At 33.4% G+C, this 230,686-nt stretch carries 185 protein-coding genes and 3 tRNA genes (2 of these 188 cut by a window edge); 70 read left to right on the top strand and 118 right to left on the bottom strand.

All coding sequences use genetic code 11. From position 1 onward, the window contains the following. From LL966_RS10225 to LL966_RS10195, 7 genes are all read left to right on the top strand, one after another. Positions 1 to 1,987 carry the 3' portion of a GH92 family glycosyl hydrolase gene (locus LL966_RS10225; RefSeq protein ID WP_229352894.1) on the top strand. It extends 371 nt beyond the left edge of the window, so only the last 1,987 of its 2,358 coding nucleotides appear in the window; its start codon lies beyond the left edge, outside the window; its stop codon occupies positions 1,985 to 1,987. 11 nt (positions 1,988 to 1,998) lie between these two features. Beyond that, positions 1,999 to 2,979, top strand: a complete 981-nt coding sequence (locus LL966_RS10220) for a glycoside hydrolase family 43 protein (RefSeq protein ID WP_229352892.1) — start codon at positions 1,999 to 2,001, stop codon at positions 2,977 to 2,979. 602 nt (positions 2,980 to 3,581) lie between these two features. Continuing rightward, entirely contained in the window at positions 3,582 to 6,722 is a 3,141-nt protein-coding gene (locus LL966_RS10215; protein ID WP_229352890.1) for a SusC/RagA family TonB-linked outer membrane protein, read from the top strand. Positions 6,723 to 6,739: 17 nt separating this feature from the next. Further along, positions 6,740 to 8,632 carry a RagB/SusD family nutrient uptake outer membrane protein gene (locus tag LL966_RS10210; RefSeq protein WP_229352888.1) on the top strand — a complete coding sequence of 631 codons (1,893 nt, stop codon included), beginning with the start codon at positions 6,740 to 6,742 and terminating at the stop codon, positions 8,630 to 8,632. A 17-nt stretch (positions 8,633 to 8,649) separates the two neighbouring features. Continuing rightward, complete coding sequence (locus LL966_RS10205; protein WP_229352886.1) at positions 8,650 to 9,813, top strand: SusF/SusE family outer membrane protein; 1,164 nt, start codon at positions 8,650 to 8,652, stop codon at positions 9,811 to 9,813. A gap of 123 nt (positions 9,814 to 9,936) precedes the next feature. After that, the gene (locus LL966_RS10200) at positions 9,937 to 12,063 is read left to right on the top strand and encodes an RICIN domain-containing protein (RefSeq protein WP_229352884.1); all 2,127 of its coding nucleotides are present in this window, start codon (positions 9,937 to 9,939) and stop codon (positions 12,061 to 12,063) included. A gap of 98 nt (positions 12,064 to 12,161) precedes the next feature. Next, the gene (locus LL966_RS10195; RefSeq protein ID WP_229352882.1) at positions 12,162 to 15,410 is read left to right on the top strand and encodes a TIM-barrel domain-containing protein; all 3,249 of its coding nucleotides are present in this window, start codon (positions 12,162 to 12,164) and stop codon (positions 15,408 to 15,410) included. A 251-nt stretch (positions 15,411 to 15,661) separates the two neighbouring features. On the opposite strand, the gene LL966_RS10190 is transcribed toward LL966_RS10195, so the two are convergent. The 13 genes from LL966_RS10190 to LL966_RS10130 all read right to left on the bottom strand — a co-directional run bounded on the left by LL966_RS10190 (position 15,662) and on the right by LL966_RS10130 (position 31,791). Then, positions 15,662 to 16,216, bottom strand: a complete 555-nt coding sequence (locus tag LL966_RS10190) for an REP-associated tyrosine transposase (RefSeq protein ID WP_229352881.1) — start codon at positions 16,214 to 16,216, stop codon at positions 15,662 to 15,664. 324 nt (positions 16,217 to 16,540) lie between these two features. Next, positions 16,541 to 16,625: transfer RNA gene (locus tag LL966_RS10185), tRNA-Ser, on the bottom strand. Positions 16,626 to 17,179: 554 nt separating this feature from the next. Beyond that, positions 17,180 to 17,485 (bottom strand): hypothetical protein, encoded by a 306-nt coding sequence (locus LL966_RS10180; RefSeq protein ID WP_229352879.1) that lies wholly within the window; start codon positions 17,483 to 17,485, stop codon positions 17,180 to 17,182. Positions 17,486 to 17,724: 239 nt separating this feature from the next. After that, positions 17,725 to 18,816 (bottom strand): hypothetical protein, encoded by a 1,092-nt coding sequence (locus LL966_RS10175; RefSeq protein ID WP_229352878.1) that lies wholly within the window; start codon positions 18,814 to 18,816, stop codon positions 17,725 to 17,727. A gap of 4 nt (positions 18,817 to 18,820) precedes the next feature. Beyond that, the gene (locus LL966_RS10170) at positions 18,821 to 21,745 is read right to left on the bottom strand and encodes an ATP-binding protein (protein ID WP_229352877.1); all 2,925 of its coding nucleotides are present in this window, start codon (positions 21,743 to 21,745) and stop codon (positions 18,821 to 18,823) included. A 155-nt stretch (positions 21,746 to 21,900) separates the two neighbouring features. Then, entirely contained in the window at positions 21,901 to 22,593 is a 693-nt protein-coding gene (locus LL966_RS10165) for a M48 family metallopeptidase (protein ID WP_229352876.1), read from the bottom strand. Between the two features lies 1 nt (position 22,594). Beyond that, positions 22,595 to 25,753 carry a type I restriction endonuclease subunit R gene (locus LL966_RS10160; RefSeq protein WP_229352875.1) on the bottom strand — a complete coding sequence of 1,053 codons (3,159 nt, stop codon included), beginning with the start codon at positions 25,751 to 25,753 and terminating at the stop codon, positions 22,595 to 22,597. A gap of 102 nt (positions 25,754 to 25,855) precedes the next feature. Beyond that, positions 25,856 to 27,160, bottom strand: coding sequence for a restriction endonuclease subunit S (locus tag LL966_RS10155; RefSeq protein WP_229352874.1), 1,305 nt, complete (start codon positions 27,158 to 27,160; stop codon positions 25,856 to 25,858). Between the two features lie 100 nt (positions 27,161 to 27,260). Beyond that, on the bottom strand, positions 27,261 to 28,781 hold the full coding sequence (locus tag LL966_RS10150) for a type I restriction-modification system subunit M (RefSeq protein WP_229352873.1): 1,521 nt from the start codon (positions 28,779 to 28,781) through the stop codon (positions 27,261 to 27,263). Continuing rightward, positions 28,771 to 29,367: a restriction endonuclease subunit S gene (locus LL966_RS10145; RefSeq protein WP_229352872.1), complete on the bottom strand. Its 597-nt coding sequence runs from the start codon at positions 29,365 to 29,367 to the stop codon at positions 28,771 to 28,773. Before LL966_RS10145 ends, LL966_RS10150 begins: the two co-directional genes overlap by 11 nt. 52 nt (positions 29,368 to 29,419) lie before the next feature. Further along, complete coding sequence (locus tag LL966_RS10140) at positions 29,420 to 29,860, bottom strand: hypothetical protein (protein WP_229352871.1); 441 nt, start codon at positions 29,858 to 29,860, stop codon at positions 29,420 to 29,422. Beyond that, a complete protein-coding gene (locus tag LL966_RS10135) occupies positions 29,829 to 31,031 on the bottom strand; it encodes a nucleotidyltransferase domain-containing protein (protein ID WP_229352870.1) in 1,203 nt (400 codons plus the stop codon). Before LL966_RS10135 ends, LL966_RS10140 begins: the two co-directional genes overlap by 32 nt. Then, positions 31,021 to 31,791 carry an SMODS-associated NUDIX domain-containing protein gene (locus LL966_RS10130; protein WP_229352868.1) on the bottom strand — a complete coding sequence of 257 codons (771 nt, stop codon included), beginning with the start codon at positions 31,789 to 31,791 and terminating at the stop codon, positions 31,021 to 31,023. Before LL966_RS10130 ends, LL966_RS10135 begins: the two co-directional genes overlap by 11 nt. A 616-nt stretch (positions 31,792 to 32,407) precedes the next feature. On the opposite strand from LL966_RS10130, the gene LL966_RS10125 reads away from it, so the two are divergent. Further along, positions 32,408 to 34,132 carry a DUF262 domain-containing protein gene (locus tag LL966_RS10125; RefSeq protein ID WP_229352867.1) on the top strand — a complete coding sequence of 575 codons (1,725 nt, stop codon included), beginning with the start codon at positions 32,408 to 32,410 and terminating at the stop codon, positions 34,130 to 34,132. Then, a complete protein-coding gene (locus tag LL966_RS10120) occupies positions 34,116 to 36,407 on the top strand; it encodes a DUF262 domain-containing protein (RefSeq protein WP_229352860.1) in 2,292 nt (763 codons plus the stop codon). The genes LL966_RS10125 and LL966_RS10120 overlap by 17 nt, the downstream gene beginning before the upstream one ends. A 36-nt stretch (positions 36,408 to 36,443) precedes the next feature. Here LL966_RS10120 and LL966_RS10115 read toward each other — a convergent pair whose 3' ends face one another. Then, on the bottom strand, positions 36,444 to 36,692 hold the full coding sequence (locus tag LL966_RS10115) for a helix-turn-helix transcriptional regulator (protein ID WP_229352859.1): 249 nt from the start codon (positions 36,690 to 36,692) through the stop codon (positions 36,444 to 36,446). A 573-nt stretch (positions 36,693 to 37,265) separates the two neighbouring features. On the opposite strand from LL966_RS10115, the gene LL966_RS10110 reads away from it, so the two are divergent. From LL966_RS10110 to LL966_RS10100, 3 genes are read left to right on the top strand one after another with little or no spacing between them, the layout of a single operon-like run. After that, positions 37,266 to 40,295: a SusC/RagA family TonB-linked outer membrane protein gene (locus LL966_RS10110; RefSeq protein ID WP_229352858.1), complete on the top strand. Its 3,030-nt coding sequence runs from the start codon at positions 37,266 to 37,268 to the stop codon at positions 40,293 to 40,295. A gap of 15 nt (positions 40,296 to 40,310) precedes the next feature. After that, complete coding sequence (locus LL966_RS10105) at positions 40,311 to 41,690, top strand: RagB/SusD family nutrient uptake outer membrane protein (protein WP_229352857.1); 1,380 nt, start codon at positions 40,311 to 40,313, stop codon at positions 41,688 to 41,690. A gap of 49 nt (positions 41,691 to 41,739) precedes the next feature. Further along, positions 41,740 to 44,289, top strand: coding sequence for a S9 family peptidase (locus LL966_RS10100; RefSeq protein WP_229352856.1), 2,550 nt, complete (start codon positions 41,740 to 41,742; stop codon positions 44,287 to 44,289). A gap of 55 nt (positions 44,290 to 44,344) precedes the next feature. Here LL966_RS10100 and LL966_RS10095 read toward each other — a convergent pair whose 3' ends face one another. Both LL966_RS10095 and LL966_RS10090 read right to left on the bottom strand, forming a co-directional pair. After that, positions 44,345 to 44,614, bottom strand: coding sequence for a hypothetical protein (locus LL966_RS10095; RefSeq protein ID WP_229352855.1), 270 nt, complete (start codon positions 44,612 to 44,614; stop codon positions 44,345 to 44,347). 94 nt (positions 44,615 to 44,708) lie between these two features. Beyond that, positions 44,709 to 46,229 (bottom strand): MauE/DoxX family redox-associated membrane protein, encoded by a 1,521-nt coding sequence (locus LL966_RS10090; protein WP_229352853.1) that lies wholly within the window; start codon positions 46,227 to 46,229, stop codon positions 44,709 to 44,711. Positions 46,230 to 47,036: 807 nt separating this feature from the next. On the opposite strand from LL966_RS10090, the gene LL966_RS10085 reads away from it, so the two are divergent. The 5 genes from LL966_RS10085 to LL966_RS10065 all read left to right on the top strand — a co-directional run bounded on the left by LL966_RS10085 (position 47,037) and on the right by LL966_RS10065 (position 50,327). Then, complete coding sequence (locus tag LL966_RS10085) at positions 47,037 to 47,219, top strand: hypothetical protein (RefSeq protein ID WP_229352851.1); 183 nt, start codon at positions 47,037 to 47,039, stop codon at positions 47,217 to 47,219. Positions 47,220 to 47,511: 292 nt separating this feature from the next. Then, positions 47,512 to 47,943, top strand: a complete 432-nt coding sequence (gene mobA, locus LL966_RS10080) for a conjugal transfer protein MobA (protein WP_229352850.1) — start codon at positions 47,512 to 47,514, stop codon at positions 47,941 to 47,943. Further along, positions 47,940 to 49,226 (top strand): conjugal transfer protein MobB, encoded by a 1,287-nt coding sequence (gene mobB / locus LL966_RS10075; protein WP_229352848.1) that lies wholly within the window; start codon positions 47,940 to 47,942, stop codon positions 49,224 to 49,226. The genes mobA and mobB overlap by 4 nt, the downstream gene beginning before the upstream one ends. Positions 49,227 to 49,576: 350 nt before the next feature. Next, positions 49,577 to 50,002 carry a hypothetical protein gene (locus LL966_RS10070; protein WP_229352847.1) on the top strand — a complete coding sequence of 142 codons (426 nt, stop codon included), beginning with the start codon at positions 49,577 to 49,579 and terminating at the stop codon, positions 50,000 to 50,002. Positions 50,003 to 50,048: 46 nt separating this feature from the next. After that, positions 50,049 to 50,327 carry a helix-turn-helix domain-containing protein gene (locus LL966_RS10065; protein ID WP_229352845.1) on the top strand — a complete coding sequence of 93 codons (279 nt, stop codon included), beginning with the start codon at positions 50,049 to 50,051 and terminating at the stop codon, positions 50,325 to 50,327. Between the two features lie 171 nt (positions 50,328 to 50,498). Here the strand turns inward: LL966_RS10065 and LL966_RS10060 are convergent. Further along, positions 50,499 to 50,586, bottom strand: a tRNA-Ser gene (locus tag LL966_RS10060). Between the two features lie 608 nt (positions 50,587 to 51,194). On the opposite strand from LL966_RS10060, the gene LL966_RS10055 reads away from it, so the two are divergent. From LL966_RS10055 to LL966_RS10045, 3 genes are read left to right on the top strand one after another with little or no spacing between them, the layout of a single operon-like run. After that, the gene (locus LL966_RS10055) at positions 51,195 to 51,749 is read left to right on the top strand and encodes a hypothetical protein (RefSeq protein WP_229352844.1); all 555 of its coding nucleotides are present in this window, start codon (positions 51,195 to 51,197) and stop codon (positions 51,747 to 51,749) included. A 5-nt stretch (positions 51,750 to 51,754) separates the two neighbouring features. Next, complete coding sequence (locus LL966_RS10050) at positions 51,755 to 52,225, top strand: helix-turn-helix transcriptional regulator (protein WP_229352842.1); 471 nt, start codon at positions 51,755 to 51,757, stop codon at positions 52,223 to 52,225. After that, the gene (locus tag LL966_RS10045) at positions 52,183 to 52,674 is read left to right on the top strand and encodes a hypothetical protein (protein ID WP_229352840.1); all 492 of its coding nucleotides are present in this window, start codon (positions 52,183 to 52,185) and stop codon (positions 52,672 to 52,674) included. Before LL966_RS10050 ends, LL966_RS10045 begins: the two co-directional genes overlap by 43 nt. Before the next feature lie 1,052 nt (positions 52,675 to 53,726). Here LL966_RS10045 and LL966_RS10040 read toward each other — a convergent pair. The 26 genes from LL966_RS10040 to LL966_RS09915 form a co-directional block, all read right to left on the bottom strand. Beyond that, positions 53,727 to 55,241, bottom strand: coding sequence for a Fic family protein (locus tag LL966_RS10040; protein ID WP_229352838.1), 1,515 nt, complete (start codon positions 55,239 to 55,241; stop codon positions 53,727 to 53,729). An 825-nt stretch (positions 55,242 to 56,066) separates the two neighbouring features. After that, the gene (locus tag LL966_RS10035; protein WP_229352836.1) at positions 56,067 to 57,290 is read right to left on the bottom strand and encodes a site-specific integrase; all 1,224 of its coding nucleotides are present in this window, start codon (positions 57,288 to 57,290) and stop codon (positions 56,067 to 56,069) included. A 262-nt stretch (positions 57,291 to 57,552) separates the two neighbouring features. Continuing rightward, a tRNA-Ser gene (locus LL966_RS10030) sits at positions 57,553 to 57,640 on the bottom strand. 151 nt (positions 57,641 to 57,791) lie between these two features. Further along, a complete protein-coding gene (locus tag LL966_RS10025) occupies positions 57,792 to 58,190 on the bottom strand; it encodes an acyl-CoA thioesterase (RefSeq protein ID WP_184167062.1) in 399 nt (132 codons plus the stop codon). Between the two features lies 1 nt (position 58,191). Continuing rightward, positions 58,192 to 59,325, bottom strand: a complete 1,134-nt coding sequence (gene ribB, locus LL966_RS10020; protein ID WP_229352835.1) for a 3,4-dihydroxy-2-butanone-4-phosphate synthase — start codon at positions 59,323 to 59,325, stop codon at positions 58,192 to 58,194. Positions 59,326 to 59,327: 2 nt separating this feature from the next. Further along, positions 59,328 to 60,782 (bottom strand): LptF/LptG family permease, encoded by a 1,455-nt coding sequence (locus tag LL966_RS10015; RefSeq protein WP_229352832.1) that lies wholly within the window; start codon positions 60,780 to 60,782, stop codon positions 59,328 to 59,330. An 8-nt stretch (positions 60,783 to 60,790) separates the two neighbouring features. Continuing rightward, positions 60,791 to 61,483, bottom strand: coding sequence for a LolA family protein (locus LL966_RS10010; protein ID WP_229352831.1), 693 nt, complete (start codon positions 61,481 to 61,483; stop codon positions 60,791 to 60,793). 7 nt (positions 61,484 to 61,490) lie between these two features. Beyond that, complete coding sequence (locus LL966_RS10005; protein ID WP_229352829.1) at positions 61,491 to 63,950, bottom strand: DNA translocase FtsK; 2,460 nt, start codon at positions 63,948 to 63,950, stop codon at positions 61,491 to 61,493. 18 nt (positions 63,951 to 63,968) lie between these two features. Continuing rightward, positions 63,969 to 64,343, bottom strand: a complete 375-nt coding sequence (locus tag LL966_RS10000; protein ID WP_109192327.1) for a diacylglycerol kinase — start codon at positions 64,341 to 64,343, stop codon at positions 63,969 to 63,971. Positions 64,344 to 64,352: 9 nt separating this feature from the next. Beyond that, entirely contained in the window at positions 64,353 to 64,850 is a 498-nt protein-coding gene (tpx, locus tag LL966_RS09995) for a thiol peroxidase (RefSeq protein WP_229352827.1), read from the bottom strand. A 764-nt stretch (positions 64,851 to 65,614) separates the two neighbouring features. Then, positions 65,615 to 65,872: a DUF6952 family protein gene (locus LL966_RS09990; protein WP_008462029.1), complete on the bottom strand. Its 258-nt coding sequence runs from the start codon at positions 65,870 to 65,872 to the stop codon at positions 65,615 to 65,617. 67 nt (positions 65,873 to 65,939) lie between these two features. After that, entirely contained in the window at positions 65,940 to 66,248 is a 309-nt protein-coding gene (locus LL966_RS09985; protein ID WP_229352826.1) for a thioredoxin family protein, read from the bottom strand. A gap of 163 nt (positions 66,249 to 66,411) precedes the next feature. Continuing rightward, entirely contained in the window at positions 66,412 to 67,050 is a 639-nt protein-coding gene (locus tag LL966_RS09980; RefSeq protein ID WP_229352825.1) for a peroxiredoxin, read from the bottom strand. Between the two features lie 125 nt (positions 67,051 to 67,175). Then, a complete protein-coding gene (locus LL966_RS09975) occupies positions 67,176 to 68,789 on the bottom strand; it encodes a glycoside hydrolase family 3 protein (RefSeq protein WP_229352824.1) in 1,614 nt (537 codons plus the stop codon). A gap of 2 nt (positions 68,790 to 68,791) precedes the next feature. Then, positions 68,792 to 69,241: a GNAT family N-acetyltransferase gene (locus tag LL966_RS09970; protein ID WP_229352823.1), complete on the bottom strand. Its 450-nt coding sequence runs from the start codon at positions 69,239 to 69,241 to the stop codon at positions 68,792 to 68,794. Between the two features lie 111 nt (positions 69,242 to 69,352). Then, entirely contained in the window at positions 69,353 to 69,694 is a 342-nt protein-coding gene (locus LL966_RS09965) for a tetratricopeptide repeat protein (RefSeq protein WP_229352819.1), read from the bottom strand. 22 nt (positions 69,695 to 69,716) lie between these two features. Then, positions 69,717 to 71,276 carry an MFS transporter gene (locus LL966_RS09960; RefSeq protein ID WP_229352818.1) on the bottom strand — a complete coding sequence of 520 codons (1,560 nt, stop codon included), beginning with the start codon at positions 71,274 to 71,276 and terminating at the stop codon, positions 69,717 to 69,719. After that, positions 71,263 to 72,831, bottom strand: coding sequence for a glycoside hydrolase family 10 protein (locus LL966_RS09955; RefSeq protein ID WP_229352817.1), 1,569 nt, complete (start codon positions 72,829 to 72,831; stop codon positions 71,263 to 71,265). Before LL966_RS09955 ends, LL966_RS09960 begins: the two co-directional genes overlap by 14 nt. 93 nt (positions 72,832 to 72,924) lie before the next feature. After that, positions 72,925 to 74,196 (bottom strand): acyltransferase family protein, encoded by a 1,272-nt coding sequence (locus LL966_RS09950; protein ID WP_229352816.1) that lies wholly within the window; start codon positions 74,194 to 74,196, stop codon positions 72,925 to 72,927. Between the two features lie 46 nt (positions 74,197 to 74,242). Further along, positions 74,243 to 75,448: an anhydro-N-acetylmuramic acid kinase gene (locus LL966_RS09945; RefSeq protein WP_229352815.1), complete on the bottom strand. Its 1,206-nt coding sequence runs from the start codon at positions 75,446 to 75,448 to the stop codon at positions 74,243 to 74,245. A 222-nt stretch (positions 75,449 to 75,670) separates the two neighbouring features. Continuing rightward, positions 75,671 to 78,670: a glycoside hydrolase family 3 N-terminal domain-containing protein gene (locus LL966_RS09940; protein WP_229352814.1), complete on the bottom strand. Its 3,000-nt coding sequence runs from the start codon at positions 78,668 to 78,670 to the stop codon at positions 75,671 to 75,673. Positions 78,671 to 78,722: 52 nt separating this feature from the next. Continuing rightward, entirely contained in the window at positions 78,723 to 80,228 is a 1,506-nt protein-coding gene (locus LL966_RS09935; protein ID WP_229352813.1) for a sodium:solute symporter, read from the bottom strand. A 23-nt stretch (positions 80,229 to 80,251) separates the two neighbouring features. Then, positions 80,252 to 81,073 (bottom strand): N-acetylmuramic acid 6-phosphate etherase, encoded by an 822-nt coding sequence (gene murQ / locus LL966_RS09930; RefSeq protein ID WP_229352812.1) that lies wholly within the window; start codon positions 81,071 to 81,073, stop codon positions 80,252 to 80,254. Between the two features lie 133 nt (positions 81,074 to 81,206). Beyond that, positions 81,207 to 82,406, bottom strand: coding sequence for an exo-beta-N-acetylmuramidase NamZ family protein (locus LL966_RS09925; protein WP_229352811.1), 1,200 nt, complete (start codon positions 82,404 to 82,406; stop codon positions 81,207 to 81,209). A gap of 242 nt (positions 82,407 to 82,648) precedes the next feature. Further along, entirely contained in the window at positions 82,649 to 84,385 is a 1,737-nt protein-coding gene (locus LL966_RS09920) for a RagB/SusD family nutrient uptake outer membrane protein (RefSeq protein WP_229352810.1), read from the bottom strand. A 30-nt stretch (positions 84,386 to 84,415) separates the two neighbouring features. Next, entirely contained in the window at positions 84,416 to 87,694 is a 3,279-nt protein-coding gene (locus LL966_RS09915) for a SusC/RagA family TonB-linked outer membrane protein (RefSeq protein ID WP_229352809.1), read from the bottom strand. A 246-nt stretch (positions 87,695 to 87,940) separates the two neighbouring features. Between LL966_RS09915 and LL966_RS09910 the strand changes: the two genes are divergently transcribed. From LL966_RS09910 to LL966_RS09885, 6 genes are all read left to right on the top strand, one after another. Further along, positions 87,941 to 88,690 carry a DeoR/GlpR family DNA-binding transcription regulator gene (locus LL966_RS09910; protein WP_229352808.1) on the top strand — a complete coding sequence of 250 codons (750 nt, stop codon included), beginning with the start codon at positions 87,941 to 87,943 and terminating at the stop codon, positions 88,688 to 88,690. A 301-nt stretch (positions 88,691 to 88,991) separates the two neighbouring features. Then, a complete protein-coding gene (locus tag LL966_RS09905; RefSeq protein WP_229352807.1) occupies positions 88,992 to 89,723 on the top strand; it encodes an alpha/beta hydrolase in 732 nt (243 codons plus the stop codon). 251 nt (positions 89,724 to 89,974) lie between these two features. Further along, positions 89,975 to 91,810, top strand: coding sequence for an outer membrane protein assembly factor BamB family protein (locus LL966_RS09900; RefSeq protein WP_229352805.1), 1,836 nt, complete (start codon positions 89,975 to 89,977; stop codon positions 91,808 to 91,810). Between the two features lie 281 nt (positions 91,811 to 92,091). Next, positions 92,092 to 93,573 carry a glycoside hydrolase family 10 protein gene (locus LL966_RS09895; protein WP_229352803.1) on the top strand — a complete coding sequence of 494 codons (1,482 nt, stop codon included), beginning with the start codon at positions 92,092 to 92,094 and terminating at the stop codon, positions 93,571 to 93,573. A 10-nt stretch (positions 93,574 to 93,583) separates the two neighbouring features. Next, entirely contained in the window at positions 93,584 to 94,888 is a 1,305-nt protein-coding gene (locus LL966_RS09890) for a serine hydrolase domain-containing protein (RefSeq protein ID WP_229352801.1), read from the top strand. Positions 94,889 to 95,136: 248 nt separating this feature from the next. After that, complete coding sequence (locus LL966_RS09885; RefSeq protein WP_262909462.1) at positions 95,137 to 98,043, top strand: FAD-binding and (Fe-S)-binding domain-containing protein; 2,907 nt, start codon at positions 95,137 to 95,139, stop codon at positions 98,041 to 98,043. Positions 98,044 to 98,395: 352 nt separating this feature from the next. Here LL966_RS09885 and LL966_RS09880 read toward each other — a convergent pair whose 3' ends face one another. After that, positions 98,396 to 99,556 (bottom strand): Gfo/Idh/MocA family protein, encoded by a 1,161-nt coding sequence (locus LL966_RS09880; protein WP_229352800.1) that lies wholly within the window; start codon positions 99,554 to 99,556, stop codon positions 98,396 to 98,398. A gap of 476 nt (positions 99,557 to 100,032) precedes the next feature. Here LL966_RS09880 and LL966_RS09875 point away from each other — a divergent pair, with 476 nt between their 5' ends. Further along, positions 100,033 to 101,964 (top strand): amino acid permease, encoded by a 1,932-nt coding sequence (locus LL966_RS09875; RefSeq protein WP_229352798.1) that lies wholly within the window; start codon positions 100,033 to 100,035, stop codon positions 101,962 to 101,964. A gap of 204 nt (positions 101,965 to 102,168) precedes the next feature. On the opposite strand, the gene LL966_RS09870 is transcribed toward LL966_RS09875, so the two are convergent. After that, complete coding sequence (locus LL966_RS09870) at positions 102,169 to 103,419, bottom strand: aminotransferase class I/II-fold pyridoxal phosphate-dependent enzyme (protein WP_229352797.1); 1,251 nt, start codon at positions 103,417 to 103,419, stop codon at positions 102,169 to 102,171. A gap of 450 nt (positions 103,420 to 103,869) precedes the next feature. On the opposite strand from LL966_RS09870, the gene LL966_RS09865 reads away from it, so the two are divergent. Together LL966_RS09865 and lpdA are read left to right on the top strand one after the other, a co-directional pair. Continuing rightward, positions 103,870 to 104,328 carry an Lrp/AsnC family transcriptional regulator gene (locus LL966_RS09865; RefSeq protein ID WP_229352796.1) on the top strand — a complete coding sequence of 153 codons (459 nt, stop codon included), beginning with the start codon at positions 103,870 to 103,872 and terminating at the stop codon, positions 104,326 to 104,328. Positions 104,329 to 104,736: 408 nt separating this feature from the next. Next, positions 104,737 to 106,140, top strand: coding sequence for a dihydrolipoyl dehydrogenase (gene lpdA / locus LL966_RS09860; RefSeq protein WP_115886283.1), 1,404 nt, complete (start codon positions 104,737 to 104,739; stop codon positions 106,138 to 106,140). A 57-nt stretch (positions 106,141 to 106,197) separates the two neighbouring features. Here the strand turns inward: lpdA and LL966_RS09855 are convergent, their stop codons facing one another. Further along, a complete protein-coding gene (locus LL966_RS09855; RefSeq protein ID WP_229352795.1) occupies positions 106,198 to 106,851 on the bottom strand; it encodes a hypothetical protein in 654 nt (217 codons plus the stop codon). A 157-nt stretch (positions 106,852 to 107,008) separates the two neighbouring features. Here LL966_RS09855 and LL966_RS09850 point away from each other — a divergent pair, with 157 nt between their 5' ends. Further along, entirely contained in the window at positions 107,009 to 107,551 is a 543-nt protein-coding gene (locus LL966_RS09850) for a lipocalin family protein (RefSeq protein ID WP_229352793.1), read from the top strand. A 56-nt stretch (positions 107,552 to 107,607) separates the two neighbouring features. Here LL966_RS09850 and LL966_RS09845 read toward each other — a convergent pair whose 3' ends face one another. Beyond that, the gene (locus LL966_RS09845) at positions 107,608 to 107,982 is read right to left on the bottom strand and encodes a DoxX family membrane protein (protein ID WP_223705057.1); all 375 of its coding nucleotides are present in this window, start codon (positions 107,980 to 107,982) and stop codon (positions 107,608 to 107,610) included. 279 nt (positions 107,983 to 108,261) lie between these two features. Between LL966_RS09845 and LL966_RS09840 the strand changes: the two genes are divergently transcribed. The 3 genes from LL966_RS09840 (at position 108,262) to LL966_RS09830 (ending at position 113,166) form a co-directional block, all read left to right on the top strand. Beyond that, positions 108,262 to 109,560 (top strand): anthranilate synthase component I family protein, encoded by a 1,299-nt coding sequence (locus tag LL966_RS09840; RefSeq protein ID WP_229352792.1) that lies wholly within the window; start codon positions 108,262 to 108,264, stop codon positions 109,558 to 109,560. 214 nt (positions 109,561 to 109,774) lie between these two features. Continuing rightward, complete coding sequence (gene tilS, locus LL966_RS09835; protein WP_229352791.1) at positions 109,775 to 111,085, top strand: tRNA lysidine(34) synthetase TilS; 1,311 nt, start codon at positions 109,775 to 109,777, stop codon at positions 111,083 to 111,085. Beyond that, a complete protein-coding gene (locus LL966_RS09830) occupies positions 111,085 to 113,166 on the top strand; it encodes a protein-disulfide reductase DsbD family protein (RefSeq protein WP_229352789.1) in 2,082 nt (693 codons plus the stop codon). The genes tilS and LL966_RS09830 overlap by 1 nt, the downstream gene beginning before the upstream one ends. A 301-nt stretch (positions 113,167 to 113,467) precedes the next feature. Here the strand turns inward: LL966_RS09830 and LL966_RS09825 are convergent, their stop codons facing one another. From LL966_RS09825 to LL966_RS09815, 3 genes are all read right to left on the bottom strand, one after another. Beyond that, a complete protein-coding gene (locus LL966_RS09825; protein ID WP_229352787.1) occupies positions 113,468 to 114,784 on the bottom strand; it encodes an ammonium transporter in 1,317 nt (438 codons plus the stop codon). 342 nt (positions 114,785 to 115,126) lie between these two features. After that, entirely contained in the window at positions 115,127 to 116,434 is a 1,308-nt protein-coding gene (locus LL966_RS09820; protein WP_229352786.1) for an amidohydrolase family protein, read from the bottom strand. A 35-nt stretch (positions 116,435 to 116,469) separates the two neighbouring features. Then, on the bottom strand, positions 116,470 to 119,469 hold the full coding sequence (locus LL966_RS09815; protein WP_229352783.1) for an amidohydrolase family protein: 3,000 nt from the start codon (positions 119,467 to 119,469) through the stop codon (positions 116,470 to 116,472). A 132-nt stretch (positions 119,470 to 119,601) separates the two neighbouring features. On the opposite strand from LL966_RS09815, the gene LL966_RS09810 reads away from it, so the two are divergent. The 3 genes from LL966_RS09810 to LL966_RS09800 all read left to right on the top strand — a co-directional run bounded on the left by LL966_RS09810 (position 119,602) and on the right by LL966_RS09800 (position 122,674). After that, on the top strand, positions 119,602 to 120,579 hold the full coding sequence (locus tag LL966_RS09810; protein WP_229352782.1) for a Gfo/Idh/MocA family protein: 978 nt from the start codon (positions 119,602 to 119,604) through the stop codon (positions 120,577 to 120,579). A gap of 60 nt (positions 120,580 to 120,639) precedes the next feature. Continuing rightward, on the top strand, positions 120,640 to 121,002 hold the full coding sequence (locus tag LL966_RS09805; protein WP_229352781.1) for a hypothetical protein: 363 nt from the start codon (positions 120,640 to 120,642) through the stop codon (positions 121,000 to 121,002). Positions 121,003 to 121,138: 136 nt separating this feature from the next. After that, entirely contained in the window at positions 121,139 to 122,674 is a 1,536-nt protein-coding gene (locus tag LL966_RS09800) for a YifB family Mg chelatase-like AAA ATPase (protein ID WP_229352780.1), read from the top strand. A 56-nt stretch (positions 122,675 to 122,730) separates the two neighbouring features. Here LL966_RS09800 and LL966_RS09795 read toward each other — a convergent pair whose 3' ends face one another. The 17 genes from LL966_RS09795 to gltB all read right to left on the bottom strand — a co-directional run bounded on the left by LL966_RS09795 (position 122,731) and on the right by gltB (position 140,141). After that, positions 122,731 to 122,958, bottom strand: a complete 228-nt coding sequence (locus tag LL966_RS09795; RefSeq protein WP_229352779.1) for a hypothetical protein — start codon at positions 122,956 to 122,958, stop codon at positions 122,731 to 122,733. Between the two features lie 59 nt (positions 122,959 to 123,017). After that, entirely contained in the window at positions 123,018 to 123,278 is a 261-nt protein-coding gene (locus LL966_RS09790; RefSeq protein ID WP_229352778.1) for a hypothetical protein, read from the bottom strand. 27 nt (positions 123,279 to 123,305) lie between these two features. Further along, entirely contained in the window at positions 123,306 to 124,175 is an 870-nt protein-coding gene (locus LL966_RS09785; RefSeq protein ID WP_229352777.1) for an alpha/beta hydrolase, read from the bottom strand. Positions 124,176 to 124,272: 97 nt separating this feature from the next. Continuing rightward, positions 124,273 to 124,776, bottom strand: a complete 504-nt coding sequence (locus LL966_RS09780) for an SRPBCC family protein (RefSeq protein WP_229352776.1) — start codon at positions 124,774 to 124,776, stop codon at positions 124,273 to 124,275. A 47-nt stretch (positions 124,777 to 124,823) separates the two neighbouring features. After that, complete coding sequence (locus tag LL966_RS09775; RefSeq protein ID WP_229352775.1) at positions 124,824 to 125,324, bottom strand: SRPBCC family protein; 501 nt, start codon at positions 125,322 to 125,324, stop codon at positions 124,824 to 124,826. Further along, entirely contained in the window at positions 125,314 to 125,640 is a 327-nt protein-coding gene (locus tag LL966_RS09770; protein WP_229352774.1) for an ArsR/SmtB family transcription factor, read from the bottom strand. Before LL966_RS09770 ends, LL966_RS09775 begins: the two co-directional genes overlap by 11 nt. Positions 125,641 to 125,795: 155 nt before the next feature. Beyond that, complete coding sequence (locus tag LL966_RS09765; protein ID WP_229352773.1) at positions 125,796 to 126,983, bottom strand: hypothetical protein; 1,188 nt, start codon at positions 126,981 to 126,983, stop codon at positions 125,796 to 125,798. 201 nt (positions 126,984 to 127,184) lie between these two features. Continuing rightward, positions 127,185 to 127,550 carry a hypothetical protein gene (locus LL966_RS09760; protein WP_229352772.1) on the bottom strand — a complete coding sequence of 122 codons (366 nt, stop codon included), beginning with the start codon at positions 127,548 to 127,550 and terminating at the stop codon, positions 127,185 to 127,187. A gap of 61 nt (positions 127,551 to 127,611) precedes the next feature. Beyond that, positions 127,612 to 128,079, bottom strand: a complete 468-nt coding sequence (locus LL966_RS09755; RefSeq protein ID WP_229352771.1) for a DUF1572 domain-containing protein — start codon at positions 128,077 to 128,079, stop codon at positions 127,612 to 127,614. Between the two features lie 35 nt (positions 128,080 to 128,114). Then, positions 128,115 to 128,678 (bottom strand): hypothetical protein, encoded by a 564-nt coding sequence (locus LL966_RS09750; RefSeq protein WP_229352770.1) that lies wholly within the window; start codon positions 128,676 to 128,678, stop codon positions 128,115 to 128,117. Positions 128,679 to 128,802: 124 nt separating this feature from the next. Further along, positions 128,803 to 129,963, bottom strand: a complete 1,161-nt coding sequence (locus LL966_RS09745; protein WP_229352769.1) for a DUF1624 domain-containing protein — start codon at positions 129,961 to 129,963, stop codon at positions 128,803 to 128,805. 217 nt (positions 129,964 to 130,180) lie between these two features. Further along, positions 130,181 to 130,546: a hypothetical protein gene (locus LL966_RS09740; protein WP_229352768.1), complete on the bottom strand. Its 366-nt coding sequence runs from the start codon at positions 130,544 to 130,546 to the stop codon at positions 130,181 to 130,183. 58 nt (positions 130,547 to 130,604) lie between these two features. Further along, on the bottom strand, positions 130,605 to 131,054 hold the full coding sequence (locus LL966_RS09735) for a hypothetical protein (protein WP_229352767.1): 450 nt from the start codon (positions 131,052 to 131,054) through the stop codon (positions 130,605 to 130,607). Between the two features lie 356 nt (positions 131,055 to 131,410). Further along, positions 131,411 to 131,686, bottom strand: a complete 276-nt coding sequence (locus tag LL966_RS09730) for a GIY-YIG nuclease family protein (protein ID WP_394799459.1) — start codon at positions 131,684 to 131,686, stop codon at positions 131,411 to 131,413. Positions 131,687 to 132,014: 328 nt separating this feature from the next. After that, positions 132,015 to 133,238 carry a diaminopimelate decarboxylase gene (gene lysA, locus LL966_RS09725; RefSeq protein ID WP_229352765.1) on the bottom strand — a complete coding sequence of 408 codons (1,224 nt, stop codon included), beginning with the start codon at positions 133,236 to 133,238 and terminating at the stop codon, positions 132,015 to 132,017. 795 nt (positions 133,239 to 134,033) lie between these two features. Then, positions 134,034 to 135,488: a glutamate synthase subunit beta gene (locus LL966_RS09720; RefSeq protein ID WP_229352764.1), complete on the bottom strand. Its 1,455-nt coding sequence runs from the start codon at positions 135,486 to 135,488 to the stop codon at positions 134,034 to 134,036. A gap of 135 nt (positions 135,489 to 135,623) precedes the next feature. Then, positions 135,624 to 140,141 carry a glutamate synthase large subunit gene (gltB, locus tag LL966_RS09715; RefSeq protein WP_229352763.1) on the bottom strand — a complete coding sequence of 1,506 codons (4,518 nt, stop codon included), beginning with the start codon at positions 140,139 to 140,141 and terminating at the stop codon, positions 135,624 to 135,626. Positions 140,142 to 140,556: 415 nt separating this feature from the next. Here gltB and sucC point away from each other — a divergent pair, with 415 nt between their 5' ends. Beyond that, complete coding sequence (sucC, locus tag LL966_RS09710) at positions 140,557 to 141,750, top strand: ADP-forming succinate--CoA ligase subunit beta (RefSeq protein ID WP_229352761.1); 1,194 nt, start codon at positions 140,557 to 140,559, stop codon at positions 141,748 to 141,750. Positions 141,751 to 142,044: 294 nt separating this feature from the next. On the opposite strand, the gene LL966_RS09705 is transcribed toward sucC, so the two are convergent. The 4 genes from LL966_RS09705 to LL966_RS09690 form a co-directional block, all read right to left on the bottom strand. Continuing rightward, entirely contained in the window at positions 142,045 to 142,509 is a 465-nt protein-coding gene (locus tag LL966_RS09705; protein WP_229352936.1) for a DUF1456 family protein, read from the bottom strand. 96 nt (positions 142,510 to 142,605) lie between these two features. Continuing rightward, positions 142,606 to 143,628, bottom strand: a complete 1,023-nt coding sequence (locus tag LL966_RS09700) for an aminotransferase class I/II-fold pyridoxal phosphate-dependent enzyme (protein ID WP_229352759.1) — start codon at positions 143,626 to 143,628, stop codon at positions 142,606 to 142,608. A gap of 1 nt (position 143,629) precedes the next feature. Then, positions 143,630 to 144,640: a dipeptide epimerase gene (locus LL966_RS09695; protein ID WP_229352757.1), complete on the bottom strand. Its 1,011-nt coding sequence runs from the start codon at positions 144,638 to 144,640 to the stop codon at positions 143,630 to 143,632. 27 nt (positions 144,641 to 144,667) lie between these two features. Further along, entirely contained in the window at positions 144,668 to 145,468 is an 801-nt protein-coding gene (locus tag LL966_RS09690) for an alpha/beta hydrolase (protein WP_229352756.1), read from the bottom strand. A gap of 57 nt (positions 145,469 to 145,525) precedes the next feature. Between LL966_RS09690 and LL966_RS09685 the strand changes: the two genes are divergently transcribed. Then, complete coding sequence (locus LL966_RS09685) at positions 145,526 to 145,927, top strand: TerB family tellurite resistance protein (RefSeq protein ID WP_229352754.1); 402 nt, start codon at positions 145,526 to 145,528, stop codon at positions 145,925 to 145,927. Here LL966_RS09685 and uvrB read toward each other — a convergent pair. The 12 genes from uvrB to trmD form a co-directional block, all read right to left on the bottom strand. Next, complete coding sequence (gene uvrB / locus LL966_RS09680) at positions 145,924 to 147,915, bottom strand: excinuclease ABC subunit UvrB (RefSeq protein ID WP_229352753.1); 1,992 nt, start codon at positions 147,913 to 147,915, stop codon at positions 145,924 to 145,926. The two genes, LL966_RS09685 and uvrB, sit on opposite strands and share 4 nt — an antisense overlap. Positions 147,916 to 147,961: 46 nt before the next feature. Further along, positions 147,962 to 148,900: an alpha/beta fold hydrolase gene (locus LL966_RS09675; protein WP_229352752.1), complete on the bottom strand. Its 939-nt coding sequence runs from the start codon at positions 148,898 to 148,900 to the stop codon at positions 147,962 to 147,964. An 83-nt stretch (positions 148,901 to 148,983) separates the two neighbouring features. Next, positions 148,984 to 149,220: a uroporphyrinogen decarboxylase gene (locus LL966_RS09670; RefSeq protein ID WP_229352751.1), complete on the bottom strand. Its 237-nt coding sequence runs from the start codon at positions 149,218 to 149,220 to the stop codon at positions 148,984 to 148,986. Positions 149,221 to 149,300: 80 nt separating this feature from the next. After that, positions 149,301 to 150,251 (bottom strand): 23S rRNA (adenine(1618)-N(6))-methyltransferase RlmF, encoded by a 951-nt coding sequence (rlmF, locus tag LL966_RS09665; protein ID WP_229352749.1) that lies wholly within the window; start codon positions 150,249 to 150,251, stop codon positions 149,301 to 149,303. A gap of 211 nt (positions 150,252 to 150,462) precedes the next feature. Beyond that, complete coding sequence (locus LL966_RS09660; RefSeq protein WP_229352748.1) at positions 150,463 to 151,125, bottom strand: thiamine diphosphokinase; 663 nt, start codon at positions 151,123 to 151,125, stop codon at positions 150,463 to 150,465. A 103-nt stretch (positions 151,126 to 151,228) separates the two neighbouring features. After that, entirely contained in the window at positions 151,229 to 151,678 is a 450-nt protein-coding gene (locus LL966_RS09655; protein WP_229352746.1) for a DinB family protein, read from the bottom strand. Next, positions 151,678 to 152,160: a GyrI-like domain-containing protein gene (locus LL966_RS09650; protein ID WP_229352744.1), complete on the bottom strand. Its 483-nt coding sequence runs from the start codon at positions 152,158 to 152,160 to the stop codon at positions 151,678 to 151,680. The genes LL966_RS09655 and LL966_RS09650 overlap by 1 nt, the downstream gene beginning before the upstream one ends. Before the next feature lie 3 nt (positions 152,161 to 152,163). After that, the gene (locus LL966_RS09645; protein ID WP_229352743.1) at positions 152,164 to 152,985 is read right to left on the bottom strand and encodes a DUF4249 domain-containing protein; all 822 of its coding nucleotides are present in this window, start codon (positions 152,983 to 152,985) and stop codon (positions 152,164 to 152,166) included. 31 nt (positions 152,986 to 153,016) lie between these two features. Beyond that, positions 153,017 to 155,401, bottom strand: a complete 2,385-nt coding sequence (locus LL966_RS09640) for a TonB-dependent receptor (protein ID WP_229352741.1) — start codon at positions 155,399 to 155,401, stop codon at positions 153,017 to 153,019. Between the two features lie 140 nt (positions 155,402 to 155,541). Beyond that, positions 155,542 to 157,761: an NADP-dependent isocitrate dehydrogenase gene (locus LL966_RS09635; protein ID WP_229352740.1), complete on the bottom strand. Its 2,220-nt coding sequence runs from the start codon at positions 157,759 to 157,761 to the stop codon at positions 155,542 to 155,544. A 280-nt stretch (positions 157,762 to 158,041) separates the two neighbouring features. After that, on the bottom strand, positions 158,042 to 158,392 hold the full coding sequence (rplS, locus tag LL966_RS09630; RefSeq protein ID WP_229352739.1) for a 50S ribosomal protein L19: 351 nt from the start codon (positions 158,390 to 158,392) through the stop codon (positions 158,042 to 158,044). Positions 158,393 to 158,595: 203 nt separating this feature from the next. Continuing rightward, positions 158,596 to 159,270, bottom strand: coding sequence for a tRNA (guanosine(37)-N1)-methyltransferase TrmD (trmD, locus tag LL966_RS09625; protein WP_229352738.1), 675 nt, complete (start codon positions 159,268 to 159,270; stop codon positions 158,596 to 158,598). A 245-nt stretch (positions 159,271 to 159,515) separates the two neighbouring features. Here trmD and LL966_RS09620 point away from each other — a divergent pair, with 245 nt between their 5' ends. The 7 genes from LL966_RS09620 (at position 159,516) to LL966_RS09590 (ending at position 165,037) form a co-directional block, all read left to right on the top strand. Beyond that, positions 159,516 to 159,881 (top strand): hypothetical protein, encoded by a 366-nt coding sequence (locus LL966_RS09620; protein ID WP_229352736.1) that lies wholly within the window; start codon positions 159,516 to 159,518, stop codon positions 159,879 to 159,881. 79 nt (positions 159,882 to 159,960) lie between these two features. After that, positions 159,961 to 160,494: an NADPH-dependent FMN reductase gene (locus LL966_RS09615; RefSeq protein WP_229352735.1), complete on the top strand. Its 534-nt coding sequence runs from the start codon at positions 159,961 to 159,963 to the stop codon at positions 160,492 to 160,494. Positions 160,495 to 160,522: 28 nt separating this feature from the next. Further along, positions 160,523 to 161,395, top strand: coding sequence for a sugar phosphate isomerase/epimerase family protein (locus tag LL966_RS09610; RefSeq protein ID WP_229352734.1), 873 nt, complete (start codon positions 160,523 to 160,525; stop codon positions 161,393 to 161,395). A gap of 16 nt (positions 161,396 to 161,411) precedes the next feature. After that, positions 161,412 to 162,329, top strand: coding sequence for a Zn-dependent protease (locus LL966_RS09605; protein WP_229352731.1), 918 nt, complete (start codon positions 161,412 to 161,414; stop codon positions 162,327 to 162,329). Between the two features lie 18 nt (positions 162,330 to 162,347). Further along, entirely contained in the window at positions 162,348 to 162,695 is a 348-nt protein-coding gene (locus tag LL966_RS09600; RefSeq protein ID WP_262909461.1) for a cupin domain-containing protein, read from the top strand. Positions 162,696 to 162,894: 199 nt separating this feature from the next. Next, on the top strand, positions 162,895 to 164,043 hold the full coding sequence (locus LL966_RS09595; protein ID WP_229352730.1) for an MFS transporter: 1,149 nt from the start codon (positions 162,895 to 162,897) through the stop codon (positions 164,041 to 164,043). A gap of 61 nt (positions 164,044 to 164,104) precedes the next feature. Then, complete coding sequence (locus LL966_RS09590; protein WP_229352729.1) at positions 164,105 to 165,037, top strand: peptidylprolyl isomerase; 933 nt, start codon at positions 164,105 to 164,107, stop codon at positions 165,035 to 165,037. Positions 165,038 to 165,157: 120 nt separating this feature from the next. Here LL966_RS09590 and LL966_RS09585 read toward each other — a convergent pair whose 3' ends face one another. From LL966_RS09585 to LL966_RS09575, 3 genes are all read right to left on the bottom strand, one after another. Further along, positions 165,158 to 165,580, bottom strand: coding sequence for a GreA/GreB family elongation factor (locus tag LL966_RS09585; RefSeq protein WP_229352728.1), 423 nt, complete (start codon positions 165,578 to 165,580; stop codon positions 165,158 to 165,160). Between the two features lie 348 nt (positions 165,581 to 165,928). Continuing rightward, positions 165,929 to 166,483, bottom strand: coding sequence for a thioredoxin family protein (locus tag LL966_RS09580; RefSeq protein WP_229352726.1), 555 nt, complete (start codon positions 166,481 to 166,483; stop codon positions 165,929 to 165,931). Positions 166,484 to 166,611: 128 nt separating this feature from the next. After that, on the bottom strand, positions 166,612 to 167,505 hold the full coding sequence (locus LL966_RS09575) for an alpha/beta fold hydrolase (RefSeq protein ID WP_229352725.1): 894 nt from the start codon (positions 167,503 to 167,505) through the stop codon (positions 166,612 to 166,614). Positions 167,506 to 167,634: 129 nt separating this feature from the next. On the opposite strand from LL966_RS09575, the gene LL966_RS09570 reads away from it, so the two are divergent. Continuing rightward, complete coding sequence (locus tag LL966_RS09570) at positions 167,635 to 167,970, top strand: tRNA-binding protein (protein ID WP_229352723.1); 336 nt, start codon at positions 167,635 to 167,637, stop codon at positions 167,968 to 167,970. 165 nt (positions 167,971 to 168,135) lie between these two features. Here the strand turns inward: LL966_RS09570 and LL966_RS09565 are convergent, their stop codons facing one another. From LL966_RS09565 to LL966_RS09550, 4 genes are all read right to left on the bottom strand, one after another. Then, positions 168,136 to 168,684, bottom strand: coding sequence for an RBBP9/YdeN family alpha/beta hydrolase (locus LL966_RS09565; protein WP_229352722.1), 549 nt, complete (start codon positions 168,682 to 168,684; stop codon positions 168,136 to 168,138). A gap of 25 nt (positions 168,685 to 168,709) precedes the next feature. Further along, positions 168,710 to 169,534, bottom strand: coding sequence for an alpha/beta hydrolase (locus tag LL966_RS09560; RefSeq protein WP_229352720.1), 825 nt, complete (start codon positions 169,532 to 169,534; stop codon positions 168,710 to 168,712). Between the two features lie 144 nt (positions 169,535 to 169,678). Then, entirely contained in the window at positions 169,679 to 170,047 is a 369-nt protein-coding gene (locus tag LL966_RS09555) for a PUR family DNA/RNA-binding protein (RefSeq protein WP_229352933.1), read from the bottom strand. Positions 170,048 to 170,115: 68 nt separating this feature from the next. Beyond that, the gene (locus tag LL966_RS09550; protein ID WP_229352718.1) at positions 170,116 to 171,894 is read right to left on the bottom strand and encodes an ABC transporter ATP-binding protein; all 1,779 of its coding nucleotides are present in this window, start codon (positions 171,892 to 171,894) and stop codon (positions 170,116 to 170,118) included. A gap of 203 nt (positions 171,895 to 172,097) precedes the next feature. Here LL966_RS09550 and LL966_RS09545 point away from each other — a divergent pair, with 203 nt between their 5' ends. From LL966_RS09545 to yajC, 3 genes are all read left to right on the top strand, one after another. Continuing rightward, positions 172,098 to 173,204 (top strand): Glu/Leu/Phe/Val family dehydrogenase, encoded by a 1,107-nt coding sequence (locus LL966_RS09545; protein WP_317207130.1) that lies wholly within the window; start codon positions 172,098 to 172,100, stop codon positions 173,202 to 173,204. A gap of 244 nt (positions 173,205 to 173,448) precedes the next feature. Continuing rightward, positions 173,449 to 174,360, top strand: a complete 912-nt coding sequence (gene nusB / locus LL966_RS09540; protein WP_229352717.1) for a transcription antitermination factor NusB — start codon at positions 173,449 to 173,451, stop codon at positions 174,358 to 174,360. 112 nt (positions 174,361 to 174,472) lie between these two features. Continuing rightward, positions 174,473 to 174,751, top strand: coding sequence for a preprotein translocase subunit YajC (gene yajC, locus LL966_RS09535; RefSeq protein WP_229352715.1), 279 nt, complete (start codon positions 174,473 to 174,475; stop codon positions 174,749 to 174,751). A 280-nt stretch (positions 174,752 to 175,031) separates the two neighbouring features. Here the strand turns inward: yajC and LL966_RS09530 are convergent, their stop codons facing one another. The 6 genes from LL966_RS09530 to LL966_RS09505 form a co-directional block, all read right to left on the bottom strand. Further along, positions 175,032 to 175,619 carry a YdeI/OmpD-associated family protein gene (locus tag LL966_RS09530; protein ID WP_229352713.1) on the bottom strand — a complete coding sequence of 196 codons (588 nt, stop codon included), beginning with the start codon at positions 175,617 to 175,619 and terminating at the stop codon, positions 175,032 to 175,034. Continuing rightward, the gene (gene pepT, locus LL966_RS09525) at positions 175,619 to 176,896 is read right to left on the bottom strand and encodes a peptidase T (RefSeq protein ID WP_229352712.1); all 1,278 of its coding nucleotides are present in this window, start codon (positions 176,894 to 176,896) and stop codon (positions 175,619 to 175,621) included. Before pepT ends, LL966_RS09530 begins: the two co-directional genes overlap by 1 nt. Before the next feature lie 119 nt (positions 176,897 to 177,015). After that, positions 177,016 to 178,146, bottom strand: a complete 1,131-nt coding sequence (locus tag LL966_RS09520; RefSeq protein WP_229352710.1) for a formylglycine-generating enzyme family protein — start codon at positions 178,144 to 178,146, stop codon at positions 177,016 to 177,018. A gap of 92 nt (positions 178,147 to 178,238) precedes the next feature. Next, positions 178,239 to 179,213, bottom strand: a complete 975-nt coding sequence (locus tag LL966_RS09515) for a DUF6515 family protein (RefSeq protein WP_229352709.1) — start codon at positions 179,211 to 179,213, stop codon at positions 178,239 to 178,241. 79 nt (positions 179,214 to 179,292) lie between these two features. After that, positions 179,293 to 180,513, bottom strand: coding sequence for an OprO/OprP family phosphate-selective porin (locus tag LL966_RS09510; protein WP_229352708.1), 1,221 nt, complete (start codon positions 180,511 to 180,513; stop codon positions 179,293 to 179,295). 23 nt (positions 180,514 to 180,536) lie between these two features. Beyond that, the gene (locus tag LL966_RS09505; RefSeq protein WP_229352707.1) at positions 180,537 to 181,133 is read right to left on the bottom strand and encodes a hypothetical protein; all 597 of its coding nucleotides are present in this window, start codon (positions 181,131 to 181,133) and stop codon (positions 180,537 to 180,539) included. A 260-nt stretch (positions 181,134 to 181,393) separates the two neighbouring features. Here LL966_RS09505 and LL966_RS09500 point away from each other — a divergent pair, with 260 nt between their 5' ends. After that, on the top strand, positions 181,394 to 182,449 hold the full coding sequence (locus tag LL966_RS09500) for a quinone-dependent dihydroorotate dehydrogenase (protein ID WP_229352705.1): 1,056 nt from the start codon (positions 181,394 to 181,396) through the stop codon (positions 182,447 to 182,449). On the opposite strand, the gene LL966_RS09495 is transcribed toward LL966_RS09500, so the two are convergent. Further along, on the bottom strand, positions 182,426 to 183,133 hold the full coding sequence (locus LL966_RS09495) for a DUF3307 domain-containing protein (protein WP_229352703.1): 708 nt from the start codon (positions 183,131 to 183,133) through the stop codon (positions 182,426 to 182,428). The two genes, LL966_RS09500 and LL966_RS09495, sit on opposite strands and share 24 nt — an antisense overlap. Next, positions 183,130 to 183,744, bottom strand: coding sequence for a SatD family protein (locus LL966_RS09490; protein WP_229352701.1), 615 nt, complete (start codon positions 183,742 to 183,744; stop codon positions 183,130 to 183,132). Before LL966_RS09490 ends, LL966_RS09495 begins: the two co-directional genes overlap by 4 nt. A 211-nt stretch (positions 183,745 to 183,955) precedes the next feature. Here LL966_RS09490 and LL966_RS09485 point away from each other — a divergent pair, with 211 nt between their 5' ends. The 4 genes from LL966_RS09485 (at position 183,956) to guaB (ending at position 188,621) form a co-directional block, all read left to right on the top strand. After that, positions 183,956 to 184,822 carry a hydroxymethylglutaryl-CoA lyase gene (locus LL966_RS09485; protein WP_229352699.1) on the top strand — a complete coding sequence of 289 codons (867 nt, stop codon included), beginning with the start codon at positions 183,956 to 183,958 and terminating at the stop codon, positions 184,820 to 184,822. Between the two features lie 73 nt (positions 184,823 to 184,895). Next, positions 184,896 to 185,447 carry a hypothetical protein gene (locus LL966_RS09480; RefSeq protein ID WP_229352697.1) on the top strand — a complete coding sequence of 184 codons (552 nt, stop codon included), beginning with the start codon at positions 184,896 to 184,898 and terminating at the stop codon, positions 185,445 to 185,447. Next, positions 185,444 to 186,847 (top strand): DUF5723 family protein, encoded by a 1,404-nt coding sequence (locus tag LL966_RS09475; RefSeq protein ID WP_229352695.1) that lies wholly within the window; start codon positions 185,444 to 185,446, stop codon positions 186,845 to 186,847. The genes LL966_RS09480 and LL966_RS09475 overlap by 4 nt, the downstream gene beginning before the upstream one ends. Positions 186,848 to 187,148: 301 nt before the next feature. Then, on the top strand, positions 187,149 to 188,621 hold the full coding sequence (guaB, locus tag LL966_RS09470) for an IMP dehydrogenase (protein WP_229352693.1): 1,473 nt from the start codon (positions 187,149 to 187,151) through the stop codon (positions 188,619 to 188,621). Between the two features lie 64 nt (positions 188,622 to 188,685). Here guaB and LL966_RS09465 read toward each other — a convergent pair whose 3' ends face one another. The 16 genes from LL966_RS09465 to LL966_RS09390 all read right to left on the bottom strand — a co-directional run bounded on the left by LL966_RS09465 (position 188,686) and on the right by LL966_RS09390 (position 206,284). Continuing rightward, complete coding sequence (locus tag LL966_RS09465) at positions 188,686 to 189,519, bottom strand: hypothetical protein (RefSeq protein WP_229352689.1); 834 nt, start codon at positions 189,517 to 189,519, stop codon at positions 188,686 to 188,688. Positions 189,520 to 189,635: 116 nt separating this feature from the next. Then, positions 189,636 to 190,775, bottom strand: a complete 1,140-nt coding sequence (locus LL966_RS09460; protein WP_229352687.1) for an FAD-dependent oxidoreductase — start codon at positions 190,773 to 190,775, stop codon at positions 189,636 to 189,638. An 89-nt stretch (positions 190,776 to 190,864) separates the two neighbouring features. Further along, positions 190,865 to 191,455, bottom strand: coding sequence for a TetR/AcrR family transcriptional regulator (locus LL966_RS09455; RefSeq protein ID WP_229352682.1), 591 nt, complete (start codon positions 191,453 to 191,455; stop codon positions 190,865 to 190,867). 154 nt (positions 191,456 to 191,609) lie between these two features. Beyond that, entirely contained in the window at positions 191,610 to 192,494 is an 885-nt protein-coding gene (locus LL966_RS09450) for a L,D-transpeptidase (protein WP_229352680.1), read from the bottom strand. Between the two features lie 136 nt (positions 192,495 to 192,630). Next, positions 192,631 to 193,212 carry a GDP-mannose pyrophosphatase NudK gene (gene nudK, locus LL966_RS09445; protein ID WP_229352679.1) on the bottom strand — a complete coding sequence of 194 codons (582 nt, stop codon included), beginning with the start codon at positions 193,210 to 193,212 and terminating at the stop codon, positions 192,631 to 192,633. 54 nt (positions 193,213 to 193,266) lie between these two features. After that, complete coding sequence (locus LL966_RS09440) at positions 193,267 to 194,538, bottom strand: adenylosuccinate synthase (protein ID WP_229352678.1); 1,272 nt, start codon at positions 194,536 to 194,538, stop codon at positions 193,267 to 193,269. A gap of 103 nt (positions 194,539 to 194,641) precedes the next feature. After that, entirely contained in the window at positions 194,642 to 195,097 is a 456-nt protein-coding gene (locus tag LL966_RS09435) for a Fur family transcriptional regulator (RefSeq protein WP_184166613.1), read from the bottom strand. Positions 195,098 to 195,185: 88 nt separating this feature from the next. Then, the gene (locus LL966_RS09430; RefSeq protein WP_229352676.1) at positions 195,186 to 197,405 is read right to left on the bottom strand and encodes a RelA/SpoT family protein; all 2,220 of its coding nucleotides are present in this window, start codon (positions 197,403 to 197,405) and stop codon (positions 195,186 to 195,188) included. 238 nt (positions 197,406 to 197,643) lie between these two features. Further along, the gene (locus tag LL966_RS09425; protein ID WP_229352675.1) at positions 197,644 to 198,432 is read right to left on the bottom strand and encodes a TrmH family RNA methyltransferase; all 789 of its coding nucleotides are present in this window, start codon (positions 198,430 to 198,432) and stop codon (positions 197,644 to 197,646) included. A gap of 179 nt (positions 198,433 to 198,611) precedes the next feature. Further along, the gene (locus LL966_RS09420) at positions 198,612 to 199,544 is read right to left on the bottom strand and encodes a DUF2167 domain-containing protein (RefSeq protein ID WP_229352673.1); all 933 of its coding nucleotides are present in this window, start codon (positions 199,542 to 199,544) and stop codon (positions 198,612 to 198,614) included. 30 nt (positions 199,545 to 199,574) lie between these two features. Beyond that, positions 199,575 to 200,672, bottom strand: coding sequence for a phosphoglyceromutase (locus LL966_RS09415; protein WP_229352671.1), 1,098 nt, complete (start codon positions 200,670 to 200,672; stop codon positions 199,575 to 199,577). Between the two features lie 156 nt (positions 200,673 to 200,828). Next, positions 200,829 to 202,160 (bottom strand): DUF58 domain-containing protein, encoded by a 1,332-nt coding sequence (locus LL966_RS09410; RefSeq protein WP_229352669.1) that lies wholly within the window; start codon positions 202,158 to 202,160, stop codon positions 200,829 to 200,831. A gap of 38 nt (positions 202,161 to 202,198) precedes the next feature. Continuing rightward, positions 202,199 to 203,212 (bottom strand): AAA family ATPase, encoded by a 1,014-nt coding sequence (locus LL966_RS09405; protein ID WP_229352667.1) that lies wholly within the window; start codon positions 203,210 to 203,212, stop codon positions 202,199 to 202,201. A 113-nt stretch (positions 203,213 to 203,325) separates the two neighbouring features. After that, positions 203,326 to 204,528 carry a DUF4350 domain-containing protein gene (locus LL966_RS09400; protein WP_229352665.1) on the bottom strand — a complete coding sequence of 401 codons (1,203 nt, stop codon included), beginning with the start codon at positions 204,526 to 204,528 and terminating at the stop codon, positions 203,326 to 203,328. After that, on the bottom strand, positions 204,521 to 205,294 hold the full coding sequence (locus tag LL966_RS09395; RefSeq protein ID WP_229352663.1) for a DUF4129 domain-containing protein: 774 nt from the start codon (positions 205,292 to 205,294) through the stop codon (positions 204,521 to 204,523). The genes LL966_RS09400 and LL966_RS09395 overlap by 8 nt, the downstream gene beginning before the upstream one ends. 9 nt (positions 205,295 to 205,303) lie before the next feature. Continuing rightward, positions 205,304 to 206,284, bottom strand: a complete 981-nt coding sequence (locus LL966_RS09390; RefSeq protein ID WP_229352661.1) for a stage II sporulation protein M — start codon at positions 206,282 to 206,284, stop codon at positions 205,304 to 205,306. Between the two features lie 20 nt (positions 206,285 to 206,304). On the opposite strand from LL966_RS09390, the gene LL966_RS09385 reads away from it, so the two are divergent. The 7 genes from LL966_RS09385 to LL966_RS09355 all read left to right on the top strand — a co-directional run bounded on the left by LL966_RS09385 (position 206,305) and on the right by LL966_RS09355 (position 212,419). After that, the gene (locus tag LL966_RS09385) at positions 206,305 to 207,048 is read left to right on the top strand and encodes an RDD family protein (protein ID WP_229352660.1); all 744 of its coding nucleotides are present in this window, start codon (positions 206,305 to 206,307) and stop codon (positions 207,046 to 207,048) included. 78 nt (positions 207,049 to 207,126) lie between these two features. Further along, a complete protein-coding gene (locus LL966_RS09380; RefSeq protein ID WP_229352659.1) occupies positions 207,127 to 207,972 on the top strand; it encodes a hypothetical protein in 846 nt (281 codons plus the stop codon). A gap of 14 nt (positions 207,973 to 207,986) precedes the next feature. After that, on the top strand, positions 207,987 to 208,397 hold the full coding sequence (locus LL966_RS09375) for a PH domain-containing protein (protein ID WP_229352658.1): 411 nt from the start codon (positions 207,987 to 207,989) through the stop codon (positions 208,395 to 208,397). Positions 208,398 to 208,453: 56 nt separating this feature from the next. Beyond that, a complete protein-coding gene (locus LL966_RS09370; RefSeq protein ID WP_229352657.1) occupies positions 208,454 to 209,056 on the top strand; it encodes a trimeric intracellular cation channel family protein in 603 nt (200 codons plus the stop codon). A gap of 7 nt (positions 209,057 to 209,063) precedes the next feature. Next, the gene (locus LL966_RS09365) at positions 209,064 to 210,005 is read left to right on the top strand and encodes a FemAB family protein (protein ID WP_229352656.1); all 942 of its coding nucleotides are present in this window, start codon (positions 209,064 to 209,066) and stop codon (positions 210,003 to 210,005) included. Further along, positions 210,002 to 211,144 (top strand): DegT/DnrJ/EryC1/StrS family aminotransferase, encoded by a 1,143-nt coding sequence (locus LL966_RS09360; RefSeq protein ID WP_229352655.1) that lies wholly within the window; start codon positions 210,002 to 210,004, stop codon positions 211,142 to 211,144. Before LL966_RS09365 ends, LL966_RS09360 begins: the two co-directional genes overlap by 4 nt. Before the next feature lie 33 nt (positions 211,145 to 211,177). Further along, positions 211,178 to 212,419, top strand: a complete 1,242-nt coding sequence (locus tag LL966_RS09355; protein WP_229352654.1) for an O-antigen translocase — start codon at positions 211,178 to 211,180, stop codon at positions 212,417 to 212,419. Here the strand turns inward: LL966_RS09355 and LL966_RS09350 are convergent. Then, positions 212,416 to 213,552 carry a glycosyltransferase family protein gene (locus LL966_RS09350; protein ID WP_229352652.1) on the bottom strand — a complete coding sequence of 379 codons (1,137 nt, stop codon included), beginning with the start codon at positions 213,550 to 213,552 and terminating at the stop codon, positions 212,416 to 212,418. The two genes, LL966_RS09355 and LL966_RS09350, sit on opposite strands and share 4 nt — an antisense overlap. Positions 213,553 to 213,597: 45 nt before the next feature. Between LL966_RS09350 and LL966_RS09345 the strand changes: the two genes are divergently transcribed. Beyond that, entirely contained in the window at positions 213,598 to 214,683 is a 1,086-nt protein-coding gene (locus tag LL966_RS09345; protein WP_229352650.1) for a glycosyltransferase, read from the top strand. Then, entirely contained in the window at positions 214,680 to 215,087 is a 408-nt protein-coding gene (locus LL966_RS09340; protein WP_229352648.1) for a sugar 3,4-ketoisomerase, read from the top strand. The genes LL966_RS09345 and LL966_RS09340 overlap by 4 nt, the downstream gene beginning before the upstream one ends. On the opposite strand, the gene LL966_RS09335 is transcribed toward LL966_RS09340, so the two are convergent. Genes LL966_RS09335 through LL966_RS09325 form a run of 3 tightly spaced genes read right to left on the bottom strand, consistent with a single transcriptional unit; the run spans position 215,070 to position 217,570 of the window. Next, positions 215,070 to 215,999, bottom strand: coding sequence for a glycosyltransferase family 2 protein (locus LL966_RS09335; RefSeq protein ID WP_229352647.1), 930 nt, complete (start codon positions 215,997 to 215,999; stop codon positions 215,070 to 215,072). The genes LL966_RS09340 and LL966_RS09335 overlap by 18 nt on opposite strands. After that, the gene (locus tag LL966_RS09330; protein WP_229352646.1) at positions 216,000 to 216,887 is read right to left on the bottom strand and encodes a glycosyltransferase family 2 protein; all 888 of its coding nucleotides are present in this window, start codon (positions 216,885 to 216,887) and stop codon (positions 216,000 to 216,002) included. It lies immediately after the preceding gene. Continuing rightward, positions 216,887 to 217,570, bottom strand: a complete 684-nt coding sequence (locus tag LL966_RS09325) for a cell division ATP-binding protein FtsE (protein WP_229352645.1) — start codon at positions 217,568 to 217,570, stop codon at positions 216,887 to 216,889. The genes LL966_RS09330 and LL966_RS09325 overlap by 1 nt, the downstream gene beginning before the upstream one ends. A 308-nt stretch (positions 217,571 to 217,878) precedes the next feature. Between LL966_RS09325 and LL966_RS09320 the strand changes: the two genes are divergently transcribed. The 7 genes from LL966_RS09320 to LL966_RS09290 form a co-directional block, all read left to right on the top strand. Beyond that, on the top strand, positions 217,879 to 220,893 hold the full coding sequence (locus LL966_RS09320; RefSeq protein WP_229352643.1) for a tetratricopeptide repeat protein: 3,015 nt from the start codon (positions 217,879 to 217,881) through the stop codon (positions 220,891 to 220,893). 89 nt (positions 220,894 to 220,982) lie between these two features. Then, a complete protein-coding gene (locus LL966_RS09315) occupies positions 220,983 to 221,846 on the top strand; it encodes a PhzF family phenazine biosynthesis protein (RefSeq protein ID WP_229352641.1) in 864 nt (287 codons plus the stop codon). Positions 221,847 to 221,999: 153 nt separating this feature from the next. Next, positions 222,000 to 223,751, top strand: coding sequence for a TonB-dependent receptor (locus LL966_RS09310; RefSeq protein WP_229352639.1), 1,752 nt, complete (start codon positions 222,000 to 222,002; stop codon positions 223,749 to 223,751). Between the two features lie 179 nt (positions 223,752 to 223,930). After that, on the top strand, positions 223,931 to 224,380 hold the full coding sequence (locus tag LL966_RS09305; RefSeq protein ID WP_229352637.1) for a hypothetical protein: 450 nt from the start codon (positions 223,931 to 223,933) through the stop codon (positions 224,378 to 224,380). Positions 224,381 to 224,887: 507 nt separating this feature from the next. Then, a complete protein-coding gene (gene asnB / locus LL966_RS09300) occupies positions 224,888 to 226,564 on the top strand; it encodes an asparagine synthase B (protein ID WP_229352635.1) in 1,677 nt (558 codons plus the stop codon). Positions 226,565 to 226,882: 318 nt separating this feature from the next. Beyond that, on the top strand, positions 226,883 to 228,499 hold the full coding sequence (gene asnB, locus LL966_RS09295) for an asparagine synthase B (RefSeq protein WP_229352633.1): 1,617 nt from the start codon (positions 226,883 to 226,885) through the stop codon (positions 228,497 to 228,499). 211 nt (positions 228,500 to 228,710) lie between these two features. Beyond that, positions 228,711 to 230,686: the 5' portion of a M16 family metallopeptidase gene (locus LL966_RS09290; RefSeq protein WP_229352631.1), read on the top strand. 760 nt of this gene lie beyond the right edge of the window; 1,976 of the gene's 2,736 nt are visible here — the first part of the coding sequence; its start codon is at positions 228,711 to 228,713; the stop codon falls past the right edge of the window.

The following is a 230,686-nucleotide window of genomic DNA, read 5'->3' as shown; positions in this document are numbered from 1 at the left end:
ATCTAGATTTGATCGAAAAGACGAATATGCTACGTCTGGATATTATTCGGTTTTATTAAAAGATTACAACATAAAAGCAGAACTTACAGCTACAAAAAGAGTCGGTTTTCAACGTTATACTTTTCCAAAATCTTCACAGTCTAATATCATTTTTGACATTGGAAACAGACAAGGCGAGAGCGGAGCCGTTAAAGAATCAAAAGTTACGATTACCAAAGACGGAAGAATTGAAGGTTATGTAATAACCATTCCAGAATATGTGAAGAAATACCAAACAGGCGCTGAGGTCGCGATGTATTTTTCGGCAGTTTTAGATAAAAAACCGACAAGTTCAGGAGTATTCAATAAAAAAGAAACTAAAGCGGGAGATAAAGAAATCAGTGGAGAAGGCGCGGGAGTTTATTTCACTTTTGATACTAAAGAAAATGAAAAGATCACCGTAAAAATCGGATTGTCGTATACTTCTATAGCTAATGCCAGATTAAATCTAGATACTGAAGCAAAAAATCTAAATTTTGATGAAGCCAAAAAACAAAACCAAACCGTTTGGAATGATTATTTGGGAAGAATAACCGTAGAAGGAAAAAATGAGAACGATAAAATTAAATTCTACACCGGTTTATACCACGCTTTATTAGGCCGCGGATTAGGAAGCGATGTAAACGGTGCCTATCCGATGAACAATGGTAAAGTCGGTCAAATTCCGTTAGATTCAAAAGGAAAACCGCAACACAATTATTACAATACAGATGCGATTTGGGGCGGTTTTTGGAATCTGACGCAACTTTGGGCTTTGGCTTATCCTGAATATTATGCAGATTGGGTTCAAGGACAATTGCTTGTTTATAAAGATGCTGGCTGGCTTGGTGACGGAATTGCAAATAGTAAATATGTTTCTGGAGTTGGAACCAATTTTACTGGACTTGCAATTGCATCGGCCTACAATTCTGGCATTCGAAATTTTGATGTTGAAAAAGGATATGAAGCAGCTTTAAAAAATGAATTAGAATGGGAAGACCGAATTGAAGGCGCAGGAAAAATGGATGTGAAGCAATTTGTAGATTTAGGTTATTCGCCATTTTTAGATAATATGGATTTCAAAACCAATACAGAAGGTTCTGGATTTTCCGCTTCTCACACTTTGGAATATTCGTACAGCGCCTATGCAGTTGCACAATTTGCAAAGGCATTAGGTAAAACTGCAGATTACGAAAAACTGATCAAACTGGCAGATGGCTGGAAATTGCTTTATGATAAAGAAACCACTTTTATAAGACCCAAATATGCTAACGGGAAATTTATACAAAACTTTAATCCGTCTGAACCTTGGCGCGGATTTCAGGAAGGAAATGCTTGGCAGTACACTTTTTATGTGCCTCACAATGTTCCAGAATTAGTTGCAACTTTAGGAAGAGATACTTTTAACGAACGTTTGAATGATATCTTTACAAAATCTCAAAAAAATGTATTTGGCGGCGGAACTAAAATCGATGCTTTCGCTGGATTATCAGGATTTTATAATCATGGAAATCAGCCGAACTTGCACATTTCCTGGCTTTTTAATTTTTCTGGAAAACCTTACTTAACTCAAAAATGGGTACATGCTATTTGTGACGAATTTTACGGAACAGAAGGAATTCACGGTTATGGTTACGGACAAGATGAAGATCAAGGTCAATTGGGAGCTTGGTACGTCATGTCTTCCATAGGTTTATTTGATGTGAAAGGTTTGACCGATATTAATCCGTCATTTCAAATTGGAAGTCCGTTGTTTGATAAAGTTACTATTAAACAATCGGATAAAACAAAAAATAAAATCTTTGTTATTGAGGTGAAAAACAACACCAAAAGCAATATTTATCTTCAAGAAGTTAAACTGAATGAAAAGAATGTAAATGTACTTTCAATTGATTTGGCAACTATTCGAAAAGGAGGAAATTTAAAAATGAAAGTAGACGCTCAACCTTCAAATAACTGGTCTAATTAATTGATTTAAGTATGAAAAATATATTTTATTTTCTTGTGGTTATTTCTTTTTCAAAAGCTATTGCTCAATCAGATTTGAATCAAACCAAAAACAATAATCCTATATTTAAAGGTTGGTACGCCGATCCAGAAGCCATTATTTTCGATAAAACATATTGGGTTTATCCCACTTTTTCGGCTCCTTATGAGAAACAGGTTTTTTTCGATGCTTTTTCTTCAAAAGATTTAGTGCATTGGACAAAACACGAAAAGATTTTAGATAGTTCAGCAGTAAAATGGGCGAAAAAAGCCATTTGGGCGCCTTCTATTATTAAACATAAAAATAAATATTTTCTCTTTTTTGGAGCAAATGATATTCAAAATGATAATGAAGTAGGTGGAATTGGCGTTGCTGTCGCTTCAAAACCCGAAGGTCCTTACAAAGATTATTTAGGAAAACCGTTAGTCGATAAATTCTATAATGGCGCGCAACCTATTGATCAATTTGTTTTTAAAGATAAAGACGGCCAATGTTATTTAATTTATGGCGGATGGAGACATTGTAATATTGCAAAATTAAAACCCGATTATACGGGTTTTATTCCTTTTGAAGATCAAACGGTTTTCAAAGAAATCACGCCAGAGAATTATGTCGAAGGTCCTTTTATGTTTATAAAAAACAACAAATACTACTTTATGTGGTCAGAAGGTGGTTGGATAGGTCCCGATTATTGTGTGGCTTACGCTATTGCAGATTCTCCGATGGGACCTTTTAAAAGAATTGGCAAAATATTAGAGCAAGATCCGAAAATTGCTGTAGGCGCGGGTCATCATTCTATTATAAAAATACCCAATTCTGAAAAATATTACATTGTGTACCACAGAAGACCGCTTACTGAAACTCATGCAAATTCGAGAGAAACTTGTATGGAAGAACTGCACTTTGATGAAAACGGTTTTATAAAACCTGTAACGATTACGAATGAAGGCGTAAAAGCACAATTCATTAAATAATGCAAAAGATATAGTTGTAAAACGTGAAGATGTAATTATTGCTTTTAATACTTATAATTTTTACCTGGAAATAATTTAAAGTAAAACATCTTTACTGTTTGCAGCTGCGTTTTCTCTTTTCTGATTCCATTTCAAATTCCATTTATAATTGAGGCGATAATCTATTGATTTACTGCTGTGATTTTTTATGAATTGATCTGAAGCATGAACTTTAGTCTAAAGGACATTTTTAAAATTAATCTTGAAAAGTCTTTTTAAAACAGAATTTTTTCATTTGCCTCTCATTTCGCTTTCAATTTGATTCATATTCCTTATTTCCAGTGTTTTCGGGTGCTCAATGAATCAATTGAACACAACTTTGAAACAAAATGGGATTAAAATAATGTTAGCATTACGCTAATTTGGTCAAAAAATAAAAAGATTTTTTTAAGAGATAAATTATGGTATCTGTAAAAAAAGGACATAATATTTTAGAATGTCTCAAAAAGTAATGCGATTCGTACCCAAACGATATTTGCATTATAAAGGAAACTAAAATGAAATAATAGAGAAATCTTTTTTATTTGAAACTAACTAATAACCAAACCAAAAAGTAAACCAAAATGAAAATTAAAACGACGTGGAAAATGTCATCCGATCATTTGAGCTTATTTGCCTGGAGTAAATTAAAGCTAAATGAAATCGGATTGATTTGCTTATTTTTTTTAATGCTCTGTGCAGGCACTACTCACGCTCAAACAGGCAATTCAAAAGATCTTATAAAGATAACGGGAACTGTTGTAGATTCAAAAGGACTTTCAATGCCAAGTGCAACCGTAATCGAAAAAGGAACTAAAAATGCGGTTTCAACAGACTTTGACGGAAGTTTTACCATTACCGTATCTTCTCAACAAGCCATTCTTGTATTTAAGTATATCGGAATGAAAGAGGTTGAGATACCTGTAAACAATTCAAAAAAGATAAATGTAACCCTCCAAGATGAAACCAGCGATCTTCAAGCTGTAGTTGTAGTAGGTTACGGAACTCAGAAAAAAGCATCGGTTGTAGGAGCGATTGCTACAATCAAGCCTTCGCTTTTACAAGTGGGAACGGCTCGTACTTTAGGAAACAATCTAGCGGGACAAGTTACGGGTATTATGGCGGTGCAAAGATCTGGAGAGCCAGGTTACGATCAATCGGATATCAAGATTCGTGGAATTTCTACTTTTAAAGGAGGAACAAATCCGTTGGTTTTGGTAGATGGAATTGAAAGAAATCTAAACGATCTTGATCCTTCAGAAATCGAATCTTTCTCTGTTTTAAAAGATGCGGCTGCAAGTGCGGTTTATGGAGTAAGAGGTGCAAACGGAGTAATTTTGATTAATACTAAAAGAGGTTTTGTGGGAACACCTACAATTCAGGTTCGAACAGAATATTCTATTCAAGAACCAACTAAGTTACCTGAGTTTATAAAAGCTGCTCCATATATGACGCTTTTAAATGAATTGGCAACAGAACAAGGAAGACCTCAATTGTTTTCAGATGATCGTATTGCGAGAACAGCCAGTAATTATGATCCAGATTTATATCCAGACGTAAATTGGATCGATGCTATAACTAAAAAATTTGCTTTTACTTCAAGAACTAATTTGAATGTTGCGGGTGGATCTGAGATTTTGAGATATGCTTTAACGGCTTCTTATTATAGTGAAAACGGTATTTTGGCAGCAGATCCCAATCAAACCTACGATTCTGAAACCAGATTAAATAGAGCAAATGTTCGTACCAATGTAGATGTAAACGTATCTAAAACGACTTTATTGAGAGTAAATATTGGGGGATTTTTACAAAACATTAATAAAGCAAATACAAGTACAGACTTTTTATTTGGTACTGCGTTCGAAACAACTCCTTTTGTACATCCAGCGATTTATTCTGACGGAAAAATTCCGAGAGTTTTTGCTAGAGAAAATCCTTGGGCTGTTGGTACACAACAAGGTTATTATAGACAGGGAGGTAGTAAAATTGAAAGTTTGGTATCATTAGAACAAGATTTAAAAGGAATTACTCCAGGACTTAAAGCAAAATTTACGTATTCATTTGACTCTTATTCAGAAAATAGAATCACTCGCGGAAAATCACCTGATTATTATAACGTTGCCACACAAAGAGATTTAGATGGAAGTTTAATTCACGGAACTGTTCAGGCATTTGGTCAAGAATATTTAGGATATAAAACAGATGCTGTATTTGGAAACAGGCGTATTTATCTGGAAGCCAATACGACATATAACCGTGCTTTTGGGAAACATGATTTAAGTGGACTTTTATTATACAATCAAGACAGTTATAATGATGGAACAGCGCCTCAAGCTTTTAAACATCAAGGTTTAGCGGGTAGAACTTCTTATACATTTGATAGAAAATACGTTGGAGAATTTAACTTTGGATACAACGGATCTGAAAATTTCGCAAAAGGAAACCGCTACGGATTTTTCCCTTCTGTAGCAATGGGATGGATTGCCTCTGAAGAAAAATTCATGGAACCTTATAAAGATGTTTTCAATAAACTAAAAATTCGTGGTTCTTACGGATTAGTTGGAAATGATAATATTGGAGGAAATAGAAGGTTTGCATACCTGACTACAATTAGTGACAATAACAATTCTGATTACTGGTTTGGAACAGGACAAGGAGTAAAATTTGAAGGAATTGAAGAAGGTCAAATCGGAGTAAATGATTTGACTTGGGAAAAAGTAGCTAAAGCAGATATTGGTATCGAATTAGGATTATTCAATATTATGGATTTGACGGTAGATGTATTTCAAGAAAAAAGAAAAGACATTTTTGTAGAAAGAAATACGGTTCCAACACAAGCAGGATTTATTAATGCACCTTGGGCCAACTTTGGAAAAATGGAAAACAAAGGTCTTGAAATTGGATTTAACTTTAATAAACAAATGACTGCCGATTTCTTTATGAGCTGGCGTTTCAACTTTACTTATGTTGAAAATAAAGTGACAGAAAGAGACGAAGCCGAAGCGGTAAAAGGAACCTACCGTTCTGGAACAGGTATTCAAAATAATACTTTATGGGGTTATATCGCAAAAGGACTTTACACAGATGAAGATTTTGCTTCACCGGGCGTACTTGCGCCAGGATTGCCAGTGCCAACTTTTGGAACATCACTTAGACCAGGAGATATTAAATATGAAGATAGAAATGGTGACGGAATCATCAGCGGTTTAGATGAAGGTTTCATTGGTGGAACAACAGATCCGCAAATTGTATATGGTTTTGGAAGTAATTTGAAATACAAACAATTCGATTTTAGCTTTTTCTTTCAAGGAATTGGAAAATCAGAAAGAATGATTGGAGGTTCTAATTTTATTCCAGGAAGTGGTACAGGTACTTTAGGAAATATTTATTCAAATTATGAAGACCGTTGGACAGAAGAAAATCCAAGTCAAGATGTGTTTTGGCCAAGATTGAGTTATGGACCAAATGCAAATAATGCCGTAGCTTCTACTTGGTGGAAAAAAGACATGAGTTTTGGACGTATGAAAACAATGGAAATTGGATATTCTCTAACAAAAGCAATGGCAGAAAAAATGTATTTACAAGGATTGAGAATTTATATCAGCGGAAACAATTTGTGGTATGTATCTAATTTTAAACTATGGGATCCAGAGTTGGATACAGGAAATGGTTTGAAGTATCCATCAACAAAATCAGTTCTTTTTGGATTATCAATTGGACTATAATTTAAAAATCAATTAAAATGAAAAATATATACATTAGAACAATATTCCTTTTTTTAGGATTATTATTATCCTCTTCGTGTTCTGATTATCTTGATAAAGAGAGTGATACCGAACTTACTTTAGACGGTGTTTTTGAAAGTAAAACTAAAACGGAGAACTGGCTGGCAGGTTGTTATTCTAGAATACCAGATCCGACTTGGGGTTATACGCGCAGTTTAGGATGGGAAATTTTTGGAGACGATATGACTCCTTCAGAAAGATGGCGTCAATACGACTGGCAAGTAATTCCATTTATTTTGGGAGATTGGTCAGTGGGTTCTCAATGGAGTCCAGGTTATTGGAATAGCCTTCCGCAAAGAATCAGAGAATGTAATTTATTGATCAAAAATATTAAACCTCTTCCAACTCAAAATTTAAACGAAGATGAGGTTCGATTAATGATTGCAGAATGTCGTTTTCTAAAAGCGTATTATTATTCTTTATTGCTTAATACCTATGGGCCAATTCCTTTTAGTCCAGATGAAATTACACCAGTAAATTACAATCTTTCAGACTTGCAAGTAGGTCAGACGCCCTACGACGAAATTGTAACATGGATTGATAAAGAACTTAGAGAAGTAGAACAGATTTTGCCGACATCATATTCTGATGGAAGAAAATTTGGACGTGCTACATCTATCATGTGTAAAGCGGTTAGAGCTAGAATGTTGCTTTTTGCTGCGAGTCCGTTGGTAAATGGAAATCCAGATTATGCAGGTCATGCAACCAAAGATGGAAAGGTGTTATTTAATCCTTCATACGATGCCAACAAATGGAGAATTGCTGCAGAAGCGAGCAAAGATTTGATTTTAAGCGCAGAAGCTGCTGGACATAAATTATATACAGAAATGAATTCGGCTGGAAAAATCGATCCATTTTTATCTTGTCAAAATTTGCATTTGGTAGAATCTAGTAAAGGAAATGCCGAAGTTTTATTTGCTCGCGTAAATGTAGAGTCAGGAGAATATGACAGACATACAGCGCCGGGTGGAGCTGGTGGAGCTGGAGGATACGGCGTAACACAATCTTTGGTAGATGCTTTTTTTACAGCAAATGGACTGCCAATAACTGATTCAAATTCTGGATATATAGAAGGTGGATATTCTGTTAATGACGGATATTGGACAAACGGTGTAACCAAATTTAATGAAGTGAAAAGTCCAGGGCTTGTAACGATGGCAGGAACTTACAATATGTATTGCAACCGTGAACCAAGATTTTATCTAGCAGTAAATTTTAATAACGCTTGGTATACAGATGGAGACAATGCAGGGAAAGATAAAGGAAGAAAACTAGAATTTTTTAACGGTGCAAAAGATAACAACAATACACATGATGCCCCTCAAAATGGATATTTAGCTAGAAAAAGAACAGATCCAACAAGAAATCCGACGATTGGTTATTTTGCTCCTCGTCACGGAATTTTATATCGATTAGGAGAAGCTTATTTAAATTATGCAGAAGCATTGAACGAAACAGATCCTGGAAATCCTGAAATATTAATCTACTTAAATAGAATTAGAGAAAGAGCGGGTATAAGACCGTATACATTGGGAGCAACCGATGCGCAAAATATTCATGTCGATAGTGATCAGGAAAGTCTGAGAAAAGTGATCAGAATGGAAAGACGAGTGGAACTTTGTACAGAAGGAATTCGTTATCACGATTTAAGAAGATGGAAACTAGCAGAAACGGTTCTGAATGGCCCTTTTTATGGAATGAATTTCAACGGAAAAACTGCTGCTGAATTTTATAAAAGAACAGCCTATCAAACCAGAGTGTATAGAAAATCATTTTATTGGTTTCCGATCTATCTGGCAGAAATTGAAAAAAATCCAAATTTAATTCAGGCTCCTTTCTGGGACAAATAACTAAAAATCAGAACAAAATGAAAAATATAAAAAATATTATCTCATTTCTAATAATGAGTTTGGTTTTGGTCTCTTGTACAGACAACGGACTCGAAAATGCGGATTGGCTTAAAGAACCTAATTTTCCCAATCCGATGACTTTAACGCTTTCAAGTAAAGAAGTGGTTTTGACTAAAGAAAAGGAAAGTGAAAATGCCATAACTTTTACTTGGACGAAAGGAAACGATAGAGGAGAAGGAACAACTTTAACCTACTTTTTCAGAATGGATATTGTAGGGAATAATTTTGGTGAAGGCGCCGCTCCAGGAACAAGTACAACCATTACAGAAGAAATTCCAGAAGGCGTTTTTACGAAATCGTATACCAATGCACAATTAAATTCTTTGTTATTGAAGAATTTTAAACGTCCTGGCGGAGTAATCACAAATCTTGAAGTTCAAATTATTGCGCAAGTTAATAATAGCAAACAGTATCAGCTTCCAGAAGTTTCTATTTCTAGTTTTGCCGTTACAAGTTACAGTCCAGGTCCATTACCGTTATTTATGGTTGGAGATGCAATAAGCGGAGGTTGGGATTACAATGCTGGAAAAAGCTTGCCTGAGAAAACCGAAAGAACAATTTACAATTTCATTGGAGATTTTTCAGTTGGTTCATTCAAAGTTATTGAAAAAGCAGGCAGCGAATTTCCATCATATGATCCGATCGCGGGGAACAAAATTGTGTACAACGAAACAAATCCTAAAACAGATGACAATGTATTCAAAGTTGCTGAATCAGGCCGTCATTCCTTCTATTTAGATATTGATCAAAAAATCTATGCCTTCGGATACGTTCCTTACGAAAATGTCTATATGGTCGGAAATGCGATAACAGGAATCGGATGGGATATTGGAAGAGCTAAACCTATGGTTTGGGATCCTAAAAACCCAGAGGTATTTACTTATAGAGGACAATTTGATGCAGGAGAATTCAAGCTTCCGTTAGAACTAGGAAACTGGAATGGTAAAAACTTAATGCCGCCATCAAATGGTACAGTCATTAAAGGACAGGCAAGTGATAACACGACAATGCAATTGATGCCAAATGGAAATCCAGATAATAAATGGATTATTGAAACTGCAGGACAATATGAATTAACTGTCAATCCAGCGAAAATGACCATCGTAATTAAAAAACTATAAAGATTTTAAAATAGAAGAAGACAAGACTTTTCAATCATTATCTATTGGAAAGTTTTGGATTCTTTTTTAGATTTTTTATAGAAAGAAAATAAGTTTTTAGAATGTTTTATAAAAAGAAAAGTTATGATACAATTTAAAATAAAAAGCTTCGGTCTTGCTGATAAAATAAGACTGCATTTTGCGTTATTGTTGGTATTCATAAGTTTTGCCAATTCAGCTCAAGCACAGACGAGTGGTAATCCTTTGTTTACAGGAGCAGATCCTGAAATTCATTACTTTAATAATAAATATTATATATATACTACTGCCATTTACGGCACGCAATTTCATGCCTATTCGTCAACTAATTTAACCAATTGGATAGACGAAGGACTTATTTTCGATCTTTTTCCAGACAGTCCTTGGTCGCAATATAACGGTTGGGCGCCTGCGGTAGTTTTTAGAAACAACAAATATTATTTCTATTACACTGCCGAAACCAAAATTGGAGTTGCTGTAGGAAATACACCAATTGGACCATTCACAGATATTGGCGCAGCGCTTATCGCAACAGATCCTTACACCGATGATATTATTGATGCCAATGTTTTTGTTGATGATGACGGACAAGCCTATATTTATTATGGAGGCTCAGGCAAAAGCAGAATGGTGGTTAGAAAACTAAATGCAGATATGGTTTCTTTAGCAACTGGACCAACCGATATTACACCTCAAAATTATACTGAAGGTCCCTATATGGTAAAGCGAAAAGGAATTTATTATATGATGTATTCTAACGGCGCTTGGTATAATGATACTTATAATGTGCAATATTCAACTTCTAATTCTCCTATGGGGCCTTGGACTTACAGGGGAAAAGTCTTAAGTTCTAATACCGAAGACAAAGGTCCAGGGCATCATGGGGTTTTAAAAATAGGCAATTGCGATGAGTATTATATCATTTATCATCGCTACGAAAATGGCACGTCGGGAGATAGAAAAATTGCCATTGACAGAATGTATTTCAACTCTAATGATTTGATTGAACCTGTTAATATGACCAATTATGGAGTTCCGCCAAGAGTTCCAGATCAATCGTGTCCAACGCAAAGTATTGTTTCGGGTGGGATTTATAAATTAACGCACAAAGGAACAAACCAATGTTTGGATGTTTATAATAATGGAAGTCAGTCGGGAACAAACGTACAGCAAAGTACAGACAACGGAAATGATGCACAACGCTGGATCGTTACACTCGAATCTGATGGTTTTTACAAACTAACACACAAAGGAACCAATCAATGTCTAGATGTTGTGAATAACAGTAATACGCAAGGTGCAAATGTACAACAGGCGACAGATAATAATAGCGATGCACAACGTTGGAAAATCGAATTAATGTCTGACGGTTATTGCAAACTGACACACAAAGGAACAACTCAGGTTTTGGATGTCGATAACAACAGCAGTCAGTCTGGCGCTAATGTACAGCAATGGTCAGATTTGGGTACCGATGCTCAAAGATGGAAAATGGATTTGATTGAAGTTCCAATTGTTTCAGGAGGTATTTACAGACTGACGCATAAAGGAACCAATCAAAGTTTAGATGTAAGCGGAGGAAGCACACAGCAAGGCGCAAATGTACAACAGCATACCAAAAACGAAACCGATGCACAGCGTTGGATCATTACAAAAGAATCTGATGGCTTCTATAAATTAACGCATCGAGGAACAACCCAAGTTTTAGATGTTGATAATAACAGCAGTCAGCCAGGAGCAAATGTGCAACAATGGTCAGATTTAGGTACAGATGCACAACGCTGGAAAATAGAATTGATGAGCGACGGTCATTTTAAACTGACTCATAAAAACACGAATCAATGTCTGGATGTGGTAAACAATCTTGCAGAACCTGGAACAAACGTGCATCAATATACCGATAATGGGAATGATGCGCAACGCTGGAAATTAGATTTAATAAAACTTTCAGGAACTTTAGGAACAAACAAAATCTCAAAATCTCAAATAGAAAACCAAAATGAGACATTAAATTCCATCAGTATTTATCCAAATCCAGTAAAAAACACACTTTTCTTTAGTTCAGATATGAAAGATGTTCAAGTTAGTATTTTCAATCAAACGGGAAGTGTAGTTATGCAACAGATAATTAAAGAAAATAGTTTGGATGTTTCAAATTTAACCACAGGAGTTTATTTGATTGTTTTTGAAAAAGATGGAACAAAAATTACCAAACAATTTATCAAAAAATAAAAGCAGAATAAATAGTAAATACTTCAAATAATCTCGTAAAAGTGATAGTTTTAGGAAATGATTTGAATATTTATTTAAGATTAATTTTAAAATAAAATATGAAAACAAAACAATTTTTAGTTGCAATTTTGAGTCTGGCGTCTTTGGTATTGGCAGCTCAGGAATACAAACCTGAAGCTAATCCGAAAGCAATTGTAGTAGCAGGAAATGCTCGATTTACAGTGCTTTCGCCACGCGTAATCCGTATGGAATGGAGTTCGGATGGTAAATTTACAGACAATGCTTCACTTACTTTTGTAAACAGAAATCTTCCCGTTCCGTCTTTTACCAAAAGAGAAAGTAAAGGTGAGCTTCAAATTGTAACTGATGTTGTAAAATTGAAATACAAAAAAGGTTCTGGCAGTTTTAACGACAAAAATTTAAGCGTAGATTTTATCGTAAATGGAAAAGCTACAACGTGGAAACCAGGTTTGGCAAATACTAAAAATCTTCTAGGAACTACACGTACTTTAGATGGAGTAGATGGTCCAGCCAAAGAATTAGAAAAAGGTATTATTTCTCGTGATGGATGGTATTTGGTAGACGACAGCGAGCGTCCGCTTTTTGATAATTCAGAATGGCCATGGGTTATGGCGCGTCCGGGAGAAAAACCGCAGGATTTATATCTTTTTGCCTATGATTCTGATTATAAAACAGCTTTAAAAGATTACACCGATATTGCTGGTAAAATTGCTATGCCACCACGTTTCGCGTTTGGTGCATGGTGGTCGAGATACAGAGAATATTCAGATACAGAATTTCGTGACCTTGTGGGCGAATTTAAAATGCATGATGTTCCGTTAGATGTTTTTGTAATCGATATGGACTGGCATATCAAATCGTTGCCTGAATTTTTCAAAAATGGACAAAGACAAAGAGATCAAGCTGGAGAAGATTCTGGTTGGACGGGTTTTACATGGAATAAAAATTTGTTTCCTTCGCCAGAAAAGTTTCTAAAATGGACAGACGAACAGCATCTTAAAACCTGTTTGAATCTGCATCCCGCTTCTGGAATTCAGCCTTTTGAAGAAGCTTACACTGAAATGGCAAAAGCAATGGGAATTGATCCATCAACTAAAAAATATGTTCCTTTTGATATTACCGATAAAAAGTTTGCAGAAAACTATATGAATCTGGTATTACGTCCAATAGAAAAAATGGGCGTAGATTTCTGGTGGCTGGATTGGCAGCAATGGGGAAATACCAAGATTCCGGGTGTTAATCCGACGATTTATTTGAATTATGTGCATTATAGCGATATGGAACGCCAGAATAAAGTGCGTCCACTAATTTTCCACCGTTGGGGCGGACTTGGAAATCACAGATATCAAATCGGATTTTCGGGCGATACACACGTTTCTTGGGAATCCTTAAATTATCAGCCTTATTTTACGTCAACTGCGGCAAACGTAGGTTTTGGTTATTGGAGTCACGACATTGGCGGACACCAGGGCGATGCAGGAACTCCAGAACTTTACACAAGATGGATTCAATGGGGCGTTTTTAGTCCGATATTTAGAACGCACGCAACCGCAGCGCCCCAACACGAAAGACGTATTTGGGCTTATCCGCTAGATAATTTCTTGATTATGAGAGAAGCGTATCAAATGCGATATGCTTTGGTTCCGTATTTATACAACGAAGCCCGAAATACTTACGAAACAGGAGTTTCTACCGTTCACCCTATCTATTACGATTATCCAAAAGATGAAAATTCATATTCAATTCCAAACCAATATATGTTTGGGCGCGATATGATTGTGCATCCAATCACAAAACCGATCGATAAAGGAAGTGTCTTTTTATCGCACGAAACTTGGCTTCCAGAAGGAAAATGGTACGAATGCAGCACAGGAAGTATTATAAACGGCGGAAAGAAAATTACAATGCCTTTTACTTTAGGAGATATTCCAGTTTTTGTAAAAGAAGGCGCAATTATTCCGATGCAGCCAAAAGTAGAAAGAACAGATGAGAAACCTTTGAACCCATTAATTTTGGCTTTTTATCCAGGTAAAAAAGGAAGCCTAAAATTATATGAAGACGAAGGAAATAACAACAATTTCAAGAAAGATGCTTTCAGTTTTACAACAGTAACTTCAGAACAAAAAGGAAACAAGACCAATATTGTGATCGGAGCTGCAGAAGGTTCATTTCCAGGAATGCTGACTGCAAGAGGTTACGAACTGCGTTTTCCATCTTCATTTCCTCCCACTTCGGTATCGGCAAACGGAAAAAATATTCCATACAGCGAAGAAGCCAAAGTTGGAAGCTGGTCTTATGCCGGAAATGATTTCGAAACCCGTATTTATTTACCAGAATCTCCAACCAATTCAAAAGTTAATGTTGAGGTACAATTTCCAGATTACGATCAGCAATTGCTTTCTGGTAAAAAAGGACAAATTAAATACATGAAAAATTTCGAAGCATTTCGTTTGTTAAATGATTGGAATGATGGATTATACAGTCCTTTCGAAATCATGTCACTTTCTCAATTTGGTCAAAATATTGAATATAATATTGGAGATATTAAAAAGCAAGTTGATGGATTTTCTAATCGTTGGAACAGCGCTTTGTTGACGATTCAATCTATTAGTGAAACCAATAAAGCATACAAACCGTATTACGAATTTCTGAAAATCTACGGAAAAATTGCTGAAAGACCTGAATTTGCAAATACTTCAGAAGAATTGCAATCTGATACAAAAGCAAGAGTAGAATTTGTTTCAAAAGGAACAGATAAAATATATTATACCACAGATGGTTCGGTTCCAACTTCAAAATCACAGCTTTACACCAAAGCGTTTGAGGTTACAGTTCCGGCGCGTGTCAATGCAATTGCCGTTCCATCGGGTGAAGGTTCTCAAAGCTCCGTAATTTCAAAGATATTTTACAATAAAAAGACGGGATTAAATTATAGTTTGTACAAAGGAAAATGGAGTAAAATTCCAGATTTCAGCGCATTAACTCCAGTTGAAAAAGGATTTGCTCCTGATTTTGATTTGAATAAAATTAAACACGATTCTAATAATTATGGTTTAGTTTACAACGGATTTATAAACATTCCAGAAGATGGAAAATATACATTTTATATCGCTTCAGACGATGGAAGTAAACTTTATATCGATAACAAATTACTTATTAACAATGATGGATTACACGGTTTTGATGAAAAGAAATCAGAAATAACTTTGAAAAAAGGATTGCTTCCAGTTCGTTTAGAATATTTTCAGGAAAGTTATGGAGAGGGACTTTCTGTTGAGTTTTCGTCGGAAAAAATGGCTAAAACCAGTTTGTTTCCGTCGATATAGTTTTTGAATTTTTTTAGATGTGGTTAAAAAGGATGGGTGTTTTGCTCATCCTTTTTTTTCTTATAAATAATGATTTTGAAATTTTTTATTAAATAGAAAAAGATATACTTTATTTAGTATACCCCCGATCGCGCAGATTTACTCTCAATCGTTAGCGCGGATTTGCAATCCGTACCCGCAAAGATTGGACACAATGCAAATCAAAAAAAATCAATTGTTGTTGATGTTTTCTAGAACGCAATAGATTTTTTTCAAAACAGATCTAACAAAACAACATCTAAATCATTCTCTAAGCCTGAATAATTCCTTGCCGAACTAAAATAATAATCTTCAGCAGAATTAACAGTTTTATCTTTTACGGGATTGCTATGGATGTAATCAATTTTTTGTTTAATAAATTTATTGCTGTAAATATGTTCCGCATGATAGCCATTTTGCCATACTTTATAAGTCTGGTTCTTTTTTAAATGTTCACATGACTTTTGAAAATATTCCAGCATCCATTCTCTTCTGCTTTCAGGTTCATCTATTATAGTCTGTATTATTTTTTTTGATGTAAATTTTTTAAAATCTCTAATAATATCAGATAATACAAAACCATTCGTTCCTTTGCAGAGCAAATGAATATGGCTGCTCATAATACAAAAGGCATAAATTTCTAAACCTTTATTTTCCTGACAATACTTTAAAGCATTTATTAAGATGTTTTTCTGATTTAGTCTTGTAAATATATCTATCCATCCTACAGCAGTTACAGTTATAAAATATGCTTCCTCATTGGTCCTTGCTTTATATTTTGTTGACACGTTCTTTTTTCCTATAAAAATAAAAAGTATAGCGGAAAATTTTACTTTTTATTTGTGGGGTTTTAAAGGAATTATTTTGCGGGCACGGATTGCAAATCCGTGCTATCGTTGCGGAGATAAATCCGCGCTATCGGGAGAAATTTTGTGGCACACTTTAAAAATCTTGACCTGCGCCACGAATGCGCCACGAAGATTTTGTCTGTTTTTGCAAATATTGAAAAGTGGTATAAAAGAAGAAACCCTGCAAATTGTTTAATTTGCAGGGTTTTCCGTGAATTTTAGCTTGTTTTATAAACTTTGAAAAGTTTCATTTTAAGCTCTCAGCGGAGGAAGAGGGATTCGAACCCCCGGACCTGTTACAGTCAACAGTTTTCAAGACTGCCGCATTCGACCGCTCTGCCATTCCTCCAGTATGTCTCAATCATTTTCTGATTGCGAGTGCATATATAAGGTGTTTTTTTAATTGTGAAAATTTTTTTGAAACTATTTTGCAAAGAAAATATGTTATAAAAAAAAGAAAACCCTTAACAAAGTTAAGGGTTTTAAATTCAGCGGAGAAAGAGGCTCTGCCACCTGTATCGTAAGCACCAGTAAACACTGGGTGTCATGTTATATCAAAAATAAATGGGCACTAATAGTGCACTCTTGAAATTCTTGGGTTTACTAACCTCTGTAAATGTAGGAAAAAAAATCGAGAAACAGCCGGGAAAAATTGAAAAACGTTGTGTTGTTTTTCAGCTATATGTTTAGTATTTCGATTATATTTGAAATTAATTTGATTCTTGAGGCAAGTCCTGATAAAGGTTCACATACAGATTGTATTCAGTTTTATAATTATCGTATGTCAATTGAAGCATTGTTTTTAATTCTTCCATGTTGCTGTTTTTATATTAAATATTTTCGGTTAACTTCATGATAATTGATTCTATTGTATCACCTTTTAATAGCTATAAAATCGCTTCATCATCTATATTTCAAATCACTTAACTCTCTATTTATGTCTTGTTTAAAATTAGAAACACAATCTTTAAATAATTCAATTCTAATTTTTGGTTTACTTGCATTTTTTTCTAAATCTTCAAGATTTTTTTCTATCGTTTGGCTTAAGTTATTTGAATATAATTTACTTATATTTTTAGAATTTATTTCTCTACGTTGCTCATCTCGTATTAAATTACTTAAATTCCGTATTGAAGATTCTGAAATGTATAAGTTGTCTATTTTGAAAAGTAGATTTTCTAAATGTATTTTTTTGTCTGCTTCTGTCATATTTCGATTTTGATAATGAAAACCTGCAATCTCGCTTAGTTTCTGTTATGCTATGTTTATATTTTTAAAATTCTTCTGCTTTTTTAAAAACATTATTTCTTTAGGTTTCTTGGAATGTTCAATCCTTTATCACATAAAAATATAAAACAGAAATCGATTTTGGATAAGGAGATGAAAACCAAAAAACTTCGGATTATGTTTGTTTTTCGGGATTTGTTTAATTCTCAAATAGATTAAAATTATATTATTTTTAATTCTTTTAAAATATCATATTTAAATTTGCTAAATGGTCTCCTATGAAAGTCGTTCGGATTAAGCTCTACCCCAAATATAAGTCTATATATTTCATTGTCTGTCAGATTTGCATCAGGAAAAGCACTTTTGAGATTTTTTAGATAATTTTCTGAATAAGTCTTTTTTATGGTTAACAAATCTTTAAGTTCAGGATGATGGGAATTATACATTTCTTCTATATAAAAATCTTTAAGAGTATTATTTATTCTGTTTTCCAATTCAGAATTATTGTTAATTCCTGTTAATTCAATTTTTAATGAATCAACAGATACTAAGTGCTTGTAGCTAAATATTACAGAATCGAGTATATTATCTTCATAAGGATGCGTATATCTTGCCAAATTTAACTCCTTTCTACCCTTTACAGAAGTATTACAAATTGAGCAACTAGGAATGAGATTGTAAAAAGATAAGGCTAATAAAGGATATTTCTCTTGTGGAAACCAATGATCAAATTGAGGGCGTATAAGTTTTCCTATTTTTCCAGAGCTTTCTGTCTTAAATTGAGAAACAATAAAGGTTCTATTGCAATAAACGCAAGAACGGATATCTAGATAAGTTGCAAGATGATAGGCGCTGTAATTGCTTGTTGGTTTATTAGCGACAAACCAACTTTCATAAGCAATAATGCCATTTAAAGTTTTGAAAACCTTTTTTATTAAAGATTTATAATTCTTTTCATCTTGATTTAATTTTTCTTCATCTTTATTAATAATTTCAACCCAATCTTGATACTTGAAATAAGGATGGATAATCTTCCAAAATTGTATATCAATGGATTGTAGTTCCAGAGGAGAGCCACAAATTAATTGTTTTAGAAAATTATCATCATTTAAGAATGAATAGATTTTTTGTGGAATATTTTTTATAGGCTCAATTTTTCCGTTACAAATACTACAAGTAGGAATTCCACAAGATCTCTTTTCTGCTAAATTATTTTTAGCATCTATTTTTTTCCATATCAAACATTTTACATTTTTGTAATGTTCTTCCATGGCAAATTTTATATCTGATTTTGTCTTGTCTATATATAGCATCTCCTTATTCTTTTATTACTTTATAGTTAAGCTTTTTAGCAAGCTCTAAGAATTCTTCTTCTTTACTTTTTTCATATGATTTCGGAAAAGTTTCGCTATACATTGCCATTAATTTATGTTTAAGTACAGGTTCTCCAATTATTTTAATAGTAGCGATACAATTACTTATATTAATTTGAAAATTTTGAGATATATATTGTTCTAATTTTTCGATTGTTTGAGACGTACTGTTTTTATTTTCAATATTGAATTCATCACTAGAGAATTTAGGAATAAAAACATTAATTTCAGATCGCAGCTTTTTACTTTGATCTTCTAGATAAGTAGCAGCTGGCTCTAACTCAATAGATTTATAGTCTAATTGTTTGAGTTTAGATATAATTTTATATATATTGAGAAATTGTATAATCTCATTAATTTTGTTTTTTGAAAATTCTCCCATAAAACCATTTTCAAGAAAGAAATCATTTGCAAGCAAATCGTGAATATTAGCGCCAAAAGTTTGTTCTGTATTGCTAATCGGAATTGATTTCTTAAACTCCATATCTAGGTTTAATCGTAGTATATTTGAAGAAGGAATATCGGATAATATAAAAGGAGAATGTGTGATAAACAAAATATTAATATTATGAATGTCATTTTCCAATTGAAGAGTTCTAATTCTGGACAATAAATTATTTATGTACGTTCTTTGCATCTCCGGATGAAAGTATAATTCAATTTCATCAAATACAATATTAATGTTGTTATATTTTAGAGTGTCCTTTTCGTACATTACAGATGAAATATTGTATAGGTGATAGGCAATTGTATTAATGGAAAATACTTGTTGTTTTTCACCAGAACTCAATTCATTGAAAGTGCCGCCATGATCAAACACGATATTTGTTTTGAAGAATGCTGGTGGTACAAGATCAATCGTAAGTAAACTAGCCTCCTCTTTAATTTCTCTAATTTTTCTAGATAATGGCAAAATCTCATTTTCTTTTTCCGGTGTGTAAATTCCATATTTTAGATAATTAATGGCTTGCCTTAGCTTGAAAGTGATGTGACTAGTTTCTTCAGATAATTTGATTAGGTACAATTCAAATTTTTTCTGATCAGAAGAAATCCAATGTGGTAAGTCTTTGAATTTTTTAAATTTAGGGTACTTATTAGCTATTTCTACTATTTTAAGAAAAAAGTATTCCTTGGCGTGATTTAAAAAAGCTAGGTCAGAATTTATCTCAAAACCAATATTATAAATTACTTTATCAATATGCTTTTGATGTAATCGCTTGTATAGTTGTTTGTATTTTTCTTTTTTTCGATTTATTTTGTCTATGTCAAATTCAAGTATAAGTTTTACAGGAATAGAATTTATTACTAATTCTGGGATGCTATTTGTTTCAAAATTAATTAAGTCTGGTTCCAAAATATTGGAGAGCATTCTTGATTTTGTCAATCCTTCCTCATTATTAACATCGATATTACCATTTTTTCTAAGAGGATTTAGAACAATAGGTGTTTGATAACTATCATTTTTGTGAAATAATGGATATATCCAATTGCCTATACTATTCGTATTTAGTGCATACAAGGAATAATTAACAACAATAGAATAACAAAAACTTTCGAGATCGAAAGTATCAAAAGTGCTCTTTGCTTCTTCCTTTTTAGTTTTTAAATGATAAGTATTATCATCTTTAAGTTCATATTCAAAAACCTCTATTGAGTCAGTGACAGAAATTTTATAAAGTTTATCCAATCTGATAAAAAGATCAGCAGAAATTTCTTCGTCAATAAGCTTTTCTGAAGTTTTTACCTTTTTTAAGAAGGCAATTTTATTAATTACTAGATATAAAAACTCCGCTATAGTGCTTTTGCCTGATCCGTTTTTTCCAACAATTGCTGATATTGAGATATTTAAATTTCCAAAACTATATAAATTAAGGTCTTCATCAGGATTATATGTAATTATATCATCACTTTTTTTATTGAATTTATAGGAATGGTAAAACTGATAAAGCTCACCTTCAGTCAGATTTTTTAAATGTTTTTGTTTAGAACTTTCTCCTTTGATCTTTTTATTTGGGCGTAAAGCAATGATTTGAAATCCTTTGATTCGCTCTTTCTGCTTTTGCTTTGCTATTATTTCTAAATTTTCAATTACGGAATCAGGTTCTATATGCGAAATAATTGAAATTGTACTCCCACTTAGTATCTCTCCTGTATATTCTTTGTTAGAGTATAAATAGGCATCCTTAACAATATTTCTAAAACTGTCGTCATTATAATATTTATCTGTGCTAAAAAATAATTTTTTGGTACATAGTTCAAAGTATTCTTTATATGTACGAGGTCTACTGTCTATTATATTGAAGGATTTTAGAAAATCGATTGTATTTCGATCCATTGGTAAAAACTCATTTGAATTGATCCAATACAAAAACATAGTAAAAGAGGCAATATCAATTCCTCTCCATTTTTTCATTAAAAGAAAATGCTTCTGCTTTAATCCCTTTATACCTTTTTCTGATATTTCTTCAAACGTTTTCCAAATTTGATTCTGTGAATCCCAACCTCTATACTGGATGATTTGAGTAATGATAGGAGAGGGACAACCTTCAAATGATGTATTATTGTCAACTCGTTTATCAGATTTAAATTCTTCCAAAAGGGAGTTAATTATATCAATGCGTTTATATCCTATTTTTGGATAATTGAAGGTTGCAAATATTTGTATAGGATCTAAGCCCCACTCAGATATTCTTGATAGCTGACTACGAAATAATCTTCCTTGATTTATCTCTGAAAATTTTGTTTTTTTAAGTCGGTTATAAAGCTCTTTTGCAGGGTTGTCAGGATACTGTTGATATGTATTTAGTAATAATTCGGCGATTAATTTATAAGCATCGTGCCAATTATTTACAAGAGAACTTTCAGTCATAATTTTTATTTTTCAAGCAGCTTAATTAAGCTTTTATGTCTATAAAATTAAGAATAAAATTCCTCTTAAAAAGTAATTTTTTATTTGATGCTCATTTATCGAATAAAAATTAAAATAAGTGAACATTGCTTTGAAAATGTAAGATATAATTATTTTTAAGCAAAAGTATCTAACTTTTCTTTTCTTTTTTCCCAGTCAGGCATCATGGCAGTCAATAAATTAAAAAAATCTGGATTATGATGTTTGTAAACTATATGACATAATTCATGCATAACTACGTATTCAACGCAACGTTTCGGCGTATGTATTAATTTGGGATTGAAAATAAGCTTGTTTTTAATAGTACAACTGCCCCAACGAGTAGGCATTTCCTGAAAGTATATATCAATTGGGGTTTCGTATTTTAAAGAGAACTTTTTAATTACAGGCTTTGCAATTTCGGTAATCTTCCAAATAGCTTTTTGTTGGAACCAATTTTCAAAGAGTTTTTGAGCATTTTCTTTTTTTTTGACTGAAATATGAAATAAATTTCCCTTATATCGTACTTCATCTTTTAGACCTTGTTCTACTACTAATTTATATTGCCTGCCTAAATAAATTACAGAGTACCCCGACTTAATAGTTAAATCAATATTAATGGTGTCAATACTAAGAAAAAAGGATTTCTTTTGTAAAATCCACATTGCTTTTTTAGATACTGATGCCTTAATTTTATCTATAGGTGTGTCTATAGGAGCTGTAATTATAACCGAGGTATCTGGTTGAACCTTAATCCCTAAAGATTTTCGATTAGCATACTTTAATTCGAAATCGATATGATGTCTCCCGAAAACAATTTGCTCTTTCATTTTACTCTTTATTTGCAATAGCGATTTCAATTGCTTTTTTTGTTAATTCATCCGCTTTTTCTAAAGATAAATCTATTACGTCCATTAAATAATCCCCAAATTCTAATTCAATTTTATTGATGATATCTACACGTTTATGCCAATCAACTATTTCATAATTAGATAGTATTTCATCAAACATCAACGTTATTTCTGTCTCTCTATCTTTCAATTCTATTTCTTCTCTTAGCAAGTGAAAAATAGCTACTTTTCTACGTTTGTCTTTAATTACTTCAGGCAGATCATTTGTTTCTCCTTGTAATGCTTGATCTTTCAAATTTTTTAGCTTTTTTAAGGCATCCAATTCAGAAAGACGATTAGCTCTCATATCAATAATAGTTTGTGTAATTAATTCTGATAGTTTTTTGAATAAAATGGGATCAGAATCAATATTTATGGAAAGATATTTGGAGGTAGCTGCTGCAATTTTTTCGGCTTTGGCTCTAGGGCCAATTAATTTTTCGACTTCTTCTTCAAAAGATTTTGAATCTAAAATATCAATTGGATCAACAAGTCTTATAACTTCTTCCGTAATTACGTGTTGATCTAGTAATTTTTGAAGTTGTTTTTCATATTGAGAAAAACTTACTGTATCTAAATAAGTACTATTAGCTGCAACTCTAATATCTGCAAATTTTTTAAGCTCATTTTTATATTGTTGTATTTCAGCAATAGAAGTATTATCGTGAAATTCAACTGTTGCTAACGCTATTTTTAGAATACGTGCAAAAACACTGAATTTATTATAGAACTCTTCTCGTAAAGCATCATCCGCTAAAAATGAAACATATTCATCAATATTATGTTTGTTTTTTATAGGTTTGAAGATTTCAATGACATCAGCATAAGCACGAGGCAGCTTATCAATTTCTTCTCCGATATTTTTCATTGAACCCTGTAAATCTTTAGGATCAAAACCATCGCTATCATTGGAATACGTTTCAATAGCTTCTTGCAATTCTTCCATTACTCCAGCATAATCTATGATATATCCAAACTCTTTTCCGGGATAAACTCTATTTACCCTTGCAACGGCCTGTAGTAAGGTGTGCTCGCGTAGTTTACGACATAAATACATTACAATAGTTTGTGGGACATCAAATCCGGTAAGTAACTTATCTATAACAATTAGTAATTCTATATTTTCCCCATATTCATATTGCTGAATAATCATTTTATCTATATCCTGACCATACTTTGTTTTAAGCAATTCGTAATATTGATTTACTTCAGGTGCTTCGGAACTGTGAACATCTTCATTGTTTTCTCTTGTATCGGGAGCAGACATGATGACTTCAGTGGTTACTTTAGCAATTAAATCAAACGCTTTTTTGTATTTCACAGCAGTTAATTTATCAGGACAAACCACCATGCCTCTAAAACCAGAATGCTCCCCAGTATTATCTTTTCCCCAATTGCTTTGAAAATGTATACTAATGTCCAATGCAGTTTGAAAAATATTTTGGTCTGTTTTAGAAATTAAACCAGCTTGACTCATTTTCTTTTTGAGGTCCACTTTATGATAGTCTTCTAAATTTTCAATGACCCTTTCAACACCTTTATCTAATGCTGTTTTATTTACATCTTGTATTGCTAACCTCCCTTCATACAAAATAGGTACAATGGCACCATCCTCAACAGCTTCTTTTATAGAATATTCGTCAATAATTCCTCCAAATTTATTAGCAGTATTTTTTTGTCTTTTCATTAAAGGTGTCCCAGTAAATACTATGAAACAAGCGTTAGGTAAAACTCTTTCCATGTTCACATTGAAAACCCCATGTTGTGTTCTATGTCCTTCATCAATAAGGACAAAAATATTTGGACTCTCTAATTGATTTTCGGACAGACTTTTAACAGCGGCATCAAACTTATTGATAATGGTTGTAATTACGAAATCGCCATTACCTCTTAAAAGACTTACTAATTGTTTTCCCGAGGTGGCATTAATGACGTCAATTTCTACTTTTCGTAAGGTCGCCGTAATTTGTCTATCTAAGTCAATTCTATCGGTTACTAAAATAATTTGTGGGTTTCTAATAGTATCTTTAATTTTCCGAGCAAGCATAGCCATGGTTAATGACTTACCACTTCCTTGTGTATGCCAAATTACACCGCCTTTTCTTTTTCCATTTCGAATAGGTTTTATACGATCGATAATTTTGTTTATAGAGAAGAATTGTTGAAAACGGGCTACTTTTTTAATTACACCAGCTTCAAATAATACAAAATCTTTAATAAACGGCAGTAAGCGTTGCTGGCTTAGAATACCATATATTAAAATGTCTTGTTCTGAGGGAGCTACGTACAGATCATATTTTTCTTTATAAGCAATATAATCAAATTTGGTTCTAATATCTGAGGTATCAAATAATTTGTATTCAGTCTCTTTATCCAATTTTTGGTTTACAAGATCCTCAATGCCTTCTCTGAATGAAATGTCCTTTTCCTTCCATACAGCCCAAAATTCTTCTTTTGTATTGGTAGTTGCATATTTTGCTTGTATTGATGAAGTTGCCATTAGCACTTGACTGTAGCAGTATAAATTTTGAATCCCAGTTTCTTGTTGGTTTCTAATATGTTGTGAGATAGCTTGTTTAATAGGTTCCTTAATTGTCGAACTTTTACATTCTATAATTACTATAGGGATACCATTTACAAATAATACTATGTCGGGGCGATAAGTATCTTTCCGTCCTATTCTCATTACTGAAAACTCTTCAGCAACATGAAAAACATTATTGTCCAGATTGTCCCAATCTATGTATTGGATAGTATGACTTTTTTTATCCCCATCAATTGATTGCTCTAAGGCTTGTCCATATATCAACAAGTTATAAGTATAATTGCTCGCATGAACTAGACCTTCAGCTAAAGGAACATCTTGAAGTTTTTGTACAGCCTTTTCAATATTATAAGCTTCAAACTTAATTTTTTTATTCCCTAGCTTAATCTCATTAATATACATTAAACGTTCACGAAGTATTTCTGTTAAAATGACATTACTTTCTCTACCACCACGAAATGATAATACTTCCTCTGAGGAAAGATATTTGTATCCTAAATTAATCAATAATTTAAGTGCTGGAATTTGTGATATATTATCCTCTGTAAATGCCATGATATGTTACTTTTTGTAAGTTTGGTTTTATTTGTTCATTTTTTAAATGAAAGATTTTATCAAAATAGATTATTTTCCAAAGTTTAAAACCTTTACTATATATTAAACCAACCTCACTTTACCTGTTAACAATTGCTGCATCAATCCTTTTTTCTGTTTTTGTAAATCGACTAATTTTAATTTTTCCATTTTGATTTCTTTTTCTGCTGTATTTAAAATTGCTACAATTGCATTTTGTTCTTCGAATGAAGGATATGGTATGTCTAATTCTAAAAAGTTAGAAAGATGTACTCTTTTTTTTTCATTTAATGATCCAATAGCAATTCTATCATAAAAATTAATAAAAAGAGGTGTTTTAAACAATGCTTCGTAGTAATTAATATCCACATTATTTATCTTTGTTTTTAAAGAATTGTAATAAGCCGAAACGGATACAATAATATTTAATGTAGATTTAGCTATGGAACCAAATCGCAAATTCATAGGGTTGAAAACTATGTCGTTGGGATAGACTAATTTATATAGATTAGATTCTTGATCACGAAGTAAAAAACTTCTTTCGTATCTGTCAGTTTTATTTGTTATTCCTTTTTCAATAGTTAAACTAAATAATGGAAATTTTAATTGATCATCTGAAGTTTCTTTTCTCTCTTCGAATAAATCTTTAACCTTAATTATTTTCCAATCGCATGGAATTTGTAAACCTAATTTGGTACTATGATTTCCTTTTTCCTTTTCAAATCCTTTAAGTCTTATTTTGCCAGTAAGCAACTGTTGCATTAGTGCTTTTCTACGCTCTTTTTTCGACTTAATTAACTTTGTTTGAATTTCTATTGATCTATCCCAAATAGAAAGACAATCGGCTATTACTTTTTGCTCAGAAAGAGGAGGGCAGATTACGTCTAATTTTTTTAGAATAGGCAAACCAATCCGCTGTCTTGTGCTTCCAGTACTAACTTTTTTTGCAGATTTTCTAAAAAATGATGAATTTATATAATCATGAACAAACTTACTGTCGAATGTCCTTTCATCAATTGATAATCTTATTCCATCTGAAGCCATAACATACCTATTATCAGTATTGGGTATAAAACAAGCTCTCGCTACTGGTTCTCCCATTTTAGATAAAATGATGTCACCAGGATATATATTACTACTTATTAGTTTATCTGCCTTTTGTATAGATGTAAAAATTTTATAATCATCTATAAAAGCACCATCTCCTATATTTTGTAATTGTATGATTCTAACGCCATTTTCTGCATAATCAGATGTTTTTAAATCTGATCCAAACGGCCCACCTGTTATAGACCATTTTTTGTGTCTGCTTGCGAAGTCGGTGAACTTTTTCACTACCCATTCTTCAGGTATCCATCCCAATTTCGTTTCCTTATATCCTTCTCTCATTTTTTTTATTTTAAATACTTTTCATTAATTTATAAGAATAAAAAAATTACTACTAAGCGATGTGTAAATTTTAATTACTTAATTTTATTAAATAAGATTTCTAATTGAAGAATTTCATGTATTTTTCCATTTCTGTTTTTACATTTGCTAGCTCTTTTTCTAGCTCTTCAATACGGATTTGGGTGACTATTAAATCAATTTCAGGTTCATCTTCATAGGTATCAACATAGCGAGGAATATTTAGGTTAAAATCATTTTCTGCTATTTCTGCTAGATCTGCAACATACGTAAACTTTTCTTCTGCTACCCCTTTGTTCATTACTTCATTGTGAAACTGTGAGTAAGCATCTACAATATGCTTGATATGATTTTCTCCTAAAACATTTTGATTTTTACCTGAATTAAAATTTTTACTAGCATCTATAAACAGAATTTTTTCTTTATTTATTTTCTGTTTATTAAAAATTATAATCGCTGCAGGGATACCTGTACCAAAGAATAAGTTAGACGGCAATCCAATTACTGCTTCAATTAAGTCCTCCTGTAAGGTTTTCGAACGAATTTTTCCTTCGGAAGCCCCTCTAAACAAAACTCCATGTGGAACCACTACACCCGCTTTACCCGAAGTATTGAGAGACTCTAACATGTGAGAAATAAAAGCCCAATCTCCTTTTGATTTTGGAGGTAATCCTCTCCAAAAACGGTTATATTTATCGGTTGCTAAATCGTCTGCCCCCCATTTGTCTAAAGAAAACGGCGGGTTGGCAACTACTGTATCAAATAGCATAAGTGCATCACCCTCTTTGTGTTTAGGATTCCTAAGAGTATCTCCCCAACGAATAATGGCGCTGTCGTAACCATGCAAATACATATTCATTACCGCTAATGCCCAAGTACTACCATTAGCTTCTTGGCCATAGAGCGAAAAATTGTTATTTTCTACTTCACGCCCTGCTTTAATTAAAAGAGATCCAGACCCACATGTAGGGTCGTATATACGAGATCCTGATTGAGATTTAGTTAATTTTGCCAGTAAAGTAGAAACTTCTGCTGGAGTAAAAAACTCTCCTGCTTTTTTTCCTGAATCTGAAGCAAAATTTGAAATTAGGAATTCATATGCTCCACCAATCACATCGTTGTTTTCTAAATGAGAAGACGAAAGATTTAAAGACTTGAAATCATTTAGTAAATTACGCAATCTAGCTACTTTTCCTTTTTCATCTCCCAAATTAGAACTGTTGAAATCTATATTTCTAAAAATATTAGAGCCATCTTGTCCACCCAATTTTTCCCTGTTGGCTTCTTCTAACTCTGCCAAAGCATGGTTTATTTTTTCGCCAATCTTAGGATTGCTGCGGTTGTCGTATAAATAATCAAAACTGGATTCATCTGGTACTACAAAGCGTTCACGCTCTAATGCTCTTTTTACACGCTCTTCATTCCCATCATATTTTATAGTATATTCTGCTTTTTTCTCGTTATATACGTCAGTTACATATTTAAGAAACAACATCGTTAAAATATAATCTTTGTATTGAGAAGGATCTATCGTACCACGAAAAGTGTCACAGGCTTTCCATACTGTATTATTGATATCCTTTTGAGTTACTTTAGTGCCCATTTTTTATTTTTTTATATGTTATTGCGTTTATATAATTTTCTTCAAGAGTAATTAATTCTTTTTGAAGTTTGATTTGTTTCTTTTTTAAAAGATCGAGTGCAACAATTTGTTTTTGTGTTTCAAATGTTGGAATTATTATTTCCAAGTCTCCTAATTCTTGTTTGGTTATAGAAGGCATTACTTGAGTTGACATTTTAGAATCGAATACCTTTAATGTTTCAGGATGATTCAGGTACCAAACTAAAAATTCTGGCAGAATTGAAATTTCTTCAATAGTTAAAACAAGAAAGGAAGCACTTGCAATTAAGGATTGGTATTCATTTGCAAATAAAAAAGCAAAGAAACGTCGTCCTTTTGCGTTAAAGACTACCTCACCTTGCTTTAAGTAGTTTTTCTCTATAGAAGGCTTGTATAAAACATTAGGTTCAAGATCATTTCTTAAGTTCCCGTCTTCATCAAAATCAGAAGTGCCGATCATTCTTACATAAGCATTTGTAAGTTGATTTTCGTCATTATTTGCTGTTTTAGACACTACCATACCTGAACGAATGGAAACGACATCTATTAATTTACAACTTTTTTTCATTGCTATATTTATTATAAAAAGCTCTTTGCTCTATGCAAAGAGCTTTTCAAATTTAATTAGAATTATGAGGATGTTCTGGTCCTATCCAAACTTTATGTTCAAGATATTTGTCATAATAATATACCCATTCTGAAATCCAGGGGATAACATCAATTAATTCTATGTACGGTCTACCTTTTAAATCCTTAATAGGATGGTATAAACAAAGTGTGCCATCAGCATTAAAATGCGTGTCGAAACTTTTTTTAAGATTTTTGGTTTCAACTGTTATTCGTTCAAACCGACCTTGTAAAAAAGGAGAACAAAAGATTGTAAAATCATATTTTCTATTATTCCATTCTAAAGTTCCTTTCCCTTCCAAACTTTTTCCATGCACTTCAAATTTTATCCATTTAAATTTTCTTTCGCATTCAATTAAAGTTTTATATAAAAAACCAGCCCAAAATTTTTGGGCTCGTTCTTTAGGACTGAGCATAAAATCCATGATTTCCATTTTTCACACCTGTTGAAGTATTAATGTTACCTCTTGGATCTGTATAAGCAGTTCCTGAAAGCAATGATGCTAATTTAGAATTTCCTTTTAATCTTTCTTCTAATTTAACTAGTCTTTGGATGTTTTCTTTATAATAGCCATTGCCAAATAACTCTTTATAATTTATTTCATTAGTATCTTCCCCGATAAATGCATTTAACTTTCTCTCAAAATCTTCTACAAAACCAATGAAACTTTGGTAATGTTTATCCTCCCAAGAATCGGTAAAATTTTCTCTTTTGTCTTTATCTTCATGATTGTCTACCGGATTATAAACTGCAAATTTTATTTTTCTAAATTTATAATCATTAGCTAATTTTTTCAACTTTACGACTGCATTTTTTAAAGCTTCCTGAATTGAAAAATTTCCTTCGTGAGATTGCGCCAATAAGGTGGTTAAAACAATACTAGATACTGCTGGTTCTTTTGAAGTGTCTTTATTTTGATAATATAAGTCGCGGTATCGCTTTACAATTTGAACAGTACGCTGTAGAGGAGTTTTCAAATAGACATCCAAAGGTAAATCCTCCGTTTCTATTTTTGCTTCCAACATTAAATTATATCGTTCCTGAAGTAAAAAACTAGATTTGTTTCTTTCCGCAATTTCTTTAAACCATTCGCCATATCCTTTAGGATGCGTACGTGACCAAGAAATTCTGCGGTTATCCTCAGGAATCATTAATCTATTGTTGTTTAAAGAAATCATGCACCCCGGTAAGATATCCATATGAAAATCGCTATTGTAATCAATACGTACACAACGATTTTTTTTCTTTAAAAGTGTTTTGTATGTATCATGATTACTTAAAACACGATATAATTCATCATAAATTTCTGCGGGTGTGTGGTTTAAATATGAGCTTTCAATGTGAAGTACAATATCTAAATCAAATTCCTTACCCGGAAGCGGTTTAATTGTAGTCCCTATTAATAAAGAACCTTGAGCATACACATTAATAGTGTAATCCTTAAAAAAATTCTCATCCTTAGACAGTACATCGTTTACAGCTCTGTAAGCCGATTCCATTTGTTGTTTTCGAGTCGCATCTAGCTCAAGGTTAGCTGCTATGATGGCTAAAAGCTCATCTTTTTTATATTCTTGTTCTGTATATTTTTTCATGTTATTTTTCATTGATTAGGTATTTGGCATGCGCCCCAATTTTAGCAATTTGTTCTTCGTTTTCCATTACTAACAGTCTTTCAATTTCGCTGATGTCTACTATCATAAAATCATCACTCAATTTACGAGGATTTTCTAATAGCTTTTTCAATTCAAATACTTGCTCTGCTGTTGGAAGAAATTCTACAATGTCATAAATAAGTACTTCATGACACTGATGAAAGGTACTATAACCAAATACCTTCATTACTTTTTGTACCTCTCTAAAAGATTTAGTGTAGAAGATGTTTGGATCGAATCCAAGGTCATCAATAAGTTCTTCATTAAACTCACGTTCATAAGTAGTTTCACGGTTTTTTCTTGACTCAAACCATTTAATAATATCTAAAGTATATTTCCCTTTGACCCTAAAGCGGAGGTCATTGTGGCTGACATCATCAGATTTGATTCCTTTCGTAGCACAGTCTTCTTTATATCCCCATTTCTCAAATTCTGAAAAGCTGTTCATTTTTTTGTAAACACCTCCAACAGGTTGAAGCTGGTCTTTGATACGATGACCACGAACTAGTAAAAACTTTGAAGTTCCAGGAATCTTAATCCTGATTAAATAACTTATTGAAAACCTAACATCTTCATGTTTGATTTTTGTAAAATTGGATTGTAAATAGGTATGTAAATGATTTTTATTATCTAGCAACGACTCTGTTGCTTTTTTTACGATAACTTTACCAGCAGCCATACCTAGGCCTTTTAAAATAGTTTCAACTACCATTCTTTAATTTTTTTTTAATTTATTATTATTTAAAATCGCATAAATGGGAGTGCTATAATCAATGAAAACTTGCATAAAAAAATTAGAATGCATAGTTTTGCAAAACATCAACGACTATAATACTCAAAATCATGGAGGTGACTAGCCTCTGTTTGTACTTTTAAGCGCAGTACAGTTTTTTTGTTAGTCAAAAATTAAATTTATATAAACCAGAAGCTATTGGAGTAGTTTTCTGGTTTTTTTTTATTCGCAGTAATACGATTACAAAGGTAAGATAGTTTTGCAAATAAACAAGTTTTATTTTAAATAAAAATTAAAGTACAAGAATTACAAAATTTAAAAAATGTATTTAAATTACTGTTTTTTAATCATTTGTATTTTATTTGTTAATGGGGTTTTATTTTAATTTATTTTGTAAAAAATCAATTTGTAAGAAAATAAATCTATTTTTTTTAATCAATATTTATTCTTAGCTTAAAAATGATATCTTTATTTAAAAATTCTTAATAGAGGATTTATTTTAATTTTTAATTATAACTGGAAGCGATCCTTCTCTTTTATTTAAATTTTATTCTGAATTGTTTTATCTTGCATTTACATAAGAATTTTGCAAAAAATGAATAAAACAACATTTAAAAGTATAAGAGAATATTTTTCCTCTGGAAATCAAAATTTTATAATTCCTAATTATCAACGAGGATTTAAATGGTCTGTAAAAAATAACGATGATTTATCTGCAGTTGAAAAACTCTGTGATGATTTAATTAATGCAGCGAAAGATCAAAATTATTTTTTACAAGGCGTTACAGTTTGTGAAGAGGGTGATCAAATTATTCTGATTGATGGACAACAGCGAACCACAACATTATACTTAATACTTTGGTTTTTGGAAGTTGATTTTTTTAATAAAATCACCCTAAAATATGATGTAAGAGAAAAGTCTAAAGAGTTTATATCAAAACTAAAAGAAACTGAATTTGATTATAAAAATTTTGATTCAAAAAATTCAAACCAAGATATTTTTTATTTCAAGAAAGCAATTGAACAAATAGAAAATAAGTTAGGTAATATTGAAAAAGATTTATTCACTCAATTTTTGCTTGAAAAAGTTAACGTTCTGTATATAACTATCAGTAAAGAAAAAGCAACAAAAACTTTTACAATGATGAATGGAGCAAAAGCAACTATGCTTCAGGAAGAACTCATTAAATCTGAAATTCTCAGGCAAATTTCTATTCCATTAATTAATCAAAAATCGATTTCTACATCTATTGATGAAAATTTAAGTGAGTTAAAAAATATTATTTCTATCGATTGGGAAACAAATGCAAAAAGAAGCAGATATGCGCGAGAATGGGATAAATGGTTGTATTGGTGGAATCAAAAAGAAGTTCAAATTTTCTTTAATACTGAAAAACCTCTAGGTTTTTTACTGCAATTTTATTTTTACAAAGACCAATTTATACATGCTGATACCACCTTCATTCAATTTAAAGAATTATTGAATAGTATGTCAGCTATTCAAATTTTTAAGAAATTACGCGATTTACAAAAATCCTTTGAAGATATCTTTAAAGAACCTAAAAGTCATAATTATCTTAAATTGTCTTTACTATGTTCTTCTGGATTATCTGATGTTTTTGATATTATTAATTTCTTCTTTTTGAATAAAGCAGAAAATGACAAGCTAAAAAGCTATGCTCAATGGCGACTTGTTGGTGCTACTCACAGAGAAATAACAAAAGAAAAAGAATTGGGAGAAGATGAGGAAAGAAAAGAGCAGAAAGCCCATATCGTGATGAATAATTTGTCTGATAGATTTCTCTACAATAATTTCTATGATATTGCCCTTAAGCAATTATTAAGATTAAATGTAGAAGAAGACAACAAACTGTTTAATGGAAAAGGAAGGAAATTTGATTTTAGTATCTATGGAAATAAATCATTAGAACATATACATCCTAAATCGAAAGTTTTTCATTCAAAGAAGGTTAATGAAAATGATTTAGAGAAAATCTTATATTATGATGGGAACAATAATCTTTTAAATGATAAACCTTATGAAAAGCAATGGTTAGATAGAGGTCTTTTGAAAGATTGTACTGAACATAGTATTGGAAATCTTGTTCTTTTAGATAAAAATGAAAATTCAAAATTCAATGATAAACCATTTGCCAAAAAAAAAGCTATATATTTTAATGTAAATGAGGGATTTAAAAGTCGAAATTTACTTCATTCAATAGCTGTTTTTGCTAAATCGAGTTGGATAAAAGAGGATATAGAAGATAATCAAAATAAATTTCTAACACGTTTTAAAAAAGATTATGGCATTTCAGAATAATACATTACAAAGTGGTAAAGAATATACATTGTCACAAATCTTTTCAAGCAATCACAAAATCATCATCCCAGATTTACAAAGAGATTACTGTTGGGGAGATAGGGCTTGGAATAAGGATGCCGATAAATACACCGAATTAGTTTCTGGATTTTTAGAAAGCCTTATAGAATCCTATAAAGAAAACAAAGCAAAAGATTTAACCTTAGGGCTGATTTATGGTTATGAAAGTCCAAAATATCACATCCAACTTTGTGACGGGCAGCAACGGATTACGACCTTGTTTCTGATTTTGGGAATTGTAAATCGTAAAACGGAGAATCACTTTCAAAATAATCTTATTTCAGTTGAGGAGCTAAATAGCGATAGAAGCCCTTATCTTCAATATGCGGTCAGAGAAAGCACTCTTTATTTTTTGAGTGATTTGGTTTGTGAATATTTTTTGAAATCAGAAAATCAGATCTCCTTCTCTATGATAGAAAATTCACCTTGGTTTTTCTCAGATTATAACCTGGATTCAAGTATTAAGAGTATGTTATCGGCTATAGTAACTATAGAAGATGCATTTGATAAATCCATGGAAATTAATTTTAAACAATTTGGATACTTCATTTTGAATAAACTCCAAATGTTATATTATGATATGGGGAACAGAATACAGGGAGAAGAAACTTTTGTTATTATAAATACAACAGGTGAGCCATTGTCTGCAAGTGAAAACTTGAAGCCAATTATTATAGGGAATATTATTGATGAACAAAAACGAAAAATAACTTCAGATGAATGGGAGGAACGAGAAGAATGGTTTTGGCAGAACAAAACGAAAGAAGAAACAACTTCTGACGATAGTATAAATCAGTTTTTTATTTGGTATTGGCAAGTTCGTCTTTTGCAAGAAAGAAGTTGGAAAAACAAAACTGGATATCCTTTAAATCCTCGCGAATTATTTACAAAAAAGCCAAAAACGGACGAAGAAAACGAAGAAAATCCGGAAACAGAAAGATGGGAAGAAAGCATTCAGACAATTACCATTCATAAGTATTTTAAAGCTTTTCAGAAACTAATTAATTTATGCAAAGATGAAAAATTTGTAAGTGTTTTGAAAACAATAAAAAATGAATCAATATCTGTTTCTTGGTTTCGAAATGCTGATTTGCATGTCGTTTTACCGTTGATTGCATATTTGGAGAAATTCCCAGAAGCTAATTTGTTTTACGAGTTTACCAGAAGAATCAGAAAAAACCATTTTGATGAAAAACGCAGAAGAGGAAACAATGTGGACTGGAGACATATCATACAAATTATAGAATTTTCTAAAGCTGAAGGAGAGGTTTTGGTTTTTAAAACAAAATCAAATAGAACAATTGAATTTAAGAGTATTTCAAATGTTGAACTAAAAGAATGGTTTACGCAGGATGAACAATTCAAAAATTCATTGAAAAAGCAATATAAGTCTGAAATTGAAAAATGGGAGGATCATGTTGATTTAATGGGAAATCTTTCACCTCTTTGGGAAGCGAATACAAGTAGAGAAAATAGTTATGCAAATTTGAAAGCTATTTATGATAATTTTGAATTGTTGTATAATAGTTATAATGAGAAGGAAGCAAAGGAGAATCCAATACTTTCTAATTATATTAGATTTTATCGAGTATTATTGCAAGAGGATGTTAGGATCGGACATATTGATAGGACTTCAGGTATGCTTGGAGCTTGGTTTTCTTGGAACAGCAACAATGATAATGCTTATCTAAAATATTTAAAAATTTCAGACTTTATTACTCTTTTTAGTATTGAAAAGGAAAATTTATTAAATGAAATTAAGCACAGGCTGAGAAAGAATTTTGTAAAAGATAATTTTGTCATATCATCAGCTAACTACTCAGCTAATCTACATTTAAAATGCTGGTTATTTTTAAAAACATTACAAGCGGAAAAGTATAATGTTTTACTCTCGCATTATGATGGTAATGGTATTGCTTCTTATTTTGATAATAAAAGGAATAAATTAAATAGTGAACTTGATTTTTCATTAGCAAATTCTATTTGTGGATATGGTATAAAAAATGGTTTTGGTGCAGGGAATGAAATAAGATATGCTAGTGATTATTGGGGAAGTCAACACTGTTTTGATACTCCGATAAGCAATTTTATTGCAAAAGAAGAATTTGTAAGTCGAGAAAATAAGCCAATTCAATATGAAAAAGTTGAAATGATAAATAATGAAATTCAGGAATTACTAAATAATTTTTATTCTGAAGATAATTTAATTATTTAAAACAATTTGATTAAGTACAAAAGACGAACATTTCATTTACCTAAAGATATCGCTGTCAAAAAAATCTTTTAGTGTTATTCCAAAAGCGGTACAGATTCTGCCAATAGAGTAAATAGATATTCCTCTTGTAATATCTAATTTTTCCCAAGCGTGAAAATTTTGTCTATCTACCTCAATATCATTTGCTAGGCCAGATTTATTTTGACTTGCTTTTTCTCTGAGCTCTTTAAGTCTTTTTTTTATCTGATCTCTTAAAATTATATCTTCTGCTCTAAGTTTACCCATACGGCAATTTTGATTATTTTTATGATTTTTATGTAATGCATTTGCATTACATATTTTTTTTATATACTTTTGATTTAGATTTATTATTTTTGCGATTCTTCATGTAAAAACATTTGAAGCATTCGCTTAGAATCTCGTTCCAAAAACTGGTAATTTTAGCACGCGAGATGATAAGTAAGATGCTCACGTCTCTTGGCGTGGGCTCACTTATTCGTGTGCGGGTATGCCAGTACCTTGGAGCGATATAAGCTGAGTTCTACGCCATTTTTTATCCTTATGGCACAATTCACCACTTAATATTCTTAGCGCTCCTTCTTCATTTTTCATAATCTCGCATTTAGATATTGTGTAACCAAAACTATCTGCTTATGAATTAACTATTAATGCAATTTTACTGCCTGCACTTTCATAATTTTCATTTTGAATTAGGCAATTATAAAGTTTGCAGGCTTTTAAACAAGGAAAATTGTTATGCTTATTTTAAGCAAAAAAAAGCCCTCTAACCGGTCGACAAACAAGTATAGAGGGCTGAATTAATACAAACTTTCGTTTTAAATTAACTAACCCAAAATTATGAAAACTATTTCATTGAACAAAGGGTTGGCTGCACTATGGTATCCGTTTATTTTCGGCTTCTACCTATTTTGCACTCCAGCCTTAGCGCGGAATACCTTGCGGTTCTCCATTTCACAACAGCAAACACAGGTGAGCGGTATTGTAACCGATGGCACAAACCCTCTTCCTGGTGTGAGTATTTCGGTTAAAAACCAGAGAAACACTGTCATCACGGATTTTGATGGTAAATTTACCATAACAGTATCACCTGATGCGAATCTAATTTTTACCTACATCGGTTTTAAAACAATTGAAATTCCAGTTGCCCGACGTTTAGTCATCAATGTTCAGATGAACCAAGACCAGACTACTCTTCAGGAAGTCAAAATTAATGCAGGATATTATTCTGTCAGGGATAGTGAACGCACTGGGAGCATTGCTAAAATTAAAGCGGCGGATATTGAAAAACAGCCTGTCAACAATCCACTAGCGGCAATGCAGGGACGTATGGCAGGAGTAAACATTACTCAAAACACTGGACTGCCGGGCGGAGGCTTTAATATTCAGATCCGAGGTCTTAACACTATTCGTGGAGACGGTAATGATCCCTTGTATATTGTAAACGGAGTTCCTTATTCTTCGCAGTCATTAGGAGATCCGACTGTTTCGGCAGCCGCTATCTCTGGCGTTACAAATCCACTGAACAATTTAAATGTATCCGACATAGAAAGCATCGAGGTATTGAAAGATGCAGATGCGACAGCAATTTACGGTTCTCGCGGGGCAAATGGTGTGGTACTGATCACGACAAAAAAAGGCAGGTCAGGAGAAACACGTTTTAATTTAAATGCATTTACTACTGTCGGGAAAGTGGCAAGAAAAATGGATTTAATGCAGACCAACCAGTATCTGTCGATGCGTGCAGAAGCTTTTGCTAATGATGGCATCACTGAATATCCTGAAGGCGCTTACGATATTAATGGCACTTGGGATCCAAATCGCAATACAGACTGGCAGAAGGAATTAATCGGAGGCACCTCGTACATTCAAAGTGTTCAGGCATCCATTTCAGGCGGTAATAAAAATACACAATTCCTATTAAGCGGTACTTATCACAAAGAAACAACGGTATTTCCAGGAGATTTTCATTATGGAAAGGGTTCTATAAACAGCAGTATTTCACACCAGTCCGATGATAAACGCTTCAGCCTTAATTTTTCAGCCGCTTATTCCGGCGATAAAAATACACTGCCGGGAAGGGATCTAACCTCGGGGGCTTATACTCTTGCTCCAAACGCACCGGAGCTTTATAACAGTGACGGCAGTCTTAACTGGGAAAACGGCACATTCATCAATCCTTTGTCATTTCTTAACGGCACATATCTAACCACAAGCCAAAACCTTATTGCAAATGCAGTAGTGTCTTATAATCTGTTTCCGGGCCTTGAGGCTAAAGCCAGCATCGGATATAACGATAATAGGTTGTCGCAAAACGTAACCAGCCCGCTGAGTATTTACAGCCCATATGATACAAGTGAACATGAATCAACTCTATTTGTGTCTACAGGTACTGGCAGATCCTATATTTTTGAACCGCAGTTAAGCTACCAAAAAGAATTGGGAGACATAGATATCAATTTCTTAGTGGGTACAACATTCCAGAACCAAAAAACGACAAAACTGGCACAATCTGCCTTTGGATTTGCAAGCGATGCCCTTATTAATAGTTTAGCTGCAGCCAATACGGTGACTGTATTGAATCATGAAGTAACCGAGTACAATTACAATGCATTATTTGGCAGACTTAACATCAACTGGCACAAAAAATACATCGTGAACTTGACAGGCCGCCGTGATGGTTCAAGCCGTTTTGGCCCCGATAATCGTTTCGCCAATTTTGGCGCTGTTGGCGCAGCCTGGCTGTTCTCTAATGAAGACATTATCAAAGAGCATAATTCTATAATCAGCTTTGGGAAGCTTCGCGGGAGTTATGGAATTACTGGTAATGACCAGATTGGAGATTACCAGTATCTGGATACCTATAAAGTTTCTCCTTATTTGTATGACGGGGTGGTAGGCCTTTTACCTTCGCGTCTTTACAATTCTAATTTTGGCTGGGAAACAAATAAAAAATTCGAACTAGCATTGGAACTCGGATTCTTAAAGGATAATATTTTCCTTTCTGCAGCTTGGTTCCGCAACCGCTCATCCAATCAATTGGTCGGGGTGCCGCTTCCCGGGACGACAGGGTTTTCTTCCATCCAGTCAAATTTTGATGCTACCGTAGAAAATACTGGTGTGGAACTGGAACTTCGCACCAACAATTTGAAAGGCAGGGATTTTTCATGGACAAGTACAGTAAACCTTACTGTACCAAAAAATAAACTCGTTTCTTTTCCAGGGCTTGAAAGTTCTACGTATGCTAACCAGCTTGTAGTAGGTGAATCACTTTTTATCAAGAAAGTTTTTAATTATACAGGAATTGATCCTCAAACTGGAGCCTACACTTTTCAGGATTTTAACGGCGATGGCCAGATAACCTATCAAGACGATCGCCAGACAATCGTCGATACTTCTCCAAAATACTATGGAGGGCTGAATAATCAGCTGGCATATAAAAATTGGTCTCTCGATTTTTTATTCCAGTTTGTAAAGCAGACTGGCAGGAATTATTTATACACGTCAGCCTTACCCGGTTCATTTGTAAATCAGCCTGCAGCTATGGCAAACCATTTCCCGCAGAACGGAACCACAGCTATATCACAGCAGTACACTACCGGCCAGAATAGTATATTACTCGAAGGACATTATAATCTGATTGACAGCAATGCAGCATACAGTGATGCATCTTTTGTGAGACTCAAGAGTCTGACTCTTGTTTATGCAATACCATCAGCTTGGTCAAAGACCTTTACAGGAAAAGTATATCTGCAGGGACAAAATTTATTAACCATCACTGATTTTCGCGGAGCTGATCCTGAAAACCAGTCTGCTTCGGCGCTTCCACCATTGCGACAGTTTACAATGGGCATTCAGCTTGGCTTTTAATTTAATCACTATCACATGAAAACAAGATTTTATACCATAAGAATAATCATTGGAGCTGTATTTATCAGTCTTACAGCCTGCGAAGGTTTTATCGAAGTAGATACGCCGCAATCACAGCTGACGACCCCCGCTGTATTTGAAAATGTTAAAACCGCTGATGCGGCTATGGCTGACATTTATGCCCGTCTTCGTGAGGAAGGAATGGTCGCGGGCACGCTGAACGGTTTGTCGAGTCTTTTGTCAAACTACTCTGACGAAATGCAGTATACAGGCTCAAGTGTCGAAATTATGCAGTTCAATAACCATACAATTACGCCTTCAAACAGTTTAATAACAGGATTATGGAACAGCACTTACAGTGAAATCTATGCCGTGAATCTGATGCTTGAAGGGCTGCAGAATTCAAAGTCATTAACAGAAAATGAGAAGGCGCGGTTATCAGGGGAAGCATTGTTTATCCGCGGGTATCTTCATTTTTATCTGGTCAACCTCTTTGGTGATGTTCCCTACATTAAAACTACGGATTACAGCGCGAATAAAGCAGTATCAAAAACAGGCCAAGAACAAGTGTGGGCTAATATTATAGCCGACGTAACTGAAGCTGAAAAATTATTATCTGCGGAATATTCTTCTCAAGAAAGAGTCAGGGTAAACAAAGCAGCTGCCTCCGCTTTTCTCGCAAGAATATTTCTTTATCGTGAAGACTGGATAAATGCTGCGGCTAAGGCGACAGCTGTAATTAATAATCCAAAGTATATATGGACTGATGATCTTTCAAAGGAATTTCTGCGCCAGTCCACTGCGGCAATATGGGCACTGCATCCGGGAACAGCCGGACTTAATACTAAAGATGCGCGTACTTTTATCTTTTCAAGCGGTCCGCCTTCCAAGCCGTCACTGTCTGCTTCATTTACAGCGGGTTTTGAATCTGGTGATCTGCGCCGCACTCAGTGGGTCCGCACCGTATCAAATGCAAATGGTTCCTGGTATTCATCATACAAATACAAACAGCCTTTAGGCACCGCCTCTTCACAGGAATACACTATTTTGTTTAGATTAGCCGAACAATACCTGATCCGTGCAGAAGCCAATGCTCATCTATCCAATATATCTGAGGCGAAGACAGATCTAAACAAAATTCGCCGCCGTGCGGGTCTTGCAGATACTGTCGCAGATACAGAAACACAATTATTGGAAGCAATCGCAGAGGAACGGCGCTTTGAACTTTTTACAGAACAGGGACACCGCTGGTTCGATCTGAAACGTACGGGAAAAGCAGCAGCTGTGCTGGGTACAATAAAACCGGGATGGGAAGACAGACAGATAATACTCCCTCTTCCGCAGTCAGAACTGCTGTTGAATAAAAATCTGCTCCCGCAAAATCCAGGGTACTAAAATGCGGGCGTTTTTCTTCAAAATCACATATTGGGTAGCGCTGTTATTTATGGCTGTACCATTGTATGCACAAAAGCGGGATATAAAGACTGCAGACTATGCAAAGTGGAGTTCATTGCAGTCAGAGAAAATATCTCCGGACGGCAGGTGGTTTTCTTATAATCTGCATTATGATTACGGCGTGGATACATTATTTGTTCAGAATATAAAATCTGCCAAGCGGCTGTCATTTCCTAAATGTTCTGATGCGCGTTTTAGCAGTGACGGGAGGTGGATCACATTTTTCGATCCGGAAAAAGGATTAGCTTTGAATGACCTTGCAACTGGTAATACACAGTATTTCAAGGACGCAATTCGCCACGAATTTAATGATGAAGAAAATTTCCTGGCTGTATTATGTAAAAATGGTTCGTCAGATTATTTAACGATAATTGCGTTGTCCAACAGCAAAAAATATATCTTTAATGATATTGCAGAGTTCAGTATAAGCAATAATGGTACTTTAGCTGTAAGTACCGGTTATGAAGTGCGTCTTTTAAATCCAAAACATAGATTTACCCAAAAGACAATTGCACAGGATGGGGATGCAGGATTTAAAAAACTATTCTGGAGCAAGAGCGGTGAATTTCTTTCTTTTCTTCAGGAGATTAAGAATCCAGAGGAAACTGCCAAAAATTACAGGATATTCTATCATGATGCAGCATCAGGTACAAATGCTGTTCTTGACAGCAGGGAAACAGAACTATTGGCGACGGAAAATGTAACCTTATACGGAGCAAGTTCTGCGCTGAGGTTTTCAGAAGATTGGAAAAGTGTATTTTTCAATTATATCAGCCCTGAGCAGGAGCAAAAAACTGCAGCGTATGAAATATGGGATTCTGCAACAGTACTGGAATTTGCCCAGAATAAAATGTTTGGAGATCCAAATCGACTGCCAAAAACGGCTGTCTGGACTCCTGCAAGCGGTGAAATTTTAAAAATCGGAACAATCGAGAATCCGAAAACAATCCTTACAGCTGATCGAAAACATGCATTGTGTTACAATCTGCTGAAATATGAACCGCAGTACGAGTATTACGCTCCGGCTGACATTTATGTGAAAGATACCCAAACAGGTACAGAGCATCTAATTTTAGTGAAGCAGTCAACAGCAGTGGGAATGCTTGGAAGTTCTCCCAAAGGAAATTTTATACATTATTTCCGCGATGGAAACTGGCATGCTTACAATATTGCTGAAAGACAGCACTTCAATCTAACTGAAGATATTCCAGTCTCTATGATTGACAGCATCCAAAACGATGCGGGCCCGCCTGCGCCATACGACAGTCCAGGCTGGTCCTCCGATGAGAAATATTTCATATTGTATGACCAATATGATATCTGGATGATTGATATCAGGTCAAGACAAGCCAGAAGAATTACCGATGGCAGAAAGCATAAGATTACCTACAGAATTTGTCTGGATCTTTATCCCGTTATCAAAAAGCCCAGCCAGGATGAATTTCTGATCAGAAAGTTTGATCTTTCTGCGGGTTTGGTTTTGCAGGCTCGTGGCAGAGATGGATCCAGCGGTTATTATAAATGGAATAACGACGGCAGTTTAGAAAAACTGGTGTTTGGACGTTGGGGAAACAGCAGGATGCAAAAAGCAAAAAATGCTGAACAGTACATCTACATCCGGCAGTCAGCTTCCAATGCCCCCAAATTAATGGCTGTTTCAGGAAAACTGAAAAGGAAACTGCTCTTCCAATCCAATACTCATGCTTCTAAATTCAAATGGGGAACAGCTGAACTGATCTCTTACAAAGATAAAAATGGCAATAATCTTAAGGGGATTCTATACAAACCTGCAGGATATATAGAGGGAAAGAAATATCCGATGGTTGTTCATGTATATGAAAGGCAGTCCCAGGAAATTAATAATTACTATATACCGACAGAATATGGACCGATGGGATTTACATCGTCCAACTATTTTCTGGATGGCTATCTGGTGCTGTTTCCGGATATACATTATAAATTGGGAGAGCCTGGAAGGTCTGCCCTTAACTGCGTGCTCAGCGCAGTGGACATTGTAAAACAGATGGGAATTGTCGAGGAAAATCATATCGGAATTATCGGCCATTCCTTTGGAGGTTATGAGACTTCATTTATCATTACCCAGACCGATGCTTTTGCCGCAGCCGTCTGCGGTTCGGGACTTATGAACACAATAAGCAGTTATTTTGTGCATTCAGCAGGCATACCGCGTTCCAATGCATGGCGGTTTGAATCGCAGCAGGGACGCATGCCGTTTTCACCTTTTGAGAATTGGAAAGCTTATGAACGAGACGCACCGTTTCCAAATGCGGCAAATTGCAGAACACCGCTGCTGAGCTGGGCCGGAAAAAAAGACCCGACTATTTTTTGGACACAGTCTGCCGAATTTCATATGGCACTTCGAAGACTTGGAAAAAGAAATATTTTTATTCTTTATGAAAATGAGGCGCATACAATTACCACACCTGAACTTCAAAAAGACCTGACTATAAAAACCAAGAACTGGTTTGACTATTATCTGAAAGAACAAAAGAAGGCACTTACAAACGGCATCCCTTAAATCATTAATTAGCAAAGCAGGAGATTAAGAACCTCCTGCTTTTTTTAAAATTAGATTAATTGATTTTTCTGTATAATTCGACGTTACATTCGGTCGGACTGCTCATATTGAACAACTGCTGTCCTCCAGAACTAACTCTACAAACATTAGGATTTTGTATGGTGCTACATTCTACTGTCGTAACATCACAATCCTCTAAAGGGTTATGCCCATAAACATCTATCAGCTTTCCTTCTTCAGGGACAGCTGAAAATGCAAAGGCCGCAAATACAGCAAATGCTATTGCTGATATTGAAAGCGCCGGTCTTAAAACTTTAGTATTCATAATATTAAAATTTAATGTTAACGGTCTACTCTTTTTCAGGTTTTCGACCTTCCCCTGGACTGTACAGTGTATTTTAAAAGCATAAATGCTGATCTTATCTTGATGGGTAAAAGGGCTTGTAATAGTTGGTTTTTAATTTTTCAATTGTGAGATGTCTTCCGTTCAGTGAAACAATTCTGTCGTTTAAAACTACAAATTCATCCATTGTCCGTCCTTCTATATTGTATACATAAAAACTAAAAGAGTAGGTGTTTTCCTTTACATTATATACATCTATTATAGAAGCCTGATTCCACATAATTTCGGGTTCGTATTTTCCAATAAGAGCTGCATTGACAAAAAGATAACTGCCGAAAGATGCAGTGAGTTTATTGACAAGTTTAGGCTGTCTGGCCAGAGTTTTAATGTTTTTTAACTTAATGCTGGCAACCGAAACCTGTGCATGAGAGATAGTGTCAATGGTATGTCCGGAAGTATGGCTGCCAAGTTTAGAATCAATTATCAGGAATTCATTTCGATAGGCGTACGTGTAAATTATCTTATCCAGCTGGGAATTGTAAAGCAGTGATCCGTCAGTGTCAAATACACCGTCAACCTGTTTCTGCAGCAGGCTTCCATTCAGCTTTAATGCTGTACTGCTGTTAAAAGTGAAGAGACCAAGCGTGTTGTTTTTTGTTTTGGAATCTATGGCTCGTATAACTGCTGTATTATTGTCAATCGGTTTTAGAATAGAAAAATATGCCTTACCCTTCATTTTAAGTTCTGCTTTCCAAGAGACAGTATCTCCAATAAAAATGCAGGGCACGTTCCCGTCGCTAAAATAAAAATAGGGAGGCTTTACAGCAAGACGCGGTACGGTATAAGAAAAATTATACTTTGGCAGATCGATACGAATTTTCTTTTTTTCAGCAAGACTCGTATCAAGAATAGTAACGGCCAGCGGTTCAGTCCGATTGCCTAAATAAATCTGTCCTTTATCATAACCGGCAATATAATATGCAGCATGTGGAAGCTGGATTGTTTTTTTGCCGGCAGTAGGGTGTTTGGGAAATCTGCGTACAAAATTATTGCGGTGGTGGATTATGTCTTCTGAAGCTGTAAACAGTAAAGTGACAATGCCGATGTTGAGTAACATCGTCACAGTAAAGGCACTGGCCATTGCAGCAGGTTTTGAAATAGGATGTACTTTTGGCACCATACCGGCCAGTATCAGTATACCTGCTGCGGCCAGGATCATGAAAACCAAATTAAAAATGAAATGTTCTTTCCATCCCATTTTTTCTAAAATTCCCCCGCAGGAACATGGAACAAATGGACTGTAATTTAAAATAATGAAAATGTATGCCGTAAAAACGGTCATTAAGCTGAATGCAGCCCACAGCGCCAAGAAACGTGTGGAAGAAAACAGCAGTAATCCAGCAATTAGCAGTTCTGTAATTGGCACAGCCCATGATACAATTCCTGCAAAGGAACCAACAAGCGGCGACTGTCCTAATTGCACCTGAAAATTTTCAAAGTCGAGCAGTTTACTTATTGCCGCATACACAAATAGCAGAACATATAGAAAACAAACTGCTTCTATAAAAATATACTTATGATGCGGGCTAAATTTCATGGCGATTTAATTAAAAATTTACAATGTAAAATTCTGTAAATTAATTGATTAAGCTGTTGTCGATTTTGGAATACAACTTGTCAATAATGGAGTAAATTCATATTACAGTCGACAATCTATAAAATCTTCTCTTTAATGATCCTCATTTTATCAGTTTTAATAGGTCTAGAATGATATAAATTGATTACGAAAAACGATCCAAAAATTATCATAAGCGATCAATTTTATACTCTTCTTAAATCTAAACGCAAATAAAAGGCTGACAGATTGCAGACTAACTGCCGGAAAAAATTGTCTGTTTATAATATTAGAAGTCCATAAATTGCTTTATTGAATATCAGATATTGAGAATCTGAAAGTATGTCCGTGTTTTATAACTATTTGAATATTAAACTTATAAAAGAAAGGGAATCCAAAAGAAGAAAAGTATACTGATAACTGATAAACGCCGACTTCGGAGGTGTTTTCCAGCCCCCGGCGGGGCAAGTTGTTTTGAGATGCGGAAAGTATTTCAAGCAGCTCAAAACACAACTTGCTATTTTCTCTCGAAAATATTATTGCAATAGTTTTAGTTGAAAGGGCTTCATGCCCTTTTTATTATTATGGCTGTAAGTAATTTATTTGAGTTGTAAAAGCAATACAGATCTGCAATACTTCACGAGTACAAGTAAGATTTTAAATAAAGCCGGCTGAGATATGGCTGTAATTAACTTACATGTGATTACCCGCCTATGAAGGCAGACAAGTCCTCAGGTATTCCTTCATTCAAGTATTCAAGTGTGCAGGTATCCATGTAATCATGCAATCATGTATTCCAGTGTGCATGTATGCATGTATGCGGGGGTTCATTCCTGCCTGCACGCAGTCACGCCTGCAAGCCTGCACACAGGTAAGCAGATGCTCAGGCAGTCCGGCATTACCAATAAGAAAAAAGATATTTTTCCAAAAGAAACAGAAAAAGGAAAAAAGAAAAAGAAAGCAATTAAATAGGACGGGATGCAGACAGACCAAAAGGAAACGGAATAAGTCCCGAAGGGTGTTTTGTAAGGGACGAGCAAAACATTATGCCGTAGTCTTTTGGCCGGGCTGATCCAGCACGTCCTACCTTGTTTTTCTTTTTTACCGTTCCTTTGGTTAAAATATAAAGTTAAATGTAAAAAACTATCAGTCTTTGTTTTGGGACATTTAATGCCAAATGCTTCCAGAGATTTCCAAATCTAAGCAGCGATGCTGATAATAATATATATTGTTTTTTTTAAAGTAATTATAAGTGCCAATACTTATGGAAAACAAAAATACAGCCAATCCACGCAAAGGAGGCAGGCATCCTAAAGCAGATCCTGCCGTCCACCGCTATTCGATCAGTCTTACAGCTGAGGAAAATGCAAGGTTTCTGACTCTTTTTGAAGAATCAGGCATGAATGTAATGGCGCATTTCATTACAGCGTGTATTTTTCAAAAAGGAATCAAGACAGTTAAGATCGATAAAGCAGCAATGGATTATTACATACTTCTGACTGCCTTATTCGGGCAGTTTCGCGCTGCTGGGGTTAATTACAACCAGGTTGTAAAGATTATGCACCGCAATTTTTCCGAAAAGAGAGCTCCCGCTTATCTCTACAAATTGATAAATCAAACAATGGAATTTGCCGTTTTAGCTCAAAAGATAATTCAGCTTACGACAGAATTTGAAGAAAAATATCTGAAAAAATGATAGCAAAAATAACAAGAGGCATTAGTCTGTACGGAGCAATAGCTTATAATTACAACAAACTTGAAAAAGGGAACGCACAGGTTTTATTTACCCAAAAGATAATCCAATCTCCTGACGGCAGTTATTCTGCAGGACAGCTTTCCCGTTCTTTTGAACTACACTTATTGGTTAATAGAAAAACAGAAAAACCGATACTTCATATCTCTTTAAATCCTGATCCGAAAGACAATGTAAGTGATACTGATTTTGAGAATATGGCACAAGTCTATATGAGGCAGATGGGCTATGGAAATCAGCCTTTTGTGGTATTCAAACATACTGATACTGGCCGTGCCCATATACATATAGTATCAGTCTGCGTTGACGAGCTTGGCAGGAAGATATCCGATAAATTTGAAAAAAGGCGTTCGATGGAAGTCTGCAGGACGCTGGAAAAAAAGTACAGCCTTGTATCAGCTGCAGATAAAAAACAAGAGTCAGGCAACCCAGGATTCAAGCCTGTGGATTTTAAGTCAGGAGATATAAAAAGCCAGATGGCTTCGGTGCTGCGACATCTGCCTAAATATTACCAGTTCCAAACTTTTGGGGCATATAATGCACTGCTTTCCCTTTTTAATATTACTGCCGAAGAAGTCAAAGGCGAGTATAATGGAATTCGAAAACAGGGAGTGGTATATTTTGCATTAAACAGGCAGGGAGAAAAAGCAGGCAGTCCCTTTAAGGCTTCGCTGTTTGGAAAAAATGCAGGATTAGCACAGCTGCAATCCCAATGTGACCAGAACAGAATAAAACTAAAAGATAGTACCGTTAAGGAATCACTTAAAGAGAGGATAGAATCAGTAATGCGGACAGCATCAAACGAATCCGAATTTAGTAAAAAACTAATACAGGAAGGGATCAATATTGTTGTAAGGCGAAATGCTGCAGGACGTATTTACGGTATCACTTTTATTGATCACAAATCCCGCAGCGTATGGAACGGATCAGAGCTGGCTAAAAACCTCTCGGCCAATTCATTTAACGACTGGTGGAATAATAATACGAAACCTGAAAATCCAGTACATAAAAGCAGTGTTTCCGAAAAAGATGTTATTATGAAACCAGAGACAGGCCAATCGCCTGACATGTTTGACTTATTAAGAAATGAAAATATGCACCATGCTTATGAACAAAACAGTTTTGACGTATTAGGCATTTTATTGCCGCATACGCAGGCAGAGGATTACCAGGAGCATGCATTTGACAAAAGGATGAAACGAAAGGTTAAACGCAGAAGATTGTAGCATGAATATGAGCTTCCTGCTCACCAAAGAACAAGCTGTATTAAAAAAGGCTGGTAAAATTTCCTATGATCAAGTATTTGATTAGTCTATGATCTCTGTTCATTTTTTATTTCAGCAGATAATCTGCCTTCAAGTATCACCTGAAAAACAAATTAGCAAAAACGTTATGTCATTGAAAGACAAAGAAAGCAAACAACGACTATTGTTTAAATGGCTTCAAAATGCATTTATATATTTGTCTTATAAATAGGAAAGCTGGATAGTTACAAATATCTTATGCACTTAAAAAGGAGTAAAAAAGTAGCAATATATATTTTCATTTATAGGATGGTGACTAAATTTTAGAAGCAATGAAAAGTAGTAATCTGATAAAGGACTTAAATGTTATATTAAAATTTGATGAAAGGCTACGGGTAGTAGAAAATCTAATTAGTGTAAGTGAACAGGAAAACAAAATGCAGTCCATTTTTTCAAATGAAAAATGTAAATCCTATTATAACAAAATTGACTTTGCCCAGCTGTTCTATATTTTGATGGATGAAGGTTTGTTATTCTTTGATGCAGCAGATGAAAAAAGCAATAGAAGCAAGTTCCAGTTTTTTCTCGAAAATAATTTCACCTATGCTGGCGATGAAGGCGGGCAGTCAAAAATTAAGTCAATCAACAGGCAGTTCTCAGAATGTAAAGGATATACTTATAAGGTGAAACAGATGAAATTTTTAGATGAGTTTATTGCATTAATGCAAGAACGTCGAAGAAGGCTGGAGATCTGGTAAAATGCAAAAGGAGGAAAAATTAATAATAAGAAAAAAATTATCAATCATGAAGAAAGAAAAGTGGGAATCTTATCTAATGAAAGTGAAGGAATTGATAGAGCCTGTAACAGCAAAACTAGAAACAATCGATTCAAAAGTCAGCCAGGGAAAAACCTTGAGACCTGAATATTACAGAAATGAAGATTTAAAAAAAATGTTTGGACTGTCCAACAACACCATTATAAAATACAGGCAGACTGGAATTCTTCCCTACACCAAACTAGGAGATATTTTTTTGTATGACAGCGGAAAGATCGATAAAATACTGAGAAGCAATGAATCATAATTCAGCATTTAATTAGTTACCCAGATTTGAAAAAAAGAGCTTAAAATAAAGGGGATCTAAAAAGGTAACTGTTTTTTCAAGCAGGGTTCGATACCATCTCAAATGAAAAAGCCTTTAAACACTGGTGTTTAAAGGCTTTTTGTTTTTAAAAGTCATTTTTCGGACTTTATCTGGCGGAGGAAGAGGGATTCGAACCCCCGGACCTGTTACAGTCAACAGTTTTCAAGACTGCCGCATTCGACCGCTCTGCCATTCCTCCAGTAAGACGCAATCATTTTCTCATTGCGGGTGCAAAGATAGAATGTTTTTTTGATTGCAGAAATTTTTTTTGAGATTATTATAAATAAAATAGACTCTATCAATCTCTATAATTTTAAATTAGGATCTCAATATTTTATCGCAGAAAAGAAAAAATTTCTTCTAAATCAAATTATTATTATTCTTTCAGTTGTAGAGTTTTTATTAAAGTAGTATAAAAAATACTGCAACTATAGTCCGATACCCGAACAGTTGTTAGGTAAGTTACCATTTAACTTTTAAATTTGAAAAATAAATTTAACAATTTTTAAATGGAAATTATTCAACATCGAAGATAGAATGATATAAGCAATGAAATAAAGGAATTGCTACTTTTATTTAAGTATTTAAAATTTTCAGTCGGCAAATATTTAAAAACTCATATAATATTAACTAGATTAAAGACTTAATAATTAGAAAAAAAAAATAATTAATTAGATTTTTTAAATACCAATATCGGGCTGATAATTAAAAATAATAAAAATTTTATTTTTTTTGACGATAAAAATTTGGTTAAACCATTAAAATAGATAATATTTGCTTAAAAAATAAACCTATAAGTTGATTTTTATGAGTAATAATCGTAAATTTAAACTTGAAGGTTTAATACCCGAAATATTATATTCCGTTAAATATGATGGGGAAAGCGAAAATGAATTTCAAAAACTGTTTAAACAATGGGGTGACCCACTATGGCTTTACAAATTTTTTTCAGCAAATGTTGCTGATCTAAAAAGTGAGGCTTGGGGTGGTATTACGATTCCAAAAGCTGTTTCCAACACGAATCAGCAGGCAAGAGAAATGCAAAGAACAATTTTGGCTATTGCTAATGGACAAAATGATAAATTCAAAATGCTCTCCGATTATTTTGTACCATTATCAAATGGTAAGATTGGAAAATTAGAATGGGACAAGGGCAAGGGCTTATTAAATCATAATTGGCTCAGAATTTATGCTATTCGATGTTCTAAAAACACCTATGTAATTACGGGTGGAGGTATTAAGCTAACAAGAGACATGTCTCCTCTGCATTTGCAGGAGGAGCTTTTAAAACTCAAACAGGCCGAGTTATATCTGCGGTCTGGTGAGGACGAAGAAATAGACCCCTGTAATATCGACTTATAATTAAAATGGAAGAAAAAAAATTAAAACAACTAATTGAAGAATCTACTTTGGACACTACGTGGAAAGAAAACTTTCAATATAACGTGGACAATGAAGAAGCAGAAAGCTATTATTTTGAGGTTTCTTTAAAAATTATTGAAAGACTTGAAGAGCTTGGTTGGAAAAAATCAGAATTGGCTGAAAAACTCGGTGTTTCAAAACAGTATATTTCGAAAATTCTAAGAACGATACAAAATCCTAGTATCACAACGATATTCAGAATTCAAAATGTCCTTGGAATAAAATTAATAGGAATTCCATATCAAGAGCCAGTTAATCAGTTAAAAACACTAGTAACAATAAAGTTATCTTCTCAAGAAAAAGTACTTGAGGATTATAACAACAGTTATTTTGGCGAAATTATTTATCCGAATCAAAAACACATAACATCAAAATGGCTAGAAAATCAAAAATCGAGCTTCCAGTGCGATTGTTAAAACTCAATACTGAACAGTTTTTCATCTCTGAAGATCTTGCTTCTTCATTTGCTAAAAATGAGTTATTAATGAGTAATTCAATTGAATTTGGTATTGACGTTACGAAATCCAATGCAGGATGCCGATTTAAGTTTGAAATATATGGAAAGAACGGAAGAGAAGGCAATGTTCTTTTAGTAATTGAGGCTGGTGCTCATTTTGGCCTTGATAAAGAAGCGCTTGACAAACTTTATAATAAAAAAAAGAATACCTTTACCCTCCCTATAGCTACAGCTACTTTAATGATTACGGTTGCGGTAGGTGCTGCCAGAGGAATTTTGCATGCAAAAACCGAGGGGACAGATATTAATGGAATTTTTATACCTCTTATTGATCCTATTGTGAATGATGATTTATTAATTGAACTCACAAATAGCAATGATAAAGAAAAGCAAATAAAGCAGAAATAATAATATACTTGACAATTCCCTTTTTATCAAAGGGAATTTGTTTTTATTAGCAGCCTATAGTCATTCTTAAGCATAGTACTTGCACCTCGAAAATAATGATAATTATTAGCATCATGGACAGAGTAATAATTGAATTTAGCTTTAGTGATATAACAATATCTAATAGCGTTTAAAATATCCGAATCTTAGACTTGTCCAATTGTTTAATACTTTTAGTAATTTAAAAGCCTCTTTTTTCTTGATTAGAAATAGATATTAAATATTTATATTTTGTCCAGCTAGATTGCGTCTAGACAGCGGGTACAATTGGAAAAGTACATGATTACTACTCAAAGAAATAAAAATTTGTACACGTATATTTATTTGACTATTCTATTTTATCATGATTCAATTAAATTTTGATGTCGAGGTAAAAGAAAACTTTAAATATACATTACCATCAAAATTATGATTACGGTCTTGAAAGCTGTTTTGGAAAATATTTTTGTTGCGGACCTTCAGACTCCGCAACATAAAGATAACTCGTTGAATTCCGTAAAAAAAAGGAAATATACAATCGGTAATGTTTGTGATAAACGCAGAGCGCAGGATTCGAACCTAAGACTTGAAACCTGCATATTCAAAAAGTAATATAAAAGTTGAATATGCAATGCGCGGATTAGATAAACCTTTAGGGGGTGTGACATATCAATTAGAACAACTTGTGAAAGAAAATGTAGACAAATTAATTGAATTCACTGAAAAATAATAGACAATTATGCAATTAGGCCCAAACTGCGGATACAATAGTGAAAACCAATTGTGCCGTCACTGTCGGCACAATTAGAAAGTTAATACCGAATCAACTTTGGGAAAATAAAGTTCAAGCATTATACAGCTAGTTAACAGGAAAATTGTCGTGACACTGTAACGACAATTGAGATCCATATTTTCAAACTCAGATAAAATCGTTAAAGATTACTGAAGCTAATACAGTTTAGAACCTAAGCTTCGAAGAATTTAATTTTACTGATTTTATCGTTCCCTAAGATTGTGGCAATTTCAAATGTTTTTTATAGCAGTGAAGCTATAAATGAAGCAAAAGGAATGATATCGCCTCCGGCACTTGCACTTTCTAGAGATGCCATATATTCGGCTCTTCTTTCGAGCGGGATAACGGTCCATGGATAGCCACCCGATGCCATCATGGAGTTCATTAGGAATCTGCCAATCCTTCCATTTCCGTCACTGTAAGGGTGTATAAAGACAAAAAAGAAATGTCCCAGCACAACTCGTACTCCTGCATTTTCTTCAGTTGCTAACAGATCAAAAAATGCTGGCATAAGATCTCTTACGGCTTCCATTGCAGGAGGAACATGTTTTGAGCCGCGTATGTAAATCGGCTGATTTCTGTAGCCGGCCAGATCAGATGGTTTTATAATACCAGCTGTTACGCTTGGTGCGAACATTTCTCTGTACCAAGTGGCATGATCATTATCTGCGGCAGTTCCCGGATTTGTACCACCCAGTATTGCTTCAATTGTTTTTTGAACCATTTGAAAAGCCTGCCAGTAGCCTCTGGCCGCCATTGCATCACGGGTCTGTCTGTCTTGTTCATTGATATCGGGCTGCCATGTGCCGCTGCGTACCCTTTCAATCAGTTCTGTATTAACTCGGTATCCTTCTATGGATAATGAGTTGTAGGCGTCATTGATGTAATTATCTTCAACTTGTTTTAGATACGCGGCTTGATTGGTTGGAAGACCTGGTGCGGGAGGGAAGACTTTTATGATTTCTTCTCGCATTTCGTTCCACATCAGTTCCATTCGGTTTACATGGGGTGAAATCTGGCGCTGTGAAAATATAATCGGGCTTTTGTGCGTAAAAGGGTCTAGTTCACGTACGTTATAATCTGCCGCTTTCATTCCATTTAGAATATCATTGGCAATTTTCGGACGATCAATGTTTCTGAATGCTCCGGCAATTCGTCCCGCAACTACACTCTTCCCGCCGTCGAGAAGCAATGCCAGTATTTCTGTGCCGTCTCGGAATGTCGAAAGAAGTGTTCTGGCATCAGTTGGATTCTGCTGGTAAAAGTTCTCGGGTAAATTTACTATACAGGCTGAAGTACTGTAAAGACGAAGTCCGTTTTTGTCTGTGATTGTCTGGTTTTCTTCGGGAAGATTTGACCTGACTTCAAGAATTGCAGTATTATGTAGCAGATTTGTTATCTGATTTCGTCCCTGCGGCGCTCGTACCAGTAGCTGAGCTGGAACTGTTAGGTTTGCTGCATGTATCTTGGCTGATTCTTCAGGAGAGAGACACCACTCCCTGCCAAATCGTTCCGTGAGGTAAGATCCGGCAAAATTCCAATACGAGGCATACCATGAGGTGCTTTCTCCGGGAGTTTCATCTGGTCGTGAAGGTATGTACCATCCCCTCATCACCTCACGCAGAAAACCTTTTTTTACAAGACGTTCTCTGTGCGTGCGTGTAATTAAACGCGAGGGAATTGCAATGATTCCAGTCTGCTGTAGTTCTTGGAGTACCTGTAAAGATGCTGCGAGATTTTCTGATGGTGTTGCCATTGTTTTTTTACAAAGATAATAATTAGCTTTTAATGTTGTTCCTATATTAGCTTTTAATGCTGTACTAATATTAGCTTTTAGCGATGTATCAATATTAGCTTTTAAAGTTGTGTTGATATTAGCTTTTAATGCTGATATAAATATAAGCTTATCTATATGCTGCTATTTTATTTAAATATGCTAATAAAGATAATGCAGGAACTGCTGTTTCTGATAGAAGTAGAACATCTGATAGATCTGCTGATTATTAAAAGAGCAGTTAAATTTCTTGTTCTAGGTTTAACACACCTTCATTCCACTTGTTTTCTGTCATAATAAACTGTTTACTTGTCGCTCTAGCTGGCGGTCTTATGTCTAATTGTTTTTTAAGGCTTTCAGCAATTTAGAGCTCTCTTTTTTCTTCATTATGAATAGATTGCAGGAGATTATATTGTGTGCAGCTAAATTGTGTCCGCATTGTGGACACAATTGGAAATGTTCTGTAAAATTTTCGATACCAATTTAATTGGCGGTATGAAAATCCAGTTCTATACTGACGCCGTTATTCTTCTGCAAGATATTTAATCAATTAAGTACCGTAAATCGGCTCTATCTTTTTCCTGTCGTTCAACTAGTACATGTAAACGTGTTTAAATTAGTAAACAGGATAAACTTTAAAAACTAAAAGACTATACTTTTTTGTGTCAATGTTAATTGCGTCCGCATTGCGGACGCAATTGGAAATGTACTGCAAAACATATAATGTGTTTCAGTTTACTTTTTTACTCTAAATGGATTAAAGCTCTTTAAGAGACTTAGATTCAGAAGTCTCTTGGTAAGCGTATGTCACCTAAACTTAGATTTCAGTTTCTCCATATCTTCCATAATGTTTACATCCAAAACTTTTGCATAATGCTGTGTCTGCTTGGTATTGGTATGTCCCATCATAGCTGATACGTTCTCCAGTCTTACTCCGTTTCCTAGAGTGACCGTGGTAGCAAATGTGTGTCTGGCAACATACCAGGTAAGATGTTTACTTATGCCGCAGACATCAGCGATTTCCTTAAGATAAGCATTCATTTTCTGATTGGAAATTTTCGGGATAAGACCTTTTTGTTGGTTTTTATATTTAGAAATAATTTTATCAACAGTAGGCAGTACTGGGACATTGGCTCTAATGGCAGTTTTGGCTCTGCTGGTCATAATCCATAAATTTCCTGTCGAATCTTCTGATAAGTTTCTTTCGGTCAGCTCCAAGGCATCGACAGGGGCATAACCTGTGTAGCAGCTGAAAAGGAATATATCCTTCACCTTTTCCAGACGGGGAGTTGGAAATATTTTGTTCTCGATTGTATTCAGTTCCTGCTGGGTTAGGAAAACAGCATCTTTTACGCTCAGCCTGCCGTCATAAATGTTGAATGGGTTTTTTATGATCAAGTCCATTTTAATGGCGTAATTGCAGGCAGTTTTATACATCTTCATATATTTTACCACCGAATTGTTTTTGATGCCTGTCTGATCTTTAAAACTGCTGTCATATTTAAGGAACTGCTCCAGTTTAAATACAAACGAGCTTGATAACTCAGATGCTAACATGTCTTCTTGTTTGTAGGTGCTGCTAATGAAGTTTAAAAGCAGATCTTTGGCTCTTTTGTATTTCTGCAGTGAGGCTGGAGCACGTTCTCCCGAGCTCACTCTTTTGGTGAAATATATATTGTATGTTTCCAAAATTTCAATTATGGTAGGCCCTTGTGGCTGTTCTATTTGGGCTTTGCCTGTAATTTCAGCCTTTAATAATTGAAGGTTAACCTCAGGATCAATTCTGAAGAGTTCAGTGAATTTTTTGGCTGCATTAAGCTGGAAAAGATCAAGTAGATTTTTGATTACTATTTCCTTTTCAATTTTAAGCTGGTTTCTAAGGTTATTAGTGCTGGCCCACCTTTCTTTTAAGATGGCTTGTCCGGTTGACATTGAAATTTGTCTGTCATTGTAACTCAAACGCGCATAGATGGGAGATTCGCCGTTCTTGTTTACTCTGTCGGATTTCTGGTAAAAAATTACTTTTAACATGTTATCTAGTTTTAAAATTAATAATCAAATTGAATTAAAAATTTTAAGAGAGCCCATTGATAGCAGGGAATTCCCGGGGAATTCTTTCTTTTTAGTTACCCATTTTTTAGAAAAAAGATTCAAAAAATGACTGGGTAACTAATAGGGTAACCGTTCTTTGATAAAACATGTGCTTTTTGAAAAGTGTGTAAAAACAAAAAAAGCCTTTAAACACTAGTGTTTAAAGGCTTTTGACTTTTAAAGTTTCTTCTGAAACTTCTACTGGCGGAGAAAGAGGGATTCGAACCCCCGGACCTGTTACAGTCAACAGTTTTCAAGACTGCCGCATTCGACCGCTCTGCCATTTCTCCAGTATGTCGCTATCAATGCCTGATTGCGGGTGCAAATATAAGACGGTTTTTCGGTTATAAAAACTTTTTTTAGACTTTTTTTTAAAGTTTTTTAAGATAATTTTCAACTGTCTAATTATCAGTATTTCCGAAAGTGAGTATTTTTAAAAAATTATTCTAAATCGTCCAAAATAGGGGTTGGTTTTTTGTTTTCATCAACTGCAACAAACGAAAAAGTTCCTGAAACTACTGTTTCGCGAAGCTCAGAATACATCTGTTCCATAAAAATATCGACATGAATTTTACAGCTTGTTCTTCCAACACTATCAACTTTTGCTACTAATTCGATTAAAGTTCCGGCTGGAATTGCTTTTTTAAAGTCAATCTGACCTGTAGATATTGTAACAACTTTTTTGCGGCTGAAACGTGTCGCACAAATAAATGCCACTTCATCCATTAAATGGAGGGCAGTTCCTCCAAATAAAGTATCATAATGATTTGTGGTACTAGGAAAAACGGCTTTAAAAATACGAGTTTCAGATTTCTGAATTCTTTCTTCTACTGTTCCCATATTAATAATTTACGTATTCTGTAATTTCAAGTCCATATCCAATCATACCAACGCGCTTTGTTTGCTCGGTATTTGAAACCAATCTTATTTTAGAAATATCTATATCATGGAGGATTTGAGCTCCAATTCCGTAATCTTTGCTGTCAATAATGACTTTTGGAGCTTTTAAAGTCCCGTTAGATTGCAATGCCTTAAGTTCAGAAATTCTATTTAAAAGATTTACTGCTGTCATATCTTGATTGATAAAGATAACAGCACCTTTTCCATTTTCATTAATTACCTTAAACATATCGTCCAATTGCTGTTCAGCATTATTGGTTAATGTTCCCAATAAATCATTATTTACTTGAGAAGAGTGTATTCTAGTTAAGATGGGTTCGCCAGAATTCCAAGTTCCTTTTGTTAAAGCAATATGAATTTGTTTGTTGGTTGTTTGCTCGTAAGCTCTTAATCTGAAAGTCCCAAAACGAGTTTCAATATCAAAATCTTCTTTTTTAACGATTAAACTATCATGTTGCATTCTGTAAGCAACTAAATCTTCAATTGAAACTAGTTTTAAATTGAATTTTTCAGCGACTTTAATCAATTCAGGAAGACGAGACATTGTTCCGTCTTCATTTAAGATTTCGCAGATTACTCCTGCGGGTTTAAATCCTGCTAAACGTGCAAAATCTATAGCTGCTTCGGTATGTCCAGTTCTTCTTAAAACACCGCCTTGTTTGGCTATTAAAGGAAAAATATGGCCAGGACGAGCTAAGTCGTGAGGTTTTGTATTTGGGTCAACTAAAGCTTCAACTGTTTTAGAACGATCGGCAGCTGAAATTCCAGTCGTAACACCATTTCCTTTTAAATCAACAGAAACAGTAAAAGCAGTTTCCATATGATCTGTATTGTTGGTAACCATAGCACGAAGATCCAATTCTTTGCATCTGCTTTCGGTTAATGGTGTGCAGATTAGACCGCGACCGTGAGTAGCCATAAAATTGATCATCTCTGGAGTTACTTTTTCAGCAGCAGCTAAAAAATCACCTTCGTTCTCACGATCTTCATCATCGACTACAATGATTACTTTACCTTGACGAATATCTTCAATAGCTTCTTCAATGGTATTCAGTTGTATTTTTGTTGTTGACATAATTATTCTTGCTTTTGAGCTGGAAAAAACCGCTCGGAAATTTTCTGAAATAGTTGTGAAATTGGGGTTGTAATTGCGTCAAAATTAATTAATCCATTGTCATTTGTCGCGCGATATGTTAAAAGAATCGCTAATGGTGATAGGATAAAAGATGACATCCATGAACCTACAAATGGAGACATACCGCCTTCTTGTGATAATCTTTTTCCGAAAGTATTAATGAAATGGAAAGTAATAAAGATTAAAACAGCAAATACAATTGGAAGTCCAAGACCTCCTTTTCTAATAATTGCACCAAGTGGAGCTCCAATAAAAAACATTAAAAAGCACGCAAAAGCAATTACAAATTTTTCATACAAAGCGCTTAAATGCTTATTGATTTCTCTTTGTTTATCTTTTAGGTCTTTTTGAGTGGTTTCTATCGAGTAAATATTGCTTGTAATATTACTTCCAGCCATTTTAAAAATATCAACTTGGTCTTTGTTAGAATACAAGGACATTAAGTTGTTTGGAAGTTGTTTTTTCTTTACTTGTTTATTCACGCTTGGCGGACCTCTTCTGATTCCAACTCGCTGATTGATGTTTTCCGAAAAAGATACAATTTCGTTATCTAAATTCTTGTTTAATGAATCTAAAGTATAGCGTAATTCATTAACATTTAACATTGCATTTGTTCCCGCAATGCTTTCTTTGCTGTCGTCAACTTTGTTTAATTCAGCCAAATCAATGTTGATAATCTGCTTCTTAAATTTTCCTTTTATAAAAGGTAATTTTGCACGATCTTCATATTTTTTGGGAGTAACATCTTGATAATAATATCCATCATTCAAAACTAATTGAAGAATACTAGATTTTTCACTGCTAATTAATTCGCCTGTTTTAGATTTAATAACAGTTTTGTTTTCGCCCATACTGCTGGGCTTTTCGTGAATTGTTACTCCAGTAAGATGGTTTCCGTTTTCTCCAGACTTTTTATTGACTTTAATGTTGTAAGTGCCAACATCGTTAAACTGTCCTTCGGCAATTGCCATTGCTGGTTTGGCTTGTGCGATGTTTTTTCTAAAGTTAACAAATTTATATTCGGCATATGGAATTACGTTATTTGCAAACCAAAAAGCGACAATACTCAAAACGAAAATAAAAATAATCAATACGCGCATAGCTCTTTGCAACGAAATACCAGAAGATTTCATGGCTGCGAATTCGTAATTTTCGGCCAGATTTCCAAAAGTCATAATCGAAGCCAGCAAAACTGATAAAGGTAAAACCAGCGGAATAATTCTAGGCATGGAGAAAAGCAAGAATTTAACCACTAGAATTAAATCCAAATCTTTACCTGCAAGTTCTGAAATAAACAGCCATACAGTCTGTAGTATGAATATAAAAAAAAGGATTACAAATACCGTAGCAAATGTAATCAGAAAAGTTTTTAGTAAGTATTTGTCTAAAATTTTCAACCTTGTAATTAATCTAATTTATTAATGTAGTATTTCGGGTATTTACTCGCTACAAATGTAAATTGATTTTTTGACAATGGCTGATTGGTTTTAAAAGAATTAACGGTTAAAGTTGTTTTTGTTCCGTTTTTTCCAGTTTCAATCAAATTATAGATGTGTTTTGTTTGGCTATCAATACCTAAAAGGATTTCTTTTCTTTGATCTTTTCCACTTGTTGGAATTAATTTTATGTACTGAATTTTTCTTCCTTTTACATTTTGAACAATGTCCATATTGTATTTGTATCCAGAATTGAAAAAAGTAAGCATTTTTGAAGGTGTAATAGCGTTATCGTCTTTCTCGTTAACTTTAGAAATTGTAACTTCTTCGTCTTCAGGAACAATTGTATATGTTTTTTGGCCGTCAAAAATTTTAGTAACACCCATGAAATTCAAAACATATTGATTTCCTTTCATTGTAACATTTCCTTTACTATCTTGATTAATATTCTCTTTTGCATTATTTAAAGAATATTTGAAATCAATTACAATATTATCGTAGCTTTTAATTTTAGAGGTTACTTCGTTCAATAGATCTTTTGCTTTCTTATCTTGAGCCTGAGCAGAAGTGAAGCTCAAAAGCAGAATAATTGCCATTTGAAAACACTTTTTGATCATGTTTGTGATAGAATTTTGGTTGATTTCTTGAATTTTTGCTTTCATGATTGGATTAATTTTGTTCATTATTAAAAAATTGATCAAGAGCACTTAAGTCTAAAATATTCACGCTTCTAGCTTTACTGCCTTCGAACGGACCAACAATACCTGCTGCCTCAAGTTGATCGATTAATCGACCTGCTCTGTTGTATCCTAATTTTAATTTTCGCTGCAATAAAGAAGCTGAACCTTGCTGTGCATTGACAATAATCTCTGCCGCTTCTCTAAATAAAGTATCTCTTTCAGAAATATCTATATCAAGATTAATGCCAGTTTCTTCTCCAACAAACTCTGGAAGCAAATATGCTGTGGCATATGCTTTTTGTGCACCGATAAAATCGGTAATTTTTTCAACTTCTGGTGTATCAATGAAAGCACACTGAACACGAATAACATCATTTCCGTTTGTGTATAACAAATCTCCACGACCAATTAACTGATCAGCTCCTTGCGTGTCCAAAATTGTTCTTGAGTCGATTTTTGAAGTAACTCTAAATGCAATTCTAGCAGGGAAATTGGCTTTAATTAAACCTGTAATTACATTTACAGAAGGTCTTTGTGTTGCAATAATCAGGTGAATACCGATTGCACGAGCTAACTGAGCCAAACGTGCAATTGGAACTTCGACTTCTTTTCCTGCAGTCATAATCAAGTCGGCGAACTCATCGACAACCAAAACAATGTAAGGTAAAAATCTGTGGCCAGCTTCAGGATTTAATTTTCTTGCTTTAAATTTATCGTTGTATTCTTTAATATTACGAACCATCGCATCTTTTAATAAAGAATAACGATTGTCCATTTCGGTACAAAGCGAATTTAATGTATTGACAACTTTTGCATTATCTGTAATAATAGCGTCTTCCGTATCTGGAAGTTTGGCTAAATAATGTCTTTCAATTTTGTTGAAAAGCGTAAGCTCTACTTTTTTCGGATCGACCAAAACAAATTTTACTTCTGCAGGATGTTTTTTGTATAATAATGAAGTTAAAACCGCATTTAATCCTACAGATTTTCCTTGTCCAGTTGCTCCTGCCATCAGCAAGTGAGGCATTTTAGCTAAATCGACTACGAAAGTTTCGTTAGAAATTGTTTTTCCTAACGCAATTGGAAGTTCCATTTCAGCTTCCTGAAATTTAGCGGCTCCAATGACACTTTTCATCGAAACCATCGTTGGGTTTTTGTTCGGAACCTCAATACCGATCGTACCTTTTCCTGGAATTGGCGCAATAATACGAATTCCTAATGCTGATAATGATAATGCGATATCATCTTCTAAGCTCTTGATTTTTGAAATTCTAATTCCTGCTTCAGGAACAATTTCATATAATGTAACCGATGGTCCAACGGTCGCTTTAATTTGTGCAATTTCAATTTTGTAGTTACGAAGTGTATCTACAATTTTGTTTTTATTTTCTTCTAACTCTTCCTGATTAATTGTAATTCCACCCGTAGAATATTCTTTTAATAAATCGATGGTTGGGAATTTGTAGTTTGATAAATCTAAAGTTGGATCAAATAATCCGAAATCGGCAACTAGGCGAGAAGCTAGATTTTCTTCAATAATATCTTCTTCTTCCGCTTTTTCGATTACAAAAGCTTCATCAGGAGAAACTAATGGTAATTCTTGTTTTGGAGTAATTGGCTTTAAAACTGGATTTAACTCAATCTCAGATGAATGAGAGATAGTTGGTTTTAATGCTTCTTTATTAATTTCAAATTGAGAATCAACAGTTTTTAGGTGAATATCATCCAGATCAGGATCGTTTTTAATTTCTTTTTCTTCTTTAATAGCAAATTCTTCCAGATTATAAGCACTTTCGGGCTGATTTGCTATTGGTTTTAAAGTGTTTAATTCTGATTTGAAATCTTTTTTAGTCGAATCAAAATACGTTTGGATTTTTTCTGGAGATAATTTTATTTTGAAAATAAGATAGACAATTAAACCGAAAAGCAATGTCAGTAAAGTTCCTGTTTTTCCGATATAATCTTGTAAAAATAAATTTAGTTCATAGCCAATTGTGCCTCCTAATTCAGGTGCAGAAGTGGCGAAGAAACCAAATAATACAGAAACAACGATAATAGCAAAAATATCCCAAAACCAAGTGTTTTTAAGCTTCTGTGTAGAAAGATCTAAAGCCAAAAACATTCCGGTTAAGAAAAATAAACGAACAAATAAAAAAGAGGCAAGTCCAAAACCTTTATAGATCACTAAATCGGATAGAAAAGCTCCGAATTTTCCAAGCCAGTTTTCAGCTACTTCAGTACGATCGCCAAGCTGGTTTACAACACTTTGATCGTTTTGCCATTGTCCGTTGACATAGAAAGAAATAAATGCTACTACTAAGGCAACAGAAAAAAGAACTAAAAGACATCCTAAAACAAATTTTTGTTGTTTAGATATCTTAAAAGATCTTTTGCTTCCTTCTTGTTTATCGTTTTTTTTATCTACAGTTTCTTTTTTATTTTTTGCCATTCTTGCGTTTTCCTTTGCCTAAATAAATTTTGGAATATAAATAATCAAACCTATTGCTATTGCAGTCATTGCGGCAAAAAATACCGCTCCGGCAGCAATATCTTTGATAAATCCGATTCGTTTGCTGTAATCAGGATGGATGAAATCGGCAATTTTTTCAACAGCCGTATTCAATCCTTCAATGCTTAAAACCAAACCGATGGCAAATGTTTGACATAGCCATTCGGTTTGTGAAATGTGAAAATAGAACCCAGCAATGGTCATGATAATTCCTAAAGAGAATTGAACCATAATACTGTGTTCCGTTTTAATCAATTTTACGGCTCCTTTAAAAGCATAAGTCATGCTTTTTAAACGGCCTGTAACAAAAGTATTGTCTTTTTGAAACTCCATCAGAGTATATTATAATGCTGCTAAAGCTGCTTCGTAGTTTGGTTCATTTGCAATTTCAGCAACTTGTTCTGTGTGAACGATTTTTCCATCAGCATCAACAACAATAATAGCTCTTGAATGTAAACCTTTCAATGGTCCGTCAAGAATTTCTAAACCGTTTGCTTTTCCGAAAGTACCTTCTTGAAAATCTGATAAGTTTACTACATTTTCTAAACCTTCAGAACCACAAAAACGTTTTTGTGCGAATGGTAAATCTCTAGAGATACATAAAACAGTTGTGTTTTCTAATCCGCTTGCACTTTGGTTGAATTTTCTAACAGATGCAGCACAAGTTCCTGTATCTACACTTGGGAAGATATTTAGAACTAATTTTTTGCCAGCAAAAGTACTTAATGAAGCAACTGATAAGTCATTTTGTACTAAATTGAAGTCGGCTAATTGCGTTCCAACTGCTGGTAATTCGCCTGATGTATGAACTGGATTTCCTCCTAATGTGATAGATGCCATGATTTTTGTTTAAAATTAATGAGGTTCAAAAGTAAGGATTAATATTTGAATCTAAAAGTATTTGTTGAGGGTTTAAGGAGAGATTAAGGTTGGTTTTTGGATGACCTTGAATTCAATAATTTGCAATTTATTCTGCGAAATTATTTCTATTGATAACTTTTATTTTGAGAGATTATTGTTGGATGCTTGTTTTAAGCAGATCTTATAGATTGGATAGAATTTAATCTCATTTTTTGTCAGGCTGAGCGTAGTCGAAGCCCACCTATGTAGCTCCGCAATCTTAGCTGCCAATCTTTGTAAAAAATGCTTTGTGGGGATTCGACTTCGCTCAGCCTGACAATTCGTTGTCAATCAATAGGAAACGTCAATTGAAACCGTTTACCAGCGAGAGGGATAGGAGCTAGCTACCGAAGTAGCGCGGATAGCCCGACAGGATTTGTGAAAGTGGGCGAATATAGATAAAGTATGTTTGCCCACTTTTACAAATCTTGTCTCGCCCTTATTATTTTAGATTTTAGAAGGTAGATTTTAGATTTTTTGCGCTTGTCAAGCTGGGCTAAGTCGAAGCCTGCAAAAGTAATTCCTCAATTTAAATTGATAATCTTTGTCGATTTGCTTTATGTGGGCTTCGACTTCGCTCAGCCTGACAAAGATTTCGAGAAACTACGACTGAACACTAAAAACTGTAAACAAAAAAAAGCGTCTCCAAATAGAAACGCTTCCTTCGTCATGTTTTTTTGTTTTCTTTGAAAGAGAGGCTCGATTTATTTATCGATTGAACCTAAAACACGTTTCATAAACGTATTTAAAGCTTCTTTTTTATCTGTTCCTTGCGCCACTAATTTTTGAACTTCTAGCGCACCGTACATATTTGAAATCAATTCTCCTATAACGTCTAATTCTTCATCTTTTAGGGAAGGAATTTCAGTCATCGCTTCTAGAACTTCGATTGTTTCAATGATATAATCCTGATCGTTTTCTTCGATGAATTGTGTTAAATGCTTTATTACTGGTAATTTCATGTTTTTTTGTTTAAGCGTTAAATCGTTTTTTTTGTTTAATCGATTAAACGAATAAACAAACAACCAATTAAACAATTGCGTTTACAAGATCGATTAAAACTTCTTGTTTGTTGGTTTGCGTTTCGCCAACTAATTGTCCGTTTACGAAAGTTGCAAATGTAGGCAAGTTGTTCACATTAGCTAATTTTCTTGATTCAGGAGCGTTTTCTGCATCAACCAAAACAAAAGTGATAGCTTCATTTTCTGCTGCTAATTTTTTGAATTTTGGTTTCATAATACGGCAGTTTCCACACCATGATGCTGAATATTGTACTACTACTTTTTCGTTTTTAGCAACTAAATCTGCTAACGTATCTTCGTTTAAGTCGATTAACATAGTTTTCTGTATTTAAATTCCAAGTTTATAAATTCCAAATTCCAAATCTTACGATTGAACTTAGAAAATCTAAATTTTGAAAATATTATTGATTTTTTGAGAGAGAAAAAATTCCAAATCCCAATTGGAATTTGGAATTTTAAAAATTTGGAATTTTTATTTCTTAATTAGCGCTTAAGTATTCAGCAGTACTGATTCTGTCTGCAGACATAGCTTCTTTACCAGCTTCCCAGTTTGCAGGACAAACTTCACCTTTAGTTTGGATGTGAGTGTAAGCATCAACCATTCTTAAGTATTCGTTTACGTTACGTCCTAATGGCATATCGTTTACACTTTCGTGGAAGATTTTTCCAGTTTCGTCAATAAGGTAAGTAGCTCTGTAAGTTACGTTTGAACCTTCAATGATAACTGAATCTGTATCTTCGCTGTAGCTTGTAGATTCGATATCAAGAATACCTAAAATGTTAGCTAAGTTACGATTTGTATCCGCTAAGATTGGGTAAGTAACACCTTCGATTCCACCATTGTTTTTTGGAGTATTCAACCAAGCGAAGTGAACTTCGTTTGTGTCACAAGAAGCACCAATTACGATAGTATTTCTTTGCTCAAATTCTGGTAATGCAGCTTGAAAGGCGTGTAATTCAGTTGGACATACAAAAGTAAAATCTTTTGGGTACCAAAATAAAAGTACTTTTTTATTGTTGTTTACTGCTTCTTCAAAAATGTTGATTTTTAAATTGTCACCCATTTCTGAGATAGCATCTACTGCAATACTTGGGAATTTTTTTCCTACTAAAGACATATTTTTCGTTTTATGTTAAAAATTTATTTCTGATGCAAAAGTAGGGTATAAGTACAGGTACTTACAATAAGATGTGATTATTAATATTTATAAGTTGATAAATTTTGATTATATTATGTTTTAACTTATTGAATTTCAATGTTTACTGGAAGAATGCCATCTGAACTAATTTTATCTAAAAATTGAATTCCTGCTGTTTTTTGAAATTCTTCAAAATCCTGATACGCTTGAACCAATCCTGAAGCCTTTTTAAGATTCGGAATTATAGGCAAAACATACGGATTTCCGAATACGTAAACGATACATCTTTTGGTTTGAAGTAAACTTGAAAGCAGTTCTAAAACTTCATTGTCAATTTCGAAATTGTTCATTGGCTTTGCTTTCGGAACAAATAATGAAATTAGAATCGTATCGAAATTTTCTAATTCTTTTTGAATAGTTGAAATATCCGAAACTTCTAAATTTTCAAAAGCAAATTCTGGAGAAGTCAGTTTTGAATTTAAAGTTTTGAAAAATGTATTTTCAGTATTTTTATACAAACTCAGCTTAGCTAATTTGTTGTTTTTATGAGCTTCAAAAGCTAATTCTGAATTTTCATTATCACTAATTGTCGTAAGGGCATTTTGAGCAATTTTCAGATTTAATTCTGATGTTTTTTCGAAATCCAAATTACCTGAAGCAAAAGTGTTTCCAGAAAGAATTCCTGCTTTTTCTTTGGCTTTCATGATTCTATTATAGCTTTCGAAAATACGATCTGGAGAAGCGTTTTTATAGATCTCTTCAATTCCTTCTGGAACATTTTCGGCAAAACATAAAACATCATTTCCTGCATTGAAAGCTTCCCATTCCAACTGACCTTTGGTTTCATACAATTTAGAAACACTGTGCATGTTTAAAGCATCAGAAATGACCAAACCGTCATAACCTAATTTGTCACGCAAAAGATCTTGAATTACGGCTTTTGATAAAGTTGCCGAGGTATCTTTTCCGTCATTTAAACTTGGAACAGCCAGATGCCCAATCATAATCGAATCGACATTATTTTCAATTCCTTTTATAAATGGGTACAATTCGTTTTCCATTAATTCTTCTAAAGTTTCCATTAAAACAGGCAATCCTAAGTGCGAATCGACATTGGTATTACCGTGTCCAGGGAAATGCTTCAGACAACCTAAAACTCCAACTTCCGACATTCCTTTTAAATATTCTACAGCAAAATCGGCTACTTTTTCTTTATTTTCACCAAAAGAGCGATAGCCAATTACGGGATTGTTTGGATTATTATTAATATCCGCCAAAGGCGATAAATTACATTGAATTCCGGCCGCTTTTAAATCTAAACCAATTTGTTTTCCAACTTCGTAAACTAAATTTGATTTGTCTTTTGGCAAAGCGCCAAGTGTGATCGCATACGGATATTGCGGTGTTTTTTCGATTCGCATTGCTAATCCCCATTCGGCATCAATACTGATTAAAAGTGGAGTAGAAGCTGCTTTTTGATAACGGGCAATTAAAACTTTGATTTTTTCGTAGCTGTCGTCATTAAAAACAACTTTTTTCTTGCTTTCATAATTGGTAGCGGCGCTCGCGCGACTATGAAAAAAAGTTAGTCCCCCAATATTATATTCTCTAATGAGGCGCTCTGTTTCTTGAATGTTTTCTTCGGTATCGTTGATAAATACGGCAGGAAAAAAGAATTGTCCTATTTTTTGTTTTAATGCTTCGGCAGTAATTTTCATTATTATAAAGTCTTTTTCATGCAGACACTATTATCCATTTTTTCATAAGGCGGATAATTTGGAATGATGGTATAATTTAATTTTTGATATAAGTTAATGGCTTCAGGCTGGTTTTTGCCTGTTTCTAGTATAGTATAGGTATAACCGACTTCTTTTGCCCAGATTTCTAATTCAGCTAAAATTTTTGAAGCAATTCCTTTTTTTCTATAATCAGGATGAACATACATTCGTTTAATTTCGGTTTTGTCGCTTTCTTTTTCTCGAAAAGCTCCACAGCCAACAGGAATGTCGTTTTCATAATAAACAATCGTATGTTTTATTTTGTCGGTTTTATTAAACTGATTGTAAAACGCATGATCCTCTCCATCTCTAATTGCCAAATCTTTATCTAATAAAGCCACTAGATTTATAAAATCAATATCATCTGAGTTTGTTCTTTTTAGTTTGGTCATGATCTGAAAAGTTTTTTTACCATTGAGATATTAAGTAAATTAAGCTAAACTAAACTTCATGAACTTAATCTCTTAATGGTAAAAAGAAAATTAAGCTTAATTTAATTTTAGTTATTTCAGTTTTGCCTTCTTTTGTTTGGCTAATTGTTTTTGAGTTTCAATAGCTTTTTCTAGTCGGTTTTTAAAACGGAAAAGTTTTGGAAGTCCTTCCAATCGGTCTACAATTGTGATTTCTTCGTAAACCAAAATAGCTTTTTCTAAAATCCTAATTTCATTGTCCAGATCATTTTGATTTTTGTAGATCGTAGCCAATCGATCATAAGGGTGATTTCCTTTAAAGCTTTCTGCGACATTTTCTTCATACAATTCAATAGCTTTTTCAAGATTTCCATTTTTCTCGAACTCAGCTCCTTTCAGATTTCGTTCGGCCTGCAAATTTTCATTGATTTCCATATGTAAGAGTTTGATTTGGGATTTAAACTTCTTCTGTTTTCTTCCCAAAATCTTTAGGGAAAATTAAAAATCGAGATAAAATAATTCCTGGAATTGTAGCTAGAAATACCCAAATAAAGAAATTTCCATAGCCTAAATAATTTTGGATATAACCACTGACCATTCCTGGAAGCATCATTCCCATTGCCATAAAACCAGTCGCAAGTGCATAATGTGCTGTTTTAGACTCGCCTTCTGCAACATAAATCAAGTACATCATAAAAGCAGCAAAGCCAAAACCATATCCAAACTGTTCTACAATAACAACAGCATAAATGTAATATATAGAAGCGGGATGAAAATGTGCCAGCAAAACAAAACCAATAATAGGTAAGTGCATGATTAAAATCATTGGGAGCATCCATTTTGTTAAGCCTTGTTTCGAAATTGCAATTCCGCCAAGAATTCCACCTAAAGTTAATGCAATCAAACCAAAGGTTCCGTAAATTAAACCAATGTCTTCTGTTGTAAGCCCCATACCACCTTTTTCAATCTCCTTCTGACTGCCTTTGCTTTCAATCAATTCTTTTACAAAAGTAATCCTCGCGATATTGGCGTTTTCGTATTCTTTTTCATCCGTTAGAAGCTTCTTATCTTTTGTTGTTACTTCGTCTAATAATTTTTTTCCTGTAAATGTTTCAACAAGAATAGGAAGTTTGGCATTTAGAAATTTTATTTCTGAGTCTGAAATTTTTTCTCCTTCTTTAACTTTTGAATTGTAAATGTTCAATGCTTTAACCTGATCTTCATTTGTAGCGGACTCTGTTAGTTCATATTTAACAGGATCGATTAAAAAGGGGGTAAGCATTTTAATTAACTGAGATTCACCTAATCGAAATAACAAAATAAAGGAAAGAACGATGAAAATTTGTTTTTTCTTGAAGAAACTGGCAAATACCGTAGCAAAGTTTTGTTTGTTACTTTCAGCAGATTTTACCCCTGCATTTATTTCTGTTTTCGGAGTTGCAAAAAAGTTATAAACTGTTATAAAAGTCATTAGTAGACCCACAAAAATCATAGTATACGACCAAGCTTTGGTATTGTCACTGTACTTTTGCTCTAGATAACCAGCAAAAAGTACAATTAGTCCGTTTCCTGCAAGCATTGAAAGTCTGTAAAAAGTGCTTCGGATTCCAATAAAAAAAGATTGTTTGTCTTCGGGTAAAACCAATAAATAAAAGCCATCGCTCGCAATATCATTTGAAGCAGAAGCAAAAGCTGCGACCCAAAATATTGCTAAAGTCATAAAGAAAAATCCATTGAGTGGAATGGTAAAACCGACTAATAAAAAGGCAATTGAAATTAATAATTGCATGGATAAGAACCACTTTCTTTTAGTTCCTGTCAACTCTATAAATGGACTCCATAAAGGTTTAATTACCCAAGGCAGATATAATAAACTGGTGTAGACTCCAATAGCTTCATTGGTAATTCCTAAATTTTTGTACATGATTACCGAAACTGAAATAATCACTGCATAGGGAAGTCCAGAAGCAAAATTAAGAAGCGGAATCCAAAACCAAGGTTTATTATCTATTTTCATTAGGTTGTGCAGGTATATAGTTTTTAAATGGTTTTTTTAGATCTATGGCAGTCGGTGTACTTTCGTTAGCATAATAATCAATAAAAGTCACGGCGCAGGCTTTGAAAAGATTCAGTTTTCCTGCAGCAATTGAAAAAGTAATTTTTCCATCAACTTCTTTTACCGCTATTTTTTCTACAATTTTGGTAGCATCGTTAATATCGATTTTTGAAATATGCTCTCCTCCGTAAACAACCATGTAGCGAACTTTGGTATTCAGCGGACTTTTGAATGTAAAATTATAACGAATGCTGTCTTTGTTGTATTCGATTACTTTTGGAGTATCGATAATTACATGTCGTAAATTTGGAACCGCCGCAGGAAGCGCAGGATATTTATATTGATTTTCTTCTAAATGACGAACGACATCGAAGTTTTTGCCCATGAACCATTTTGAGCTGAAATACGCACTTCCGGAAACATTTTTGAAACTTCTTGCAAAATCAATCTGTGTTGGAATTTCAGTCACAAAATTCCAGCTTTTATCTGAGTCGCCTCTAATTTTATAAGAAGCATGACCAATATAAACTGCTGTATTGTTAGAATTTTCAGACCACCATTTTACCAATTTCGAATAAGATGCTCTTGTATTGTTCATGCTCCAATACAATTGCGGCAGAATATAATCAATCCATTTTTGATCCATCCATAACATAGGATCAGCATATAAATCATCATAATTTGAAGTCGATTGCGTTTCAGAACCTCTCGGATCCTGAGATTTATTTCGCCAAACCCCAAATGGACTAATTCCGAATTGAACCCAAGGCTTGCTGTCTTTTATAGTTGTTGAAATAGTATGTACAAAATTGCTCACATTGGCACGACGCCAATCGGCACGGCTTAAACCAGCACCATATTTTTGGTAAGAAGCGTTGTCGTTAAATACTTTACCGGGAACGGCATACGGATAAAAATAATCATCAAAATGAATGGCATCGATATCATATTTGTCAACGACTTCTTTAACCACTTTTGTTAAATGTGCCTGAACTTCTGGTAAGGCTGGATCATAATAATATTTTCCACCATATTCAATCATCCATTCTGGGTGTTTAAAAAGATCGTGTCCAGGGCTTAAAAGATTTTTATTCAAATCGAAAGTCGCGCGATAAGGATTTAGCCAAGCGTGGAATTCAAATCCGCGATTATGTGCCTGTTCTATCATCCATTCTAACGCATCGTAATACGGATTTGGAGCCAAACCTTCTTTTCCAGTTAAAAAACGAGACCAAGGTGCAAATTCAGAAGGATAAATAGCATCACCTACACTTCGAACCTGTACAATTACGGCATTGTAATTCAGTTTTTTATAAGCTTCTAGGATTTCAAGATAATCAGCTTTTTCTTTTTCTACGTTATCGATACTTGTTTTTGGCCAGTCAATATTTACCACGGTGGCGATCCAAACACCTCGAAATTCATTTTTAGGATGCATTGTTTTTTCTTGAGCAGAAATCGTCGAAGCGAAAAATATAAATAGAAAAGAGAATATTAAATACTGATTTTTATGCATTTCAATGTTTTTTAACAAAAACCAAAAATAGTTTTTTTAGATGATTAAAGGAAATTTAAATTTCGCAATAATAGTACCATTCTTTTTGAAATACTAAACTTTGAATATCAGTTTCCTTTTATATAAAATCCATAAGATAATTGACCAGAAAAGAGCATAAGCCAGCGCATAAGCTAATGATGCATTCAAAGGATTTTCAAAAACAGGAACAATACCATATTGATACACATATGCTTGAAAACCAATTTCTTCACCAACAATTTCTGGATTTTGCATTTTTATTGAACTCATTACCCTTGGAATTATTCCAGAAAAGTAAAAAACAATCATTGGATTTACGCCCCAGATTAAAAACAATTTGGCCCACTTTTTATAATTTGCCACATCAATAACATAATACAGAAACGTCAAAGATAAAGTTGCAATACCACCAGTATACAAAACATAAGAGCTTGTCCAAAGTGATTTGTTAATCGGGAAAACAATATTCCAAAGTAATCCAGAGATAAGTAGAACAATTCCTGCTATTGCCAGTTTTTTTACAATTTCAATTTTGGTAACAGATAAATTTAAAATTTGTCCGATAAACATTCCCGTGATTCCAGTTGCGATAGCAGGTAAAGTACTCAAAATTCCTTCTGGATCCCAAGTTTTAGAAACACTCCAAAGATGCCCGTTTAAAAGTAAATTATCGAGCCATGCCGCTAGATTAGTTCCTTTTTCAAAATTAGCTTCTCCAATTCCAGGAACAGGAACAAAAGCCATCAAGAGATAATACCCAACTAGAATTGAAACTCCAGTTATTATTTGTGTTTTTAAATTGGTCTTTAAATATAATAGTGAGGTAAAGAAATAAACAATACCAATACGCTGTAAAACCCCTGGAATTCTAGTGTCTTCAAAGTGTTCTAAACCACTGTAAGCTAAAAATAATAACACAGCTAAGATTCCGAAAACAAGATAGGTTTTGACTTGTAAACTAAAATTTCCCAAAAGCGCATAGGCGATTCCAAAGAAAATAACGAGTCTTATTGCTAAAAGCGGAAATCCTTCCAGACCAAATAAATGTATTCTGCCGAAAAAAGCTAAAGAAAAGCCTAAACAGAAAATGCGAAGCGATCGAACTAAAATTTTATTAAAAACAGCACCATCAAGATGTTTAACTGGCATAGCAAAAGGAATAGCTGTTCCCATTATAAAAACGAAAAACGGGAAAACTAAATCGGTTGGGGTGCAGCCGTGCCATTCAGCATGTTCTAATGGCGGGTAAATAGAAGACCAGCTTCCGGGATTGTTAACTATCGTCATTAAAAAAATAGTAAATCCTCTAAATACGTCCAATGAGGTTAAACGTTCTTTTGTCATGGTTTCTGGTTATTAATAGTTTATTGGCTTTTGTTGGTTTTAAAAATTAATCAGGAAATGAAATTTTGCCCATAGTTACTGATGGAATTTTTACAGAATTGAATTTGAAATCGCCTCCAGCAACGGTTTCATTGGCAAGAACAGCAAAAAGAATCGCTTCTTTGGCATCGCTGTTTATTCCTAAATCATTGCTTTTGAAGAAAGAACAAGGCAATAATTCTTTTAGCCATTGTACAATTAATGGATTATTTGCGCCTCCGCCAGAAAGATAGATTTTAAAATCTTCAATTTTATAAGAAGAGTTTTCAATAGCAAATTGAATCGCTTCTGCAATAGTTTCAGCAGTAAAACGTGTTAAAGTAGCTAATAAATCGGGCGCTAAAATATCAGTAAGATTGCTTTTGGAAAGAGCCAATTCTACATATTCGGCATTAAATAATTCCTGTCCAATAGTTTTTGGGAATCCTTTTTTGAAGAAAGCATTGTCTTTCAGATTCTCCAATAAAACCTGATTTACAGTTCCTTGTTTGGCTATTTCAGCATCTTTGTCGTAACTTTTATCGAAGAAATATTTCTTTACAAAAAGATCAATCAAAGTATTTCCTGTTCCCGTATCGGTTACAAAAGTTTCTTCGGTTTTTAAAGCGGCCGGCAGATAAGTAAAATTGGCAATGCCCCCAATGTTAAGCATGATTCTGTTTTCGCCTTCTTTTCCAAATAAAAAATAATCGCCATAAACTGCTAAAGGAGCACCTTCACCGCCCGCAGCAACGTGTTTCTGTCTGAAATCAGATAAAGTGATAACTCTTGTTTTTACCGCAATATGATCGCCGTCTCCAATTTGTAAAGTAGCATTTGGAAATTTTTCCTGCTGATGTAAAAATTTTGGTGCATGTAAAACGGTTTGTCCATGAGAAGCAATTAAATCAATTGTTGATGCTGGAATATTCCATTTTTTTAAAGTATCATTTATCATTCCGGCATGAAGCAAGCCAATCCATTCGTTGAGCAAAGCCAAATGCTGAAAATCAATATTTTTTTGAGCAAAAACTTTACGAATTTCTGTTTTGATTTCTTCTGAATAACTAACCGTTTCAAATTGAGCCAGTTTTACATTCGTATTTACGCCAGATCCTGAAATTTCGCATAAGGCAATATCAAGTCCGTCGAGAGAAGTTCCCGACATTAGCCCAATTATGCGTTTCGTTTCTTTTTGAGCAATTTGATAAAGTGCTTCAATATTTTTGTTCATGAAAGTTATTTTAAAATGCGGCTAAAGTTAATCAGTTGGGAGCAATTAATTCTAACACATAGAAACATAGATTTAGATTTCTTAAAAAAGGCGTTTCACTTGTCTTAAACAAACATAGCGCTATGTGTTAGAAATTAGTTTTTTTAGTCAGCAGCTTCTCCGAAGCTACGATTTGTTTGCTTAATACTTTATTTATAGTTTCATTAAATGGATAATGGCGTTTTACTTCGTTATAGATTCATAAATTATTTTCTGAATATCTTCACGAATCTTTTCTTTCGCCAGTTTATTTCCCTCTTCGCCAACTTCAGGATACGTTCTATTCGATAAAAACACATAAACCGTTTCGTTTTCTGGATCAACCCAAGCCATGTTTCCAGTAAAACCGGTATGACCAAAGCTTGATTTTGAAGCACATTGACAAGTAGGGCCATCTTTTCCTAATCTTTTGTCGAAACCTAAACCTCTTTCAACTCCTTGATCACAGTAAAAACAGGTGTTAAAAGTATCAAATGTCGCTTCAGAAAAATAGCGTTGACCGCCATAACTTCCTTTTTGAAGAAACAATTGCATCATTTTGGCGACGTCCATAGCGTTCGAAAAAATTCCTGCATGTCCAGCAACTCCACCTTCCATTGCTGTAGCCATATCATGAACATATCCTTGTATCAATTGGTGTCTGAAATAATTATCAATTTCTGTTGGAGCAATGTCTTTTTTATCAAATTTCATTAAAGGATTATAAGTGGTATAATTCATTCCCAACGAATTGAAAAAGTTATTCTGACTTAAATCTTCCAGTTTTTGATGTGTGGCTCTTTCTAGATAATCTTTTAAAATGATAAAAGTAAAATCACTGTATTTGTATTCTTTTTTTAGTGAAATAGGAGAGTCGGCAATAAATTTCATGATCGTGTCATGATAATCATTTCGAATGTAAAGACTGTCGGCTACTTTAGTTGTGAAATTATTTTCTGCAACTTTTCGATAGTATTTATCAGAAGGAAAACCTTTCGCGTCTAGTGTCGATTTGTAGAACGGACTCCACGCAATTAATCCAGCATAATGATTTAATAGATCTTTAAACGAAATGTCTTTTTTGTTGGATTTAGCAAACAACGGAAGCATTGTTCCCAATTTGGTCTCTAATTCAACTTTATTTTTATCGTATAACTGCATTACGTTTGGAAGCGTAGAAATCATTTTTGAAATCGAAGCAACATCGTATAAATCGGTATTGGTAACTTTTAAAGTTTTATCGTAAGTCTGATATCCGTATGATTTCTGAAAAACGACATTTCCTTTTCTTGCGACTAAAACTTGCATTCCGGGAGCCATTTTTCCGTCAATTGCTTTTTGAGCAATCGCATCAATTTTAGAAAGAATTGCCGAACTCATTCCGACACTTTCTGGAGTTTCAAAACCCAGGCGATCGATTTTTTCGGTATCGATTCCGTCATTTACTTTGAAATGATCGTTTATGGAAACAGGTAATTTTCCTTTCGCACTTTTTGCTCCGAATAATATTTCGGCAGAAACAATCTGAGAAATCGTTGAATTTTGGTACGAAACCATTAATCCTTCAATGTTATCAAAATTTTGGATAGAAAGCAGCGAATAAGGTTTTGCAAAAACATCTAAAATCACTTTATTGTTTTCGGCAATTTTATTCAGGAAAAACAATTCATTTGAAGAGAAATCATGCTTTTCCCAAGCTTTATTCACTTTGTGATAACTTACAATAACCAAATCGTATTTCTTTAATTCTTTGTTTAAAGAATCAATATTAGTGTTTGAAACCTCGGTTATTTCAGTATATTTTTTTAAAGTAGAAACAAATGCGCTGTTTACATCTTCTCCCAGTTTTACGTAAGCAATTTTCTGATCCAAATTTTTGATCGGAAGAATGTCTTTTTTGTTTTTTAAAACCGTTGCAGCGTTTTCGAATAAAGAATATTGAAGTGCATCTTTATCAGGACTTGTTAGATTTTTTTGCAGATTTTTTAAATCAACTGGTTTGTATTTATTTAATCCCGCTTTGAATTTATAATGCAGGATTTTTTTAACCGAATGTGCCAAACGTTCTTCTGTAATTTGACCATTTGCATAAAATATTTTTAATTTTTCTAAAGCTGCAGGAACATCATCTGGACAAAGAAAAATATCATTTCCTGCTTGTAAAACAGCCAATTCTAAATCACCAACAGGTTTAAAATTGCTAGCGCCTTTCATGCCTAAACCATCTGTAAAAATCAAGCCTTCGAAGCCTAATTGTTTTTGCAGTAATTCAGTCACAACATTATAAGAAGCAGAAGAAGGAATGTTTTCGCCGGGTTCTAAACTCGGAATATTAAGATGGGCAACCATTACAGAAGCCAGACCTTCATCAAAAAGCTGTTTATAAGGGTATATTTCGACTTCATCTAAATGTTCTTTTGTAAAAGAAACGGTTGGAAGTGCTTTGTGTGAATCGACTGCCGTATCACCATGTCCGGGAAAATGTTTCCCTGTACATAAAACGCCTTGGCTCTGAATGCCTTTCATAATGGCCGAAGCGCGATTGGCTACATTTGTTTTGCTTTCGCCAAAAGAACGATTTCCAATAATTGGGTTTAACGGATTGGTATTAATATCTAAAACGGGAGCAAAGTTGAAATGAATGCCCATTCTTTTGCATTCGCTTCCCATTTGTCTTCCGACTTTTTCAATAAGATTTAAATCCTGAATCGCACCCAAAGTCATGTTCCAAGGATAAGCATAAGTAGAGTCTAAACGCATACTTAATCCCCATTCGGCATCAAGTCCAATGAATAAAGGAACTTTGGCTTTTGACTGATAGATGTTGGTTAATTTCGCTTGACGAACAGGTCCGCCCTGAAAGAAAATAATTCCGCCAATATTGTATTTTGAAACCAGTTCTTTTACTTTGTTAACATGTACAGAATCTTTATTAGAATAAGCATTTGCAAAAAATAATTGTCCTAGTTTTTCGTCCAGCGTCATTTTGCTGTAAATACTGTCTGTCCAACGATTTTCAGCATCACAATCTGGAACAAAAGGCTTTTTTTCGGACTTGCTTTTAGCAATGTAAACTTCTTTGTTTTCTGTCGAAATAGGCTGATTTGTTTCAACTCCTGTTTTAGTCTTTTTTGAAACGCCGCAATTGACAATTAAAAAAAGAACAGCTACAAAGAGACCTATTTTTATAATAGCATTTTTCATGAAATCATTTTTTTGTATTCAGATACAATTCTGAATTGCTTTATTTTGGCTTTTAAAAAGAGATTTTTTCTTCTGTGCGTTTACTGGTGAAATAAATACCGATATAGGTAAATAATCCGTTTATAATAATTAATTCGTTATCAAAAGTATAGCCGAATAATTGTGCTGAATTTTCGCTTAAGAAATAGGTGAATATTGGAGAAATGATACAGATAATCGGAATTAGTTTGTCGTTTACTAATCTTGATTTTTGCAATAATCCGAAAGCGTATAATCCTAATAAAGGTCCATATGTGTAAGATGCAGCTCTAAAAATTAAAGCTACAACAGAAGCATCGTTAAAGGAATTCAAAACAATAATTACCAGAAAAAGTAAGATTGAAAAGGCAAAATGCACCCAATGTCTAATTTTTACATTTTTACTATTGCCAAGATTTTCAGATTTATCCATTCCAAGAAAATCAACGCAGAAAGAAGTCGTTAAAGCCGTTAAAGCCGAATCGGTTGTGGCAAAAGTGGCGGCAATAATTCCTAAAAGGAAAACAAATGCTGGAACAATTGACAAATGATTTAAAGCAATTTCTGGAAAAAGTAAATCGGTTCTTGGTTTTCCTGTCGCTAAATCCAGCGGAATTTGAACATTATTTTTTGCAGCATAGATGTACAATAAAGCGCCTAAACTCAAGAAAATAATATTGATTAAAACAAAAATTCCTGTAAAAGTGAACATGTTTTTTTGTGCTTCGCCAATGTTTTTACAGCTGAGATTTTTTTGCATTAAATCTTGATCGAGCCCAACCATTGCTATAGTAACAAACATTCCTCCTAAAATTTGTTTTACAAAGTGGTACTTGCTTGTAAAGAAATCATCGAAGAAAAATATTTTAGAATAATTACTATTTTGAATGGTTGAAACCGACTCAAGAACAGTCAGGTTAAGACTGTCACAAACAAAATAAATGGTTATAAACACTGAACTAACTAAAAAAAACGTCTGTAAAGTATCGGTAATAATAATGGTTTTTAGACCGCTTCTAAAAGTGTATAAAAAGATAAGCGCCAAAGCCAAAAGTACCGTTACCGGAAATGGGATATGAAAATCATTGAAAACATATCGCTGTAAAACAATAACAACCAAATACAATCTAAAAGCAGAGCTAATTGTTCTGCTCACTAAAAATATAGAAGCTGCTGTTTTGTAACTTCTAATTCCCATTCTTTGTTCGATATAACTGTAAATCGAAGTCAGATTCATTCTGTAATAGAGTGGAAGCAGGACTTTTGCAATAATAATAAACCCAATTGCGTTTCCTAAAACGAATTGGAAATATTTGAATTGCTCTCCGTTTGGCGAACCAACTTCACCAGGAACAGAGATAAAAGTTACGCCAGAAAGCGCGGTTCCGATCATACCAAAAGCAACTAAATACCATTTAGAGTTTTTATTTGCTTTGAAAAAAGAATCATTGTCTTGTCCTTTTTTACTGATTACGTTTGAAATAAATAGTAAAAGACCAAAATAAACAAAGATAAAAATGAGAATTGTAGTAGAAGACATTTTGGTTTCGGTTTAGTTTTAGATTATTTTTTGCTGTTATGATCTAACAAAACAGCGCGTACACTTTTATGTTTTTGCAGTAATTCTTCGGCTAAATCATATTCAATTCCCAGTTCTTCCATAATCATTTTGATGCCTCGTTTTACCAGTTTTTCGTTAGACAACTGCATGTCGACCATTTTGTTGCCTTTTACTTTTCCAAGCTTAATCATCACTGAAGTCGAAATCATGTTCAAAGTCAGTTTTTGAGCTGTTCCCGCTTTCATCCTTGTGCTTCCTGTTAAGAATTCTGGACCAACAATTACTTCAATTGGAAAATCAGCTTCCTGTGCTATAAGTCCGTTGCTGATGCAGGAAATACTTCCTGTTTTGATATTATGTTCTTTCGCTTTTTTCAAAGCACCCAAAACATAAGGTGTATTTCCAGAAGCTGCAATTCCGATAATAAAATCTAAACTTGAAATCTCAAATTTAGCTAAATCTTTCCAAGCTTGTTCGGTATCGTCTTCTGCATTTTCAACAGCTTTACGAATCGCAGTATCTCCTCCAGCAATAATTCCGATAATCATATCATGCGGAACACCAAATGTTGGCGGACATTCAGAGGCGTCTAATATTCCGATACGTCCAGAAGTTCCAGCTCCGATATAAAATAATCGTCCTCCTAATTGCATTTTTTTTACGATTGCTTTTACGAGTTTTTCAATTTTAGGAATTTGTCCCTGTATAATTTGCGGAACTTTTTGATCTTCTGTATTAATGTTGGTTAAGAGTTCTTTTACGCTCATTTGGTCTAAATCTTTGTATAAAGATTCTTGTTCGGTTTCAGGGGTTTTATTCTTCATTTTTCTTTTCTTTTTTGGTTTTGAAACAGCGGATTATTTGATATTTATTATTTCGATTTTTTGTATAAGGATTCTCTATTTTTATAAAAAATAGTACGTTTTGGAAATTTTTGATTTTTGAAAAATGCCTTATTTAGTAGAGTAAATAAGGTTTTCTCATAATTTGAAAGGCTTGTAAATCTTTTTTCCAGCTTGCGCGAATTTCTTTTTCTGAAACTCCCGATTCTATTTGCTGCTGCAATTTTTTTGTTCCGGCAAGTTTGGTAAAAAAGGCATTGAAAAATTTAGATTTATCGGTGGTATTTTGATAGGCTTTTAAAAGCCATTTTAATTCTAATTGTTGGAGTTTTGGATATGATGTCAGATCTTCACCAAAACATTCTTTTCCATTATAAAGCGGATCTTTGGCTCCGAAATTAGGTTTTGGCGTAAAGCTGAAATTGGTTTTGGTCAAAAAAGGAGAGCCATAAATTTGAAATTGCTTCTCCGTTCCACGTCCCATGCTGACATTCGTTCCTTCAAAAAGGCATAAACTAGCGTACAGATTTATGGATTGATCGTTTGGTAAATTTGGCGAAGGCTTAACCAATAAACTGTATGCCATATTTCTGTTGTAATTTAAACACGGAATAACAGTTAGTTTGCATTGTACTCCGTTTTTAAGCCATTTTTGTCCGTTAACCATTTGCGCATATTCTCCAATTGTCATTCCGTGAAGGAGCGGAATAGGGTGCATGCCAACAAAACTGGCAAATTCTTTTTCTAAAAGCGGACCGTCAACAATACTTCCATTTGGGTTTGGTCTGTCTAAAATAATTAGTGGCAAATTATTTTCGGCGCAAGCTTCCATTACATAATGCAAAGAAGAAATATAGGTGTAAAAGCGAGCGCCAACATCTTGTAAATCGAAAATCATAATATCGATTCCGTTTAACTGTGCAGGTTTTGGTTTCTTATTATCTCCGTAAAGCGAGATGATGGATAAACCTGTTTTTGGATCTTTTCCGTCAACCACATGCTCGCCTGCATCGGCAGTTCCTCTAAAGCCGTGTTCTGGTGCAAAGATGGTTTGTACAGCAATTTTTTTCTCCAGTAAAAAATCAACTAAATGGGTTTTGTTAGATAAAATTCCCGTTTGATTAGTTACGATTCCTATTTTTTTGTCTTTTAAAAGTGGTAAATATTTCTCGTAATTATCTGCTCCTGTTTTAATTGCGGGAGGGTCAATTTCTGAAGCGCCGTAGTTTGCAACTGTTGAAAACGAATTGGAATATAAAGACGTAATAAACAGAGAAGCTACAAGAAAAACACTTTTTGAGATGAATTTTATCATTTTAATTACAATTAATAGTTAGGCAAAAATTGACTAATAAAATTAAGTTATTATTTGATTGGTTGTTGTTTATGAATGATGATGAGAAATGAATATCTGAAATTTCAGACAGAAGCTTTGTTGTTTTTTCTTCATTGATTTGGCAATGAAAAAGAGATTTTTAAATACTGCCTCTGGTTAGATTAGTTCCAGAGGCAGTTTTTTTTTATAAAGGGGCAAATAGTCTATTTATGAAAAGTGAATTACCAACCTGGATTTTGTTTCAATTCTACACCTTCCGCAGCGTATAAATTGATATCATTTGTTGGAATTGCACTCAAATAATTTTTTGGAGATACAAATAATCTTGAAACACCAGCTGCATAAGGAATTACATATCCTTGTGCGTTTACTTTTGTTTTAGTATTTCCTCCTATCAAAGCAGGAATTCTAGCTCCTAAAATAACATCAGGATTGGCATTAGTATCTAAATAATCTCCTTTTTTCCAACGCATAAGATCTTCTTTTCTCATTGTAGTCCAAGCCATAAACTCGATTCTGCGCTCACGGCGAATCTCCCAGATAATTGGATTAACAATTCCTGAAATCTGCTCTAATGCAGTTGTTCTTTGAGGATCGTTTATTTGTACTCCGTTAGCAGAAGCATTTGTACCATCTGTAGTCAAAGTAGCTATTCCTGCACGTGTACGAACTTTGTTAAGTGATAAATCAAGATCAATATTAGTAACTGCACCTAATTCTGCACATGCTTCGGCATAATTCAAATACACTTCACTTAATGTGAAAACTGGAGCATCAATTTGATTTTGTCCAATTGTTGAAACGTCTGTACCTGTTGTAGCAGGGTTATTATACAGTTGAAATACGTAACCAGTTATAGAGGTTAAACCATTGTAAGGTTTGTCAGAATAAGCATAATCTGCTGTGCTGAAAGCTTTAGCAAATCTTGGATCTCTGTTAGCAAAAGTATTAGCAATAGTGTTGTCTCCTAAAAATTGAGCATTACCAGTTTGTTTAATAGGTAATCCGTTAGTAGTTACATAACTTTCTGCCGCAAATTTTGTCAATCCGTTTTGAACTGTAGAGGTATTGGTATACGCTTGTACTGAATTTCCTAAAACACCTTTAATGTATCTTTTTGTCAAGATTATTTCAGTATTTCCTAGTAATTCAACAGAATTATAAAGTGCTTTCCAATCGGTGTTCAATTTGTAAGAGTTGTTATTCATTACAACTAAAGCCGCTTCTTTAGCTTTTTGAAGATAAGCACTTCCGTTCTGAGCCAAATTGTATTTTCTGTAAGTACCTTCGCCCAAACATACTCGGCTTAATAATGCGTAAGCTGTATATTTATTTACTGTAACATTGCTGTCATCAACGTTTAACAACAACGGAATCGCTTCTTCTAAATCTTTAATTACATTGTCTATAACTTCGGCTCTAGACAAAGCTGGTTTGTAAACATTTGCATCACTTTGAGCTAAATATTGGTCTGTATAAGGCACATTACCAAACTGTTGCGCTAAACGAAAATAAGTATGAGCTCTGAAAAATTTTGCAACACCGATATAGTGATTTTTCTTTGTTTGATCCATTGGCACATTAGGAACTCTTTCTAACATAAGATTGCAACGACGAATCAAAGTGTAATATTCGTTCCAGTTTGAACTAGTTGCATTTGGAGCTGTTAGAAAATTTGTAAAAACGTTCATCGCCAAGTTATCATCTATTAATCCTGTACCAGAAGCATGAAAATAAAAATCAGCTGTAATACCGGCATTATTTCCGTAACCATTAAACGTATTATAGTTTAGCCAAGAGTATGTTTTTACGTTATTTTCTGAAGTCCAAAAATTTTCGTCTGTGAATACATCTTCTGGAGGTGTATCCAAAAAATCTGAACAGCTAACAGTTAAACTTGCAAAAGTAAGCAAGGCAACTGATAGTTTTATCTTAGAGTTTATTATTAATTTTCTCATTTTGATTAATTTTTAATTTTTAAATACATTTTAAAACGCAAGTTGTATGCCAACTGACCATGTTTTAGAGTAAGGGAAAGTTCTTCCCCAAACTGCTTCACTTTCATTAATTTCAGGATCTACAGGTAATTTGCTGCTTTTCCAAGTAGCTAAGTTGAAGCCTGAAACATACGGTCTGATTTTATCAAATCCAGCTTTTTGAGCAATGCTTTTAGGGAAAGTATATCCAAGAGTCATAGATTTTAAACGTAAATAAGACATATCTAACAGATAACGTGATTGCGCGACAAAATTGTTTGATCCAGGTGCATAAGCTCCAAAAGCATTACCAGCATGTCCAGGATAAGGATTAGGGAAATACGCATCTGTATTTTGTGGTGTCCAGTAGTCATTTTGGTTTTCATACATAGCATCTGTTCTGTTGTAGAATGGTAATATTAGGTCAGAAGTTGCCCAGTAATCACGTTTTCCAACTCCTTGAAAGAAAGCGTCGATATCAAATCCGTATAAAGCGCCGCCTAAACGAACTCCATATTGATAACGAGGAGTATTATTACCTATAACTTTTAAATCTCCAGGTTTAAGAGCTGTTCCATCTCCTCTTGAAATAACTCCATCTCCATCTAAATCCTTGTACATTACATCTCCTGCGCCATATTTAAAAGCTCCAGTTCTAATGTTTTTATAATCAACACCATTTACTATTAATCCTGTAGCGTCAATTTGATCTGTTGATTGAATTAAACGATCTGTTTGTAATCCCCATATTTCACCCAATTTTTGACCTGCATAGAAAGATCCTAAAAGTTTAGAAGAGTTGTTCCATTCTGTTACTTTTGTTGTATTATCAGAAAGTGTAAGATCTGCATAAACGCTTACGTCTTTGTTTATTTGTTTATTAAAGTTAAGTGCAAGTTCCCAACCAGTTGTTCTTAAGTTTCCAGAGTTTGTATTGGCAGCAGTCTGACCAAATGAACCCGGAAGTGTTTTTCCTGGAGCTAACATTCCTTTAGTATCACGTTGATAATAATCAAACGTTAAACCTAACATGCTAAAGATACGGATATCAATACCAATATCTTGAGTGGTTACCTTTTCCCAAGTTAAATTTGGATCAACATTTGTTGGCTGATTAACAGTCGGAGGAATAGTTGTACCACTACCTATCCAATATGGGTTAGGATTAGTAGTAACGTTAGTCATAACTGGTAAAAAAGCATTGTTCGCAATATTTTGATTTCCAATTGAACCGACAGATCCACGAATTTTCAAATCATTTAACCAGCTTCTTGTTCCTTCCATGAAACTTTCTTCCGAAATTCTATATCCAACAGAAGCAGAAGGGAAGAATCCCCATTGTTCATTAGTAGGGAATTTTGACGAACCATCATAACGTCCGTTTATTTCCACTAAATATTTTCCTTTGTAATCGTAATTTACACGCGCAAAAAATCCTGCAATTGCATATCTTGATAAACCTGGATTTAAAATGTCATTACCAACAAGAGGCGAAGTAAATTGATCACCAATAGCTAAATTAAATTCTGGTTTGGTTTTGTCTAGAAGTGTGTTTCTACGAGCATATGTTCTTTCAAAATCATACCATTCCGTATTTAAACCCCCTAATACTTTAAAGTTATGGTTTTCTCCTAATGTTTTAGTGTAATTTCCAAAGATATTGGCTACATTTCTTGTGAAAGATGATTTAGCTTGTGCAACAAAATCATTAGCAGTTTCCATTGATGTAGGCTTTCCTGCAACTAAGTCAGCTGCACTTGTCCAAAAATCCCAAAGAGGCACTTGGCCACCGTTCATTTTTAGACTTGAAAAATTAGTATTAAAACTATATTCTCCAACGATGTTAAAGTCTTTTGTAATTTGAGCAGTAAGTCTTCCGCTTATCCTCATATCATTCGACTTGTTTTCATTTTGAGAAGCATTTGCCATATAACCTGGCGCATGTCTAAAGTAAGTTCCATTATAAGTTCCGTAAGGGAAATAAGAACCCCAACGCATATAGTATCCGAAATATCCGTTACCCGCTGTGTCAAGACCGCTATTGTAATAGTTAAACGGAGATTCATACTCTTGGAAAGTTCCCAATACCTTAAAATCACCAGTAAGCCAGCTTGCCAACTCTGTTGTCAAACCAAGATTAAGATTGAATCTTTGGTTGGTTTCGTTATTGATTTTCATTACACCTTCTTGATTTGCAAGTCCTAACGAAACAATAAATGAACTTTTTTCACTTAAAGAACCTTGGGCTGACAAATTGTGAAGTGTTTGTACTGCATTCTTTTTTAACATTTCATCATGCGGATTCCAAATTCTGTAGAAATATTCTTTTCCGCCAATAATGTCAAAATCTTGACCTAGAATCATATTTTTGTCATTTGGATTTCTTGTTGCAGCATATTTTTCTTTCCAGTTAATGATACCAGGCAATAATGTTTTGTAGTTCATACCAAAAGATTCTGGATTTGCATTTCCAGCTCTGGCTTGTGCCTCGATCATTGCAGGAAGTTCTACAGTAGGGTCGTTAAATTGTACTAGAGATATTGGGTTGCTCCAGCCTGTATTATTGCTATAAGCGAATCGTACTTTTCCTTTAGAATTTTTACCACTTTTTGTAGTAATTAATATAACTCCAAACGCAGCACGAGCACCATAAATAGAAGCAGAAGCCGCATCTTTAAGTACAGACATCGATTCTACGTCTTCTGCATTTAGCATTGACATATCACCAGGAACACCATCAACTAAAATAAGAGGAGAACCTGAAGCTTGGCCATTTACGATAGTTCCTGCTCCACGAATATTAACACTTGATCCTTTGCTTATATTCCCAGAATTAAAACTAATGTTAAGACCCGGTGTAGTTCCTTGTAAACCTCTTGTGATATCAGTAATAGGGACGCTTCCTAAAGCTTTTTTAACATCAACCTTTGCAACTGCTCCAGTTAGATTTGCTTTTTTCTGAGAAGCAAAACCTACAACAACTACTTCATCCAGTTTTGAAGTACTTGGAGAAAGGTCAATATTTACTTTTTGTTGCCCTTCAATTTTTACAGCTACAGTTTCAAAACCCATATAACTGAAGCTAAGGCTTTGTCCTGACGCTATACTGATACTGTAGTTACCGTCAAAATCAGTAGAAGTTCCATTGGATGTTCCCTGAATCATTACGCTGACACCAGGTATGGGGAATCCATCTGCTTTGTTTTTTACCGTTCCAGTGATTGTTTTTGTTTGCCCAAATGTTGCTTGAATGAACAAAACCAACAATGAAATAAGAAATAGTTTTTTCATGATTACTTGGTTTTTTTAATGGTTGTTAAAGCAAATATATTTATTTATTGCGTACAAATGCATTTTTATTGTTAATATTTTTAAAAAATCTTTCAAATAACGCAAAATAACGCATTTTTAAAAGATGTATTTTTGTGTTTTAGGTTTTTTAATCAAAACACGCAAAATAATGCAGATTTTGAATAGGCTTTTATATTTCAATAAAATTATTTGATATATTTGTCGTGAACTTAAATTTTTAATAAAATGCTAAAAGCCGAAAGACATAAATTTATTATGACCAAACTTGTTGAAGAACAGAAGGTTGTTACCACTGATTTGGCTTTGGCCCTAGATTTGTCTGAGGATACAATTAGAAGAGATTTAAACGAACTTGATAATAAAAAGCTGTTAGAAAAGGTTTATGGCGGAGCAATATTGGTAACGGAAAATACTTCAGATGTTTTTAATATCAATATATCTGGTGAAGAGGAAAAGAAACAGATTGTGGCAAAAGCTTTGTCTTTGCTTCATGATGATCAGGTTATTATAATGAGCGGAGGAAGTACAAATTTGGTTTTTGCAAAGTTGATTCCAGCAGATTTAAAAGCTACAATCTATACCTATAGTCTTCCGATTGCAATGCAGCTTTCACAACATCCAAATATTGATTTGATATTTATTGGGGGGAAAATGCAGAAAAATGCAATGGTAACAATTGGTATGGATGTGATTCAGGTTGTTTCTAAAATTAAAGCAGATATTTGTTTTATAGGAGCCAGTAGTATTAATGTAAAGCAAGGTTTGACGGAGATTGGATATGAGATTTCAATTGTTAAAAAAGCAATGATAGAGGCTTCAGATAGAGTAGTTTCAATGTTTTCTTCTGATAAATTAAATACAAAAATGCCTCACGTAGTTTGCGATTTAAAACAATTGGATACTATAGTTACTAATTTAGACCCTAGAGATCCAAGTCTTGAAGAATATAGAAAATCTGGCGTCTTTATTCTTTAATGAAGAGTTTTTTATAATTATTTATGCATGTTTTTGCGTGTTTTACGTTTTGTTTTGTTAAATAACGCAAAATAATGTATTTTGTTTGTTTTTTGTATATATTTGTTAAAACTATTTTCTAACAAAACCATTATATATGAAAAGCTATATTTTCTCTACTCAAAGCAGATTCCAAGAAAGTAGGAAAGCCTCATTTCAAAAAAAGCATAATATAAAGTTCCTGTATAGTTTATACTTACTTCTTTTATTTTTTTCTGCGAAAGCAGCGACAGTTGATACGATTCAAGTTTTCAGTCCTTCAATGAATAAGAATATAAAAAGCTGTGTGATATTTCCAGAAAGTTATAAAAAGAGCAGTAAAAATTTCCCAGTAGTTTATCTGCTTCACGGATATAGCGGGAATTATGGTTCTTGGGCAAAAGATTTTAAAGAACTAAAAAATCAGGTTGATCAATATAATTTTATTGTAGTCGGCGTAGACGGAAATTACTCAAGCTGGTATTTTGACAGTCCGATTGATCCAAGTTTTAAATATGAAACTTATGTTACAAAAGAATTAATTCCTTACATAGACCAAAAATATAAGACAATTGCGAATCGTGAAAATCGAGCAATTTCAGGTTTAAGTATGGGCGGACACGGAGCGTTGTATTTATCCTTTAAACATCAAGATATTTTCGGTGCGGCCGGAAGTATGAGTGGAGGTGTAGATTTTAGGCCGTTTCCTGATAATTGGGACATTAAAAAACGTCTGGGTTCCATAACAGAATTCCCTGAAAATTGGGAGAAAAACACCGTTGCCAATATGCTTGATTTGGTAAAAGACAATAATTTAAAGCTGATTATAGACTGCGGATTTGATGATTTTTTTATGGAAGTAAACAGACAGCTTCATGCTAAAATGCTAGCCCAGAAAATAAATCACGACTATATAGAACGTCCAGGAAAACACGATCTTAAATACTGGGAAAATTCTTTAAAGTTTCAGTTGTTGTTCTTTAACAACTTTTTCAACGACAAAATAAAAAATTAGATAAGTAATTGTGTGTTGCAATTTTACCCATAAAAAAAGTAATGCATAAATTTTGGTTGGTTACCTATCCTAACAGGTTTTCAAAACCTGTTAGGTATTTTTTAAACCATTTTTAATGGCCATAGATTAAAGGATTAAAATGATTTTTTTACGATTGTCGAGAATTGAATCTTCATGAAAAAAATGCATATTCCAATCCATCTTGATCACAATATAATTTAAATGAAGTTTCAATAAATAAAAAAACACCAATGAAAAATCTATTTTTAAGAATATTATTGCTTTTTATAATGGTTTCGGGTTTTTCTCAAAATCCAGAAAAATCAGAAAATATTAAGTTTGTGCAACTTACAGATCTGCATGTTTCAGTAGGAAACGACAATGATTTTTTATTGCAGAATATTATAAAAGAAATCAATAATTCTGATTTTGAATTTGCAATTGTAACGGGAGATTTAACCAATCGCGGTGCTGATGATGAATTAAAACAAGTTCATTCGATACTTTCTAAACTGAAAATTCCGTATTATGTAATTTCAGGAAATCATGAAACTAACTGGAGCGAAAGCGCTGGTCTGACTTATAAAAAAATATTTGGAGAAGATCGATTTGTTTTTTCAAAAGGAGATTATCTTTTTATCGGATTTCCGTGCGGACCTTATATGAAAATGGGAGACGGTTTTGTAAAACACGAAGATGTCCTTTGGCTGGATAAAACTCTTCAAGAAAAGCTTAAAAATGATAATAAAAAAGTACTGAATTTTGCTCATTATCCGTTAGATAACAGCGTGAGTAATTACAAAGAAGTACTTTCTGTTTTAAAAAAATATCCAACTGTTGCCACTTTTTGCGGTCACGGACATACTTTAAAAAAATATGATTTTTCTGGTTTGAGCGGTATAATGGGGACATCAATAACTTCGCTTGACAGAAAAACTAAAAGTTATAATCAAATAATTATAAGCAAAGATAGTATCAGTATCTATCAGAAAGAAATAGACAAACCGGGAGTTTTTAGATTTTCGGTTGCGACGGCACCTTCAAAAATTGAAATTCCGAAAGATAATTTGGTAATGCAATCTCCTTTTATTAAAGATGTTGCTTCGATTTACAGTCTTCCTGCATTCGATAAAAAGAATATTTATTTTACTAATTCGATTGGAGAAATAAAATCAATAAATCTGAAAAATAAAAATGTGAATTGGAAAACAGAAACAGGAAATTCCATTTATTTTTCACCAATAATTATTAAAAATACACTTGTAATTGGTACAATCGAAGGAAATTTACAAGGATTTGATACACAGTCTGGAAAACAAAAATGGACTATTCCTGTTGGTGGCGTTTTGGTAGGTTCGCCAATTGCGGAAAACAATAAAGTTTATACAGCAAGTTCTACAGCATTTATTTGTGCAGATGCTGCGACGGGTAAAGTGATTTGGCAGAATAATTTACCCGCGTCTTACTCACAAGGTGTTCCGTTGATACAAGGAGATAAAATAATTTTTGGAGTTTGGGATTCTTACGTTTATTGTTTGGACAAAAACACAGGAAATTTGATCTGGAAATGGAATAATGGAAATGATAAGCAAATCTTATATTCTGCTGGAAATGTCAATATGGTTTCGACAAAAAGCCGACTTTATTTTGTTACGCCTCAGCGTTTCTTAACCATTTTAGACATTGAAACCGGTAAAACGCTTTTAAGAACTCAAAAATGGAAAATTAGAGAATCAATGGGGAAAAGCCAAGACGGAAAATGGTTTTATGGAAAAACTATGGACGGAGAATTGGTAAGAGTACCATTGAATGATGCTATCGAATTGACAGAAGAAAGTTTTGTAAACCAAAGTAAGGTCCTCGATTTAAAATGGGGATATGAACACAATCCTGCAGGAATAATAGAAAAAAACAATAAAATTTATATCGGAAGCCGAAAAGGAGAAGTGGTAATTGTAGATGCTGTTAAATTTGAAATTATAAAACAAATTAATTTGGGAAGTTCAAGCATTAATGGTTTTACAGTTGATGATAAAGGACAAGTTTGGGCATCACTAATCGAAGGCGGAATTTTTTTGTTGGAATAACTTTATAATTTAGGTTCAAAGATTCAAAGATTCAAAGAGACAAAGGGACAAAGAGACAAAGAGACAAAGGGACAAAGGGACAAAGGTTTCTGTAGAGGGGAAGCAGTGCTTCTACGGTAAGATTATGATAATTTTAAAATAAAAAAAAAACTTTGCGACTCTGCTACTTTGCGAGAGAAAAATAAAACTTTGCGAACCTTGCGTAAATCTTAGCTCCCGATAGCTATCGGGATTGCGGTTAAATTATTCAAAAACAATTAGCTAACCAAAAATACAATCACATGAAAAGTCTAAAATTCATAATCCTAGTACTGCTCTTTCAAACGAAACTTTTCAGTCAGGAATCACCGAAAAGAGAAATGCGTGCAGCTTGGATTTCGACAGTAGACAATATCGACTGGCCATCAAAACCAGGATTATCAGACAAGCAGATGAAAGCTGAAATGATTAGCATTTTAGATAATTTGCGATCTAATAATTTAAACACCGTAATTTTTCAAATACGTCCAACTGCCGATGCGTATTACAAATCGACAAAAGAACCAGCTTCGCATTGGATTACCGGAACGCAAGGTGTCGCTCCAGGATTTGATCCGCTTCAAATGATGATTGATGAAGCCGGAAAAAGAGGAATGAATGTTCATGTTTGGCTAAATCCGTATCGCGTACAAAAAGATACTGTAAAAGATGTTTTGACTAAAACGCATTTGTTTTTTAAGAAACCAGAGCTGTTTTTGACATACGGAAAATCTAGATATTTTAATCCAGGTTATAAAGAAACCAGAGATTTTGTTTCTTCTGTAGTCGGCGAAATTGTTCGAAATTATGACATTCAAGCCGTTCATATGGACGATTATTTTTATCCATATAAAATTGAAGGGCAAGAGTTTCCTGATGAAAAAGCTTTCGCTAAAGAACCGCGTCAGTTTAAAGATAAAGATGATTGGAGAAGAGACAATGTCGATTTGATTATTAAACAAATTAGAGACACTATAATTGCAAATAAACCTGAAGTTGAATTCGGAATTTCACCTTTCGGCGTTTGGCGTAATATTGCTAAAGATTCTCAAGGTTCTAACACAAAGGCGGGAGCCACAAATTATGACGATTTGTATGCCAATATTTTAAAATGGCAAAAAGAAAATTGGATAGATTATGTAACACCACAATTGTATTGGCACATAGGTTTTGATAGAGCCAATTTTGAAGTTTTGGCAAAATGGTGGGCAGATCATAAATATGGTGCAAACGTTTATGTTGGTCACGGCGATTATAAAATTTCGACTAAAGCGAAAGAACCAGAATGGAGAAGTCCCGATCAGATTGTGAAACAAATTGAAATGATTCGCAAAATTCCTCAAATAGACGGCTCGATGCATTTTACTGCAAATTCATTCTTTAAAAAAGGAGATACACTTCGAAATGCTCTTATTGAAAAACCATATAAATATATTGCTTTAACTCCAGAAGCTAATAGAGTTACAAGAATAAAACCGCAAGCTCCAACAAATGCAATAATTGCTAAAAAAGGAGATAAAGCAATATTAAATTGGAAGGCTGAAATGTATGATAAGAAATATGTAATTTATAGATTTCCAAAAGGAAAAATTACTGATTTCTCTAATCCGGCAAATATTTATTACGTAACAACGCTAACAAAATTGGAAGTTCTAAATCCCGAATTAGAAAATTATGTCTATGCTGTTTCTGCTTTGAGTCAAACCCAGACAGAAAGTAGTCCAGTAGAATTTACAACAAAATAAAAATACAATAATGAAAAACAGAACGGCTAAAATTGTATTCGCATTTTTGATTCTTGTTGGAATCAGTGGTTATGCTCAGAAAAATTCTAAAAAATCTTTTGATGTAAAACAAAATGAAGTTTATATTGATTCGATGATGACGAATGCTTTAGAAAAAAGATTTTTTCCTGGAGCTCAAGTTATTGTTGGAAGTAATGATGCTGTTTTTATTTCGAAAAATTATGGTTTTCAAGATTACTCGAAAAAGGAACCCGTAACGAATGATGATGTTTACGATTTGGCTTCGATGTCTAAAGTTTTGGGTGCAACATTCGTAACCATGCGTTTGGTGGGAGAGGATAAAATAAAAGTTACCGATAAATTAGGCGATTCAGTTCCTTTTTTCAAAAGTACACCAATTGCCGATTTAACACTTTTTGAATTATTAACGCATACTTCAGGATTAAAAGCGAGTATTACTTTTTACCAAAGCCTGCTTTCAACTCCAGACGGTTCGCCTTTGTTGAGCAATCATAAATCAGCGGATTATCCAGAATTGTTTGATACAATGTATGTAAACAAGAATATTATTTACGATTCTAATTATCTTTCATTCTCACCTAAAGAAAATTGGATTCAGGTTTATAAAAAGATGTGGCTGAATCCTGAGTTTCAAAAAACGGTTTATGAGCAGATTGCCCATGCTAATGTAAACCAGCGAGGAAAATATGTGTACAGCGATTTGAATTTACTTTTAGTAAAAGAAATGATTGAAGCTAAAACGGGAAAGAAACTCGATCAATTGACAAAAGAAATTTATACCGAATTAGGAATTTCTAAAATTGGCTACAATCCATTAAAATGGACTTCTATTGAAAATGTAGCGCCAACAGAGTTAGATAATTTTTTTAGAAAAGATACTATTCGAGGATATGTTCATGATGAAGCGGCGGCTATTTTTGGAGGAGTTTCTGGAAATGCAGGTTTGTTTGCCAATTCACAATCGATTTCGATTATCTGCCAAATGTTGTTAAATGAGGGAAAATTTCAAGGGAAACAAATTCTAAAAGCAAAAGTGGTAAAAGAGTTTATACAATCGCCTTTAGCAAAAGAAGGAATCTACCGCGGACTTGGTTTTGATAAACGAAAACCAGACGAATTTTTTAGAGCAAATGATTTTGGACACACGGGATTTACAGGAACTTTTTTCTTTATGAATCCAGACAATAATATATTTATCGTTATTCTAACCAATCGCGTAAATCCAACGCGAACGAATAGATTAATGTATAAAGATGATTTCATGGCAAAAATCTGGAAGCAGATTAATAAGTAAAAAGTTTGCCGCAGATTTAAAGAATTAAGAAGATTTTTTCACGCAGATCCAGCAGATTTCAGCAGATTGAATTTTAGATAAAAAAGAATCTGCAATATCTGCTTAAATCTTTTTAAATCTGCGTGAAATAAAAAATAATCCTTTTAATCTGTGACAAAAAAAGAAACATAACTATTGAAATTACAGTAATTTTGTAATCCCATCAAAAAGAAATAAAAAATCAGTTTTAGACAACAAATCAGAATATAATGTCAAACCAAGAGTTACAGCAGTTATCAGAATCATTAGAAGGAACACTTTTGTATGATGATCTTCATAAAACACTTTATTCTACCGACGCTTCGGTTTACAGAATCAGGCCCAATGCTGTAGCGTTGCCAAAAACTACGGCAGATATCAGTAAATTAATTCGCTTTGCGGCGAAACATAATATTTCTGTAACGCCAAGAACAGCGGGAACTTCATTGGCTGGTCAAGCAGTTGGAGACGGATTGGTGATTGATGTTTCAAAACATTTTACAAAAATTTTAGGCTATGATGCTGAAAAAAGGACCGTTACTGTTCAACCAGGTGTAATTCGTGATGAATTGAATTTATTTCTAAAACCTTACAATGTGTTTTTTGCGCCAATTACTTCGACCTCAAACAGAGCAATGATTGGCGGAATGGTAGGAAATAATTCATCTGGAACCACTTCAATCCGTTATGGTGTAACTCGCGATAAAATTGTTGAGGTAAAAACGATTTTAAGTGATGGATCAGAAGTAGCTTTTGGCGAACTGACTTCAGCTGAATTTATTCAGAAAACGAAAGGAGATACTTTAGAAAATAAAATATATAAAAGTGTTTACGATGAACTTTCAGTAAAAGAAAATCAGGAAGAAATTATAAAAGAGTTTCCAAAACCAGAAATTCACAGACGAAATACGGGATATGCTGTTGATATTTTACTGAAATCTGAACTTTTTGGAGGAACAGAACCAACAATAAATATTGGGAAATTACTTTGCGGAAGTGAGGGAACTTTGGCTTTTACAACCGAAATCACTTTAAAAGTAGACGATTTACCGCCTGCGCATAATATTATGGTGGTTGCACATTATCATACAATTCAGGAATCGTTGGAATCTGTTGTAATAGCAATGAAACATCATTTGTACACTTGCGAAATGATCGACGATACGATTTTAGATTGTACTAAAACGAATCGTGAACACATTAAAAACCGCTTCTTTTTGGTTGGCGAACCAAAAGCAATTATGCTTTTTGAAGTGGCGTCACACAATTTAGAAGATGCAGAAAAACAAGCAGATGCGCTAATTGCAGATTTAGATAAACACAATTTTGGATACGCTAGTGTCAAAATTTACGGACCAGATATTGATAAAGCCAATGAACTGAGAAAAGCAGGTCTTGGACTTTTAGGAAGTATTGTAGGAGACGATAAAGCAGCCGATTCTATTGAAGATACTGCGGTAGAATTAAGTGATTTGCCAGCTTACATTGCAGAATTTTCAGCAATGATGTTACGTCATGGACAAGAAGCGATTTATTATGCGCATGCTGGTGCGGGAGAATTGCACCTTCGCCCTGTTTTGAATTTAAAGAAAACATCAGATTTAAAATTATTCAGAACCATTGCGACAGATGTAGCGCATTTGGTTAAAAAATACAGAGGTTCGTTAAGTGGTGAACATGGCGATGGAATTGTGCGCGGTGAGTTTATTCCGTTTATGATTGGTGATAAAAACTACGAGCTGCTAAAAAGATTAAAATTAGCTTTTGATCCTAATTCAGTTTTGAATATCGGAAAGATTGTCAATGCACTGAAAATGGATGAAAATCACCGTGTAATTTCTGGAAGAGTAGAACCGGATATTAAAACGTTTCAGGATTTTTCAGACAGTTTAGGGATTTTGCGCGCTGCCGAAAAATGTAATGGTTCTGGAGATTGCCGAAAAATGCCATCGGCAGGAGGAGCAATGTGTCCAAGTTATCGTGCAACCCGAAATGAGAAAGAAACGACTCGCGCCCGTGCAAATGCATTACGTGAATATCTGACGTATTCTGAAAAAGAAAACAAATTTGACCAAAAAGAATTATATGAAGTTTTTGAGTTGTGTGTAAGCTGTAAAGCCTGCGCGAGCGAATGTCCGAGTAATGTTGACGTTGCGACTCTTAAAGCTGAATTTTTATATCAATATCAAAAAGCAAACGGATTTTCGACCCGAAGTAAAATTTTTGCCAACAACGCCAAACTGAATAAAATGGGAAGCCTATTCCCGTCGATTACTAATTTTATTTCGAATCAGTCGTTGGTTAAAAAATCAATGGGAATTGCGCCTGAAAGACAAGTTCCGCTTTTGGCGAAAAAGACTTTCAGAAAATGGTATGCAAACAATAAACCGACTGGAACAGATTTTTCAAACGGAAGATTGTATTTGTTTGTGGATGAATTCACAAATTATTATGATGTCAATATCGGAATAGATGCTTTCGAATTATTAACCAAATTAGGGTATCAGGTTTTGGTTATAGAGCATGAAGAAAGTGGTAGAACGTATCTTTCGAAAGGATTTTTGGAAGAAGCCAAGAAAATTGCCAATCACAACGTAAATATCTTTAAAGATTTGGTTTTGGCGAATGCTCCTTTGATTGGAATCGAACCTTCGGCAATTTTGACTTTCAGGGACGAATATCTTCGTTTAGCTGATGATAAAGAAGCTGCCGAAAGATTATCAAGAAATGCTTTTACAATTGAAGAATTCTTTAAAAAAGAAATCATCGACGGAAAAATAACTCCAGATTCATTCTCTGAAGAAACCAAAGAAATTAAGATTCACGGACATTGTCATCAAAAGTCTTTAAGTTCTGTTGAGGCAACTTTTGCCATGCTAAATCTCCCTAAAAATAATACGGTTACGATTTATAACTCAGGTTGCTGCGGAATGGCAGGTTCTTTTGGTTATGAAAAAGAGCATTATAAAGTGAGTATGCAAATGGGAGAAGATACTTTATTTCCAAAAGTTCGTAATACTGCCGAAAATGTAAAAATTGCTGCTGCAGGAACGAGCTGTCGTCATCAAATTTATGATGGAACGAAACGTGAGGCACAACATCCGGTTAGTATTTTGAGAAGCTGTCTTAAATTTTAAATTTTAGATTTTAGAGTGTAGATATTAGATTTTTGTTTCACGCAGATTTTGCAGATAACAGCAGATTTTATTCTAGATTTAAATAAAAAATCTGCTGTTATCTGCTTAAATCATTTTAAATCTGCGTGAAAGATTATTTAGATAAAGATTGAAAAATCATTCTAATCCTTAAAGTTTGTCATTTCGACGAAGGAGAAATCTTCGCGAGAAGCTCGACAAAGATTGGACTCTCGCTGCGGAGTTACTTGTGGAGATTTCTCCTTCGTCGAAATGACATAAAATGCGAAAGAATTCTTGAAAATTCGTGAAATTACTCCGTCAGTTCGCTATCGCTCGTGTCGTGGAAAAAAAACTATTTCAAACTAACTTTCTTCCCAGTTTCAGCGGCTTTATAAATGGCGTTGATGATTCTAACATCTTTAATTCCTTCTTCGCCTGTAATATGATTTGGAAGTTTTTTGTTTGCTAAAATGACTTTACAAATCTCATCCATTTGGGTTTGCTGTTGGTTGATAACTGGGAAATTAAATGGTTTTCCATCAGATCTTTTTCCGATAAAAGGTCCATAGCTGACAGCTGGACTCATTTCGAAGAAACCTTCGTCTGCGGCAGCGTAAAAACGATCAATTCCAAAACCACACGAACTGCTGCAATTTGCAACGGCACCGCTCGGGAATTCCATTTGCCAAGTGATATTTTCTTCAACTTGAGAAAACATATTTTTGTTATTGACATGTCCAAATTGTGCAGTAACAGCAATTGGTTCTTCGCCTAAAACGTAACGTGAAACCTGAATGCAATAAATTCCTAAATTAATCAAACAACCGCCGCCGGCCCATTTTTTAGTCAGTCTCCATTCGTTGCGAGCGTTTAGATCAACAGGTTTATTTATGTCACGAACATCATAAGTACTGTAACCAAGACCAGTTTCGATATAACGAACCTGTCCTAAAACTTTTTCTTGTCCCAGTCGTTTTACTTCTAAATGATTAGGTTCGTAATGCAGACGATAACCCATTGCCAATTGTACATTGTTATCGTTGCAGACTTTTATCATTTCTTCGCAATCTTCTGCAGTAATCGCCATTGGTTTTTCGACAATAACGTGTTTTCCTGCCTTTGCAGCGCGAACAGTAAATTCTTTATGCAATGCGTTTGGAGTGACAACATATACTAAATCAATATCCTTGTTTTTTACGATTGAATCGAAATTTTCGTAGTTGTAAATATTCTTTTCAGGGATGTTATATTTCTTTTTCCAAGTTTCAGCTTTAGATGGCGTTCCAGTTACAATTCCTGTAAGCTGGCAATATTCAGAAACCTGAAGACCTTCGGCAAGTAATGAAGCATAGTTTCCTAAGCCGCATAACGCAATATTTAATTTTTTTCCAGTATAAGGTTTATGTACCTTTTCGGTTTCAGTTATAAAAGAAGGAAGTGAAGTCATAACAACGGAAGCGCCAACACCAATTCCAAATTTATTCACAAAAGAACGCCTTGTAATTTTTTCCATAAAAATGATTCTTTAAAATTAAATACTTCTTAATTAGTCAGTGCATTTTGAGAAATGTTACATTTGTAATAATCATTTAACCGCAATACCTATAGCTATCTGGAGCAAAGAGTTGTGCCAGGTTTACTATGAAATTTTTTAGCCACAGATTAAAAGGATTTAAAAGGTTTTTATTGTCTCGTAGATTGAGCAAATTTAATTTAAAGAAATCTGCGTAAATCTTTATGGCTTAATAAAAACCTGTATTATCTCCTAAATTTGCGTGAGAAAAAATATAGTTACAGATTAATATGTATTAAAAAAATCTGTGCTAATCTGCGAAATCGGTGACAAAAATAAATTAGAGAGAATTGGCGAATTCGTGGCAGAAAAAAAAATCACGTTTCATAAATTTGATTTAACGATAAAATTTGCATTATTTGCAAAATAAAACAAAAACGACTGAATTAAATTAATTTTATAACAGCAAAACATATATGGCATTTTCAAGTTTATTCCGAAAGAAAACAGTACAGGATATTCTGAAGCAGGTTGCTCAGAACGAATCAGATGGTCATAATGCACTGGGAAAACATTTGACTACTAGAGATTTAACTGCGTTCGGAATAGCTGCTATTGTTGGAGCGGGAATTTTCAGTACAATTGGAAAAGCCAGCGCAGACGGAGGACCAGCTGTTATTTTCTTGTTTTTATTTACCGCTTTGGCTTGTAGTTTTGCCGCTTTTGCTTACGCTGAATTTGCTTCGATGGTTCCGGTTTCTGGAAGTGCTTATACCTATTCGTACGTTGCTTTTGGAGAATTAATCGCCTGGATTATCGGTTGGGCATTAATTATGGAATATGCCGTTGGAAACATAACCGTCGCCATATCGTGGAGTGATTATTTTACAGGACTGCTCCAGAGTGGCGGTATTCATTTGCCACAATGGATTCAGATGGATTATCTAACTGCTTCAAACGGATTTAAAGATGCCGAAGCCTTAATGCGCGGCGGAAAATCATTCGAAAATTTAAGTGTCGCTTTACAACAGGCTCACACGGCTTGGATAACGGCACCAACAATAGGATCATTTCATTTTGTAACCGATTTACCAGCATTATTCATCATTATTTTGATTACAGCTTTGGTTTATAGAGGAATGAAAGAATCTCGTAATGCGAGTAACTTAATGGTTGTGGTGAAACTTTGTGTTGTGCTATTAGTAATTGCTGTTGGAGTTTTTTATGTAGATACAGCAAACTGGGATCCTTTTGCTCCAAATGGAGTTGGAGGAGTTTTAAAAGGAGTTTCAGCCGTTTTCTTTGCTTACATTGGTTTTGATGCTATTTCGACAACTGCGGAAGAATGTAAAAACCCACAGCGTGATTTACCACGCGGAATGATGTGGGCAATTATTATTTGTACTATTCTTTATATTGCTATTGCCTTGGTTTTAACCGGAATGGTAAAATATCACGAATTAAATGTTGGAGATCCTCTTGCATTTGTTTTCGATAAATTAGATTTAAAATGGATGTCGGGAATTATTGCCGTAAGTGCAGTAGTGGCAATGGCAAGCGTTTTATTAGTTTTTCAGATGGGACAACCTCGTATTTGGATGAGTATGAGTAGAGATGGTTTATTGCCAAAGAAGTTTTCTACGGTTCACCCAAAATTCAAAACACCATCTTTTGCTACAATTGTAACAGGTTTCGTGGTTGCAGTTCCAGCTTTGTTTTTGAACTTAACTATGGTAACCGATTTATGCAGTATCGGAACTTTGTTTGCCTTTGTATTGGTTTGTGCAGGAGTTTTAGTTTTACAGAATAAACCTGAAATTCCAAGAGGAAAATTCAAAACACCTTATGTAAATTCAAAATATATTCTGCCAGTTTTAATGATTGCTGGATTGTATTATGCTTTTGCATTCAACAATAAAGCGACAATGGCTTTTATTAATAATGAGCCGCAGATTTATGATGCCACTTCGATTGTAACTTCTTTAGATAAATCAGAATCAGAGCAGGTTTTTAAATATTTAGAAAGTATCGAAGTAAACAACAAAACTGCTGAAACATCTGATTTAGAGCATTTATTGGGACAGTATCAAGACAACGAAGCAAAATATGCTGAAGTTGTAAAAGGCTTGCCAATTGCAGATTCTGACAAATACGAATCAGGTTTTAGTTTATTCAAACACAAAATTCCAATGTGGATATTCTTATTTGTTTTGGTTGGATTAGCCGTTTGGGCTTTCAGAAAAAATCTGTCTTTAATTCCACTTTTAGGGTTAATTTGTTGTCTTTATATGATGGCCGAATTAAGCGTTTGGAACTGGATTTATTTTACAATTTGGTTGCTAATCGGATTATTGATTTACTTTACTTACAGTAGAAAAAATAGTAAACTTAATGTAGTTAAGTTATAAATTATAAATAGAAAAGCCGTTTTGAATTATCAAAACGGCTTTTTATTTGCCACAGATTAAGAGGATTAAAAAAAGTTTCACGCAGATTCCGCAGATTTAAGCAGATTTAAATGGATTTTTATAATCTTTATTAATAATTAATCTGCGATGATCTGCTTAAATCTTTTTAAATCTGCGTGAAAAAACTTTGCTTTCTACAGAAACTTAGCGAATCTCTGCAAAAACTCTTTGTGAATCTCCGTGAAATGAATCTTTCAAAATCCCAAGTTCCACCATACATTCCCTCATCATTTCGTAAGTACGCTGAATATCATTATCCAAACCAATAGAAAAACGAATTAAACCATCTGTCAGTCCCATTTCTTTTTGTTCTTCTAACGGAATTTCACTCGAAGTAGAAGTTCCCGGCGCGCTAAATAATGTTTTGTAAAAGCCTAAACTTACTGCTAAATAACCCAAGTTTCTTTCCTGCATCAACTCCATTAATTCATTGGCTTTTTCTAAAGTTCCAACATCAATTGTCAACATTCCGCCAAAACCATATTCTGGATTAATCATCGTTTTGTACAATTCATGACTCGGATGACTTTTTAATCCTGGATAAACCGTTTTTAAACCATCATTTTCAAATTGATCTGCCAGAAAATGCGCGTTATGACTGTGCTGTTTAATTCGGATATGAAGCGTACGAAGATTTTTCATCACACTTGCAGAACGCAAACTATCCATCGTTGGACCTAAAAGCATACTCGCACCAGAATTTACATTTTTCAAAGAGTTGATAAAATCTTTCGATGCACAAGTCACGCCGCCAACCGTATCACTACTTCCGTTAATGTATTTTGTCAAACTGTGAATCACGATATCAGCACCCAGTTTTGCAGGAGAAACCGATAATGGTGAAAACGTATTGTCTACAACCAATTTCAAATTATGTTTTTTCGCAATTTTAGCCAAACCACGAATGTCAGCAACTTCCAATAACGGATTACTAACCGTTTCACAATACAAAACTTTTGTATTTGGCGTAATTGCAGCTTCTACGACATCCAGTTTAGTAATGTCAACAAAGCTTGTTTCAATTCCGAATCTTGGTGTAAAGTTTTTTAAGAAAGCGTATGTTCCGCCATAAATAGTTCGGCTGGACACAATATGGTCGCCCGCACCGCAAAGCTGTAATAGAGTAGGCGTAATCGCTCCCATTCCCGAAGCCGAGACATTTGCTGTTTCTGTTCCTTCCATCGCTGCCAAAGCCTGATCTAGATACAAATTACTTGGCGACGAATGACGCGAATACAAATAACAGCCTTCCATATTTCCTTCAAAAGTGTCAAACATAGTTTTCGCCGAAAGAAAAGTATAAGTCGAAGAATCAGAAATCGACGGATTCACACCGCCAAATTCACCAAAATATTGCAAATCCTGAATTTTATCTGCTGGGTTAAAGTCTTTCATATTTTTGTCATTGCGAGGAACGAAGTAATCTTCCTCTGGTTATTATTATTGTTTAGGAGCTATTTCCAGCTTTACGTTTCAAGTCCTCGTAAAAAGCCCAAAGTTTCTAATGTTCTAAAAAGAGCTTCCGTTGGTCGCTTTTTTTAAACAAGAAACTTATGCCTTTTTTACTCCGGGCTTTCCACTTCAAATGAAATTCACTGAACTCCGATTAAAATAAAAGTATAGTGAAGTAATCAGGACTAGGGTTCTCGTTTTCAAAAGAAATTCTATTCAAAGTAAATCGTAATTAGAAAATTAATCAAGTATGTGATTATTAATTAGATTTTAAAACTATAAAAATGTATTTATAATGATTTTTAATCTAAATTTGAATTGATGAAATCCAATTAATAGATTTTCTTTCACTTCAATAAACTATCAACCATCAACCAAAAACCATCAACTAAAATGACTTTAGACGCCACAGATAAAAAACTCTTGGTTTTACTTCAAACCGACAGTAAAAAAACTAACAAAGAATTGTCTTTAAAACTCAATCTTTCGGTGACTGCGGTTTATGAAAGAATCAAAAAACTAGAACGTGAAGGCATAATTAAAAACTACGCAGCCTTACTCGATAAATCCAAAATCGAAAAAGGATTTGTTGTTTTCTGCCATTTAAAACTCATTCAGCACACAAAAGAATTCTTAACCAAATTTGAAAGTGAAGTCATCAAACTAAATGAAGTTTTAGAATGCCACCACGTAAGCGGCGATTACGATTATATCTTAAAAGTCTTGGTAAAAGATATGGAAGCTTATCGTGAATTTTTAGTAACCAAACTAACTTCGTTGCAACATATTGGCAGCACCCAAAGTATGTTTATGATTAGTGAAGTGAAGAACTCAACGGTGATTTCTTTTTAGAGGAACTAAGATTCTAAGTTGCTGAGGTTCTAAGGTTTTTTCTGTAGAGACGCACAGCAGTGCGTCTAACGTCCAGTTTGTCATTTCGACTGAAAGGAGAAATCGCACACGAAACTCCGCAAAGTATATTTCCAATCTTTGTCGATTCACTAGTGTGATTTCTCCTTTCAGTCGAAATGACATACTTTGTGAACTTAATAAAACAAAAACTTTGCGGTTCTGCGTCTTTGCGAGACTAAAAAAAAAAGAGAAACCTTTACGAACCTTCGCGTAATTCTTAGCTCCCGATAGCTATCGGGATTGCGGTAAAACTAATCCCAAAATTTCACACAAAAAACATTGAAAATTAAACTTCAAACAAAACTTTATTCCTTAATTTTGTAACCGCTAAAATAAAAACAAAATACTATGAGTTCATTTGACGTAGTCATTATAGGTTCAGGTCCTGGAGGATATGTATCAGCAATTCGTTGCGCACAATTAGGTTTTAAAACTGCAATTGTAGAAAAATATAATTCATTGGGCGGAACTTGCCTTAACGTAGGTTGTATTCCTTCAAAAGCATTATTATCTTCTTCTCATCATTATGCTGAAATTGCTCATTTTGCAGATCATGGAATTGAAGTTTCTGGAGATGTAAAAATCAATTTAGAGAAAATGATAGCGCGCAAGCAAGCCGTTGTAGATCAAACCGTAGGTGGAATCAACTACTTAATGGATAAAAATAAAATCACTGTTTTCAATGGTTTAGGTTCTTTCGTAGACGCAACGCACATTGCTGTTGCAAAAGCGGACGGAACATCAGAAACTATCGAAGCAAAATATACTGTAATTGCTACAGGATCAAAACCATCTTCTTTACCATTTATCAAAATTGATAAAGAAAGAATCATTACTTCTACAGAAGCTTTGGCTTTAAAAGAAGTTCCAAAACACTTAGTGATTATTGGTGGAGGAGTTATCGGAATCGAGCTTGGACAAGTTTACCTTCGTTTAGGAGCTCAGGTTTCTGTAGTTGAATTCATGGACAGAATTATTCCTGGAATGGACGGTTCTCTTTCTAAAGAATTAACTAAAGTGTTGAAAAAACAAGGAATGAAATTTTACGTTTCTCACAAAGTAAAATCAGTTGAAAGAAACGGCGATGCTGTTACAGTTCAGGCTGAAAATGCAAAAGGAGAAACGATTACTCTTGAAGGAGATTATTCATTAGTTTCTGTTGGTCGTCGTCCTTACACAGACGGATTAAACGCTGACAAAGCTGGAGTAAAAATTTCAGACAGAGGACAAGTTGAAGTAAACGATCATTTACAAACTAGCGTTCCTAATATCTACGCAATTGGTGACGTTGTTCGTGGGGCAATGTTGGCGCACAAAGCAGAGGAAGAAGGAGTAATGGTTGCTGAAATTTTAGCAGGTCAAAAACCACATATCGATTACAATTTAATTCCTGGTGTAGTGTACACTTGGCCAGAAGTTGCTGCAGTTGGACAAACTGAAGAGCAATTGAAAGCTGCTGGAGTTAAATACAAATCTGGAAGTTTCCCTTTCAAAGCGTTAGGACGTGCAAGAGCAAGTGCTGACTTAGACGGATTCGTAAAAATCCTTGCTGATGAAAAAACAGATGAGGTTTTAGGAGTTCATATGATCGGTGCTCGTACAGCAGATTTAATTGCTGAAGCGGTTACTGCAATGGAATTCAAAGCTTCTGCTGAAGATATTTCAAGAATGAGCCATGCGCACCCAACTTTCGCGGAAGCGGTAAAAGAAGCAGCATTAGCAGCTACTGAAAACAGAGCTTTACACGTATAAATTTTTACGTTAAATCATAATTAAAAAGTCAGTTCAGAAAACTCTGAGCTGACTTTTTTATTGTTTTAAAAGTTTGAAAGTATAGTAAGTTTCTTTGTTTTTTAAGTAAACTCTATAAGAATCAGGATCTTCGTCATAAATTTTATAAATATACTTGTCACCTTTAATACTCATGTTTTTTCTGGAAATGTTATCGCTTTCGATAAATTCTAATTCAAACTCACAATTGCTTTTTTCTTTAAAATGCAATTTTGAAATAGTATTATCGCTAAATTTTTCTGTCCATAGATTTTGAGACAAAGTGACTTCTACCTTGTTTCCGTCATTTTCAAAATAATGATACTTTGAATTTTTAGTCAGCTGATGGCATTGTTCTTTTGAAATGTTTTCGGTAGGTTTTTCATATTGTATTGCCCATCCTTCATCTGCTTTCGATTGTGGAAAAAGTGTTACAAATTCGTTGCAGTTTTTATGTAATCTAAAGAATATCAATTCAAAAGCTTTCTGCTGATTAATTGAATCCTTAAATTTTTTCATGTAAGGAATTATGTAAGAGTTGGTTATGGTATTAATTCTGATTTCATCATTTAAATTTTTATTTTGAATAAGTGCTTTGCATATTTCTATATTTAATGAATCCACAGCTTGAACAGTCTGAGATTGGGATAATGAGGTTAAAAAGAAAAGAATTAAAAGTAGGCTTGTTTTCATTTGTCAAATATAAATTTTTGGTAAGAACATTATGGTATTTTAATATCCTATTTTTTACTTTTTTTATTAGAAGAAAATATATAATTTTTCAAAATAATTTTGTAAATTAGATGAGTATTTCAGGTGCTATCTTTATGATAACTAAAAAGATAGTGTTATGAAAAATAGATATATAGTTCCAGTTTTGATTGGAGCAGGAATAGGTCTCGCATTGTACTCTTGCGGAGCAGGAATTCCAGATAAAGCAAAAGCTGTTACGAACTTTGACAGTGCAAAATATCTCGGAAAATGGTATGAAATCGCTAGATTAGATTACAAATGGGAAAGAGATTTAGATAATGTTACCGCCGAATATTCTTTAAACGAAGATAAAACTATAAAAGTCGATAATAAGGGCTATAATGTCAAAAAAGACAAATGGGAACAAAGTGTCGGGAAAGCTAGATTTGTCAAAAAAGACAATATTGGTATGCTGAAAGTCTCATTTTTTGGTCCTTTTTATTCAGGTTATAATGTCGTAGCAATCGATCCTGATTACAAATACGCACTTGTAGCTGGAGAAAGTTTAAAATACATGTGGATACTTTCTAGAGAAAAAACAATTCCGGAAAGTGTAAAAGCAGATTTTCTTATCAAAGCTCAAGAAATCGGATACAAAGTAACCGATTTAGTTTGGGTAAAACATGATAAAATGAATTAAAGAAAAACCCGATAGCAGTAAACTATCGGGTTTTTTATTTCTAAATTGAAAATAAATTATGGAGTAAATATGCTTTTATAATTATTCCAGTATCTGTAGATCAAAAATAAGTTTGCCAGAAATAATAAAATCGCAATCGGCAGTCCTTCTGGCGCAAGGAAATAATTGATAAACAAAATGTTTACCGTAATCGGTAAGATCAATATGTTTGCTAAAGTTACATAACGCCCTGTTACAAAAGCAATTCCGCAAAGCAGCTCAATAGATTTAGCTAAAGGCATTAAATAAGTCGAAGCCATCAAACCTACATTAAAAGCTTTAAAATTTCCTGTAGTTTCAGGCTCTGGCATTAAATGAAAAAAGTAACTGATAGAAGCAAAAAGTAACAAAAGACCAACTAAAACGCGGACAATAATTGTGGCAATTTTCATAATACTTAGGATTTTTTAAGGTTAAAAAATATAAATAAGCTATTGGAAAAGATGCAATTTTTTTTACAGCCTCAAAACATGAAACAAAATAAAATTTTGAACATGCTTTTGATAATCTTACAATCAAATCAATTTAATTTTAGGATTAAACTAATTGTATATCAAATATAACGAATTTTTTCTTATTAAACAGTTGTATTTTTAACAGTTTTAATAATTTTTATGGCATCGGCTTATCAAAAATTTTTGTCGTAATTTTGACGTTTAAAATTACCATTTTTGAGAGTTTCTATTCATAAAAATATTGCCAATCCAAAACTTTTTAGAGAGCAGCTTTTAAGTTGGGCACAGCAGTTTCGCGAAGTCGTTTTTTTAGACAGCAATTTGTATCCACAGCACTATTCTAACTTTGATTGTGTATTGGCCGTAGATGCATTTACTTCTTTAAAAACAGATTATTACAATGCATTTGAAGATTTGAAACAGTATCAGCAAAATACAAAAGACTGGCTTTTCGGATACCTTTCGTACGATTTGAAAAATGATATAGAAAAGCTGCATTCTAATAATTTTGATGGTTTAAACTTTCCAGACTTATTTTTCTTTCAGCCTAAAAAACTTTTTATTTTGAAAGGAAATCAACTTGAAATTCAATATTTAATGATGTGTGATGATGAAGTTGAAGAAGATTTTGATGTAATAGCAGAAATTCAAAACGAAACATTTGTCACACTGAGCGGTCCCGAGGTTTCGGGAGAAGTGAAGCAACGTATTTCTAAAGATTTATACATTCAGAAAGTAAATAAAATGCTGGAACATATTCATATTGGTAATATGTACGAAGCAAATTTCTGTATGGAATTTTACGCAGAAAATGCCATTATAAATCCGTTAGAGAAGTTTCAGAAACTGAATGAGATTTCGCAAGCGCCATTTGCTGTTTTCTTTAAAAACAATACACAATATTTACTTTCTGCTTCGCCAGAACGTTATATTACAAAAGTTGGAGACAAGATTATTTCGCAACCAATAAAAGGAACTTCGAAGCGATTTTCGGATCCTATTGAAGATGAAAAATCAAAAAATATTTTAACCACTGATATAAAAGAACGCGCTGAGAATATTATGATAACCGATTTGGTTCGTAACGATTTATCGCATACGGCACAGAAAGGTTCTGTAGAAGTTGAAGAACTTTGCGGCGTATACTCGTTTCTGCAAGTGCATCAAATGATTTCTACTGTAACTTCAAAATTAGATCCTCAATATTCTCCTGTTGATGTTTTGAAAACTACCTTTCCGATGGGAAGTATGACAGGGGCTCCGAAGATTTCTGTAATGGAAATCGTCGAAAATTTAGAAGAAACAAAAAGAGGTTTATATAGCGGTGCAATAGGTTATTTTACACCCGAAGGAGATTTTGATTTTAATGTTGTAATCAGAAGTATTTTATACAATCAGGAGAATAAATATGTATCATTTTCTGTTGGAAGTGCGATTACATCACTTTCAATCCCAGAAAAAGAGTATGAAGAATGCCTGTTGAAAGCGAAAGCAATGCACGAAGTTTTGCGATAATTTTTTCGCCACCAATTGCACGAATTTCCACTAATTTTTTCTTCAATTCGCTAAAAAAAATAGCCACAAATTAAAAAGATTAAAAATCTGTGTAAATCTTTTTAATCTGTGGCAAAAAAAAAAATTCGCGCAAATTCGTGTAATTCGTGGCAAAGAAACATCACTTAACATTTCATTTAAAAATAGATCGAATTTAATTTTTTACTTTTATCAGATGTTTTCAAAATTCCAAAATCATATCGTTTCAAGATTTCCTTTTTTAGCAGAAAAAAAGCTTTTTTTGGCTGTCAGCGGTGGATTAGATAGTATAGTTTTGCTGCATTTATTGAGTAGATTGCCTTACGAAATTGCGGTTTTGCATTGTAATTTTCAACTCCGAGGATTGGAAAGTTTTGGAGATCAGGAATTTATTCAGAACTATTGCGATCAAAATAATATTCCAATTTTCTCGACTCATTTTGATACTGAAGCTTTTGCTAAAGATTATAAATTGTCGACTCAGGTGGCGGCTAGAGAATTGCGCTACAATTGGTTTTATGAACTTTTAGAAGAAAAAAACTTCGATTATATTCTAACGGCGCATCATGCTGATGATAATTTGGAAACTTTCATCATCAATCTGACTCGCGGAACTGGTTTGGAAGGTTTAACCGGAATTCCGGAGCAAAACGATAAAATTATTCGTCCGCTTCTGCCTTTTTCAAGAGAAGAAATCTTGAAATATGCAGAAGAAAATAAAATTGAATGGCGTGAGGACAGCAGTAATGCTTCGACAAAATATTTAAGAAATAAAATTCGTCACAATTTGGTTCCGGTTTTAAAAGAAATCAATTCTAATTTTCTGGATGCTTTTCAAAAGACACAGTCTTTTTTGCAGGAATCAAAAGAAATGGTGGAAGATGCCTCGATTATGATTTATCAGCAAGTAGCGAAAGAAGCTGGAGATGATATTCATTTCGATTTAAATCAATTAAAAAAACTCCCAAATTATAAGTCCTATTTATATCAATGGTTAAATGAATTTGGTTTTTCGGCTTGGAATGATATTTATGATTTAGTTGAAGGACAGTCTGGAAAACAAGTATTTACTTCAGAATTCAGATTGTTGAAAAATAGAGAAACATTGATTTTAAGTCCATATTCTGAAACGTCAGAAAAAGAAGAATATGAGATTAATGAAAACGATACAGAAGTTAATTTTCCCTTAAAAATAAGTCTTTGTAACGTAGGTCACACAACTTATGATTCAAATAGAGTTATATTTGTCGACGCCGATAAAATCCGTTTCCCATTGTTGTTGCGTAAATGGAAAGAAGGAGATGTTTTTCAGCCATTTGGAATGCATGGTAAGTCAAAAAAAGTCAGTAAACTTTTTAAAGATGAGAAGCTTTCATTAATCGAAAAAGAAAAAACATGGATTTTGTGTTCTGATGATCAGATTGTATGGGTCGCAGGAATTAGACAAGATGAACGTTTTAAAATAGAAAAAGCCACAAATAAAATATATAAAATCGAATTACAATAATGAACTTTACTCAAAATCCTCAGACAAGTTTGTCAAGAAATATTTGGACTAAATCACTGTTACTGTTCTTGTTTTTCTTTGCTTTCGCAAAAGGAAATGCTCAAATTTTAGAACCAGTAAAATGGACTTCTAAAATTGAGAAAAAAGGAAATAATGCCGTTTTAATTTTTGATGCCGTTATTGAAAAAGACTGGCATATGTATTCGCAATTTACGCCAGAAGGCGGGCCTTTGGCATTAGAAATTACCTTTAAAAATCAAAAAGGGAATTACGAATTAGTTGGAAAAGCAAAAGAAGGAAAAACTCGAACAGCTTATAATGATGTTTTTGAAGTAAATGAAACTTTCTTTGAAGGAAAAGCACATATTGAACAAGAAATCAAAATTGTCAATCCGAATTTAAAAACGGTAGATGTAGATTTTGATTTTCAGGTTTGTAAAGAAGTTTGTATCAACTCCAGTAAAAAGTTCTCAATTGCAGTTCCTTCCACTTTTAAAATAGAAGAAGTTACTGTTGTTGCAGAAGCAAAAGTTGATGAAACAAAAGTAACAGGCATCGCAGTTGATACAGTTAAAAAAGAAGAAGCAGTTCAGACTAAAGTTGAGAAAAAAGCAGCTGTAGCAAAAGAAGAAATTCCTGCTCCGGCATCTTCAAGAAGTTTATGGTCAATCTTTTTTATTGCCTTTTTATCTGGATTTGCAGCTTTGTTAACGCCTTGCGTGTTCCCAATGATTCCGATGACGGTAAGTTTCTTTACCAAACAAAGTAAAAGTAGAGCAAAAGGAATTAGAAATGCTATCATTTATGGACTTTCAATTATCGCTATTTATGTGATTTTAGGTTTAATTGTAACTAAAATATTTGGTGCAGATGCATTAAATGCGCTATCTACTGATGTATGGTTTAACTTGATTTTCTTCGTAATCTTAATCATATTCGCTACTTCATTTTTGGGAGCTTTTGAAATTATGCTACCAAATTCATGGGCAAATAAAGCAGATCAGCAAGCCGATAAAGGAGGAATGATTGGTATTTTATTCATGGCTTTAGCATTGGCTATTGTATCATTTTCTTGTACGGGACCAATTGTTGGAACTTTATTAGTTGAAGCGGCATCAAACGGAGGAATTGCTCCAGTTGTCGGAATGTTAGGTTTTTCTTCTGCATTAGCACTTCCATTTATGTTGTTTGCAATGTTCCCAGGCTGGTTAAATTCGTTGCCAAAATCTGGAGGCTGGCTAAATACAGTAAAAGTAGTTTTAGGATTTGTGGAATTGGCTTTAGCTTTCAAATTTTTATCAAATGCTGATTTAGTTTTACAATTACATTTCTTAGAAAGAGAAGTTTTTATTGCTATCTGGATTGCTATTTTTGGAGCTTTGACTTTATATTTATTCGGAAAAATTACATTGCCTCATGATAGTCCAATGCAGCATATTTCAGTTGGAAGATTATATTTGGGATTACTTACTTTGGTATTTACAATGTATTTGATTCCTGGACTTTGGGGAGCGCCTTTGAAATTAATCAGCGCATTTCCGCCGCCTCCGCAATACAGTGAAAGCCCGCTAGGAGTTGGAGGTTCAGGGAAAGAAGCAGTATCTGCAGAAGCAGGAAAAGGTCTTCCAGAAGGAGCGGAGTTAGGTCCTCATGGAATTATGGTTTTCCATGATTATGAAGATGGCTTAGCTTACGCAAAAGAAATTAAAAAGCCGATTATGCTTGATTTTACAGGTTATGCTTGTGTAAATTGCAGAAAGATGGAAAATAATGTGTGGTCAGAGCCAACTATTTTACCAATTCTAAAAAATGATGTGGTTTTGATTTCGCTTTATGTTGATGATAAAAGAGAATTGCCAAAAGAGGAGCAATTTACCACGGCTTCAGGAGATAAAATAGTAACTGCTGGAGACAAATGGACAGATTTTATGATCTCTAAATATAAGACCAATACACAGCCTTTATACGTAATTACAGATTTAGAAGGAAACAATATGAATGCTTCCAAACCAACAATTAGTTATGTAAGTGCTGATGAATATTTGAAATGGTTGAAAGAAGGAATTTCGAATTTTAAATAAAAAAAAAATTAAGAATTTAAGAATTTTTAGCTTTAAATACTTTATCTAAAAAATACAATATATTTTTCTTGGGGGTTGAAATTAATTCAAACAAAAAGCGCTCTAATTAGTTTTAGAGCGCTTTTTTATTTCTATGTGTTAGAATATAAATCAGTATCGTTTTGTTGGTGAATATTTTTGTTTGTCAAGCTTTTGAATGGTTTTCTATGGCTAAGAATAAAATTGATTTCATTAAAAAAGCGCCCTAAAATTAATTAGAACGCTTCTTCTTTATCCAGTAACGAAAGTTAAAAATTAATTCTTATAAGAATTCTCCGTGTTGAGAAATATCTAATCCTAATTCTTCTTTTTCTTCAGTAACTCTTAGAGGAGTAATTTTATTAACGATGAAGAATAATGCGTAAGAAGCAACAAAAGCAAAAATCGAAACGATAACTAAAGCAGTTAATTGGTTGATGAACAATGTTGGAGTTCCGAAGATTAAACCTTGATTATCTCCAACTGCTGGGTTGATTGCTTTTGAAGCAAAAACACCAGTTAACAACATACCTACCATGCCACCAACACCGTGACAAGCAAATACATCTAAAGCATCGTCAATTTTTCCTTTAGGGAACTTACTAACCACAATGTTACTAACAATTGCAGAGAATAAACCAATAAAGATTGCGTGAGAAATACTTACGAAACCAGCAGCAGGTGTAATAGCAACAAGACCTACAACAGCTCCGATACAAGCTCCAAGAGCAGATAATTTGTGTCCTAAGATTTTATCAAGGAAAACCCATGCCATCGCAGCAGCAGCAGCAGCAACAGTTGTTGTTCCTAAAGCTTGAGTTGCAAGACCATTTGCTCCTAAAGCAGAACCAGCATTGAAACCAAACCATCCGAACCAAAGTAAACCTGTTCCTAATAATACATAAGTAATTCTAGCAGGGTTTGCTTTTTGTACTTTTCTTTTTCCTAAGAAAATAGCTCCAGCCAAAGCAGCCCATCCAGCACTCATGTGTACTACAGTTCCTCCAGCGAAGTCAAGAACTCCCATTTTGAAGAAAACTCCATCAGGATGCCAAGTCATGTGAGCTAGCGGAGCATATATTAAAATGATGAATAAAACCATAAATAACAAATACGCCCAGAAACGAATACGTTCTGCAAATGCACCTGTAATTAACGCAGGAGTAATGATGGCGAATTTTGCCTGAAATAATGCGAATAACATAAAAGGAATCGTTGGTGCAAGGCTCCAAGCAGTGTTTGTTCCAACACCTTCAAAGAATAAATTAGTAGATGGATTACCAATAATACCTCCAATAGTTGGTCCAAAAGCTAATCCGAAAGCAACAACAACCCATAAAATTGTAACAATTACCATTGCCATAAAACTTTGTAGCATAGTACTAATTACGTTCTTCTTACCTACCATACCTCCGTAGAAGAAACCTAATCCAGGTGTCATTAACAATACAAATGCAGTTGCAACGATCATCCAGGCAGTATCTCCCGTATCAAACTTTACAGCTTCTGCTGGAATTGGGTTATCTGCAATGATAAAGTTTGAAATAAAGGTTAGTACTAAAATCGTGATAAGAATCACACTTAAAATAATTTTTCGCATAGTTATTTAGTTTTAAAATTTTTGATAAAAGTATAAAATGATTTGATACCCCCTCAAAAAATATAGTCTACTGTTTAATTTTTGTTAATTTTTCATTTTAACCCCCTCTGTTTTGAGTGTATCTGTTAAAAATGACTTAAAATTTACAATTTCTTAATCAAAAAAACGAGTGCGATTGTGTTTTTAACGGCTTTTATGCCTTGTTTGAAAGCAATAATGAGGTCTTTTTAATTATTTGTTGAAGTATTCTTTGTGTTTTTCTAAAAACAATTATTTTTTTTAAAAGAAAATGGCACCAAACGCAATAATCGTCTGATGCCATTTTAATATGAAATTTTTAAATTATTTCTGGTTGTATTTCGCTTTGAATTTATCGTTAAGCTTCACTTGAAAAGTTTCTAAATTGATATTTCTTCCTTGTATAAATGCTGTAGTAAGTTTGTTTGTTCTCATATCCAGAGCATCACCCTCAGAAATAAATAAAGTCGCGTCTTTGCCTGTTTCTAAAGTACCGCAAATTGCATCAATACCTAATAATTTTGCCGTATTTGATGTGATTAATTGTACTGCTTTTTCTTTGTCTAAACCAAAAGCGGCACAAGTTCCAGCTAAGAACGGAAGATTTCTAGCACCCATACGTTCGTTATCACCGCTGTTTTCTAAACCTACAAGAATACCTTTGTCAGTTAATATTTTAGCCATTTTATAAGGTAAATTAACATCTTGATCTGCGCTAGTTGGCATGTCGTGAACACGTCTTAGTAATACACCAACATTATATTTCTGTAAAGTTGAAGCGGCTTTGTAAGCTTCAAAACCACCTACAATAGCAATTTTTTTAATGCCATTTTCGGAAGCCAATTGAATAGCATCTACAATCTGTTTTTCTTCATCTGCATGAATATATAAGGTCTGAGTTCCGTCAAATAATCCTTTTGTAGCCTCTAATACAATATTTCTTTCTTTAGAAGCAGTTTGATTATAAGCTTTAGCATTTATTAAAAAAGCATTAATTTCTTCAGATTGTTTTGGATAATCTTTATTGGCTTCAATAATTCCTGGTTCGAACCAATTTCCAGTTCTTCGAAAACTAGAGGGAAAGTTCAGATGTATTCCATCATTTTCTTTTAAAATTGCATCTTTCCAACTCCAGGCATCTAGTTGAACAACAGAAGATGTTCCAGAGATTCTGCCTCCTCTTGGAGTTACTTGTGCAATCAAAACGCCATTTGGACGAACTGTTTCTACTACTTTAGATTCAGAATTATAAGCAATAATACTTCTTACGTTTGGATTAAAACTTCCAATTTCTTCATCATCGTTTGAAGCTTTTACAGCATCAATTTCTACTAAGCCTAGAGTAGAATTTGGTGAAATAAATCCAGGATAAACATGTTTCCCAGCTGCATTGATTGTAGTATCGTATGCATTGTCTGCTAATCTTATGGTTGAAGCATCCGCCACTAATGTAAGTTTTCCGTCTTTAAATCCAATAGCGCTATTTTGAATTACAGTTCCATTTCCCAAATGTGCTGTAGCATTTAAGATTAAGACCGATTTGGATTGCTTGGGAGCTGGTATCTGCTGCGCATTTAGCTGAGCTGAAGCACAGAATAGTAAAAACAGCTTAAATATATTTTTGTGTGTCATCTTTTCTCTTTTAATCATTATGAATTTTAAAGTTTCTACCATTGTTCTAAAGTGTCGCAGTGGTATTCTTTCTTCTCTTTTCTAGTTGGCTGCTGCGTACTGTTTCCTTTATTCTTCTCTTGCAGCATTTGACCAATCAATTCATTTCTTTCTTTAGTTATTGCTGATTGTTTTTCAGCATCTTTTTCGATGTCAAAATAAACTACACCTTCAATAATAGTTTTTTCAGCTTTTGCATAAATAGATAACGGATTTTCGCTCCATAAAACAACATCTGCATCTTTGCCTACTTTTAAACTTCCTACTTTGTCATCAATATGTAACAATTTAGCAGGATTAAGCGTCACAAATTTCCAAGCATCTTCTTCAGAGATATTTCCATATTTTACTGCTTTCGCCGCTTCTTGGTTTAAACGTCTAGACATTTCAGCATCGTCAGAGTTGTATGCTACAACCAATCCTTCATTATGCATAATTGGCCCATTGAACGGAATAGCATCATTTACTTCAAATTTATAAGCCCACCAATCTGAGAAAGTGGAAGCGCCCACGCCATGTTCTTTCATTTTATCTGCCACTTTGTATCCTTCCAAAATGTGAGTGAATGTATTGACTCTGAAATTGAATTTTTCTGCAACATTCATTAACATTAAAATTTCAGATTCTATATAAGAGTGACAAGTAATAAAACGTTCTTTATTTAAGATTTCTGCCAAAGTCTGTAATTCTAAATCCACTCTTGGCGCTTTTCCTTTTTTGTTTCCTGAATTGAATTTTTTCCAATTTTCATCATATTCTTTTGCTAATTGGAAATAATCTGTAAAAACTTGTTCAACACCCATTCTGGTTTGTGGAAAACGAGTAGGATTGTCGATTCCCCAATTGGCTTGTTTTACATTTTCACCTAAAGCAAATTTGATAAATTTAGGCTGATTTTTATACAACATTTCTTCTGGAGAAGAACCCCATTTCCATTTTACAATTGCAGAACGGCCTCCAATTGGGTTTGCCGATCCGTGCAATAATTGCGAAATGGTTACACCACCGGCTAAATCTCTATAAATATTAATGTCTTCAGAATTCACAACATCTTGAATCGTTACTTCTGCAGTAGAATTATGTCCGCTTTCATTTACTCCTTTTGAAATAGCAATATGAGAATGCTCATCAATAATACCACTTGTAATATGTTTTCCTTTTGCATCAATTACAGTTGCGCCTGCATCAGAAAGATTTTTGCCAACAGCGGCAATTTTTCCATTTTTTATTAAGACATCGCTTTCCGTTAAGATTCCTTCTTTTTCGTTGGTCCATACAGTAGCATTTTTAAATAATAAAGTCTGAGCAATTTGTTTTTTTGTATCTCCAAAAGCCACGTTCGGATAGGTAACTGGTATTATCGGATTAGGTTTTTCAACTTTAGCGGTATCTTTTACAGCAACAAACGGACTCGTTTTTACTGCATTCCAAATCAATTCTTCTCCGCTTGATAAAGTAGCTTTTCCAGATAAATTTTGCGGATTTTCGATAAATCCAGTTAAACGAGTAAAGCTCGATTTGATTGTGTCCGCAGGTTTAATAATTAATGTAATCCAGTTTTTAGCAATTGAGAAAGTGCTTTTTATTTTTTTAGAATCTACAGTTGTAATCTCAGATTTTTGAGCTTCAGTAGTTCCGTCAATTTTCCATTTATAAGTATCCTTGCCAACTGTTAGGTCGTAATTGCCACGAATATCTTTAGCGTTAAGGTCATTCACAATAAATTTTGAACCTTGAACCCAGTTTTCGTATAAAACCGTTTTTTCGTCGAAGATTTCTCCAGAAGTAATGATGAAGTTGGCATAACTTCCTGTTTTTAAACTTCCTACTTCATTGCTTTTTCCTAAAAGTGCGGCAGGAACTGTGGTTAAAGCTTCCAAAGCCTTTGTTTTATCAAAACCATATTTAATAGCTTTTAATAAATTAGGCTTGAAATCTTCTATTTTTTTTAATTTGTCAGTTGTTAGAGCAAATACAACTCCGTTATCAGAAAGCACTTTTAAATTGGTTGGCGCCTGATTCCAAAAACGCATATCAGTCAATTCAATCTGATTAGAAAGATAAGGATTTGAAACATCGTAAGCTTCAGGAAAATTTATCGGAATAATGAATTTTGCATTCGTATTTTTTATTTCTTCAATTCTTTCAAATTCGTTTCCGCTTCCTTTCAATATATAATTCAGTCCAAATTCTTTTGCAATTTTTGAAGCTCTTAAACTGTTTAATTTGTCTTCTGTTGCAAATACCTGAATCAATTTTTCGTTTGCGGCAAGTGCCTCCAATGATAAATCTTTAGTTTCAGAATTTCCTTTTTTGTACCAATCCAAGTCTAAATACATTTGACGCAATAAAGCCATCATGCCCATTAAAGAACTTGGATACGCTTGACTTGTCAGCGCACTTTTAGTAAACGCAAAATGATTGGTAATTTTATTCGCAATAATTTGTTTGCTTTTGTCTTCATTGTTTAAAGCAACCAAAACACCGCTTCCTTGAGCAACTCCGTCAACAACATGAGTTCCTACAACTCCAAAACCTGCTTTTAATAATTCATCTGCTTTTGGCTGATAGTATTTAAAAGCTTCATAACCATTTACTTCTGGTCTAATACTTTCGTTCCAGTAGTAACCAGATTTTTTAGTATCGTAAATTTGATTTCGGTTTCTTCCTGGAGGAAGATTGCTTTTCGGAGTTTCAATTCCGAAATTGGTGTAGATGTCTATAAATGATGGGTAAATAGTTTTTCCTGTAAGATCAATAGAAATACTGTTTTTAGGAATAGTAATGTTAGTTCCGACAGAAATTACTTTTCCGTCCTGAATAAGTAAAGTTCCTTTTTCGATTTTTTGAGTTGGAGTGACATAAATCGTGGCATTAGTAAAAACAGTGTAATTTTTACTTTTATTATGCACACTTTCGTTAACAGGGAAATAGTCTTGAGCATGCATTTTTGTTAAAAAAAGGCTCAAAAAGAGTAATAGTAGGGCTTTTTTCATATGGTATTTACAATTTTGTTGCTAAAAATATGAAATATATGTTAGAACAGTTTTATTTTTTTGAAAATAGTTTTTAGCTTATTTTTAGCTATTTAATTAAACATGTTTATTAATAAAGCTGAATTTGACTAAATGAAAAAAGTAAATAATATAAAGTGGGGAATTATTGGTTTGGGAAATATTGCAAGCCAGTTTGCCGCAGATTTATTGTTGTTGGAAGATGCAGAACTTACAGCAGTTGCTTCAAGAGATATTGTAAAAGGGACGGAATTTGCCAAAAAATTTAATGCTCAAAAAGTTTACGATTCATACGATTTGATTTTCGAAGATCCGGAAGTTGAGATAATCTACATTGCAACGCCTCATAATTCTCACGCAGCACTTTCTATAAAAGCTTTAGAAAACGGAAAACATGTTTTATGCGAAAAACCAATGGCTTTGTCTTATAAAGATGCTCAGCGAATGATTGAAGCTTCTAAAAAGCACAATAAATTTTTTATGGAAGCTTTTTGGACACGATTTATTCCGTCGGTTCAAGACGTTTTACAGAAAATAAACAATAACGCAATTGGTCAAGTAAATTACATAAAAGCCGATTTTGCTTTTCACGGAAGTGAAACCGAAAACAAAAGATTGTTTGACAAAGAATTAGGCGGCGGCGCTCTCTTTGATATTGGCGTTTATCCATTATTTCTATCTTATATTCTTTTAGGAAATCCGAAAGAAATTATATCAACAGCCATAAAACATAAAAATGATGTTGATTTGCAGACTTCTATGATTTTGCAATATGAGTCGGCACAATCAGTTTTGCATGCTTCAATAGTTTCAGAATCTGATATGAAAGCGGTTATTTCGGGAACAAAAGGTAGAATTGAATTAAACGCGCCTTGGTACGTTGCCGATGGATATTCTTTATTTATAAATGAAGAAAAAGAAGCAACTTTTACTTTACCAACTTTAGGAAAAGGATATTCTCATGAAATTATGGAATGTCAAAATGGTATTAGAAATAATAAAATTGAAAGTGAACTTTGGTCACATCAAAATTGTTTGGATTTGAGTTTGATTGTGGAAGAGATTAAAAAACAAATAGATTTACCCTTTTAATATGTCATTTTATTTAACCTAATAAATGAGTTGCCAATAATTGATTAAACCTAAACGAAAATGTACAAGAAAATTAATAAAACCAGATATATTCCTTTTTTGATATTCATATTAGCAGTGATCTTTGTACTTGTGAATACATATTTTAAATCAAGAAATGTACATTTTAAAGAATACGATTTTGTAGTTACAAAAGTTATTAAAACTCCTACCGGTAGCGCTATTCCGTTTAATAAAGATATTAAAATGGATATGTGGCAATATAACTTTTATCCTGAAAAGATTATTAATATCGGTGATTCAATACATAAAGGGGCAGAAGAAAAATTCCTGTATATTTTCCGAAGAGACAAAAGTGAAAAATTTATTTTAGGGGACAGCATTCAGCCAACGGGAATGTATTCTTGGAAATATAAATCTTAGAGCATTTTTTTTGATTTAGTCGCAATCATAGTAAAATTCAAAAAACTCTATTCCTGAAATTTTATATTTTGAAATAAAAAACTTACAAATTAATTATTTTTTATTAGTTTTAGAAAAGATTTAATGAAAGTAATTTATGTTAGTAAAAGTTTACGGAAGTGCTGTTTTTGGAGTTGAAGCGACAACTATTACGGTTGAAGTTCATATGGATAAAGGGATTGGTTATCATTTAGTTGGATTGCCAGACAATGCAATAAAAGAAAGCAGTTACCGAATTGCTGCAGCCTTAAAAAACAACGGATTTAGTCTTCCTGGAAAGAAAATTACAATCAATATGGCGCCTGCCGATCTCAGAAAAGAAGGTTCTTCGTATGATTTGACTTTAGCTATGGGAATTCTGGTTGGTTCAGATCAGATAAAAGCTCCGGAAATTGAGCATTATATTATAATGGGAGAACTTTCTCTTGATGGAAGTCTGCAACCCATTCGCGGAGCTTTGCCAATTGCAATTAAAGCAAAAGAAGAAGGTTATAAAGGTTTTTTTCTTCCCATTCAAAACGTAAAAGAAGCAGCAATTGTTTCGGGTTTAGAAGTTTATGGTGTTGAAAATTTAAAAGAAATTATTGATTTTTTTTCAGGTAAAGGAACTTTACAGCCAACCGTAATTGATACAAGAGCCGAATTCTACAAAACATTAGATTTTCCTGAGTTTGATTTTTCAGATGTGCGCGGTCAAGAAAGCATCAAACGCTGTATGGAAATTGCGGCAGCTGGTGGTCACAATATAATTTTGATCGGTCCTCCTGGAGCAGGAAAAACCATGTTGGCAAAACGCGTTCCGAGTATTCTGCCGCCTATGACTTTGCGAGAAGCTTTAGAAACAACTAAAATTCACAGTGTTGCAGGAAAACTAAAAGAAGTTGGGCTAATGAATCAGCGTCCGTTTAGAAGTCCGCACCATACTATTTCCAATGTTGCGTTGGTTGGAGGCGGAAGTTATCCGCAACCTGGCGAAATTTCTATGGCGCACAATGGTGTTTTATTTTTGGATGAATTGCCAGAATTTAAAAGAGATGTTTTAGAGGTAATGCGTCAGCCATTAGAGGATCGAGAAGTCACTATTTCGCGTGCAAAATTTACGATTACCTATCCGTCTTCTTTTATGCTTGTAGCGAGTATGAATCCGAGTCCGAGCGGTTTTTTTAATGATCCAAGTATGCCAAATACTTCTTCGCCACATGAAATGCAACGTTACATGAGCAAGATTTCAGGACCGTTATTAGATCGAATAGATATACATATTGAAGTTACGCCTGTTCCTTTTGAAAAATTAGCCGATGACAGAAAAGCAGAAAGTAGTGTAGAAATCCGGAAACGTGTTACAGCGGCAAGAGAAATTCAAACCAAAAGATTTGAAATGGCTGAAAATGTTCACTATAATGCGCAAATGAGCAGTAAATTAATTAGAGAATATTGTGTTTTGGACGAAGCTTCAAAAGAGTTGCTGAAAACAGCAATGGAAAGATTAAATCTCTCTGCACGTGCGTATGACAGAATTTTAAAAGTTTCTAGAACTATTGCAGATTTAGACAATTCAGAAAATATTATTTCACATCATATTTCCGAAGCTATTCAATATAGAAGTCTGGATAGGGAAGGTTGGCTGGGATAAAATAGAAAATGTGAAATGTAAATTGTTGTTATTTACATTTCACATTTTTATATAAATTATTTCCACTTCCAATCATTTTCACTGTTGTATTTTACATTTAAACTGTTGGCAAGTTGTTTGAGAAATAGTATTATGCCATCGATATCCTGGATTTTATCTTTTGGTAAGATAAGTGAATTGCCAATATTTAACTTTATAAAAATTGAGGAGCTTATTTCATTTATTTCTTCAATTTCACTTGTAGCTATTTTAATCTCGCTTCCGGTAATGTCTTTTGAATACATAAAATCGTAACCAAATTCAATAATAACAACTTTGTTAAATCGATTTTGATAATTTTCTTTTATAAAGCCTTTATAGTGTCTAATGTAATGTCTTTTTTCCCAAAAAGGGTAAAGAAAAACCATAATATACCCATTACTAAAAATACAATCGCACTGTTTGTATTTCCTTTATAAAGATCAAAAGCTATAATTAGACCATAAATTATAGGTATTACAATTTTACTTTTTAATCTTTTCTTTTTAATTCTTTCCGATTTTGAAGCTGTATAAAGCTGATATTGTAGAAAATCATTTTCGTCAAGTTGATAACTGATAAGCATTATTATTTCAAGATTGGTTTATTTGCTTTATTTTTTATCTTTCGGATAAAAGAATTTAAAAGAATTCGCAACCGCAGGATGTAATATAGTTCCATGGTTTTCTTCAGGGAAATAATCGAAGTAAACTTTAATGCTTTTACTTTTTGAAAATTTTATTTTTTCAGCTAATAAATTTGCATCAACTTCCATGACACGAGGAATGGCTGTTGGAGTTAAGCCTTCCTTTCCTACTGCAATATAAATTTCAATTTTCTGGTTGAAATTATCTTTTAATATTTGAGAATCTAAATTTAACAATGAACCGTTATCCCACCATAAACTCGGACTAACGATAATATATTTATTAAAAAGAGAAGGTTTTTTAAGCAAGATTTCGGTTTCTAATAATCCGCCTAAAGACTGTCCAATAATCATTTTAGAGTCGTTTGTTTTATATTTTTTATCAATAAAAGGCTGTAATTCTTTTTCGATAAAAGCTATAAATTGCTCTGAATGGCCTGTAGTTGGAAAACGAGTTTTATCATTTTCTACAGTAGTTGGAAATGTAAAATCTCTTCGCCTGTCAACGGTAGCAATACCTACAACAATTGACTTAGGAACCTGATTGATCCATTCAAAACTATTAAATTGAACCAAACCGGTAATATGAATAAAATCTTCGTCGGCAGAACCGTCAAGTAAATAAATAACAGGGTATTTTGTAGCTTCAGCCGGATTATATCCTTCTGGAAGATAAATATTTAAAATTCTTTTTTCGTTTAATTCTTTCGATTGAATTTCGTCGATAACGCCTAATACAAAAGGCTTTGAAGTTTCTATGGTTTTAGTTTTATCCTTTTGGCTGAATGCTAAAGTAGAAGAAAAAAGCAAAAAGGCCAAAGCAAAAAATTTGTTCATTGATAGTAAAGTAAAAATGTTTATGTAAAAACGAAATTACAATTTTAATATCAGTAAATTCTTCTTTTGTTTTGACCTTTTTTATGTAATTGGATAATTATTTTGCTTTTTCTGCAAAAATAGCGTCCAAACCTTCCATTGCAATGGTAAAACCTTCTTTAAAGCCCATTTCGATTATTTTTTCTAGATCCGAAAATTTTTCATGTCTAATTGCAATATCCACGAAAGTTGTATTGCCATTTTCTGAAAAAGTAACATCCCAGCTTGAACGCGGAAAATCATTATTTATATTTCCTTCACTGTCTGAAAAAGCATCAGAATATTTGAAATTTGTTTTCGGACTAATCGATGTAAAATCGGCAATAGCCCAATGTTCTTCCCCTTGAGGGCCAACCATCGCATACAATCTGCGTCCACCTTCTTTAAATTCCATGCTTTTTGTTCTAGATTTCCAAGGAGCAGGTGCCCACCATTTGTCTAGAATTTCAGCTTCTGTCCAAGCAGACCAAACGTTTGCGAGTGAAGCGTTGAATTCGCGTTTAACATTTACAGTACTATTTTCTTTATCTACAGTAAAATTCATTAAAAGATTTGATTTCATTTTCTTTAGATTTTAATTCGTTACTAATTAATTGGATTGAAATGTTTTTATTTTCCAGACTCGAAGATTTTGTCTAAACCTTTGAGTGCAGAAGTAAATCCTTCTTTGAAACCCATTTCAATTATTTTTTGTAATTCTTCAAAACTGTCACGTCTGATATGAATATCAACAACAGTTAAATTGTCTTGTTCAGAAAAAGTAATATCCCAGTAAGAACTTCCAAATTCAGAATTCGGATTTCCGTCAGCATCACAAAAAGTAGCAGAGTGTTTAAAGTTTGTTTTCGGAGAAATCGAAGTATAATCAAAATAACTCCAACGTTCTGTGCCGTCAGGGCCAACCATTGCGTACAGTCTTTTTCCGCCTTCCTTAAATTCCATACTTTTGGTTTTAGATTGAAATGGGGCTGGTGCCCACCACAGATCCAGAATTTCAGGCTCAGTCCATGCAGACCAAACATTCGACAATGTCGCATCAAATTCGCGTCTTACATGTACGGCTTTATTTTCCTTGTCTACAGAAAAATTCATTAGCAAATCAGTTTTCATTTTCTTTAGATTTTAAGTTTATTAATACCTGATCCAATTGACTAAAACGCTGTTCCCAAATTGCTTTAAATTGTTCCAACCATTGGTCAACTTCTTTCATCTTATCTATTTTGAGCTGATAATAAATTTCTCTGCCCAATTTTTTTTCTTCCAATAAATCACACTCATTTAATATTTTGATGTGTTTAGAAACGGCTTGTCTCGTAGTTTGAAATTGCTCTGCAATCGCATTGGGTGTCAATGCAGTCGAAGAAACCAAAACTAAAATCGCTCTTCGCGTCGGATCGGCAATTGCCTGAAAAATATCTCGCTTCATCTTTATATTAAATTACGCAACTAATCAGTTGTAAATATATGCAACTTTTTGGTTGCGCAATAAAAAAAGAGATAATTTTTTAATTACAATAGAGACCGTAAACAAAAAAAAGCGCATTAAAATTGCGCCTTTTTTTTCATAATTCTGTTAAATAATTATCGTCTAATTTTATTCCTGACAATAATATCTTTTAATTTGGCTTTTAAGTCCTCGCCAGTATCAAAAACCATTTGTTCGTTGTTCGGAAACGGCACGGCACGTTTTGCAAAATATTGTACATAATTGTCATCGCAAGCATTTCGATCTCCTCTGTATTTGGAGTAAATATTCTCAAAAATATATTCGCTGCTTAACGGAAAAGTCTGAACCAGTTGGTTCGATTTCAAATCAACATAATCAACTTTAGCGGTTACCAAACAAGATTTAAATTGTCTGAATTCATAAACGGTAGCACGTATAATTTTATAATTATCTACTTTAATTTCTTTGCCTAAACTATCTTTTACTGGTCTTCCTCTGCTATCCAAAAGTGTTTTTACGCCATCTTTGATCTGTCTCTCCTTAATAAATTCTTTTTCTTTAATCTGTTCTGGAGAAATCGCGATTTGTCTAAAATTAAGAATCAGACTGTAATCGTAGGTCACATTTTTTTGTCTTGTGCTGTGGTAAACCGTCCATTTGTCATTTAAACCATAAGTTTTAAAATCCAATAAATCATTTTGAAGCATTTTCGGAATTACCATATCGGTTTCGTTTTTCGCGTAAACATCCACAAAATCAGTACCTTTAAAAAGTGCATCATCCATCAATTTTTTGGTGTTTTTATAGCCGGGATTGATACTTTCCAAATAAGCAAAATCATCGTACGCCTTTCTAAAATCCATTTTGTTATTCGATTTCAAAAGAGAAGAAGCGTTTTCGTACAAATATTTCGACAACGCATTTTTGCTGCTTACCAGTTCATTTGAATAATTATCAAACGGGAAATAAGCATTTTTTCCTTGCTTCAATAATTTCAAGGGCAAAATCGGACCAATTTTGTCCTGACGGCTATTTAGCTGTAAATAAGTATTGTAAATGCGTTCTGCATTAGCAGGATTACCTTCTTTATTCAGCATTTCCAGATTACGCAAATCTCTGTCTTTGGCTTTTGCAAAAGCCTCTTCCAGCAAATAGACATAATCTTGTTTTCCTTTAGCATCTTTATTGGTTCTCAAAGCTTCAACGGCGCGATCAATTGCACCGTCATAATTTCCATCACTGATCAGCGCCTGCGTTGTCTTTACGCCACATGACGAAAAAACCAAAAAAAGTATAGAAAGCAGTAAAGTAGTTTTTTGCATAGTGTTTCTTTTGAAGGTGTAAATATATTTCTTTTAACTTTCAACAACTATGCCTTTTTTGAGATTTTTTTGAGGAGTAGAAAACCCGTTTTCAAAAGAACGTGTAGTCCCGCTTTCGCCTTTATCTCTGCGAGGATATCGGCTCTATCGGGGCTAGATTAGAAGTTTTGTTTTTCAGAGAAAGTAAAAAACGAACCTAAATTATTCTCCCACTTTTTTATACTCAAAAGTACCAACTTCAGAATTGCTTATAACACGTTTCTGACTGTCAAAAGAATTTATGGTAAACACAACTGGCAGAATAACAGAAATAATGGTCAATTGAGAATTGTCTTTAGAGAGTTTCCATTTTGCTTTATGTGATTCTTCGCCAATAACGCTTTCAAAATCACCATTTTCTTTAAAAACCTGAAAAACCTGATCTGTTTTAAAACGTTTTTCAATACTTTTTTCTTTTCCGTTTTTAGTCCATTTCACCAATTGCCATTTTCCGATAAGTTCTTTAGAAGTTTGCGCAGAAGCTGATAAACCAATTAAAAACAGAAATGCTAAGATTAATTTTTTCATTTTTCTAAATTTTTAAAATTAAATTCTAATTATGATCTACTGTAATTTTTGGGCTCTGTTTTTAATAGTTTAGCTGTTTCTTTATAAAAACAATCTGTCCCAAATGATAATAACTATGCTCAATCATGGCTTCAATATTTCTTTTGTAGGTTCCGTATTTGGCATCAACAAAAACGGCATCGAGTTTTTCGTCGGGCATTTGTTCTGTTAGCAAAGCAAATTCTTCGGCGTCATTCCAGAATTTAATTAAAAAAGTTTCCCATTTTTCCTGCGAATGAATAGGAGGAAAGTCAAAACTAAACTGATCTTTAATATCCAAAGTTCCACCTTTAAAAACCTGATTGATTCCGTTAATATAATAATGAATATGTTGTGCCAAAGTAGCAATTGTATTTAAATCCTGAATCGGACTAACCGCAATTTTCCAATCGAGATTTTCGAGCTGATCTCTAAAATTGGTATTGGCAATCCAAGTGCCATTTAAAATAACTTCTCTAAAACGATTGGCAATTTCTAGTGCATTTTTCATTTTTCAATATTTTAGAATTTTAAATAGCAGAAAATTTATTCCTGCTGAATCCATTCATATTTTCCGTTTTTCAGATAAATAATTCCGCCTCCGCAGCTTTCTTCGGCATGAATAAAGATTCCGTCATTAGGCAGTTTTATTTTGTCTTCTTCTTTTATTTCGTCATCACCCATAATTTCACCATCATCGTTTACATTGTTCCAGATGATTTCTCCTTTTGGTGCTTTTTTAAATATTCCAACCCAATCAATTTCGTCAAAACCTTGATTTAAAACAGTATTTCCGAATCCGAAATAATCAGTTCTTTGGTTATTTCCAAAAGTTATTTTTAGGCCGCTTTTGTCACTTTTTGTACTTCTGATAATTTCTACGAGTTCGTTTTTTCCATCTCCGTCCAAATCACATTGAATTTGGTTAGTTTTATGCATTTTAGAAATTACCAATGTATCAGCTTCCTCAATATTAATTTCAGCATTAGTTTTAGGTTTTAATGCGACTTCTAAATTATCTTTTTGGGTAGTTGAGGGTGTTTCGGTTTTAGTTTCATTTTTACATGAAATTGCAAGTAGGGACAAAAGCAATAAAGTTTGGATTTTCATTGTTTTATTATTTTGGCTTTGAAAAATTCAAAGGCTAATATAAAAAAATACGTACAGAATCTAAAGTGTTTTTAGTAGTTCTAAAATGATGCAATGAATTTTATGCGCTGACTTTTGATGAATTTTAAATGTATTGTAGCCACCAATATTTATGTTCCGATTTATATTTTCCAAACCATTGGCAAGGTTTGTAAAGTAGGACAACAACAAAAATCCAAATAAGATAAATTAACCAAAGTGATAAACCGCTTTCTATGCCTTTTGGCCTTCCAAAAGTCCCAGATGCAAATTCAAATTGCGAAAAGCTGAAACCTTGTGCAAAAAGCATAAGAAGTGTTAGAAGATGAATAACATAAAAATGAACGACAAAATAGAACAAAGGCACTTTTCCGTAAACCAAAGTCACTTTCTGAATTCCGCTTGAAAATCTTTCTGCAAATGCCAGAAGCAAAAACATAATTCCTAAAGTAACCAAGCAAAATAGGAGCGAAGGTGGATATTTGGTTACATTCATAAAAGATAAAAAGGTAAAAACGGCATCTTTTTGTATGGTCCATAACGCAGAATCTCCATAAATATTTACAAAACGAATTATGATAAATAAGACTAAAGCGCTTAAACCAATTTTTGTAAATAGTTGTTTTCTTTTCTTTTCATTCCATTCAAAGAATTTACCAGTTGCAAAACCAACAAGCATAATTCCAAGCCACGGAATCGGCGGATAACCCATTATAAAAGCTCTTCCAGAAAACGGAAATACTATTGGACTAAATAGCGGTGCTAAAGCTGTTTTTAAAATCGAATTTTCTGCAAATGGAATAAGCGGTGTGAGGTTGTGAAAAAAGAGTATAAAAAGTCCAATAATTCCTAATGTCTGCGAACGTATTTTCAGTAATACACTTAAAATAATAAAACCAAAACCTATTGCAGCAATCACTTCAAACAAAAGAGAATGAAAACCAATATCGAAGAATAAACCAAAATTGACAATTGTAAATTCAAGGACAACTAACCAAATTCCTCTTTTGAGTAAAAACTTTCTGGTTTCAGAAACATTATTTTTGTTTTGAAGCGAAAGATAAACCGAAGTTCCAGCCAAAAAAACAAAAGTAGGTGCGCATAAATGGGTTATAAAACGCGTAAAAAATAGTAAAGGTGAAGTAGTTGTTAAATCGGTTGGACTTTGCGTAATAGAATCAACATGCATCAAATCTCGAACATGATCGAGCGCCATAATAATCATTACAATTCCGCGAACAATGTCGATTGATGGCTGTCGTTTCATGGGTTTGATTTTTAAATACTTAAGAGTAAAACTAAGAAATTATTTTTTAAGTATTTAAGCAATATTAGTAATTGTAAATAAATTGCCTCCAGCTTTAGCTGGAGGTGTTTTTGATAAAAGTAAAAAGGCTTTAGCCAAAAAAAAGATTTGGCTAAAGCCCTATGAGAAAGACTTCATTATTAACCTCCAGCTAAAGCTGTAGGCAAGTAAAAAATATTTATTTTGATTTTCTAATCTTTACCTGATAAACAATCTCCCAAAAAATAATTGATAAAATTGCATTCGCAAATATGGCAGTTTTAACCTGATACGGATCGTAATCTATAAGAAGATGCAAATTGGTAAATTGTAGCGCTAAATATAATGACAAGGCAGCAATTCCAATTGCAAAAATAATGTTTAATAACGGTTTCCACTTTAAAGCTAAAAAAGCATAAATAAGATTAAAAATGGCAAAACCACAACCTAAAGTGATGTATGGATCTGTTTTTAATTTTTGCCCTATCGAAAGAAAAAATGAAGTTGCAGTCAAGTATAAAAAGAATAAGATAGAGTAAAGGAGGATTCGTATTTGTGGTTTCATTTGTATTGTTTTTTATCGAACAAAATTAAGCATTTAAAATGAAGTTGTGATTAGGGATTTACTCCAAAATTGCCTCGATTTTTGTTTCCGATTTTTCTTTAACAGGGCTATCCGCGCGGAAACTCCAAATAATAAGAAACTTACCTTTTGCCAAATATTCTTCTGGATGTTCTTTTGTTGGCTGTCCGTCTTTTCCCCATAATAATCCTTGTAGAAATCGATCACATTTAAAAACGTGCTCAAATTCAAAATACATAATAGAGCCTTTGTCTCCTTTGTTTTTAAAACTTTGAATGGCTTTACTTTTTACAGTTCCAACAATATTGCTGTAGGTTTCTATATCAGTATAAAAATTACATGCTTGAGGATTTACACAAATATTACCATCGTTTGAAATGTAACCTTTCGGGATTTCTTTTGGTTTTAGTTTTAGATCTGTGAGGGTTTGGCTGAAGGAATTTGTTGTTAGTAGTAAAAATAGAATTAATAAAGGAATTGTAGGTTTCATAGGTTTTGGGGTTTGATTTGGTTCTACAAAAAAAGCACAAAATCATAAGATATTTGTGCTTTTGCAGAATTTTTATTGTTCAATTGCTAGCGCGAGCGTCTCGCTCGTACCCGCAAAGTTTTTTTGTTGGCATTAATCAAGCTAGTGTTCACGAGCGGGACGCTCGCGCCAGCGGGGATTTTTGAATTTAATTTTTACATCCATTTACTAAATTATATATAAGTAGACTTTAATTCTTACTGGCGATTAAATTAAGTATTTGTAGTTTCAATTCCAATTATCCACAATCTTGTCATTTCGACGAAGGAGAAATCTTCGCAAGTAGCTCTACAAAGAATAAAAATTTTGAATGTAGATCAATCAAATAAATAATTCAAAAAATCCAAATCAGGATTAATAGTCTTTATCAATTCTATTTTCTTTTCTCTACGCCAATCTTTTATTTCTTTTTCTCTAGCAATGGCTTCTTGAATCCATGTAAACTTTTCGTAGTACAACAAATAAGTAACATTGTATTTTGAGGTAAAGGTTCTATTACCAGTTGTATTATTTTCTTTGTGTTGGCTCAGACGGAATCTTAAATTATTTGTCACTCCTGTGTAGAAAACGGTTTTGTAGTTATTGGTTAGTATGTATATGTAGTAGGTGTGTTAGCCTTCTTGGTGTTGCATTTTTTTGATGATAAAGATAATATGTTTTGAAATTTTTCTTTCTTTTTTGTATGTTTTGTTTGATATGCTTTACGGAGCTACTTGCGAAGATTTGCTTCGCCAGTTCGCTATCGCTCGGGTCTCCTTCGTCGAAATGACAAATATTGTGGTTACTGTGCGTTAGCTTCGACTTCGCTCAGCCTGACAATCGGTTTTAAGAAAGTCTAAGAGGTCTAAAAATGTCTGAATAAAAAAATCCCGCCTCAATTAAGAAACGGGATTAACTAGATATTCTCTTTTTTTTTTATTTTTAAACTGTTGCAGCAACTTCTTCTGGCAACGGAATTTGATTTTTAAGTAAATCTTCAAATGTTTCAGCTTGGCGAATTAAGATTCCTTGACCGTTCATCCATAAAACTTCAGCTGGTTTGTATCTTGAATTGTAGTTGGATGACATTGAGAAACAATATGCTCCAGCGTTTCTGAAAGATAAAATATCGCCTTCAGTGATTTCTTGAATTCTACGGTTGTTTGCAAAAGTATCTGTTTCACAAATGTATCCTACAACAGAGTAAAAACGCTCTTTTCCTTTTGGGTTAGAGATATTTTCAATGTGGTGTGAAGATCCGTACAACATTGGACGAATTAAGTGGTTGAAACCACTATCTACTCCAGCGAAAACTGTTGAGGTTGTTTGTTTTACCACGTTTACTTTTACTAAGAAATGACCTGCTTCGCTCACCAAGAATTTTCCTGGTTCGAAAATCAGCGTTAAATTTCTTCCGTATTCTGAACAGAAAGCATTGAATCTTTTTGATAATTTTTTACCTAATTCTTCAATATCTGTTTCGATATCATCTTTTTTGTAAGGAACTTTGAATCCACTTCCGAAATCTAAGAATTGTAAATCTTTGAAATGTTTAGCAGTATCAAATAAGATTTCAGCAGCATACAAGAATACTTCAATATCTAAAATATCAGATCCTGTGTGCATGTGAATTCCAACAATGCTCATTTTTGTATTTTCAACAATTCGCAATATATGTGGAATTTGATGTACAGAAATTCCGAACTTACTATCGATATGTCCAACAGAAATATTAGCATTTCCGCCCGCCATTACGTGTGGATTGATACGAATACATACCGGGATATGGGGATGTTTTGTTCCGAATTGCTCTAAAATAGATAAATTGTCGATATTGATTTGTACACCCATTGCGGCAACTTCTTCGATTTCTTCAAGAGAAACTCCGTTTGGTGTAAAGAAAATTCTTTCGGGTTCATAGCCAGCGTGAAGTCCTAACTGAACTTCCTGAATTGATACAGTGTCTAAACCAGACCCCATGTTCTTTAATAGCTGAAGAATCGCAACGTTTGACAATGCCTTCATGGCGTAATTAACTCTTAAGTTTTCTACCTTAGAGAAAGCTTTAGTTAACCTATTGTACTGAGATTGGATTTTTTCGGCATCATAAACATATAATGGACTTCCAAATTGGTCTGCTAACTGCAGTAAATCTTTTGCTTGCATTTTTTAAATCATTTTGAGCAAAGTTATTACACTTTTAACTAACTGCAAATTATTTGTAGAAAAATAACAAATTGTAACAAATTGTTTGTTTTTAAACAAAAAGTTGCTTGTTTTTGGAATTTTGTAACGTTGTAGGAGGTTCAAAGATACAAAGTTTTTTAGCCACGAATTTCACAAATTACACTAATTTATAAATGCTGTTTAAAGTTTTTTGCCACAGATTATATAGATTAAAAGGATTTTTTATCCAGATTTTTAAAAGAAGCCAAATGTTTGAATTTAGCCACGATTACTTCACTAAAAATATATTTTAATTTGTGTTCAGTGAACTACGTTTGAGGCGGTATCCTCGCAGTGGAACGGAGAGATATAGCCGAAAGCGGGAACTATGTTTATAAAATGCCAATTGTGATGCTTCAAAATATTTTTTTTAGCCACGAATTACACGAATTTTATTTTCTATTTTTCTCAAAATGCTAAAATATAGCCCGTGGTTTCAACCACGGGAAACGTTACGGATTGGACGTGATCATATATTGTGTTCCCGTGGTTGAAACCACGGGCTATGCTTGAAATAGAAATCGCCCAGAAAAAAAAAGAAATTCGTGAAAATTCGTGTAATTAGTGGCAAACAAAAAATCATTTAAATCTGTGTTAATCTGTGGCTAAAAAAAAACAAAACCCCTGAATATAAATTCAAGGGTTTGTTAGTAGTTATGTTGTTTATTGGAATAAAGATTAAATAAAATGCAAGGAAAAAAAACTTAGCACCTTAGTATCTCAGAACCTTAAAAATTACAAGCTCGGTAAATCTCCTTTTCCTTTAGTAGGCAAGTTTGTAGATCCCATAAGGAACAAATCTACTTCTCTTGCTGCTTCGCGACCTTCTGAAATAGCCCACACGATTAATGATTGTCCTCTTCTCATATCACCAGCAGTGAAAATGTGAGGAACGTTTGTCTGATAGTTATGCGCTTTGTAGTTGCTTCTCATATCAGTTTCGATTCCTAATTGCTCGCTTAATGTTTTTTCTGGACCAGTAAATCCAAGAGCCAATAAAGCTAAATCGCAAGGCCAGATTTTCTCAGAACCTTCTTTTTCGATTAATTCAGGACGTTGACCTGGAGTCATTTTCCATGCAACTTCAACCGTTTTTAATCCAGTTAATTCGCCTTTATCGTTAGAAATGAATTCTTTCGTATTGATTAACCAGTTTCTGTCGCAACCTTCTTCGTGAGAAGAAGATGTTTTTAACTGCAACGGCCAGAAAGGCCAAGGAGTTGACTCGCTTCTTCCAACTGGAGGTTTTGGTAAAATCTCGAAGTTAGTTACCGATTTAGCACCGTGTCTGTTTGAAGTTCCAATACAGTCAGAACCAGTATCTCCACCACCAATAACGATTACATCTTTACCAGTTGCTTTAATTTGATCTGGAATTGATTCTCCAAATAAAACTTTAGTTTGTTGTGTTAAGAAATCCATTGCTTGAACAACACCTTTGCTCTCGATTCCTTTAGTTGGTAAGCTTCTTCTTTCCGTTGCTCCTCCACATAAAACGATAGAATCGAATGCGTTTAATTCTTCAACGCTGAAGTTTACACCAACATTTACATTTGTTTTGAAGGTGATTCCTTCTGCTTCAAGAACAACTACACGACGGTCGATAATTCCTTTTTCTAATTTGAAGTTTGGAATTCCGTAACGTAATAAACCTCCAATTGCGTTATCTCTTTCAAAAACAGTAACGGTGTGACCTGCTCTGTTTAATTGCTGAGCAGCTGCCAAACCCGCAGGTCCTGAACCAATAACAGCAACTGTTTTACCAGTTCTTGTTTTTGGTGGCTGAGGCTTAATCCATCCTTCAGCAAAACCTCTTTCGATGATGCTTTTTTCGATGTTTTCGATAGAAACCGGATCTTTGATGATTCCTAATACACATGATTTCTCACATGGAGCAGGGCATAAGCGTCCTGTAAATTCAGGGAAATTATTAGTAGATTGTAAAATCTCTAATGCGCTCTGCCATTCTTCCTGATGCACCATGTCGTTGAAGTCAGGAATTAAATTCCCTAACGGACAACCACTGTGGCAAAAAGGAATTCCACAGTCCATACATCTTGATCCTTGTTCTTTTAATTTATCTTTTGGTACCGGAATAGTAAATTCATTGTAGTTCGAAACACGTTCTGCTACTGCTAAATTACTTTCATCGGCTCTGTTATATTCTTTAAATCCGCCTATTTTACCCATGACTTTTTAAATTAAATTCCAATTTCTTTAAATTCCAAATTCCAATCCTTCTCCCGAAGTTTCGGGATTGCTCAGGACGACATTGCCATTAATATTGACATTGGAATTTGGGATTTTATTTTTTGAAATTGATTTTTATCCCGCTATTAATTCTTCTATTTGTTTTTCTTCTGCAATTCTTTTTAATGCTTTCTTGTAATCAGTTGGCATTACTTTTACGAAGTGCTGTTGTTGGTTTTCCCAGTCTGCTAAAATTCTTTTTGCTAATGGACTGCTTGTGTACAATGAATGATTTTTAATCAATTTTCTTAGTTTCGTAACGTCCTCTTCTTCCAACGGATCGAATGCAACCATTTCCATGTTACAAACTGTTGAGTCGAATTTTTTATTTGGATCGTAAACATAAGCCACACCACCGCTCATACCAGCTGCGAAGTTTCTTCCTGTTTTTCCTAAAACTACTACTGTACCACCGGTCATGTACTCGCATCCGTGATCTCCAATTCCTTCCACAACTGCTGTTGCTCCAGAATTTCTAACACAGAAACGCTCTCCGGCCATTCCATTAATATAAGCCTCTCCGGTAATAGCTCCGTAAAGGGCAACGTTTCCAATAATGATATTATCTTCAGGTTTGAAAGTTGCAGTAGGAGGTACTTTTACAATTAATTTTCCTCCAGAAAGACCTTTTCCTAAATAATCATTACAGTTTCCGTGAATTTTAAATGACAATCCGTTTGTTGCAAAAGCACCAAAACTTTGTCCAGCAGAACCTTCAAAATCAACTAAAATAGTGTCATCAGGTAATCCTTGTGCGCCGTAGATTTTTGAGATTTCGTTACTCAAAATCGCACCTACAGAACGGTCTGTATTTTTAATTTTAAAGGTTACTCTTGTTTTCTCTTTTCTATAGATAGACGGAATTGCTTCTTTGATGATGTCAAAATCCAATACATTTTCAAGTTGGTGATCTTGAGTAGTTGTATTATGATTTGGCTCTGTTTTCGCTTTTTCCGGTTTGTATAGAATTGATGACAAGTCTAAACCATTTGCTTTATAATGTTTGATAGCTTTGTTCACATTTAATTTTTGTGACTGACCTACCATTTCTTTTAAAGTTCTGAAACCTAATTGTGCCATGATTTCTCTTAACTCTTCAGCAATGAAATACATGAAGTTGATTACGTGCTCTGGAGTTCCTTTGAAATTTTTTCTCAATTCAGGATCCTGAGTTGCAATACCAACTGGGCAAGTATTTAAGTGACAAGCTCTCATCATGATACATCCAGAAGCTACAAGCGGCGCAGTTGCGAAACCAAATTCTTCAGCTCCTAATAAAGCAGCAATCGCAACGTCACGACCTGTTTTCAACTGTCCGTCACACTCTAAAACTACACGGCTTCTTAAATCGTTTAAGATCAAAGTTTGCTGTGCTTCAGCCAAACCAAGTTCCCAAGGAATACCTGTGTGCTGTAAAGATGTTAAAGGTGCAGCTCCCGTTCCTCCGTCGTAACCAGAAATTAAGATAACGTCAGCTTTTGCTTTGGCAACACCGGCAGCGATGGTTCCAACTCCAACTTCAGAAACTAATTTTACGTTAATACGAGCTTCACGGTTTGCATTTTTCAAATCGTAAATCAACTGAGATAGATCCTCAATTGAGTAAATATCGTGGTGAGGAGGAGGCGAAATCAAACCTACATAAGGCGTAGAGTTTCTAGTTTCAGCAATCCAAGGCACTACTTTTTCTCCAGGTAACTGTCCACCTTCACCAGGTTTTGCTCCCTGAGCCATTTTAATCTGGATTTCTTTAGCGTTTGTCAAATAGTTGATCGAAACACCAAAACGTCCTGATGCAACTTGTTTGATAGCAGAGTTTCTAGAATCTCCGTTAATTTCTTTCTGGAAACGTTTCGGATCTTCTCCACCTTCTCCAGAGTTACTTTTTCCACCGATTCTGTTCATTGCAATCGCTAAATTCTCGTGTGCTTCTCTAGAAATAGATCCGTAAGACATGGCACCCGTTTTGAATTTCTTCACAATTTCTGTCCAAGGTTCTACTTCGTCAATAGAAATTGGATCTAAGTTGTTGAATTCAAATAAACCTCTGATGGTCATTAAGTTTGAGCTTTGCTCGTTAACGGCATTTGAGTATTCTTTATAACTTTCTGGGCTGTTTAAACGAACCGCTTGTTGTAATTTAGAAATAGTGGTTGGGTTAAACATGTGTTTTTCTCCACCACGTCTCCATCTATAAATACCTCCAATTTCAAGAGAAAGCAAGTTTGCAATTTTTGAATTTGGGAAAGCTTTTTGGAAACGTTTTTTAACTTCTTTCTCTACTTCCATTAAACCGATTCCTTCAATTCTTGATGGCGTGTAAGGGAAATATTTAGAAGTAAATGTTTTGTTTAAACCTAAAATCTCGAAAATCTGAGCAGCTCTGTATGAATGTAAAGTAGAGATACCAATTTTGTTCATGATTTTAACGATTCCTTTTGCAATCGCTTTGTTGTAGTTTACAACAGCATAATCTGCTTTTACTTTTGTAATGAAACCTTTTTCAACTTGGTCGTAAATGATTTCGTTTACCATGTAAGGATTGATTGCACTTGCACCGTATCCGAACAATAAAGCAAAATGATGAGGTTCTCTTGGTTCAGCAGATTCAATAATGATTCCGAATTTAGAACGAACCTGTAAAATGTTTAATGAGTGGTGAATATAAGAACAAGCCAATAACATCGGAATTGGAGCGAATTCTTCACTAACACCTCTATCAGATAAGATAATGATGTTGCATCCTTCTTCAACTGCTTTAAAAGTAGCTTGAACACATTTTTCAAGCGCTCTTTCTAAACCATTAACTCCTTTTTCTATTTTATATAAAGTAGAAATAGTAGCCGATTTGAAATCTGGGTGATCTATGTTTCTAATTTTATCCAAATCCTCGTTAGAAACAACTGGGTTCTGGATTTTTAATTTTTTACATTGTTTAGATTCAATTTCGAAAATGTTGAAATCTCCACCAATCGCCAAACTGATATCAGTAATAATTTCTTCACGAATACCATCCAACGGCGGGTTTGTAACCTGAGCAAATAATTGTTTGAAGTAATTGTACAACAACTGAGGCTGATCTGAAAGAACTGCCAAAGGCGTATCGTTACCCATAGAACTAATCGCTTCAGCTCCGTCGCTACCCATTGGGTTGATGATTGTTTTTAAATCTTCAATTGTATAACCAAACAATTTTTGTCTTGTAACGAAATCTAATTTTTCAACAGGAGTAGGGTTGTTGGTGTAAGGAACTTTAGCTAATGGTAATAAGTTTGCGTCGATCCATTCCTGGTAAGGACGTTTTGTAACTATCGCTTTCTTAACTTCTTCATCTTCGATGATGCGACCTTCATTCATATCAACCAAGAACATTTTTCCGGGCTCTAAACGTCCGTGCTGAATTACATCTTCTGGATCGATGTCCAATACACCAATTTCAGATGACATAATTACGAATCCGCTTTTCGTTAAAGTATAACGAGAAGGACGCAATCCGTTTCTGTCTAGTAAAGCACCAATTACGTTACCATCTGTAAACGGAATAGAAGCTGGACCGTCCCAAGGTTCCATGATACAAGCATTGTATTCATAGAAAGCTCTTTTCTCTGGAGACATTGTCTGGTGTTTTTCCCAAGCTTCAGGAACCACCATCATCATTGCCTCTGGAAGCGAACGCCCAGTCATTAATAAAAGTTCAACCACCATATCCATAGAAGCAGAATCTGATTTTCCTTCTAAGATAATTGGGAATAATTTTTTGATATCATCGCCAAAAACTTTGCTTTGCATAAGCTCTTCACGAGCACGCATACGGCTTACGTTTCCACGAAGTGTATTGATCTCACCATTATGACACATATATCTAAATGGTTGAGCTAAGTCCCAAGATGGGAATGTATTTGTAGAGAAACGTTGGTGTACAAGCGCTAAACGAGTCACCAAGTCTGGATCTTTCAAATCTATATAATAACGGCTGATGTCTTCCGGCATCAATAGACCTTTATATATTATAGTAGTTGTCGATAAACTAGTAAAATAAAACATGTGGCTTTCTGAGGTTTTAGATCCTCTTACGGCATGTTCAGCAATTTTTCTAGCTGCAAAAAGTTTTGCATTAAATTCTTGTTCAGTTAATTCTTGACCGTTTTTAGAAACGAAAACTTGTTTAACTGTTGGTTCTTTTTCTGCGGCAATTTGCCCTAAATTTTCAACGTCAACTGGCACATCTCTCCAACCTAAAACTTTTAAGTTTTGGTCTTTAATAGTGGCCTCAAATGCATTAATACAGAAAGAAACTTGGTTTTTGCTTTTTGGTAAAAAAACCATTCCTACTGCATACTCACGCGCTTCAGGGATTTCAAAGTCACATACTTTCTTAAAAAAATCATGAGGAATGTCGAATAAAATTCCGGCTCCGTCACCAGTTCTTCCATCAGAACTTACGGCACCACGATGTTCTAATTTAATTAAGATGTCTAATGCTTTGTGAATAATATCATTTGACTTAATACCATTCAAATTACAAATAAATCCTGCACCACAATTGTCGTGTTCAAATTCAGGCAGATAAAGCCCTTGTTCTTTAACTCTCATTCTTGATATTTTTTCTACAAAAATAAAGATTTCGTTAAACATAATGTAGTGAATTTATATTTTCACTTTCATTTTTGTTGGAATATTAGAAAAAGGGTTCTTAAATGATAATATTATTAAAGAAAGCATTGCGAATTGTCAAAATCATAATTACGATTAAAATATATTAAGAAAAATCGTCTGTTAGGTATTGATATCAGTGAAATTTTTGTTAAATCTCAAACGTTTTAGTGTTTTTGTGTTAACATTTTCGATACAATTGTTTAATGATTTTTTTTCTTTGAATTTAATTAGGGCAAGAATCAATTAAGGAGCAGTTATTAATTCAAAAAAGATTTTACTATTAAGTTGTATTTTGTTACTTTTGTCGCACTTTTATTCTGAAATAAATTCAGGACCAGACAAATTCAATATTATGAACATACACGAATATCAAGGAAAAGAAATTTTAGCGAGTTACGGAGTACGCGTGCAACGCGGGATCGTGGCTAATAATGCAGTTGAAGCTGTGGCTGCTGCAAAACAATTAACTGCCGAAACTGGAACAGGATGGCATGTAATTAAAGCACAAATTCACGCAGGTGGTCGTGGAAAAGGTGGTGGAGTTAAGCTGGCAAAAAACTTACAACAAGTTGAAGAATTAGCAGAACAAATCATCGGAATGCAATTGATTACACCTCAGACTCCGCCTGAAGGTAAAAAAGTTAATAAAATATTAGTTGCTGAAGATGTTTACTATCCTGGAGAAAGCGAAACTTCTGAATTTTATGTTTCTGTTTTATTGAATAGAGGTACAGGACGCAACATGATTATGTATTCTACTGAAGGTGGAATGGATATTGAAGAAGTTGCTGAACATACTCCACACTTAATCTTTACTGAAGAAATTGATCCTTCTGTTGGATTACAAGGTTTCCAAGCTAGAAGAGTTGCTTTTAACTTAGGACTTTCTGGAAATGCTTTCAAAGAAATGGTAAAATTCATCGAGGCATTATACAATGCTTACATTGGTTCTGATGCTTCTATGTTTGAAATCAACCCAGTTTTAAAAACTTCTGATAACAAAATCTTAGCTGTTGATGCTAAAGTTAACATCGACGATAACGCTTTATACAGACAACCTAAATATGCTGAGATGAGAGATATCCGTGAGGAGAATCCAATCGAAGTTGAGGCTAAAGAAGTTGGTCTAAACTATGTGGATCTTGACGGTACTGTAGGATGTATGGTAAACGGAGCTGGTCTTGCAATGGCAACTATGGATTTAATTAAATATGCTGGTTTTGAGCCTGCTAACTTCCTTGACGTAGGAGGAACTGCTGATGCAAAACGTGTTGAAACAGCTTTCAGAATTATCTTGAAAGATCCAAACGTAAAAGCTATTTTAATTAACATCTTCGGAGGAATCGTTCGTTGTGATCGTGTTGCTCAAGGTGTTGTTGACGCTTACAAAAACATGGGAGATGCTATTAAAGTGCCAATTATCGTTCGTTTGCAAGGAACAAATGCTGAAATTGCAAAAGAATTAATTGACAACTCTGGTATGCCAATCTTATCTGCAGTTCAATTCCAAGAAGCTGCTGACCAAGTTAAAGCTGCTCTTTCTTAATTAAAATAAGAAATCAATTTATATAGAAAAATCCATTCCGAAAGGAGTGGATTTTTTTTGTTTTATGATGAAGTAGCGTATATCTGTAGAGACGCACTGTAGTGCGTCTACGCAAAGATGAGCACAGTTATGGTTACGTCAGGTAAGACGCACTGCAGTGCGTCTCTACAGTAATTTTGCAAAAAAAATATAGCCACAGATTAAAAAGATTAGAATGATTTTAAAAAATCTGTGTTAATCTTTTTAATCTGTGGCTAAAAAATATCTCAGCTCCCGATCGGGATTGCATTAAAATTATTTCTTATTCTTCCCGTTTTTGAAAACCACTTTTTCAACAACATCTGGTTTCCCATTTCCTTTTGGGAATGATTTCTTTTTAGGTTTTCCAGTTGATGAACCTGATTTTGAAGGACTTTTGTCACCTCGATATTTTTCTGAATCTTTTGGAGCGGCTTTAAATTCAGGTCTTTCTTTAGAGGTTTCTTTCTTCGGAATTTCTGCTTTATGTTTCGCTAAAACGTCAGTTGGGTTTTTAGGGTTTTCTTTTGTCCCTCTTAAATGAATTACCAATCCATTTAAAAAATTTCTCAAAACCTGATCACCACATTCCATGTAATTCGGATGGTCTTCGGCTCTAAAAAAAGCACCCAATTCTGATTTTGAAATTCTAAAATCAACTAATTCTAAAATCTCAACTATTTGGTCGTCACGGAGCATCAAAGCCACGCGAAGTTTTTTAAGTATATCGTTATTCGTCATCATTTATTTTTTACAAAGGTACGTTTTATTTTTAGAGCCACGAATTCACGAATTTTTATTCTCAGAGATTATCAAAAATAATTCATGAGTTCGTGGCTATTTTTTATTTAAAACACCAACCAATTTATCTAAATCTTCTTTTAGATGATTAGCCGTAATTACAATCCGATTTAAAGGCTCGGCTTCTTTTGTGTATTTAAAACTCGCAATAATAATCTTTTCTTGTTTTAATTTTTCGACTAAATCATTTGATAATAAATAAATTAGTGGGTAATTTTTGTCAAACTTAATATTCTCATTTTGAATTAAAATCGAATCAATATAATTCAGATTTTCTTTCAATTTTTGATGTTGGATCTTATAAATTTCTTTCCCATCAGAAAGCGTTTGAACAAAAGCAGGATTCATTCCAGCAGCACTTGTAAAAGTTTCTAATTCTTTTATTTCTCTAATGAATTCTGAATCTGAAGCAATTACTCCACCTGTTAATCCAAACGCTTTTCCTAAAGATGAAACCAGAATTTTTCTTTTAATTGGAAAATCAATTGTAGCATAAATTCCAGAACCATTTTTACCAATAATTCCTAATGAATGGGATTCATCAATAACTAATGTAATTTCCTTTTGTTTTGAAATTTCGTTTAAGAAAGACAAATCAACAGGTTCAGTTTGAAAGGAAGGAACGCCATCAGTCAAAATCGTTATTTTTTCTGATTTTGAATCCAGCAAACGATCATTCAATTTTTCATTTATAAAAACAGGCAGGCTATTTTCAATTTGGATAGCCGAATGAATTTCATTCAAATGATAAAAGCAATCCGTCTGTCTTTTTATTTTTTCCAAAACAATTTTTCCAGCAAGCATTCCAGAAGAAACGGTCAAAGTACTTTCAGAACCAATATGAGAAGCTAGAAAGCTTTCGCCTTCCTCGTAAGCTTTTAGCTGGATATTGGCCGTTCTAGAGCTTCCGTAAGTTGTTCCCCAATTCAAGATGTTCTGGATAACTAAATCCTGAAAAGGTTTATGGGTTGGAAGTCCCAAATAAGCTGTTCCTCCAAAATACAAATACTGTTTTTGGTCAATTTCAATAATACGGTCAGGAAATTTATTGACTATCATTTTACAAAAGTGTAACGCCAGTTCCGTTCAAATTAGAATAATTGATAACGCCGTCTGCAATCGTTACGCCCGTTGCAATATCTTCAGACAAAAGTAAAGCACCATCCATATCAACATAATCTAATTGTGGAAGTAAATGGGCAATAGCAGATATTCCAACTGTAGATTCCGTCATACAGCCGACCATTGTTTTTAATCCTAATTTTTTCGCTTCTTCAATCATACGTTTTCCAGGTGTTAGGCCGCCACATTTTACCAGTTTTACATTCACGCCATGAAAATGATTGAAGCATTTTGCTACATCTTCTTCAATGATGCAGCTTTCATCAGCAATTACGGGAAGAACAGAATGTTTAAAAACTTCTTTATGACCTTCCCAATTGTCTGCTTTCATTGGCTGTTCAAGAAATTCAACTCCTAACTTTTTTAATTCGACCGCATTATGAATGGTTTCGTCAACAGTCCATCCGCAATTAGCATCGATTCTAAAAATAGCATTGGTATGTTTTCTAAGTTCTTTTACAATCGCTATGTCTTCCTTTGTACCCAACTTAATTTTGTAAATAGGCCAAGGCAGCTCTTTCATTTTAAAAACCATTTTTTCAATCGTATCAATGCCGATTGTGTAATCTGTTAGCGGATTATGATCTGTTTTGTAATTCCATAATTCGTATAATTTTTTACCTTTTTTACGAGCGTACAAATCATTATAAGCTAAATCTAAAGCACATAATGCAAACATATCGTCTTTTAAATACGGATGCATTTTTGACCAAAATACTTCAGGAGTTTCGTCTTCGGTATTTTCAATAATGCTTCTGATTTTTTCTAAATCCTGCATCATCATAGGTACCGTTGTATTGTAATAAGGATTGGAAGTTGCTTCTCCAAAACCTGACAAACCATTGCTTTGCAATTCTACAATTAAAGATGGTTGAACATCAATAGACTCTCTCGAAATGGTGAAAGTGTGTTTTAGTTTGAGATTATACTCTCTTAAAATAAGTTTCATTTTTATAAATGTATTTTTTATTTCTAATTAATAACCCAGCCAAATAATTGCCTCAGCAAAATGATCACGCCAGAGTTTTTCATTATGTTCTCCGCCTTTTACAATTTTTATTTTTTCAAGATGAAGACAATAACAGCGTTTGGTGTCTAATAAACGTTTCATTTTAGTTAAATCGTTTACCATGTCATCACTTTCTTTATCGCCACACAAAAAATAGAATTTAGTTTTGATTTTAGGTTGTTTTTCTGTAAAGGTATAAATGTCGTTAGAAAACCAAAATGAAGGCGAAAAAACTCCTGCTTTTCCAAAAACTTCAGGATATTTTAAAGCACCGTAATACGAAACTAATCCGCCAAGTGAGCTTCCTAAAAGAATAGTATTTTTCGCTTTTGGTTTGGTTCTATATTTTTTGTCGATATAAGGTTTTAGTGTTTTTACAATAAATTCTAAGTAATTGTCTGCATTTCCACCGCCATATTTTTCATTTTTAAATGGAGTCAATTCGTCAATTCGTTTTTCATTTCCATGTTCAATGCCAACAACAATTATGGGAGCTTTTAAACTGTCTAATTTTTCATCAACATTCCATTCGCCAGAATACGAAGTTTTAGCATCAAACAGATTTTGAGCATCGTGCATATAAATTACACTGTACCGTTTTTGAGTTTGCTTAGAATAATCTGAAGGAAGATAAATCCAGATTTTTTTTGAGGTTTTAAGTTGAGGAGCTTCAATTGTAAAAGTAGTCACATTTTTTGAAGCCGTACTTTCTTGAGCCTTTCCGAGAAGAGTAAATAAAAATAAAATAGCTAAAAAAAAACTCTTCATTACTCGTGTTTTGTATTTATATCTAAAAGCAATATTTTAGCTAAAAATAATAAATTGATGAATACAGAAGCAGAAAAAAGAAGTTTACTTTTAGAAATGATTATGTTCGCCACTGTTGATGGACATTTGCATAAACGTGAGCATGATTTTTTACAATTGGTCGCTTTAGAACTGGGGATTAGCGATGCAGAATTTAAAGATTTGTTTCATCAGGAAATAAAACCAATCGCTATAAAATCTGAATTGCAGCGTGTTAATCAATTTTATAGATTGGCTTTATTAATGCATTGTGACGGTGTTTTGCACGAAAGGGAATTTAAAGCGATTCAGCAGATTGCTTTAGAAATGGGATTGAATCTTTCTGCGGTAAAACGTGTTTTAGAGATGATGAAAAAAGCACCCAATGCAATAATTAATCCAGTTGTTTTACTAGAAATTTTTCAGGAACAGCACAATTAGGCGAGCTGTTCCTGTAGTTTTTTAATTTCATCACGAAGTTTAGCTGCTTGTAAGAAATCTAATTCCTTAGCTGCTTTTTCCATCGTTTTACGTTTTTCGCGAATAATTTTTTCTAATTCAGTCTTAGATAAATAGGCAGTTTCTGGTTCGGCAGCAACCGGAATCGGATGTCCTAATTCATATTCGACCAATGGATTTTTCGTGAAAGCGCTATCTATTTTTTTATTTAAAGCTTGAGGAACCAAATTGTTTTCTACATTAAAATTGATTTGTTTGGTTCTTCTATAATTAGTTTCATCAATTGTTTTCTGCATACTTGCCGTAATTTTATCGGCATACATAATTGCTTTTCCATTTAAGTTTCTTGCCGCACGTCCAATCGTTTGTGTTAAAGATCTATGATTACGTAAAAAACCTTCTTTATCTGCATCTAAAATGGCAACAAGAGAAACTTCTGGTAAATCTAAACCTTCACGAAGTAAATTTACTCCAATCAAAACATCAAAAATACCTTTACGTAAATCCTGCATAATTTCGATACGCTCTAAAGTGTCTACTTCAGAATGAATGTAACGACAGCGAATATTGACTTTTGTCAGGTATTTTGCTAATTCTTCTGCCATTCTTTTGGTTAATGTGGTTACCAAAACTCTTTCATCCAATTCGCATCTAACCTGAATTTCTTCAATCAAATCATCAATCTGATTTAAACTCGGACGTACCTCAATCGTTGGATCCAATAATCCGGTTGGACGAATAATTTGTTCAACATAAATTCCATCCGATTTTTGCAGCTCATAATCTGCGGGAGTTGCAGAAACATAAATTACCTGATTTTGTAAGGCTTCAAACTCTTCAAATTTTAAAGGACGGTTGTCCATGGCAGCAGGTAAACGGAAGCCATATTCAACTAAGTTTTCTTTTCGGCTTCGGTCTCCTCCGTACATGGCATGAACTTGAGAAACCGTTACGTGACTTTCATCGACAACCATCAAATAATCGCTTGGAAAATAATCTAACAAGCAGAAAGGTCTTGTTCCTGCTTCACGTCCGTCCAAATATCTTGAGTAATTTTCAATTCCAGAACAATATCCTAATTCGCGAATCATTTCTAAATCGAAATTGGTTCTTTCCTCTAAACGTTTAGCTTCCAGATGCTTTCCGATTTCTTTAAAATAATCGACCTGTTTGACCAAATCTTGCTGAATCTGCCAAATAGCTCCTTGTAAAACCTCAGGTGAAGTCACAAACATATTAGCAGGATAAATGGTCAGCCTTTTAAATTTTTCTATTACATGTGACGTTTTAGCATCAAATGATTCGATTTCTTCTATTTCGTCCCCAAAGAAGTGAATTCTATAGGCATCATCTGCATAACTTGGATAAACTTCCACCGTATCTCCTTTTATCCTGAAAGTTCCTGGATTGAAATCGGCTTCTGTTCTAGCATATAAACTTTGAACTAAACTGTGCAATAATTTAGTTCTCGAAATAACTTGATCTCTCGTAATTTCAATTACATTTTTTTGAAATTCTACCGGGTTTCCGATACCGTATAAACAGGATACGGAAGCGACAACCAAAACATCACGTCTTCCTGAAAGAAGCGATGAAGTGGTGCTCAAACGCATTTTCTCCAATTCTTCATTGATAGATAAATCTTTTTCAATGAAAACTCCGGTAACGGGCATAAAAGCTTCAGGCTGATAATAGTCGTAATAAGAAACAAAATATTCAACCGCATTATTTGGAAAAAACTGTTTGAACTCAGAATACAATTGCGCAGCCAAAGTTTTATTATGAGCCAAAACTAAGGTTGGTCTTTGCACTTCTTGAATAACGTTGGCGACCGTAAATGTTTTTCCGGATCCCGTAACTCCTAATAAAGTTTGATATTTATCTCCGTCGACAATACCTTGTGCCAATTTTTGTATGGCTTGCGGCTGATCTCCTTTTGGACTATATTCTGAAGTAACTTGAAATTTCATTTTTGTATACTGAAAATTGGTTTTGTAAAGATACGAAGTTTGAATACTAATCTAAAAAATTAATCATCGCATCATTTACTGCTTTAGGTTGATCGATGGTTAAAAAATGACCAGCATCTTTGATAATTTTGGTTTTCGAGTTGACTAAATATTTATCAGCACGTTTCAGACTTTCTTCAGAATTAATAACGTCTTTATCGCCAATTAAAACCAATACAGGATTTTGTATTGATTGTAATTCTTTGTCTGAAAACGGATGCATTTTAAGCATGCTCGAATTTGATTTTGCATATTTATTAGCTAGATAAAACTGTCGTTTGTAAATGCGGCTTATATTTTCTGGATGAGTTGAAAAAGTGGTTAATGTTTTTCCAAATTTCTTTTCACTTGGAAATAGCTTTAACATTAGAGCAGAAGTTGTTTTCCCTAGCTTATCTATAAATTTAAAAGTCTGAGCCGGACTTAATAAAACTATTCTATCAATTGAATTTGGTTTTTGAGTTGCCAATAAGGTGGCAATCCAACCGCCTCGCGAAGCAGCTACAATGTCAAATTTCTTTAATTTATAATATGTGAAAATCTCATTGTACCAAATGGCAATTTCTTCTGATGAAAGAGATTTTGAAGCTAAATTAGATTTTCCGGGTTCCATTAAAAAATCAATGGCGTAAATGCGATGGTTTTTCGCCAGAGCTTTTATGTTCGGATACCACATCGTAGAACTGGCATCCATTCCGTGCAGTAAAACCAAGGCTTTTCCGTTTTTTGGTCCTGCAATGACTACATGAGCTGTTCCAAAACTTGTTTTGACATCTTCTTCAGTGTAAGGAATATTCCAAAGCTTTAAGGCCTTATCATATGCATTTTGATATTTTACTTCTTCAGTTTTAGTTTTAAAAACATAATCTTCAAATTTTGCCTTTTTTGAGGCACAACTTGAAACTAAAAATAATATAATGATGAGGCGGGAATAGTGTTTAAGCATAGTATAAAATTCATTTTCACCTTAAAGTTACGTTTTTAGCAAGCAAAAAGTGTATCAGAATTTTATCTGAAAACATCATAATTTTAAGATTTGTCGTTTTTGAAAGCTAGATAATAAATCTGTACAAATGCTAAAATTGCATTGGGAATAATTACGGGCCAAAGCCATTGATTAAAATCGCTGTAATCGTTTAGAAAGATGCCGTAGATTACAAAACAAATGCATCCAAACATATTAATAAATCGGATAGTTCTAAGATTTTTCAATAAAAAACCTCCGACAATAAAAACAGATGCAAGATAACCAATATATTCTGCCATAATCTTGATTTTAAATTGTTTACAATAAATGTAGCAAAAGCAAATTATAAAATCAAGGTTTAAAGTTGAAAATGAATCTATTAAAAGAAATGTTTTTGAGAATTTCCAGCTTCAAAAAATGTCCATGCCACAATGCGGCTGTTTTTTTGACCTTGCGACATTTCAATTGTTTTTACTGAAGAGGCATTTACTTTCTTTAAAGTTTTATATATCGAAGAAAGATTTTCTTTTTTAGAAACCAAAGTGCTAAACCACAAAACTTGCGAAGTATATTTGGCGCTTTCGTAAATCATTTGGGTAATAAATCCAATTTCTCCACCATTGCACCACAATTCAGCATTATGGCCTCCGAAATTTAAAACAGGATTTGTATTTCTTTTTTCTCTCGGATTAAGATTTGAAACCTTTCTCGAAGCACTTTTGTTTGCTTCTTCTGCAGATGCATGAAAAGGCGGATTACAGATCGTAAAAGCAAAACGATCTTCTGGCGTAATTATATTTTTAAAAATAAATCGAGGTTCTGTTTGCTGCTGTAAGCTTATAGAATCAATTAAATTGGGATTTGCTTCAATAATTTTACTGCAATTTTCAATAGATTTTTGATCAATATCTGTTCCGACAAAACTCCAGTTGTAAATCGAATTTCCTAGTATTGGATAAATTAAATTGGCTCCAGTTCCTATATCTAGACCTAAAACATGAGGTGTTTCAGGAATTTGATTGTTGTTGCTTTCAGCTAATAGATCGGCTATATAATGAATATAATCTGCTCGTCCTGGAATTGGCGGGCAAAGATAATTTTTAGGAATATCCCAATTCTGAATATCGTAATACGTTTGAAGCAAAGCTTTATTTAAAGTTTTTACTGCAAGCGGATTACTGAAATCAACCGTCTCTATTCCGTATTTATTAAGAGAAACAAAAGCTTTTAATTCAGGACAATTTGAAATCAGTTTTTCAAAATCATATTTCGAACGATGAAGGTTTCTTGGATGTAAATTGTCTTTTTGTGAATTGTTTTCTGCTTTCATTTTTCTTGATTTCTGTGCAAAGATAGGTATTCCTTTTTTGAAAGAAAGCTCCAGAGGAACGTAATATTATAGCGAGTTGATTTGTCATTAAAGAAAAAGCTCCAGCGGAGCGACATAAAAATATATCGCTCCGCTGGAGCTTTAATTAGATTATAACATTTTAATCTATCAATATTTCGTCCCGCTGGGACTTTTTTATTTTTTAATTTTTCTAATCAAAACATTCCATTAAAAGTAAATCTCCTTCGCGATGTGTAATCGTTACAATGCCATCTTTTTCAACAGAATTACTGCTTCCAGTTCTATAACCCATTGTAAGCGTATCATCGTTTAATTCGTATTTCAAATTGTTAGAATTAATTCCATTTACGACACCAATAGGTATTAGAGAAATGGGAGTTTTTGCAGTGTACCATTTCTCAAATTTTGAAGGCAAAAGAAATATTTTCGAATGATCGTCGAGAATTACAATCTTAATCAGATTACGATAACGAACAATATTGGTCAAATTTGTAATAGTATGATCGGCACGTCTTCCGGTTGCCCAAACGACATTTACGGCAGGAATTTTTCTTGCAATTAAATAATCAAAAGCTTTTTCTAAATCGGTTTTGTCTTGATCTGGAGTATGAACGATTTCTATTGGAAATTGAGACGTTTTATAGATTTCAGGATCAAAACCGCGATCAAAATCTCCCAAAAGAACATCGACTTTTATACCTAACTCAATTACTCTTTCGATAGCCGAATCTAAAACGACAACTAGCGGAGACCATTCTAATAATTGTCCTAAAAGTTCAGGATCGCAGGCAGCGCCATTTGCAATTATTAAAGCTGGTTCTTGATCGTCTCGGACTATATGGTGTGATGACATTTGAGTTTTTTTGAATGTGAAGCAAAGATACGGGTTAGAATTTTAGATTGCAGATTTTAGATTTTAGATTTTTTTCGACTTTTAAATAATCTACAATCTAAAATCAGAAATCTAATAATCTTCGGTGGTAATTTATTTGTCCTAAGTGATACGCTAAATGAGTAGAAAGATGAACTAAGAAAAATCCAGTTGTCATTTCTTTTTCAAAAACAATTTGCGGATACTTCTTTTTTAAATCTTCATCAGTTAAAGAATCTAAAGCATTATTTACGACTACAATTGTATTTTCTATTTTGGATATTAATTCCGATTTTGGAATATCTTTCGATGAAAATTCTAAAGGACGATCTCGAACATAATCCGTTTTTCCAATTTCTGCTCCAATATAAGTATTCAGATTACCAATTAAATGAAGACAAAGGTTTCCTGCCGAATTTGAAATGTTTTTATCGATAATCCAAAGTGAACTCTCGTTTTCATACGATTCGATTTCGAATTTAAGTTTATCTAAATCTCGATTGTAAAGTATTTTTAAGGTTTCGATTAGTGCCATTAATTTCTATTTTTTATCGGAATCCAGATTTCCTCCTCAGAAGTTGGATCGTCTTTTTTGTATTTTTCATTCATTACTGCAAAATGGGGTCTTTCGTCAACAATGTATGTGGAATTAGGAAGCCATTCAGCAAAAATATAATTGTAGGTTTTGTGAGCCTCAGTTGCTGGTCCTAAATGAAGAAACACGGCATATAGGCCACCTGAAACAACTAATGTCTTCATCTCAGACGGAAGATTCTCAAAACTTGAAACTTCTACTGCCGCCCATTTTTGAAAATCATTGCTCGGATTAAAGTTATCAAAGTAATTTTCTGGATAAACTTCAAGCGAATATAAATTGGCGTTGATAGTATTTTTAATTTCTTTCTTTTTCGGCATAAAACCATTCCATAATTGAAATGTCTTATTTTCAGTAAAAGACATTTCGATGAAATGTCCAGTAAGTTTTTTTTCGGCTAAAGTTTTGATTAGGGGCTGCATAAATTATTCAATTTTATATTTTTTATGATCGGTTTCGCTCAAAGAGAAATAACCGAGAGGGTAATTATTTTTATCAGTAGTATTAATTATGTTTCCTTTTACAGTTGCAGGTGGTGATTGAAACGGACCTCCAACGTTAGAGCCTGCAATGCTTACCAGAATATTCATGTAATTGTAATATTGTTTGGAAATTCCGTAATGCGTTACTTCGATTTCATCTCCAGCTTTTAAATCTTCATCTTCAGTGTTGCTGTAGATTTCATTTCCTTGATAAAATTTGTCCTCAGAAACATAAAAAGTCGAAGTTACTTTGCTAGAATAAACATACTTAAACAAATAATAGTTTTCTTCATCTGCTGGATCTGTATAAAAAGCCTTTATTTCAACTTCTTTTCCTGTAAAACCTCCATCGTTTTTTTGTTCAATTCGAGTTATCGGTGCAACAGATTTTAGTGTTTCAGTGGCAGTGTAAGTGTTTCCACCGCTAACGACCGTTAAAGTATAGGTTTCATTAAGGACAGGAATAAAATTGTTACAAATATACCGCCCTGATTTATTAAGTTCTGTAAAGTTAAATCTTTGATTTTTGCTATTGGTTACAAAAATTACCGCACCAGAAACTATAGGCACTAATTGATCAAAATAACCTGTAGTTGTAGTTAATTTAATCACTTGTTGTCTTCCTGTTGAGCCTTTTTCCCAATTAATTGCGGCTTCAATTACTAATTTTGGAGGAGCAGTATTTAGGTCAACATCAACAACATCTTCACAACTTGTAAAGGAAAGAAAAGTAAAAAATGCGATAAAATAAAATGCTTTTTTCATACGTATATTTTTAGTTCTTAACTTAATTTTTTTAGAATTTGAAGTTGTAGCTTACCGCCGTAACAACTCCGAATATAGACAATTGTACCGCTTCATTTACACCAGTATCAACATTTTGGCGAAAGTTAATCGATGCCGCATTCATTCGGTTATAAAGATTGTAAATACTGAAAACCCATTCTCCTTTCCAATTTCTATCTTTATTTTTTCTGGGTGTCAAAGTAGCCGAAATATCTAAATGATGATAAGCAGGAAGTCGATTTTCATTTCGTAATCCGTAACTCGGAACTGTAATTCCTAAATATTCATATTGTCCGTTTGGATACGTTACAGGCTGCCCCGACTGCAAGGCGAAATTAGCGCCAAAAGACCATTTTTCATTTAAATTGTAAGCAGATGTGATGGCCAAATTATGCGTTTTGTCATAAGCGGAATTATACCACTTGCCATTGTTGATTCCAGGTTCTTCGGCTGTTCTTCCTGGAGTTTGCTGTTCTGATTTTGATAAAGTATAAGAAACCCATCCATTAAATTTTCCTTTGTTTTTTTTGAACATAATTTCTAAACCATAAGATCGCATCTGGCCATTTAGAACAACTTGTTCAATCGCGTCGTTGGCTATTAAATCGGCTCCATCAATATAATCTAGTCTATTTTGAATTTCTTTATAATAGGTTTCAATTTCAAAAGAATAATCACCATTTCTAATGTTTCGAAAATATCCTAAAGCAACCTGATCTGCAAGTTGAGGTTTAATATAATTATCACTCGGCATCCAGACATCTAAAGGAGTGGGAGAGGAAGTATTTGAAATGAGCTGAAGATACTGCGCCATTCTGTTATAACTTGCTTTTAAAGCTTGATTTTCATTTAATTGATAAGAAACAGAAAATCTTGGTTCAAAATTATTATAGCTTTGAATGACTTTATTTTTTCCAAAATATTTTGTTGAAGTTGGTGTTCCTTTCTCATAGATCTGTAAATCGCTATTGAAGACAACTGATTGATTATTATTGTAATAATTAATCGTAGAAGCTCCCAATCGATAGAATAAACTATAGCGTAATCCGTAGGCAACGGTAATCTTGTTAGAAAGCTGACTTTCGGCATCTAAATAAGCTGAGGGTTCAAAAGCATATTTTTTATCTAATTGGTCAGGATTTATTCCAGAATCTGTTCCTGTGGGCTTTATGGTTCCAGGGTTAAATTCATAATATGTTCCATTTACTCCATAATTGAGTTTCAATTTATCTGAAAGATAATATTTGAAATCATATTTAATATTGTAATTCTTGATTCCAGAATCCCATTTAAAGCCTACAAAATCAAGGTCTAAACCATAATAATAATCGCTGTATATCAAAGAAAGATTAGAGAATAACTTATTAGAGTACAAATGATTCCATCTCAAATTTAAAATTGAATTTCCGTACGTATTAGTAAAGCTTTTATTAAGCCTAAAAACATCGCGACCAAAATAGCCGGAGAGATATAAACTGTTGTTGTCGTTTAGTTTGTAACTCAGTTTGGTATTTAAGTCATAAAAGTATGCTGCGTTATCTTTGTTGTCTTCTGAGAGTTTTAAGAATAAATGCGCATAAGAAGCTCTCCCTCCAATCAGAAAAGAACCTTTATCTTTAACAATCGGACCTTCAGCAAGTAATCGGCTTGAAATTAGGCCTATACCACCATTCATATGAAAATCTTTACTGCTTCCGTCTTTTTGATAAATATCCAAAACGGATGAAGCTCTGCCGCCGTAACGCGCAGGAATTCCTCCTTTGTATAATTTTAAATCTTTAATAGCATCGGGGTTAAAAACAGAGAAGAATCCAAAAACGTGAGAAGAATTAAATATTGTAGCTTCGTCTAAAAGAATCAAGTTTTGATCGGCACCACCGCCTCGGACATTAAATCCAGAAGCGCCTTCTCCTGCATTGGTAACTCCTGGGAGCAATAAAATAGATTTTAGAACGTCAACTTCACCTAAAACTACTGGCATTTTTTTAATAGTCGAAATAGAGAGTTTGTTGACACTCATTTCAGGTGACTTGATATTTATTTTGCCTTTATTCTCTGTGATAATAACTTCTTGAAGTTCTTGTGCATCGTTCTCGCTAAGGGAAAAATTGCTTTTTGTATTTTTATCTAAAACAATGTTTTTTAGAATCGTTTGATAACCAATGTAACTGATTTCAATTTCATATTCTCCTTTTGGTGCAGAAAGAGAATAGAATCCATATTCGTTTGTAGTAGTGCCAATTTTTAATAATGGAATATAAATAGTAACCCCAATTAGAGTTTCGTTGTTTTTGCTGTCGTTGATAGTTCCGCTTAAAGTGAATTTGTCCTGTGCAAATGAGGTAAAAATCGCTAAAATAAAAAGAAAAAATGTAAAAGTATTTTTTGTAATCATTGTATTGATTTTGATTTACATAGATAACAATTCTTGTTTATATATTCGGAAGAAACGACTGTTAAACATAAGTTAAGAAAAAAGGACAACCTTTCGAGTTGTCCTTTTTTATTTATGCAATAATACAATTGTATTCTGAATTATTTGATTTTAGCAATAATAGCGTTGAAAGTTTCGCTAGGACGCATTGCTTTGCTTACTAACTCTGGAGTTGGTTGGTAATAACCGCCAAGAGTTTGTGGTTTTCCTTGAGCGCCGATTAATTCTGCATCAATTTTAGCTTCGTTAGCTTCAAATTCAGCAGCAATCGGAGTAAAGATTGCTTTCAATTCAGCATCTTTATCTTGAGCAGCTAAAGCTTGAGCCCAATAGAAAGCCAAATAAAAGTGAGAACCACGGTTGTCAATTTGTCCAACTTTACGAGCTGGAGATTTATCGTTAGCTAAGAATTTATCGTTTGCTTGGTCTAAAGTTTCAGATAAAACAATTGATTTAGAGTTATCTAAAGTTTGTCCTAAATGTTCTAATGAAGCACCAAGAGCTAAAAATTCTCCTAATGAATCCCAACGTAAATATCCTTCTTCTGTAAATTGCTCAACGTGTTTTGGAGCAGAACCTCCAGCGCCAGTTTCGAACAATCCTCCACCGTTCATTAAAGGAACGATAGATAACATTTTAGCAGAAGTTCCAAGTTCTAAAATTGGGAATAAATCTGTTAAATAATCACGTAAAACGTTTCCAGTTACAGAGATAGTATCTAAACCTTTGATGATTCTGTCTAAAGTAAATTCAGTAGCAGCAATTGGGTTTAAAATACGGATATCTAAGTTTGTAGTATCGTAATCTTTAAGGTATTTTTGAACTTTTACGATTAATTCTCTATCGTGTGCTCTGTTTTCGTCTAACCAGAAAACAGCAGGCGTGTCAGATAAACGTGCTCTGTTTACAGCTAGCTTTACCCAGTCCTGAATCGGAGCATCTTTTGCTTGACACATTCTGAAAATATCATTTGCTTCAACGTTTTGTTCCATTAAAACATTTCCATTTGCATCAACTACACGAACAATACCATCACCTTTAATTTGGAAAGTTTTGTCGTGAGATCCGTATTCTTCAGCTTTTTGAGCCATTAATCCAACGTTTGGAACGCTTCCCATTGTTTTAGGATCAAAAGCACCATGTTTTTTACAGAAATCGATAGTTGCCGTGTAAACTCCAGCATAAGATCTATCAGGAATAACAGCAAATGTATCTTGTGCTTTACCTTCTTTATTCCACATTTGTCCAGAAGTACGAATCATTGCTGGCATAGAAGCATCAACAATTACGTCTGAAGGAACGTGTAAGTTTGTAATTCCTTTATCAGAGTTAACCATTGCCAAAGCTGGTCCGTTTTCTATCGCTGCATTAATTGCTGCTTCAACTTCTGCCTGCTCAGGTCTTCCTGCAATTTTAGCGTAAATATCGCCTAAACCGTTTCTTGTGTCAACGTTTAATTCAGCGAATAAAGCTTCGTATTTTTTGAAAACATCTGCAAAATATACTTCAACGATAGCGCCAAAGATAATTGGATCAGAAACTTTCATCATTGTCGCTTTTAAGTGTACAGAAAGTAAAACTCCTGCAGCTTTAGCTTCAGCAATTACATCAGCAGCAAAAGCTTTTAATTTACTTACGCTTAAAACAGAGCTATCAATAATTTCTCCAGCTTTTAGAGGAGTGCTTGCTTTTAATACAGTTGAAGTTCCGTCTTTAGCAACGAATTCGATTTTTACATCATTAGCTTCTGAAACAGTAAGAGATTTTTCGCTTCCGTAGAAATCACCTCCTGACATAGAAGCTACTTTAGTTTTTGAGTCAGCAGACCATGCGCCCATTGAGTGCGGGTTTGCTTTTGCAAAGTTTTTAACTGCTCTTGGAGCTCTACGGTCAGAATTTCCTTCACGTAAAACTGGGTTTACAGCAGAACCTAATACTTTTGCATATTTTGCTTTAATTTCCTTTTCAGCATCGTTTTGAGGATCTTCTGGGAAATTTGGTACGTTGTATCCGTGCGATTGTAATTCAGCAATTGCCGCTTTTAATTGCGGTACAGATGCAGAAATGTTTGGTAATTTGATAATGTTAGCTTCTGGCTGAGTTGCTAATTGGCCAAGTTCTGCCAATGCGTCTCCAGTTTTTTGAGCATCGGTTAAAGAATCTGGGAAATTTGATAAAATTCTTCCTGCCAGCGAAATATCTCTGGTTTCGATTTCAATTCCAGCTGTCGCTGTAAAAGCTTGAACAATTGGTAATAGAGAGTAAGTAGCCAATAACGGCGCCTCATCAGTTAAGGTGTAAAAAATTTTTGATTTTGTCATTTTCTTTTTTTTTTATAATCGTATCGTCAGGAGTTAACGATTTCAAAGATATATTCGGCTCAAAATGAGCGGAGCAAATATAATAAAATCACAACGAAATCGGTTGAGTTTTGATGAGAAAAGACGAAATTAACAGATTGTTATTTCATACTCATTATATTGCTAAATCGATGATTTTGCTATTAAAAAATTACGGTTTTGATAGTAATGAAAATAGAACATAAAAAAAACTCGTTTCAAACGATATGAAACGAGTTTTTTATAACATTTAGATAAATGATTATCTTCTTTTATCTTTAATCTTAGCTTTTTTACCAGTAAGTTGTCTGAAGTAGAAAATTCTAGCTCTACGAACAGCTCCTTTTTTGTTGATTTCAATTTTTTGTAAAGCTGGTAAGTTTACTGGGAAGATACGCTCAACACCAACAGATCCAGACATTTTACGAATAGTAAAAGTTTCTGTGTTACCAGAACCTCTTCTTTGAATTACAACTCCTTTAAAAAACTGAGTTCTTGTTTTTTCACCCTCTTTAATTTCGTAGAAAACTGTGATTGTGTCTCCAGCTCCGAATTCAGGGAAATCTTTTTTAGCAACGAATTCGTTTTGAACGAATTTTAATAAATCTGCCATGATAATCTAAATTATGGTTTTTATATCAGAACAACATTCACGGATCTCGCCAGAGGTTGATCAAATTCGGGTGCAAATGTAAGTAAAAAAATTAAAACTCCAATAAAAATAAATTCCAAATTCCAATTTGTTAACTGATTGATTAATTGGAATTTGCACACGAGCGATAGCGAACTGGCGAAGCAATTTTAAATATTTGGAATTTATTCCAGTAAATCTGGTCTTCTATTCTTTGTATGTTCAAAAGCCATGTCTTCGCGCCATTTGTCGATTTTAGCAAAATGTCCGCTGGTTAAAACTTCTGGAACTTTCCATCCTTTATAATCTGCAGGCCTTGTATATATAGGTCCAGAAAGCAGATTATCTTGAAAACTATCTGTTAATGCTGAGGTTTCGTCGCTTAAAACACCTGGAATTAATCGAATCAAGGCATCAGATAAAACAATAGCGCCTAATTCTCCGCCAGATAAAACATAATCTCCAATCGAAATTTCTTTTGTTATAAAATGATCTCGAACTCTCTGATCTACACCTTTATAATGTCCGCATAGAATAATAATGTTTTCATACATAGACATTTTATTGGCCATTTTTTGATTTAAAGTTTCGCCATCCGGTGACATGTAGATTATTTCATCGTATTCACGTTCGCTCTTCAAATGTGTAATACAATCGTCAATAGGCTGAATGGTCATCACCATACCAGCGCCACCCCCAAAAGGATAATCGTCTACACTTTTTTGCCTATTTGTGCTGTAGTCACGCAAATTGTGAAAATGTACTTCAACTAGACCTTTATCAATGGCACGTTTCATAATCGAAGCCTCAAATGGACTTCTTAGCAATTCAGGTAAAAGTGTAATAATATCAATTCGCATTTTCTATTCAATAATTTCTTGTCGGCAAAGATACAAAGTAAATTCTTGTCTATTTCTAAAGATTTGTAAAACGCTTATTTTGAGTTGATTTTTGAGATATAAAACCAAAAAGATGTATTTCGTCGTATATATTGTGACTTTTATCGGATTTAATATTATGATAAACTATGATATTGTTTATTTGAAATAATAGTGTTAAATTTATATAAACGCTACAGCTAAACTATAAAACTTGCCTTACACTTATGAAAAAAACTTTACTTTTAATAGCAATTATATTCTTGCAAATATCTTGTTCAACCAATAATGTCCATGATAGGTGGATTGGAGAATCGAAGCAAAAATTAATAAAAGTTTGGGGCCCGCCAATACGTGTTCTCCATGATGAAAAGAATAATGAGATATTGCTTTATGCCGATCAAATTTTTACAACAAATCACAGTAGTGAGATTTCGGGCAATGCGGGGCCATATTATTGGAAATATGACTATATGTATGTCGATAAATCGGGAAAAATTATTTCTTGGAGAAACGAAAAACAAAAATTTCCGCCTCAATCAGTTGATGTAAAAATGTTAAGTATGACTTCAGCAAGCAATACTTCCAGATAAAAGCATTTTGAGATTTTAATCTCTAAAAAAGTAGTATTTTTAAATGTTAATTTAGAAATACTACTTTTTTTATACAATAATGTCACCAAAAATAAAAATATTTGCTGTATCGGGCAGTACCAGAAAAGATTCGAGTAATTTTAAAATTCTTAAATATATTTCCCATCAATTAAAGTCAGAATTTGAATTGGAAATATTTGAAGATTTAGATAAACTTCCGCACTTTAATCCTGATTTAGATACAGATAAGGCGCCAGATGAAATTGTTTCGTTAAGAAATAAAATAAAAGAAGTGCAAGGAGTTATTATTTGTACTCCTGAATATGTATTTAGCCTTCCTGGAAGTTTGAAAAATGCTTTAGAATGGTTTGTTTCAACGACCGTTTTTTCAAATAAAAAAGTTGGTTTGGTAACAGCTTCGGCTTCGGGAGAAATGGCGCATGAGCAACTTTTGTTAATTATGAAAACTCTTGATGCGAGTTTTGATGATTCATTGCAGCTTTTAATTCAAGGAGTTCGAGGTAAAGTTAATGCGGAAGGCAAAATAATAGATCCAGAAACAGAAATTGCACTTCAAAACTTTGTAAAAAATCTTGCGAATCATTTTTTATGATAAATTTACTTTGAAATTATCTAACCACATGATTACAAGAAGAAATTTTATAGTAACCACAGGGCTTGCCACTACAGCTGTTTTGGCTCGGCCATCATTAGCATTTTCTATGAGTAAAAAAGAAATAGGTTTACAGTTATATACACTTCGAGATGAACTTCCGAAGGATGTAAAAGGAACTTTACAAAAAGTGGCAAAAGCTGGATATTCAACCGTTGAAACTTATGGTTTTTCAACAAAAGACCAATTTTGGGGATTTGCTCCAAAAGAATTAAAAAAGATTTTAGATGATAATGGTTTAAAAGCCGTAAGCGGACATTATAATTTAGGAAGCTTTTTGTACGATGGAAATACGGCAGAGGTATCTGCTGCAATCGAAGCGGCTAAAACTGTAGAAAGTGAGTTTTTAACGATTTCTTGGGTCGATGAGCCTTTTAGAAGAAACATTGAAGATTATAAAAAGATTGCTGAAAGATTAAATCAAGCAGCAAAAATGTGTAAAGAGGCGGGTTTAAAACTAGCTTATCATAATCATGATTTTGAATTTGAAAGACACAACGGCGTTACGGGGTTTCAAATTTTACTAAAAGAAACCGATAAGGATTTGGTCTTTTTTGAATTGGATTTATATTGGGTAATTCATTCCGGAAATGATCCTTTAAAGTTATTTAAGGAAAATCAAGGGCGTTTTAAAATGTGGCACGTGAAGGATAAGGATAAGAAAAATAATGATTTGAATACTGAAGTTGGTTCTGGAACAATCGATTTTAAGTCTTTATTTGCCGAAGCAAAACAATCAGGAATGGTTCATTTTTTTGTGGAACAGGAAAATAACTTCGCAATCAATTCCTTTGAATCTGTTAAATCTAGTTGCGATTTTATTTCAAAAAATCTAATCTAAATTTCTGCTTTAATATATGAAGAAACTTCTTTTATTGGCGTTTATGGTTCTTTTTTCTTGCCAAGAAAGTAAAAAAGAAACTAAAAGTTCCCATTCAAATCTAGAATTGCAATCAGATTCTCTGCAAAATGTGCCGCAAGAGCCTTATTATGTTGATATTAAAAGAAATGATCTTAAACTTGAAAAACCAGTTTACGGAGAATGGCGTTTTTTTAATAAAGAAAAAGGACAGAGTTTTAATCAATTTATAAAAACAAAACATGTAGTTCCAACTAAAGAAGAGAATATCATTTATTTAAAACCGATTGGAAAATTTAATGCTCTACAATTAAAACAAATTGAACTAGTTCGCCAGTATTTGCAAATATTTTTTCAACTAGAAACCGCTATTTTGCCTGGTGTTTCAAACGATATTATTCCAAACAATGCAAGAAGAAAGGGTAGTATGGAACAAGAACAGTTTTTAGCGGGTTATATTTTAAGAGAGGTGCTAAAAAAGGAAAAACCTAAAAAAGGAGTAGCTTTAATGGCTGTAACAGAAAAAGATTTGTATCCAAAACCAGAATGGAGCTATGTTTTTGGGCTCGCTTCTTACAAAGATAAAATTGCAGTAAGTTCTATGTATAGAATGCAAAAAGAAGCAGATTTTAATTTATGTTTAGAGCGATTGCTGAAAATTTGCTCACATGAAATTGGACATATGTTTGGTCTGCATCATTGTGTTGAAGCTCATTGCGTTATGAATGGTACCAATAGTATGTCAGAAACAGATAATCATTCTATTAGATTGTGTTCGCTTTGTCAAAGAAAATTAAATTCAGGATTTAAGTACGATAATCTTAAAAGGTTAAAAGAATTAGAAAAATATTTTAAGGAAAACAATTTAACTGAAGGATTACAGTTAATGGAAAGAGATCTTAAAAGCATTCAATAAATTAAAAAAAATATAATTATGAATATAGGAACTAGCAAAGAGTTTATAAAAGGAGACGAAATAGAGTGGGAAGTAGTTGGAGATGGAATTAAACGTAAGATTTTAGCTTTTGATGAAAGGGTAATGCTTGTAAATGTTCATTTTGAAAAAGGAGGAATTGGCGTTTTACACGAACATTATCACACGCAAGTTACCTATGTCGCGAGCGGAAAATTTGATGTAACTATAAACGGTGTTACAGAAACTCTAAAAGAAGGCGATAGCTTTTATATTCCGCCGCATGCAATTCATGGTGTTGTTTGTCTGGAGACTGGTATGCTGACAGATGTTTTTGGTCCTGCGAGAGAAGATTTTTTGAATTATTAAAAGCTTAAATAAACAACCATATAAGTGATTTAAGAAATTTAAGTTTTTTGGTTTTTGAGTTTATTCAAGCCATTAAAAATGAACTTATATGACTTATATGGTTTGAAAAATCTCAAAAATTATACTTTTTTTAAAGTTTCAATTAAGATTAGATTGGTATTTTTGCAAAATGAATTTATCAAAAACTAACGTACTGTTTATGGCAGTTTGCACTGGTCTTATAGTTGCAAATCTTTATTACTGCCAGCCTTTGATTGTTTTAATTGCCAACGAATTTAAAATTCCCGAGGCCAGCGCCGGAACCATAACGTACCTAACTCAGGCAGGATATGCTATTGGGTTATTTTTTATGGTGCCGCTAGGCGATAAATTAGAACGAAAAAAGCAAATTTTAATGACCACTTTTGCAACTGTAATAGCCTTGTTAATTGCTGCAACGGCCAAAAGTTTTCTGGTTTTGCAAATAGCATCTTTATTAATTGGAATCACGTCGATAGTGCCACAGCTTATTTTGCCATTAGCGGCCTCTTTAAGCGCGCCGGAAGAGCGAGGAAAAGTTGTTGGAACGATTATGAGCGGTCTTTTGGTAGGAATTTTATTGTCTCGAACTTTGAGTGGTTTTATTGGGCAAGTTTTAGGCTGGAGATCGATGTTTTATATCGCAGCTGGAATTTGTTTGCTGATCTTTTTTGTTATTCAAAGCAAATTTCCAGTTAATAAACCACAGTTTCAAGGAAGTTACGGTCAATTAATCAGGTCTTTATTTACACTTATAAAAACACAGCCTGTTTTGCGTGAGGCAACTGCGATCAATGTTTTCAGTTTCGCCCAATTTGGAGCGTTCTGGACTACAATGGTTTTGCTGCTTTCGGGTAAGCCATTTGAATTTAATAGTGCAACAATCGGATTATTTGGAATTGTAGGTGCTTCTGGAGCTTTGGCAGCGCCTTTGGTTGGGAAACTAGGAGATAAAGGAAATTCGAGAATTGCAGTTGGTTATGGCTGTTTATTGGTTTTAATCAGTTTTATCATTTTCTATTTTTCGATTGAAAGCGTAATCGGAATTGCAATCGGAATTGTATTTATTGATATCGGGATTCAAGGTGTTCATATTTCAAATCAAACACGAGTGTATTCGTTATTGCCTGAAGCAAGAAACCGATTAAATACCGTATTTATGTCGCTGACTTTTTTAGGAACTGCTGCAGGATCTGCTTATGGATTGTTGTTGTGGAAATTGGGCGGATGGCCTGCTGTAACAATTGGCTGCATGGTTCTGTCTCTAATATCAATACTGATTTACGGACTGACTTATAAACCATCCCGACGCATCGGGACTAAAAAATAAAAAGCGCAAATTGATTAAGAAATTAATTTGTAAATTTGCGTTCAAAATTAAAAATAACAACATGGAAAACGGAATATACGCTAAATTCAATACTAGCAAAGGTTCGATTTTAGTAAAATTGACACACGATTTAACACCGGGAACTGTAGGTAACTTTGTGGCTCTTGCAGAAGGAAATATGGAAAATAAAGTAAAACCTCAAGGACAAAAATTCTATGATGGTTTAAATTTTCACAGAGTAATTGCAGATTTCATGATTCAAGGTGGATGTCCTAAGGGAACAGGTACTGGAGATCCTGGATATAAATTTGATGATGAGTTTGTACCAAGTTTAAAACACGACCGTCCAGGAGTTTTATCTATGGCGAATTCTGGTCCAGGAAGCAATGGTTCTCAATTCTTCATTACACACGTTCCAACTCCTTGGTTAGATGGAAAACACACTGTATTTGGTCACGTTGTAGAAGGACAAGATGTTGTTGATGCTATTGCTCAAGGTGATGGATTAGAAACTTTGGAAATTATCAGAGTTGGTGATGAAGCTCAGAAATGGAATGCAATTGAAGCTTTTATTGGTTTAAAAGGTGCTCGTATGAAACGTGAAGCAGCTTTAAAAGCAGAATCTGAAGCAAAAATGGAACAATTAGCTGCTGGTTTTGATAGAACAGAAAGCGGTTTACGTTATAAAATGATTCAGAAAGGAGAAGGAAAGAGAGCTGAAGCAGGAAAAACAGTTTCTGTTCACTACGAAGGTTCTTTAGAAAATGGAAAAGTTTTTGATTCTTCTTACCCACGTAAAAAACCAATCGAATTCAAATTAGGAATTGGACAAGTTATCGAAGGATGGGACGAAGGTATCGCTTTATTGCAAGTAGGAGACAAAGCTCGTTTTGTAATTCCATCTGATTTAGGATACGGACCAGCTGGTGCAGGAGGAGTTATTCCACCAAACGCAACTTTGATTTTTGACGTTGAATTAATGGACGTAAAATAAGAATTTAGAAGCAACTTAGGATTGTTATAAATAGAATCCCATTCGAATCTCGAATGGGATTTTTTTATTTTTAAATAGATATAAAAAAAACACCGTCACAAAAGGAGGTGTTTAAAAAGTTTATGAATGATGTACTTCAGTATTGTCTACAGCAACTACTTTTAAAGTTTTAATACCTGTAGGCAATTCCCAATCTACTTGATCATTTTCTTTAAAACCAATAATAGCAACGCTTAATGGTGCTAGAATTGAGATTTTAGATTGTTTTACATCTGCGGCAGAAGGTAAAACGATTTGAATTTTCATTTGTTTATTCGCTTTTACATCTTCAATTGTTACAAAAGAGTTGATTCGGATAACAGAACTTGCAAGTTCACTCTCTTTACTTATTACTGCGCGATCCAATTCTTGAGAAAGCTGATTGGCTTCTTTGGTATTTGTTGAATTTTTACTTTTTAAAATCAATTCTCTTAGAAATTGATAATCTGATTTACAGAAAGTTGGAATAGGTTTCATATCTATTTGAATTTTATTATTATACATTATTATTATTTTTATATTGATTTCTTCTTTTTTGATTTGACAACGAATGATCTACCGATTTTAGTCGGTAAATTTTAAAAAAGGAAAACAAAAAAATACTTGATCAAAATGTAATTTTGTCAAATAAAGAAAAGTTTAAACTGATGTAAAATCCTCCGCCCGAAAGAAGAAATTGAAGTAGACGGAGGCCTAAAAAATAAAGGCCTTATTATGCGAAATAATTACAGCGCCAAACAGTCTTGCATTGCAAAACGTCTTTATAGAAGCTGTATGTGATATTATATTTCCCATAAGGAGAATTAAAATTGATCTGCAAAGATAGGTAATCTTTTTGAATTTAGTGAGATATTACTTCCATTTAATGCCGCAACCCAAACTTGGCTTTTGCGGTTCTCTTAAACTTCGGTTGTAAATTAAGGCATCAATAGCACCTCTTAAATCGCTTCCGCTCAACGGAATTCCGTTTCCTGGTCTAGAATCGTCTAGTTGTCCGCGGTAGAATAATTTGTTTTCATTATCAAATAAATAAAAATCAGGCGTACATGTTGCCTGATAAGCTTTGGCAGTTTCTTGGCTTTCATCATACAGATAAGGAAAATCAATTTTATTTTCTAAAGCAAAATCAGTCATTAATTCTGGAGCGTCAGCAGGATATTTCACGACATCATTGCTTGAAATGGCTATAATTCCTATTCCTTGTACACGATAATCATTAGAAATCATTACAAATTCTTTGATGACATGAAGTACAAACGGGCAATGATTACATATAAAAACCACTAAAGTGCCTTTTGAGCCTTTTAAATCTTCGAATGAGAAAGTGTCGTTAGAATTGGTGTCCTTTAAATAAAATTCAGGTGCAATCGTTCCTAAAGGAAGCATTGAAGATTCGGTTCGTGCCATTTTACAAGAAATTAGATTTTCAAAAATAAGTTTAAAAAACTGTAAATAAAAGAGCACAAGAATAAAAAAGTATCCAAAAAAGCAGTTAGCTTATTCAGCTTGCTTTTTTGGATACTTTTTTTAATTTTTTATGAATTTAAAAACTGAAGTAAATCTTCGTTTAGTTTTTCTCTATCGGTATAAAATAATCCGTGTGGAGCGCCTTCATATTCAATAAATGTATTGTTCTTAATGGCTTCAGCAGCTTTTCTAGAAGTTAGGTCTATCGGCACAATTTTATCATCGTTTCCATGAATGATAAGCGTCGGAACTTTTATGAAATCCAATTCGTCTCTAAAATCGGTAAAAGAAAATGATTCAGCACATTTTAAAGTGGCGCGCGGAGAAGCAGCCGAACACAACGCTCTGTAATATTCTAACAAAGGCGTACTTAAAGGTTTGTTGATGATATTTACACCGAAAAATGTTTTTCCGAAATTATCAATAAACCCGATTCTATCTTCTTTGATTGCTGCGGCAGTATTTTCGCTTTTCTCTTTTGGATGCCCGTCAGGGTTATCATTCGTTTTTAATAAAAAAGGAATAATTGAAGAAATTAAAGCAATTTTGCTAACGTTTTTTCCTCCATGACGACTGAAATAACGCACTACTTCACCACCACCCATTGAAAAGCCAACGAGTGTCACATTTTCTAATTCTAATTGTTCGATAATTTCCTGAAGGTCATCGGTTAAAGTGTCATAGTCGTATCCATCCCAAGGCTGAGAAGATTTTCCAAATCCGCGACGGTCGTAAGCGATAACACGGTAATTATTTTGCACTAAATGATCAATTTGATATTCCCACATTTCATTGGAAAGTGGCCAGCCATGTATTAGAATTACAGGTTTTCCTTGTCCATAATCTTTTACATACAGCCTTACATTTTGTGCTGTTTCTATATATTTATCAGTATGAATCTGTTTTAAATTAGATTCAAAATCCTTAATTGACAAGCATGCATTTGGTTCTGTATGTTCCATGTTATATATATTTTACGATGAATTTTAAATTTTTCTATCGTAAAATTAAAAGTTAAGCGAAAGAAAACGGTTACAGAATTAGGATGATTAATTACAAAATTAATAGGTTTGTATTTTAACACTATAGATATGGATTTAACTTGGAGCGAATTTGAAAGGACCGATATGCGAGTCGGAACAATTATAGAGGTAAATGATTTTCCAGAAGCCAGAAAACCAGCTTTTCAGCTTACAATTGATTTTGGATCAGCAATTGGAATAAGAAAATCATCTGCACAAATAACGAAAAGATATCAAAAAGTAGATTTGATAAACCGCCAGATTGTAGCGGTTGTTAATTTTCCAAAAAAACAAATCGGAAAATTTATGAGCGAATGTTTGGTTCTAGGTGCTGTAGGCGAGGAGGGAGACGTAATTTTATTGGCTCCCGATTTTAAGATAGAAAATGGTTTGCGTATCGGTTAGTTTCTAATCAATAAATTTTATCGCAAAGCACGCAAAGTTTTTTTTGCAAGTCACATTTTTAAGATAGGTTAAAGTTCGCAAAGCTTTGTGAACTTTAACTGACCAAATGCTTCTCTTAAAGTCTTGCGATCTTTGCGTAAATCTTTGTGATCTTTGCGGTTAAATTTAAAGGTTTATTTTTTCAATAAACTGTCTAAGAATCAACTGTCCTTCTTCCCAATATTTTAAATCAGAATCAGAATTAATGTGTCCTTGTTGACCAACGTTTACAAAATCACTTCCCCATTTTTCGGCTAAGATTTTTTTTCTTTCAAAAGAAGCGTAAGGATCATTTTCGCTCGCTACCACTACCGATGGAAAAGGTAATTTATAAATTGGTATTGGCGAAAAATTTCTTGTGCACTCAGGTGTATGTTCAGGTGAATCGACGTCTGCGGGAGCAACTAAAAACGCACCAATAATATGTTCGTTATTGTGTTTTTCTGCCCAATGTAAAACCAATGAAACGGCTAAACTGTGAGCTACTAAAATAGTTGGTTTGTTAAGTTTTAAAATATTTTCATTTAATCTTTCAAGCCATTCTTCTCGAATTGGTTCATCCCAATTATCTTGTACAACACGAATTGAATTTTCAAATTTTTCGTGCCAAAACGTCTGCCAATGTTTTTCTCCAGAATCTCCAAGTCCTGGTATGATTAATAATTGTGTCTCCATTGCCGTGGATTTTTATTTTTAGTGATTATTTTTTGCGTTCTTTTAAAATTCGGTTTACTTCATTAACCAAAAGCGGAAAACCAGGTTCTGTCATTCCGTGGCCGTAACCGTCTAATTCGTATAATTTAGTTTGTGTATGGCCAACCAGTTTCATCATTCTCGCCATATAAGCGTTTTCTTCGTAACGTCCCAGCATTTCTAATTCACGATCTCCAGTAATTAATAAAAGAGGCGGAGCATCGGCACGAACGTGATATAAAGGTGCAAATTGGTCAATTGTTGGCTGTTTTTCTGGAATTCCGTTTTCTCTTCTAATTTCAAAATGCGTAATACATTGTCCGCTAAACGGAATAAGTCCAGCAATTTGGTTAGCATCGATGTTTTCTTTTTGAAGATATTTTTTATCCAAACCGATCATTAAACCCAAATAACCTCCAGCAGAATGTCCAGAAACAAAAATCTGAGTTTTATCGCCTCCGTAATTTGCAATATTGTTAAAAGCCCAAGCAACTGCAGATGCGGCATCTTCAATAGCTTTTGCGGCTTTTACTTTTGGCGAAAGCCTGTAGTTTACGCCAATTATAGCAAAGCCTTTATTTTTTAAGGCTTCTGGAATTTCTTTACTTCCGCCTGTTAATCCGCCACCGTGAAACCAAACGATTGTCGCAAAACCAGTTTTATTTTTTGGGTAATAAATATCTAAAACGCATCTTTCGTTGATATATTTATCAGCTTTGTTCGCTGCTGTATTGTAATATTGAATGTTGTTTTTCGTTTCATATTCTAAATTCTGTGCAGAAAGAGAAATTGCAAAGAAGAAGAAACTTAAAAGAATTACTAATTTTTTCATTTTAAAAGTATTGAATTATTGTTTTGAATTTTAGCCGATTTGAGAAAATCTGAACTCTAAAATCTAAAATAAGAATTTATATATAAAAAAAGTCCAAAATGTAAAACAAATTGGACTCGCACTTTTGAAAAGTTTTATTTTGAATTAAATATCATCAAAATCAATGTCTGTAAAGCTAGATCTTTGTGTTTCAACTTTTTCAGAACTATATTCTTTCTTAAAATCTTTTTGATGTCTTTCAGAAATTACTTCTTCGCCTTTGTGGTTCAAAACGTATGAAGTCATTTCTTCTAATATTTCGGCAAAAGCACTAAAATCTTCTTTGTATAAGTAAATTTTGTGTTTTTTGAAGTGAAACGAACCGTCTTCTTCAGTAAATTTTTTGCTTTCGGTAATCGTGATATAATAATCATCAGCTTTGGTAGCTCTCACATCAAAGAAATAAGTTCTTCTTCCTGCTCGTAATACTTTAGAAAAAATCTCTTCTTTTTCTAACATGTCATTTTCTCTCATAATACGTTCTATCATTTTTGGAATTAATAGTACTCAAAAATCATAAAAAATTATCTATTACGCAACAATTAAAGTAATTCTTTTTCCGAAAGTTGTTTTAAATATAACGATGCATAATAACCCTCTTGATTTATTAATTGATTATGAGAGCCTTGTTGAATTATCTTACCATTTTCCAGTATAATAATTTTGTCTGCATTCTTAGCAGATGAAACTCGATGACTTACAATTATGGTTGTTTTATCCTTCGAAATTTCAAATAAATTATTCAGAATCATTTCTTCGGTTTCGGTATCCACAGCAGACAGGCAATCGTCAAAAAGTAAGATGGCAGGATTTTTAATAATTGCTCTTGCAATCGAAACACGTTGTTTCTGTCCGCCTGAAAGAGTAATTCCTCTTTCTCCTAAAATGGTATCGTACTGTTTGTTAAACGCAATAATATTGTCATGAACAACCGCATTTTTAGCGGCCGTGAATACTTCTTCGTCAGTTGCGTTTTGATTTCCGAATTTGATATTGTTTTTAATTGTATCTGAAAATAAGAAGGCATCTTGAGGAACAATTCCAATATTATTTCGAAGATCGTTGAGGTTTAACGAGCTGATTTCGTTTTCATCAATTTTCACTTCGCCATCTGTTACATCATATAATCTCGAAATCAAAGAAAGAATGGTTGATTTTCCTGAACCTGTTTTTCCTAAAATCGCTAATGTTTCTCCTTTTTTTACTGTAAAAGAGATATTTTTCAAAGCTTCAATATTGGTGTCTTTATAAGTAAAAGAAACATTTTTGAAACTAATATTCCCTTGAATGTCAGATGAATTTTCGTTGTTGTTTTTGATTTCTGGTTCAATTTTTAAAAATTCATTTAAACGTTTTTGAGAAGCTTCGGCTTCCTGAACCATAGACGAAACCCAGCCTAATGAAGCAACCGGCCATGTTAGCATATTTACATATAAAATAAATTCAGCGATAGTTCCGATGTTTGGAATGCTTCCGTTGATGTACATTACACCTCCAAAATAAATAACAACCAAATTACTAATTCCGATAAGCGCAATCATTAGCGGACCAAATAAAGATTGAACTCTTGCAAGACTTAAACTTTTCCTTTTGCTTTCTTCCGCTAGATCCACCATATTATTTTGATGTTGATTTTCTAACGAATAGGCTTTAATAACTCTAATTCCAGAAAATATTTCTTGTGTAAAACTTGAAACTTTAGAAAGATATTGCTGGAAAGTTGTACTTCTTTTATTGATTTCAGAACTTAATTTAAAAATACAATACGAAAGAATCGGTAACGGAAGAATAGTATATAAGGTAAGACGTGGCGATACATTGTACATATATAATATAACGATGGCAAAGCGGATGGCTGTATTTATAGTGTACATAACCGCAGGACCAACATACATTCTAACTTTTGAAACGTCTTCGCTAATGCGATTCATTAAATCGCCAGTTCGGTTTTGTTTGTAAAATGTTTGAGAAAGATTTTCGTATTGTCTGAAAACTTCATTTTTCAAGTCAAATTCGATATGACGCGACATAACAATTAAGGTTTGACGCATTAAGAACGTTAAAAATCCCGCAACAATCGTTGTTCCAATAATAAGTAACACATTATGAATGAGATCCGCACGAAAATTACCAATGATAATTTCTGATTTTTGATCTGCCGCTGATAGTTTGTCAAAATTCTCAATGGCATTTAAGGACTTGCTAATAAGTTTTGGAGTGTATAAAGAAAATATTTGTGCGATTATAGTTGTTAAAATACCTAAACAGAAACTGTATTTATATTTGATGAAATATTTGTTTAAATAGCTTAATTCTTTCATTTTTTTAAGAAATCTGATATTGAATTGATTTGTATTTAAGAATTATTATCAAATAAAATTATAATAATTTGCGATTTAATCAAAACAATTACATTGTAATATTGTTATTTTAAAGGTAAAAAATTAGCACATATGTATTTTTTAATTATGTTTGAGAAGTCTTTTTGACGAATTCATAATTTTAACTAATTTATACTAGCGCTATGGATGCAACTTTTGCAACTGGAAAGGAACTTCAAAAAATGGATCCTGTTTTTGGTCAGTTATCTTTTGATGATCACGAACAAATTGTATTTTGCAATGACAAAGATACGGGTTTAAAAGCAATTATTGGTATTCATAATTCGGTTATGGGACCTGCTTTAGGTGGAACCAGAATGTGGAATTACAACACAGAATGGGAAGCTTTAAATGATGTTTTACGTCTTTCGAGAGGTATGACTTTTAAATCGGCTATTACTGGACTGAATATTGGTGGAGGTAAAGCAGTTATTATTGGTGACGCGAAAACACAGAAAACACCTGAGTTGATGCGCAAGTTTGGTGAATTCGTTCACTCTTTAAGCGGAAGATATATTACAGCTGAAGATGTTGGAATGGAAACTAAAGACATGGATACTGTAAGAGATGTAACGCCTTACGTAACGGGTATTTCTGAAGAAAGAGGTGGTTCTGGAAATCCTTCTCCAATTACAGCTTACGGTGTTTATTTAGGTATGAAAGCTGCTGCTAAAAGTCAGTTTGGTTCTGATGTTTTAGATGGTAAAAAAGTTTTGGTACAAGGAATTGGACACGTGGGTGAAACTTTGGTAGAATATCTAACTAAAGAAGGAGCGCAAGTAACGATTTCTGATATTAACGAAGAAAAATTATACCAAGTTGCTTCAAAATACAACGCAACAATTTATACTGGCGAAGATTTATATACAGCAGATGTTGACATCTACGCGCCATGTGCAATGGGAGCAACAATCAATGACAATACAGTAGATAAAATTAAAGCTAAAGTTATTGCTGGTGCAGCCAATAATCAGTTGGCGGATGAAAATATTCACGGTGCAAGATTGCAAGAAAGAGGAATTTTATACGCTCCAGATTTCTTAATCAACGCAGGTGGAATTATCAATGTTTACGCTGAATTGGCAAACTACGGTAAAGCTGAAATCATGACTAAAACAGAAAATATCTATAATACAACTTTAGAAATTATTGATTTCGCAGCTAAAAATAATATTACAACGCATAAAGCGGCGCTAACAATTGCTCAAAACCGTATCGATCAAAGAAGAATCGAAAACGCGGCGAAGTAATTTTTTAAGTTTACAGTCTCAGTCTCAGTTTTCAGATCTACTGGAAACTGAGACTTTTTGTTTTTGCTAAATACTAAATGCTAAAAAGTGAGACTGCGACTGAAAACTAAATAAAAAAGACCACTAAAAAGAAGACTTTTTTACGAATTAATTTTAAAATATGCCTTAAAAGTTATACTTTTGCAGACTAATTTTTAAATGTTCTTACGAGGTGGTAAATAGAAGACACATACGCGTTAAAGTAATGCAATCCATTTATGCAATGCATCAAAGCGGTTCTGAAAATATGGAAAAAGAAGAAAAATTTCTTTTCTACAGCATTGATAATATTCAGGACTTATACCTTATAATGCTTTCTTCATTAATAGAAATTTGTAAAAAAGAATCTGTTTTTTTACATCTGTCAAGCAAAAAACACCTGGCAACTGCCGCAGAACGTAATCCAAACGAAAAATTTGTAAAAAACAAAATTTTTCAACTTCTTGCCGAAAGCAACTCTCTTAGCATCGCTTTAGAAAATCGTAAAATTAATAACTGGTCATTAAACGACGATTATATTATTTTGCTTTTAAATGATGTAAAAGCAAGCGATATTTACAAAAAATACATGAGCAACAATGTAAATACATTTGAAGAAGACAGACAATTTATTATTGATTTGTTTGAAAATGTAATTGTTCCTAATGAAAAATTATACGAGTATTTAGAAGATGATAAATTAACTTGGGTTGATGATATTCCTGTTGTAAATACACATATTGTAAAGCAATTAAAAGCAATCAAAACAGAAGATCCAGACGATTTTAGAGTGCCTAAATTGTACAAAGATGTTGAAGATAAAGATTTTGCAAAAGATTTGTTTAGAAGAACAGTTTTAAATGAAAGAGAATTTGCAAAAGAATATGACGATAAAACACCAAATTGGGACAGCGATCGTATTGCAGAAATTGATACTATTATTTTGAAAATGGCGATTTGCGAGTTTGTTAAATTCCCTTCAATTCCAGTAAAAGTAACACTTAACGAATATTTAGAAATTGCAAAAGAATATTCTACTCCAAAAAGTAGTATTTTTATCAACGGAATTTTAGATAATCTTGTAAAAGAACTTACCGCTAATAAAAAGATGGTAAAAGTAGGAAGAGGGTTAATGTAAATCTTGAACTTTCAATTTTTTAAATGCCAAATTCCAACTTCTTTGTCTCTTTGAGCAAAGTCGAAAAGCTAAAAAAAGAATATTAAATATAAATCAAAAACAAATTTAAATTATGGGACAATTAACTCAATTTGCGCCATTCCTTTTAATGTTTGTGGTAATCTACTTCTTCATGATTAGACCGCAACAAAAAAGAGCTAAAAACGAAAAAGAATTTGAAAGCGGCCTAAAAGTAGGTGATAAAATAATTACAAAAAGTGGTTTTCACGGTAAAGTTGTTGAGCTTGCTGAAACTTCAGTTATTATCGAAACAATGTCTGGAAAATTGAAAATCGAGCGCTCAGCAATTTCTATGGAAATGAGTGCTGCTTTGAATGCTAAAAAAGCATAATTTTTTAAAGTACAATATTTAAAATCCCAAATTCCAAAATGGAGTTTGGGATTTTTTTTGTTTATAACCAAATTCACTATAGTTTTGTCATTTTGACCGAAGGGAGAAATCACACTAGAAGTTCTATAAAATATATCTAATCTTTGTCGAGTTTCTAGTGTGATTTCTCGTTCCTCGAAATGACAAAAAAGAAAAAACCTTTGTCAAAGTTTTAAACTTTGACAAAGGCTCTTGTATGGTTTTGGAATTTGGAATTTGGATTTTAAATATTGTAATTTATTTATCGATATTTATCATTCAATCCAATATTTGCCAAAATCATCGGAATCACTTTTTCAATTCTTGATAGTTTTGTTTTATCCTGTTTAGCCGATTCAATATATTCTAAAAATTCATATTGTTTGTAAGGTTTGAATTTTTCAAAAGCTTCTTTTAGAGCAGGATTTAGTTCCATTTCTTTATTTAAAAGCACAGAAATGATGGCTTCTTTTTTAGAAGGTGCAATAACTTTTCCCTGCTTTTCATTTTCAATAGCTTCTTTGATGTATTCTAAAACGTCTTTCTCGTTTACTTCATCTTTAGACGTAAATCGCCATTGACGCATGGACTTTGTTTTATCTTCCTGAGCATTAATAAGTTTTTTCTTTTCGTCTTTTAGAAAAACTCCGTTAAGAAACCAAATGGCAAAATAATTTTTAAAACCGCCAATTCCAATAACGTTTCTTTTATTGTAAACGTAAATTGGCGCGCCCCATTTTATGGTTTCAACTAATTCGGTTTTTTCAATAATTGACTTAAGAAAAAGTAATTCTTCTTCCCAGTTATTGACTTTATCCCAAACGTGTTTTTTATCAGGATTTGATTCCACTATTTTGCCTTTTTAGATTTTTCAGGTGTATCAAAAATTCCTGGAATTGCTGTTAACTCTGCAATTTTTACAATAACATCTGTCGCTTTCTGAATGCTTTCTGCTGGAACATATTCGTATTTTCCATGAAAATTATGCCCACCCGCAAAGATATTTGGGCAAGGTAATCCCATAAAAGATAGTTGTGAGCCATCAGTTCCGCCGCGAATAGGTTTTATGATTGGTTTGATGTTTAATTCTCGCATCGCTTTTTCGGCAATATCAACAATATATTTTACAGGCAGAACCTTTTCTTTCATATTGTAATACTGATCTTTTACTTCAGCTATAACTATATCTTCACCGAACTTCTTTGCGAATTTTTTGTTGAATTTCTTTGCAATTTTATGAATGAGTTCCTTTCTGTTTTCGAACTTTTTCTTGTTATGATCACGAATAATTAGTTCTAAAACCGTCTCTTCGATATTTCCTTTGATGTGATGAACGTGGAAAAATCCTTCGTAACCTTTTGTTTCTTCTGGAGTTTCACCTTTCGGTAGTTCATTGATAAAATCATTTGCCAAAAGCATCGAATTGATCATTTTTCCTTTTGCATAACCTGGATGAACGCTTTTTCCTTTAAAAGTAATTTTAGCTCCGGCAGCATTAAAATTTTCATATTCTAATTCGCCAATCTGACTTCCGTCCATGGTGTAAGCCCATTTTGCTCCAAATTTTTCAACATCAAAATGATGCGCCCCGCGACCGATTTCTTCGTCTGGAGTAAAACCAATTCTGATTTTTCCGTGTTTAATTTCGGGATGCTGAATCAGGTATTCCATTGCAGAAACAATTTCTGTAATTCCAGCTTTATCATCGGCACCTAATAAAGTTGTTCCATCGGTTGTAATGATGGTCTGACCTTTATATTGCAGTAAATCTTTGAAGTAATTTGGAGATAAAACGATATTTTTTTCGGCATTCAGAATGATATCCTTTCCATCGTAATTTTCAATAATTTGAGGCTTTACATTCGCTCCACTAAAATCTGGAGAAGTGTCAAAATGAGAAACAAAACCAATTGTTGGCACTTCATGCTCCACATTACTTGGAAGTGTTGCCATTATATAAGCTTTGTCGTCTATGGTTACTTCTTCAAGACCAATTGCTTTTAGTTCGTCAACTAATTTATTGGCAAGATTCCATTGTTTTGGAGTACTTGGTGTTGTTTGTGAATGTGGATCTGATTCAGTGTCAATTGTTACGTAACTGATAAAACGATCTATGATATGTTGCATTTTTTTGAATTTTTAGCAAATATAGAAAAATTTTTCTGCGAAAGATTTTAGCTTTAAATATCTTGAATTAATAAAAAAAGGGACTCTAAACAGAATCCCTTTCGGTTATTTTGGTGCTTTTATTTGCTTTTTACACATCTAAAACCAACATGATTTGCGGCAGATCTTATTTCGCCTTTTCCTCTTGTTCCAACCATATAACGGGTACAATATTGATCGGTGCATAAAAACGAACCACCTCTATGTACACGTTTAATTTCTGTTGGATCGTTAGGATCATAATAGGCATCTGGTCCTTTAGGGTTTTTTACTGTTTTTCCGCTTTCAGCCAATGATTTGTAATAATCGACACTATACCAATCATTAACCCATTCCCATACATTTCCCGCCATATCGTATAGGCCATAGGCATTTGGAGCGTATTGTGCCGTTGGGGCGATTCCTTTAAATCCATCTTCACCTGTGTCGCCATCTTTTATTGGAAAATGACCTTGATAGATATTAGCTTGAAATTTCCCTTTAGGTTTTAAGTCATTTCCCCAAGCATAAAGATTTCCTGTTTTACCGCCACGAGCAGCAAATTCCCATTCAGCTTCTGTTGGAAGTCTTTTACCTGCCCATTTAGCGTAAGCAGCCGCGTCTTCGTAAACTACATGAACTACAGGGTATTTTTCTTTTCCTTTAATAGTGCTTTGCGGGCCTTCCGGATGTCTCCAATCTGCACCCGGCTCATAACGCCACCATTGCAGAAAATTATTCAGATTAACGGCAGAAGGAGTAGGGGTAAAAACCACAGATCCAGTAATTAAATCAGCGTCGCTTGCCGTTGGAAATTCCTCTTTGGTAGGTTTTTGCTCTGCAACAGTTACATAGCCAGTAGCTTTAACAAATTCTTCAAATTCTTCGTTCGTTACTTCAGTCTCATCCATATAATAGCCATCAAGATAAACACGATGAATAGGAGCGGCATCTTTAGTAACTCCTTTTATACTGCATAAACTTTCATCTTCGACATTTGTTCCCATAGAAAATTCGCCACCAGGAATCCAAACCATCCCCTTTGGTGCTTTTGTATCGGGTTTGAATTTGTTTTCGATAGTCGGTTTGAATTCAGATTCTACACTAACAGGAGTTTCATGACATTCAGCAACTGTTTTTTCTTCTTTATCTGCAAATTTGTTGTAACTGTACGCTATTGAAATGATGGATAATGTCAGTAGTGCAAATATCCAAAAGGTTTTGTTTTTCATGGTTTATTTTTTTGAACTGATAATGGTTGTAATAGATGGGATAAAATTATGAAAAAAAACTATACTATAGTAAATATATAGGATTAATAGTTTTATTTGTCTTCTTCGACAAGAACTACTTCATATTTGTCTTTTCCATCAACTTGAACAGGTTGATAATACGTTTCTCCAAATTTGATGTATTTTACATCTCCTATCGTAACTTCTTCTCCTCCTTCAGGAAGGCTTTCTACTACCGTACCTGCAGTAGGAGCAACTACTTTATACGAACTTCCATCTTTTTCATAGTAAGTACCGCCATAATAGTAATTGTTAACCGTTCCAGTGTTGACTGTTTGTGCTCCGCTAGGAATATTATTAACTGTTCCGCCAACGGGAGCAGGAACAGCAGTATAACCTCCGTTGGAAGGTGCATACCAAACTCCTTGGTCATAATGATATTGAGTGTTTTCTACGCTAACCACAATTGCCGTAACTGCCAAGGTTGCAACGAAAAATCCCCAAGGATGCCAAACTGGTCCCCAATAATAAGGTCTATATGGGTGATAATAATAAGGATGATATCCGTAATATCTGTATCCGCCGTGTACATAAGGAGGGCGAGTATAAACAACTGTATTTCTTCTTACTACGGTATTTCTATTGTTGTTGATGGTAATATCTCTGCTTCGATCGACATTTCTTGTATTACCACTAATATTGGTGTTTCTATTGCCAGAATTTCTGGTATTATTGGAATTGCGGTTTGTGGTATTTTTTCTGTTATTAATTTGGGTGTTTGAGCCATTGGTTGGTCTTGTGACTTTAGTTCCAGAGCCGTTAGAACCAGGTCTTGTTACTGAAGGTCTATTTGTTGATGGTTTGGTTACCGCTGGTCTAGATTGATTAGCTGGTCTTGTAGCAGAAGGTCTTGTTTGAGTGCCTCCAGCAGGTCTATGAACAGCTCCGCCTCGATGAGCCGCACCGCCGCCATGACGTTGTGCAAAGGTGTCTAATGAAATAAGGAAAAATGTTCCAATCAAACACAACAGTGCCGATTTTTTTACTGTTTTGGATATGTTTTTCATTTTCAGTTGTTTATGTGAATTAAAGTTATGAAAAAAAATGTCTCGTTTATCGGAATAGTTTAAAAGTTTGTATTGAAGATTACAAGGAAATATCCCATTGTATTCTAAAGCGCCATCCTTGTTCTAGAGGAAGCGTTTTATCTTGAAAACTAAAATAACTTACCTCAGAAGTTAGCTTGTTTTTGTGCCCTTTAAAAAACCAGTTAAACGCCAAAGTAGACTCAGCTTGTCTATTTTCTCTAATTGAATAATCAGGTCTATATGTAGCATGTCTTGCCGCCATCTCTAAATGTTCAGGCCACCACTTAAAAACGTTATGAAAGAAGTATCCAGCCTGAATATAATATCCTTTCATAACTGTCATGTAATCATTATTGTATTTGTCTATAATTTCTTTAGTATGCCATTCGCTCTGCCAAGAAAAACCGCGATACATGAAGGCGGTTTCCAAATTCCATTGATTCACTCTGTATTGTCCAGGCAATCCATCTTCAAATCCGTCTAATGAACCGCCACCAGCTTGCGAAAAACGAGTGTAAGGACTTCGGTTAGTGATGGCAGAAAAGGCAATAATTGGAGTTGGTTTTTCATGAAATTCTAAATCACAGCCTTCAAAATCTAAAAATCGACCTAAGAAATTCCATTGTGCTCTTCCAAAATACATAAGATGGTTATCGTCATTAGAAGTGCTGCCGCGTCCAGTTCCTGTTAAAGCTGCAAACCAATAATTAAAATCTGCAATGCCATTGCCTTTTAAATGGCCATAAACTTCAGCGCCCAATTCTCTGTCTACTGTAAAAGGCCGATTAATAAGAGATCTTTCCACCATTTGCTGTTCGCCACTGCTTATGAAACGTTCACGTGTAAATTCTGTTTTCCATTGTCCAACTTTAAAGCTTAACCAATCCCACTTTTCAATCATAATTCTAAAATCAAGTAAGTTGGACTGACTTAGTTCGTATTCCCAATAATATTTTAGCCAAGGTTCAAAGGCATGCCCGCCGATTTTTAGTCTGGCGCGATTTATTTTAAAAGTAGTTTTTGCATCTTGACTATAATCATCATAGGTTAAAGGATCAGTATCATAAGGTGTAGAAAAACGAAATTGCAGTCTGCTTTGTAATTGAAATAAAAATTTATTGTCTCTAGTTTGTAATTCAATTCCTTTGTTTCCATAACGAACATTCATCAGCTTGGAGGTGTCTTTTTCATGTTGTGAAAGCCCTTTAAAACTGACAAATAAAAATAATAGCATCAATAGATTTTGAGTAATATTATTTGCTTTTTTGTTGATGTACATAAGCTTAGATGGTTTATATCAAATTATTTACCTCCAAAGTTTTTAGCGATTCCTAAACCAATTCCCCAGCTGTCATAGGCATTCCATTTAAAATCATAACTGACAGTTCCGAAAATTTCCCAGTCTTTTGGAAGTTCGTATCCATATTCTACTCCAGCTCTGGTCAAGAAAAAATCTTCTTCTTTGGCAAATTCTCCTCCAAAACCTAAAAGAAAACTCCAATGTTCATTTGGTTTATAAATTCCCATTAAGGCAGGCGCAATTGGATAGCTTCGTTCTACAGTTTCTTTATCTTCTCCGCTGGAAAGATTTTTTTCGACCTTAAATTTTTCAATTATAAAATCAGTATGAAGACCAATTGCCCATTTTTTATGAAACTGAAAAGTATAATCTAATCCCCAAGCAGGCAGACTCAAAACTTCACGGTTTCCTTCGTCATCGCGACCTTCAAAAACATGAACGTGATTGATCGATATACCAATTTGATGATGCGGACTAAAAGTCTTTTCCTCATTTTCTTGAGCAGTAATTTTTGTAAAACAGGACAAATGAAAAAGAGTTGTCAGAAAAAGCATTTTTCCAAAGTGGATATCGTTTCTTGTTTTTGTTTCATTTCGCATGAATTCTAGTTTTTAAAGTGAAAAAAAGTAACAACAAGAATTTCTTTTAAATGTCTCAAAATTAGGTAATAAATAATCCTGAGGCGTTTGTTTAGATCCCTGAACTGGTTTCATTTTATAACTTGCAACCTTAAAAATTAAATTTTGGACTTTATCTTTTGAAGAATTGAACAAAATTGAAATTATTTGTTTTGGTAAAAAAGCACCTTTTTAAACTATAATATTTAAATTTGCAGCCAAATAACAACAACACAACTTTTATGTATAAATTGATAATTCGTCCGATACTTTTCTGGTTTGATCCTGAAGAAGTACATTACTTTACTTTTTCATTCGTTAAATTCATTTCAAAAATTCCAGGTGTTTCGGCGATTATAAGATCAATTTATGAGGTAAAAGATTCTAGATTAGAAAGAGAAGTTTTTGGAATCAAATTTAAAAATCCAGTTGGACTCGCAGCAGGTTTTGATAAAGATGCCAAACTATATAAAGAATTAGGAGATTTTGGTTTTGGTTTTATCGAAATCGGAACAGTAACGCCAGTTGGACAAGAAGGAAATCCTAAAAAACGTTTATTCCGTTTAAAAGAAGATCAGGCTATTATTAACCGAATGGGATTTAATAATGGAGGTGTTCTAGAAGCTGTAGAACGTTTGAAAAAGAATTCGGGCGTTTTGATTGGAGGAAATATCGGAAAGAATAAAGTAACCGATAATGAAGATGCTGTTAAAGATTATATCATTTGTTTTGACGCATTGTTTAATCATGTAGATTATTTTGTAGTAAATGTAAGTTCGCCAAATACGCCAAATTTGAGAGCTTTGCAAGATAAAGAACCGTTGACAGCTTTATTGCAGACATTGCAAAATAGAAATGTCGAAAAACAAAAGACTAGTACTCAAAAAGTAAAACCAATTCTTTTAAAGATTGCTCCAGACTTAACAGACGAGCAGTTATTGGATATTATTGATATTGTGAAAACAACTCAGATTGCGGGTGTAATTGCAACCAATACAACAATTTCTAGAGATGGTTTACAATCTGCAAATCAATCTGAAATGGGAGGTTTGTCTGGAAAACCATTAGCAAAACGTTCTACAGAAGTAATTCGTTTTCTTTCAGAAAAAAGCAATAAAGCATTTCCAATTATTGGAGTAGGAGGAATTCACTCTGCTGACGATGCTATCGAAAAACTAAATGCAGGAGCAAGTTTAGTGCAATTATACACGGGATTTATATATGAAGGTCCAGCCTTGATAAAAGCAATCAATAAAAAAGTTTTAGGGCAATTGTTAAAGAAGCGCCTGAATTGCTAATCCGGTTAAGATTGAAATTCCGAAACTCATTAGCGTTCCAATCATTACATATTCAGTAAGTTTTCGGTCTTTGGCTTCTTTTAAATCACCGAATCTAAAAATAGATTTTGTTGCCAATAAAAAACCGATTGCCTCAAAATGTCCTGTCAAAATAAAACAAACTACAAATAGACGTTCTAATATGCCAATGTAATTTCCTGCATTGGCAAGAGAATTGTCTTTATGGCTGTTCTGGCTTTCCGGACTCCAAATCGAAATAATGGTTTTGATGAAAATTGATGTAGGTTTTGTTACTAATAAAAACCCCGTTATTAAAATCCAAAATTCATTCATAACCAAAAAATGGATAAATCCATTGTCTTGATAAAGAAATGCAGTAATTCCAATTAAAATCAATACATGGGCAATTTGGTCTACTACAAACCAAGTGCGTTTGGTTTTTGGTTTCTGAAAATTCAGTTTGATTAAATCAATAATTCCATGAGTTACAGCAATAAAAATGGCGTACGGAATGAAACTGATTTGTCCTACTAAAACAGCTGCTAATACTCCATGAAGTAAAATATGAAGATATAGGTAAACACTTTTATGTTTATTTGCTTCTTTATGCGTTACCCAAGAATTGGGTTGCCAGATAAAATCGCCTAATAAATGCGCTAAAAGCAGTTTTATAAATAAAATCATAATGCTGAAAGTTGTTTTATTTGTGTTCTAAAATATTTGTCTAATTGCATGACCAAATCAAACTGAGCACGTTTCTGTCTTCGGCTCACTGCGGCTTGATTGATGCCTAGTTTTTGTCCTAATTCCTCTTGTGACAAGTTCGGGTTTTCTATTGCCAGCGCTACAAATTCTGCAGATTGCACCAGCCATGTGTCCATAAATGTCAATGCAAGCTGAATCATTAAATTTAGGTTTTCATCAAAATTTGAATTTCCCGTTCGCAAAGCTAATGTAACTTTCTGCTTTTTTAAGGTTTCAAACAATTCACCAGAATTAATAAATGCTGAGCCATTGCTTTGAGAGATTCTTTCCGAATGATGCGTTTTGTCTCCAAAACCAATACTCATACGAGCATCAGATTTTAATGTTCTCAAATGTGCCTTTACCAAAATAGCAACTAATAAGGCATCTTCTGGTTTGGCAACTTCAATTTGAAATTCATCTCCACGGTAAATCTCCCATTGACTTGGCGTTGGACCAAATGGTGTTAAAATTTTTTTTAAATCTTCAACCCAATGTTCAGATGGCTGCTGTCTTGAACCAATTATATCGCCGGTAATTACACTAGTCATAATCAAATATAATTAAAAAATCATCAACTTTCTATTACAAATATAAGTAATATTTTTTATTATTACGTTTTTGGGTAATATTTTTAATTATTACACTTTTTGGTAATTATTTTTGGTATTACACTATTTTGTAATACTTTCTGATTCGGCTAAAATTATCTTTTATTTCAATAAAAAAGAAACTAACTTAGCCTTTACAAATGAATAAGCTTTGAATAAAGAAATCAAGATTATCGAATGTCCAAGAGATGCCATGCAAGGCATCAAAACTTTTATTCCGACAAAAAATAAAGTGACATACATACAAGCATTGCTTCGTGTAGGATTTGATACAATTGATTTTGGAAGTTTTGTTTCTCCAAAAGCTATTCCGCAGATGCAGGATACAGCAGCTGTTTTAGAACAGCTTGATTTATCTCAAACAACGAGTAAACTGCTTTCAATTATTGCAAATACACAAGGCGCAATCACGTCTTCGGCGTACGAACAGATTCAGTATTTGGGTTTTCCTTTTTCTATTTCCGAGAATTTTCAAATGCGTAATACCCACAAGACGATTGCAGAATCTTTAATTACTTTAGAAGAAATTTTAGAAGTTGCAGATAAGAAAAACAAAGAAGTAGTAACTTATCTTTCTATGGGATTTGGAAATCCATATGGAGATCCATGGAATATTGAAATTGTTGCAGAGTGGACAGAAAAACTCGCTGAAATGGGCGTGAAGATTCTATCACTTTCTGATACTGTCGGAACTTCTACACCAGAAGTAATTACGTACTTGTTTTCAGATTTAATTCCGAAATATCCCAAAATCGAGTTTGGAGCACATCTTCATACAACGCCTGAAAGCTGGTTTGAAAAAATTGATGCAGCTGCAAAAGCAGGCTGTACTCGTTTTGATGGTGCGATCCAAGGTTTTGGAGGCTGTCCAATGGCAACAGATAAATTGACCGGAAATATGCCGACAGAAAAACTGGTTTCTTATTTTACGGCTAATAAAAAAATTACCGGTTTAAATTCTCTAAGCTTTGAAAGTGCTTATAATGAAGCTTCAAAATTGTTCGGAAAGTTCCATTAATAAATAGTTATATTTACTAACTTAGATAATGATTGTAAACATTAGACGTTACATTTATAGATATACTTTTGTCATGAAATCAAACTTCTTAAGTAAAGTTTTAAAAATAGTAATTATATCACTTTTATTTTCTTCATGTTCAAGTGATTTAGATTTCGATCAAATTAAGGATCTTAAGTTAGAGCCTGCTTTTTTGGCTAATCTTGCTTATTTTGATATTCCAGCCAATAAACTTGTAGACGATGGTGGAAACCATGTTGCTGATGATTCAAGAGGTTTTGATATTTTTAAAGATAAATTTTTTAACGAACACCTGCAAAAAGCCGAACTCAATTTTGAAATTGAAAACACCATCGATCGCGCTTTTTTAGTAAGCCTGCAATTATTAGATGCTAATAATCAAGTATTGCAAACGCTAACTTTCCCTGTTCCTGCTTATAGAGGAACCGCAAATGTTATTAAATTTCCAACAGAAGTTTTTGAAAATCAACGATTAGATCTCCTAAAAAAGACCGTAAAAATAGGTTTCAGAGTCGCAATTTCTGAAGGAACTCCACTAAACAGTCAGAGTTTAGGGAGTTTAAAATTAAAATCAAGTGCAACAGCTTACTTAATAATTGAATGAGAAAAATATATCTGATTGTCTGCCTCATTTTTCAGCTTTCTTGTTTTTCTCAAAATAAAGAATTACTGTATAATTTTACGTCTATTCCGCAATCTCTCATGGTAAATCCAGGAGCCGACGTTTCTTATAAATATTATTTTGGATTTCCAGTTTTATCTGGAATTTCAGCAAATGTTGGATCAAGCAGTTTTACCGCTTACGATTTGTTTGCTAACAACGGAGTCGATTTTAATCAAAAGGTTAGAAACGTAATTAATCAATCAACAAACAGAGATAAAGTTGTAACCAATCAACAATTGGAAGTGTTTTCTGGAGGATTTAGAATTGGTGGAAGAGAAAGTAAATCATACATTTCATTCGGATTGTATCAGGAATTTGACTTTTTCATGTTTGTTCCAAAAGATTTGGCCATATTAGCTTTAGATGGAAATCGAAATTACATCGGAAAATCGTTTAATCTTGGAGATCTAAGCATGAAAGCTGAGGTTCTTTCCGTTTGGCATGTTGGTTTTCATAAAAAAGTAAATGAAAAATTTGTTTACGGAGGCCGCGCCAAAATTTATTCAAGTGGCGCAAATGCAACATCAACAAAAAATGCAGGTTATATCTATACAGGACAGGATTCAGGAAATGCTAATCTTTACAATCAAATCATTTCGTCTGATTTAGAATTAAAAACGTCTGGACTTTCTAAATTCACAAAAGACGAATACGAAGGAAATGTAGTCAGAGATATCGCCAATAATACTTTCTTTAGCGGAAGTTTAGGTTTAGGTGTCGATGCTGGATTTACGTATTATATTAAAAAGAATTTGCAGTTAACGGCAAGTGTAGTAGATTTAGGTTTTATAAGACAATCAAAAGATATAGAAACACTTACTTACAAAGGAACTTATCAATATAATGGTGTAAATCCTGATTTTGCAGGAAATGACGAACCAGAAGATATTTTTGACGAATTCGATAAAGCCATACCAAGAGATACATTATACAATAAGTATACTACATGGCGTCCGACTAAGTTTTATTCTTCTATACAGTACTCTTTTGGAGAGGCTCGTCCTGATGACGAATGTAATTGTCGAGGAAAAATTAATACTTATTATAAGAATGCAGTCGGAGCACAATTATTTGCTATGTCAGCACCTCGTGAGCCTTTGGTAGCTTTAACAGCATTTTACAAAAGAAGTATTTTTAGAAAATTAGAAGCAAAAGCAACGTATACTTTTGATACATTTTCAAATAAAAATATCGGTTTAGGTTTAGCAGGAACACTCGGACCCGTAAATATTTATGCGCTATTTGGTAATGTTTTAGAATACAAAGATTTATCCAAAGCTAGCAGTGCGACTTTCCAACTCGGAATTAATTTTGTATTTCAAGACCATGATGATGAGTAATAAAAATTACTAGAATTAGGAGCTGACTACTTCGTCAGTCACTATCGCTCGTGTCCAGCTGTCCATTTCAAACACTCGAGGCAAAACACTTTTTTTCAAGGCTTAAAAAGAGCTTCCGTTGGTCGCTTTTTTAAACCAGAAAAAAATGTCTTTTGCCTTTTCGTGGCTTTCCATTTCCATCTGGGCTAGAGTTTATAATTTTGTAAGACGATTCGTGTAAGGATAAATTTATGAATAACTTAGTATTCAAGTTAGCAATTTATTCACTATATTTGCACGCAATTCAACTAGAAATTGCAACATGATAGCACACAACTCCAAGATTATCGGCGAAGGTTTAACTTACGACGATGTATTATTAGTACCTAACTACTCGAATGTGCTTCCTCGCGAAGTGAGTATCAAATCAAAATTCTCAAGAAACATCACATTAAACGTTCCAATCGTATCTGCTGCTATGGATACGGTAACAGAAAGTGCAATGGCAATCGCTATGGCGCAAGAAGGCGGAATTGGTGTTTTACATAAAAATATGACTATCGAACAACAAGCAGGAAAAGTTCGAAAAGTAAAACGTGCAGAAGCAGGAATGATTATCGATCCGGTAACATTACCAATGAATTCTACTATCGCTGATGCAAAAAATGCCATGAAAGAATTCGGAATCGGTGGTATTCCAATCGTTGACGAAAACAAAATCTTAAAAGGTATTGTAACGAATCGTGACTTACGTTTCGAGAAAAATGGCGCAAGACCAATCGCAGAAGTAATGACAAGCCAAAACTTAGTTACAGTTTCTGAAGGAACTTCACTAGAGCAGGCAGAAGTTGTTTTGCAAGGTCATAAAATTGAAAAATTACCAGTTGTAAACGATAAAAACGAATTAGTTGGTTTAATTACTTTTAGAGATATTACAAAATTAACTCAAAAGCCAATCGCTAATAAAGATTCTTTTGGACGTTTGAGAGTGGCAGCTGCAATTGGAGTTACTGGAGATGCAGTTCAAAGAGCTGAAGCTTTGGTAGCGGCTGGTGTAGATGCAATTATTATCGATACAGCTCACGGACATACTGAAGGTGTTGTAAATACATTGAAAGAAGTAAAAGCAAAATTCCCTCAAATAGATGTGATTGTAGGAAACATTGCAACGCCAGAAGCTGCTAAATATTTAGTAGAAAATGGTGCTGATGGTGTTAAAGTTGGAATCGGACCTGGTTCTATCTGTACTACACGTATTGTTGCAGGTGTTGGTTTTCCTCAATTTTCAGCAGTTTTAGAAGTTGCTGCAGCAATCAAAGGAACTGGAGTACCAGTTATTGCTGACGGTGGAATTCGTTATACAGGGGATATTCCTAAAGCAATTGCAGCAGGTGCTGACTGTGTAATGTTAGGTTCATTATTAGCAGGAACAAAAGAATCTCCAGGAGAAACTATCATTTTTGAAGGAAGAAAATTCAAATCTTATCGTGGAATGGGATCTGTTGAAGCGATGCAAACAGGTTCTAAAGATCGTTATTTCCAAGATGTTGAAGATGATGTTAAGAAATTAGTTCCAGAAGGAATCGTTGGACGTGTTCCTTACAAAGGGGAATTAAACGAAAGTATGCTTCAATTTATAGGTGGTCTTCGCGCAGGTATGGGATATTGCGGTTCAAAAGATATTCCTACTTTACAAGAGTCTGGACGATTTGTTAGAATCACATCAAGTGGAATTACTGAAAGTCACCCACACAACGTAACAATTACAAAAGAAGCTCCAAATTATTCTAGATAATTTTAGAGTTTTACTATAAAGCAAAAAGGCGCAAGATTTAATTCTGGCGCCTTTTTTTATTGTTTTAATTATTTTTTGATATTTGTGCTGTCTGTTTAAAATCACTTTTTGATTTTAATTGTATACTAAAATCGGTGTGTTTTAAATCGAGATTAAAATCCATTTTTAAGATATTTTCACTCATAAAATGATTTGGAATATCATAAACTAAATCCCCACTTCCCATTCCAGATCCGTTTGTTTCAAATCTTGTGTCAGACATTTTCATGGTATAAGTCTGTGTAATATCAAAGTACGCGTTTTTAGAAGTCATACTTTTTAATTTGTATGTAGTTGTGATCTGCATCTCAATATTAATGCCTGCAATTGGTAAAGTTAGCGGACTTTCCTGAACAAAAGATTCTCCTATTTTTAGTTTTTTCTGAGGCATAACAAGTTGCGAAAAAGTACTTTGAACCGTTTGAAAAATGACATTTTTTAGACTTTCTTCCATATCCTTTGCAACAATAGAATCCATTTTAGGCAAACTTGTCGATGAGGTTTTTCCGTACAGTAATGTACCGCTCGGAATTATTATTTTACCACTTCCATCTACAGCTTTTAAATACTCAATTGTTATGGGGAAAGTTCCATCTTTATCGGTCTTACCAGTTTTAGAAACGGTTTCTATGGTAATATTGCTTTTAATAGTAGTTGGGTTTGGTACTTGGTTTTTCTTTAGTGTTTCTAAAAAATTATCGTTTCCTGAATACATCACTTCATAGTCAGAAGAATTAATTGTTGTTTGGTTATAAACGGTTTGTGGAGAATAACCAGCTTTAAAATCTAAAATTTGATTAGACTGGCCGTAGTTTAAAAATGTTCCAGAAATAAAAAGAAGTAGAAATATTTTTTTCATAGTTGCTTTCAGTGTAATTTTTTTTTCACTTATTGAAGCGAATGTAAGGAATTAAAAGCAACTTTATCATTTTATTAAATAAGAATATTCGTTCACTACAAATACTTTTTGAGTTACTAAAATCGGCTGTTTAAAATATCTTCCGCGACGATATCAGAATGTAGCAGATCTTCCATTTTCTTTGTCATACGTTGTGCTTCTAGAGCGTAACCAAACATCTTTTTCTCGTAATCAGCAATGGCATCGTCAATCGTTTCAAATTTTCCGTTAGTTAGATTCTCGGTTAAATGAAAAGCGTCAAACAATCCCATATTAACTCCTTCGCCGGCAAACGGAGGCATTAAATGTGCTGCATCTCCAACAAGAGTAATGTTTGAATGCTCTTTCCAAGGTACTTCTAAAGAAAATAATCGTAACGGTAGACCAGAAAATTTAGTAGAAGCGGCAAAGAATTTTTTGTAATCGTCGCCCCAGTTTTTAAAAGTTTCATTTAAAAAGAAAGTCACAGCTTTGTCATCTTCAAAATCAATTCCGTGATTGGAAATCCAATTTTCATCGGCTTTAAAAGAAACTCCAAAATGTACAGAACCGTCACGCATAGTATGAGTGTAAAACATTTTATGCTCGCCCATTGCCATTACATTTCCATTTCCATATTTAGGTTTAAATTCAGGATAATCTTGTTCAGGATTTACAATTTCTCCCTGAATAATATAAGTTCCAGAAAGTTGTGGTTCCTGATTGCTCACAAATTTTCTAGCATTAGATCTGCCTCCATTTGCCACAATAACAAAGTCTGCAGTTTCTTTTTTGCCGTTTTTGAATTCCAAAATATAATGGTTTTCTGTTTTTTCGAGATTTATCAATTGGCTATCCCAAACAACAGTTTCATCTTGAAGATTATCTAGCATAATTTTTCTAAGATCGTTTCGATCAATTTCAGGACGAGAAAAGGCATTGTTTTCGTTGGGCATTTCGTCAGAAGTAATGTTGCCTTCAATATCGGCCATTTTTTCACCAGTCGGTCTTGCGTATTGCAGAAACACATCCATCAATTCTGCTTTTTGAATTGCATATTGACCTGAATCAGAATGAATATCTAAAGTACCACCAGAAGTTCTAGCTTCAGCATTAAAATCTCTCTCGTAAACTGTAATATCGGCGCCATTTATTTGTAAAATACGAGCAGTTGTTAATCCGACGGGGCCGCCGCCAATAATGGCTATTTTTTTATTTTCTATAATTGAATTTTTCATTGAATTGTAATTTTGTTGTAGCTCTTCGACTTCACTCAGAGTGATAAACTATTGTAATTGATTTTTGAAATTATAATTGTCATTAAAAATTAAGGTGTCAAAGCTTTTAAAACCAGATTAAAAGCTTCTTTTTTTAGTTCGTCAGTAAAGACAAACGGTTTTCCAGACATTGATTTTCCTTCTCGGTGAAGTTCCAAAAGAGAGTAGAGGGAACCGTAAGCAATACTCCAGAAAACCTCAAAAGTTACAGGAATGAGTTCTTTTTTTTCAATTGCCGAAAACATAAATTCTGACATGGTTTTCTTGAAATCGCCAGTAATTTCTTCTACAATGGCATCGCCGTGAGTAGATTGTTTTAAGATTTCAAAGCAGGTAGCTTGCTGTGTAAAATTTAAAGTAAAATAAATACGATTTTCCCATTGGTTTTTTAAACCATCTTTAAAAGACATATCTGAAGAAAAGCCATCTAGCATTTTTGCGAAGAAGTTTTGGCCAATTTCAATTCCGATTTTGCGAATTAAATCTTCTTTATCAGAATAATAAATATAAAGAGTAGCTACAGAGACGCCACATTCTTTTGCTAGACGATTCATTCCAAAACCTTCAACGCCTTGTTTGACAATCATATCGATCGCTTTTTGCTTTACAATATCTTCTTTAGTAGTGTCTCTTGTTCTCATGGTTTAACTAATTAAGGTACAAATTTATAAATAATAAATGAATGTTCGCTTATTTATGAAGTATATTTGATAACGAGATGTTTTGTAAAATAAAAAAACCCGCAAACACTAAGGTTTGCGAGCAAAAAAAAACAAAAATATTTTGAGTGAAATCTTAAATCTCAGAAGTTTGATTGGATTCTCTAAGATTTTGATTTTCTAAAATTTCCTTTAAGAAGGGTTTAGTGGCGGTTTCAATATCTCCTTCAGAAATATCGAGAGCTTTTGGATCTGATGCCAGCTGCAGCCAAGGTTTTTGGCCATCAAAAGGATAACTTCCAAAAACTACGACCGGAGTTCCTTTGACTTTTACATTTTCTTTGTCTTTTAAAATCCATTCATCAGCGAATTTATAAAGATATTTAGCGTCTTTTTCTAATAATCTAAGACAAGAATGTGAAGCAGGATAGCCAGGTAATTCATATTGATGAAAACCAACGCCTAATTTATTTTCGATGTTGAAATTCCATTTTAAATCCCATTCGTCATTAAAAGTGCTGGTAGTTTGTTCTGCTTTCCAATTCGTAAAAAACAATCCAGTAGGAGTTGGGTCTTTTTTTCTTCCCATATTTGTTGGACCTGTACGTACCAATTCGCCATTTTCGTAAGCGGCAAAAGTTTGCGTTGGATAAGAGAAAAGAATGATTTTTGAAACTTCCTCTAAAGCTGAAACATGCAGCGGAAACGGAAGATAATAAACTAAATCTCCACTGAAATCTGCAGGAATTACTACAGAATCTAGTTTTTTGAAATTGGCTTTATCAGTTCTATTTAAAGCGTACACGATATTCATTTTAGCACTATCGGCTTCGTTTAGCTTTAGCCATTCTTTTGTATTGGAAATTTGATAAGAAACCGTTTTTGGTTTTTTATATTCAATTACTTCTTTTTTATCTGTTTTGTTTTCTGTCAGCGTTATAGTATCGGTCTTTTTGCAAGAACCTAATAACACTAACATCAATAATAGTAATCCGTTTGCTGTGTAATATAACTTTTTCATAGGTCGTATATTTTATGAAAATAAAGTTATGATTATGATAGCTGAAAAGGGTTACATAATTTTTTGAATTGGTTTCGGGATTTACATTTTATAATAAATCTTTAATTCATTTAATATTATTAAAAAAAGCTAATACTTAAATCAATCCTTTAATTTTAGCATGTTGCAACAACATTATAGTTTTCGCATCAGTAATTTCTCTTGATTCAATCATAGCGTAAGCCTGATCAAATGTAAATTCTAAAACTTCAATATTTTCTTGTTCTGCATCCAATCCGCCACCTTCGCTTACTTTCATACTTTCATCGTATTCTCCAACAAAAAGATATAAAATCTCTGTTACTGCTCCTGGAGACATATAGGTTTCAAACACTTTTTCTACTTTAGAAATACGATAGCCCGTTTCTTCTTCTGTTTCACGAATAATTGCCGTTTCGGGATTGTCTTTGTCTAAAAGTCCTGCGCAAACTTCAATCATCATTCCATCTTTATTTCCGTTAAGAAAAGTTGGCAATCGAAACTGGCGTGTTAAAATGACTGTTTTTTTAGTTGAGTTATACAATAAAATACCAGCACCATTACCACGATCATAAACTTCTCGAGTATGAGTTTCAACCACTCCGTTTTCTTTTTTATAATCAAAAGTAACTCGGTTTAAGATATACCAATTGTCTGATAATAATTTTGTTTCCTTAATTTTAACTTCTGGGTTTTTCATAAATGAAATAATTTGTATAAAAAAACGCTCTGATTATCAGAGCGTTTAAATGTATTATTTTGTTATTGTTTGCTTTCTGTCTGGTCCAACCGATACAATTTTGATTGGTACTTCGATTTCTTTCTCAATAAACTCAATATATTCTTTTAGCTCAATTGGCAATTGATCGTAAGTTGTTAATCCAGTTAAGTCTTGTTTCCAACCTTTAAATTCTTTGTAAATAGGAGTAACGTTTTCTGGTTCAATGTTGTAAGGAAAGTGAGAAATGTTTTGTCCTTTGTAGTTGTACTCTGTACAAACTTTTAAAGTTTCAAAACCAGAAAGAACATCACCTTTCATCATCATTAATTGTGTAACTCCGTTAACTTGAACTGCATATTTTAACGCAACTAAGTCTAGCCATCCGCAACGTCTTTGTCTTCCTGTTACAGAACCAAATTCGTTACCTACTTTTGCCATTGTAGCACCAACTTCGTCAAAAAGTTCAGTAGGGAAAGGTCCGCTACCAACACGTGTAACGTAAGCTTTAAAAATTCCGTATACTTCTTTGATTTTGTTAGGAGCAATTCCTAAACCTGTACAAGCTCCAGCAGCAGTAGTATTTGATGAAGTTACGAAAGGATAAGTTCCGAAATCAACATCTAATAAAGATCCTTGAGCACCTTCACAAAGAATAGATTTACCCGCTTTTTGAGCTTGGTGAATGTATTCTTCACTGTCAATGAAATCTAATTTTTTAAGTTCTTCAATAGCTTCAAAAAATTCTTTTTCTAATTCAGCTAAATTATATTGAATAGCAACATCATAAAAAGCAATCATTGCCTCATGTTTGTCTGCTAAAGCTCTGTAACGCTCTTTAAAATCTTCTAATTCGATATCTCCAACACGCAAACCATTTCTACCTGTTTTGTCCATATAAGTTGGTCCAATTCCTTTTAGAGTAGAACCAATTTTTGCTTTTCCTTTAGAAGCTTCAGAAGCTGCATCAAGCAAACGGTGTGTTGGTAAAATTAAGTGTGCTTTTCTCGAAATGATTAATTTACTTTTGATATCAAGGTTGAATTTCTCTAAACCTTCAATTTCTTTTTGAAAAACTACAGGATCAATCACAACACCATTACCGATGATATTAATTGAATTTTTATGAAAAATTCCAGAAGGAATGGTTCTTAGTACGTGTTTAATTCCGTCAAATTCTAATGTATGTCCTGCATTTGGTCCTCCTTGAAAACGTGCAATAATATCATAATTTGAGGTAAGAACGTCAACAATTTTTCCTTTACCTTCATCTCCCCATTGTAATCCTAGTAATAAATCTACGGTCATTCTGTTTTAATTTGCGTTGGGACAATCAAAAGTTGTCCTACTGATTATGTAGTTAATTTTCTTTTTTTTTAATTTTTTTTGAATAAATCCTTTCTGCGGATTATTATTTCTGTTTTTTGTTTCCGTAGAAATAAAGTGAGTGATTCGTGATTTCGATATCAAATATTTCTTCGATTGTTTTTTTGATGGTCTGAATTCGTGGGTCACAAAATTCGATTACTTCTCCAGAATCAGTCATGATGATATGATCGTGCTGTTTGTCGAAATATGATTTTTCGTAGTAAGCTTGATTTTGCCCAAATTGATGTTTTCTAACCAAAGCGCAGTCCAACAATAATTCAATCGTGTTGTATAAAGTAGCTCTACTCACACGATAGTTCTTGTTTTTCATTTTGATATAAAGGTTTTCTATGTCAAAATGTTCTTCGCTGTCGTAAATTTCCTGAAGTATAGCATAACGCTCAGGAGTTTTGCGATGCCCTTTTTGTTCAAGATACATTGTAAAAACGTTTTTTACAATTTCTTGATTTCTAGTGTTGTCAGTTGAAATGAGTGTCATATCCGGCAAAGATAAATTTTTATTTTTAATCAATAAAAGTTTCGGGTTTAAAGTTTAGTTATAAAACCCTTATAGATAGGTTAAAAAGTTAGGTTCTGTATTCTCGGGTAACTTTATCAACACCATCAATCTTCTTAATAGCATTGATCATTTTCTTCAAAATCGTATTGTTTTTAACAATTACAGCAATCTGACCATGAAAAATTCCAGCATCTGTACTTAACGAAATACTTTGAATGTTTACACTCATATTGTTCGAAATGACCCTTGTTAATTGGTTGGTAAGTCCTAAAACGTCCATTCCTGTAATATTGATAATGGCTTTGAATTCTTCTTGTGAAGAGTCAATCCATTTGGCGCTCATAATTCTGTAGGCGTAATTAGACTGCATTCCGATTGCGTTTGGACAATCTTTTTTATGCACTTTGATTCCTTCATTAATCGTCACAAAACCAAATACATCATCACCAGGAATTGGATTACAGCATTGCGAAAGCTTATAATCCAGCTTGTCATGCTCCGTTCCAAAAACCAGCATGTCGTAATTGCTGCTGATAACCGGTTTGTGAATATCTTCGTCGGCTGTATCTTTATTTCTTTTGATTTTATTTTTAAAGAAATTGATGAATGAATTTCCTTTTTGCGCCGCATAATCTTTTAACTGCTGATTTTCGATTGCGCCAATTCCAACTCTATAAAATAAATCTAAACTTGTTTTTAATTTAAAGAAGTTAACTAACTCGTTTGTAACTTGTTCATTAAATGTAATTTTTAAATGTTTCAGTTTTCTAACCAATAATTCTTTTCCTTCCTCTGCAATTTTTTTAGTATTCTCGTTAAGAACGTTTTTGATCTTATTTTTGGCTCTTGAAGTGGTTACATATTCCAGCCAGTTTACCGTAGGTTTCTGATTGGCAGAAGTAATTACTTCAACCTGATCTCCACTTTTTAATTCGTAATTTAGTGGGACTAAACGTCCATTTACTCGAGTTCCACGAGTTTTAATTCCGATTTCTGAGTGAATACTGAAAGCAAAATCTAGCGAAGTTGCACCTTTAGGCAATGATTTAATTTCACCTTTTGGCGTAAATATGAAGATTTCTTTTGAATATAAATTCATTTTAAAATCTTCCACAAAATCAACAGCGTTTGTTTCTGGGTTTTCTAATGCTTCGCGAAGTAAATTCAGCCAAACATCTAAACCGCTTTCTTCAGTTGCGCCATTTTTATATTTGTAATGCGCAGCGTAACCTTTTTCGGCGATTTCATCCATACGTTCGCTTCGAACCTGAACTTCAACCCAACGTCCTTTTGGTCCCATAACCGTAATGTGGAGTGCTTCATAACCAGTTGATTTTGGTGATGAAATCCAATCTCGCAAACGGCTTGGACTTGGTCTATAATGATCTGTAACAATCGAATATATTTTCCAAGCAATAAATTTTTCTTCATGCGGATCAGATTTGTAAACGATTCTAAGCGCAAATTTGTCGTACACTTCATCAAAACTTACATTTTGAGCACGCATTTTTCTACGAATAGAATAAATAGATTTCGGACGGCCTTTTATAATATAATCAACGCCTTCATTATCCAAAGATTTTTTCAAAACATCTGATATATCTTTGATATAAGCGTCTTGTTCTTCTTTCGTTTCACGAATTCTGCTTACAATGTCATTGTAAACTGCAGGTTCGGTATATTTTAATCCTAAATCTTCTAGTTTGGTTTTAATATTATAAAGTCCCAAACGGTGGGCTAGAGGAGCATAGATATATAAAGTTTCAGAGGCAATTTTGGTCTGTTTGTATTCCGCCATCGAATCCATAGTCTGCATATTATGAAGACGATCGGCCAATTTGATTAGAATTACGCGGACATCATCATTCAAAGTCAGAATCATTTTTCTGAAATTTTCAGCCTGCATAGAAGCATTTAAGTCTTTTTGAACTAATGAAATCTTAGTTAAACCCTCAACCAACTGAGCCACTTTCGGATTAAATAAACGTTCAATATCTTCAACTGTAATTGGAGTGTCTTCTACAACGTCATGCAATAAGGCCGCAGCGATAGACGTCGCACCCAGACCAATTTCTGAGGCAACAATTTTTGCAACTGCAATAGGATGAAAGATATACGCCTCGCCAGATTTTCTTCTCTGTTCTTTGTGTGCATCAACGGCAACGTCAAAGGCTTTTCGAATTAATTTTTTGTCGGCTGGGCTTAAAGTTTGGTAACTTATTCGTAGTAATTCTTTGTATTCCTGCGCAATAGCTTTGTTTTCTTTTTCAATATCTATTTCTGTCATAACGGCATTGTTCAAGTACTAAAAATAAGAATTAGTTTCAATATACACAAGGCTTTATAATTGCTGATTTTAGTCCAGAATCCTCGGGATAGATTTTAGATTTTTTGCTTATAGAAATGGGCTTCGACTTCGCTCAACCTGATATTTTTTATAAATTATAAATTACGAATTAAAAATTAAAAAAAGCTGACTTTTATCTCTTAGAATCTCAGCTTCTCAGAACCTTAGAACCTCAGGTTTAAAATCCTCTCTGACGTTTCGCTTCAAAAATTAAAATTGCAGCGGCTACCGAAACATTCATGCTGTCGATTTCGCCTTGCATTGGGATAATAATATTTTGCGTTGCTTCGTCACGCCATTGTTGCGTTAAGCCAGTAGCTTCTGTTCCAACAACTAAAGCGGTTGGAGTAGTGAAGTTTTGCGTATGATAAGAAGTTGAGTTTTGCAAAGTGGCACTGTAGAAATTAATCTTTTTTTCTTTTAAAAAAGCAATAATTTCTTCTGATGTTCCCGTTGCAATTTGATTGGTAAAAAGACAGCCAACACTAGAACGGACAATATTCGGATTGTATAAGTCACTTTTTGGATTGGCAATTAAAACAGCGTCTAAATTTGCAGCATCAGCAGTTCGTAAAACAGCACCGATGTTTCCTGGTTTTTCTAAAGATTCAACAACAAGAATCAATGGATTATCGGATAATTTTAGATCTGATAATTGTAACGATTTGGTTTTCGCCACAGCCAAAATACCTTCGGTCGTATCGCGATAAGCCAGTTTTTGATAAACTTCCTTATTAATTTCTATAATTTGAAAGGAGTTTTGAATCAGTTTATTGATTTCTGATTCTGACACTAATTCTGGTAAAAATAAAACAGTTTCAATTTCGTAACCGCCTTTAATGGCTAATGAAATTTCACGTAATCCTTCAATCAAAAATGTTCCAGTTTGTTTTCTTGCTTTAGATTTTTCCTGAAGTAAAACCAAAGATTTTATAAACGGATTTTGAACAGAAGTAATTTGTTTCATTTTTTTAAAGGCTCAAAGTTACAGAGTGGCAAAGGTACAGAGTTTTTTTCTTCCTGCGAAGTTTTTAAAACCTGTAGGTTTGCTAAAATAAGGTTTGCCACGAATTTCACTAATTTACACTAATTTTTCCTCGTAGTAAAATAAAAAATAATTCGTGAAATTCGTGGCAAATAAAACTTTTACTCCTCTGTGGTATTATTATTTTCCTCTAAAAGAGCTGTTTCTTCAGCAGGTTTAGTAACCACTTGATCTTTGTTTCCAAAAAGAAATTTCTTTATTCCAGCGAAAGCTGCTATAATTCCGATTACGATAAATTTTCCGAATTTAGCTAAGATTGCAAAAAATCCAACTTTTGCCAGTACTTTCCCAGCTACAAGTCCGCCAATGGTCCAAGCGGCAACAGTATCAGTGTCAGCATCGAAATCCAGATATTTATTTCCATCGTTAAATTCAACACTTTTGATAATTCCTGGTATACTTGCTTTTACTTCTTCCAGCTGATCAACACCAGCAACAGCAGAAATATTATACATTCCTTTTCTTCCTAAAACCCTTAAGTCGTAATTTAAAGTGTGGTCTTTATCTTGCCCGAACTGTAGTTCTTTTGCCCAATGCAATACTTTTAAATTATTATCATAATAAGGTTTAGATGCCCATCCAATCAATTGAACTTCAGAATAACCTCCTTTTTTTCTTTCTTCGTTTTCAGCAGCAACATCTTCTTTCATTGTTTTTAAAAGGTCGTCATAATCTATGTCATCTGCATCATCATCCTTTACATAACCATCACCTTGGTAGCTAATTACAAACATCCAGCTGTTGTTATGAGTTACACCTTTTCCGTCTGGAACCAAAGAACCCAAAACGGTTTTATCTTCGGGATTTCCCCACAAATTGCTCAAAACATTTTGTGTTTGTTCGGCATTTAAAAACTTAAATCCTTTTGGTACATTTAATGTTCCATCACCTTCTTGGAGACTGATTTTTCCAGATTCATAATTAAAAGATTTTTCAATCTTGTCGTAGTAAGCGGTAAGTGTATCTGGTTTTTGTGCGCTGATTTTAGTAATTGCTGTCAGCGATAAAAAAAGAAAAAATAGTTTTTTTTTCATTTTGGGGTTGGTTTTAAAATGGTTAATTATTTATAGTTTTTGATTGTTTTCAAATAATTCTGAAATTTCTTTTTCTACAGGGTGTGATGTTTTAAAATCAAATCCTAAGACTTTAGCCAAAGTTTGGGCAAATTGTTTTTGATAGAATTGAGCTTCTGTTTTGATTTCTCCTTTTGAGGCAATTTCTGGCCCAATTGCAGCGAACCAAATTTGAGATGCACCAGGTACATCAGCACCATGATCGGTCCATTGTGATTTTACTTTGTCACCACGTCCATGATCTACGGTAATAAATAAAGTCGTTTTGTTTTTATATTGCGGATCGTTTTGGATAAAATTCCAGATTTCCTGAATCCATTTATCAACTTGATTTGCAGCATCTAGATAAGATCTATAGTCTCCATGATGCGCCCATTCGTCCGTTTCTCCGTAGGCAATATATAAGACTTTTGGTTTTTTTGTTTTGAGTTCATCTAATGCCTGATAATGTGTAAAAACATCTAGACATTCATCTTGATGAAAAGGTTTGAATGAATTATCACGCATTTCATTTAACAACTTTTGTGCTGCAGTTGGTTTATTTCCACCTACCTTGTCAAAAGCAGAAATGACAGGGAAACCGCTTCTTTCTTCATTCAAAATTCTATCAAATGCATCCCACGCACCAAAAGCAGCAACTTTTCCTTTAAATTTAGATTGCTGGTTTAGAAATTCTAAAACATTGACATTTGGATTGGCTTTATAACCATTTGAATTGACTTTTAAATCAACATTTCCAGTCATAATTTCGCTATATCCAGGATAACTAAACCAATACGGATTGGCAACATCAACTTTGTTTCCTAGATCTCTATTGCCATAAATCTGACCTTTTGATGCAATTTCAGACCAGAAAAAAGGCATTAGTTTTTTACGAGCTTCTTTTATGTCGGCATCAGCATATTTTTTGTAGATGTATGCACTATCGCCTTGATTGAACTTTTTGTCATTGGCAATTGCAGGATCAATTCCCTTAAAAACTTCTTGCCATCTAAAACCGTCTGTGGTTATGATAATGATGTTTTCTGTTTTTTGTGCTAAAGATTTACAGCTCAATAATATGAACAGAATTAAAATTGCTTTTTTCATTTCCTAATTAGTTTGAAATTGCATGGATTATTTTTTAATACAATTCAAAACTACTTAATTTATTTTAGCAATTTTTACGGGATAGTGTAATGTAACTATATATTAATAAAGGATTAAAAGAAACTTTTTATTCTGTACGCTTTAAGGAATTACCTTTTATAAAATTCCTCTCGATTTAATTTCCAAATATTTATTAATAGCGTCTAAAGTCAGATTTTCTGGTTGCGTTAAAACCGAATGAATCCCGTATTTTTTTAGTTCGTTTACAATTAATCGTTTTTCGAACATGAATTTTTCAGCGATTACCTTGTCATAAACTTCCTGAAGTGTATTTGTTTTTTTATTAATGATGCTGTTCAATTCAGTATTGCTAAAGAAAACGACAACCAATAAATGACTTTTTGCAATTCCTTTTAAGTAAGGTAATTGCCTGTTTAAGCCGTCCATTGTTTCAAAATTAGTGTACAGAATGATTAAACTTCTTTGATTGATGTTTTTCTTAATATCAGCATACAATCTGCTGTAATCACTTTCAAAAAAATCAGTTTTGATGTTGTACAAAGTCTCTAGAATTTTCTGCATCTGCGAACCTCTTCTTTCTGCAAAAACTCGATTTTCTACTTTTTTTGAAAAAGAAAAAAGTCCTGCTTTATCTTGTTTTTTGAGAATAACATTAGACAAAACTAAAGCCGAATTTATTGCATAATCCAACAAAGCCAATCCGTCAAAAGGCATTTGCATAACGCGTCCTTTGTCAATTGCCATGTAAACAGATTGCGATTTTTCGTCTTGAAACTGATTGACCATCAAAGCATTTTTCTTGGCAGTAGCTTTCCAATTTATTGTTCTTAAATCATCGCCTTGTACATATTCTTTAATTTGCTCAAATTCCATCGTGTGTCCAATTCGGCGTATTTTTTTTATTCCGTACTGAAACAGATTATTCGAAAAGGCTATTAAATCGTATTTTCTTAATTGGATGTATGATGGATACGTTGGAACCATCTGATTTTTGTCAAAAATAAATCTTCTAGAAATTAATTTTAAAGGAGAAGAAACATAAATATTTAAAGCACCAAAGAGATATTCGCCACGTTCTGTTGGACGCAGTTCGTAGTTAATTTCTTTTTGTGTTGCGGCGTTTATTTTTTTTAGAATCTTAAAATCGCGAACTTGAAATTGAAAAGGAATTTCGTCAATAATTTTAATAAGAATGGAGAAATTGTAATGATTCTTTAAAGTAATTTTAATCGGATTTAAATCTCCATTGGATAACTTCTCTGGTGTAATCCTTTCTGCTTCAATCCCTTTATTGATTGTGTATAGTAATAAAATATCAATTCCTAAAAAAGTCGCCAACCCTAAAACCAGAAGCCAAACAGCGTTGTACATATTTGGAAAAATAAAAGCACAAACAAAAAGCCCTATGATACCTATAAGCGCATAGAAGAATAAGTTATTAAGATATAGACTTTTAAAGAATTTCATTTTATTTTTCAAGTTTCAGGTTAATTCACAATTCACCATTATCTAGGTATTTCAACAGTTTCAATAATCTGTTTAATAATTTCCGAGCTGGTAATACCTTCCATTTCGCGTTCTGGAGTTACTATAACACGGTGTTGCAAAACCGGAGTTGCCGCTTCTTTAATATCTTCAGGCGTAACAAAATCACGTCCTCGAATCGCTGCAAAACCTTTAGCTGCATTTAAAATTGCAATGGAAGCACGAGGAGAAGCTCCTAAATATAAGAAAGCATTTTCGCGTGTATTGACAACAATTCTTGCAATATATTCTAATAGATTTTGCTCTATTCTAATTTGTTTTACCAAACCTTGATAATGTTTGATTTCTTCAGAAGAAAGAATCGTTTTAATTGCCTCGAGTTTATCATGGTTTTGCAAAGAATGCTCTCTCTGAATAATTAAAATTTCTTCATTTAATTTCGGATAATCAATACTTATTTTAAAAAGAAAACGATCTAATTGCGCTTCTGGTAAACGGTAAGTTCCTTCCTGCTCAATTGGATTTTGAGTAGCAATAACCAAAAATGGCGTTTCTAATTGATAGGCAGATCCATCAATTGTAATTTGACGTTCTTCCATAACTTCAAAAAGTGCAGCCTGGGTTTTTGCTGGTGCACGGTTGATTTCATCAATTAAAATCAAATTGGAGAAAATTGGTCCTTTTTTAAACTCAAATTCTGAGCTTTTCAAATTATAAATAGAAGTTCCCAAAATATCAGACGGCATCAAATCTGGCGTAAACTGTATTCTGCTGAAACCTATATTTAAAGTTTTAGACAATAATTTGGCTGTGATCGTTTTAGCGACTCCAGGAACACCTTCCAGAAGAACATGACCATTTGATAAAATGGCAACTAAAAGCTGATCAACCATTTTATGCTGGCCAACAATTACGGTTTCAATTTCTTTTTTAATTGTGTTTACATGGTCCAAAAGCGGGCCTAAATTAATTCGGGTTTCAAAATTCACATTGTCATTAGTGATTTCGTTTGCATTGGTATTGATATCGTCCATAACTTAGTCTGTTTTTTATTTTTATTTTGCTACAGATTAAGAGGATTAAAAATGATTTTTATAGAATGAATTAATCTGTGTTAATCATTTTAATCTGTGGCATATATTTTTAATTAGTGCAAAATCTTTTCAATTGCGGTATTTATTCGAAGCAAATCTTCTTCAAGACTTCCGTGGTAACTATTTCTATGATGGTTAATTAAAGAAACAAGTTCTTGAATATCTTTTTCGTCTTTTCCAGTTTTATAATGTAATTTTTTTATAAAATCGTCATCCAGTTTCGTGGTATCTATTAAAAAATCAGTTCTGATTTTTTCCAAAAAGTAAATGATTTTTTTGTCAATAATATTAGTGTGATCTCCTTCTTGATAATACAAGTTTCCTATTGTTTTGGTAAAATCGACAGTTAAATTTTCCAATGGTTTAATGATCGGCACTACACGCTGTTTTCGTTTTGCATTAAAAATCATAAAAATCAAAATACCAAATAAACCTAAAAACCAAGCAGATTTTAAAGGAGGCTGACTCATAATATAACGCAGCGGAGAACCAGAAATTCGTTCATCTTTAGGTCCTTTATTATACCAGAAAATAGCCCCTTTTGAAAAATAAGACAACACATTTTCTGCATATTGATAACGATCTTTTTTTAGTAAAGTATAATTCGTAAAAGCAACGGGCTGTGTATGCAAATAAACATATCCGTTTTTGTAAGGAACTTCAATAAAATTAATCTGTTTATTTTTTTTATTAATTTGATATCCTAAAACAGTTGTATTTAAAGTATCTATTTTCGAAAAATAATCATTTAACCCAGAGTTTAAAGTATATTTTTTACTACTTAATTTCTTGTTTGCCAGCCAAGTTACAACGCTATCTGCAGGCGGAAAATCGGTCTGTACCTGAATCTTTAAAGAATCAAGCAGTAAGGCAGGAAATTCTTTCATGCTCAAAAAAGCATTATTGCCATGTGAAACAAAATACAAAATCTCTTTCATTGACTGATCATCAATATTATTGACTTCAGAGATATTGATGAAATTTCCTTTCACTTTATAATTTTCAACACCTTCTGTGTCATCATATTGTGAATCTAAGTATTCGTAAGGCGTTTCAGTAGAAATTCTCTTTATTTTCTGATTCTTAAAAAAACGACTTGCTTCTTGATCAAAAACGTAGAGACCAAACGGAATTTTATCGTTAACGGAATACGTCGGAGTCCAATCAATAGGTTTTGGCTTTCCTTTATCTATTAGTAAAATAAAACCAAAAAGCAAAACCAGAAACGCAATGTATATTTTAATATTTCTATCCATTACCAAAGGTTTTTAAAGCTTTTTTAAATCTATTTTCTGTACTATTGAATCTAATATCATCAATTTCAAATTCACCGTACCAGATGTAATTGTATAAATAAGAGAGGTAGGTAAATTCTTCTTTATGAGCTGTTTGCTGTAATTCGTATAAATAATCAGAATTCGTTTTTTCAATATCCCATTCGATATAATTATGCTGTGCCATAACTTTTAAAAGCCAGAGATAATAGTATCGGATAGCGGCTCTTTTTTCGCCGTTTTCAATACTTTCTTTTATAAGTTTATCGAAATCTAAAAGATGAATGTTTTTTTCGGCATCAGAATAAAATATTGTTTTTTTATCTGATTTTCCAAAAATCCAGCGTCCTTCTTGATTGGATATATTTTTAGCGATAAAATAGATAACAATGACAATGACCAAAATGGCTATAATTCGGAATAAAATGACAACGAAATTTAATGAAGTCTGCGGACTTTCAAAATGAAAAAGGTTTCCAAATAATTTTGCGAGCCATTCTGTGAAAAGATCCCACCAGTTTTTTTCAGGAGTTTTATATTCATAAATAAATTCTGAACCAGTATATCTCTTTTTAAAATTTTTGTCAAAATGTTTGGCATCTATAACAGCAGCATCAACCTGAATGTCTTTTTCAGAAAACTTTATTCCAGCTACTTTTGGTGGCTCTTCGTATACAACCGTGCTGTCTTGAGCGGTCGAAATGACGCTGCAAAAAAGAAAAGATAAAATAAAGAAGAATCTTGTCATTACTTGGTCTTAAAGATTTTTAGCTGTTAAAGAATGAATTTTTTTGTGTACAATAAAAGGATAAATCAGGTAATAAAATGAAATTATGCTTAAAGTGATCAAGATGATAAAAATGCTTAACCAAGTAGGCATATCAAGAGAATATCTTGTGATAAAACCTTCTAAAAAACCTGCACTTATGGTAAAGGGAAAAGTACTTAAGAATATTTTGAAACTGTTTTTAAATCCAATTTTGAAAGAATTCATTCGGGAAAAAGTCTTTGGAAAAAGAATCGAAGCTCCTAAAATGAATCCAGTCGCAGTTTCGATTACAATGGCAAAAATTTCCATCGAACCATGAATCCAGATGCCTCGTACACTTTTCCAAAACACATTGTGCTCATAAAAAAAGTATTGAAAAGAACCCAGCATGATACAGTTTTGCAAAAAAATATAAAAAGTGCCAAGTCCGGCAAAGATGCCGTAGAAATAACATTTCGCACCTACAAATAAGTTGTTTACAGTAATTCGAATAAAACTTCCCCAATTGCTGCCAGAACCATAAACTGCCATTGGGTTTCCTTTTCTAATATTTGCAAGTGACATATTTACGTATTGATCGCCCATAATCAGTCTCACAAAATCTTGATCGTATCGAGCAGAAAGAACACCAATTGCAACAGTTATAAAAAATAAAGCAAAAGCGTAATATAAATACCTTCTGTATTCGTAAACCAATAAAGGAACTTCAATTTTAAAAAATTCAATAATCTGATTTCTATCCGTACGTTTGGTTTTGTAAATTTTTTGATAGATTTGAGAAGCTAGATGATTTAGGTAGACAACCGTTTTACTTTTAGGATAATACGTTTGGGCATAAGATAAATCATTCATCATTTGAATGTACAAATTAGCTAATTCATCAGGATTTTTTTTAGCTTTACCGAAAATTGCCAGCTCGAATTCGAGCCATTTTTCTTTGTTTTGTTTTATAAAAGCGATTTCTCTCATTGTTGGCTAAAATATAAAATATGTCAGAATTATCTATTAACACGACGCAAAATGTTAAAATAAATTTTATTGCCGCTACAGTTGGCGAGCGATTGGGGGCATTCTTTATTGATCTGTTCATTATGATCTCGTATGCTACCGTGCTTTCTATAATTCTTTTCAGCTGGTTAAATCTTGGCCCACTAATGAATAATTTGGACGATTGGTCAAGAGGTGCTATTTTGATTATTCTGTATTCGCCAATAATTGTTTATTCTTTGGTTCTCGAAAGCGTCTTTGAGGGGCAGTCATTAGGAAAGAAACTGGTAAAAATCAAAGTAGTAAAAATTGACGGTTATCAGGCGAGTTTTGGAGATTATCTGGTAAGATGGTTTTTTAGAGTAATCGATCTTTTTAGCCTTTTAGGTCTTCCAGGAATAATTGCTATAATTACCAGTAAAAATGCACAGCGTTTAGGTGATATGGCTGCAGGAACGGCAGTCATAACTTTGAATAATAAGATCAATATCAGCCATACTATTTTAGAAGAAATAGACGATGCTTATGTACCTGCTTATCCTTTGGTAATTAAACTTTCAGATAATGATATGCGAATTATAAAAGAAACTTTTCAAAAAGCGGAAGCCAAAAACGATCACGAAATTATTTATAAATTAGTTGCCAAAATTGAAAGTGTAACCGGAATTAAAAATCAATCAGGCAGCAACAGTGATTTTATTCGAGTTATTTTGAAAGATTATAATTTTTATACCCAACATATGTAAGCTTTTTTTTAGGATTCGATGATAATTTTTTATATTTAACATGTTATTATTTAGTATATTAATCTAAAAAAGTAAAACATGAGAACTTCAAAGGCTTTCTTTACCCTATTAATGTTGTTTACGGCTCTTTTTAATTTCGCTCAAGGCGGAAAAAAATTAGATAAAATTATAAAAAGAGATTATCAGATTATCGAATGTACGATTTCAAAAATGTCTGATAGCACTGTAGAATATTCACTTCCGGGAGAAACCCTTCAAATTTCAATTGACGTTTCTAAAATTGCCAGAATAGATTTCGCAAGCGGAAGATCTCAAACTTTTGATGTTTCTCAAAATTATAACGTTCAAGCTGTAAATCAAAGTATTAGCGCACAAGAAGTTAAGCCTAATACTATTGCGGTATTGCCAGTTCCGTATGTCAATTCTGATAATCAGGAAGCTTCTGAAGATATGGCAAAATTTGCTCAGAATGATTTATACAACAAACTCTTAGATAAGTCATCAAATATTTTTCCGCTAACGGTTCAGGACTTAAGAACCACAAATAGTTTACTCCACAAAGCAGGTATAGATTATAAAAATATTGATGAAACACCAATTGAAGATCTTGAAAAAATCTTGGGCGTTGATAATATTGTTGCAGCAAAAGTTTCGTACACAATTGGTACAACTTCAACAGCAACTACTTATAATAGTGGCAATGCAAAAGTGAGCGATAATAATAAAAAAGTAAAAACAAGCGACGTTTCAACCACGACAGCCAATAATCAAACCTATTATTACTATACGGTTTATTTTGATATGTACAAAAACAAGGATAAAATCTACTCTCAAACGCGCAAACCATTTTTAGCTATAAAAGACAGTTGGATGGAATCTGTTTCTTATTTATTAAAAAGAAGTCCGATTTACACTAAGAAATAATTCAGGAAAACTAAATGGAAAAATTCAAATCTAAAATTGACCTCTGGTTGGCATTTGTATTAATTGTAATTTTTGGATTAGCACTGATACAATTTGCTTATGAAAAAAAATGGATAGGTCTTTCTTTTATATTTTGTGTGATTAGTTTTATTGTCCATATGTTTACTACTACTTTTTATACAATAGAAAGAGGGAAACTAAGAATAAAATGTGGTTTTCTTATTGATTTTACAATTGAAATTAAAAATGTAAAAAAAATTTCTGAAACTTTCAATGTTTTAAGTTCACCAGCACTATCATTAGATAGACTAGAAATTGTTTATGGAAAATATGATACTGTTTTAATTTCTCCAAAAGACAAAAAAGGATTTTTAGAAGCCGTAAAAAGAATAAATCCTGAAATAGAAATAGTATTAAAAAAATAGGAAGAATACTAAAATCTCTGCACCTTTGTATCTTTACCTCTTTGTAATTTAAAAAAATGTTTCACTTACTAGATATTATTGGGACAATGGCTTTTGCCATGTCGGGCGCTCTAACGGCAATGCATAAAAAACTAGATCCATTTGGCGTTTTTATTATTGCTTTTGTAACGGCAGTTGGAGGAGGAACGCTGCGAGATGTTCTAATCGGAAGAACGCCAGTGGGCTGGATGCGCGATATGCAATATGTATATGTAATTATTTTAGGTTTTTTTCTAGCTATTATTTTTAGAAAAAGGTTTGATAAACTTAGAACGTCCTTGTTTTTATTTGATACTATTGGACTTGGAGTTTTTACTTTAATTGGTCTAGAAAGAGGAATTTTAACTGGTCTTCATCCGGCAATTTGTATTGCTTTAGGAACAATGACTGCTTGTTTTGGTGGAGTAATTCGTGATATTTTATGCAATGAGATTCCGAATGTTTTTAGAGAAGAAATTTATGCTACCATTTGCATTTTGGGCGGAATTATATTTTTTGGATTAAGACGTTTAAATTTAGATGACGATATATTATATTTAGTTACTTCCTTGATTATTATTGTAATTCGATTAATGGCGGTTAAATATAAATGGCATTTAAAAGCATTTGATCATAAATAAGCTAAAAATGTATACCATTAAAAAATACCAGCCAGAAGATTATTTAATCTGGAACGATTTTATCGCTCAAGCCAAAAATGCTACTTTTTTGTTTCATCGCGATTTTATGGAATATCATAAAGATCGTTTCGAAGATTTTTCTCTATTGATTTTTGAGGAAGATAAATTAAGAGCCGTTCTCCCTGCTAATAAAAGACACAATTCGGTTTATTCTCATCAAGGTTTAACGTATGGAGGTCTGGTGTTTTTATCCAAAATTAAAGCAGAAAAAGTCGAATCAATTTTAGATGAAATTTTACTTTTTTTGAAAAAAAATGAAATTGAAACTTTTTATTATAAACCAATTCCAGATTTTTATTTTAAAGAAGGAAATAAAGAAATGGACTTTTTTTTACTCAAAAGAGGAGCCGTTTTAGAAAAAAAAGAAATGAATTTGGCAGTTAATTTATCTGCTCCTTTGAAGATTTCTAAAAGTAAAATGAAGCACTTCAGAAGAATTGAAAATCTAGATTTAGATATTATAGAAGAAGAAAATTTTGACTCTTTTTGGGAAAAAGTTTTAGAACCAAGACTATTAGAAAAATTTGATGCAAAACCAGTTCATTCCAAAGAAGAAATGACATTTTTGAAATCTAAATTTCCTCAAAATATAAAGCAATATTCGGCGTACAGAAATGATGAAATTATTGCAGGAATAACAATTTTTGAAACCAAAAACGGAATCAAATCGCAATATGGTGCGACTTCTAAAGCAGGAGAAGAATTTAGGGCGTTAGATTTTTTGTTTGTTAATCTAATTCATAAATACAAAAGAAAAGGCAAGTGTTTTTTTGATATGGGAATCGTTAATTCTGATACTCAAGATTATAATGCTGGATTATTGAAGCAAAAAGAAGAATTGGCCTGTTCTGTTTACAATCAGGATTTTTATAAAATTGAAATAAAGTGATACCATTTTTAAACCTAAAAAAAATAAATGAACCGTATGAAATTGCTTTTCAGGAAAAACTGAAAACGATTTTAAATAACGGCTGGTATATTTTAGGAAAAGAATTGGAAACATTCGAAAACGCTTTTGCCGAATATTCTAATACAAAATACTGTATCGGAGTAGGAAATGGTTTCGATGCATTGGTTTTAATTTTTAAAGGTTACATTGAGCTCGGAATATTAAAAAAAGGAGACCAAGTTATAGTTCCGGCTAATACCTATATTGCAAGTATTTTATCGGTTCTGCAAGCCGATTTAGTTCCCGTTTTAGTCGAACCAAGATTAGAAACGTACAATATAAATCCAGAGTTAATTCAGGAAAAAATTACTTCAAAAACCAAAGCTATTTTAGCCGTTCACTTATATGGACAATTGGCAGAAATGGATAAAGTAAATGAAATTGCACAAAAAAATAATTTAGTTGTTGTAGAAGATTGCGCACAATCTCACGGTGCAAAAATAAATAAATCTCAAAGTCTAAATTCCAACTTCCAATTTCAGAATGTCAATCTTAGCGAAGTCGAAGAGTCGCAAAATGCATCCGCTTATAGTTTTTATCCTGGAAAAAATCTAGGTTGTCTTGGCGATGGTGGCGCTATTACAACAGACAATTCGAAGTTAGCAAAAGTGCTTTTTTCGCTTCGAAATTATGGTTCTGAAAAAAAATATCATAACGATTATGCTGGTGTAAACTCTAGATTAGACGAATTGCAAGCGGGATTTCTAAACTTGAAATTTCCGAATTTAGATGCTGATAATGAGAAAAGAAGAGAAATTGCGAAACGATATTTAGCAGAAATTAAAAACGATAAATTAGAATTGCCTTTTTGGGATTTTTCAAATAATCATGTTTTTCATTTGTTTGTTATTCGAACCAAAGAAAGAGAACATCTACAAGAATATTTAACTAAAAATAATATTCAAACCGTAATTCACTATCCAATTCCGCCATACAAACAGAAAGCATTTTTAGAATGGAATGATTGGTCGTTTCCGATAACAGAAAAGATTCATAAAGAAGTTTTGAGTTTACCAATGAGTCCAGTTTTAGAAAGTGCCGAAATTGATTTTATTATCAAAATTTTAAATCAATACTAATTGCATTTCTATAAAAAAATAATTCAAACCAGCTTGTTTAAGATTACTTCTTTAAACAGTTTTAGCGTTTTTCTAAAAATCGGAATTGGTTTGATAACTTCCAAAATATTAGCAATTTTCGTTGGACCAAGCGGAATGGCGTTGGTTGGAAATCTGCGTAATTTTTTAACTTCATTAGAGAATATTTCAACGTTAGGTTTTCAAAACGGAATCGTAAAATACACAGCAGAAAACGAAAAGAACAAAATCGAATTTCAAAAAGTAGTGACTACCGTCTTGATAACTTTAGTTTTTGTTGCATTACTTTTAAGCGGAATTCTATTTTTTACTGCTTCTTTCTGGAACGAAAAAATCTTTGGAAATAATTCAGAATATCTTCTCGTTTTTAAAGTTTTAGCTCTTGTTTTGCCAAGTTATGGGCTTTCTATTTTTTTGATTTCGGTAATTAACGGTTTAGGAAAATTTAAAAAAGTAATCTGGATCAATATTTTTGGTAATATAATAGGACTATTGACCTCCATTTTCCTCATTTTACAATTTAAAACCACAGGCGCTTTATTGGCAATTGTAATTGCTCCTGCTTTATTATTTTGTATCACGCTTTATTGGGTTCAAAACGAAATTCAATTTCTTCAATTCGTTAAATTCAGTTTATTTGATTTTAAAATTTTAAAAAATCTTTCGTCTTATTCCTTAATGGCTTTGGTTTCATCTGTTTTAGGGCCTTTCGTGTTTTTGGCTATCCGAAACCATATTATCCAAAAATTAGGAATAGAACAAGCAGGGTATTGGGAAACGATGAGCAGAATTTCTACTTATTATTTACTGTTTGTCAGCACCATTTTAAGTGTTTATTTTCTGCCAAGATTATCAAAAGCTCCAGATAATTTGAAAACTAAAAGTATTTTTTGGCAGTTTTACAAATTCATTCTCCCTGTTTTTGTTTTGGGTTTAACAGTCATTTATTTTGGAAGGTATTTTATCATTCAATTACTTTTTACAAAAGAATTTTTGCCCGTAACCGATTTGTTTTTCTGGCAGCTTTTAGGAGATGTTTTTAAAGTCTGCTCGCTCATTTTAGGACTTCAGTTTTTTGCAAAAAAAATGACTTCAGCTTTTATAATTTCCGAATTGTTTTCTCTCTCGGTTTTGTATTTTGCGAGTTTGTATTTTATAAAAGTATTTAATATTGAAGGCGTAGTAATTGCCTACGCTTTTCAGAATTTTGTCTACTTAATAGTTCTTTTTATCTATTTTAGAGAAAGTCTGTTTTAGTTTTCTGTCCATTTCTGAATGTAATTTTCGGCAATTTTTACATAATTGTGATGCTCTTCAATAAATGCTCTGGCGCGTTTTGCCATTGCGTTAATTTCGTTTGGACTTTCTATTAAAAAAGACAATTCTTTTACTAAATAAGCTACATCTGGAATGGCATTTACACACACTTTTTCAGATAGATTATAATGATTCACAAATTCAGTTTCAGCTCCTGTAAAAACGATTTTTCCTTTTGCCATAGCTTCTAGAGCATTGTAACCTTGGTCATAAGCGTAAACCATATCTAAGAAAATATGACAGCTATTGTACGAATTAATGTATTCCGAATAAGGAACACTTCTTACGGTTATAATTTCGATTTTTGAAGAATATTTTTGTTCAATAATTTTCAAAGCTTCCTCAAAATAATCATTTCCTTTTTTTAAATAATTATCGTTGTTTATACCATGAAAAATGACAATTTTATCTGTACTTTCTATAGGATGAAATGGAAGTTTTTCAATTTGAATTGGGTTCGGAATCAATCCTAAATGTTTTTTGTTTTCCCGAAGCGGAAGATGATAATCTAAATCTGAAGCAATGATTCCTCTGCAATTTTGATAAATAAATTGATGCAATCTCAAAAAGCTTTTTTCACGGAATTTCAGCACATTTCCAAAAGATTTTGAATCAATTTTATGATTAAGATATAATGGAATAACGGACTTAAAATCAGGATTTTCAAAACAATATTTCACATTCAAATAATCGTAACCGCAGCTTAATAAAAATAATTTTTGATTGTTTTTTAATAAATAAGAGATGATTTTTTTTTCGAAGTAAGGCGTGCAGTAAAAACTATTTTCGTTTATCAGTTGAACAATGTCAAAACCAGAACATTCCTTTTTGAATTTCAGGAACTGACGATAAGTTAAGTACGAACTGATATCAAAACCAGAAATCTTGAATACAGCAATTTTTATTTTTTTCAGCCAACCAGAATCCCATTTTTTTTGAATAGGAAAATCAACAGGAAAATTTTTAAAACCGTCGTTATGACCAATAATAAAAACTTCATGTCCTAAAGCCTTAAGGCCTTCTTTTAAAGAATTGTGCAAATGGCTGTATTCGCCTACCAATAAAACTTTCATTTATGTGTATATTTGACAAATATATTTACTTTTTCGGTCAAAAACATGAATAAAAAAAAAGTTGCTATTGTTTCAAATTCTTTAGGAAAAGGAGGAGCAGAACGTTTTGCAGCTTTGTTGACTTTTATGTTAGAAGACTCTGATTTTGAAGTGCATTCTATTATTGTGAATGATGCTGTAAATTACTCTTATACAGGTGCTTTGTTTAATTTGGAAAAAGAAAGTGCCAGCTCATATTCTTTCTGTAGAAAAATCAAAAAAGGTATAGAACTGAGGCGTTATTTGGTTCAAAATAATATTGAAATTGTTATTGACAGTAGAACTAGAAACGTTTTACTGCGAGAATTGATAACCAAATTTCTTTACCGAAACACAATAATCTTTTATATCGTACACAGCTATAATTTTGAAAATTATTTTCCTGCTTCAAAAATTTGGGCAAGAACAATTTACAAAAATGTAGAAGCTTTGGTTTGTGTGTCGAAGGCAATTGAAGAAAAAGTAAATCAATTATTTAAATTGCAAAATACAATAACAATTTACAATCCTTTTTTTATTCCTGAAACAGAAGTTAAAAATGATGTTTTCGAAACTCAAAAAGTGATTTTGTTTTTTGGAAGGTTTGATGAAAAAGTGAAAAACTTCAGCTTGTTATTAGAAGCATTTTCGCAATCTGAAGTTTTTTTGAAAGGATATAAACTTCATTTAATGGGTGAAGGAAGTGATTTGAGCTTTATTAAACAAAAAATAAAAAGTTTAAATTTAGAAAATTACATTGAAATTTTTCCTTTTAAAAGCAATCCTTACAAAGAAGTTAGAGAGGCTAAATTTACTATTCTGACAAGCAATTATGAAGGATTTCCGTTATCAATTGTAGAATCACTAGCTTTGGGAACACCAGTTATTGCAGTTGATTGTAATTCTGGCCCGAAAGAAATTATTCAAAATGAATACAATGGATTATTGGTTGAAAATCATAATTCTAAAGCCTTGGCAAAAGCAATAAACCGATTTGTCGACGACCATGATTTATATGATTTTTGTAAAAAGAACGCTGCTCAAAGTGTTCAGCATTTGACTTTAAATACTATTGCTCAACAATGGAAAAATCTTTTAAACAATCTAAAATGACAACTATTTCAGATATTCAATTAATTGAAATTCCTAAAATTCAGGATCGAAGAGGCAATCTTTCGGTTATTGAAGGAGATACTGTTCCGTTCGTTTCTAAAAGAGTATATTATTTATATGATGTGCCAAGCGGCAGCAAAAGAGGCGGACATGCGCATATAGAACAGCAAGAATTTTTAATTCCTCTTAGCGGTAGTTTTGATGTCGTTTTAAAAGACGGGAAAAATACAAAAACGGTAACATTAAATAAACCTAATGTTGGTTTGCTGATCGTTTCTGGGATTTGGCGTGAACTTAAGAATTTTTCTTCAGGAAGTATTTGCCTGGTCTTATCTTCAGATGAATTTAGCGAAGAAGATTATATCCGTGAATACAAAAATTTCAGATTATTTAAAAACAGATGAACCAATTCCAAGATTTGCTAAAAAAGTTTTAAAGGAAATTAAAAGGCGCAATAAAAAGGAAGGCAAAGTCAATAAAATCCTCTTTTTTAGCCCTATTTTTTTCAAATCAATTGGACTGTAATATTTGGTGAAAAGGGATTTATCTCCTGCTAGTTTGCTTTTAATTGCTAGCGAAAAACGATTTAAATCAAGAAATTTTTTCAAATCTAAATTGGTTTTTTCAGCTTCTTCAAATTTCGAAAAATCCATTTTTTCTGTAATGAATTTAGTGTTTTTGGAAAGACTTTTGGAATCGTAAACATAACGTGCCAATATTTTCCATGAAAATACCACAGGATAAATTAATCCAATTCTAATCCATAAATCGGTGTCTTGACCGCTTTTTATTTTGGTGTCAAAATTTCCTGCTTCTGTAAAAACAGATTTATGAAAAACAGCGCATGAAGTGCAAAGAACGGTTTCTTTTAAACTGGCTTTAAAATAATTTACAATTTCAAAACCGTCATTTGTTTTTGAAATTGAATATTGTGCTGGAATTGTTTTTTTAGACGTTTCAAATTCAATTGCAGCAGAAAATATTTTGTGTTCAGGTAACTTTTTTATAGTATGAAACATAGTTTCTAGAAAAGTTGGATACCAATAATCATCTGCGTCTAGAAATGTTATAAAATCAGTGCTGGCTTTTTCAATTCCGTAATTTCTAGCCGTCGAAGCGCCTTCGTTTTTTTTACTGAAATACTTGATTCTGGAGTCTTTAAATTGCAGTGTTTTTTCTTCGCTTTTGTCTGTAGATCCGTCATTTACAATGATAATTTCAAAATCATGAAAAGTCTGATCTAAAATACTTTGTATTGTATTTTGGATGAAATTTTCTTTGTTGTAAAGCGGAATTATTACAGAAAAAAAAGCCATTTATTTTGATTTTAAAGAGCAATAATAACCCAATTTATAAATATCAAACAGAAAAAGTGATGGATCTTTTGAAATCAAATTCCGTTCAATTTTGGATTCTGATTTTCGAAAAACAAAAGAAAAAATGGTCAGTAATTTTACTGTTTTTAAAAGCTCAAAAGAGGCAATAATTCTACTTTCATTTAGTGAAATCTTATTGGAATCATTTAGAAAAGCCAAGTTTTCTAATGCCGTTTTTATTTTGTTTAAAAATAGGGCAGAAGTCTCTAAATTTAAATGAAAAACAGGATTCTCAATATGCGTAATTTCTATAGAATTTAATTTTAAAACAGAGAAAAAAAGTAAATCTTCGTAACCGTATTTTGTAAGTGTTTCATCAAAAGGCAAACGATTTATGATTTCTTTTTTTATCAATAAATTAGAAACCAAAGCAAAATTAAAAGGGTTTTTAGTTCTTTCCGATAAATTTAATGCTTCTCGTTCTCTGCCATAAACCCAACGTAAAAGAAATTCTTTGGCAGGTTTTTGATCTTCATACAAAAGACCTCCAAAAACGACTTTTTTATTTTTATTTATCTCTGAAATATAATTCGCAATAAAATAATTATGGACAGGAATTACATCGGCGTCTAAATAAAGAAGATTTTCGAAAACTGCTTTTTTAGCCAATAGATTTCTTATGGCACTTCGTCCAATATTTTTTTGTAAAGAAACAAAGGAGCAATTTTGAAACTGATTTATTTTTTGATTTTCTGCTATAAAAAGGTTTGAAGCATCATCGTAGCAAAGGATTTCAAATTTAATTCCGCAAGAAATGCACTGTTTTTCAAGTTCGCTTACAAGCGTTAAAACAGCATAATTATAAACCGGAATTAAAATGGAAAGCATTACACGCTTTTTTGCACAACCTCGAAGATTCTTTCATCTTCGCATTTCAATGTTTTAGAAGGGAATTTCATTAACAAAGCATAATCGTGTGTTGCCATGATAATAGTTTTACCAGCGGCGTTGATTGCTTTTAATACTTCTAAAACTTCAGAACTAGTTTGCGGATCAAGGTTTCCAGTAGGTTCATCTGCCAAAATAAATTCTGGATCATTTAGTAACGCTCTTGCAATTGCCACACGTTGCTGTTCTCCTCCAGAAAGCTGGTGAGGCATTTTATTTACGAAGTCTTTCATGCCAACTTTATCCAAAACTTCATCAATTTTGTGTTGCATGGCTTCTTTTTCAACCCATCCTGTAGCTCTTAAAACAAAAAGCATATTGTCTTTGATAGAACGGTCTGGAAGTAGTTTAAAGTCTTGAAATACGATTCCGATTTTACGTCTTAAATACGGAATGTCGTTTTCTTTTAATGTTGCCAAATCAAACTCAACAATATGTCCTTCTCCTTCAACTAATGGTAAATCAGCGTATAAAGTTTTTAAGAAACTACTTTTTCCAGAACCTGTTTTTCCGATGATGTAAATAAATTCACCATGATTAACATCTAAATTAATATGAGATATAATTTTTCTTCCTTCTTGATATATAGTTACTTCTTTAAGAGACAGTACGGTTTGTGACATAATAAATTGATTTGAATGGTAAAAGTAATAAGATAACGTTTGTATTCAAAATAAATTTGAAAAATTAAACCATATAAGCTCTATAAGTTCATTTTAAAATAATTATGAATTAAGTTTTTCAACTTATAATACCGTAAATGCCTTATGTGGTTTTTTAAATTTATTATTTGAAAGTTTGAGTACCAATAATTTGAAGTTGATTAAACCGTAAAATCACAGCTATTTCTTAATTTGTTCATAATAAAACAGCGAAACGTTTCGTTATAAAGCGTATAAAATGATACATTTGAATACTAAATATTTTGAAAATGCGTAAACTTTCCTGGTTCTTTTTATTCCAAATTATCCTTATTTCGACCACAGTTTCGGCACAAAAATCAGCTATATATACTTACGATTTAAAGGATTTTGACAAAGCACTGGCTTTATATAATGATAAACAATATGCTTCGGCGCAACTTATTTTTGAAAAAGTTAAAAATAATGCTACAACTGAAGAAATTCAGTCGGACTGTGCCTATTACATTGCCAATTGCGCTATAAGAACCAACAAAGCAAATGCCGATGCTTTAATGGAAAAATTTGTTAGTGATTATCCAACCAGCACAAAACAAAATCAGGCTTATATTGAAGCTGCGCAATATTTTTTTGAACAAGGAAATTATCCAAAAGCATTGCAGTGGTTTGATAAAGTAGACGAAAGTTACATGAGTAAATCGGAGTCTGACAAGTTTAACTTTATGAAAGGCTACAGCTATTTTAATGCTAAAAAGAAAAAAGAAGCCACTTCTTATTTTAATAAAGTGGTAAATTCTAAAGAATATGGTTCTCAAGCCAAGTATTATTTAGGATTTATGGCGTATGAAGGTGACGATTATAAAGAAGCTACCAAATATTTTGACGAAGTTTCTGGAGAAGAAAAATACAAAGAAAAGCTTTCGTATTACCAAGCCGATATGAATTTCAAATTAGGAAATTTTCAAAAAGCAATTGATTTAGGTCAAACTGCAATGGCAAAATCGAATGCTTTAGAACAATCAGAACTGAACAAAATTATTGGTGAAAGTTATTTCAATTTAAAACAATACGACAAAGCCGTACCTTATCTGGAAAAATATGCCGGTAAAAAAGGAAAATGGAATAATACCGATTTTTATCAATTAGGTTATGCTTATTATGAGCAAAAAAACTATGAAAAAGCCATTTCTCAATTCAATAAAATTATCGAAGGAAAAGATTTCGTAGCTCAGAATGCGTATTACCATTTAGGTCTAAGTTATCTGAATATTGGTAAAAAACAAGAAGCTCTAAACGCTTTTAAAAATGCTTCTGAAATGGATTTTAATGCGCAGATTCAAGAAGATGCGGCTTTAAATTATGCTAAGTTGAGTTATGATATTGGAAATGCTTATCAGGCTGTTCCAGGAATTTTATTAGATTTTCTTAAAAAATATCCAAATAATTCTAGCCGTGCTGAAGTAGAAAAATTATTGGTTGATTCTTATATTTCTTCTAAAAACTACAAAGAGGCACTTTCTTTATTAGAAAAAAATAGAACTGCAGAAAACAAGGCAGCGTACCAAAAAGTACTTTTTTACCGTGGATTAGAATTGTATAATGAATCGAATTATCAAGAAGCAGGTAAAATGTTTAAAAGCGCTATTAGCGAACAAAAAACTCCTGAATTTACAGCACGTGCGACTTTTTGGAAAGCAGAAACAGAATATCTTAACGATGATATGCAGAATGCTTTACTGACGTACAAACAATTTGCGGGAATGGCAGCAGCAAAATCTACAGATGAATATAAGAACATCAATTATAATATTGGTTATACGTATTTTAAATTGAAAGAATACGATCAGGCAGCCAATTCATTTCAAGCTCAGATTGATAATTCGCCTTCAGATAAGGTTCGTTTAAACGATTCGTACTTGCGTTTGGGAGATTGTCGTTTTGTAACTTCAAAATACAGTGCCGCAAATGAGGCATACGCAAAAGCAATTGCTGCAAAAGGGGTTGATGCAGATTATGCACAATTCCAAAAAGCACTTTCTTACGGATTCATGTCAAATAATGCTAAGAAAGTAGATGAATTGAATAATTTCCTTCAGATGTACAAAAAGTCATCTTATCGTGATGATGCTTTGTTTGAATTAGGAAATACTTACGTTGCTGAAAAGAAAAATGAACAGGCTTTAAAGGCATATGATCAATTGATTTCAGAGTTCCAAAACGGATCTTTTACTTCAAAAGCAATCTTAAAACAAGGTCTAATTTACTACAACTCAGATCGTGATCAACAGGCTTTAACGAAATTCAAAAAAGTTGCAGCAGAATTTCCAAAGACTCCAGAAGCTTTAGAAGCAGTGGCAACAGCAAGATTAATTTATGTTGATTCAGGAAAAGTAGACGAATATGCAACTTGGGTAAGAACTTTAGATTTTGTAGCCGTTACAGATGCAGAATTGGATAACGATACTTACGACGCGGCGTTTAAGCAATACAGTCAAAACAATGCGAAAACGGCTATAACTGGTTTTACAGGTTATATTGCTAAGTTTTCTAACGGGATGCATGCACTTGAGGCTAATTTCTATTTGGCACAACTTTATTATGCAGAAGGTTCTGAAACTAAATCTATTGCTAATTACCAGTTTGTAATTGATCAGCCACGAAATGAATTTACGGAACAGGCACTAAACAGATTGGCTCAGATTTATTTAAAAACAAAAGATTGTGATAAAGCAATTCCAGTTTTAGTGCGTTTAGAAAGCGAAGCAGATTATCCTCAAAATAAGAATTTTGCTCAGGCAAACTTGATGAAATGCTATTATGACAAAAAAGATTATGATAATTCGGTTATAGCGGCAGATAAAGTTTTAGAAAATCCAAAATCAGACGCGGGCGTAAAAGCTGATGCACAGATTATTGTGGCGCGTGCAGCAATACAGACGGGAAATGAGGATAAAGCGAAAACAGCATACGCAAAATTAGCCACAACTTCTAAGGGAGAATTAGCTGCCGAAGCGTTGTATTATGATGCTTACTTTAAAACGAAAGAAGGAAAATATGAAGCTTCAAATACTGCTGTTCAGAAATTAGCAAAAAGTTATTCTGCTTATAAATATTACGGAGCAAAAGGTTTGGTCTTAATGGCGAAAAACTTCTACGGTTTAAAAGATAGTTATCAAGCAACATATATTTTAGATAACGTAATCAATAATTTCACCGATTATCCAGATGTTGTTGAAGAAGCTAAAAAAGAGTTGAGTGCTATTAAAACAGAAGAATCAAAAACGAATTCGTCGATTAATAGATAAGAAAGTTGTAGAAAAAAGAAGCAAGAAGCAAGATTGAAAGTCTTTCATCTTTCATCTTGGTTCTATTCTCTAAAGAAAAAAAGAAAGAAATGAGTTTACCTTTTTATATAGTTGATGTTTTTGCTGATAAAAAATATGCTGGAAATCAGCTGGCCGTTTTTTTAGAGGCAGAAAAGCTTAGTACAGAACAAATGCAGCAAATTGCACGCGAAATTAATTTTGCAGAAAGCACATTTGTGACAAAACTTGATAAAGAAAACAATAAAGCAGAAATTAGAATATTTACTCCAGCTCATGAAATGCAGTTTGCAGGACATCCGATAATCGGAACTTCATGGGTTTTAATGAATAAGATATTTGAAAATTCTCCAAATGAAATTAAACTGGAAGTTCCGATTGGACCAATTGGAATTCATAAATCGGATGATTTGATTTGGTTAAAAGCTGCTCAGCCAAAATTTTGGGATGTGTTTTCAAAAGAAGATTTTACATTTTTCAGCAATTTGAAAATAAGCGATTTTGAAAATCAATTTCCAGTTCAGGAAGTAACAACAGGAAGCGCATTTGTCATGGTTCCTTTAAGCAGCGAACGTGCTTTAGCGAATTTGGTTTTGGATAAAGATAAAGCAGACCAATGGATGAGACAGCATTGTAAAACAGATCATAGAGGCTTATATTTTTATTATTTAGAAGGTTCAAAACTAATGAGCCGATTGCTTTATATAGAACACAATCAGCTTTTAGAGGACGCTGCAACAGGAAGCGCGAGTACTTGTTTGCAAGCTTCTTTATTGAAATACAACACCAAAGAAATCGAATTGATTAATTATCAAGGGGATTATATGAACAGACCTTCTCAAATTTATTTTAAAGGAAAATTAGTTGACGACCATTATGATATTAATATCGGAGGGAAAGCTCAATTTGTTGCTAAAGGCGAATGGGAAGCTTAGGTTTTAGGAAAAAGAAGAAAGAATAAAGAAGAAAGAATTTAGATTTTAGAAAATAGAATAAAGAGTCAAGAAAAAAGATAAAGAAATTAAGGAGAAGAATGGGAGAGTCTATTCTCTTGCTTCTTTGCTCTATACTCTTAAAAAGAAAGAAATATGAAATTAAACTGCCGACATAAAATAATCATTTTGTTAGTGTTATTTACAGCTCAGTTTTCGATTGCGCAAAAGAAAAATGAAAGTATCGGAACGGAAACTGTAAACGTAGTAAAACCTTATTCGCCGACTATTTCAGATGCTTTTAAAGTGAAAGAAACTCCTTCGCTTGACGACAGCGGTAATCAGCCAAAGGAAGTTATTAAATACAGTATTTTGTCTGTTCCTGTAGCTTCAACTTTTACGCCTTCTAAAGGAAAAGCAGAAGGTGTTGAAAAGGCTAAAAAAGAGCGATTGTTTAATAATTATGCAACTTTAGGAATCGGAAACTACAGTACTTTAAACGCAGAATTGTTTGTAAATCAAGATTTAGGGAATAATGATTATGTTGCTGGAATATTTCGCCATCATTCTTCGCAAGGTGGAATTAAAGATGTGGAGTTAAACGATGAGTTTTACGATACTGCAATTAATATCGGTTATGGTCAGAATAACAGAGATAATAACTGGAATGTTGATTTAGGATATCAAAATCAAATTTACAATTGGTACGGACTTCCAGCTGAATTCGGTTCTACAATTCCAAATCAACGTTATGATTTGCTAAGTAGTATCAACCCAGATCACTCTTATAATACAATTTGGTTGGGCGGAAATGCAGAATTTACCGAAAGTATTTTTAGTAATCTTGCTGCAAAATTCACTCATTTTTCAGACAGTTATTCTTCATCAGAAAATAGATTTTATGTAAAACCGACTTTTACTGTTGATATAATGGATCAGGCAATTAAAACAAATGTAATTGTAGATCACGTAAGCGGTTCTTTCAAAAATAATTATTTACAGACTAATACAGAAGCTGTAAAATATGGTTTTACAAATGTGGGGATTGAACCAAGTTTTGTAATTCACGAAAATGACTGGACTTTAGAGTTAGGAGCGGGAGTTTTCTACAGTGGAGATTCTGAAAATAGCGGAAACAAATTTTATTTATATCCAAAAGTAAATGCATCTTATAAATTAGTTGGCGATTTAATGATTTTTTACACAGGAGTAAATGGAGGTTTGAATCAGAATTCTTATGCTGATTTTGTGACTGAAACCCCATTTTTGTCACCGACTTTAAATATGCGTCCATCTAGTACTCAATATAATGTATTTGCTGGTTTGAAAGGAAAATTAGCTAATAATGTAAATTATAATGTGACGGGTTCATATTTGAATGAAAAAGATAAAGCATTATTTAAAGCCAATGATTATACAGAAGTAATTACGAATGAAGATTATGCCTTCGGGAATTCCTTCGGAGTAGTTTATGAAGATATTAGAACATTACGATTTTATGCAGAGTTAAAAGCAGATTTCTCTCAGAATGTAACATTTGGAATAAACGGAACTTTTAATAATTATAATACAGATAATGCGGTTGAAGCATGGAATTTGCCAACAATGAAATTAAGTTCAACTTTGGACGTTAATATTACTAAGCAATGGTATGCTGGATTGAATGTGTTTTACGTAGGTGAAAGAAAAGATATGCAGGTAAACACATCTTTGGCAGCAAATTATGCTCCAATAACATTAAAAAGTTATTTTGATGCCAATGCTCATTTAGGTTATAAATTCAGCGAACGTTTAACGTTTTTCTTGAAATTAAATAACATTGGAAATCAAGCTTACGAAAAATGGTTAAATTATCCTGTACAAGGATTTCAAGTTTTAGGAGGTGCCAATTATAAATTTGATTTTTAAAGATACAGCCACAAAGACACTAGGGCACAAAGATTATATAAAATAATAGAGTGCCTTTTTTTTTCAGCCATGAACTCATGAATTTTTTGGAGTAGATTCGTGAATTCGTGGCTGTTTTTTTTCTGACTAGAGAAAAACCTTTGCATCTTTGCACCTCAGAACCTCAGTACCTCAAAAAAATGACTTTTAAAGAAAAAATATATTCCCATTATACACAAATGGTTCAAGATAGAATTGATGTTTTTAAAGACATGATTTCAAACTTGACTGAAGATTCTAAAAACGATGCCAAAGGTTCTGCTGGCGACAAACACGAAACCGCTTTGTCGATGATGCATATTGAACAGGAAAAATTGACTACTAAACTCAAAGAAGCAATCGAGCAAAAAACGATTTTAGATAAAATTGACCCACTTAAAACTACTGAAAATATAGTTTTAGGAAGTTTGGTAAAAGCAAATGGAATCTATTTATATGTTAGCGTTGCGCTTCCTAAAATTACAATTGACGGAATTAATGTAATTGCACTTTCACCTCAATCTCCGCTTGGAAATCATTTAATGGGAAATAAAGCTGGGTTTCAGTTTGAGATAAATAAGACGCATTATACTATTGAAAGCGTTGAGTAAATTTTCATTCCATTATATAGGATCAATTTCAATCCGTTGAAACGCAAAGTTTGTCATTTCGAGGAACGAGAAATCACACACGTTGCTCGCCAAAGATTGGTGACTTATTTTGTGGAGTTTCTAGCGTGATTTCTCGTTCCTCGAAATGACAAATAGTGCGTTTAATTGTTGCTGATTTTTTCGGATAGATACAAGTATATTGTATAAACAATAATTCGTGAACAACTTTCAATCTGTTCTTTACGAATTTTTCATTGATACTAAAATAACTCAAAATTTTATTCAAAGAATTACATCAAACTTTCAATTTTAAACCTTTTTTTAGTTCCAAATTAAAATTTTCAAGTTTCGAGCTAATTTTTACTTCTAAATTTTACATTTTATATGTAAATTGAATTTTTTGATTGATATTTGTAATTGATATTGAGGTTTGTGTTTTTCAATTGTAACTAATACTTCATCTTTGCCTTATCAAATTAAAATTTAAAAATAAAAATATAGAATATTATGTGTGGAATTGTATGTGCCTTTGATCTTAAACAAAAAGCCGAAGCGTTAAGACCTCAAGTATTAGAAATGTCTAAAATCATTCGTCACCGTGGACCAGACTGGAGCGGAATTTATAGCAATGATAAAGCAATTCTTTCTCATGAGCGTTTGGCAATTGTGGATCCAGCTTCAGGAAAACAACCTTTATTTACAGAAGATAAAAAATTGGTTTTGGCTGCAAACGGTGAAATTTACAATCACAGAGAATTGCGTAAACAATTTGAGGGAAAATATAACTTTCAAACAGAAAGTGACTGCGAAGTTATTTTAGCTTTATACAGAGAAAAAGGAGTAAGCTTTGTTGATGAATTAAACGGAATCTTCGGATTTGCGATTTATGATGTTGATAAAGATGAGTATTTTGTAGCTCGTGACCACATGGGAATTATTCCATTATACATTGGTTGGGATCAACACGGAACTTTCTATGTAGCTTCAGAATTAAAAGCTTTAGAAGGATACTGCACAAAAATCGAATTATTTCCTCCAGGACATTACTTATCAAGTAAAGATGGTGAATTTGTACAATGGTACAAAAGAGACTGGACAGAGTACGATGCAGTTAAAGATAACGAAACTAGCATTCCTGAGATCAAAAAAGCTTTGGAAGCAGCAGTTCACAGACAATTAATGAGTGATGTTCCTTACGGAGTTTTACTTTCAGGAGGTTTAGATTCTTCTATTACTTCGGCTGTAGCTAAAAAATTTGCTCAAAAAAGAATTGAGTCTGATGATACAACAGATGCTTGGTATCCGCAATTGCACTCTTTCTCAGTTGGATTAGAAGGTTCGCCAGATTTAGCAGCAGCTAGAAAAGTAGCAGATCATATCGGAACGATTCACCATGAAATTAAATTTACAATCCAAGAAGGTTTAGATGCTGTTCGCGATGTAATTTACAACCTTGAAACTTATGATGTAACTACAGTAAGAGCTTCAACTCCAATGTGGTTAATGGCGAGAGTTATCAAATCAATGGGAATCAAAATGGTTCTTTCAGGTGAAGGTGCAGATGAGTTATTTGGAGGATATTTATATTTCCACAAGGCACCAAACGCAAGAGAATTTCACGAAGAAAACGTTCGTAAATTAGGTAAACTTCATATGTATGACTGTTTGCGTGCTAACAAAAGTTTAGCAGCATGGGGAATTGAAGGTCGTGTTCCTTTCTTAGACAAAGAATTTATGGATGTTGCCATGCGCATCAATCCACAAGATAAAATGATCAACAAAGAACACCCAATGGAAAAATGGGTTGTTCGTAAAGCTTTTGAAGATATGCTTCCAGAAAGTGTTGCATGGAGACAAAAAGAGCAATTTTCTGATGGAGTTGGGTACAGCTGGATTGATACTTTGAAAGAAGTGGTAGCTAGAGAAGTTTCGGATGAACAATTGGAAAATGCAAGATTTAAATTTCCATTGCAAACACCAACTTCAAAAGAAGAATATTACTATCGTTCTATTTTTACAGAACATTTTCCAAGTGATGCAGCAGCGTTATGCGTGCCTCAGGAAGCAAGTGTGGCTTGTAGTACAAAAATCGCTTTGGAGTGGGATGAAGCTTTCAAAAACATGAACGATCCATCAGGAAGAGCGGTTGCAAGTGTGCACGATGATGCTTATGTTAAAGCCTAAATAAGTTTAATTTTTAGAATTAGTATATATTATATTTTTGAAAAAACGTTCTCTTTACAGGGAGCGTTTTTCTTGTCTTAGACTGTTAATTTCTTTAGTTTTCAAACGATTGTAAATCAAGGATTGCATTTATTTAACTTTCTTTTAATATATTTGAAACCCCGCATTATTATCGTTAAATGCTAAATATTTTAATGATTTTAATGACCGAAAGCAAAAATTAATATTTAGTTTTGCTTTGAATGAAAAATTTTAATGATTTTTTAATGTTCAATTTAAGTGAACTGCACTGAATATAGAATTATAAAATAAAAGATTATGTCTGGATTATTGGCCGTAATTGGTAAAGGAAAAGCCCCACAACTCGTAAAAGAACTTTCTGAAAGAATGTCGCATCGCGGCCCAGACGAAAGTGATATTCATATTATGGAAAACGGAAGTGTGCTTTGTCATGAAAGCTTATCTATTATTGATCTTAATTCTGGCAAACAGCCAATTCAAGGAACTAATAAGGCTTGGATGATTCACGATGGTGAAATCTATAATTATCAGGAACTTAAAGAAACGGTTTTACAACATCATACTTTTAGAACTGCGTCAGATTCTGAGGTAATTGTGCATCTTTATGAGGAATTTGGATATGATTTCTGTAATAAATTAGATGGTGATTTTGCATTCGTTGTCATTGATGGAGATAAATATATTGCAGGTCGTGATCCGATTGGAGTAAAACCTTTGTATTATGGTTTAGATGAAAGAGGAAGAATTTATTTTTCATCAGAAATGAAATCTATTGCAGATCAATGTAAATCATTTTCGACTTTTCCTCCAGGACATTATTATACAGCCAAAACGGGTTTTGTAAAATATTATCATCCAGAATATGAGGATCATAAAAAAGCAACTCAAGCGTTAGATTTAGGACTTATACGTGAAAGCTTAGAGGAGTCAACTCGTAAGCGCTTATTAGCAGAAGTGCCTTTGGGAGTTGTGTTGTCAGGAGGTTTGGATACTTCTTTGATTTCTGCTGTCACTTCAAGATTATTAAAAGAAAAAGGAGAAAAACTGCATTCATTTTCTATCGGATTAAATGCAGATTCACCAGATAATGTTGCGGCCAGAAAAGCAGCCCAATTTTTAGGGACGGAACATCATGAAGTTCATTTTTCTGTTGAAGAAGGAGTTAAGATTTTAGAAAAAGTGATTTATCATATTGAAACGTATGATATTATTTCTGTAAGATCTGGAGTTCCGATGTATTTGCTTTCTAAAGAAATTGCTAACCAAGGAATAAAGGTAGTGCTGTCGGGAGAAGGAGCGGATGAAGTTTTTGGAGGTCATCTGTATTTTAGAAATGCGCCTTCAGAAGAAGAATTTCAGGATGAAACAATTGAGAGAGTTCAAAAGTTGTTTACGGCAGATTTACTTCGCGCCGATAAAACAACAATGGCACATGGTTTAGAAGTTAGATTTCCATTTTTGGATACTACTTTTTTAGATACTACTATTCGAATTAAAACGGAAGAAAAACAACCGAAGACTTACGATGGAATCGAAAAATATATTTTGAGAAAAGCTTTTGATGTTCCTGAAAATCAATATTTGCCTTCAGAAATTTTATGGCGTCAAAAAGAACAGTTTTCAGATGGAGTTGGGTACAATTGGGTAGACGAATTAATTGAATATTGTGGTTCACAAGTTACAGATGAGCAATTAGCTGGAGCAAATGTAGAATTTCCGTATAATTCACCTACAACTAAAGAGGCTTATTTATACCGATCAATTTTTCATAAATATTATCCGCAAGTCAGCGCGGCACAAACTGTTCGTAAGTGGATTCCAAAATGGCAGGAAAACCTAGACCCAAGTGGAAGAGCAAATGCAGCGCATTTAAATGGAAATTTTGAAAACGTAAAATCTGGAATTACAGTTTAAAAAAAATAAGTTATAAAAGAAAAACCGAAACGATATGTAATGTATAGTTTCGGTTTTTCTTTTTTGTACTATTTGTAAAATTCAAGGTGATTGTTTTACGTCTTTCCGTAAAGTATTAAAAGTAAGTTAACAAGGATTTTAGGTTTAAGAAAAATACTATATTTGATCACAAAGGAATGTTTTTAAATTCTAAATGATACAAACAAAATCTATGAGAAAACTATTACTAAGTGGAATTTTATGCTGCTCATTAATTTCTGTGAGCTCAGTTTACGCACAAAAATCAGAAGTGCCAAAATTTATTACAAATGTTGAGGGCGTTAAAGAATATTCTTTAAATAATGGATTAAAAGTTCTTTTGATTCCTGATGCTTCTCAAAGTAATATGGTGGTCAATATTGTTTATAATGTTGGTTCTAGAAATGAAGGCTATGGCGAAAAAGGAATGGCGCATTTATTAGAACACATGCTTTTTAAAAGCACTAAAAATTTGGGCGACATCAAAAAAATGCTTTCAGACAAAGGAGGAAATGCCAACGGAACCACATGGCTTGACCGAACAAATTATTATGAAGTTTTTCCGTCGAGTGATGAAAATCTGAAATGGAGTATTGAAATGGAAGCAGACAGAATGATAAATGCTACTATTCTGCAAACCGATTTGGATAAAGAGTTTTCTGTAGTAAGAAACGAATTTGAAATTGGCGAAAATAGACCCGATAGAGTTTTACAAGAGAGAATCGTTTCTACTGCTTACTTGTGGCATAATTACGGAAATAGCACGATTGGTAGTAAAGAAGATATCGAGCGTGTAAAAGCAAATACGCTTAGAGTTTTTTATGAAAAATATTATCAGCCAGACAATGCAACTTTGGTTGTAGCAGGTAAGTTTGATGAACAAAAAGCATTACAATATATTGGTCAGTATTTTGGAGTTGTTCCAAGACCTAAAAGAGTTTTAGATAAAACGTATACAATTGAACCTTCACAAGATGGTGAAAAATTTGTAGAATTAAAAAGAGCAGGAGACAGCAAAAACATGGGAGCGTTGTACCATACGGTTTCTTATGCAGATAAAGATTACGCTGCTCTTGATGCATTAGGAGAAGTTTTGACTGCAGATCCGTCGGGGTATTTGTACAAAGCATTGGTAGAAACTCAGAAAGTCTCTAGCTTATATTTTTGGCAGCCAACTGTAAGAGATGCAAGTTATATGTATTTCGGATTTTCTGTAGCTAACGATAAAGATATTAAAGCAACTCAAGATGTTGTACGAGCAGAATTAGATAAAATTACAACAGTAAAATATACAGATCAGGATGTAGCCAGAGCAAAAGCAAAAATCATCAAAGAAATAGAATCGATTAAAAATAATACCATTTCTTATGCTATTAATCTGACTGAAATTATTGGTGCTGGCGATTATAGATTAGGTTATTTGTATCGAGATGCAGTTGAAAAATTAACAAAAGAAGATATTCAGCGTGTTGCAGAAAAGTATTTCAGAAGTAATAATAGAACAGTGGGAATATTCATTCCTTCAAAAGATGAACAAAGAATAAAACCTATAGAATATACAGATGAACAAATTGTTGCGCTTACAAAAGATTACAAAGGAAAAGCTTTAGAAAAAGAGGTTGCAAATTTTGAAGCTTCAATTAAAAATTTAAAACAAAATTTGACAGAAGGAAAGCTGACAAATGGTCTTAAATATGGCGTAATTAAAAAAGAGATAAAAGGAGGTAAAGTTCAGGCTACTTTTAATTTTCCTGTGAGTAATGAAAAAGATCTTGCCGGAAAATCGAATGTTGGAAGTATTATGGCAGAACTGCTTAAAACAGGAACAAAAACAAGAAGCAAAGAGCAGATTCAGGATCGTTTAGATCAGTTAAAATCGAGCGTTTATTTCAGTTTTAATCAACAAACATTGTCTGTTTATATATCAACTTACAAAGAAAGCTTTAAAGAAGTAATGGAGATTTTAGGAGATGTATTGGTTAATTCGACTTTCCCTCAAAATGAGTTAACTAAAACAATCAGTGAGTACAGTACTTATTTAGAATCAAGGTTAAATGATCCGCAGGCAGTTGCTTTTACTGAGATTATAAGACAAACAAATTCTTATCCAAAAGAAAGTATTTTTTACACTTCTACGACTCAAGAACAAATTGATGCGTTTAAAAAGAT

Origin of the sequence: Flavobacterium chungbukense, assembly GCF_020805785.1 — a bacterium.
GTDB classification, from domain to species: Bacteria; Bacteroidota; Bacteroidia; order Flavobacteriales; family Flavobacteriaceae; genus Flavobacterium; species Flavobacterium chungbukense.
Note: the sequence above shows the minus strand (reverse complement) of the source record. Positions and strands in the feature narration are given on the sequence as shown.

Coding starts and splice junctions, on each gene's coding strand:
- uvrB (WP_229352753.1), bottom strand. CDS start 147,915: ATGAAATTTCAAGTTACTTCAGAATATAGTCCAAAAGGAGATCAGCCG.
- LL966_RS09755 (WP_229352771.1), bottom strand. CDS start 128,079: ATGAAAAATGCACTAGAAATTGCCAATCGTTTTAGAGAAGTTATTTTA.
- LL966_RS09575 (WP_229352725.1), bottom strand. CDS start 167,505: ATGGAACATACAGAACCAAATGCATGCTTGTCAATTAAGGATTTTGAA.
- LL966_RS09560 (WP_229352720.1), bottom strand. CDS start 169,534: ATGAAAAAATTAGTAATTCTTTTAAGTTTCTTCTTCTTTGCAATTTCT.
- LL966_RS09515 (WP_229352709.1), bottom strand. CDS start 179,213: ATGAAAAACATATCCAAAACAGTAAAAAAATCGGCACTGTTGTGTTTG.
- LL966_RS09435 (WP_184166613.1), bottom strand. CDS start 195,097: ATGACACTCATTTCAACTGACAACACTAGAAATCAAGAAATTGTAAAA.
- LL966_RS09640 (WP_229352741.1), bottom strand. CDS start 155,401: ATGATTACAAAAAATACTTTTACATTTTTTCTTTTTATTTTAGCGATT.
- LL966_RS09505 (WP_229352707.1), bottom strand. CDS start 181,133: ATGCGAAATGAAACAAAAACAAGAAACGATATCCACTTTGGAAAAATG.
- LL966_RS09425 (WP_229352675.1), bottom strand. CDS start 198,432: ATGAAACAAATTACTTCTGTTCAAAATCCGTTTATAAAATCTTTGGTT.
- LL966_RS09775 (WP_229352775.1), bottom strand. CDS start 125,324: ATGAAAACTGATTTGCTAATGAATTTTTCTGTAGACAAGGAAAATAAA.
- LL966_RS09870 (WP_229352797.1), bottom strand. CDS start 103,419: ATGAAAGACTTTAACCCAGCAGATAAAATTCAGGATTTGCAATATTTT.
- LL966_RS09780 (WP_229352776.1), bottom strand. CDS start 124,776: ATGAAATCAAATCTTTTAATGAATTTTACTGTAGATAAAGAAAATAGT.
- LL966_RS10140 (WP_229352871.1), bottom strand. CDS start 29,860: ATGGAAATCATGGATTTTATGCTCAGTCCTAAAGAACGAGCCCAAAAA.
- LL966_RS09405 (WP_229352667.1), bottom strand. CDS start 203,212: ATGGACGATATCAATACCAATGCAAACGAAATCACTAATGACAATGTG.
- LL966_RS09350 (WP_229352652.1), bottom strand. CDS start 213,552: ATGAAAGTTTTATTGGTAGGCGAATACAGCCATTTGCACAATTCTTTA.
- LL966_RS09825 (WP_229352787.1), bottom strand. CDS start 114,784: ATGCGAAAAATTATTTTAAGTGTGATTCTTATCACGATTTTAGTACTA.
- LL966_RS09650 (WP_229352744.1), bottom strand. CDS start 152,160: ATGCAGCCCCTAATCAAAACTTTAGCCGAAAAAAAACTTACTGGACAT.
- LL966_RS09655 (WP_229352746.1), bottom strand. CDS start 151,678: ATGGCACTAATCGAAACCTTAAAAATACTTTACAATCGAGATTTAGAT.
- LL966_RS10220 (WP_229352892.1), top strand. CDS start 1,999: ATGAAAAATATATTTTATTTTCTTGTGGTTATTTCTTTTTCAAAAGCT.
- LL966_RS09905 (WP_229352807.1), top strand. CDS start 88,992: ATGAATAAGAATATAAAAAGCTGTGTGATATTTCCAGAAAGTTATAAA.
- LL966_RS09605 (WP_229352731.1), top strand. CDS start 161,412: ATGAAGAAACTTCTTTTATTGGCGTTTATGGTTCTTTTTTCTTGCCAA.
- LL966_RS09945 (WP_229352815.1), bottom strand. CDS start 75,448: ATGAACAAAAATATTGAAGCACTTTATCAAATTGCTCAAAAAGAAACG.
- LL966_RS09910 (WP_229352808.1), top strand. CDS start 87,941: ATGCTAAAAGCCGAAAGACATAAATTTATTATGACCAAACTTGTTGAA.
- LL966_RS09970 (WP_229352823.1), bottom strand. CDS start 69,241: ATGACCAAACTAAAAAGAACAAACTCAGATGATATTGATTTTATAAAT.
- LL966_RS09985 (WP_229352826.1), bottom strand. CDS start 66,248: ATGTTAATCGACTTAAACGAAGATACGTTAGCAGATTTAGTTGCTAAA.
- sucC (WP_229352761.1), top strand. CDS start 140,557: ATGAACATACACGAATATCAAGGAAAAGAAATTTTAGCGAGTTACGGA.
- LL966_RS09670 (WP_229352751.1), bottom strand. CDS start 149,220: ATGGCAGAATATATTGGTTATCTTGCATCTGTTTTTATTGTCGGAGGT.
- LL966_RS09340 (WP_229352648.1), top strand. CDS start 214,680: ATGACAACTATTTCAGATATTCAATTAATTGAAATTCCTAAAATTCAG.
- LL966_RS09480 (WP_229352697.1), top strand. CDS start 184,896: ATGAAATCAAACTTCTTAAGTAAAGTTTTAAAAATAGTAATTATATCA.
- LL966_RS10105 (WP_229352857.1), top strand. CDS start 40,311: ATGAAAACAAGATTTTATACCATAAGAATAATCATTGGAGCTGTATTT.
- LL966_RS09610 (WP_229352734.1), top strand. CDS start 160,523: ATGATTACAAGAAGAAATTTTATAGTAACCACAGGGCTTGCCACTACA.
- LL966_RS10070 (WP_229352847.1), top strand. CDS start 49,577: ATGAAAAGTAGTAATCTGATAAAGGACTTAAATGTTATATTAAAATTT.
- LL966_RS09875 (WP_229352798.1), top strand. CDS start 100,033: ATGGCATTTTCAAGTTTATTCCGAAAGAAAACAGTACAGGATATTCTG.
- LL966_RS09750 (WP_229352770.1), bottom strand. CDS start 128,678: ATGAAAATCCAAACTTTATTGCTTTTGTCCCTACTTGCAATTTCATGT.
- LL966_RS09925 (WP_229352811.1), bottom strand. CDS start 82,406: ATGATAAAATTCATCTCAAAAAGTGTTTTTCTTGTAGCTTCTCTGTTT.
- LL966_RS09805 (WP_229352781.1), top strand. CDS start 120,640: ATGTACAAGAAAATTAATAAAACCAGATATATTCCTTTTTTGATATTC.
- LL966_RS09815 (WP_229352783.1), bottom strand. CDS start 119,469: ATGAAAAAAGCCCTACTATTACTCTTTTTGAGCCTTTTTTTAACAAAA.
- LL966_RS09315 (WP_229352641.1), top strand. CDS start 220,983: ATGAGTTTACCTTTTTATATAGTTGATGTTTTTGCTGATAAAAAATAT.
- LL966_RS09495 (WP_229352703.1), bottom strand. CDS start 183,133: ATGATTTTATTTATAAAACTGCTTTTAGCGCATTTATTAGGCGATTTT.
- LL966_RS09900 (WP_229352805.1), top strand. CDS start 89,975: ATGAAAAATCTATTTTTAAGAATATTATTGCTTTTTATAATGGTTTCG.
- LL966_RS09795 (WP_229352779.1), bottom strand. CDS start 122,958: ATGTATTCAAAAGACATTACCGGAAGCGAGATTAAAATAGCTACAAGT.
- LL966_RS09615 (WP_229352735.1), top strand. CDS start 159,961: ATGTCACCAAAAATAAAAATATTTGCTGTATCGGGCAGTACCAGAAAA.
- LL966_RS09855 (WP_229352795.1), bottom strand. CDS start 106,851: ATGAAAACAAGCCTACTTTTAATTCTTTTCTTTTTAACCTCATTATCC.
- LL966_RS10160 (WP_229352875.1), bottom strand. CDS start 25,753: ATGGCATTTACAGAGGATAATATATCACAAATTCCAGCACTTAAATTA.
- LL966_RS09890 (WP_229352801.1), top strand. CDS start 93,584: ATGAAAAACAGAACGGCTAAAATTGTATTCGCATTTTTGATTCTTGTT.
- LL966_RS09410 (WP_229352669.1), bottom strand. CDS start 202,160: ATGAAATTCTTTAAAAGTCTATATCTTAATAACTTATTCTTCTATGCG.
- LL966_RS09465 (WP_229352689.1), bottom strand. CDS start 189,519: ATGAAAAAAATATTTCTACTTCTTTTTATTTCTGGAACATTTTTAAAC.
- LL966_RS09920 (WP_229352810.1), bottom strand. CDS start 84,385: ATGAGAAAATTAATAATAAACTCTAAGATAAAACTATCAGTTGCCTTG.
- LL966_RS10115 (WP_229352859.1), bottom strand. CDS start 36,692: ATGGGTAAACTTAGAGCAGAAGATATAATTTTAAGAGATCAGATAAAA.
- LL966_RS09785 (WP_229352777.1), bottom strand. CDS start 124,175: ATGAACAAATTTTTTGCTTTGGCCTTTTTGCTTTTTTCTTCTACTTTA.
- LL966_RS10145 (WP_229352872.1), bottom strand. CDS start 29,367: ATGAAAAAAAGTTGTAAATTAATAGATGTCGTTTCCATTCGTTCAGGT.
- LL966_RS09585 (WP_229352728.1), bottom strand. CDS start 165,580: ATGTATAATAATAAAATTCAAATAGATATGAAACCTATTCCAACTTTC.
- LL966_RS09950 (WP_229352816.1), bottom strand. CDS start 74,196: ATGACAAAAGAACGTTTAACCTCATTGGACGTATTTAGAGGATTTACT.
- LL966_RS09550 (WP_229352718.1), bottom strand. CDS start 171,894: ATGAAAGAATTAAGCTATTTAAACAAATATTTCATCAAATATAAATAC.
- LL966_RS09800 (WP_229352780.1), top strand. CDS start 121,139: ATGTTAGTAAAAGTTTACGGAAGTGCTGTTTTTGGAGTTGAAGCGACA.
- LL966_RS09830 (WP_229352789.1), top strand. CDS start 111,085: ATGAACTTTACTCAAAATCCTCAGACAAGTTTGTCAAGAAATATTTGG.
- LL966_RS09420 (WP_229352673.1), bottom strand. CDS start 199,544: ATGAAAAAAAAACTATTTTTTCTTTTTTTATCGCTGACAGCAATTACT.
- LL966_RS10050 (WP_229352842.1), top strand. CDS start 51,755: ATGGAAGAAAAAAAATTAAAACAACTAATTGAAGAATCTACTTTGGAC.
- LL966_RS09385 (WP_229352660.1), top strand. CDS start 206,305: ATGTCAGAATTATCTATTAACACGACGCAAAATGTTAAAATAAATTTT.
- LL966_RS09975 (WP_229352824.1), bottom strand. CDS start 68,789: ATGAAAATTACTGCCGAAGCATTAAAACAAAAAATAGGACAATTCTTT.
- asnB (WP_229352633.1), top strand. CDS start 226,883: ATGTCTGGATTATTGGCCGTAATTGGTAAAGGAAAAGCCCCACAACTC.
- LL966_RS09765 (WP_229352773.1), bottom strand. CDS start 126,983: ATGCAAAAAACTACTTTACTGCTTTCTATACTTTTTTTGGTTTTTTCG.
- LL966_RS09325 (WP_229352645.1), bottom strand. CDS start 217,570: ATGTCACAAACCGTACTGTCTCTTAAAGAAGTAACTATATATCAAGAA.
- LL966_RS09685 (WP_229352754.1), top strand. CDS start 145,526: ATGAATACAGAAGCAGAAAAAAGAAGTTTACTTTTAGAAATGATTATG.
- LL966_RS10155 (WP_229352874.1), bottom strand. CDS start 27,160: ATGAGAGAAGGATATAAGGAAACGAAATTGGGATGGATACCTGAAGAA.
- LL966_RS10205 (WP_229352886.1), top strand. CDS start 8,650: ATGAAAAATATAAAAAATATTATCTCATTTCTAATAATGAGTTTGGTT.
- LL966_RS09305 (WP_229352637.1), top strand. CDS start 223,931: ATGACTTTTAAAGAAAAAATATATTCCCATTATACACAAATGGTTCAA.
- LL966_RS09455 (WP_229352682.1), bottom strand. CDS start 191,455: ATGAGAACAAGAGACACTACTAAAGAAGATATTGTAAAGCAAAAAGCG.
- mobB (WP_229352848.1), top strand. CDS start 47,940: ATGATAGCAAAAATAACAAGAGGCATTAGTCTGTACGGAGCAATAGCT.
- LL966_RS09935 (WP_229352813.1), bottom strand. CDS start 80,228: ATGTCTTCTACTACAATTCTCATTTTTATCTTTGTTTATTTTGGTCTT.
- LL966_RS09330 (WP_229352646.1), bottom strand. CDS start 216,887: ATGCTTTCCATTTTAATTCCGGTTTATAATTATGCTGTTTTAACGCTT.
- LL966_RS09390 (WP_229352661.1), bottom strand. CDS start 206,284: ATGAGAGAAATCGCTTTTATAAAACAAAACAAAGAAAAATGGCTCGAA.
- LL966_RS10180 (WP_229352879.1), bottom strand. CDS start 17,485: ATGACAGAAGCAGACAAAAAAATACATTTAGAAAATCTACTTTTCAAA.
- LL966_RS09365 (WP_229352656.1), top strand. CDS start 209,064: ATGTATACCATTAAAAAATACCAGCCAGAAGATTATTTAATCTGGAAC.
- LL966_RS10045 (WP_229352840.1), top strand. CDS start 52,183: ATGGCTAGAAAATCAAAAATCGAGCTTCCAGTGCGATTGTTAAAACTC.
- LL966_RS10095 (WP_229352855.1), bottom strand. CDS start 44,614: ATGAATACTAAAGTTTTAAGACCGGCGCTTTCAATATCAGCAATAGCA.
- LL966_RS10090 (WP_229352853.1), bottom strand. CDS start 46,229: ATGAAATTTAGCCCGCATCATAAGTATATTTTTATAGAAGCAGTTTGT.
- mobA (WP_229352850.1), top strand. CDS start 47,512: ATGGAAAACAAAAATACAGCCAATCCACGCAAAGGAGGCAGGCATCCT.
- LL966_RS09820 (WP_229352786.1), bottom strand. CDS start 116,434: ATGACACACAAAAATATATTTAAGCTGTTTTTACTATTCTGTGCTTCA.
- rlmF (WP_229352749.1), bottom strand. CDS start 150,251: ATGAAAGCAGAAAACAATTCACAAAAAGACAATTTACATCCAAGAAAC.
- LL966_RS10130 (WP_229352868.1), bottom strand. CDS start 31,791: ATGGTAGTTGAAACTATTTTAAAAGGCCTAGGTATGGCTGCTGGTAAA.
- LL966_RS09400 (WP_229352665.1), bottom strand. CDS start 204,528: ATGGATAGAAATATTAAAATATACATTGCGTTTCTGGTTTTGCTTTTT.
- LL966_RS09490 (WP_229352701.1), bottom strand. CDS start 183,744: ATGACTAGTGTAATTACCGGCGATATAATTGGTTCAAGACAGCAGCCA.
- LL966_RS10195 (WP_229352882.1), top strand. CDS start 12,162: ATGAAAACAAAACAATTTTTAGTTGCAATTTTGAGTCTGGCGTCTTTG.
- lysA (WP_229352765.1), bottom strand. CDS start 133,238: ATGCAAGCAAAAGATTTACTGCAGTTAGCAGACCAATTTGGAAGTCCA.
- LL966_RS10085 (WP_229352851.1), top strand. CDS start 47,037: ATGTATTCCAGTGTGCATGTATGCATGTATGCGGGGGTTCATTCCTGC.
- LL966_RS09555 (WP_229352933.1), bottom strand. CDS start 170,047: ATGAGAGAAAATGACATGTTAGAAAAAGAAGAGATTTTTTCTAAAGTA.
- tpx (WP_229352827.1), bottom strand. CDS start 64,850: ATGGCATCTATCACATTAGGAGGAAATCCAGTTCATACATCAGGCGAA.
- LL966_RS09415 (WP_229352671.1), bottom strand. CDS start 200,672: ATGAAAAAAGCAATTTTAATTCTGTTCATATTATTGAGCTGTAAATCT.
- LL966_RS09865 (WP_229352796.1), top strand. CDS start 103,870: ATGACTTTAGACGCCACAGATAAAAAACTCTTGGTTTTACTTCAAACC.
- LL966_RS09570 (WP_229352723.1), top strand. CDS start 167,635: ATGGATTTAACTTGGAGCGAATTTGAAAGGACCGATATGCGAGTCGGA.
- LL966_RS09850 (WP_229352793.1), top strand. CDS start 107,009: ATGAAAAATAGATATATAGTTCCAGTTTTGATTGGAGCAGGAATAGGT.
- LL966_RS09380 (WP_229352659.1), top strand. CDS start 207,127: ATGAGAACTTCAAAGGCTTTCTTTACCCTATTAATGTTGTTTACGGCT.
- LL966_RS10055 (WP_229352844.1), top strand. CDS start 51,195: ATGAGTAATAATCGTAAATTTAAACTTGAAGGTTTAATACCCGAAATA.
- LL966_RS10135 (WP_229352870.1), bottom strand. CDS start 31,031: ATGAAAAATAACATGAAAAAATATACAGAACAAGAATATAAAAAAGAT.
- ribB (WP_229352835.1), bottom strand. CDS start 59,325: ATGTCAACAACAAAAATACAACTGAATACCATTGAAGAAGCTATTGAA.
- LL966_RS09375 (WP_229352658.1), top strand. CDS start 207,987: ATGGAAAAATTCAAATCTAAAATTGACCTCTGGTTGGCATTTGTATTA.
- LL966_RS09990 (WP_008462029.1), bottom strand. CDS start 65,872: ATGAAATTACCAGTAATAAAGCATTTAACACAATTCATCGAAGAAAAC.
- LL966_RS09660 (WP_229352748.1), bottom strand. CDS start 151,125: ATGTCATCACACCATATAGTCCGAGACGATCAAGAACCAGCTTTAATA.
- nudK (WP_229352679.1), bottom strand. CDS start 193,212: ATGAAAAACCCAGAAGTTAAAATTAAGGAAACAAAATTATTATCAGAC.
- guaB (WP_229352693.1), top strand. CDS start 187,149: ATGATAGCACACAACTCCAAGATTATCGGCGAAGGTTTAACTTACGAC.
- gltB (WP_229352763.1), bottom strand. CDS start 140,141: ATGAGAGTTAAAGAACAAGGGCTTTATCTGCCTGAATTTGAACACGAC.
- LL966_RS09460 (WP_229352687.1), bottom strand. CDS start 190,775: ATGAAAAATTCAATTATAGAAAATAAAAAAATAGCCATTATTGGCGGC.
- LL966_RS10035 (WP_229352836.1), bottom strand. CDS start 57,290: ATGTTAAAAGTAATTTTTTACCAGAAATCCGACAGAGTAAACAAGAAC.
- LL966_RS09720 (WP_229352764.1), bottom strand. CDS start 135,488: ATGGGTAAAATAGGCGGATTTAAAGAATATAACAGAGCCGATGAAAGT.
- LL966_RS09760 (WP_229352772.1), bottom strand. CDS start 127,550: ATGAAAAAATTAATCTTAGCATTTCTGTTTTTAATTGGTTTATCAGCT.
- LL966_RS09510 (WP_229352708.1), bottom strand. CDS start 180,513: ATGTACATCAACAAAAAAGCAAATAATATTACTCAAAATCTATTGATG.
- LL966_RS09310 (WP_229352639.1), top strand. CDS start 222,000: ATGAAATTAAACTGCCGACATAAAATAATCATTTTGTTAGTGTTATTT.
- LL966_RS09695 (WP_229352757.1), bottom strand. CDS start 144,640: ATGAAACTTATTTTAAGAGAGTATAATCTCAAACTAAAACACACTTTC.
- LL966_RS09645 (WP_229352743.1), bottom strand. CDS start 152,985: ATGAAAAAAGCATTTTATTTTATCGCATTTTTTACTTTTCTTTCCTTT.
- LL966_RS09395 (WP_229352663.1), bottom strand. CDS start 205,294: ATGACAAGATTCTTCTTTATTTTATCTTTTCTTTTTTGCAGCGTCATT.
- LL966_RS09915 (WP_229352809.1), bottom strand. CDS start 87,694: ATGAAAAAACTATTTCTTATTTCATTGTTGGTTTTGTTCATTCAAGCA.
- LL966_RS09565 (WP_229352722.1), bottom strand. CDS start 168,684: ATGGAGACACAATTATTAATCATACCAGGACTTGGAGATTCTGGAGAA.
- LL966_RS09735 (WP_229352767.1), bottom strand. CDS start 131,054: ATGAAACCTACAATTCCTTTATTAATTCTATTTTTACTACTAACAACA.
- murQ (WP_229352812.1), bottom strand. CDS start 81,073: ATGAAGAATAAAACCCCTGAAACCGAACAAGAATCTTTATACAAAGAT.
- LL966_RS10005 (WP_229352829.1), bottom strand. CDS start 63,950: ATGGCAAAAAATAAAAAAGAAACTGTAGATAAAAAAAACGATAAACAA.
- asnB (WP_229352635.1), top strand. CDS start 224,888: ATGTGTGGAATTGTATGTGCCTTTGATCTTAAACAAAAAGCCGAAGCG.
- LL966_RS09745 (WP_229352769.1), bottom strand. CDS start 129,963: ATGAAACGACAGCCATCAATCGACATTGTTCGCGGAATTGTAATGATT.
- LL966_RS09770 (WP_229352774.1), bottom strand. CDS start 125,640: ATGAAGCGAGATATTTTTCAGGCAATTGCCGATCCGACGCGAAGAGCG.
- LL966_RS09965 (WP_229352819.1), bottom strand. CDS start 69,694: ATGGAAATCAATGAAAATTTGCAGGCCGAACGAAATCTGAAAGGAGCT.
- LL966_RS09845 (WP_223705057.1), bottom strand. CDS start 107,982: ATGAAAATTGCCACAATTATTGTCCGCGTTTTAGTTGGTCTTTTGTTA.
- LL966_RS09940 (WP_229352814.1), bottom strand. CDS start 78,670: ATGAAAAATGCTATTATAAAAATAGGTCTCTTTGTAGCTGTTCTTTTT.
- trmD (WP_229352738.1), bottom strand. CDS start 159,270: ATGCGAATTGATATTATTACACTTTTACCTGAATTGCTAAGAAGTCCA.
- LL966_RS09430 (WP_229352676.1), bottom strand. CDS start 197,405: ATGACAGAAATAGATATTGAAAAAGAAAACAAAGCTATTGCGCAGGAA.
- LL966_RS10200 (WP_229352884.1), top strand. CDS start 9,937: ATGATACAATTTAAAATAAAAAGCTTCGGTCTTGCTGATAAAATAAGA.
- LL966_RS09320 (WP_229352643.1), top strand. CDS start 217,879: ATGCGTAAACTTTCCTGGTTCTTTTTATTCCAAATTATCCTTATTTCG.
- LL966_RS09590 (WP_229352729.1), top strand. CDS start 164,105: ATGGAAAACGGAATATACGCTAAATTCAATACTAGCAAAGGTTCGATT.
- LL966_RS10125 (WP_229352867.1), top strand. CDS start 32,408: ATGAATAAAACAACATTTAAAAGTATAAGAGAATATTTTTCCTCTGGA.
- LL966_RS10150 (WP_229352873.1), bottom strand. CDS start 28,781: ATGGGCACTAAAGTAACTCAAAAGGATATCAATAATACAGTATGGAAA.
- LL966_RS10000 (WP_109192327.1), bottom strand. CDS start 64,343: ATGGAGTTTCAAAAAGACAATACTTTTGTTACAGGCCGTTTAAAAAGC.
- LL966_RS10215 (WP_229352890.1), top strand. CDS start 3,582: ATGAAAATTAAAACGACGTGGAAAATGTCATCCGATCATTTGAGCTTA.
- pepT (WP_229352712.1), bottom strand. CDS start 176,896: ATGCAACATATCATAGATCGTTTTATCAGTTACGTAACAATTGACACT.
- LL966_RS10010 (WP_229352831.1), bottom strand. CDS start 61,483: ATGAAAGCAAAAATTCAAGAAATCAACCAAAATTCTATCACAAACATG.
- LL966_RS10120 (WP_229352860.1), top strand. CDS start 34,116: ATGGCATTTCAGAATAATACATTACAAAGTGGTAAAGAATATACATTG.
- LL966_RS09440 (WP_229352678.1), bottom strand. CDS start 194,538: ATGACCGTAGATTTATTACTAGGATTACAATGGGGAGATGAAGGTAAA.
- LL966_RS09960 (WP_229352818.1), bottom strand. CDS start 71,276: ATGAAAATAGATAATAAACCTTGGTTTTGGATTCCGCTTCTTAATTTT.
- LL966_RS09500 (WP_229352705.1), top strand. CDS start 181,394: ATGTATAAATTGATAATTCGTCCGATACTTTTCTGGTTTGATCCTGAA.
- LL966_RS10040 (WP_229352838.1), bottom strand. CDS start 55,241: ATGGCAACACCATCAGAAAATCTCGCAGCATCTTTACAGGTACTCCAA.
- LL966_RS09980 (WP_229352825.1), bottom strand. CDS start 67,050: ATGTCTTTAGTAGGAAAAAAATTCCCAAGTATTGCAGTAGATGCTATC.
- LL966_RS09675 (WP_229352752.1), bottom strand. CDS start 148,900: ATGCTTAAACACTATTCCCGCCTCATCATTATATTATTTTTAGTTTCA.
- LL966_RS09810 (WP_229352782.1), top strand. CDS start 119,602: ATGAAAAAAGTAAATAATATAAAGTGGGGAATTATTGGTTTGGGAAAT.
- lpdA (WP_115886283.1), top strand. CDS start 104,737: ATGAGTTCATTTGACGTAGTCATTATAGGTTCAGGTCCTGGAGGATAT.
- LL966_RS09345 (WP_229352650.1), top strand. CDS start 213,598: ATGAATAAAAAAAAAGTTGCTATTGTTTCAAATTCTTTAGGAAAAGGA.
- LL966_RS09450 (WP_229352680.1), bottom strand. CDS start 192,494: ATGAAAAAGTTATATTACACAGCAAACGGATTACTATTATTGATGTTA.
- LL966_RS09600 (WP_262909461.1), top strand. CDS start 162,348: ATGAATATAGGAACTAGCAAAGAGTTTATAAAAGGAGACGAAATAGAG.
- LL966_RS09880 (WP_229352800.1), bottom strand. CDS start 99,556: ATGGAAAAAATTACAAGGCGTTCTTTTGTGAATAAATTTGGAATTGGT.
- yajC (WP_229352715.1), top strand. CDS start 174,473: ATGGGACAATTAACTCAATTTGCGCCATTCCTTTTAATGTTTGTGGTA.
- LL966_RS09790 (WP_229352778.1), bottom strand. CDS start 123,278: ATGCTTATCAGTTATCAACTTGACGAAAATGATTTTCTACAATATCAG.
- LL966_RS10065 (WP_229352845.1), top strand. CDS start 50,049: ATGAAGAAAGAAAAGTGGGAATCTTATCTAATGAAAGTGAAGGAATTG.
- LL966_RS09580 (WP_229352726.1), bottom strand. CDS start 166,483: ATGGCACGAACCGAATCTTCAATGCTTCCTTTAGGAACGATTGCACCT.
- LL966_RS09370 (WP_229352657.1), top strand. CDS start 208,454: ATGTTTCACTTACTAGATATTATTGGGACAATGGCTTTTGCCATGTCG.
- LL966_RS10025 (WP_184167062.1), bottom strand. CDS start 58,190: ATGGGAACAGTAGAAGAAAGAATTCAGAAATCTGAAACTCGTATTTTT.
- LL966_RS10110 (WP_229352858.1), top strand. CDS start 37,266: ATGAAAACTATTTCATTGAACAAAGGGTTGGCTGCACTATGGTATCCG.
- LL966_RS09885 (WP_262909462.1), top strand. CDS start 95,137: ATGTCAAACCAAGAGTTACAGCAGTTATCAGAATCATTAGAAGGAACA.
- LL966_RS10100 (WP_229352856.1), top strand. CDS start 41,740: ATGGCTGTACCATTGTATGCACAAAAGCGGGATATAAAGACTGCAGAC.
- LL966_RS10175 (WP_229352878.1), bottom strand. CDS start 18,816: ATGCTATATATAGACAAGACAAAATCAGATATAAAATTTGCCATGGAA.
- LL966_RS09740 (WP_229352768.1), bottom strand. CDS start 130,546: ATGAAACCACAAATACGAATCCTCCTTTACTCTATCTTATTCTTTTTA.
- LL966_RS10170 (WP_229352877.1), bottom strand. CDS start 21,745: ATGACTGAAAGTTCTCTTGTAAATAATTGGCACGATGCTTATAAATTA.
- LL966_RS09475 (WP_229352695.1), top strand. CDS start 185,444: ATGAGAAAAATATATCTGATTGTCTGCCTCATTTTTCAGCTTTCTTGT.
- nusB (WP_229352717.1), top strand. CDS start 173,449: ATGCAATCCATTTATGCAATGCATCAAAGCGGTTCTGAAAATATGGAA.
- LL966_RS09520 (WP_229352710.1), bottom strand. CDS start 178,146: ATGAAAAACAAAACCTTTTGGATATTTGCACTACTGACATTATCCATC.
- LL966_RS09595 (WP_229352730.1), top strand. CDS start 162,895: ATGGCAGTTTGCACTGGTCTTATAGTTGCAAATCTTTATTACTGCCAG.
- tilS (WP_229352791.1), top strand. CDS start 109,775: ATGTTTTCAAAATTCCAAAATCATATCGTTTCAAGATTTCCTTTTTTA.
- LL966_RS10210 (WP_229352888.1), top strand. CDS start 6,740: ATGAAAAATATATACATTAGAACAATATTCCTTTTTTTAGGATTATTA.
- LL966_RS09545 (WP_317207130.1), top strand. CDS start 172,098: ATGGATGCAACTTTTGCAACTGGAAAGGAACTTCAAAAAATGGATCCT.
- LL966_RS09690 (WP_229352756.1), bottom strand. CDS start 145,468: ATGAAGAGTTTTTTTTTAGCTATTTTATTTTTATTTACTCTTCTCGGA.
- LL966_RS09955 (WP_229352817.1), bottom strand. CDS start 72,831: ATGCATAAAAATCAGTATTTAATATTCTCTTTTCTATTTATATTTTTC.
- LL966_RS09895 (WP_229352803.1), top strand. CDS start 92,092: ATGAAAAGTCTAAAATTCATAATCCTAGTACTGCTCTTTCAAACGAAA.
- LL966_RS10165 (WP_229352876.1), bottom strand. CDS start 22,593: ATGAAAGAGCAAATTGTTTTCGGGAGACATCATATCGATTTCGAATTA.
- LL966_RS09705 (WP_229352936.1), bottom strand. CDS start 142,509: ATGACGAATAACGATATACTTAAAAAACTTCGCGTGGCTTTGATGCTC.
- rplS (WP_229352739.1), bottom strand. CDS start 158,392: ATGGCAGATTTATTAAAATTCGTTCAAAACGAATTCGTTGCTAAAAAA.
- LL966_RS09635 (WP_229352740.1), bottom strand. CDS start 157,761: ATGACAAAATCAAAAATTTTTTACACCTTAACTGATGAGGCGCCGTTA.
- LL966_RS09335 (WP_229352647.1), bottom strand. CDS start 215,999: ATGGCTTTTTTTTCTGTAATAATTCCGCTTTACAACAAAGAAAATTTC.
- LL966_RS09620 (WP_229352736.1), top strand. CDS start 159,516: ATGAAAAAAACTTTACTTTTAATAGCAATTATATTCTTGCAAATATCT.
- LL966_RS09700 (WP_229352759.1), bottom strand. CDS start 143,628: ATGATAGTCAATAAATTTCCTGACCGTATTATTGAAATTGACCAAAAA.